The sequence below is a fragment of the Thalassoroseus sp. genome (genome assembly GCF_984380535.1).
Genome location: NZ_CFHRBF010000019.1, coordinates 1 through 198,648, shown reverse-complemented (window position 1 = coordinate 198,648; position 198,648 = coordinate 1). Strand labels below are relative to the sequence as shown.

The 198,648-nt window shown below is 54.3% G+C and carries 160 protein-coding genes, 7 tRNA genes and 2 pseudogenes; 89 read left to right on the top strand and 80 right to left on the bottom strand.

Annotated elements, in window-relative coordinates; translation table 11 throughout:
- Window positions 1–40: 40 nt before the first annotated feature.
- From AC5DDB_RS24350 to AC5DDB_RS24320, 7 genes are all read right to left on the bottom strand, one after another.
- The gene (locus tag AC5DDB_RS24350) at window positions 41–958 is read right to left on the bottom strand and encodes an AAA family ATPase (RefSeq protein WP_491742358.1); all 918 of its coding nucleotides are present in this window, start codon (window positions 956–958) and stop codon (window positions 41–43) included.
- A gap of 48 nt (window positions 959–1,006) precedes the next feature.
- Window positions 1,007–1,648: an ATP-dependent endonuclease gene (locus AC5DDB_RS24345; RefSeq protein WP_491742357.1), complete on the bottom strand. Its 642-nt coding sequence runs from the start codon at window positions 1,646–1,648 to the stop codon at window positions 1,007–1,009.
- Between the two features lie 45 nt (window positions 1,649–1,693).
- Window positions 1,694–1,888, bottom strand: a complete 195-nt coding sequence (locus AC5DDB_RS24340; protein WP_491742356.1) for a DUF2997 domain-containing protein — start codon at window positions 1,886–1,888, stop codon at window positions 1,694–1,696.
- Complete coding sequence (locus tag AC5DDB_RS24335; RefSeq protein WP_491742355.1) at window positions 1,885–2,253, bottom strand: DUF1257 domain-containing protein; 369 nt, start codon at window positions 2,251–2,253, stop codon at window positions 1,885–1,887. The genes AC5DDB_RS24340 and AC5DDB_RS24335 overlap by 4 nt, the downstream gene beginning before the upstream one ends.
- Window positions 2,254–2,287: 34 nt before the next feature.
- Window positions 2,288–2,869 carry a hypothetical protein gene (locus AC5DDB_RS24330; protein WP_491742354.1) on the bottom strand — a complete coding sequence of 194 codons (582 nt, stop codon included), beginning with the start codon at window positions 2,867–2,869 and terminating at the stop codon, window positions 2,288–2,290.
- 514 nt (window positions 2,870–3,383) lie between these two features.
- Entirely contained in the window at window positions 3,384–5,450 is a 2,067-nt protein-coding gene (locus tag AC5DDB_RS24325) for a recombinase family protein (protein ID WP_491742353.1), read from the bottom strand.
- Window positions 5,451–5,945: 495 nt separating this feature from the next.
- On the bottom strand, window positions 5,946–7,406 hold the full coding sequence (locus tag AC5DDB_RS24320; RefSeq protein ID WP_491742352.1) for a hypothetical protein: 1,461 nt from the start codon (window positions 7,404–7,406) through the stop codon (window positions 5,946–5,948).
- Window positions 7,407–7,620: 214 nt separating this feature from the next.
- Between AC5DDB_RS24320 and AC5DDB_RS24315 the strand changes: the two genes are divergently transcribed.
- Window positions 7,621–7,926, top strand: a complete 306-nt coding sequence (locus AC5DDB_RS24315; RefSeq protein ID WP_491742351.1) for a DNA-binding protein — start codon at window positions 7,621–7,623, stop codon at window positions 7,924–7,926.
- A gap of 137 nt (window positions 7,927–8,063) precedes the next feature.
- On the opposite strand, the gene AC5DDB_RS24310 is transcribed toward AC5DDB_RS24315, so the two are convergent.
- A complete protein-coding gene (locus tag AC5DDB_RS24310; RefSeq protein ID WP_491742350.1) occupies window positions 8,064–9,215 on the bottom strand; it encodes a tyrosine-type recombinase/integrase in 1,152 nt (383 codons plus the stop codon).
- Window positions 9,216–9,473: 258 nt separating this feature from the next.
- Between AC5DDB_RS24310 and AC5DDB_RS24305 the strand changes: the two genes are divergently transcribed.
- The 4 genes from AC5DDB_RS24305 to AC5DDB_RS24290 all read left to right on the top strand — a co-directional run bounded on the left by AC5DDB_RS24305 (window position 9,474) and on the right by AC5DDB_RS24290 (window position 16,151).
- Complete coding sequence (locus AC5DDB_RS24305) at window positions 9,474–10,829, top strand: sulfatase family protein (RefSeq protein ID WP_491742359.1); 1,356 nt, start codon at window positions 9,474–9,476, stop codon at window positions 10,827–10,829.
- An 89-nt stretch (window positions 10,830–10,918) separates the two neighbouring features.
- The gene (locus tag AC5DDB_RS24300) at window positions 10,919–13,243 is read left to right on the top strand and encodes a DUF5682 family protein (protein WP_491742349.1); all 2,325 of its coding nucleotides are present in this window, start codon (window positions 10,919–10,921) and stop codon (window positions 13,241–13,243) included.
- The gene (locus AC5DDB_RS24295; RefSeq protein WP_491742348.1) at window positions 13,227–14,435 is read left to right on the top strand and encodes a VWA domain-containing protein; all 1,209 of its coding nucleotides are present in this window, start codon (window positions 13,227–13,229) and stop codon (window positions 14,433–14,435) included. Before AC5DDB_RS24300 ends, AC5DDB_RS24295 begins: the two co-directional genes overlap by 17 nt.
- Before the next feature lie 114 nt (window positions 14,436–14,549).
- A complete protein-coding gene (locus AC5DDB_RS24290) occupies window positions 14,550–16,151 on the top strand; it encodes a hypothetical protein (protein ID WP_491742347.1) in 1,602 nt (533 codons plus the stop codon).
- Window positions 16,152–16,189: 38 nt separating this feature from the next.
- Here the strand turns inward: AC5DDB_RS24290 and AC5DDB_RS24285 are convergent, their stop codons facing one another.
- The 3 genes from AC5DDB_RS24285 to AC5DDB_RS24275 form a co-directional block, all read right to left on the bottom strand.
- A complete protein-coding gene (locus tag AC5DDB_RS24285; protein ID WP_491742346.1) occupies window positions 16,190–16,429 on the bottom strand; it encodes a TfoX/Sxy family DNA transformation protein in 240 nt (79 codons plus the stop codon).
- Between the two features lie 17 nt (window positions 16,430–16,446).
- Window positions 16,447–19,086: a secretin N-terminal domain-containing protein gene (locus AC5DDB_RS24280; RefSeq protein ID WP_491742345.1), complete on the bottom strand. Its 2,640-nt coding sequence runs from the start codon at window positions 19,084–19,086 to the stop codon at window positions 16,447–16,449.
- A gap of 249 nt (window positions 19,087–19,335) precedes the next feature.
- Window positions 19,336–20,337 carry a DUF1559 domain-containing protein gene (locus tag AC5DDB_RS24275; protein ID WP_491742344.1) on the bottom strand — a complete coding sequence of 334 codons (1,002 nt, stop codon included), beginning with the start codon at window positions 20,335–20,337 and terminating at the stop codon, window positions 19,336–19,338.
- 219 nt (window positions 20,338–20,556) lie between these two features.
- Between AC5DDB_RS24275 and AC5DDB_RS24270 the strand changes: the two genes are divergently transcribed.
- On the top strand, window positions 20,557–22,215 hold the full coding sequence (locus AC5DDB_RS24270) for an acetolactate synthase large subunit (protein ID WP_491742343.1): 1,659 nt from the start codon (window positions 20,557–20,559) through the stop codon (window positions 22,213–22,215).
- Between the two features lie 575 nt (window positions 22,216–22,790).
- Here the strand turns inward: AC5DDB_RS24270 and AC5DDB_RS24265 are convergent.
- On the bottom strand, window positions 22,791–24,260 hold the full coding sequence (locus AC5DDB_RS24265; protein WP_491742342.1) for a DUF1501 domain-containing protein: 1,470 nt from the start codon (window positions 24,258–24,260) through the stop codon (window positions 22,791–22,793).
- Between the two features lie 326 nt (window positions 24,261–24,586).
- Between AC5DDB_RS24265 and AC5DDB_RS24260 the strand changes: the two genes are divergently transcribed.
- The gene (locus tag AC5DDB_RS24260) at window positions 24,587–26,653 is read left to right on the top strand and encodes a thioredoxin family protein (RefSeq protein WP_491742341.1); all 2,067 of its coding nucleotides are present in this window, start codon (window positions 24,587–24,589) and stop codon (window positions 26,651–26,653) included.
- Between the two features lie 145 nt (window positions 26,654–26,798).
- Here the strand turns inward: AC5DDB_RS24260 and AC5DDB_RS24255 are convergent, their stop codons facing one another.
- The gene (locus AC5DDB_RS24255; protein WP_491742340.1) at window positions 26,799–27,116 is read right to left on the bottom strand and encodes a hypothetical protein; all 318 of its coding nucleotides are present in this window, start codon (window positions 27,114–27,116) and stop codon (window positions 26,799–26,801) included.
- Window positions 27,117–27,428: 312 nt separating this feature from the next.
- On the opposite strand from AC5DDB_RS24255, the gene hemQ reads away from it, so the two are divergent.
- From hemQ to AC5DDB_RS24240, 3 genes are all read left to right on the top strand, one after another.
- Window positions 27,429–28,265 carry a hydrogen peroxide-dependent heme synthase gene (gene hemQ / locus AC5DDB_RS24250; protein WP_491742339.1) on the top strand — a complete coding sequence of 279 codons (837 nt, stop codon included), beginning with the start codon at window positions 27,429–27,431 and terminating at the stop codon, window positions 28,263–28,265.
- Window positions 28,266–28,505: 240 nt separating this feature from the next.
- The gene (locus AC5DDB_RS24245) at window positions 28,506–29,501 is read left to right on the top strand and encodes a DUF1559 domain-containing protein (protein ID WP_491742338.1); all 996 of its coding nucleotides are present in this window, start codon (window positions 28,506–28,508) and stop codon (window positions 29,499–29,501) included.
- 166 nt (window positions 29,502–29,667) lie between these two features.
- A complete protein-coding gene (locus tag AC5DDB_RS24240; protein ID WP_491742337.1) occupies window positions 29,668–30,111 on the top strand; it encodes a hypothetical protein in 444 nt (147 codons plus the stop codon).
- Window positions 30,112–30,122: 11 nt separating this feature from the next.
- On the opposite strand, the gene AC5DDB_RS24235 is transcribed toward AC5DDB_RS24240, so the two are convergent.
- Entirely contained in the window at window positions 30,123–31,856 is a 1,734-nt protein-coding gene (locus AC5DDB_RS24235; RefSeq protein WP_491742336.1) for a hypothetical protein, read from the bottom strand.
- 312 nt (window positions 31,857–32,168) lie between these two features.
- Between AC5DDB_RS24235 and AC5DDB_RS24230 the strand changes: the two genes are divergently transcribed.
- Window positions 32,169–32,903: a Crp/Fnr family transcriptional regulator gene (locus AC5DDB_RS24230; RefSeq protein WP_491742335.1), complete on the top strand. Its 735-nt coding sequence runs from the start codon at window positions 32,169–32,171 to the stop codon at window positions 32,901–32,903.
- Window positions 32,904–32,975: 72 nt separating this feature from the next.
- Window positions 32,976–33,359, top strand: a complete 384-nt coding sequence (locus tag AC5DDB_RS24225; RefSeq protein ID WP_491742334.1) for a winged helix-turn-helix domain-containing protein — start codon at window positions 32,976–32,978, stop codon at window positions 33,357–33,359.
- Between the two features lie 148 nt (window positions 33,360–33,507).
- On the opposite strand, the gene AC5DDB_RS24220 is transcribed toward AC5DDB_RS24225, so the two are convergent.
- The 5 genes from AC5DDB_RS24220 to AC5DDB_RS24200 all read right to left on the bottom strand — a co-directional run bounded on the left by AC5DDB_RS24220 (window position 33,508) and on the right by AC5DDB_RS24200 (window position 37,514).
- On the bottom strand, window positions 33,508–33,834 hold the full coding sequence (locus AC5DDB_RS24220; RefSeq protein ID WP_491742333.1) for a hypothetical protein: 327 nt from the start codon (window positions 33,832–33,834) through the stop codon (window positions 33,508–33,510).
- Window positions 33,835–34,238: 404 nt separating this feature from the next.
- Window positions 34,239–34,535, bottom strand: coding sequence for a DUF1488 family protein (locus AC5DDB_RS24215; RefSeq protein ID WP_491742332.1), 297 nt, complete (start codon window positions 34,533–34,535; stop codon window positions 34,239–34,241).
- A gap of 119 nt (window positions 34,536–34,654) precedes the next feature.
- A complete protein-coding gene (locus AC5DDB_RS24210) occupies window positions 34,655–35,074 on the bottom strand; it encodes a hypothetical protein (protein ID WP_491742331.1) in 420 nt (139 codons plus the stop codon).
- Between the two features lie 157 nt (window positions 35,075–35,231).
- Entirely contained in the window at window positions 35,232–36,818 is a 1,587-nt protein-coding gene (gene pckA, locus AC5DDB_RS24205) for a phosphoenolpyruvate carboxykinase (ATP) (RefSeq protein WP_491742330.1), read from the bottom strand.
- A gap of 183 nt (window positions 36,819–37,001) precedes the next feature.
- Window positions 37,002–37,514, bottom strand: coding sequence for an EVE domain-containing protein (locus AC5DDB_RS24200; RefSeq protein ID WP_491742329.1), 513 nt, complete (start codon window positions 37,512–37,514; stop codon window positions 37,002–37,004).
- A 290-nt stretch (window positions 37,515–37,804) separates the two neighbouring features.
- On the opposite strand from AC5DDB_RS24200, the gene glnA reads away from it, so the two are divergent.
- Window positions 37,805–39,220, top strand: a complete 1,416-nt coding sequence (gene glnA, locus AC5DDB_RS24195) for a type I glutamate--ammonia ligase (RefSeq protein WP_491742328.1) — start codon at window positions 37,805–37,807, stop codon at window positions 39,218–39,220.
- Between the two features lie 389 nt (window positions 39,221–39,609).
- Window positions 39,610–41,550, top strand: coding sequence for a CAP domain-containing protein (locus tag AC5DDB_RS24190; protein ID WP_491742327.1), 1,941 nt, complete (start codon window positions 39,610–39,612; stop codon window positions 41,548–41,550).
- A gap of 77 nt (window positions 41,551–41,627) precedes the next feature.
- Here AC5DDB_RS24190 and AC5DDB_RS24185 read toward each other — a convergent pair whose 3' ends face one another.
- From AC5DDB_RS24185 to AC5DDB_RS24175, 3 genes are all read right to left on the bottom strand, one after another.
- Window positions 41,628–42,596 (bottom strand): hypothetical protein, encoded by a 969-nt coding sequence (locus AC5DDB_RS24185; protein WP_491742326.1) that lies wholly within the window; start codon window positions 42,594–42,596, stop codon window positions 41,628–41,630.
- Window positions 42,597–42,959: 363 nt separating this feature from the next.
- The gene (locus AC5DDB_RS24180; protein ID WP_491742325.1) at window positions 42,960–44,495 is read right to left on the bottom strand and encodes a hypothetical protein; all 1,536 of its coding nucleotides are present in this window, start codon (window positions 44,493–44,495) and stop codon (window positions 42,960–42,962) included.
- A 102-nt stretch (window positions 44,496–44,597) separates the two neighbouring features.
- Entirely contained in the window at window positions 44,598–47,519 is a 2,922-nt protein-coding gene (locus AC5DDB_RS24175) for a PA14 domain-containing protein (protein WP_491742324.1), read from the bottom strand.
- Between the two features lie 483 nt (window positions 47,520–48,002).
- Between AC5DDB_RS24175 and AC5DDB_RS24170 the strand changes: the two genes are divergently transcribed.
- From AC5DDB_RS24170 to AC5DDB_RS24075, 20 genes and pseudogenes are all read left to right on the top strand, one after another.
- On the top strand, window positions 48,003–49,673 hold the full coding sequence (locus AC5DDB_RS24170; protein ID WP_491742323.1) for a sigma-70 family RNA polymerase sigma factor: 1,671 nt from the start codon (window positions 48,003–48,005) through the stop codon (window positions 49,671–49,673).
- 197 nt (window positions 49,674–49,870) lie between these two features.
- A tRNA-Thr gene (locus AC5DDB_RS24165) sits at window positions 49,871–49,943 on the top strand.
- A gap of 124 nt (window positions 49,944–50,067) precedes the next feature.
- Window positions 50,068–50,149 (top strand) — tRNA-Tyr (locus tag AC5DDB_RS24160).
- Window positions 50,150–50,241: 92 nt separating this feature from the next.
- A tRNA-Gly gene (locus AC5DDB_RS24155) sits at window positions 50,242–50,312 on the top strand.
- Between the two features lie 37 nt (window positions 50,313–50,349).
- A tRNA-Thr gene (locus AC5DDB_RS24150) sits at window positions 50,350–50,422 on the top strand.
- 167 nt (window positions 50,423–50,589) lie between these two features.
- The gene (tuf, locus tag AC5DDB_RS24145; protein ID WP_491742322.1) at window positions 50,590–51,786 is read left to right on the top strand and encodes an elongation factor Tu; all 1,197 of its coding nucleotides are present in this window, start codon (window positions 50,590–50,592) and stop codon (window positions 51,784–51,786) included.
- A 120-nt stretch (window positions 51,787–51,906) separates the two neighbouring features.
- The gene (rpmG, locus tag AC5DDB_RS24140; RefSeq protein ID WP_491742321.1) at window positions 51,907–52,074 is read left to right on the top strand and encodes a 50S ribosomal protein L33; all 168 of its coding nucleotides are present in this window, start codon (window positions 51,907–51,909) and stop codon (window positions 52,072–52,074) included.
- A 66-nt stretch (window positions 52,075–52,140) separates the two neighbouring features.
- Window positions 52,141–52,213: transfer RNA gene (locus tag AC5DDB_RS24135), tRNA-Trp, on the top strand.
- A gap of 206 nt (window positions 52,214–52,419) precedes the next feature.
- Window positions 52,420–52,857 (top strand): preprotein translocase subunit SecE, encoded by a 438-nt coding sequence (secE, locus tag AC5DDB_RS24130; protein ID WP_491742320.1) that lies wholly within the window; start codon window positions 52,420–52,422, stop codon window positions 52,855–52,857.
- A 125-nt stretch (window positions 52,858–52,982) separates the two neighbouring features.
- Window positions 52,983–53,609 (top strand): transcription termination/antitermination protein NusG, encoded by a 627-nt coding sequence (nusG, locus tag AC5DDB_RS24125; RefSeq protein ID WP_491742319.1) that lies wholly within the window; start codon window positions 52,983–52,985, stop codon window positions 53,607–53,609.
- A gap of 268 nt (window positions 53,610–53,877) precedes the next feature.
- Window positions 53,878–54,303: a 50S ribosomal protein L11 gene (rplK, locus tag AC5DDB_RS24120; RefSeq protein WP_491742318.1), complete on the top strand. Its 426-nt coding sequence runs from the start codon at window positions 53,878–53,880 to the stop codon at window positions 54,301–54,303.
- Window positions 54,304–54,474: 171 nt separating this feature from the next.
- Window positions 54,475–55,179 carry a 50S ribosomal protein L1 gene (gene rplA / locus AC5DDB_RS24115; protein ID WP_491742317.1) on the top strand — a complete coding sequence of 235 codons (705 nt, stop codon included), beginning with the start codon at window positions 54,475–54,477 and terminating at the stop codon, window positions 55,177–55,179.
- Between the two features lie 71 nt (window positions 55,180–55,250).
- Window positions 55,251–55,775, top strand: a complete 525-nt coding sequence (gene rplJ / locus AC5DDB_RS24110; RefSeq protein WP_491742316.1) for a 50S ribosomal protein L10 — start codon at window positions 55,251–55,253, stop codon at window positions 55,773–55,775.
- Window positions 55,776–55,975: 200 nt separating this feature from the next.
- Window positions 55,976–56,392 (top strand): 50S ribosomal protein L7/L12, encoded by a 417-nt coding sequence (rplL, locus tag AC5DDB_RS24105; protein WP_491742315.1) that lies wholly within the window; start codon window positions 55,976–55,978, stop codon window positions 56,390–56,392.
- A 661-nt stretch (window positions 56,393–57,053) separates the two neighbouring features.
- Window positions 57,054–60,788: a DNA-directed RNA polymerase subunit beta gene (gene rpoB / locus AC5DDB_RS24100; protein WP_491742314.1), complete on the top strand. Its 3,735-nt coding sequence runs from the start codon at window positions 57,054–57,056 to the stop codon at window positions 60,786–60,788.
- Between the two features lie 169 nt (window positions 60,789–60,957).
- Window positions 60,958–61,239: pseudogene (locus AC5DDB_RS24095) on the top strand (four helix bundle protein); the annotation flags it as partial.
- A gap of 65 nt (window positions 61,240–61,304) precedes the next feature.
- Window positions 61,305–65,681 carry a DNA-directed RNA polymerase subunit beta' gene (rpoC, locus tag AC5DDB_RS24090; RefSeq protein WP_491742313.1) on the top strand — a complete coding sequence of 1,459 codons (4,377 nt, stop codon included), beginning with the start codon at window positions 61,305–61,307 and terminating at the stop codon, window positions 65,679–65,681.
- A 236-nt stretch (window positions 65,682–65,917) separates the two neighbouring features.
- Window positions 65,918–66,871 (top strand): L-histidine N(alpha)-methyltransferase, encoded by a 954-nt coding sequence (egtD, locus tag AC5DDB_RS24085; RefSeq protein ID WP_491742312.1) that lies wholly within the window; start codon window positions 65,918–65,920, stop codon window positions 66,869–66,871.
- Between the two features lie 189 nt (window positions 66,872–67,060).
- On the top strand, window positions 67,061–68,896 hold the full coding sequence (locus tag AC5DDB_RS24080) for a TrkH family potassium uptake protein (RefSeq protein ID WP_491742311.1): 1,836 nt from the start codon (window positions 67,061–67,063) through the stop codon (window positions 68,894–68,896).
- 94 nt (window positions 68,897–68,990) lie between these two features.
- Window positions 68,991–69,662 carry a potassium channel family protein gene (locus AC5DDB_RS24075; protein WP_491742310.1) on the top strand — a complete coding sequence of 224 codons (672 nt, stop codon included), beginning with the start codon at window positions 68,991–68,993 and terminating at the stop codon, window positions 69,660–69,662.
- 4 nt (window positions 69,663–69,666) lie between these two features.
- Here AC5DDB_RS24075 and AC5DDB_RS24070 read toward each other — a convergent pair whose 3' ends face one another.
- Window positions 69,667–70,065 carry a bifunctional nuclease family protein gene (locus AC5DDB_RS24070; RefSeq protein WP_491742309.1) on the bottom strand — a complete coding sequence of 133 codons (399 nt, stop codon included), beginning with the start codon at window positions 70,063–70,065 and terminating at the stop codon, window positions 69,667–69,669.
- A gap of 178 nt (window positions 70,066–70,243) precedes the next feature.
- Here AC5DDB_RS24070 and ftsY point away from each other — a divergent pair, with 178 nt between their 5' ends.
- The 4 genes from ftsY to AC5DDB_RS24050 all read left to right on the top strand — a co-directional run bounded on the left by ftsY (window position 70,244) and on the right by AC5DDB_RS24050 (window position 73,930).
- Window positions 70,244–71,188 carry a signal recognition particle-docking protein FtsY gene (ftsY, locus tag AC5DDB_RS24065; protein ID WP_491742308.1) on the top strand — a complete coding sequence of 315 codons (945 nt, stop codon included), beginning with the start codon at window positions 70,244–70,246 and terminating at the stop codon, window positions 71,186–71,188.
- 177 nt (window positions 71,189–71,365) lie between these two features.
- The gene (locus tag AC5DDB_RS24060; RefSeq protein WP_491742307.1) at window positions 71,366–71,614 is read left to right on the top strand and encodes a hypothetical protein; all 249 of its coding nucleotides are present in this window, start codon (window positions 71,366–71,368) and stop codon (window positions 71,612–71,614) included.
- Window positions 71,614–72,003 (top strand): VOC family protein, encoded by a 390-nt coding sequence (locus AC5DDB_RS24055; protein ID WP_491742306.1) that lies wholly within the window; start codon window positions 71,614–71,616, stop codon window positions 72,001–72,003. Before AC5DDB_RS24060 ends, AC5DDB_RS24055 begins: the two co-directional genes overlap by 1 nt.
- A 607-nt stretch (window positions 72,004–72,610) precedes the next feature.
- Window positions 72,611–73,930, top strand: coding sequence for an HD-GYP domain-containing protein (locus tag AC5DDB_RS24050; protein ID WP_491742305.1), 1,320 nt, complete (start codon window positions 72,611–72,613; stop codon window positions 73,928–73,930).
- Window positions 73,931–74,019: 89 nt separating this feature from the next.
- Here the strand turns inward: AC5DDB_RS24050 and AC5DDB_RS24045 are convergent, their stop codons facing one another.
- On the bottom strand, window positions 74,020–76,299 hold the full coding sequence (locus AC5DDB_RS24045) for a carboxylesterase family protein (protein ID WP_491742304.1): 2,280 nt from the start codon (window positions 76,297–76,299) through the stop codon (window positions 74,020–74,022).
- A gap of 219 nt (window positions 76,300–76,518) precedes the next feature.
- Window positions 76,519–78,024, bottom strand: a complete 1,506-nt coding sequence (locus tag AC5DDB_RS24040; protein WP_491742303.1) for a pyridoxal phosphate-dependent decarboxylase family protein — start codon at window positions 78,022–78,024, stop codon at window positions 76,519–76,521.
- A 260-nt stretch (window positions 78,025–78,284) separates the two neighbouring features.
- Between AC5DDB_RS24040 and AC5DDB_RS24035 the strand changes: the two genes are divergently transcribed.
- Window positions 78,285–81,509 carry a protein kinase domain-containing protein gene (locus tag AC5DDB_RS24035; RefSeq protein WP_491742302.1) on the top strand — a complete coding sequence of 1,075 codons (3,225 nt, stop codon included), beginning with the start codon at window positions 78,285–78,287 and terminating at the stop codon, window positions 81,507–81,509.
- A gap of 109 nt (window positions 81,510–81,618) precedes the next feature.
- On the opposite strand, the gene AC5DDB_RS24030 is transcribed toward AC5DDB_RS24035, so the two are convergent.
- Window positions 81,619–82,179, bottom strand: a complete 561-nt coding sequence (locus AC5DDB_RS24030; RefSeq protein ID WP_491742301.1) for a thioredoxin family protein — start codon at window positions 82,177–82,179, stop codon at window positions 81,619–81,621.
- Between the two features lie 159 nt (window positions 82,180–82,338).
- Here AC5DDB_RS24030 and AC5DDB_RS24025 point away from each other — a divergent pair, with 159 nt between their 5' ends.
- Genes AC5DDB_RS24025 through AC5DDB_RS24015 form a run of 3 tightly spaced genes read left to right on the top strand, consistent with a single transcriptional unit; the run spans window position 82,339 to window position 85,385 of the window.
- Complete coding sequence (locus AC5DDB_RS24025; RefSeq protein ID WP_491742300.1) at window positions 82,339–83,121, top strand: aldo/keto reductase; 783 nt, start codon at window positions 82,339–82,341, stop codon at window positions 83,119–83,121.
- A 3-nt stretch (window positions 83,122–83,124) separates the two neighbouring features.
- Window positions 83,125–84,168, top strand: a complete 1,044-nt coding sequence (gene purM / locus AC5DDB_RS24020; protein ID WP_491742299.1) for a phosphoribosylformylglycinamidine cyclo-ligase — start codon at window positions 83,125–83,127, stop codon at window positions 84,166–84,168.
- Window positions 84,169–84,227: 59 nt separating this feature from the next.
- On the top strand, window positions 84,228–85,385 hold the full coding sequence (locus tag AC5DDB_RS24015; protein WP_491742298.1) for a sialidase family protein: 1,158 nt from the start codon (window positions 84,228–84,230) through the stop codon (window positions 85,383–85,385).
- A gap of 87 nt (window positions 85,386–85,472) precedes the next feature.
- On the opposite strand, the gene AC5DDB_RS24010 is transcribed toward AC5DDB_RS24015, so the two are convergent.
- From AC5DDB_RS24010 to AC5DDB_RS23990, 5 genes are read right to left on the bottom strand one after another with little or no spacing between them, the layout of a single operon-like run.
- On the bottom strand, window positions 85,473–86,690 hold the full coding sequence (locus AC5DDB_RS24010; protein ID WP_491742297.1) for a hypothetical protein: 1,218 nt from the start codon (window positions 86,688–86,690) through the stop codon (window positions 85,473–85,475).
- A complete protein-coding gene (locus tag AC5DDB_RS24005) occupies window positions 86,687–87,193 on the bottom strand; it encodes a type IV pilus modification PilV family protein (protein ID WP_491742296.1) in 507 nt (168 codons plus the stop codon). The genes AC5DDB_RS24010 and AC5DDB_RS24005 overlap by 4 nt, the downstream gene beginning before the upstream one ends.
- Window positions 87,194–87,204: 11 nt before the next feature.
- Entirely contained in the window at window positions 87,205–87,735 is a 531-nt protein-coding gene (locus AC5DDB_RS24000; protein ID WP_491742295.1) for a hypothetical protein, read from the bottom strand.
- A 16-nt stretch (window positions 87,736–87,751) separates the two neighbouring features.
- Window positions 87,752–88,252, bottom strand: a complete 501-nt coding sequence (locus tag AC5DDB_RS23995; protein WP_491742294.1) for a hypothetical protein — start codon at window positions 88,250–88,252, stop codon at window positions 87,752–87,754.
- 7 nt (window positions 88,253–88,259) lie between these two features.
- On the bottom strand, window positions 88,260–89,477 hold the full coding sequence (locus tag AC5DDB_RS23990; RefSeq protein WP_491742293.1) for an HD-GYP domain-containing protein: 1,218 nt from the start codon (window positions 89,475–89,477) through the stop codon (window positions 88,260–88,262).
- 445 nt (window positions 89,478–89,922) lie between these two features.
- Between AC5DDB_RS23990 and AC5DDB_RS23985 the strand changes: the two genes are divergently transcribed.
- The 10 genes from AC5DDB_RS23985 (at window position 89,923) to AC5DDB_RS23940 (ending at window position 98,501) form a co-directional block, all read left to right on the top strand.
- Window positions 89,923–90,354: a type II secretion system protein gene (locus AC5DDB_RS23985; RefSeq protein WP_491742292.1), complete on the top strand. Its 432-nt coding sequence runs from the start codon at window positions 89,923–89,925 to the stop codon at window positions 90,352–90,354.
- 63 nt (window positions 90,355–90,417) lie between these two features.
- A complete protein-coding gene (locus AC5DDB_RS23980) occupies window positions 90,418–90,873 on the top strand; it encodes a response regulator (RefSeq protein WP_491742291.1) in 456 nt (151 codons plus the stop codon).
- Between the two features lie 68 nt (window positions 90,874–90,941).
- Entirely contained in the window at window positions 90,942–92,363 is a 1,422-nt protein-coding gene (locus tag AC5DDB_RS23975; RefSeq protein WP_491742290.1) for a sensor histidine kinase, read from the top strand.
- Window positions 92,364–92,386: 23 nt separating this feature from the next.
- The gene (locus tag AC5DDB_RS23970) at window positions 92,387–92,722 is read left to right on the top strand and encodes an STAS domain-containing protein (RefSeq protein ID WP_491742289.1); all 336 of its coding nucleotides are present in this window, start codon (window positions 92,387–92,389) and stop codon (window positions 92,720–92,722) included.
- Window positions 92,719–94,461: a GspE/PulE family protein gene (locus AC5DDB_RS23965; RefSeq protein ID WP_491742288.1), complete on the top strand. Its 1,743-nt coding sequence runs from the start codon at window positions 92,719–92,721 to the stop codon at window positions 94,459–94,461. The genes AC5DDB_RS23970 and AC5DDB_RS23965 overlap by 4 nt, the downstream gene beginning before the upstream one ends.
- Before the next feature lie 8 nt (window positions 94,462–94,469).
- The gene (locus tag AC5DDB_RS23960) at window positions 94,470–95,690 is read left to right on the top strand and encodes a type II secretion system F family protein (protein ID WP_491742287.1); all 1,221 of its coding nucleotides are present in this window, start codon (window positions 94,470–94,472) and stop codon (window positions 95,688–95,690) included.
- A gap of 18 nt (window positions 95,691–95,708) precedes the next feature.
- The gene (locus AC5DDB_RS23955; RefSeq protein ID WP_491742286.1) at window positions 95,709–96,806 is read left to right on the top strand and encodes a hypothetical protein; all 1,098 of its coding nucleotides are present in this window, start codon (window positions 95,709–95,711) and stop codon (window positions 96,804–96,806) included.
- Window positions 96,806–97,414, top strand: a complete 609-nt coding sequence (locus AC5DDB_RS23950) for a hypothetical protein (protein ID WP_491742285.1) — start codon at window positions 96,806–96,808, stop codon at window positions 97,412–97,414. The genes AC5DDB_RS23955 and AC5DDB_RS23950 overlap by 1 nt, the downstream gene beginning before the upstream one ends.
- Window positions 97,404–97,979, top strand: a complete 576-nt coding sequence (gene pilO, locus AC5DDB_RS23945) for a type 4a pilus biogenesis protein PilO (RefSeq protein WP_491742284.1) — start codon at window positions 97,404–97,406, stop codon at window positions 97,977–97,979. The genes AC5DDB_RS23950 and pilO overlap by 11 nt, the downstream gene beginning before the upstream one ends.
- 39 nt (window positions 97,980–98,018) lie before the next feature.
- Window positions 98,019–98,501, top strand: coding sequence for a hypothetical protein (locus AC5DDB_RS23940; protein WP_491742283.1), 483 nt, complete (start codon window positions 98,019–98,021; stop codon window positions 98,499–98,501).
- 38 nt (window positions 98,502–98,539) lie between these two features.
- Here the strand turns inward: AC5DDB_RS23940 and AC5DDB_RS23935 are convergent, their stop codons facing one another.
- Window positions 98,540–100,192 (bottom strand): prolyl oligopeptidase family serine peptidase, encoded by a 1,653-nt coding sequence (locus AC5DDB_RS23935; protein ID WP_491742282.1) that lies wholly within the window; start codon window positions 100,190–100,192, stop codon window positions 98,540–98,542.
- A 351-nt stretch (window positions 100,193–100,543) separates the two neighbouring features.
- On the opposite strand from AC5DDB_RS23935, the gene AC5DDB_RS23930 reads away from it, so the two are divergent.
- The 7 genes from AC5DDB_RS23930 (at window position 100,544) to AC5DDB_RS23900 (ending at window position 108,955) form a co-directional block, all read left to right on the top strand.
- Window positions 100,544–100,616: transfer RNA gene (locus AC5DDB_RS23930), tRNA-Phe, on the top strand.
- Window positions 100,617–100,990: 374 nt separating this feature from the next.
- Window positions 100,991–101,944, top strand: a complete 954-nt coding sequence (locus AC5DDB_RS23925; RefSeq protein WP_491742281.1) for a nucleoside hydrolase — start codon at window positions 100,991–100,993, stop codon at window positions 101,942–101,944.
- Window positions 101,945–101,952: 8 nt separating this feature from the next.
- The gene (gene yidC / locus AC5DDB_RS23920) at window positions 101,953–102,684 is read left to right on the top strand and encodes a membrane protein insertase YidC (RefSeq protein ID WP_491742280.1); all 732 of its coding nucleotides are present in this window, start codon (window positions 101,953–101,955) and stop codon (window positions 102,682–102,684) included.
- Window positions 102,685–102,714: 30 nt separating this feature from the next.
- Entirely contained in the window at window positions 102,715–103,911 is a 1,197-nt protein-coding gene (locus tag AC5DDB_RS23915) for a metallophosphoesterase family protein (protein ID WP_491742279.1), read from the top strand.
- A gap of 39 nt (window positions 103,912–103,950) precedes the next feature.
- On the top strand, window positions 103,951–106,689 hold the full coding sequence (locus AC5DDB_RS23910; protein ID WP_491742278.1) for a hypothetical protein: 2,739 nt from the start codon (window positions 103,951–103,953) through the stop codon (window positions 106,687–106,689).
- Window positions 106,690–106,899: 210 nt separating this feature from the next.
- Window positions 106,900–107,784, top strand: a complete 885-nt coding sequence (locus tag AC5DDB_RS23905) for a hypothetical protein (RefSeq protein ID WP_491742277.1) — start codon at window positions 106,900–106,902, stop codon at window positions 107,782–107,784.
- Between the two features lie 115 nt (window positions 107,785–107,899).
- On the top strand, window positions 107,900–108,955 hold the full coding sequence (locus AC5DDB_RS23900; RefSeq protein WP_491742276.1) for a M48 family metallopeptidase: 1,056 nt from the start codon (window positions 107,900–107,902) through the stop codon (window positions 108,953–108,955).
- A 137-nt stretch (window positions 108,956–109,092) separates the two neighbouring features.
- Here AC5DDB_RS23900 and obgE read toward each other — a convergent pair whose 3' ends face one another.
- Together obgE and csrA are read right to left on the bottom strand one after the other, a co-directional pair.
- Entirely contained in the window at window positions 109,093–110,124 is a 1,032-nt protein-coding gene (obgE, locus tag AC5DDB_RS23895; RefSeq protein WP_491742275.1) for a GTPase ObgE, read from the bottom strand.
- Between the two features lie 134 nt (window positions 110,125–110,258).
- The gene (gene csrA, locus AC5DDB_RS23890) at window positions 110,259–110,444 is read right to left on the bottom strand and encodes a carbon storage regulator CsrA (RefSeq protein WP_491742274.1); all 186 of its coding nucleotides are present in this window, start codon (window positions 110,442–110,444) and stop codon (window positions 110,259–110,261) included.
- 246 nt (window positions 110,445–110,690) lie between these two features.
- On the opposite strand from csrA, the gene msrB reads away from it, so the two are divergent.
- The gene (msrB, locus tag AC5DDB_RS23885; RefSeq protein WP_491742273.1) at window positions 110,691–111,086 is read left to right on the top strand and encodes a peptide-methionine (R)-S-oxide reductase MsrB; all 396 of its coding nucleotides are present in this window, start codon (window positions 110,691–110,693) and stop codon (window positions 111,084–111,086) included.
- 25 nt (window positions 111,087–111,111) lie between these two features.
- Here msrB and AC5DDB_RS23880 read toward each other — a convergent pair whose 3' ends face one another.
- The 8 genes from AC5DDB_RS23880 to AC5DDB_RS23845 all read right to left on the bottom strand — a co-directional run bounded on the left by AC5DDB_RS23880 (window position 111,112) and on the right by AC5DDB_RS23845 (window position 122,049).
- Complete coding sequence (locus tag AC5DDB_RS23880; RefSeq protein WP_491742272.1) at window positions 111,112–112,557, bottom strand: sulfatase family protein; 1,446 nt, start codon at window positions 112,555–112,557, stop codon at window positions 111,112–111,114.
- 16 nt (window positions 112,558–112,573) lie between these two features.
- Complete coding sequence (locus tag AC5DDB_RS23875) at window positions 112,574–113,527, bottom strand: MDR/zinc-dependent alcohol dehydrogenase-like family protein (RefSeq protein WP_491742271.1); 954 nt, start codon at window positions 113,525–113,527, stop codon at window positions 112,574–112,576.
- A gap of 168 nt (window positions 113,528–113,695) precedes the next feature.
- The gene (locus tag AC5DDB_RS23870; protein WP_491742270.1) at window positions 113,696–115,033 is read right to left on the bottom strand and encodes a dihydroorotase; all 1,338 of its coding nucleotides are present in this window, start codon (window positions 115,031–115,033) and stop codon (window positions 113,696–113,698) included.
- A 61-nt stretch (window positions 115,034–115,094) separates the two neighbouring features.
- Complete coding sequence (locus tag AC5DDB_RS23865; protein ID WP_491742269.1) at window positions 115,095–115,784, bottom strand: zinc ribbon domain-containing protein; 690 nt, start codon at window positions 115,782–115,784, stop codon at window positions 115,095–115,097.
- Between the two features lie 115 nt (window positions 115,785–115,899).
- Entirely contained in the window at window positions 115,900–117,552 is a 1,653-nt protein-coding gene (gene rpoD / locus AC5DDB_RS23860; RefSeq protein ID WP_491742268.1) for an RNA polymerase sigma factor RpoD, read from the bottom strand.
- Window positions 117,553–117,787: 235 nt separating this feature from the next.
- Window positions 117,788–119,731: a DNA primase gene (gene dnaG / locus AC5DDB_RS23855; RefSeq protein WP_491742267.1), complete on the bottom strand. Its 1,944-nt coding sequence runs from the start codon at window positions 119,729–119,731 to the stop codon at window positions 117,788–117,790.
- A gap of 587 nt (window positions 119,732–120,318) precedes the next feature.
- Window positions 120,319–120,972: an NYN domain-containing protein gene (locus tag AC5DDB_RS23850; RefSeq protein WP_491742266.1), complete on the bottom strand. Its 654-nt coding sequence runs from the start codon at window positions 120,970–120,972 to the stop codon at window positions 120,319–120,321.
- A gap of 144 nt (window positions 120,973–121,116) precedes the next feature.
- Window positions 121,117–122,049, bottom strand: a complete 933-nt coding sequence (locus AC5DDB_RS23845; protein ID WP_491742265.1) for an IS1 family transposase — start codon at window positions 122,047–122,049, stop codon at window positions 121,117–121,119.
- Between the two features lie 542 nt (window positions 122,050–122,591).
- On the opposite strand from AC5DDB_RS23845, the gene AC5DDB_RS23840 reads away from it, so the two are divergent.
- Window positions 122,592–123,800, top strand: a complete 1,209-nt coding sequence (locus AC5DDB_RS23840; RefSeq protein ID WP_491742264.1) for a hypothetical protein — start codon at window positions 122,592–122,594, stop codon at window positions 123,798–123,800.
- Between the two features lie 139 nt (window positions 123,801–123,939).
- Here the strand turns inward: AC5DDB_RS23840 and AC5DDB_RS23835 are convergent, their stop codons facing one another.
- Window positions 123,940–124,143, bottom strand: coding sequence for a hypothetical protein (locus AC5DDB_RS23835; protein ID WP_491742263.1), 204 nt, complete (start codon window positions 124,141–124,143; stop codon window positions 123,940–123,942).
- Window positions 124,144–124,214: 71 nt separating this feature from the next.
- On the opposite strand from AC5DDB_RS23835, the gene AC5DDB_RS23830 reads away from it, so the two are divergent.
- Window positions 124,215–124,412 (top strand): plasmid mobilization protein, encoded by a 198-nt coding sequence (locus tag AC5DDB_RS23830; protein WP_491742262.1) that lies wholly within the window; start codon window positions 124,215–124,217, stop codon window positions 124,410–124,412.
- 178 nt (window positions 124,413–124,590) lie between these two features.
- Here the strand turns inward: AC5DDB_RS23830 and AC5DDB_RS23825 are convergent, their stop codons facing one another.
- The 6 genes from AC5DDB_RS23825 to AC5DDB_RS23800 form a co-directional block, all read right to left on the bottom strand.
- Window positions 124,591–126,216: an HNH endonuclease family protein gene (locus AC5DDB_RS23825; RefSeq protein WP_491742261.1), complete on the bottom strand. Its 1,626-nt coding sequence runs from the start codon at window positions 126,214–126,216 to the stop codon at window positions 124,591–124,593.
- Between the two features lie 599 nt (window positions 126,217–126,815).
- Window positions 126,816–126,953: a hypothetical protein gene (locus AC5DDB_RS23820; protein ID WP_491742260.1), complete on the bottom strand. Its 138-nt coding sequence runs from the start codon at window positions 126,951–126,953 to the stop codon at window positions 126,816–126,818.
- A 57-nt stretch (window positions 126,954–127,010) separates the two neighbouring features.
- Window positions 127,011–127,229 (bottom strand): hypothetical protein, encoded by a 219-nt coding sequence (locus AC5DDB_RS23815; RefSeq protein WP_491742259.1) that lies wholly within the window; start codon window positions 127,227–127,229, stop codon window positions 127,011–127,013.
- A 41-nt stretch (window positions 127,230–127,270) separates the two neighbouring features.
- Complete coding sequence (locus AC5DDB_RS23810; protein ID WP_491742258.1) at window positions 127,271–132,127, bottom strand: PVC-type heme-binding CxxCH protein; 4,857 nt, start codon at window positions 132,125–132,127, stop codon at window positions 127,271–127,273.
- Between the two features lie 112 nt (window positions 132,128–132,239).
- A complete protein-coding gene (locus AC5DDB_RS23805) occupies window positions 132,240–134,786 on the bottom strand; it encodes a M1 family aminopeptidase (protein WP_491742257.1) in 2,547 nt (848 codons plus the stop codon).
- Window positions 134,787–134,905: 119 nt separating this feature from the next.
- Window positions 134,906–135,121 (bottom strand): hypothetical protein, encoded by a 216-nt coding sequence (locus AC5DDB_RS23800; protein ID WP_491742256.1) that lies wholly within the window; start codon window positions 135,119–135,121, stop codon window positions 134,906–134,908.
- A gap of 201 nt (window positions 135,122–135,322) precedes the next feature.
- Here AC5DDB_RS23800 and AC5DDB_RS23795 point away from each other — a divergent pair, with 201 nt between their 5' ends.
- Entirely contained in the window at window positions 135,323–135,832 is a 510-nt protein-coding gene (locus AC5DDB_RS23795) for a hypothetical protein (protein WP_491742255.1), read from the top strand.
- A 200-nt stretch (window positions 135,833–136,032) separates the two neighbouring features.
- Entirely contained in the window at window positions 136,033–136,995 is a 963-nt protein-coding gene (locus tag AC5DDB_RS23790) for a prenyltransferase/squalene oxidase repeat-containing protein (protein ID WP_491742254.1), read from the top strand.
- Window positions 136,996–137,234: 239 nt separating this feature from the next.
- Here AC5DDB_RS23790 and AC5DDB_RS23785 read toward each other — a convergent pair whose 3' ends face one another.
- The 13 genes and pseudogenes from AC5DDB_RS23785 to AC5DDB_RS23725 form a co-directional block, all read right to left on the bottom strand.
- The gene (locus AC5DDB_RS23785) at window positions 137,235–139,868 is read right to left on the bottom strand and encodes an amidohydrolase family protein (RefSeq protein ID WP_491742253.1); all 2,634 of its coding nucleotides are present in this window, start codon (window positions 139,866–139,868) and stop codon (window positions 137,235–137,237) included.
- Between the two features lie 144 nt (window positions 139,869–140,012).
- A tRNA-Leu gene (locus tag AC5DDB_RS23780) sits at window positions 140,013–140,094 on the bottom strand.
- Between the two features lie 294 nt (window positions 140,095–140,388).
- Window positions 140,389–141,204: pseudogene (locus tag AC5DDB_RS23775) on the bottom strand (tyrosine-type recombinase/integrase); the annotation flags it as partial.
- Window positions 141,205–142,010: 806 nt separating this feature from the next.
- Window positions 142,011–142,205, bottom strand: coding sequence for a hypothetical protein (locus AC5DDB_RS23770; RefSeq protein WP_491742252.1), 195 nt, complete (start codon window positions 142,203–142,205; stop codon window positions 142,011–142,013).
- Window positions 142,202–142,474 carry a hypothetical protein gene (locus AC5DDB_RS23765; RefSeq protein ID WP_491742251.1) on the bottom strand — a complete coding sequence of 91 codons (273 nt, stop codon included), beginning with the start codon at window positions 142,472–142,474 and terminating at the stop codon, window positions 142,202–142,204. The genes AC5DDB_RS23770 and AC5DDB_RS23765 overlap by 4 nt, the downstream gene beginning before the upstream one ends.
- The gene (locus AC5DDB_RS23760; protein ID WP_491742250.1) at window positions 142,467–142,796 is read right to left on the bottom strand and encodes a hypothetical protein; all 330 of its coding nucleotides are present in this window, start codon (window positions 142,794–142,796) and stop codon (window positions 142,467–142,469) included. The genes AC5DDB_RS23765 and AC5DDB_RS23760 overlap by 8 nt, the downstream gene beginning before the upstream one ends.
- On the bottom strand, window positions 142,789–145,395 hold the full coding sequence (locus tag AC5DDB_RS23755; RefSeq protein WP_491742249.1) for a phage/plasmid primase, P4 family: 2,607 nt from the start codon (window positions 145,393–145,395) through the stop codon (window positions 142,789–142,791). Before AC5DDB_RS23755 ends, AC5DDB_RS23760 begins: the two co-directional genes overlap by 8 nt.
- Window positions 145,392–145,805, bottom strand: coding sequence for a hypothetical protein (locus tag AC5DDB_RS23750; RefSeq protein WP_491742248.1), 414 nt, complete (start codon window positions 145,803–145,805; stop codon window positions 145,392–145,394). Before AC5DDB_RS23750 ends, AC5DDB_RS23755 begins: the two co-directional genes overlap by 4 nt.
- A 138-nt stretch (window positions 145,806–145,943) precedes the next feature.
- Window positions 145,944–146,180 carry a helix-turn-helix transcriptional regulator gene (locus AC5DDB_RS23745; RefSeq protein WP_491742247.1) on the bottom strand — a complete coding sequence of 79 codons (237 nt, stop codon included), beginning with the start codon at window positions 146,178–146,180 and terminating at the stop codon, window positions 145,944–145,946.
- Complete coding sequence (locus AC5DDB_RS23740) at window positions 146,170–146,403, bottom strand: hypothetical protein (RefSeq protein ID WP_491742246.1); 234 nt, start codon at window positions 146,401–146,403, stop codon at window positions 146,170–146,172. Before AC5DDB_RS23740 ends, AC5DDB_RS23745 begins: the two co-directional genes overlap by 11 nt.
- A 261-nt stretch (window positions 146,404–146,664) precedes the next feature.
- Complete coding sequence (locus AC5DDB_RS23735; protein WP_491742245.1) at window positions 146,665–146,919, bottom strand: hypothetical protein; 255 nt, start codon at window positions 146,917–146,919, stop codon at window positions 146,665–146,667.
- A 342-nt stretch (window positions 146,920–147,261) separates the two neighbouring features.
- On the bottom strand, window positions 147,262–147,840 hold the full coding sequence (locus AC5DDB_RS23730; protein WP_491742244.1) for an HNH endonuclease: 579 nt from the start codon (window positions 147,838–147,840) through the stop codon (window positions 147,262–147,264).
- Window positions 147,837–148,304: a hypothetical protein gene (locus AC5DDB_RS23725; RefSeq protein WP_491742243.1), complete on the bottom strand. Its 468-nt coding sequence runs from the start codon at window positions 148,302–148,304 to the stop codon at window positions 147,837–147,839. The genes AC5DDB_RS23730 and AC5DDB_RS23725 overlap by 4 nt, the downstream gene beginning before the upstream one ends.
- 158 nt (window positions 148,305–148,462) lie before the next feature.
- On the opposite strand from AC5DDB_RS23725, the gene AC5DDB_RS23720 reads away from it, so the two are divergent.
- Window positions 148,463–148,696: a hypothetical protein gene (locus AC5DDB_RS23720; RefSeq protein ID WP_491742242.1), complete on the top strand. Its 234-nt coding sequence runs from the start codon at window positions 148,463–148,465 to the stop codon at window positions 148,694–148,696.
- A gap of 53 nt (window positions 148,697–148,749) precedes the next feature.
- On the opposite strand, the gene AC5DDB_RS23715 is transcribed toward AC5DDB_RS23720, so the two are convergent.
- The 4 genes from AC5DDB_RS23715 to AC5DDB_RS23700 all read right to left on the bottom strand — a co-directional run bounded on the left by AC5DDB_RS23715 (window position 148,750) and on the right by AC5DDB_RS23700 (window position 150,524).
- Window positions 148,750–149,166 carry an ASCH domain-containing protein gene (locus AC5DDB_RS23715; RefSeq protein WP_491742241.1) on the bottom strand — a complete coding sequence of 139 codons (417 nt, stop codon included), beginning with the start codon at window positions 149,164–149,166 and terminating at the stop codon, window positions 148,750–148,752.
- A 74-nt stretch (window positions 149,167–149,240) separates the two neighbouring features.
- Entirely contained in the window at window positions 149,241–149,639 is a 399-nt protein-coding gene (locus AC5DDB_RS23710) for a hypothetical protein (protein ID WP_491742240.1), read from the bottom strand.
- Window positions 149,640–149,712: 73 nt separating this feature from the next.
- Window positions 149,713–150,105, bottom strand: coding sequence for a hypothetical protein (locus tag AC5DDB_RS23705; RefSeq protein ID WP_491742239.1), 393 nt, complete (start codon window positions 150,103–150,105; stop codon window positions 149,713–149,715).
- Window positions 150,106–150,254: 149 nt separating this feature from the next.
- Complete coding sequence (locus AC5DDB_RS23700) at window positions 150,255–150,524, bottom strand: ribbon-helix-helix domain-containing protein (protein WP_491742238.1); 270 nt, start codon at window positions 150,522–150,524, stop codon at window positions 150,255–150,257.
- Between the two features lie 164 nt (window positions 150,525–150,688).
- Between AC5DDB_RS23700 and AC5DDB_RS23695 the strand changes: the two genes are divergently transcribed.
- Window positions 150,689–151,345, top strand: coding sequence for a GYF domain-containing protein (locus AC5DDB_RS23695; RefSeq protein ID WP_491742237.1), 657 nt, complete (start codon window positions 150,689–150,691; stop codon window positions 151,343–151,345).
- 60 nt (window positions 151,346–151,405) lie between these two features.
- Here AC5DDB_RS23695 and AC5DDB_RS23690 read toward each other — a convergent pair whose 3' ends face one another.
- The 5 genes from AC5DDB_RS23690 to AC5DDB_RS23670 are packed head-to-tail and all read right to left on the bottom strand — an operon-like array spanning window position 151,406 to window position 156,359.
- Window positions 151,406–153,181 (bottom strand): hypothetical protein, encoded by a 1,776-nt coding sequence (locus AC5DDB_RS23690; RefSeq protein ID WP_491742236.1) that lies wholly within the window; start codon window positions 153,179–153,181, stop codon window positions 151,406–151,408.
- Between the two features lie 8 nt (window positions 153,182–153,189).
- Window positions 153,190–153,501, bottom strand: a complete 312-nt coding sequence (locus AC5DDB_RS23685; protein WP_491742235.1) for a hypothetical protein — start codon at window positions 153,499–153,501, stop codon at window positions 153,190–153,192.
- Between the two features lie 20 nt (window positions 153,502–153,521).
- Window positions 153,522–155,492, bottom strand: a complete 1,971-nt coding sequence (locus AC5DDB_RS23680) for a coiled-coil domain-containing protein (RefSeq protein WP_491742234.1) — start codon at window positions 155,490–155,492, stop codon at window positions 153,522–153,524.
- A 14-nt stretch (window positions 155,493–155,506) separates the two neighbouring features.
- Window positions 155,507–156,163: a hypothetical protein gene (locus AC5DDB_RS23675; protein ID WP_491742233.1), complete on the bottom strand. Its 657-nt coding sequence runs from the start codon at window positions 156,161–156,163 to the stop codon at window positions 155,507–155,509.
- Complete coding sequence (locus tag AC5DDB_RS23670) at window positions 156,156–156,359, bottom strand: helix-turn-helix transcriptional regulator (protein ID WP_491742232.1); 204 nt, start codon at window positions 156,357–156,359, stop codon at window positions 156,156–156,158. The genes AC5DDB_RS23675 and AC5DDB_RS23670 overlap by 8 nt, the downstream gene beginning before the upstream one ends.
- Before the next feature lie 370 nt (window positions 156,360–156,729).
- On the opposite strand from AC5DDB_RS23670, the gene AC5DDB_RS23665 reads away from it, so the two are divergent.
- From AC5DDB_RS23665 to xerC, 14 genes are all read left to right on the top strand, one after another.
- On the top strand, window positions 156,730–157,518 hold the full coding sequence (locus AC5DDB_RS23665) for a TIGR04255 family protein (protein ID WP_491742231.1): 789 nt from the start codon (window positions 156,730–156,732) through the stop codon (window positions 157,516–157,518).
- 1 nt (window position 157,519) lies between these two features.
- Window positions 157,520–158,221, top strand: a complete 702-nt coding sequence (locus AC5DDB_RS23660; RefSeq protein WP_491742230.1) for a hypothetical protein — start codon at window positions 157,520–157,522, stop codon at window positions 158,219–158,221.
- A gap of 29 nt (window positions 158,222–158,250) precedes the next feature.
- Window positions 158,251–159,267, top strand: coding sequence for a ComEC/Rec2 family competence protein (locus AC5DDB_RS23655; protein WP_491742229.1), 1,017 nt, complete (start codon window positions 158,251–158,253; stop codon window positions 159,265–159,267).
- Between the two features lie 270 nt (window positions 159,268–159,537).
- Window positions 159,538–159,816, top strand: coding sequence for a helix-turn-helix domain-containing protein (locus AC5DDB_RS23650; protein ID WP_491742228.1), 279 nt, complete (start codon window positions 159,538–159,540; stop codon window positions 159,814–159,816).
- Window positions 159,817–159,836: 20 nt separating this feature from the next.
- Window positions 159,837–160,067, top strand: coding sequence for a helix-turn-helix domain-containing protein (locus tag AC5DDB_RS23645; RefSeq protein ID WP_491742227.1), 231 nt, complete (start codon window positions 159,837–159,839; stop codon window positions 160,065–160,067).
- Window positions 160,068–160,080: 13 nt separating this feature from the next.
- On the top strand, window positions 160,081–160,392 hold the full coding sequence (locus AC5DDB_RS23640; protein WP_491742226.1) for a helix-turn-helix domain-containing protein: 312 nt from the start codon (window positions 160,081–160,083) through the stop codon (window positions 160,390–160,392).
- A gap of 16 nt (window positions 160,393–160,408) precedes the next feature.
- A complete protein-coding gene (locus AC5DDB_RS23635) occupies window positions 160,409–160,711 on the top strand; it encodes a helix-turn-helix domain-containing protein (RefSeq protein ID WP_491742225.1) in 303 nt (100 codons plus the stop codon).
- 131 nt (window positions 160,712–160,842) lie between these two features.
- On the top strand, window positions 160,843–161,217 hold the full coding sequence (locus AC5DDB_RS23630) for a hypothetical protein (protein ID WP_491742224.1): 375 nt from the start codon (window positions 160,843–160,845) through the stop codon (window positions 161,215–161,217).
- A 523-nt stretch (window positions 161,218–161,740) separates the two neighbouring features.
- Window positions 161,741–162,739 (top strand): BPSS1187 family protein, encoded by a 999-nt coding sequence (locus tag AC5DDB_RS23625; protein WP_491742223.1) that lies wholly within the window; start codon window positions 161,741–161,743, stop codon window positions 162,737–162,739.
- A 189-nt stretch (window positions 162,740–162,928) separates the two neighbouring features.
- On the top strand, window positions 162,929–163,861 hold the full coding sequence (locus tag AC5DDB_RS23620) for a class I SAM-dependent methyltransferase (RefSeq protein WP_491742222.1): 933 nt from the start codon (window positions 162,929–162,931) through the stop codon (window positions 163,859–163,861).
- 206 nt (window positions 163,862–164,067) lie between these two features.
- Complete coding sequence (locus tag AC5DDB_RS23615) at window positions 164,068–164,949, top strand: hypothetical protein (RefSeq protein ID WP_491742221.1); 882 nt, start codon at window positions 164,068–164,070, stop codon at window positions 164,947–164,949.
- 18 nt (window positions 164,950–164,967) lie between these two features.
- Window positions 164,968–165,108, top strand: a complete 141-nt coding sequence (locus tag AC5DDB_RS23610) for a hypothetical protein (RefSeq protein WP_491742220.1) — start codon at window positions 164,968–164,970, stop codon at window positions 165,106–165,108.
- Window positions 165,109–165,160: 52 nt separating this feature from the next.
- Entirely contained in the window at window positions 165,161–165,373 is a 213-nt protein-coding gene (locus AC5DDB_RS23605) for a hypothetical protein (protein ID WP_166831088.1), read from the top strand.
- 112 nt (window positions 165,374–165,485) lie between these two features.
- On the top strand, window positions 165,486–166,406 hold the full coding sequence (gene xerC, locus AC5DDB_RS23600) for a tyrosine recombinase XerC (RefSeq protein ID WP_491742219.1): 921 nt from the start codon (window positions 165,486–165,488) through the stop codon (window positions 166,404–166,406).
- 408 nt (window positions 166,407–166,814) lie between these two features.
- Here xerC and AC5DDB_RS23595 read toward each other — a convergent pair whose 3' ends face one another.
- Window positions 166,815–167,750: a UDP-glucuronic acid decarboxylase family protein gene (locus AC5DDB_RS23595; RefSeq protein ID WP_491742218.1), complete on the bottom strand. Its 936-nt coding sequence runs from the start codon at window positions 167,748–167,750 to the stop codon at window positions 166,815–166,817.
- Window positions 167,751–167,937: 187 nt separating this feature from the next.
- Here AC5DDB_RS23595 and AC5DDB_RS23590 point away from each other — a divergent pair, with 187 nt between their 5' ends.
- Window positions 167,938–169,362 carry a sialate O-acetylesterase gene (locus AC5DDB_RS23590; RefSeq protein WP_491742217.1) on the top strand — a complete coding sequence of 475 codons (1,425 nt, stop codon included), beginning with the start codon at window positions 167,938–167,940 and terminating at the stop codon, window positions 169,360–169,362.
- A gap of 209 nt (window positions 169,363–169,571) precedes the next feature.
- Entirely contained in the window at window positions 169,572–169,913 is a 342-nt protein-coding gene (locus AC5DDB_RS23585) for a hypothetical protein (RefSeq protein ID WP_491742216.1), read from the top strand.
- A 116-nt stretch (window positions 169,914–170,029) separates the two neighbouring features.
- Here AC5DDB_RS23585 and AC5DDB_RS23580 read toward each other — a convergent pair whose 3' ends face one another.
- Window positions 170,030–171,379, bottom strand: a complete 1,350-nt coding sequence (locus tag AC5DDB_RS23580; protein WP_491742215.1) for an MFS transporter — start codon at window positions 171,377–171,379, stop codon at window positions 170,030–170,032.
- 325 nt (window positions 171,380–171,704) lie between these two features.
- Here AC5DDB_RS23580 and uvrA point away from each other — a divergent pair, with 325 nt between their 5' ends.
- A complete protein-coding gene (uvrA, locus tag AC5DDB_RS23575) occupies window positions 171,705–178,670 on the top strand; it encodes an excinuclease ABC subunit UvrA (RefSeq protein ID WP_491742214.1) in 6,966 nt (2,321 codons plus the stop codon).
- Between the two features lie 3 nt (window positions 178,671–178,673).
- On the opposite strand, the gene AC5DDB_RS23570 is transcribed toward uvrA, so the two are convergent.
- From AC5DDB_RS23570 to AC5DDB_RS23560, 3 genes are all read right to left on the bottom strand, one after another.
- Window positions 178,674–179,303: a mechanosensitive ion channel domain-containing protein gene (locus AC5DDB_RS23570; RefSeq protein ID WP_491742213.1), complete on the bottom strand. Its 630-nt coding sequence runs from the start codon at window positions 179,301–179,303 to the stop codon at window positions 178,674–178,676.
- Window positions 179,304–179,443: 140 nt separating this feature from the next.
- Complete coding sequence (deoC, locus tag AC5DDB_RS23565; protein WP_491742212.1) at window positions 179,444–180,124, bottom strand: deoxyribose-phosphate aldolase; 681 nt, start codon at window positions 180,122–180,124, stop codon at window positions 179,444–179,446.
- A 63-nt stretch (window positions 180,125–180,187) separates the two neighbouring features.
- Window positions 180,188–182,281 (bottom strand): M3 family metallopeptidase, encoded by a 2,094-nt coding sequence (locus AC5DDB_RS23560; RefSeq protein ID WP_491742211.1) that lies wholly within the window; start codon window positions 182,279–182,281, stop codon window positions 180,188–180,190.
- A gap of 270 nt (window positions 182,282–182,551) precedes the next feature.
- On the opposite strand from AC5DDB_RS23560, the gene AC5DDB_RS23555 reads away from it, so the two are divergent.
- The 4 genes from AC5DDB_RS23555 (at window position 182,552) to AC5DDB_RS23540 (ending at window position 189,836) form a co-directional block, all read left to right on the top strand.
- Window positions 182,552–183,985, top strand: a complete 1,434-nt coding sequence (locus tag AC5DDB_RS23555; RefSeq protein WP_491742210.1) for a sulfatase family protein — start codon at window positions 182,552–182,554, stop codon at window positions 183,983–183,985.
- Window positions 183,986–184,143: 158 nt separating this feature from the next.
- On the top strand, window positions 184,144–185,007 hold the full coding sequence (locus AC5DDB_RS23550) for a hypothetical protein (protein ID WP_491742209.1): 864 nt from the start codon (window positions 184,144–184,146) through the stop codon (window positions 185,005–185,007).
- A 731-nt stretch (window positions 185,008–185,738) separates the two neighbouring features.
- Window positions 185,739–186,965, top strand: a complete 1,227-nt coding sequence (locus AC5DDB_RS23545; protein WP_491742208.1) for an Lpg1974 family pore-forming outer membrane protein — start codon at window positions 185,739–185,741, stop codon at window positions 186,963–186,965.
- A 180-nt stretch (window positions 186,966–187,145) separates the two neighbouring features.
- Entirely contained in the window at window positions 187,146–189,836 is a 2,691-nt protein-coding gene (locus AC5DDB_RS23540) for a hypothetical protein (RefSeq protein WP_491742207.1), read from the top strand.
- 94 nt (window positions 189,837–189,930) lie between these two features.
- Here AC5DDB_RS23540 and AC5DDB_RS23535 read toward each other — a convergent pair whose 3' ends face one another.
- A complete protein-coding gene (locus AC5DDB_RS23535) occupies window positions 189,931–191,085 on the bottom strand; it encodes a hypothetical protein (protein ID WP_491742206.1) in 1,155 nt (384 codons plus the stop codon).
- A gap of 364 nt (window positions 191,086–191,449) precedes the next feature.
- Here AC5DDB_RS23535 and AC5DDB_RS23530 point away from each other — a divergent pair, with 364 nt between their 5' ends.
- On the top strand, window positions 191,450–192,991 hold the full coding sequence (locus AC5DDB_RS23530; RefSeq protein ID WP_491742205.1) for a cation:proton antiporter: 1,542 nt from the start codon (window positions 191,450–191,452) through the stop codon (window positions 192,989–192,991).
- 172 nt (window positions 192,992–193,163) lie between these two features.
- On the opposite strand, the gene AC5DDB_RS23525 is transcribed toward AC5DDB_RS23530, so the two are convergent.
- Together AC5DDB_RS23525 and AC5DDB_RS23520 are read right to left on the bottom strand one after the other, a co-directional pair.
- Entirely contained in the window at window positions 193,164–194,600 is a 1,437-nt protein-coding gene (locus AC5DDB_RS23525) for a hypothetical protein (RefSeq protein ID WP_491742204.1), read from the bottom strand.
- A gap of 157 nt (window positions 194,601–194,757) precedes the next feature.
- On the bottom strand, window positions 194,758–195,741 hold the full coding sequence (locus AC5DDB_RS23520; protein WP_491742203.1) for an adenosine kinase: 984 nt from the start codon (window positions 195,739–195,741) through the stop codon (window positions 194,758–194,760).
- A 171-nt stretch (window positions 195,742–195,912) separates the two neighbouring features.
- Here AC5DDB_RS23520 and AC5DDB_RS23515 point away from each other — a divergent pair, with 171 nt between their 5' ends.
- The gene (locus AC5DDB_RS23515) at window positions 195,913–197,208 is read left to right on the top strand and encodes a PQQ-like beta-propeller repeat protein (RefSeq protein ID WP_491742202.1); all 1,296 of its coding nucleotides are present in this window, start codon (window positions 195,913–195,915) and stop codon (window positions 197,206–197,208) included.
- 94 nt (window positions 197,209–197,302) lie between these two features.
- On the opposite strand, the gene AC5DDB_RS23510 is transcribed toward AC5DDB_RS23515, so the two are convergent.
- Window positions 197,303–197,836, bottom strand: coding sequence for a hypothetical protein (locus AC5DDB_RS23510; RefSeq protein ID WP_491742201.1), 534 nt, complete (start codon window positions 197,834–197,836; stop codon window positions 197,303–197,305).
- Window positions 197,837–198,648: the final 812 nt, after the last annotated feature.

Below are 198,648 nucleotides of genomic sequence, written 5' to 3'. Positions count from 1 at the left end.
TCCACACCTGCCCACGCTGAGCGTGGGATTCAACTTGCCGTTAAACGGCGCACTCCGTTTGCCCGACGAGCGAGCCCATGAGCGACCCGACATCCAGCGTCAAAGTGGGGCGGCCAGTCTCGTTGCCGAGTGCCTGGCAAAACGCACTCTTGCCCGTGCCTGGCACACCGAGCAGGAGAACGCCGCGTGGCCGAGTGCGAGATGAGTCTCCCAGTCGCGGCCGCAGTGCGCGCAAGCAAAATGCCTTGAGTGAAGCCAGTCCGCCCAAGTCCGCGAACGATTCACCACCGCGGTGCAGCGACAGCAAACCGCTCTTGGTCAGCGTTTGCGATTTCAGTTCCCAAATGGCCGACGGTTCCACGCAGCCATGCCGGACCAACGAGAGGCTAAATGCCCCTTCGGCTTCGTAGCGGGTTAGTCCGCAAGCCGCATCCAATACCCGTTCGAGTTCTACTCCCTCGGGGAGTTCCCCGTCCTCCGTGGCGATTCCCTGAGCGATTTCGGTGATCTGATCGCGGGTGGGGAGTTCGTGTTCGAGACAGACAAACAATTTCTCCAACTCGGTGGGAATCTGGACCACCGGCGAGAGGATCGCCAGAAATGTCCGCTGGTGTTTGCCTTGTTGGATCTGCCGGGCCACCGCCTGCACAATCTCCGCAGAGTTCAGGAAGCGGTGAAAATTGGATAGCACGAGCAGTGAGACACCGTCCGTGGTTCCCAAGGTGCCCAAAGCTCGGACCGCGGCCAAGGGGTCCGAGCCCGTTGTCTCCGCCAAGGCGGTTTCGGACGATCCAAGGGACCGCAGACCTTGATCGATGTCCCAGCTCATTAGCTCCCACCGCTCATCGCGGCACAATCGGGCGATCTCCAATAAGGCGTCTTCATGTTCGCAACTTTGAATCCAAATGCCGGTGAAGCAAGCGCGGACGGTTTCCGCCAAGCGTTCTGTCAGTGTCATAAGCAGTTCCTTGTAATGGGAGTGCGGAAAGTTTGGTGAATCCATTCGTTAGGGTCGTTTCGCCAGACGGCCAATCGTCTGGAGCCAGGAAGGGATTTCGCCCTGGGAATCCTGCTCGTCGAGTAAAGCAGACGTCATCCGTTCGGCGACACGGGTATTGAGCCAGCGTTTGGCGCGGTTGGCCTGACGTTTGCGGCTCCGCGGAGCCAGTTGCTCCCAGGGCGTGTCGTCCAGGCCCCGCTGATAGATTCGTTTCGCCACGACGTCCGCGACGGAATCGAAGTCATCAAACTCGACTGGAATGTCGCCCGCAGCGTGAATCGCGTGCGGGTGCAGGTAGTTTTCCAGGCTGCGTTTGCGAGTCAGGACAGCATGGCAACCCGGCCGACGATTGACCTGCTCCGCGGCTTGCCGACGGTACTCCGTTTCCGGGGGCAACTCATGATCGTAAAGGTGAAACTCGGGGCGGCCCAGCGGTGCGAGTCGATGCGTGAAGGCCGCCACGCTGCCTCCGCCAAAGGGAAGAAAGATCAACTCGCCTTGCTGTTCCATTTCGGGCAGTGAAGGCAGTGCGGAGTCGGTGGTCCGCAGGATCAGCGAAATCCGGCGGAGAAATTCGATATCATTGGTGCCCTCGACCACAACGATCACCCGCACGGTTCCCACACTTGGTGCTTCGGCGGGGGCCATCGGAGTTTTGGGTAGGTTTCGAGGATTGGAATCGGGAACGATACGTTAGGTCTCCTCATGGAATTGGTTTTGTTGGTGGGAGGTCGTTTCGTGGAATTCCGATGTCAGCGTTTCGGAGGTGGTGCGGCCCAAAGCCGCCTCCAACAAGCGGCTGGCTGCCCGGCACTCCGCACCCGCGAAGCCCTTGGTTTCCAGCCGGGCCTGGCCCTGCGGCGAGATGATGATTTCCACAATTTTCATGAGCCTTCTCCCACATGAATGGTCAGTTTGACGGAGCCGTCGGTCAGCGGTTGTTCGGTGAGCGTATGCCCCTGGCGACGCGCTTCAATTCGCGTTTTCTCAATCGCATACCCTTGCATCAGACGATCCAACTCGCATTGGGCTCCCCAGCGGCCCGAAAAATTGTCGAATTGAATCTGCCCGTTCTCGACATCACAAACCACCGGGTACCGCCACTCGGGCAACCGAATGCAGTAGCCAGTGGCCGTCCCACTAAAGAGCTGAGTCGTTTCGTGGGCAGGGGCGGCCAACCCAAGTCGTCGGCAGGCGGCGTTGAGCGCCGCTAAATCACGAATTTCGGCTTCGATCGTGACAATGTGTGACATGCGGAAATCTCCTTCGTTGAACAGGTAATCGGGCTTAGGTGGTCTCGTCAGGCGTATCTGGCACGTGCGGCAGGTTTCGGTGTGGAGCCGACTCAGAAACGCCGATGGCACGCGAGTGGGGATGGGGAGGAAGCAACGGGGTGTCGCTAAGAAGGTCGTCCAACAGGATTTCGGCGACGACTTGATCGTCGGTCGGCCGCTGGGGCCGTTCCAGCACATACCAGGCAAGGATTAGCGGCAAAATGCAGATCAGCAACAGCCCAATGTGATTGATGGCAGCGGCGATCACGGGAGCCATCCGCCGTTCGGATGCCAACTCACGACGCTCCTCTTCCAGCGTGTCCCGTTGCCGTCCGAGTTCGGTTCGCTCCGATTGGACCTCGCGTTGTAGCGTGACCATCTCGGCTCGGGATTGAGCATCGGCTTCGACCAGCCGACGCGAACCTTCGGCAACCTGCCGTTGCAACTCGGCAACTTGGTGATTTTGTTCGCTCTGACGAACCAGCTGTCGCTCGGCCATTTCGGCCAGGCGTTCGTTTTCGCCGCGTTCACAACCGGTCGCGATCAGGACCAACATCAGTCCAATCGGCAGTCCGTGATTTTTGAGGTGGGGCATCGGATCTCCAGTGATTCAACAGGCGTTTGAGGATGTGTTGCAGGGCTAGCCGCAATCGGCGTTCTCGCAGCAACGCCAGAATGGCCAACAGCAACGTCACGGATATGAATGTCAGCACGACATACGACACGGCACGATCTCCTTTCAGGGACAAACAAAAATGAACGGGGAGCAATGTCACGATTGCGGCGGCCCCTTAGGCGTCGGCCTTCGAGGAACATTTGCTAGACGCATTTGGTCTCGTCGGATCGGTACGGCTTGTCGTCCGTTGCCGACGCCGATGGAATTGGACGACCAGAAAAGCCAGATCGCTAATCAGTCGTACCCGGTCGCTCTCATGGGTTGCCGCAGGTTGCGGACTGGTGGGAATGGCGTGGGATGAGTTGGGTTTCGTCGGCGGATCGTTCATGAATCAGTCTCCAATGCGATGAAAAAGAAACGCTATCGGCTGCCCAGCGCAAGAAAAAGCCCCGTCACTAGGACGAGGCTCGCAAGTCGGTTAAAGGTTCACGATTTATGGGGACTGGGGTTGTCGCGGCTGGCCATTGTTGTATTCCTGGTCTGGCACCGGTTGGCCTTGCATCTCATACCAACGCCGGTAGCTGTACCAGACGTTGCCCGAATTGACATTGTGGCCTTCGGCCCGCAACGTCGCGGCGGCCTCGCGGTAACTTTGGCCGTCGATGTCGATCAGCTGGTGCACGCGTTCGGCAATCGCATCCAAGCGGGGAGGTTGACGCAGCCAGACCGAGACCTCTGATTCGGGAGGAGCGTCGGTCAATGGGGTTTGATGGCCCTGGGTTTGCACGGCGTGGAGTAGTTGCGGGCAGAACACGCCGCGGACATTAGAGTGCTTTCGCCCCGGACGCGGCTCAACATGCACCCAAATCCGACCGCCGGTTAAACTGCGGAAAACAGCCAGAGCCTTATAGATCGCTTCTTCACCCAACTCGCCCGAGGCTCCGTGCTGGAGCAACGTGGCGAAGTCAGCCAGCAGGCTGCGAACATCCTCCGCCGAAAGCGTCGCCGTCGTGCCGTCCAGAATTTTGTTGAAACGCGTCACCTCAATTTGGGCCGCCGTCCGTTCCGACTGCACGGCCCGGATTTTGGCCAGCACCTCTCGGCGATCGACCTCCGAACCTTGGCCCGACAACTCGTACAAATCGTCGATCCGTCGGCTCAGCGTGCGAACTGTATTTTCCGCCGTTACGACTTGACGCCGAAGATCATCATCACCTTGAGCATCCAATTTACGGCTTCGACAAACGACCTCTTCGATCAACTTGTGATCGCGGTTGATCAATTCGGTCAGCTTCTCGCAGATGGCCCGGACGGCGTCCTTCCGTCGGACTGCCGATGTGCACGGACAAAAGTCTCCATTTTTGCACCGCATACTCTGCCCTTTCGCCCCAGCTTGATAGAAACGCACAGACGCTTCGGGTTGGCTGCAGTGAGCACAAAGAAAGAACTCCGTCGTGAGATCCCAGAGCTGGGCCTGTTTCGGTTGGCGAGGTCCCCGGGGGCCGGTTTTCCGCTCCCGCAACAGCTTCTGCAAAGCCAAGAACGTCTCGTCCTCCAGGATTCGCAATTCGTCGCAGAGAAAAGTCGCGACCTCGTCGTCTGGCTGTTCAATCTGCTTGACAGAATCGAGTTTCGTCGAAAACTGGTTCCGTTTGCGACCGAACTCCCAGCGACCGGTCAGCCGAATGTTACCAAACAGTCGGCGGTAAGCTTGGTAGCTCATCTGCCCCGTCGTCGAACGAGGATCACAAGGGCCGCCCGCCTTTCGCCAACGCCGCAAGCCCTCCTTAAACGGCATTTCCTTTAGCAACCAGCGGGCATGTTGCCGAATCAACTTCGCAACTTTGGGGTCAACTTCGGGCATCGTCCGGGGAAGCCCCCGGTTGGTCAGCGGGGCGTGCGGCAATTCTTTGCGACGGTAACCAACACCCAACGGTCCCGTAGTCCAACCTTTCAGAAACAGGCCGGTCAGCCCGGCCCGGACGTGATCGGCAATCGCATCGAGGAGTAGGTCATCCAGCAGCCCGTGAGTCTGCAACTGGATCTTCCAGCTTTTCTTGTCGGCCGTGTCAATGCCTTGGGAGACGCTGACAGCCCGGAGTCCCTCCTCGACAACCTCCTCTTGGATCAGCTGGTAGCCTTTGAACGCTTGGCGAAAGAGCCGACTGGCTTTGAACACCAGCAGCACGCTGGCGTAACGCCCCTGCAGAATCTGTTTCATTCGTTCCAGGCCGTCGCGGCGAAGCTGCCGCCCCGTCACGGCTTCATCGACGGAGATGAATTCCGGCAGAACCAGGATGCCATTCCTGGCAGCCCAGATCACACATTCGCGAATCTGGTCCTCCGTGGAATGCTGCTGTTTGCTACTGAACCGGGCATAGATCGTGCCGATCACCAAGTCCCTTGCGAGAGCCCAAGCCGTTCGCTGATGAAGTAGAGCGTCGGGATCGAAACCCTCCAGATCGACCTGGGCGGTTGTGGCGGCATCCAGCCACCACTGATTCACATTGTGGGCCAGTTCTGGATTCAAACGACCCGCGTCAGATAATGAAAAAGTCATTCTGGACCTTTCATGAGTTGATGCCACGCAGTCATCGACGTCTCACAAAGACACCGATTGCGCCAGCGAGAAACAAAACACGGGTCAAGATAGAAATCGCCGATCACACGGCGATCACACCGTGTGATTTCGGATGTGAATACGTGACAGCGCGGCAAATTAGAGAAACCAGAAGGGATCACGCCCGTATCAGAGCAATTGGTTTCCGTCTGAAAACGCTAAAATAGCTCCGACCTCGAAGGCTTCACGTACTACGGCGAGAAGCCCTGTCGACGGGGCCCCGATTCAGGTCTTGCGGAAGCTGTTGGCGGCTCGAAGGAGCTTGAACTCTGGGAATTGAATCGGTAAGAGCCAACCTGTCATGGCTAAGGTTTACCACCAGGTAACTTGACGCAAAAACGGCTAGAATTTAGCAACCCGTTTTCTAGAAAGGACTTGCAACGCTAGTGATGCCGTTTTTTAGAGAGAATCGCGGGCAGTAGGCGACTTTTAAGCTCAATTGGTGGCGAACTCGGCGGGATCGACAGTCCATTCGTTCGCGCCGAGATTTTCTAAGTCCAAGACCTGGATTTCCGTAGTAGCGAGATCCAGGTGGAACTCCCGCTCTTTCGAGTGCTCGATACGGGCGGCAAGGTTGGCACCAGGTGCCGTGGGCGAGTCATCCAACTCCAGCAGGAGCTTGCTCAAGCGGTACTTGGTTTGGTTCATCGTATGTTGCGATGGCGCGCCATTGAGATGGTAGCGATCCACGCTGGCCAGTTGGGCACCGCGAGCTGCTAGTTGTTGCAGAAATTCCCAGAGTTTGTTTTTTCGGTTCCAATTGATGCGGAGGAGAACGCTGTCAAAAAAGACCATTCGAGGGTTCGTCACCACAAGCAGACGGTACCGATGCCGTGCCTCCTCGATAATGTCTTCAGGGCACAAAGCCTGCCGATACATCGGGGCGATGTCGGCCAAGGCGCCAGCCACCTTTTGGACGGAGTCCACCACGATCAAAGGCGTTTGTCGCCGGCTGGACTCGCGGATGCTGACGCCGTCCGGCTGATCGTATTCGATCAGTTCGAACAACCGCCGGAATTCCAGGCCAACCATTCCAGCCGGAGCTTGGTATCGATCTTCGCTCAAGCCTAACCAAGGCAACACGGGACGAGGATGATAGACGAGATAGACCTGCGTCAGAATGCAGCAGGCGTCCCGCATTCGTGGATCGTCACCCGAGAAGCAGGTCGCCCGGAGTTCGTCCACACGCTTTTCGAGCTCGAACTTGGCCGTAAAGAACTCAGAATAGGCAGCATGTGGATCGTCTCCAGTTTGAAAGATGCGAGCATACAGCCGATTCTCAACGTTCCTCAATTGATGGAGCCAAAACTCAATCCGAGCCCACATCATTCGCGTCACCCCGTCCCCAAGCACCTGGGAATTAGGCGAGAATTTGGCAAATGCCTCGTCCAACGAGGAGTCGTCGACTTGCAGAAACAAATGCTCGTTAATGCAGGGGAAATCGAGATCCATTACGAGATCAAACCATGGGCGATCGGCCATTTTTTCGACGATGTAGCGCCGATCCTGCTGGGAATGGGGTTTCTCGGCTCCGGATTGTGGTGAAGAAGGCCCATATGGACGCTGATTCAATTCGTCCAGAGGCGTTTGGTCCGTCATCAAATCCTGGAAGCCGTGCTGGCGTCCCACGGCCACGATGGCGGCGGCGTAATCGACCAACGCATCCGCCACGGCCACAACTTGCATTCGCTCGGGCGTGTCCGTCTCCGCCGCCAATCGGCCGATCCCAAATTTCACAAACTTTCGAAATTTGGGATTCCGCTGGAGATCGGCGACCACAGGCACCACGTCACCTCGCAGCCAAGCTTCGAGTTCGTCAGACTTCTGTTCGTCGAGCCTCAAAGGGCCGGAAAAGATCCGTCGATACTTCTGTTGAGCAACTTCCAAGCGATCCATGAAATCTCACCGTTGTTTTAGGCGGGCCACATGCTGGTTTGCCGCCGCCTGACAACCGATTGCATGCCCCTCGTCTGCCATCATCAATTCACTGTCCGAACAAGGATCACACGCTGTGATCGGCGTGTGATCGCCAGTTTCTACTTTAGGAGACCATTGACAACGCTCCACCTTGGCCGCCGAACAGAGCGGCAAGCAATGCTGCAAATCGAGTATGGTCACCGAACTTTTGACATCCCGTGAAACCGCACGACGCTTGGGAATTAGCCCGGCGACGCTCTATGACTGGCTGGCTCAGTCGGATGCAGGCACGTTTGTCATCCGCGGGATGCCGACAACGATCCATTATTACCAGGGTGGACGGAAGGGCCAAGGTCGCATCAAGATCGAACCCCAGGAAATCGAGCGATTGCTTGATTTGATGAAGGTCTCGCCCAAAACGAGTTCTCCCCGACAACCGCCTCGACCGATGTCTCCTCTTCAACATATTACAACAAAACTTGGCCGTCCGGATGATTAGGTGGACTTCCAAGAAATCCTCGAACGAAGTTCCGACGGCCCTGGACGGAGGGAGCAATTAGGGCAGAAACCTGTCGTCATAGCTAACGGAGATTCACTACTTCACTTGCCGCAAAATGGGGCTGGATTTAGCCTGGTCTAGTTAACTTCGCGCTCGGGCTTCTTCTTGCCCAGTGCTTCCCACAGTGGGTCGTTGTATTCATCGGCCCATTGGGCATAGTGTCGCCAGGCTACGGCCGGCGTGTTGCCCATCAGGCCAGCCAACACTTCGATCGTGACCGGTTTGCCGGTGTAGTATCCTGAGAGGGTCCGCTTAGCAAATGTATGACGCGCGGTATACAGGCACTTGTCTTTGGGCAGCCCGAGTTTCTTCTTGAGTTCCAGGAATCGTTGCACGCAGTTGCAGCGTTTCCAGGCCCGGCCGCGGGTCGAGCGGAACAAAGTTAGCCCCGATCCCGTTGGAGCCGATTCCAACAGCGTTCGAGTGATCGTTTCCATCTCCTCACACAACATAATGCGGCGGTCCTTACCGGTTTTTTTGCCCGTCTTATGACCAGACTTGCCGTCGGCGCCTCGGGCCTTGAGCAGGTAGTACATCCCCTGCGGCGTTTCCACCACATGATCCGCCGTGACCTTCGCCAACTCCGAATAGGGCCGGGCACCTGTGAGGATACAGGCCTTGATGAACAAGCCGAACTCTTCATCAGCCGCTTCATACAACGCCGTCTCCTCGTCTGGCGTGAAGGACGTGACTCGCGGGGTGGCGGTCGGCTTCTTGTAACTGGCGATTGGGTTGGTTTCCAGGTCGTCGAACTTACAGCAGAAATTGAAGGCCGCTTTGATCGAAGCGATCACATTCCGCTGCGAGTTGTGATTCCAAGTGGTGTGCCGCTGCAACCAAGTTCGCAGGTGTTTCTTCTTGAATTCGTTAACTTGCAAGGCACCGCAATAGCCGCACAGATCGTTGAGCCACCGCTCGACCTGTTTGGCCCACTCAGGGTTGGCCGAGCGATGCAGGTCCGCCAGATAGACATCACAGACTTTGGCGACCGTCCACTTTTCGGTGGGGGCGACCGGTGCTGGGGGATTCAGTTCGTCAGCCACCTGAATCCGCGCCAGCGCGAGTCGGGCCGCATCTTTATTGTCCTGCCCGCGAATCCGCTCGCCTTTTTCATCGAAGAGCGGCACTCGTTTTTTCGTACCTGGTTCCGTGAAATACCAGCAGTCCGTCTGCTTCCAATGCCATGCCGAGCCGTGCTGCTGTCGGCGTTGTTTCCGTTTCCTGGCCATTGGTCCGTTGTCCTATCAAATGGAACTGAGTTGCCGCTCGGAATTGACGGGAGAAATTCAGGGAAGCAGAATACATTGACAATCAAGTCTCAGTTCCCGGTAACCACCCCCCGGCCCACGATTTTTCGGTCTTCCCCTAATGCGACGGTCGTTGGAATCCCGTTGATCCCAGCGATTGTCCGGCCGAATAAGAGGATGCTCCCCATGATTCCTACATACCACTCGTCGTTTGACTGCCGTCGCTTATTCCGGCGTCGTTTGCTACACAGAATAACTACACTGCCGATTCTCCTGTTGGCGGCTTCTGTTTCGCAACTACTTTATACGCAGCAACTTACTGCCGATCAACCCCCTCACCCAAATATCGTAATTATCATGGCCGACGATATGGGTTACGAGTGTGTGGGGGCCAATGGATCGAAGTTCTACAGCACGCCGAATCTCGACCGGTTGGCCGCTGAAGGCATGCGATTCGAGCACGCCTATTCGCAGCCGATTTGCACACCCTCGCGAGTGCAGATCATGACGGGTCGGTATAACTCGCGAAATTATGTGCGGTTTGGATTGTTGCATCCCAATGAAATCACGTTCGCGAATGTCCTCAAGGAAGCGGGCTACAAAACGTGTATCGCGGGCAAGTGGCAACTCGAAGGCGGATTCGACGGCCCGCACAAGTTCGGCTTCGATGAGTACTGTCTTTGGCAACTCACACGCCGACCATGTCGGTATCCGAATCCGGGTGTCGAGGTGAATGGCAAGACCATCGACTACACCGACGGCGAATACGGACCGGATATCGTCAGCGATTATCTGGTCGACTTCATTCACCGCAACAAAGACGAAACTTTCCTGGCCTATTATCCGATGATTCTTCCCCATTGGCCGTTCCAACCTACGCCCGATTCCGACGACTGGAACCCGACCGAAACGAAGGAATGGCCTCGCAAAAAGTGGAGCCGAAAGCACTTCAAGGACATGGTCGCCTACGCGGACAAGATGGTCGGAAAAATCGACAGTGCGTTAAAGTCCGCCGGCGTGCGGGAGAACACGTTGTTGATCTTCACCTGCGACAATGGCACGTATGAAATGATTACGTCGCCGTTCCAAGGTCGCGATTATAAGGGTGGCAAAGGCACCACACCGAACGCGGGAACGCATGTGCCGATGATTGCCAGTTGGCCCAGCACAATCAAACCGGGCAGCGTTTCGCAAGACTTGATCGACTTTAGCGATCTCCTGCCGACCCTCGCCGATGCCGCCGACGCCAGTGCCAAAATCCCGCAGGATCGCACGATCGACGGTCGCAGTTTTCTCCCGCAACTCAAAGGCAACGAGGGCAACCCACGGGACTGGGTCTTCTGCTGGTACGAACGCAACGGCAAACGCGAAGGCAACAACGTCAAACGCTACGCCCGCAATCAAACCTACAAACTCTATCACGACGGCCGCTTCTACAACGTGCCCGCCGACGAACTCGAAAAACGCAATCTCAAGCCCGGCGAAATCGACACCGAAACGAAAGCGGTTCGTCAAGAGCTGCGAGCCGTTCTTGATAAACTCGTCGCCGAGGAAGCGGAGTATCCCTACGGCAAACCGGAAAAGCGGAAGAAGTAAACAGTACGCGAGCTGGGAATCTGGCTAACTCGAGTCTCCTGCTTCATGACGCCTGTGACCACGGGATCCCCAATGTTGCGAGCCCTTCCATGACACTTCACCTCTTCGGAATTCGGCATCACGGTCCTGGTTGTGCGCGGAGTTTGCGGGCAGCTTTGGAGGAGTTGCAGCCGGACGTGGTGGTGATGGAAGGTCCGGCGGATGCGTTGGACGCTTTGGAACTGGCGGCTCACCCGGAGATGAAACCGCCGGTGGCAATGCTCATCTATCCGCCGGATGAACCCGCGCGAGCGGTTTACTTTCCGCTGACGGTATTCTCTCCCGAATGGCAAGCGCTGCAGTGGGCATCCGAGAACAAGGTGCCAGTCCGGTTGATGGACTTGCCGCAATCGCATCACTTTGCCATCGCCAAAACCGCCGAGGAAGAGTTGGCCAAACGCATCGCGGAGGAAACTCCGCAGGAAGAGACTGAAGACGCAGACGACACCCAGGAGACGGAGAGCGAAGAACCCGAACGAACTTGGCGAGCCGATCCGTTGGCGTTGCTCGCGGAAGCGGCGGGGTACCGGGATCATGAAATGTGGTGGGAGGAACAAATTGAACGCCGCACCGATGCGACCGACTTGTTCGCCGCCATCTTGGAAGCCATGCGAACCGTCCGCGAGGAGTTCCCCGAAACACGCGAACGCGACCAGCTCCGCGAAGCGTTCATGCGAAAAACCCTGCGAGACGTGCTGAAAGAGAAACCGGAACGCGTTGCCGTCGTTTGTGGAGCTTGGCATACGCCAGTGCTCGATGAAGATGCCCTCACCGGGAAACGGCCCGGTCTTACGAATGCTGACGACACAAGATTGCTCAAAGGTCTACCCAAGCTGAAGACCGAGGCGACCTGGATTCCCTGGACGCATTCGCGACTCAGCTACCAAAGCGGCTACGGCGCCGGTGTGCGGTCGCCGGGGTGGTACGCTCATCTGTGGACCTCCCAAGAAACCGCCGGCACCCGCTGGATTGCCACCACCGCACGACTTCTCCGTGACCACGACTTAGACGCATCCTCGGCGAGCGTCATCGAAGCGGTGCGACTCGCCGACGCCTTGGCCGCAATGCGGGAATTGCGATCGCCGGGGCTCGCCGAACTCAACGACGCGGTCCAAACGGTGCTCTGTCACGGCGATACGGCACCCATGCAACTCATCCGACGGAAACTCGAAATCGGTGATTGTCTTGGCGAAGTCCCCGCTGACACGCCCGCCGTCCCGTTGGCTCAGGATTTGGCACGATTGCAAAAATCACTCCGCCTGAAACCGACGAGTGAAAACCGCGTGGTGGATCTCGATCTGCGAAAAGAGAACGACCTCGCTCGGAGTCATCTGCTGCACCGACTGCAAAGTCTTGGTATTCCTTGGGGTCGCATCGAACAAACCGGCGGACGGGTCTCGACGTTCCACGAGATTTGGCGAATCGAATGGCAACCGGAATTCGCGGTCGCGATCATTGAAGCCAACGTGTGGGGCAACACCGTCGAAGCCGCCGCAACTGCAAAGATCATTCAAACCAGCACGGATGCGAACAACTTATCCATCGTGACGAATCTGCTCGATCGGGCGATTCTCGCGGGTTTGGATGCCGCCACGGGACCGTTGCTCGATCGCATTCAAACGATGGCAGCGGTCGGTGCCGACGTGCGTCACCTCATGCACGCCATGCCGCCGCTGGCGCGTGTTGCTCGGTACAGTGACGTGCGGGGCACGCGTGCGGAGCAAATCGAGCCGATCCTAGTCGGCATCTTCGAACGCGTCACGGTTGGTCTCGCTTCTGCGTGTGCGGCTCTCGACGATGATGCCGCCGAACGCATGTTGATCGGTATCGGACATGTCAGTGAATCGCTCGACATGCTCGCCGCCGCCGACCTCACCGACGAATGGCAACAGTGTTTGCGCCGACTGATGACACAGTCTATCCATCCGCTGCTGCGAGGTTGGTTTGTGCGGTCGTTGTTGGAGAAGGGAGCCATCACCGACGACGAACTCGACACCCTGGCCCGCCGCGCACTTTCGTCGGCTAATCCGCCCGATGCCTGTGCCCATTGGGTGACCGGCCTCCTGCGTGGCAGCGGTTTGCTGTTGTTGCATCAAGACAGCGTTTGGCAGTTGTTCGATCGTTGGCTTTCCGATTTGGATGCGGAAGTCTTCATCGAAATGCTCCCGATGATTCGCCGAGCATTTGCAGACTTCTCCGGCCCCGAACGTCGTCAGATGGGTGAGAAGGTCAAGAATTTGGCGTCGGAACCGATTTCACGAAAACCAGCCGCAACCCCGACGGAATCGTCTACGATTAACACCGAACGCGCTCAAAAAGTGCTGCCGGTGTTGGCCCACATTTTGGGAGTGAATCTTGATGCCTCCAATCAGTAACGACGAACGTCTGCGTCGCTGGCGAATGGTGCTCGGCAAATCGGCGGAGTGCGGCGGCAAAGGTGGTCGCGGCGGTTCAGCGGCGGATGGCGAAGGCTTGCCGAGGGGTCTCGACGGCGACGATTTGCAGATGGATCACGTCCTCGAAGCCCTCTACGATTCCGATCGTTCCGCTGGGTTGGGGAGTTCGTCACCGAATGTGAATCGATGGCTCGGCGATATCCGTCGCTATTTCTCCAAGTCCGTCGTGCAGGTGATGCAGAAGGACGCGCTCGAACGGTTAAACCTGCACCAAATGTTATTGGAACCGGAGACGCTCGAGACGGTCGAAGCCGACGTGCATCTTGTCGGCACATTACTCACGCTGCAAAACGTGATTCCGAACAAAACGAAGGAAACCGCTCGGCAAGTCGTGCAAAAAGTCGTCGCCGACTTGGAACGTCGATTGCGAAACCCGATGACCGAGGCAGTTCGCGGGGCGATCAGCAAGGCCACACGCACGTCGCGACCAAAAGCCGGCGAAATCGATTGGCATCGCACGATCAAAAAGAATCTCCACAATTACCTGCCCGACCGGGGCACAATTATCGCCGAACGCCTCGTCGGTTATGGACGCAAACAATCCTCACTCCGCGACATTGTGCTGTGCATCGACCAAAGCGGTTCGATGGCAACGTCGATCGTGTATTCCAGCATCTTTGGCGCGGTGTTGGCTTCGTTACGAGCGGTGACCACACGATTGGTCGTGTTCGATACCGAAGTCGTCGACCTGACCGATCAACTACAGGACCCCGTCGACGTTCTCTTCGGCACGCAACTTGGCGGGGGCACGGATATCAACCGTGCGGTGCGGTATTGTCGCGGACACATCACCCGACCGTCGCAGACGATCTTCGTGCTGATTTCCGATCTTTACGAAGGTGGAGTCGCCGCAGATTTGTTGAAACAGACCGCTGAGATGGTCGCCAGCGGCGTGAACATGGTTTGTCTACTTGCTCTCAGCGACGATGGCACGCCGTGTTATGACGAGCAGTTGGCCGCGAAAATGACGGCCCTGGGTGCGCCGAGTTTCGCGTGTACCCCGGACTTGTTTCCCTCGATGATGGCCACCGCTATCCAGAAACAAGACATGCACACCTGGGCTGCCAAGAACGATGTGGTTATCCGCACCGGAGCAACAGTGGAGCTGTGACCGATCTGCACAAGAATTCAGTGCAAATAGAATTTTAGACAAACTCGAAATCGGGTCCGGTCTGTTCCGTAGAGATACTGGTCTATGATTCCTCTTCGCGTTCTGGGAGCACCCATGCGAGTTTGTATCGCAATTGCGACTACCATTTTGTCGACATCAACCATCGGCTGGTCCGCCGACAAGGAAGCCGCCCCTGCACCGAAGATTACCAAGGCCGGCATTCGACTTTCGAAAGAAACCACGTTCTTCACCGAACCGCTCCGCGAGGACGGCACGATCAACTACGTGGCCGCTTTGAACAAGAAGTTCAGCCAAGACGTCACGCCGGAAAACAACGCCGCCGTCCTTCTGTGGCAAGCATATGGTTTGCCCGATGGGCTCGGTGAGCGGTTTCACGAGCGAATCGTCGAACGTCTGGGATTAGAGTCGCTTCCGTTGTCGTCTGATGAAGGGACCTTTGTCGAGCTGAGTAAAATCATCTCTGATCTGAAAGAAAAAGACCCTCAAGGAACGGACTCTCAGAAAATACTCGACCAGCACGACTCTGCCATGAAACGGCCTTGGTCGCCGGAACAATTCCCTGCTATCAATCAATGGATCGAGGCCAACGAGAAACCGCTCAAATTAGTCACAGCTGCCACCAAGAAAAAGCACTATTTCAATCCACTCGCAAGCAACGACGAACGCGAGACTTGCATCAACTGTTTGTTGCCGACGATTCAGTTTAGTCGTGAAGCAGCAAGGCTACTCTGTGCCCGTGCGATGCGATCGCTCGAACAAAACGACGCAGCTTCCGCGATGCAGGACCTACTCACAACCCACCGTCTCGCGCGACTCGTCGGGCAAGGTTCGTCTCTGATTGAAGCGTTAGTTGGCATCGCCATTGATTCCATGGCATGCGAAGCCAGTCACGTGGTGATTGCCACGCCGGGGATTGTGATCGACCAACTCGACTCTTACCAAAAGCAATTGGCATCGTTGCCGTCGCTTCCGAGCATGGCGGAAAAGATCGAATTGGGCGAACGCTGCTTCGGTCTGGATGCCGTTCAACTCATTGCGGTCGATAGATCGCAGGGGCTGGAATTATTTGGCAAAAGTGCTGAAGAAGGAGTCGTGGGAAATATCATCGAGTTCTTGATGGAGAATGGCGTCGATTGGAACCTCGTTCTCACGCGATTCAACAAACTCTACGATCGACTCGGAACAATGATGCGGATCGAAAACCGCGTCACACGCGATGCCGCAATGGAAGCGTTTTACGAGGAGATGAAACAGCAGAAAATCAAACTTCAAAATTTGAGTCCGCTCCAAATGCTCCTCGGTCAGGGAATTCGAGCAAGTGTGACCGAAGGGATGAGTGTCATGCTAGAGGGTTTGCTCGTTCCGGCACTCATGCAAGCCAATCATGCCGAAGAACGACAGACCATGAAAATGGAAATCACTCGTATCGGCGTCGCAATCGCTAGCTATCGCGTGACCAACAACGAATACCCGCAGACTCTTGAAGATCTCCAACCCAAGTTCCTAAAGGAAATCCCGCAAGACACCTTCACCGGCAAGCCACTCGTCTACAAACGCACTGACAAGGGTTTTCAGCTTTACAGCCTCGGTAAGAACCAAACCGACGACAACGGTAAATTCGAGTACGCTTCGAAAGCCGAGGCGGACGACATCGGGATGATTGTTCCCATTCCTGAAGACGATTCTAAGGATTGAACCAAGCCGGTCACTCAAGCACATTGCGATGCTCCACATCAGCCTTCTAACTCGTGGAGCAACTCGGCTTTCTCTTCGGCAGTCACGGTGCGCCAATCACGGTCTTGCAGACCTGCATAGAGTGCCCACAAGAGATTCAAACTGACTGCAGAGTTTCGATTTCGAACTTCAGCGAACGTCGCTACCGCGCCGACTTTGCAGATGGCGTCCACATCAGAAAAACCGGCCTCGAAAAGCATATTCCAACTTTTCGGGCCGATGTTTCTCAGTTTTGTCATGCAGACTGACTCTCTGATCAACGGCTGCGACGGTCGGAACTTGATCGGCGATCGCGATCGCTACTTGTGCGGGATCGGGAAATTGTTCCGGCCGATGTGGAACTCACGGAAATCCGTGGCGACAATTCATCGAGTGCCATTCCCAATTCGGCCGCTCCGATGTTTTCCAGCTCGACGATTCGCATTTGCGGACGCGACTCAAACGCTGCTGCGTCCCGGGCTTCGACCACTTCTTGAATTTGCTCGAACAGTTGTTCGTTGCACGAGACTAGAAGCTCACTAGTGTTAGTATCAACCGCCAACGTCAGACGAATACCGGGTGGTCGCAGACCTTTCTGACTATTTGCGTTGCTCACAAGTACCCGGCGTTCGGCGTCATCGTCGCGACGATCATCTCCCCGTCGCCGAGCTTGCATTTGTGCGGCGGGATCGACCATGAAATCTTTGTAGAGTTCACGAATCATCTCAGCGACGGCAGTTAGGTCCGCATGTTTCACAGGGATTGCACGCGGAACCCGGTCACGCATGGACTCGGGAAGCTCCGTGGTGTCGAGAAATTCCAAGAACCGTTCGGCTTGATCGAGTTCCTGATCCGTACCGCTGATGAACAACGCATTCGTCCGTGAATCGGGCAGAATTCGCATGATCGGCTGCCCGTAATAAGTTGTGTCTGTCAGTCCGTAGGTCGGGCCGACGAGCGGATTGGCTTGCCCCTGGAGAAGTTCCGCGAGTTGGTCGGCCACATCATCGGCGGCGGCGGCTCGCAAGTAGAACACGGTCCACTCGGTTTCGGGCGGCATTTGCTGGAGCATCTCACGGACGGTGTCTTCGACTTCGTCCAGAGCTTTCCCGTCGTTGGAATACATGAGCAATTCCCCATCGCGAACTTCAATCGTCACACGTTGACGCCGCGATTCGGGTTGTTTCTCCGATGAGTCTTCTTTCACCAAATTGACGGATTGCGTTTCGAACTCGGTATGTTTACCGGCACTCTCTGAACGACATCCCTGAGGTTCGCAAGCGGCATCCTCGACGGAAGCGAACCATTGTTTATCCGAGGCAACCGTCGTTGACGACGTGGCAGAATCCTGATCGACTCGAATCCGGGAGTTGTCTTCATTCGTATCTTCGCGACGTGTGCTCCGTCGTGATCGAGATGGCACCACCACACGGATAGGGTTGTCGAATCCACGGTCATCGGTGAGAAGTTCTTCGACTGCTCGGGCGATGCGTTCGCCATGATCACCTGTCACAGACACTTTCCGGAAGCGGCTGCCGGTGTTCACGGGTGTGGTCGCTGTGCCGGTTTCGCCATAGGCGAGCAGCATTTGCTTGATTTCACTCATCTGGCCACCGGTCGCCCGGATGATCAAAGATCGTGATTGTGGCTCGGGCCGAATGACTGGGCGATCGTCGCGGTCTTCGTTTTGGAACAGCGATGTCAGCATGTCACTCATTTGATACGGGTCAGTTTTCGTCAGCCGAATCACTTCCAAGCCGCCGCCGAACCCGTCGCTGTCGATGATGCGAATCAACTTTTCGACTTCCGCGTGTTCGCGAGGCGTGGCGAGTACGTGAATGGAGTCGTGACGACCGTCTTCGTTAATCACCACGCCCGGCATTACGGCATCCACAGTTTCCGCAACATCGTCCTCGTCCGCGTCTTGCACCTTATACACACGGAGAACCGGTGTCGTGTCGTTGAGCGCCAGCGGGTTGCCGTCTGGCGGTGGGACGTCGATCGATTGCAGAATGTTCTCGACCAACTTCACGGCAGCCGGTGTCGCAGTCACTAGCAGTGTATTGGTCTGGCTTAGAGCTGACACTTTCATGTTCATCGCCATCGTTTGCAGCAACGGGGTCGGTTGCGAACGGCGATTGTCATCGTCATCCCGTCCCCGAGACCGGCTGGCGTAGTAGGCATTTCGACGTGCAATCGAAGCTTGGTACGGGTTGCCACCAAGACCAAACAAATTTTGAATTTGTCGCTCGGCGTCTGACGCAGAGATGTTCTTCAGAGGGAACGATTTGAACGTCAATTCGTCATCGGCTGCCGGCACGATGGCGTTGTCGAGCATGTCGACCACTTCCCGCAAACTGCGTCCAAAGCCTTGAATGACCAACGATTCCGAAGCGTCCAACGCCGATGCTTTTCCGTGTGGACCGAGCACCGTTTGTACTTGCTCGACCAGTTCACTTGGCGTCAATCCCTGCAACTTCACGATGATGCGAAGCAATTCGTTGTTGCCGTAGTTCTCTAGTTGGGAGGAAGGCACGGTCGGAATCAAGTTCGGCAAAATCGGGTTGTCGGTCTTAAGCACGACGAGAAACTCATTCCGCCGTAGCGTGACATATCCGCGTGGCAACAGATATCCGTTCAACACATCCAACGCCTCGACGATGGTCTGAGCACGATCGCTCACGTAGTTGAAGGAACCGTCCGGCACGTCAGTCAGATCGAGCGTGAGATCGGCTTTCTCAGCAAACCAACTCAGCACACCTGGCCAAGGTGCTTCCCGAAAGTTGAACGTCACGGTTTCCGCTGCCGACGAGGACTTTGAAATCCCAGCGTCGGTTGCTTCAGGTTGCGCAAGAGCTGTCGACGTGGTGAGGAGAAGGACAGCAACGAGGAAGGTTTGCTTCTGGAAATACGCCATTGATCATCCAAACCGCGAGCACCGACAGAGGATGTCGTCAACTCGCCTGATAAGGAGGGACCGCGACGACAAGATCGAGTGGCGATTACTCGTCCTGTACTCCGTTCGCGGTTTAAAACGGATTGGTCTTGTGGGTTGAAGCGTTCGGCCCGACAGGCGTCGCTGAAACGCATCACAAAGTATTGTTGCAAGATTTTCGCCAAATTTCGATACCATCTGGCGATTTTTGCAGCAGATTGTGCAATGTGTTCAGTCTGTATTGACGATTTCACCGCCATTACGGGTGCAAAGTGCCCGAAACATCGGCAACCCGATTTGGTCGGTGATGACCCGCGTCGAACCGTCCATCAACAGAAAATTGCATCCGGCCGGATGCGGACCATTGAACGTCGCGGGGCTGCTCGTGGGACCGTTCGGCGGACCGGAGCGTGCATGCACGAGAATCGCCGTGATCGGCGGACGCCACTTGTAGCACGGCGGATCGGTCGGCGGATTGAAGTTTGGTTTCGGCGGGTGAGATTGGTTGTAGATCGAATTCTGCGTGGGAACCACTCCCGTCCACGTGCTTTCCACGAAGCGACTCATCCGTTCGCCAATGCCGATCGTATTCGAAGTGCCGTCGGTAATGTCCGCGACTCGAATGCCACTGTTCCGATGAAACACGCCATTGAAAGGCTGATACTCGTAGGCTCCGTAGTTGGGATCGACCGCGTTCCCGCCCCCGAGCGAACCCACATAACTGCAGACGGCGGCATCGGTCAACACGGTGGGCGATCCACTTTCCGAAGGCGGGTTGCCACACGTGGTGACTTGGATCACACGTCCGTCGGTATCGCTGGGACAAAGATACGTCGAGACAGACTCCCGACGCACATCGGCATTCTCCGGAGCGGTAATCGGCAAATCGAAGCGGATTTGCTCATGAAGATTACCCTGTTCGAGTTGCGGCAACATCAGGGCAAAGAAACTCCAACCCGGCCCCTGTTCTTGGGGAAAGCTGCGAGTGTTCCCAGTCGTGTAGGTCCAATTCGGGTCGTCCAACACCGAAATAAAACCCGATGGAAACGAACGATGGGTCTCATGGTAGCTGTGTAACGCAATGCCCATCTGCTTGAGGTTGTTCACACATTGCATCCGCCGTGCCGATTCACGCGCTTGCTGCACCGCTGGCAATAACAACGCAATCAAGATTGCGATGATCGCAATCACGACAAGCAATTCGATCAGAGTAAATCCACGTCGTGATCGCATCAATCGAACCACCAACAAGTTGCACGTTCATGCCATTTGAATGCTCTGATTCTAAAGAGCTTGTCTTCAATTATTCAAGTCCGCTGATCAATTCGAACTGATGGGTTCTTCCGTTACGGTGGAAATCCGTACGAGGGGGGTGTAACCTGCCTCGAAAAGTGGGCGTGCACTTTATTGCTCGATGCAGTCTCCTCTCCCATCTCCCAAGGAAGCGATGTCATGAAGGCCAGCGATCTATTCGTAAAATGTTTGGAGACCGAGGGCATCGAATACATCTTCGGTGTGCCCGGTGAAGAAAACGCCGACTTCATGATTTCTCTGGACTCCTCGGAGAAGATCAAGTTCATCCTGACCCGACATGAACAAGGTGCGGCGTTCATGGCGGAAGTTTACGGCCGACTCACCGGCAACCCCGCAGGAGCGCTGGGCACACTCGGACCGGGGGCCACGAACCTGATCACCGGCGTCGCCGATGCCAACATGGACCGTGCCCCGATGCTAGTGCTCACCGGGCAAGGCGATTCCGAACGACTCCACAAGGAATCGCATCAAGTGATGGACGTGGTCGCCATGTTCCGGCCGGTCACGAAGTGGGCCCAAACGGTTTACCACCCGGACAACATTCCGGAAATCGTCCGCAAATCGGTCCGCTTAGCACGCACGGAGAAACCTGGCGCGTGTCACATCGAATTGCCGGAAGACATCGCCGAGAAAGACGCCACCACCGAACCGATCGAAGTCCGCAAGTTCCGTCGCCCAGTCCCCGATGACAAAATCGTCGACCGTGCCTGGGAAGCCATCCGCACCGCGAAACGCCCGTTGATTCTCGCCGGCAACGGCACAATTCGTCGACGTGCCAGCAAACAACTTCGCGAGTTCGTCGAGAAAACTGGCATCGGCGTGCTCAGCACTTTCATGGCGAAGGGCTGCGTCGATATGGACGCCGAGGAATGCTGCTACACGGTCGGTTTGCAAGCTCGGGATCATGGGGCGTGTGCGATCGATGCGGCCGACGTCATCATTTCGATCGGCTACGATATGGTCGAGTACCACCCGCGACTGTGGAACTCCGGCAATACGCACACTTTGGTCCATCTCGACTTCATCCCGGCGGAAATTGACGAGGATTACCGCATTGATGTGGAAGTCGTCGGCGATTTGGCTCACACGTTGTGGATGTTGAACGAACGCGTCGATGCCTACGGGCCAGAGAAACTCGACTTCGATCATGCCCATGCCCGCCATGCCCGCGCGGCGATGAAGAAGGACCTCGACGAGTACGCTGACGACGACGCCGTCGGCAAAATCAAACCCCAAAAAGCGCTCGCCGACTGTCGAAAGGTTCTCGGGCCGGAAGATGTGCTGCTCTCGGATGTGGGGGCCCACAAAATGTGGATTGCCCGGCATTACCAATGTCATGAGCCGAACACCTGTTTGATCCCCAACGGTTTCTGCTCGATGGGCTTTGCGTTACCGGGTGGCATCGCGGCGTGCTTGGTGCATCCGGATCGGCGGATTCTCTCGATTTGCGGCGACGCCGGTTTCATGATGAACGTGCAAGAAATGGAAACCGCGCGACGGTTGAACGTCAATCTCACCGTACTGGTGTGGGTTGATAACGCATACGGTTTGATCGCGTGGAAGCAGGACAACTCCTTCGGTCGTCACACCGATCTCGATTTTGGCAACCCCGACTTTGTCAAACTTGCGGAGGCATTTGGTTGGAACGGCCACTTCTGTGACGACAGCTCGAAACTCGCCGATGTACTCGAACAGTCGTTCCAAGAAGACGGCCCAAGTCTGGTCGCGATTCCAATCGACTACGCCGAAAACGGCAAACTCACCCAACGCCTCGGCAACATTTCGTGCCCGATTTAGACCGGTCTTGCAATGCCCTCTCCCGAGCCTACGGCTCGACCTCTCCCCATGGGGAGAGGTAATTAAAAAGGCTAAACTTGGGAGAGGTTAGGAGAAAGCCGAAGCAGAACTCGGCGACAGCACAAAACCACCTCTCCCCGAGGGAGAGGTCGGACGCAACGCGTCCGGGAGAGGGTTCCCGAACGACGATCTTACATCGTCGAGTGCGTCACGTAAGATTTCGCATTTGTCAGATCACAAGGAACACAAACTATTATAAAGAAAGAAGTTGTGTGCCACTGCTAGCTTGCCTAGCAGTGCGAGTGACCAGCCATCCGGGAGTCGCTAGAAACACTTCTGGACAAGCCAACAGTGCAGGAAATTGCATCGATATAGCGTCGTGGGTGGCATGCCCACGGTTTTACGTGGGCATGATTGGACATTCAAACATCCCTGGCCCATGCCCACCCAAGTATTAACCGCATTGAATGTCACGTAATATTGTCTTAAATACAGGCAATTTCCTGCACTGGCACACGATAACGCTGACAAATCCGCAATCGTACGCCACGCACCCTACGGATTAACCACCAGAATCAACTGAACAACTCTTCGATCGGTTGGCCGTCTTCGACGATGTATCTGGGGCGGTTGCGTTCGTCTTCGTAGGTGGTGCCCAGTGGGATGCCGAAGTAGCGGTAGATCGTTGCGGACAAATCACCAGGTGTGATCGGGCGGTGTTGAATTGCTCCGCCGTCTGCTTCTGTGGCACCAATGGTTTGGCCATGTGTCAAACCGCCGCCAGCCATGGCCATCGACATCACCACCGGCCAGTGATCCCGGCCATCGGTGCTGCCCTGCGTGCCCATGTTCGGCGTGCGTCCGAACTCGCCCATGGCAATCACAAGGGTATTTTCCAGCAGCCCTTTCGCTTCCAAATCGTCGACGAGGGTCGTGATGAGGTGATCGAACAATGGCAACAACGGCCCCAACCCGCGAGAGATACCACCGTAGGGTGGGATGTTGTCGCCGTGATTATCCCAGGTGCCGGACGCCGGGTGGTAGGATAAATCCAGCGTGACAAACCGCGACCCAGCTTCGACCAACCGCCGAGCGAGCAACGCTTGTTGACACCATAAATGTTTGCCGTATTTCGCGCGGGTTTCGTCGGGTTCACGGGACAGATCAAACGCTTCCTGGGCCCGTCGACCGACGAGCAAATCCACCGCTTGAGCCCGGTAAGAATCGACGGCATCCATGGAACCTCGCAGGTCCAAGTCGCGACGTAGTTGATCGAAGTCGGCGACGAGATTCTGACGATTCTTTAGGCGTTCCAAGTTCAGACCGGATGGAAGTTGGAACACGTCGGCTCCCGACATTTTCCCGGTGTCTTTGCCGACGTTTGTGTAAATCGGCAGCTTCGTCGCATTGTTGGCAATGAACGGATCGTATTGCTTGCCCAACCAACCGGCATAGCCGATGTGTGTGGGGTGCGTCTGAAACGCCACATACGGTGGCATGCCGGGTTGGACCGGACCGCAATGTTTGGCCACAATCGAACCGTGCGACGGGTACCGATCGCCCTTCGGATTCGTCCGCGGAGCGGCTTCCCGGTTGCCGGTCTGCATCACCATGTTCGGCTGGTGACTGCTGCCCTTGCAATCGACAGACCGCAGAATCGAAAACTTGTCAAGTCGTTCAGCCATCAGCGGCAAACGATCACAAATCAAAGTTCCCGGCTGCTTGGTCTGAATGACATCAAACGGACCGCGGTTGTTGACCGGTCGATCCGGTTTCGGGTCCCAGGTGTCGATATGGCTGGGTCCACCCGCCATCCACAACAGAATCACGCTCTTGCCATCGGGTGAATCCGACTTCAACCCCGCATGCGCGGATTGTTCGTGTCGCAGGAGATTCGCTAGCGACAACCCGCCGATCCCCGCCATTCCTGCTTTCAGAAGATTCCGCCGGGACACCAGAGATAGCCCGTCTGGTCGGCGAGCGGTTCCATCAAACCAAGCCTGATGAGCGGAATTCACGACATGGGGAGTGGTCGGCGAGGTCATCGGAAGATACCGGCTGGAGGATATTCGGTCCGAGCGCGATTGATTTGTTCCATCAATCGGACCAATTATCAACAAACGTTGATGGTTTTCCAAGAGCGAATGACCAGCAAGATCGGTAATTCTTGCAATCGACGACGGATGGAATTGTAAGAAGTGACGTTCCGGCCTGATTGGTCTGGAATGCAGAGTCTTCGGAACATCAATCGTGAAAGGATGTTATAAAAAGTTCCCTACGAAACAGCGGGATTGGCAACGGTTTTGCATCGGCTAGGTGCACTGAAGTCGTAAACGGATTTTCGACGAATCTATCAAGGAGCTGATGGTCGATGCCTCAATTGTTCTGGACTGCTGCCCTGCTGGTAAATGCGGGTGTCCTCGCAGCTACGGATGCCCCCGGTGAGTGCCCCCCTGCCCCGCGTGCGGTCGGGAAAGCCCATGTTTCGGCCTGTGTGACCCCCAAAATCCCTTGTGGAACAACACCGGAAGTCAGTCGACGTGCTCCCCACGGAAAATTCGAACTCAAACTCAGCTGCCAATTGCCGAGTGAAATCGTTCCTGCAAAACCGTGGAAACCGATCCCCACGATGAAAGGCTTGGTCGAAGTCTTCAACGGACTTATTCCGCACACCCTTCGTGGCCAAACGAAACCATCAGCGTCCTATTTGCAAGATGATGTGGCCTATTTCCCGCCACCACCAGTGTTCCCAGCTCCGAAGACACAGGTTCCTCCGCCCCGCCGAATTCAACGTGTCGAATTCGAACGCGCTCCGCATCCGGTAGCGGTCAAGCCACGTCGGGCTGAGTTCCATTCGAAAGATGCGGTCCAGTTCTTCCCGGCTGGCCCGGAGTGCCCGTTGCCTCCCGCGATGCCGGTGGCTGGAATGGCCCAACCAGTCGCATGTCCTCCGCAAGCTTGTCCAGTGGCGATGTTTCCGGCTTACGCTCCGCATCCGGTTCCTGTGTTTCCGGCTCCCGGCCCGCAGATGCCTCCGATCGCGTATGGTATGCCTCATCCGGGAATGCGACCGTTCTTGCCGGCCCCTCCGATGCCCGTCGTCGCTGGCCTTCGCTGTTCCGTCGACGACCAACAAGCCCCCTTCCCCTGCATGCAGACGGCGTTCCGAGCGGAAAGTTGCTGTAAGGATGGCTGCAAATGTCAGGAATGCCAATGCCCCGGATGTGACCAAAAGAAAACCGCGACGGTGCCAGTCTATTCCGACCCCGCCGCTGGGAGGATGGCTCAAGACACGCATGTGCTGTGTTTCGAAGCGGCTTGGTGTGGACCGTGTCGGCAGATGAAACCGATCGTGCAAGAGCTCATCAGTCACGGCTGCCCGCTGAAAGTGGTCGATATCGACACGCACCCGGAGTTGGCGACCAAGTTCCATGTGAACTCGATTCCCGCATTCGTCGCGATCGTCGATGGCAAACCCTGTGCCCGCGAGTTTGGCGTGACATCGGCCGAGAGAATTCGAGCTTTGGTGAATCGTGTCAGCAACGTCAAACCGAACATCAATGGCAAGCATGAAACGAAACCGGCACCGGAATCTCCCGCGAACACGAGTTATCCGGGTGCGATTTCGGTGACGAAGTTCGTCGAAGTCCAATATGCGTTGCCATCGCAAAAAGGCGAGATGCTAGCTAATCTGCTGCGAGAACAGTGCAGCATTGAGGTCAAACATCACGACGACATTCTGACCGTCACCACAACCGATGAGAAACAAAAAGCCGTCGCGAACTTCATCGCCACCGTGGTCGGCCCCTCACCACCGAAAATGGCCTCGCAAGCCGAACGCAACATCGCGAAGACCACACGAAAATCGCGACCGGCAATCAAAATCCAACCGCCAACCGTGACATTCCCAGGCTCCGACAGTCGGACGCAGTACCGCATTCGTCGCGCCTACGTGACCCCCGTAAAGTACAAAGCCCCGGTTGCGTACCCCAAGGCGAAAACTCCGGCCCGTGCCGAGTCTGTTCGGTCGAGTGAGACCACTCAGGGATGCACGTTGACGGCTGACAGCATCGTTCTCAAATCCCCTTCGAAAACACCGGCAGACAACCGCTTCAAGTTGGAATGTGGTCCGCAGGGCGTGTGCGTTCGCCAGACCGATGCCGAAGGGCATCCGTTGATTCTCAAGTGTCAGAATCTCGAAGCTCAATTTCTGGGTCAACTTCCGAAGGCGATTCAATGTGAATTTCGGAAGTGTCTCGGTTTGGACAAGGGCGAAAAAGACTTGATGCCTTCGATAATCAGTGAGGAAGTGCGACAAATCCTGGACGACCAAGTGGTTCCAGTCATCTACACCGGCGATGTCCCGGTTATCCAATCCGTGAGTGAGGCGATCGAAAAGAACAAAGTGTTCTCGTTCACGATTGGAATCAGCCGATAGTTGATGCTCGGTTGAAACCAGTCACTCAATACAAAAATGACCCGGCAAACCAATTGGTTCGCCGGGTCATTTTGTTCGTCCTTGCGGACTATCGCCCCCGGAAGCTGATCGTTGATAGTCCTATGGATTAGGACCGATCAGACGATCAGAACACATCCAAGATGTTGTGATGGCCTTTGTACCAGGGTTTTTCCGTTGGGTAGAAGTTGTACCAGTCCTTGTTGTACACCGGGATTCGACGTTCCGCGGGGTACTTGTAGTACATGCTGTCGTACTGGACCGGCGGTTGGAAGTTGTGGGGGTAGTACACATAAGGATAGTAATAGAAGCGTTGCCAATCATTGGGTTGGCCGACTTGTTGAGCCTGAGCTTCAGCCGCACCGGACAGGTCGGCATCTTGCGTGGAGAGGGCACCAAATGCCGCTACTCCTAGGAGGCCGCTCAGCACGAATCGTCGCAGCATGGTGGAATCGTCTCCTCTGCCTCGGAACATGGCCTGGTACCGCGTCGGCAAGCTTTCCTCGCTTGTCGCGAGCACCCCGTGCTCACAGTTTCCGAAAGATGCGGTGTTGGCTTGTGTTCCGTTGTGTGTTTCCGGGACACACATAGTATCGGCGTTCCCAAACCGCTTCCGCCAGCAAAGTTGGCACAATCATTAAGATCGTATTTTTCCGCACGAATTTGCGATTTCAGTGGATTGTTTCTCACGTTCGTCCTAGGTTATCGTGTCTGGTCATCCATCAGTCATACTCGAACTATTGAATACCCCACACCCATGAATCGCCCTCCACAAGCCGCCCTGCCCGAACCCACCACTCAACTGTCCGAAGGTTGGCATTGTCTGCACATCTACTACCGTATCGATCAGGCGGCGTTGAACGCCATTGGGAAGTCGGATCGTGACTGGGGACGCGGCGAATTGATGCACTGGCTGAACTCCGAACGAGAAGACGCTCCGCAACGGTTACTCGCAGCGGTGATGAGTGGGCACCGGGCGGATCTTGGGTTGATGATCATGGACCCCGACCCATTGGTGATCGACAGCGTTGTGCAAGCCATCCGGGCATGCCCGTTGGGACCGGCCTTGGTGCCGACGTATTCCTTCGTGTCGATCAGCGAAGTCTCCGAGTACGTCCCGACGGCCGAACAGTACGGCGAAAAATTGGCCGCTCAAGGACTCGAAGTCGGTTCGGAAATGTATGCCGCGAAACTCAACGCCTATTCGTCCCGACTGCCGGCGATGAACAAACAGCGGTTGTACCCGGACTTTCCAGAGCTACCGGTCTTCTGTTTCTACCCGATGAACAAAAGTCGTGTTCCGGGGGCCAACTGGTATATGGAGGCGTTCTCGCACCGGTCCGCGTTGATGTCGGAACATGCCACCAGCGGGATCAAATTCGCCGGGCGGGTCTCACAGCTGATTACCGCAAGCACCGGTTTTGACGATTGGGAATGGGGTGTGACGTTGTGGGGACGCAACCCGGAATCAATCAAGGAAATCGTTTACACGATGCGATTTGATGAAGCCTCCGCCAAGTACGCAGAGTTCGGACCGTTCTACATCGGCTACACTCGCACGCCGCAAGAGATTGTCGATCACCTTCGGCTGTAGGTCGAAACCGTTCAAAAAAATTTTGAGAAAACGTACACTTCCGAACGGAATTCTCGATCCATTTTCGGTCGAGTCAGGTTTAATGATTCGTACCTCGAATTGACTTCCTTCCCGCCGACAACAACTGTCGGTGACCAGCCAGCCAATTGCCCTGAGATACCCACCTTAGACAGTCGTTCTATCCGAACGGCTGTCTTTGCCATCCCGCACGTTTTCCATCCTTTTTTCCAGGAGAGTTGTATGCGCAGAGCTCAGTCATCACGTCATGGGTTTACTCTAATCGAGTTGCTCGTGGTCATTGCCATTATTGCGATTCTCATCGCGTTGCTATTGCCCGCTGTGCAGCAGGCTCGCGAAGCGGCTCGGCGAACCGAGTGCAAAAACAAGCTGAAGCAGTTAGGCGTTGCGTTGCACAACTTCCACGACGTCTACCAAGCGTTCCCTTACGGATCCTACGACGACGACAACCGCAACTGGGGTTGGACCGTCCACTTGCTGCCATTGATGGAGCAAGACAACCTCTACGAAGCGCTCAAAACAGCCGGTATGTATATTCCGCCGAGCTTCAGCAAAACTTCGGTGGGAGTCCCAAATATCGACAGTCTTGGGGCACCGCACGACGTCAGCAACACTATCGGAAACAATGCCGCTCAAACGGTGCTGCCTGCACTGATTTGTCCTAGCGACATCCTGCCTCAACAAGCGAACAACGGCTACGGAAAGTCGAACTATCTGGGCAACGCGGGCAATATCCGCAACTGGCCGACACAAATGTTAGTCGACTGGGGCTGTAACGCCGGCGTTCGTGGCGACACCCTCAACGGCGTCTTCCGGAATTCGAACAACAATACCAATATCTACCCAACCGCCATTCGTGATATCACCGACGGAACCAGCAACACGGTTTGCATCGGCGAAGTGACCGAAAGCTTGAACGTCTCGGTGTCTGCATTGAACGACGGTGCCTTCCCGATTTGGGCCGGTGGTAACCCCAACGGTCGTGGATGTGGTGACGAGTTCGGGTTGGGTTCACACCTCCGACTGATGGATCAAGTCACGACGATCAATCGTCGGACCGGTAACGAGTCGATGCTGAGCTTCGGCAGCCAACACCCCGGTGGTGCCCAATTCCTGTTCGGTGACGGCTCCGTTGCTTTCCTCAGTGAAAACGTCGACTTCACAACCTACGAGCGTCTTGGTCAACGCAACGACGGACAAGTCGTCACGATCCCTTAATCGTGTACGTAAGGCAGTTCCGGTTCCCGGCACTGTCCACAACAATTCGAATCTGACATCAGCCCGAACGTGCATGAGCGTTCGGGCTGGTTTACTTCCGGTTGCTGTCTAGTGGAATTCGGATAGCTAAGAATTTTCAATCTACTACTTACAAAGGAAGACATCGATGCCACACATCAGAATTCATAATCGTTACGCTCTCGCGGGAGTCGTTGGACTGGTGCTGACATTCGTCGGCTGTGGCGGTGGTGGCGATCAGTTACCGACTGCCCAGGTCAGCGGGAAAGTCACCTTCGACGGAAAACCCGTCACCGGGGGAACTCTAACGTTCCTGCCCCAAGCCAGTGCCGGAAACCCGACGCCCGGCAAACCCGCATCGGGAACGATTCAGTCCGATGGAACCTACGAACTCGGCACATATGATACGGATGACGGGGCCGTGATTGGCCGTCACACAATTTCCTTTAGTGCCCCTGCGCCGGAGTCATCATCGAATGACGGCGGACACGGCGAAGCTTCCGCCTCGATGTACGAACGTCTGAAACCCATGAAAACCGAAGTGGAAGTCGAGTCCGGCAGCAATACGATTGATATCGAACTCACCAAATAACACTCAAGCGGCTATTTCAATAACCGATAGATCGCGATTCCGGCGTCTTCGTCCCAAAAGTCCAGACGAAGATAATTTCGAATGCCGGGCACACTCATGAGTTTCGTCATCGGCAACTTCGTTGAATCGACGATGAGCCACTTCACCCCGAGCTCGGCCAGCGAGTCGAACGCGAGCCGACTCGGGAACGTCGACAAACTGCCTTTGAGTTCCCGAAACGTTTGCGGAAAGAACCCCGAGTAACCGTTCGTCATCCGACGACGATGCAACATGCCATGCAGCATCCAAGCGGTTTCGGGAGCGTAGTCTTCGGCCCGAGTTCCTTTCACGAACGGCATGCCACATACGATTGCATCCGACCGGGAATTGTCTTTCAACCACTCGATCCATTTGCGATCAACTTCCGGCGACGCCATGACGTGAAGTTTTTGCTTCGGCGGCCACAATTCGATCGCTCCCCATCCACCCAGTAACATCGCCAAGCCCACCGTCAACACGAGTCCAACTTTGGAACTCGGTCGATCTTGGGAATCTGCCTGGTCTCGGGAACGTCGCCAAATTTGAATGCACAGTGTTTGCACGCCGATCGCCGCCAGAAAACACAGCACGAGTTGGGCGAACACGTTGAAACGGTACACACTCCGCACCTGAGCGATTCCCGGCACATGCTCGAACAGCCACCAATACGGCTGCCAACCATTGATCTTCAAAAACGGCCCGAGTGCGAGAAGTTCCGCCACGATTCCGAAACCGAGCAAGAAAAGCGTCGGCAACCGCCAACGGGAATTCCACAAACCACCAAGCACCCCCACCACCGCCAACACCGTTTTGACAAGCCCCGGAAACAGCTTCCATGGCCATTCCCTTGGTGTAACGAGTTCGGCAGGTAACGGAGGCTGCGGTCGCCACGGAGTCACAAGCAGGTCCGATGGCCGGGCGGAAAGTGTTTCGACCAAGTCCCGGGTGCGAACCCAATCGTGACGGTGCATCACTTCCATTTGCGTCCACACCATCGGACCGATCAGCGCTAAGCAAATGAACGCTCCGAACCCAATCATTCCCCACGTTCGCCACTGACAGAGTCTTCGCCCCAGAAGCCACGGAGTTGTCGGCACTAGAAGCAAACACAGAAACAGCCCATAGTGGTTGCACAGGAAGTAAGTCACCGCGACCGATAACCCCAGTCGCAAACCGTTCCGCCAGTTCGGACCGTCAGCAAGATCGACGAGCGCATGAATCGTCCACACGATTCCAAAAAGTGGCACCAGTTGCAGCACACCCAGTTGCCAATGCACAAACGGCAATAACAGCACCATCGCTCCGCCCGTGAACGAAGCCGCCCAGTCAAGTTCCAACCGTCGCAACAGCCGAAACGAACTCCAACCGTTCAACACCAACGACAGTAACAAGTACACGTTGTACGCAGCGACAGGTGTCTCCATGACCCAGATCAACGGGGCCACCACAAGCGATGTCGGCTGCGGTTCCGAGAAGGCGAACGCATCCGCAGACGGGAAGAAAATCGGGGCTTGCCAATAGTCATGAAACCCCTCGGCGGCCCGATCTGCGTTCCACCACAGCGTCCACAAATTGAACAACGGCACCGTTTCCACCGGTTCGGTGCCCAACGGAAGAGCCGTCGTCAGGTGCTTCGGCAAAGGCCACACCGCCGCACACGCTAACGCCAAATACAAGACGAACTCGATCCGACCGCGCTGGAACCACGTTGATTGTTGGGAAACCATAAATCTGCGTCGTTGTATTGGCAATCGCGATGAAATGCCTCGCGAAAAGGGCTTTTCTCCAGGCGATTTGGGCTTTCTCGCCCTTTTTTAAATCTGCTGGCACGAATGGTGCATTACCGAACAAACCTCGACAAGAGGCAATTACCGTACGCGAAATTCTACAGTTTTTCGAACTCAAGGACGCATCGCAATAGACTTTCGCGAATCAACACTTAATATGCACCTTCAAATTTTGTCACTAAAACAAAATCGGCCAGTTTCTTTCTCCGTTCCGGGCCGTTCTGCCGCTCGATTTTGTAGGGAGACTTTCCCATGTCCGATACACAATGCACTGAAATTGTCCAAAACAGTTTGATCCAACGACTCCCGACCGAACTCTGCGACCGGATTGTCCGCATGGCACAACGTCGGACCTGGGAACAGGGTGACGTCGTGTACCGACCAGGACAAGAAATCGCGACCGTCTATTTCCCATTAGACGCGATGGTTTCCGTCATGGTGAACCTGAACAACAACCGGGTTCTGGAGGTGGCGACCGTGGGGCCGGATGGCTTCGTTGGTGTGCCGGTACTATGCGGCGTGCTGATGTCGGCACGTGAAGTGGTCGTCGCTGCGTCGGGAGATATGCTGGGAATCAACGTCAGCGGACTTCATTCCCTGCTGCACGATGAACCGATTCTCCGCGAAACGCTGCATCGATTTATGTTGGCGATCAAGTTTCAATCGTCGCAGAAGACGGCCTGCAGTCAGTTGCACTCCACCGAGGAACGACTTTGCTGGTGGCTGTTGAATTGCGCAAACGCTACCAGCCAACCGGAACTGGCCATCACCCAGCAACATCTCTCTTGGATTCTGGGAGTGCGACGAGCAACCGTCACGGAAATCTTGCAATCCTTACGTGACGAAGGATGTGTGACCTACCGCCGTCGAAGAATCATCATTCAAGATCCTGCCGGTTTGGAAACGCGGTGTTGCGAATGCTATGGCACGGTCGATTCCTATTATCGACAACTCCTCGGAACATCCGACGGACAGTTGATGAAGTAACAAGATGTTGACGTCCGGGAGCCACTTGGTCACGATGGGCTTCATTGGTCGATTCTCCCGGACGAGGTCAGCATGAGCGACGAGCAATCCACCGACGAACACCCACTCACACCGCGTGCGAAGATTTGGATCGAGCAAGACGGCCAATACGTCTTTGGCCTCGGTCTAAGCAACATTCTCAAAGCGATCGACGAAACCGGCTCGATCAAAGCCGCCGCCCAGAAGGTCGGGAAGAGCTATCGTCATGTGTGGTCACGTGTCAAAGACGTCGAACGCGACTTCGGCATCCCGCTCGTCGAAACCCACGTCGGCGGCTCCGGCCCCCAACGCAGCGAACTCACCCAAGAAGCCAAACTCCTCGTCCGCGAATACGACGCCCTCCGCCAAAAAGTCTTCAAGCTAGTCGAACGGCAATTCAATAAAACGCTAAAGTCACTCCAACCAATCCAGCAGTAGGGTCCGCTATGCGGACCAATTCAACGACCATCGTCCACAAGTGTGCCACTGGCTTCGCCAGTACTTTGAATGACGTAGGCTGGGACAAGTCCCAGCTTCACTGATGTCAAAACGCAATCAAAAGCTGGGCTACGCTTCGCTAGTCTAGTTACTCATCTTTGAGTTCCATGAAAGCCTGTGCGGCCGATTGGACATCGTCATCGGGATGCATTGTCAGAGGCTCAATGACGTCTGCCAACTCCCAAGCGTCGATGTCGCTCGCCCACCAACAGCAACGCCAGCGGACACCATCATTGCCGCTTTCTAAGCCGCGTCGAAGTTGTGGAATGACTTTGTCACGCGGATGAGCCATGAGCACATCACTGATGTGCTCGTACATTCCAAGCCCCGTGTCGGAAGAAACCGAGTGAATCAGCAGCGGCAGACAGCGTTCGTCATGCTCTGTCTGAAAGTGCTCCAAGATTGCGACGAACATCTCGCCCTCCTCGGACGAAATCGTATGATCCGACGGCATCGGCTGATGCGATCTCAGAAAAGAAAGTGCTTGCTCGGTATCCATCCGTTCGTGTCTCAAAGAGTACGTAGGCCGGGACAGGTACGATTGCGCATTTGTGAGATTGCCAGGAACACAAACTGTTACAAAGAAAGAAATGGTGTGCCACTGCTAGCTTGCCTAGCAGTGCGAGTGACCAGCCAACCGGGAGTCGCTAAAACACTGCTGGACAAGCCAGCAGTGCCACCCGTCGTCGGGGACGGTGAGGCTGCCAACCAGCTCCGGTAGGCTGGGTCGCGACCCAGCTTTCTCGAATGTCGAAACGCAATCGAAAGCTGGGTTACGCTTCGCTAACCGAGGCTACTGATCACTGTTGCTTTGCTTTATTAAGACACATGTTCGGTGTCCTCGAGTGACGAAACTACGTAGACCTCGAGACTCTCGTACGCAGCGCACGTGCGGATCTCGGCTTCCGATCGATGTTGGATGCTGAGCTTGTGTTCTTCAAAGACGGCTTTTGCTTCGGGAGGCGTGAATTGTATTTGATCGGTGAAATGCTTGATCAAATAGAAAGCATCCACGACACATGCTTTTTTTTGATCATTCACGATCACCGGAAAAGTAATTGTGTGACAGTCAACGTCATACCAAGCTGCGGGACGGTCGGGAAACTCAATTCGCATCGGGCTTTTCATTTGACTGCACCAATCTACTGATGTCGGCAGGGTCGCGCCCCCGTTTTCTGGATTGTCGAAACGCAATCGAAAGCTGGGTTACGCTTCGCTAACCCAGCCTACATCTACTATTTCGCCAACCGAAATGACGACACGCGAATTTCATAATATGGTTCGAAAAGAGCTGTTAGCAATTGCCGAGAATCCAGGCTGACAATTCCCAGCAGGCTACATCCTCCTTCTTTAGCTGGATTGCTGGTGAAGTTCTGGATGCTCTTTTCCAGGAAACATTGGCCGCCAGAGTAGTCCTCTAAGAACACCAACTCTTTGACAATGTTATCGTGAAGATGAATGTAGAATATTTTAGCCTGCCCGGTAGATAGCGACTTCGCAATGTAGTCAGCAATCATCAAGACATCGTCGTCACTAAAATCGATTTCAGAGTCATCTTCAATGGTTTTCCGAATCAGAACATGGCGGGAGTTGACCCGATTGGTTCTTACCTCCAGTTCGTCGTCGAAGATCTCCAACAGGTCTTCTTCAGGCACCGGGTTCACTCCATACCGCAACGTCTGGGTGGCACTGTCGAATTGACGTTTCAAGGGTGCCACTGGCTTTGCCAGTGCTTTGCGATTTCAATGTCCACTCGACTGCGCACTGGCGGAGCCAGTGGCACACAACTCCCATTCCAATTGGAGCGTGATTCTAGGAAGCCGGTCCCGCTTGGATGACTTCCTCACTCACGCCGCTTTCGTAGGTTTGAAAGTTTTCTCGGAACAGGGACGCGAGTTTCTTCGCAGTGGTTTCGAAGGCGGCGGGGTCGGACCAGGTGTTTTTGGGGATGAGGATTTCGCTCGGCACGCCGGGGCAATCGGTGACGACATGCACGCCGAAGATGGGGTCGGGTTGCGTTGGGGCATCGGAGAGATGACCGGAGTGAATCGCGTCGATGATGGCTCGTGTGAAGGCGAGTTTCATGCGTTTGCCGATGCCGTAGGCTCCGCCGCTCCAACCGGTGTTGACCAGCCAAACTTTGGCGTCGTGCTCGCGGATTTTCTCTGCGAGGAGTTCCGCATACTTGCCGGGATGCCACACGAGAAACGGCCCGCCGAAGCACGGTGAGAACGTCGCTTGCGGTTCCTCGATGCCCATCTCCGTCCCGGCGACTTTCGCGGTGTAGCCGCTGATGAAGTGGTACATCGCTTGTTCGGGCGTTAACCGACTCACCGGGGGCAACACGCCGAATGCATCGCAGGTCAGGAAAATCACATCCGTCGGATGCCCCGCAACACACGGGATTTTGGCGTTGTCCATGTACTCGATCGGATACGCCCCGCGGGTGTTCTGCGTGATCGAGGAATCGTTGAAATCGACGTGATGGTCCGCGGAGTCGTATTTCACATTCTCTAAAACGGCTCCGTAGCGGAGTGCTCCGAAGATTTCCGGTTCGGTCTCGGAAGACAGATAAATCGCTTTCGCGTAGCATCCGCCTTCGATATTGAAGATGCCGGAATCGCTCCAACAGTGTTCATCGTCGCCGATCAACCGTCGTCTCGGGTCGGTCGAGAGTGTCGTCTTCCCGGTTCCTGAGAGACCGAACAACACGGAACTTTTCTCGCTGTCTTTCTCAGCCGTTGCCGAACAGTGCATCGAAAGAATGCCTTTGGCGGGCATCGTGTAGTTCATGTACGTGAAGACGGCTTTCTTCATCTCGCCCGCGTACTCGGTGCCGAGGATGACCACTTCACCTTGTTCGATGCTGAGGTCCACGCTGGTCTTGCTCGTCATGCCGGAGGTGTAACGGTTCGCGGGGAACTTGCCGGCGTTGTAGATGACGAAATCGGGTTCGCCGTAGTTTTCCATTTCTTCGGGGGTGGGTCGAATCAACATGTTCCGCATGAACAAAGCGTGGTACGGACGCGCGGAAATCACTCGCGTTTTGATGCGGGTCGCCGGGTCCCAGCCGGCAAACGCGTCGATGACGTACAACCGCTCGCGGGTATTGAGGTAATCGATCGCTCGTTCACGATTGATCTGAAATGTCGATTCCTCCAGCGGAAAATTGACCGGTCCCCACCAGACATCCGCCTCGGAGTCCGGATGTTTCACGACGCGTTTGTCCTTCGGGCTCCGACCGGTTTTCTCACCCGAGTACGCGATCAGTGCCCCGGAATCGGCGATCGTTGTGCCCGCTTCACGACGGATCGCTTCTTCGTACAACGTGGATGGATCGGGGTTGCGAAGAATCCGTTTGACGGTGATGCCGTGGTTTCGAAGCGTGAATTCACTCATCGATCAAATCCGTGACTAGAGCGGTTTCTAATGTGCCGATGCGTGTTCGGTCTCGCGGACGCTAGGAGATCATCGTTCGGCTAGGTGAGGAGGTTACCGCGCAGTTTATCGAGATGGGCGGATCGAGAACAGGCTACGAGACGCCCGACCCATCCACGAACGCTCTTCCGGCTAAGACTTTGATCAGGACTTCGGTTCCACCCCGGCCAACCGATGCACAGCGGCCCATTCTTCCGGTGTGACGGGTTGGATCGACAACCGTGACCCACGGGCGAGCACCATCATCCCTGCAGTTTCGTCGTCATCCTTGAGCATGTCGCGGGTGACGGGTTCGGGGAACTCCTGCTCCAACTTGACATCAACGTGATACCACGTCGGGTTCTCCGGGTCGCTTTTGGGGTCGTAGTGGTGGTCGTCTTTGTCGAAGGCGGTATGATCGGGATACCCAGCTTTCACCACCCGCATTGTGCCGACAATCGCCAACGGCTTGGCATTGCTGTGATAGAAGAATACGCCGTCGCCAACCTGCACATCATCCCGCAAGAAGTTTCGAGCCTGATAATTCCGCACGCCGTCCCAAAACGTAGTCTGCTTCTTCTCTTCAGCCAGGTCAGAGATGGAATACGCGTTGGGTTCCGACTTAAACAACCAGTACCGACAATTCTCTGCAGTCTTCTTTGCCTTCTTTTTCGCCATTTCTGCTCACATTTTGTGCTTAGCTGTCAGTAATTCGCGCAACTATGGTCCACGAAATGTCTTATCTTGGCGAATTGACTTACGCCCGGTCCGCCATTCCCACTAAACTGTAGGGAAATCGCAGTCCGAACGCGAGTTGTGCCGTGTGGCCGGTTCGACAAATTCCGTGACCTTTTCGACTCTCGTTGGTTGTGGTCGAACAAAGCGGTATGATTTTTGCCAACCTGACAAACACGTAATTGTCTCTTTCTGAATTGGCTTGCTCGGTGAGTGCTCCCAGGATCGACAGAATGACCCCAAAGGAAGTTTTAGCGTTATGCCGAACACATGATGTCAAAGCGGTTGACCTCCGGTTCATGGATTTCCCCGGAACTCAGAAGCATTTTACGATTCCCGTGCAGGCGTTGACGGAAATCAGCTTCGAAGACGGTTTCAGTTTTGACGGTTCGAGCTTGCGTGGTTGGCAGTCGATCAACGAGAGCGACATGCTCGTTGTGCCTCAGCCGGAGACGGCGATGATCGATCCATTTATGGATCGCACGCTGTCCATGACGTGCAACATTCAAGACCCGATCACCCGAGCCGATTACCCCAAAGACCCGCGGAATGTCGCTCGCAAAGCCGAAGCGTATATGCGGTCGACCGGCATCGCAGATACCGCGAACTTCGGGCCGGAAGCGGAATTCTTTGTGTTCGACGATGTGCAGTTCAGCTGCAACGAACACGAATCGATGTACCGCGTGGACAGCATAGAAGGCCCTTGGAACACCAACGGCGAACGCCGAAGTGGCGGCACGGCGGGTTACAAAATTCGGTATCGCGAAGGGTACTTGCCGATTCCGCCCAACGACACATTGCAAGACCTCCGAACCGAGATGATGCTGTTGCTCATCGAATGTGGCGTGGAGGTGGAGGCTCAGCATCACGAGTCGGCCACCGCTGGGCAATGTGAAATCGATATGAAATACGGTCCGCTCGTGCAGATCGCGGATCATCTACTGCGGTACAAATACATCGTGAAGAACGTCGCCGCCAAACATGGCAAGACCGCGACATTTATGCCCAAACCGATTTGGAACGATAACGGGTCCGGCTTGCACCTACACTTTTCGCTGTGGAAAAACGAAGAACCGTTGTTCGCTGGCAGCGGATACGGCGGGTTATCGGAGATGGCATTGCATGCGATGGGCGGTATCCTCAAGCATGCAAACGCGGTACTGGCATTTTGTTGCCCGACGACGAACAGTTACAAACGTCTTCTCCCCGGTTTTGAAGCTCCGATCAATTTGACGTATAGCTTCCGCAACCGATCCGCAGCGATTCGCATTCCCGTTCATTCCCCACACCGAGACCATAAACGGTTCGAATTCCGCTGTCCCGATTCCTCTTCGAACCCGTACCTCGCGATGTCGGCCGTGTTGATGGCCGCCCTCGATGGTATTCAGAACAAAATTGACCCCGGCGCACCGCTCGACAAAGACATTTACGATCTCGACCCCAGCGAACTCAAAGACGTCCCGAAGACGCCGGCATTTCTGGAAGAATGTTTGCAAGCCCTGCGTGATGATCATCAGTTCCTGCTTCGTGGGGATGTGTTCACCGAAGACGTCATCGACACTTGGATCTGGTATAAAACCGAACACGAAATCAACGCCATCCGCGAACGTCCGCACCCCTACGAGTTCGCAATGTACTACGATATCTAGCAAGTGACCCTGACCCGCGAAAACACTGGTCAAACCGATCAATTTTGCCAGAGATCGCGGTACGGAAATCAACTTTTGCCGTGGTTGTGAAAAGAATCACTTGCCAATGTGGTATCTCTACCCCATAGTTTAACCGGCAGTTTCCCTCGGGCCGAATCCATACTTACATGCCGTTCCGTATTCTTCACCACATTTCCACGTGCGTGACGGGACCGGCGTGTCGATGCATTTCTTAGTGATCATTTCGGTTCGAGAGTAGATTTATGGCGGTGTCTCGGTTGCTGCGAGAGTTCTGGACTTGTTGGCTTGATCAGGTATTTTCATCACGCACGAAACGGCGTCGTCGGAGTCATCAGTTAGCGTCGGCCGAAGTTTTAGAACTAAGGGTCTTGCTGACAGCCTCCATCGAGAACGAATTGATTTCTTCGCGGGCGATCAACGGCAGCTACGATGTGATCGCCAATGGGGACTTCAACGGCGATGGCATTGAAGATTACTTCTTCTGGGATACCGTCACCGGAGCGAATCGCATCGCTTGGAATTCCGCGACCGGGACCACGATCAGCACCAACACGGTCTCACCAGGTTTGATCAACGGTGAGTTCACCCATCATGCGGTCGGCAACTTCGATGGAGTTGCGGGGGATGAGTTCTTCGTTTGGAACCCCCGAACGGGACGCAATCGGCTGATCACAATGGCCGGCGAGGGCGCGTTCTCCACGAACGCCGTCGCGAGCGGTGCCATCAACGGCAATGACTTCACCGAGGTTGTCACTGGCCAGTTCTCCGGTGATTCCGCCGAAGATTTGTTCTTCTGGAATCCCCGAACCGGACGTAACCGCGTTGTCGATTTTGAAGAGTCCACCGTCGTCGGTCAGTCCACTTCAACGACCTTCCTCACAAACCGCATCGAACCTTCTGCAATCAACGGCGGAGACTTCGAACAGATTGTTGGAGGCCGATTCGGTAACGACAACGTCGAGGATCTGTTTTTCTGGAATCCCCGATCCGGACGCAATCGGCTAATCAATTTGGGATTGAACGGTGACGTTCTGACTCCGACCGAAATTCGGAGCAGTCTCTTCGCTAGGTCGGCCGTGAACGGGAACGATTTCACGTCGTTGTTGGCCGGTGATTTCGATGACAATGGCCAAACCGATCTCTTCTTCTGGAACAACGAAACCGGACGCAATCGGACGGGGTTTCTCCTCGACGCCAATCTGACAATCAGTCTGAAAACCAACGAGGTGGCCTCCGCGGCTATCAATGGTGGCGTTTTTGAGTATGCGGTGTTGGGACATCAAGGGCCAGCCGACTCGCTCTTCTTCTATTCGCTGGGAGACGGCATCAACCGGATCGCGTCCGGGTTGTCGCCGGAGAACGAACCGGAGCCAACACCAAATCCCGAACCGAACCCCAACCCTGAACCAAATCCCAACCCTACCCCGAATCCTGAACCAAATCCGAATCCCGAGCCAGACCCCACCTTTGTGGAAACCCGCCCCGCACCAAACCGGGTGAGTGAGATCACAAGCGATCTTTCGAACGGAGTTCTGATCGTCCGTGGCACATCGAGCGCAGACAACATCGTTTTGACCATCAACAACGGAGTCGTGACCGCGGAAGCGACCGGCGAATCCTTCCCGGTGAACGAAATTGTGCGAATCGTGATCGATGGCGATGGGGGAAATGACACGATCGACGTCGCCGAGGCCATTACGATTCCCTCCAGTATTTATGGCGGTTTTGGGAATGATCAAATTTTTGGCGGCGGCGGCAATGACGAGATTTACGGCGGGTTCGGCGACGATCAGCTAAACGGTCGCGGTGGAGACGATGAGATCTGGGGCGGCGTCGGGCAAGACGTGATTGATGGCGGCACCGGCGCGAACTTCACGTCGCAAGTTGCTCCTGACCGAACACGATCCATGCAGTCCATCGAACTGGAAATCCTTCGGCTAACTAACGAGCATCGTGTGAATGCTGGTCTGACCGAACTGCTTGCCGATGAACGTCTCTCGATGGCCGCGTTCTTACACGCGGAGCAAATCGTCAATGCGACTGAAGCAGCCGGAATTGACAATGCATTCGCTCATGTGCTTTGGGGAGTTCGCTATCCGACGATCAACTCGCGGATCGATTACGCCGGTTTCGAGCACCGCGGTTGGAGCGAAAACCTGGCGTTCGGTTACACCTCCGCTGCTGATGTTGTCGACGCCTGGATGAATTCCGCCGGCCACCGTGCGAATATCTTGCGACCGGAATCGACGCATCTCGGCGTTGCGGTTTTGGACGGCGTGTACGTGCAGAACTTTGGCACGACAATCTGACGGATTTCGCCGGCTCCAATGAAAAAAAGGCGTGTGTAGCCGAAACCACATACGCCCGATGATTCAGAAGTCGCAATTCAATTGGTCGCGGTCTCGCGACGCCGATTGGCTTGGGCCTCTCGCAGTGGTGCCAAAACTTGTTCGATCGTTGGCTGTTCACCGTACCGTCGGAAGTAATCCCGTTGTCGATTGCGAATGAAGACTTTCGCAGTCACGTCGAGTAATTCGTCGCGGTCGGCGGGGGTCATGTTTTCCACGCCTAGCGAAAACTTCTCGATCCAACCGGGTTGTCGAGCCATCGCACCGTCCATGACGGCTAAGAACACGGCAACTTCTTGCAGGTTGCGGTCAAGTATCATGTTCGTCAATGGCGAAAACAGCTGAGCAGCCGTCTGCACCGCCTGTGACGGAATACTCACGAACATCCGCACTCGATCGCGACACCACGTGTTGCCATCTTCCCCCTTGACGAAGTCATGCTGTAAATGCAGCAATGCACTCGCATGGATGATGCCAGGAAACAGCGGACTTTTCACCGTGCCTTCGCAAAGTGCCAGGCTTTGGGAATCATCTTGGTACAACACAATGGCCGTGCCCTGTGTGCCGGCATCGTCGTCGCAAACATATTTCCCCGGTGCGGTTTCGACGAGATGGAACTTCGAAATCTCCATCGACCGCCAGAAACTCACCGCGAGATCAGGGTGCTTGAGAAAATATTGTTGTACCTCCGGTTCCGTTCGGACTGAGACCGTCGAAAGTTGACGATACAAACTGAGCGAATCGAGCAACGAATGCACTTCGTTACGCTCCGCGTCGGTCAGTTTGTCCAGCGGCAATTCGCTAATGGCTTGCAACTTCGAGTCATTCGAAGATGTCCCTCGATGAATCGTTTTGACGATCTTGTCGATTGCCGGTCGAGTTAGCGGCGCGGACGCCAACGTGCGGTTCGGTTCTTCCGCCCACGACGGAATCTCCGTACCGGTCACGAAACTGCCGGCTCCGGCGGCAACAGCGGCCACCCAGCCGTACATCCTCGGCAACGGCATATGTCCCCCCTTTCTGAACAATGCCCTGCACTAATCTTGTTCTTCGCCAAGGGAATCATCGGCAGCGAAACGGGCTTGACATAACCTGAAATGTCCTCCTAACCGGATCAATCCGCACCCCAAAACCGACCCGGTTGGCAAACTGCGCAAACCAGAAAAAGAAAACCGCCGGCTGGTACCGACGGCAAAAATGATGAAGAATTCGTGCAGGTTTTGCTCAAGCCACTCGGCGCAATGTCACGGAAGTTTCGAGGATAGAAGATGGAAGATCGAGGACGGCAAACCTCCTAAGAGTATTCAACCTCCATCCTCCATCCTCACTTCCGAACTTAAAAAGCGATCCTGAACCAATCCCCAACCGGTTCACTCCGACTGCTCGGCGGGAATCCGGTTGAGCGTGTAATAACCGATCGGGTGCAGCAAGCCCTGCCCGTCGGTGTTGCGAACGCCGTCGAACCGCAATTCGTGAACGTAGTACGGTTCGAGACCGTCCACCGTCAGTCGGACACTTTTGCCATCTTCGGCCACATCGACGTTCGTGATCTTCAAATCATGCGTGTTCCGTGGCGGATCGCCGTAGGCTCCGTCATAACGGTAGGTCCAGGAACGGAGTTTGTAAGACGCCACATCCGCAGCGGTTTTCGGATCGACCGGTTGCGTGAAAGTCACTTCAAAGCCATCGGGTTTGGCTCGCATTTCGAGTGGCTCAAACGGCGTTTTGCCGGTCCAGACGAGACGTTGCAAACAGTACGGTTTCGATCCCCCACCCCATCCGCGATTCGTACCACCGACGAACAGCGAACCGTCGTGTCCCCATTCCAGTCGCAACACACCGGAGTCAAACCCACGTCGAAACGGGAAGCATGCCCCTTGGTATTCGCCGCCGATTTTCTCCAAGCAGACCCGCACGATAATCGCGGTGCCTTGGTCGCCGATGAAGAGTTGGTTCTCGAACGGCCCAAATTTGCCCCCGGTGGTGTCGAGCAATAACTCACTGTGCGATTTGCCCATTTCCGGATACGGGAACCACACCGCTGGGGCTTGCAGATGCGGATTGGCTTCGACGGCTTCCGCCCAATACATTCCTCGCTTCGGATAACCTTCGAAGGGCAGTTTGAAGTTTGACAACGGATGATCGACCGATTCCAATCCGGTCGTTTGTCCGTGGAACACGCCCGGCTTGAGGTGCGAAAGTTTGCACACCGCGACGTGATCGCCTTGGTTATCGGTGTAGAACATCTCACCGTCGGCAATTTTTCCGATGCCCGCTGGTGATCGCAAACCGGGGCACACGGGTTGCATGTTGCCTTCGGTGTCGATTTTCACCGCCCAACCCCGCCAATAACCGTTCGGCTCTTGTCCGCCACCAAACGGTCGGTTCAGGGTCACCCACAGGTCGCCGTCTTTGCCGAGAACCGGGCCGAAGGCGTATTCGTGGTAACTGCCGCTCAGTTCCCAGTCGTCATTGATCGTCTCGACCACATCGATCCGGTCATCACCATCGGTGTCTTCCACGCGGGTCAACTCACCCCGCTGTGCCATGTAGATTCCATCTTTGAACCCATGACCAGGATTCACCAGAATCCCCAATGGTTCCGCCAGACCGAACAGCATCTGTGTGTACTTCACGACATCGGTCGGGTCACCAGCGGCTTGGTTGTCGAGCGTGGGCTTGTCGGTATAGACGTTGTCAATCACGAACAGCTCGCCGCGTCGCGTGCAGGCCAGCAGCCGTGTTTTTTCCTTGTCGAGCCAACCAAGCCCACCAACTTCCAGAACGACATCGTCCGGAGTTGGCAACGTGATCATCTTGTAATAATCGTTCTCGGTCGGTTCAGCGGCCGACACGACGGACATCGGCAACAGCAGAGTAATCAAAGCCGCGAGTAACGAACGCATGCGGAACTCTTTTCGGTAGAACAAGTGACACAAACGTGGGTGCATCGTGACGCACCGCCCGGACAAATGAAATCACGGTGCGTCGCAACGCACCCGACGAAATTACCACGTCATTTTCACCTCGAAGGTGGCGACGTTCTTTCCATCGCGTTGGTCGAAATGAATCGGCAATAGCAACTCTTTTTGATTGCCCGCCGGTCGCACAATCGGCATCGCTTTGGTGCCGGGAATGATGTGACAACGCACGTCGTCATCAATCACATACTCTTCATCCGTCTCTGCTTCGATCTTTTCACCCCGAGCTGCGAGAAAATACAGATCGGGCGTGTCCGAAGCCGATGTGACTCGCAGCTTGCGAATCAACACCGTCCCATTTTGGACCAATTCGGTTTGATAGGTTTCCTCGACTTCGATTCCACCGGGCATTTCAAATTGGAACGTCGGCACGCGGTCTTTGTCGAAGCGATACCCTTGGAACTGCCAATCTTCCAGCGTGCGGTTGGAACCGATCTTTTTCCCTTTGGGAACATCTTTCGGCCATTCCGATTCACCACTGGCAAGCCGGGCAAATGGTGGTCCTTCGGGCAACCACAACGGATTGGAACTGGGGATCTTGGCGTATTGTCCGGCGCGACCTTCCCAAGACTCACGCGTGGAAATGAAATCGCCCGGCCACGCGACGACGGTCCGCACCCGGTTGGCATCGAACGCAACATTCGTGCGTTGCGGGAAACCAACGAGAATACAGTGGGCACTTACACCATCGAGGAACGAACGGAACGTAATCGGCTCATCACTCGGCACCAGCATACTCGCCGAAGTCGGTGACAATCCCGCAGGCAGACCGCCTTTCTCACCCACTGAGAGATAAACCCAAATCGAATCGATCTGAGCATCGGGATTGCCATCGAGCAAGTCAGGATAAGCACTGCGACCCTCCGGCCAACCGGTCGGCATCCGCGTGCGGGGTTTCAAGGCTTGCGGGTCTTTCAGGAAGGCATGGAAATAACCCGGTTGAATCCGTCGTGTGACGTTCAACAAGTCCAACCCTTCCGCTCCCGGCAAACGATATTCGCCGTACGCGTGACAATTAATACACGCCAGCCCCTTCTTCCCAGTCAATTGCCGACCGACACGTATCTTGTCTTTGTCGAACGCTACCTGATGACTCGGTACTTCACCGGCATCAGCGGCGTTGAACGACTTCGCCATCCACTGCACATTCTCGGTCCCGAACTTTGGCATCCGGGCAGCCATGTAGGTGCGGTATTTTTGACCATTCTGGAGCATCTCGTTGAAACCAACTTCGGTCAGTTTCACACCGACATGGTCCAATGGTGGCGGCAAGCGACCTTCGTCACCGAGATCGACGTGCTTCAGATAACCGAAGTAGTTCGACCGCAACAAGTCTGGTCCGCCTTTGTCATCACGCTCATGACAGCGATAACAATTGAGTGCTGACATCGCGTAATCGATCTTTTCCGCTTCCGACTCGGGACCGTGCCATTCCAACAGGCTCCCCACCGTTTTACGAAGCGCCTCGCGTTGTTCGTTCGACAACGCAAACAATGGGCGTCCCGGTCCGACGTCATTGGAAAGACACCCACGATTGCCTTCGACATTCGCAGGGTTCAATCCGACTTTGGCAATCGCATCCACCTTGGTCTCACCCGTGGCGTGACAGTTCGCACAGCCGATCGCAACGAACTTATCTTTGCCACGTTTAGCGAGTTCCCGATCGACTTGGAACGTCTCGCCCTCGGCAATACCTTTCGGCAACATGGCGGCGGTGTCGTGGAAGAGGACATCCGCGGGAATCTGCCTACGTTTTTTACCGGGCGGTTGCCAACTGACGGTCAACTCATGGCCGCCGCCAACTTCGTAGAAGATCACTTCGATGCTATGACGCCCTGGGGAGAGTTCAATTTGTCCGGTTTTCTCAACCGCCGGATGCACGCCTTCATTGTTGACGATCAACTTGCCATTGATCCGCAGCGTTGAGCCGTCGTCGGATTTCGTCCAGAAGCGGTATTCGCCATCTTGCGGAATTTCGATCGCACCATGAAAGCGGATCGCGAAGTTGTCTGGTGCACCGCCTTTGCCGGAGTTCTTCAGCGACTCCCCTTTTGTATTGGTGAACTGAGCGAGATCGAAATTCTTGACGGTGCCTTTGTTGGTCGGTTCTTTGTTCTCCAAGTCGGCGGCTTTTGAAAAGCTGCCTTCGAAGTATTCGAAATCCAACCCGGGACCGACTGAGCGTGCGGATTCATCGTACTGGTCACGCAGCAAATACGCCGCGAGTGCATTCGCTTCACCCGCATCGAGGTTCAAATTTGGCATCCGGCCAGATGGGCGTGTCGCATGCGGGTTCTTGAGGAACTCACTTAAGGCCGAGACGGTCGTCTTCATCGCCAACCCGCCGAGTGGAATCGAAGGTTTCGGCGGAGCCGTACCGGGAAGATTCAATTCAATGAGGTCCTCAAGTTCCAAACCCGCCGGGAGATCGCGGTCTTGCTGTGGTGCTTGGGCCATCGGTTGGTGACAGGCAACACAACCAATCGAATGGAACAGTTCCTCACCCGCATGAATCTGAGAACTACTGGTTCCGGAAGCCCGTTGATCCATCGGTCCGCCCAGCGAAACCAAATAGTGGGTCAACTCTTGAACAGTCTGGGCCCTCTCCTCGTTAGGAAGGGTATGTAAGAGGTGAGGCATCGGCGTGCCGGGTTTGACCGTTTGTGGATCGGCCAAGTACTGCAAAAGGTACTGCGGCGTGACTCGTTGCCCGACAGATTTCAGATTCGGGGCCGTTTTTGTCACTGGGAGCGAAAAGTTTTGCCCGACTTGGTGACAGGCCAAACAGTTCAACTCACCCAATAAGACATGACCGTCTGTGGAATCCCAACCAACCACCAACGATGCCGGTTCCGCTGCGGAGATGTCCGCTATCCAACCGAAACTGCCAATAAACAGGAGAAAAAGCCTAATGTAGGCCGGCACCAACCGAGCGAGGTATGGTTTCATAAGTTCTACGACCTTGATGAATTCCAAGATGGGAAGTTCGTAGGCTAAAGCATCAACCTGTCAACATGCAACTATCTGACCGCCCAACCCATCAGTAACTGCTAGTGCGACATCGGCCAGATTTGGAGAAGTTGTCAAAATTGTTGCAGATTGGATCAAGAACGTCCATTTCTCCACGAACATCAGATGGCCCGCCTTTGGTGCCTCGTCCTGAAAAACACACAACATGTGACCCCATGTACCGTAACAAGAGCCTATTTTTGGAAAAATTCGTTCGCATGCGAACTTTTTTCAGGCGAATGTCGTCTAAAATACGTACTTCATCATAGTGACAATACCAACGGAGTTGGATTGGGGATTGTTACTCATCAAACCACTCGAAAAAACGGTGATCGAGTGCAATTTGATGCCTAAAACGGAACAGCGATTGCTTGAGTCAGAGCAACACTCCACCGGTCTACTTGCGAGATTCGGAGACACACCATGGTTATGGCAGCGCGATATCACAACCCGGCAATGCGGAAGCTTGCTGAACAACAGATCCGATACACACCCCGCGACGTGCGAATCAAGCAGGTCGATCGAGCCGAGGAACTGCTGCGGGAGATCAACCCAGAGCAGGAATACCTCTATCCGGCGTTGTTCGAGCGAATTACTTCGCGAAAAACCGATTTGTATCCGGACCTCAAACTCTCCGGTGAAGAGGCCGTTCACGATTTGCGATGCTTCGTGGAAGACCTGTCTGACAGCGTCGACCTTGTTGCTCAAATGATCGACGAACGCGTTTACACCGTGAAAGACCTCAGCGAGAAGTACAACGTCTCCACCAAAACCGTGGACCGTTGGCGAGATCGTGGACTGGTCAGTCGCCGGTTCAAGTTTGGCAAACGCAAACGAGTTGGTTTTTTGCAGTCATCGGTGGATTGGTTTGTGGAGAACCACGCCAGCGAAGTTAACCGTGGCTCGAAATTTAGCCAACTTTCCGAAGAAGAACGTGAAGACATTATTCGTCGAGCACGTCGTTTGGCCCGCCGGGGAGGATGCCCCGCGGATATTAGCCGCCGATTAGCGCGGAAGTTAGGACGCTCAGTGGAAACAATTCGATATACCTTGAAGAACTACGATCAAGAACAACCGGAATCCGCCTTATTCCCATTGGCGAGTTCCCCCATCAATGACGAACAGAAGTCGGACATCTTCCGCAGCTACCGTCGCGGCGTCTCTGTCGAGACCTTGGCCGACCGGTATTGCCGGACCAAGGCCAGTATGTACCGCATCGTCACGGAAGTCCGAGCCAAACGGCTGTTGGAACAACCGATCGACTACATCGATTCGGAAGAGTTCCACGAAACCGACGCCGACGACGTCATTCTCGGTCCGCCGCCGGAAACACCGGAAAAACGCACACCGAGCAAAATTCCGCCCGGTTTGCCACCGTACTTGGCGAGTCTGTACTCGATCCCACTGCTCACTCGCGAAGACGAGCAGTATTATTTCCGAAAGATGAACTACCTGAAGTTCAAAGCGCGAGCGGTTCGCGATCAAATCGACATGGACCGCCCTCGCACCAAGGAAATGGATCAGGTCGAAGACCTGCTCGGCAAAGCCACCGAAATCAAAAACTTTTTGATCCGTAGCAACCTGCGATTGGTGGTTTCGATCGCCAAACGACACATCAAACCGACGAGCAACTTCTTCGAGATGGTCTCAGACGGCAACATGAGCCTGATTCGAGCCATCGAAAAGTTCGATTACTCCAAGGGAAATAAGTTCTCGACTTATGCATCTTGGGCGATCATGAAGAATTACGCCCGGTCGATCCCGGCCGCTCACACCCAAGCCGATCGCTTCCGAACCGGCAAGGACGAGCTCTTCCACCAATCGACTGATGATCGCAGCAACCAGTTCCAAGAGGAATTGACGAATAAACGACAAAGCCAAGCGATTATGCAGATTCTTGACCAACTCGACGAACGCGAGAAAGACATCATTCGGTATCGCTTCGGATTGGGACAAGAAGGCCCGTTGACTCTTGAGCAAGTGGGGAGCCGTTTCGGTGTGACGAAAGAACGCATTCGGCAACTTGAAGCCCGCGCACTCAAAAAGGCCCGAAAAATTGCCCAGCAAGAACGCTTGGATATTCCCGGGATTTGATGGTCTTTCGACCTCTGCCCGATTACATATGGCCCGCCGGTTTCTCGCCGGCGGGCTTTTTTCATGAACCGAACTCGGACATTGCGTGTCAGCAACCGATAGAAGATTTTGGAAATCTGGCTTCGAAGGGGCGTTATGACTTGCAAGCCGACCTCCCGTTGCTATATTCACCACTCTGGCGCAAGAATCGTCATTGCGCTAGCGTAGCTCAATTGGCAGAGCACCGGTTTTGTAAACCGGAGGTTGTGGGTTCGATTCCCACCGCTAGCTTGTGAAAGAGGTTCTCCACAACAACCGGAAGTCTGTTGTGGCTCGCTCTTTCCAAACAACCGGTTATACATCACAATTAGATATCGTGATGCACTCTCACTGAGGGGTGCCTCATTCCCATAACGGGGGAATTCCAGAGCGGCCAAATGGGCCAGACTGTAAATCTGGTGGCTAAGCCTTCGCAGGTTCGAATCCTGCTTCCCCCATTTTTGGTCAAGCGTTTGAGGTGTAGTGACAGGGAGGTTGAAAGAGATGTTTCTCCCTCTCGTCACTCGCGATCAATCCTTGATCTCCACACGCGGGTGTAGCTCAATGGTAGAGCTCCAGCCTTCCAAGCTGGAGGTGAGGGTTCGATTCCCTTCACCCGCTTTTCAGTTTGACACGGCAACGTGAAGTGTTGTGTTCTGCTGCTGTAGCTCAGTCGGTAGAGTGCGTCCTTGGTAAGGACGAGGTCGTGGGTTCAAGTCCCACCAGCAGCTTTCCGCCTGTTGTCCTCAACGGGCGACAAACCGCGTGCCGTGAATGGCTGGTGTTTGAAGAGCGTGCGAGCAACCGTATGTTCGCCACAAGATTTTTCGAGTTCACAACTTTGAGCGGCTAGCCCAGCCGTCCAGCAAACAGAGAAACCACAGGAGAGGACTGATCGATGGCTAAGGAAGTCTTTGAGCGAACTAAGCCGCACGTCAACGTGGGAACCATTGGCCATATTGACCACGGCAAAACCACGCTCACCGCGGCCCTGCTCGCCGTCCAAACCCACAAAGGTTTGGCGAAAATGAAAAGCTACGCGGACATCGCCAAAGGTGGTACGGTCCGTGACGAAACCAAAACCGTGACAATCGCCGTTTCGCACGTCGAATACGAATCGGAATCTCGGCACTACGCTCACATCGACTGCCCGGGTCACGCCGACTACATCAAAAACATGATCACCGGTGCCGCCCAAATGGACGGTGCAATCCTTGTGGTGTCCGCTGCTGACGGCCCGATGCCACAAACTCGCGAGCACATCCTCTTGGCTCGCCAGGTGAACGTGCCTCGTCTCGTCGTGTTCCTCAATAAATGCGACCTCGTCGACGACGAAGAGTTGCTCGAACTCGTCGAAATGGAAGTTCGTGAACTGCTCAGCAAGTACGACTTCCCTGGCGACGACATTCCGTTGATCAAAGGCTCGGCCAAGCCAGCCCTCGACAACCCTGGCGACGATTCCGCCAACGCCTGCATCGGCGAACTGATGGACGCCCTCGACAGCTACATTCCTGAGCCAGCCCGTGCTCAAGATAAGCCGTTCCTGATGGCTATCGAAGACGTGTTCTCGATCGAAGGTCGTGGAACCGTGGTGACCGGCCGTATCGAAGCTGGTACCGTCAAAGTCGGTGAAAAGATTCAAATCATCGGCCTCAAAGACACCGTCGAAACTACCGTGACCGGCGTCGAAATGTTCCAAAAGACCCTCAACGAAGGGATCGCTGGCGACAACGTCGGGATTCTTCTTCGCGGGATCAAAAAGGAAGACGTCGACCGTGGTCAAGTGTTGGCCGCTCCGAAGACCATCAACCCGCACACCAAGTTCGAAGCTGAAGTGTACGTGTTGAGCAAAGAGGAAGGTGGCCGTCACACGCCATTCTTCAGCGGCTATCGCCCTCAGTTCTACTTCCGCACAACCGACGTGACCGGCACCGCCAACTTGCTCGGTGGAGCAGAAATGTGCATGCCTGGCGATAACGTCAACTTGTCGGTCGAACTCGGTAAGCCGATCGCCCTTCAAGAAAACAGCCGTTTCGCAATTCGCGAAGGTGGCCGTACCGTTGGCTCGGGCGTTGTCACCAAGATTCTCGAATAGATTTCAACGACAAGTTTTTACGAGCCGCGTTCTCATCTTGTGAGAACGCGGCTTCATCTTCGATCCCTCTTCAACTTTGTCTTCAGTCCCGCAAGCAAATTGCTTGCAAGGAAGAGAACGATGGCCAAAAGCAACCGACGCGAATATGTCTGGCTGGAATGTACCGAAACGGGCATTCGGAACTATCGCGTAGAGAAAATCATGAAGGGCACCGAGCGGCTAGAACTCAAAAAGTACTGCCCCGCCTTGAAGAAGCACACTCTTCACAAAGAGTCACGCAAGAAGTAACGTGCATCCTGCGTACGCTTGCGATTGCAGGCGGGCGACAGATCCGATACAGTCAAAGTGCAGTTTACGGGTGTAGCTCAATTGGCAGAGCAGCGGATTCCAAATCCGCAGGTTGAGGGTTCAAGTCCTTCCGCCCGTGCTATCCAATCAGTTGGTTGTTTTCTAAAGCGGTCTACGCGTCACTACAGTAGACCTTGTCTTGCGGAAGCCGAAAACCCAAGGACGTTTCGCGTTTTCGCAGACAAAGATAACCGCAGTACGGTCTTGCCGATCCAATCAATTGCGGCCAACCGCTTTTTACGGCAATCACGCATCGGCTTTCGAGTGCAGCAAGGTTGAACAATAATGGCGAAAACGGCGGACGTCGGATTTTGGCAATCACAAACACAGTTCGGCCTCTATAAACGCAACCAAGGACGCCTGACACGCCAACTAACAGCCATCGCCATCGGGCTGGTTGTTCTCATTGGACTCTGGCGGCTATCGCAGTTCCTCCTCAGCTACGGTTACGAACGTCCGGTCAGCCTCGGAGTTCCCGCAGCCCTGTCGGTTGTGTTTCTGTGGATGATTTACCGAGCGGTCAACTGGCCGAAGTTTGCCGACTTCCTGATCGCAGTCGAAGCGGAGATGGATAAGGTCACTTGGCCGACACGAAACGAACTGCAACGGGCTACGACAGTTGTCATCGCAACGATGCTGTTCATCGGATTGGTTTTGCTGGCGTATGACGTCTTTTGGGCGTGGTTCTTCACGCTCGTAGGACTCCTTGAACGAGCGGTCTAGCTGCCCACCGTGACGGGCAAAACAACCCGTTGAATGACACTGAATATTCTCAAGTCCCGGTTCTGGTTTGCAAGTTGGGCAAGTCGAACCGGGATCACTGTATAATTGCAGATGAGGTCAAAACGATGACCGACGAACAAACCACACCGGAATCTCAGACGCAAGACGACGCCCCCGTCGCGGATGCTGCTGAGCAATCGACAGACGCCCCATCCAATTTCGAATGGTACGTGCTCAAAGTCCAGAGCAACCGTGAGAAGTCGATCAAGGCATCCCTGGAACGGAGCATCAAACGCGAGGGGCTCGAAGAGTTCTTCGGCGAGATTGTGATCCCGACCCAGAAAATCAAAGAGAACAAGAACGGCAAACCTCGTGTCGTCGAACACAAGCTGTTTCCCGGCTATATCATGGCTCACATGGAGCTGAACGACGAAACGTGGTACCTCGTTCGCGACACCACCGGAGTCGGCGACTTCACCGGAGCTGCCGGCAAGCCGATCCCGATGCAACCGCACGAAGTCGCTGCCATGCTAGGAACCGATGTGCCACAGGGTACGCCGGCAGCAGAACCGTTGACTAAGATCGACTTCGAAGTCGGCGAGATGGTCAAAATCAAAGAAGGCGGCTTCGAAGGCTTCGAAGGCACCATTGACGGCATCGACGAACACAGTGGCCGAATTTCGGTGCTCGTTGAGGTGTTCGGCCGGTCAACCCCAGTGGAACTGGAGCACTGGCAAGCGGAGAAAGTCTGATCGAGGCCATGTGGCCTGGAAGCAGAAAGCAAGCATTGAGGAGCAAAACCATCTCCCTGCTTGGCATCTGCTTTTGATCGCCGACCTCAGTATCTTTCAGAATTTCTGAAAAAATCTCCCGTCGGACACTTGCGTTTCGTGCGGGAGTCACCAGAATGGCACGCTTCCCGTGAGTACCCGGATCGGGGCTCGCACCTTTAACATTTGTCATCACCACAACCCAAACCTCCTCAGTTTGTGGTTGGAGATAGAAAAGAAAATTTGAGTCATGGCTAAGCAGCTCAAGGCCCAAATTAAAGTTCAAGTTGTTGGCGGCCAAGCAACTCCGGCTCCGCCTGTTGGTACCGCACTTGGTCCACACGGTGTGAACATCGGGCAGTTCGTCCAGCAGTTCAACGACAAAACGAAGGACATGGCTGGCACCACTGTGCCGGTTGTGATTTCGGTCTACAATGACCGATCGTTTGACTTCATCGTCAAAAGTCCGCCAGCGGCTGTTTTGCTGAAGCAAAAAGCAAAAGTCGCCAAAGGTGCTGGCAACCCGCGAACCCAAAAAGTCGGTGCCGTTTCCACGGAAGACTTGATGGAAATCGCAAAAGTCAAATTTGAAGACATGAACGCAGGAAGTGTCGAGCAAGCCGCGCGAACAATCGCCGGAACTGCCCGAAGCATGGGGATTGAAGTCGTCGACTAAATCCCTCACCCGCCTTCTTTCCCGGGGACCACCTGCCGTCATTGTGCGGAATTGGTGGAAGAGTGAAAACACACACTCGAACGGTAGGCGAAACTAAGAACTAATCCGCTGAAGTTGTTTCCGCGATTGGTTTCCGTCTATCGGGTCGAGAGAAGTAAGGTTATCTGAGCGATGGCAAAACGTTCGAAACGCATGGAATTCCTGCGAACCAAAGCAGCGGAAGCGGGTCAAGTCTCGTTGTCCGAGGCTGTCAACGCTCTGAAGGGGCTTGAAGGTTCCCTTCCCAAGGCGATCAAGCCCTGTAAGTTCGACCAAACTGTCGAACTGGCATTGCGGCTCGGTATCGACCCTCGTCAAGCGGACCAAATCGTCCGGGGTTCTATCGTTCTTCCGCACGGTATCGGAAAAACTCAGCGAGTGCTGGTCTTCGCCCAAGGGCCGAACGTCGCAGTCGCTGAAGAAGCTGGTGCCGATCACGTCGGCGGCAAAGAGCTTGCCGAGAAAATCAAAGAGGGCTGGCTCGACTTTGACGTTGCGATCGCCACCCCTGACATGATGGGTGTCGTCGGTCCGCTCGGTCGTGTTTTGGGCCCCCGAGGATTGATGCCTTCGCCCAAAGCCGGAACCGTGACTCAAGATGTCGCGACGGCAGTCAAAGAATACAAAGCCGGTAAAGTCGAATTCCGGAACGATAACGCCGGAATCGTGCACTGTGTGGTCGGAAAGATGTCGTTCTCGGCTGAACAGTTGATCGACAATGCCCAGGCGTTTCTGAAACAAATTTCATCCATGAAGCCAGCGTCCTCGAAGGGCGTCTATCTTCGTAGCGTTACCCTGACAGCCACCAATTCCCCCGGAATCTCCGTTGCTGCATAGTTTTTCGTGTGCGGTCTGCGGTATTGATTTCCCCGTTATTTGGTGCGTGAAAACCAGGTTGTGAGAGTGTCATGAGTAAAGTCATCAAAGGCATGTTGATCGACGAAATCACCGAGCGTCTCGGCGAACACCGAGATATGTTGGTCGTCGATTGCTCGAAGATGGATGCGATTACGTCCAACACGTGGCGTCTGGCACTCCAGAAGAAAGACATTACCGCTTTCACCGTGCGAAACACGCTGGCTCGCCAAGCGTTGCACGGTGTCGGCGTGACATCGCTCGACGATATCCTCGAAGGCCCAAGCACTTTGGTGTTTGGCGGCGAAGACGTCGTTCAGCTTTCGAAAGAGATCACGAAGTGGGCGGACGATCTGAAGCCTCTCGAGGTCAAAGGCGGCACGGTCGGCGGGCAAACGCTGACTCCTGATGGCGTCGTGGCTCTCAGTAAAAGCCCCAGTCGCGAAGAATTGCTTTCGACGATCGCCGGGACGATTCTCAGCCCCGGTGCCAACTTGGCCGCTGCCCTTTTGGGACCAGCTCGAATGCTGGCCAGCCAAATCAAGCAAATCTCCGAAGGCGACGAAGACGGCGAATAAGTTTTGTGACGTGTGTTCGACGGCGAACGACCACCGAACACAATTTTTTCAAATTTTGAGTCATTGGAAACTGAAACGACGCGGCGGTCGTGTCGTACAAAAGTTACCGAGAAACCCTCTGGCAACCAACACCCGGTTCTGCCTGCCCGTGTGGGCGAGGACGCCGGTGAGGAGCAGACAAAACGGGGATGGTGTTGACCATGAGTGAAGAATCTGGCGCGGCTACAATGGAAGTTCCTGCGGAAATCAAAGACCTCGGCGAAAAGATCGTCAAGCTGACGCTCTTGGAAGCCAAAAGTCTCGTTGACTACCTCAAAGACGAGCACGGCATCGAGCCCGCTGCTGGTGGCGGCGTGATGATGGCGGGTCCAGCTGCCGCTGACGCTGGCCCAGCTGCTGAGGAACAAACGGAATTCACCGTCATGCTGACCGGCTTCGGCGATCAAAAGATCGGCGTCATCAAAGTCGTGCGTGGCGAAACCGGTTTGGGCCTCAAAGAAGCCAAAGACCTCGTCGAAGGTGTGCCAAAGCCGCTGAAAGAAGGTGTCTCGAAAGAAGACGCCGAAAAAATCAAGAAAGCGATCGAAGAGGCCGGCGGTACCGCCGAAATCAAGTAATCGCTTACTGGTCGATCACGACGGCACTCTGATTTTCCAGAGTGTCGTCGGATTTTTTTCGACGAGTGACTATGCGCCGACACTTCGGTTGTCTATGCTGTGCGATGGTGCGTCGGTTGAATTGTTGGAATTCCCATCCAGACGCTCGAATGCCACACCGTTCGGGGTGAATGTTTCGAAGTGGTGTGTTGCAAGAACAGCGACGAGAAAACGTGGCACGGAAGTATTCGCAGCCTCTCTGGAGAGGCATGGGGGGTGAATGTGAGGCGGCGTTCTCAGAACGTTTCGACCGCCGCGGAGCGACCGCTCCGTGCCGCGGGCTTTTTCGTCTTCTCCGCCCGGCCACGACTTGTTCGTGTCGTCTGGCTTCACACGGCCAACTTCTACAAGGTTGGAAAAATCACGTCAAGACTCCTCTGGCCACTTTCTCACCTGTTGCACCCTCTGTTACCGACGGCAAACTGCTGCGGAGTCTCGTTGTTTTGTCCCAACGGTTTCCAGTGATGAGAGTTGTGTCCTACGTGAGGCCTATCTTTCGTCGCCGACTTTTTGTTGAAGCATGATGTTTCGACCGTGCGTTCCGATTGGGTGGCGGCCCCCAGCGGAATTGCCAGTGCAGTTTGGCCGTTGATCACCGTTTTTCATCAGAAGAGAGCGATCCATGCCGATTCCAGCCGAGCGAATCGTCCCGACCAAAGAAATCCGCAACTTCGGTGATCTTCCAGAAGAATTCGAAGTCATGCTGCCGGACTTGCTGGCCGACCTGACACGAATTCAAACCGAGTCCTACGCTCGGTTCTTGCAACTTGATCGCCCCGCCCGCGAGCGGAAGGATCAGGGTCTGGAAGAAATTCTGCGGGAAATCTTTCCGATCGAAAGCTACGACGGACAGTACCGCCTGGACTACATCAAGTACGAACTCGGCAAACCGCGGTATACGCCCCTCGAATGTCGCCAACTCCGTTTGACTTACGGTCGGCCGTTCCGCGTATGGTTACGGTTGGAGAAAGAGCAACCGGTCGAAGAAGAAGTCTATCTCGGCGATATGCCGATCATGATCGGCGGCGGTGAGTTCATCATCAACGGTGCGGAACGATGCGTCGTTTCACAGTTGCACCGTTCTCCTGGTGTGGATTTCGTCCGTACCGATGAACCCGGTGAACGCAAGAACTTCTCTTGCCGGATCATTCCGGAGCGTGGAAGCTGGATCGAGTTGGTCATCAGCAAACGCGACGCACTTGGCGTGCGGATCGACCAAAGCGGGAAGTTCTCCGCCATGACGCTCCTGCGGGCCATGGAAAAGAACTACTCGGATGACGAAGCTCTCGTCGACTTGTTCTACAAGACTACCGAGGTCGATGTCGCCAAGTTCGGTGCAAACGAATCGCTCGTCGAGAAGTATGCGGCGAAGGATATCGTCTATCCCGCCGGACACGAGCGTTGCGGTGAGATCATCGCTGACGTCGGTCAACAGTTGACGGCCGAGATGTGTTCGCAGATCGGTGAAAGCGGTTTGGACACCGTCAAACTCATCGACAACATGACCGACGATCTGGTCCTCTCGAGCATTCTCGACGACGGCACACACAGTCACGAAGAGGCGTTGCTTAAGATTTACCAACGTCTCCGTCCCGGCAACCCACCGGCTCTCGACAAGGCCATCGATCTCTTCCAAGAGAAATTCTTCGAAGTCAATCGTTATCGTCTCGGCCGTGTCGGTCGGTTCCGTATCAATCGGAAGTTCGACCAGGACATCCCGGATACGCAAATGACGCTTGATGCGTTGGACTTCGTCAACGCGATCAAGTACTTGCTCAAGTTGCGTGCGGGGGATGATTCGGCACGGATCGACGATATCGATAACCTCGGCAACCGACGTCTGCGAACCATCGACGAACTTGGAACCGATGAAGTTCGCAAAGGCTTTTTGAAGCTGCGTCGCACCGTGCAAGAGCGGATGCAGATGAAAGACGTCGAGGAAATGACCCCTCGACAACTTATCAATCCGAAGAGTGTGTCGGCGGCGATCGACTACTTCTTCGGGCGTAGCGAACTCAGCCAAGTGGTCGACCAGACCAACCCGCTGTCGATGCTCACGCACGAACGCCGATTGAGTGCTCTCGGCCCTGGTGGTTTGAACCGGAAACGGGCGGGCTTTGAAGTTCGCGACGTGCACATTTCGCACTACGGCCGAATTTGCCCGATTGAAACGCCGGAAGGAACCAACATCGGTTTGATTTCGTCGTTGTCGATTTTTGCGAAAGTCGATGATTACGGCTTCCTGATCGCTCCCTATCGGAAGGTTGTCGATGGTCGTTTGACCGACGAGATCGAATGGCTGCGAGCGGACCAGGAAAGTTACGTTCGCGTGGCTCCTGCCGACACAAAGGTGGATAACGGTCAACTCGTCGAAGAGCGTGTTTTGGCTCGTCACAACAACGACGTGGTCTGGATCGCCAAGAACGAAGTGCAATACATCGACTTGGCTCCGAGCGAGATGGTCGGGGTGTCGGCGGCGTTGATTCCGTTCCTCGAACACGACGACGCCAACCGGGCGTTGATGGGTTCGAACATGCAACGGCAAGCCGTGCCGTTGTTGATCGCCGAGCCGCCATTGGTCGGTACCGGGATGGAACAATACGTCGCCCGCAACTCTGGGATGGTTGTTCGCAGCGACCGCGATGGCGAAGTCACTTATGTCGATGCCGACCAAGTGCACGTCGACGGCAAGAAGTTCCCGATGCGGAAGTTCACCGGGCTTAACGAACGGACCTGCCTCACGCAGAAACCGACCGTTACAATGGGCCAAAAAGTTCGCAAGGGCGACATGCTCTGTGACAGTGCCGCGACCCGTGACGGTGAGTTGGCCCTTGGACGGAACGTGCTTGTCGCCTTCATGAGTTGGGAAGGTTACAACTTCGAAGATGCCATTATCCTCTCCGAGCGATTGGTGAAGGAAGACGTTTATACGTCGATCCACATCGATGAATTCGACGTCGAAATTCGTGAAACGAAACTCGGGAAGGAAGAGTTCACTCGCGATATTCCGAACGTCTCCGAGAAAGCTCTGCGACATCTCGATGAAGACGGGATCGTGCAAATTGGAACTCGGGTTTCGCCTGGCGATATTCTCGTCGGGAAAGTCAGTCCGAAAGCGAAGAGCGAACTCACCCCGGAAGAAAAGTTGCTCCACGCGATCTTCGGGCGTGCCGGTGAAGACGTGAAGAACGAGTCACTCGACGTGCCTTCGGGTGTCGAGGGGATCGTGATTCACACCGAACGATTCGCTCGTCAAATGAGCTTGTCCGACATCGAACGCAAGAAGTTCCAAATGGAACTCAAGAAGACCGAGGAAAAAGGCAACGAAACGGTTGCGACTGCATTCCAACGCTTCTTGGGACCGTTCGAAGAAGCCTACGGCCAAACCGTTGTCGACGATGACGGTCGCCAGATGAAATCGTTGGAAGACCAGAAAGTCGTCGCCGAGTTCGCCGTCCGCTTCCCGGAATGGTACGAACGTCTCGACGCGGGTAGTCCGAAGAAAGAAGCCGACCTGCGGAAAGTCATGGACGAGCATTGGTCACTCGTCGAAGAAGCACTCGACGAACGTGATCATGCCTTGAACAGCATGAAACGCGGCGACGAGTTGCCCTCGGGCGTGTTGCAAATGGTGAAGGTCTACGTCGCCAGCAAACGTCAGATTTCCGTCGGCGACAAGATGGCCGGTCGACACGGGAACAAAGGGGTGATTTCCAAGGTCTTGCCGATCGAGGATATGCCTTATCTGCCCGACGGTACGCCAATCGACATCATCCTGAACCCGCTCGGTGTGCCGAGCCGGATGAACGTGGGTCAGATTCTCGAGACTCACTTGGGATGGGCGGCTGGCAACGTCGGTTATCGCTGTGTCTGTCCGGTGTTCGACGGGGCACCTGAAGAGCAAATCAAGGCGGCTCTCAACGAAGCTGGTCTGCCGGAAGACGGCAAGATTCACCTCCGTGACGGGCGAACCGGTGAGTTGCTCGAACAGAAAACGACCGTCGGCTACATCTACATGCTCAAGTTGCACCACCTCGTGGATGACAAAGTTCACGCTCGTGCAACCGGACCGTACAGCCTCATTACCCAACAACCGCTCGGCGGGAAAGCTCGCTTCGGTGGTCAACGATTTGGGGAGATGGAAGTGTGGGCCCTCGAAGCCTACGGGGCGGCTTACATTCTGCAAGAGTTGCTCACCGTCAAGAGTGACGACGTGGAAGGTCGAACCAAAATCTACGAAAGCATGGTCAAAGGCGAGAACACCCTCGAAGCCGGCACCCCCGCTAGTTTCGACGTGCTCAACAACGAAATCCGCGGTCTCTGCCTGAACCTGACGCTGGAGAAGAATCAAGTGTGAGACAACGAGGATTAATGACCTAACGCGATCCACTTGGTTTCACGTGAGGATGGAAGATGGAGGATAGAGAATGGCGGCTATCCACAGTTTTCGAGATCTTCATGTGTACCAAGCCGCGAGAGAGGGAGCTCAAGCGATTTTTCAGCTGACTTAAAGGTTTCCGAAGCCAGAAATCTACTCACTCACGGATCAGATTCGCCGCAGTTCCCGAGCGGTGGGTGCGATCGTAGCCGAAGGTTGGGCCAGACGACGTTATGAAGCGGACTTCATCTTGAAAATGACACAAGCACTGGGGGAAGCGATGGAAACACAAGCATGGCTCGATGCAGCCCTCGACGCCGAATATATCTCACAAGTTGAGCACAACACTCATGATCGCCAATGGCAATCGATTGGTGGAATGCTCAATCGCACGATCGCGCAAGCGAATCGGTTTTGTACCAAAAGCTGACGAAGAGACCGCCATCTTCCATCCGCAATCCTCCATCCTCTCTGCAACCACCGGAGTTTGACAGAATGGCAATTACCGAATCAGCCTATGAACGCGTGAACGATTACGGCTCGGTGAAAATCGGGTTGGCGAGTCCGCACGATATTCGCTCCTGGAGTTTTGGCGAAGTCAAAAAGCCAGAAACGATTAACTACCGGACCTATCGCCCGGAACGCGACGGGCTGTTTTGTGAGCGGATTTTCGGTCCGGAAAAGGACTGGGAATGTGCCTGCGGCAAATACCGTGGCATGAAGTACAAAGGCATGATCTGCGACCGTTGTGGCGTGAAAGTCACCCACAGCCGCGTGCGTCGGAAGCGGATGGGCCACATCGAGCTCGCTGCGCCGGTCGTTCATATCTGGTTCTTCAAGAGCATGCCCTCGCGATTGGGTGCGTTGCTCAACATGAAGACGACCAGCCTGGAAAAGGTTATCTATTTCCAGGATTACGCGGTCATCGATCCCGGTGATACCCCGCTGCGACGTGGGCAACTCATCACCGAAGACGAAGCTCGCCAAGCTCGCGAGAAGTACGGTCACGGTTCCTTTGAAATCGACATGGGAGCCGAAGCGATCAAGAAACTGCTCGAGACGATTAACCTCGTCGAAGAGTCGGTCCAACTGCGGAAAGATCTGCGGGAAACCGGTTCGCAGCAGAAGATGAAAGACTACATCAAACGACTGAAAATCGTGGAAGCTCTCCGCGATAGCGACAACCGCCCCGAGTGGATGGTGCTCGATTGCGTGCCAGTCATTCCGCCGGACTTGCGGCCGTTGGTACTGCTCGATAGTGGCAACTTCGCGACCAGCGACTTGAACGACTTGTACCGCCGGATCATCAACCGGAACAATCGACTCAAGAAGTTGGTCGACCTGAACGCGCCGGAAGTCATCGTCCGTAACGAAAAGCGGATGTTGCAACAATCGGTCGATGCTCTCTTCGATAACAACCGTTGTAAGCGACCCGTGCTCGGTTCTTCGAACCGTCCACTCAAATCGCTGACGGACATGATCAAAGGGAAGCAAGGCCGGTTCCGCGAAAACTTGCTCGGGAAACGGGTCGACTATTCCGCTCGTTCGGTGATCGTCGTCGGCCCGGAACTCAAGCTGAACCAATGTGGTTTGCCGAAGAAGATCGCGTTGGAACTTTACCAACCGTTCATCATCCGCCGCCTCAAAGAACTTGGTCATGCCGACACCATCAAGAGCGCCAAACGGATGCTCGAACGTCGCGATGACGAAGTTTGGGACATCTTGGAAGAGGTGATCACGAACCATCCGGTTCTTCTCAACCGTGCACCAACATTGCACCGGATGGGGATTCAAGCTTTCGAACCAGTGCTGGTCGAAGGGAACGCGATTCGGGTTCACCCGCTGGTCTGCAAAGGGTTCAACGCTGACTTCGACGGCGACCAAATGGCGGTTCACTTGCCATTGTCGATCGAAGCCCAGGTCGAAGCGACCACGTTGATGCTCTCGACGAACAACATTTTCGGACCGGCGAACGGTGCCCCGATTATCGCTGCCACGCAGGATATCGTGATGGGTTGCTATTACCTCACGGTGAAGCGTGGAGGTATGGAACGCTGGGGTTGGAGCGGCGACAACGGCGAAAAACGACTCATCGAGTTCTCTTCGCCAAACGAAGTCTTCACCGCGTTGGCTCAACAGCGTGTTCGTCGACACGACATCATCAAAGTTCGCTTGCCGAAGGACCGCCAGGTTCGTGGTGAAGGAGCCGAGGAATACCGTCCAGGTCGACTCATCGAAACAACCGTCGGACGCGTGTTATTCAACGACATCCTTCCCAAAGGCATGGCGTACTACAACACCACGATGACGAGCAAAGAACTCGCCAACGTGATTTCCGACAGCTATCTGGAACTGAGCCGAAAGGCGACGATCCAGCTGCTGGACTCCATGAAGGAGATTGGGTTCCGCGAAGCGACCAACAGCGGAATTTCCTTCGGAACCAGCGACCTGAAAACGCCGGACGAAAAATTCCACGTCATCAAAGAGACGGAGAAGGAAGTCCTCAAGCAAATGAAGCTCTACAGTCGGGGTGTGATTACCGACCAAGAGCGTTACAACACCGTGCTTGACTTGTGGACCCATGCTCGGGAACAAATCACCGAAGCGATGATGCACGAGTTGGAACACGACACCCGTGATGAAGGCAAGTATGTCAACCCGGTGTTCCTGATGGCTCACTCCGGGGCTCGTGGTGGTAAGGAACAGATGCGACAGCTCGCCGGGATGCGGGGGCTGATGGCCAAGCCGTCGGGCGAGATCATCGAAACCCCGATCAAAGCCAACTTCCGGGAAGGTTTGTCGGTGCTGGAGTACTTCTCCTCGACGCACGGTGCTCGAAAAGGTCTCGCGGATACCGCCCTCAAGACCGCTGACTCGGGTTACCTCACGCGGAAGTTGGCCGACATCTGCCAGAACGTCGTTATCACCGAGGAAGACTGCGGAACCACGCAAGGGATCACTCGTGGGATTCTCTACCGTGGGGAAAAGGTCGAAGTCAGCTTGGCCGACGCGATTCGTGGTCGCGTTTCGCGAACGAATATCGTCCACCCGATTACGGACGAAGTCATCGTCCGGGAAAACCAGCTGATTACCGTCGAAATCGCCCGCAAGATCGAGGACATGGGTCTTGGGAAAATCCAGGTGCGGTCGCCCATGACGTGCGAAAGCCGACTCGGTTTGTGTCGTCTCTGTTACGGGATGGACTTGTCGACCGGTTCGCTTGTCGAAGAAGGTTTGGCCGCCGGGATTATTGCCGCTCAGTCGATCGGTGAACCGGGGACGCAGCTCACCATGCGGACGTTCCACGTGGGTGGGACCGCCAGCCGGGACATTGAGGAAAGCGAACTCAAAAGTCGTCGGTCTGGTAAGGTCAAGTTCACGCAAATCCGCAGCGTGATCAACAACGAAGGCCAGAACATCGTCCTTACGAAAGACGGTCAGATCACCGTTCTCGACCCGAAAGATCGAGAACTCGAGACCTACAAAGTTCCGAACGGGGCGACTCTCTTGGTCACCGAGGATCAAGAGGTCAAGGAAGACGATGTCCTTTGCCGTTGGGACCCGCACTCCGTGCCGATTCTGTCGGAAGAAGGCGGTTGGGTGAAACTGGTGGACTGTATCGAAGGCCGGACTGTGCGGTCTGAGAAAGAGTCCAGCGGTAACATTCGGCGAACCGTCATCGAGCACAAAGGCGACGTGCACCCGCAGATCGTTGTGCAAGACAAAGATGGTAAAGCCCTTAAATACTATCCTCTGCCGGAAGGTGCGAGCGTCGACGTCCAAGACGATGACGAAGTGGCCGCCGGTCGGGTGTTGGCGAGAACTCCACGTGCCGCCGCCGGTACGCAGGACATCACCGGGGGTCTGCCTCGGGTCACGGAACTATTCGAAGCTCGGAAACCGAAAGACCCGGCTGTTATCGCCGAGATCGACGGTGTCATCGAGATCGGTGAAAAGAAACGTGGCAAGCGGATCATCATCGTGGTCGGTGAGGACGGCTCGGAAGTCGAACACGTTGTGCCGCCAGGTAAGCAATTGCTCGTGGAAGGTGGTCAGAAGGTCAAAGCGGGAACGGCTCTCATCGCCGGTCCACTCGTCCCGCACGACATTCTCCGCGTGCAAGGTGCCGAGGAAGTGCAGCAATACTTGTTGCACGAAATCCAAAGCGTGTACCAAGCTCAACGGGTGGACATCGACGACAAGCATATCGAAATCGTTGTGTCGCAGATGCTGCGGAAGATTCGCATCGAAGACACCGGCGACACCGAATTGCTGCCGGGCGTGTTGGTCGACAAGTTCGAATTCCGCCGCATGAACGAAGAGCTGATGGACAAGGTCAAAGTGACCGACTCTGGAGCTGCGGACTTCAAAGTCGACGAAGTTGTTCCGCTCGACTTGATCGAGGAAGTCAACGAAGACTTGGAAGCTGCCAACGAGCCGACGGTGAAATACACCCGTCCGCGAGCAGCCACCGGAACAACCCAACTTTTGGGGATTACCAAAGCGTCGGTGCAAAGCGAAAGCTTCATCTCCGCGGCGAGTTTCCAAGAGACCACCAAGGTGCTCACCGAAGCGGCACTTGCGGGCAAGATCGACAACTTGGTCGGTCTGAAGGAAAACGTTATCCTCGGGCACTTGGTGCCGGCGGGAACGGGGTTCCATTCGCATCAAAACTCTGAGGTGCGAATTCACGAAGAAGCCCTCGAAGAGTTGCGAGCCGAGAAGGAACGGATTCACGCCAATCGCATGAACATGCTCAACGAGCCGTCGGGCTCTGAGTTGGGCAACGGGAATGCGGCTTCGGCGGAAGTCGCAGCGGAGCAAGCGAAAGCTCGTGAAGCTCTCGACAAACTCGTTCCCGACGAGAACTAATCACAATTCGAACCAGGAAAACCGGCCCAATCTGGGTCGGTTTTTTTGTATCAATTCGTCGAAAGCTCAGGGAAACGCCGGTAGAAAACCGGAATGCCGAGTCCTACAATCGGCCACCTCATTCACGGGAGTTGCCTGCACCGTTTGGAACGCCAATCGCCTTTTCCCCACCCTGCTCCTCGATTTGCGACTCCCCACTTACTGCCAAACAACTTCAACAACGAAAGCGCTCGCTGATGTCAACTCGCGAAATGGAATCGCTGAACACCACGCTCGACGCCTTCATGTCCGATGTCCTCGACGGTCTGACCACGTCGCCGAAGACGTTACCTAGTAAGTATTTCTACGACGAAACCGGGTCCAAACTCTTTGAACAAATCTGTGGTCTCGACGAGTACTATCTCACCCGGACCGAACTCGGAATCATGCGTCGTCATATCGACGAAATGGCCGATACGATCGGTGTGGGAAGTATGCTGGTGGAGTACGGCAGCGGCAGTAGTTTGAAAACACGGATGCTGCTCGATGCACTGCAACCACATGTACACTATGTGCCGGTTGATATCTCGGGCGACTATCTCCAGTCCGTGGCGATGGAATTGCGAGACCGATATCCTTCGATCGACATCGATCCCGTTTGCACCGATTTTACGCAAGGCTTCGAGTTGCCGGAGAATACCGAAGCTCACCACGTCGTTTACTTCCCTGGGTCCACGATTGGCAATTTCGGCCCGGCGGAAGCGATCGATCTGCTTAGCAATATTGCCGAACAAGTCGGGCCGGGTGGCGGATTGTTGATCGGTGTCGATCTTTGGAAGTCCCCGGAGATTCTGCATCCCGCGTACAGTGATGCGGCCGGTGTAACCGCGGAGTTCAATTACAATTTGCTCCGGCGAATCAACACCGAACTCGATGCCAACTTCGCCATCTCCCAATTTCAGCACGAAGCTCGTGTGAATGCCGCCGAACATCGCATGGAATCGCATTTGGTTTCTTTGACCGACCAAGTCGTGGAAATCGATGGTTCCTCGATTGAGTTCGCGGAAGGTGAAACCATCCACACTGAGTGTTCCTATAAGTACACGCAACCGATGTTCGCAGAGTTAGCTGGCGAAGCGGGCTTCGATGTCGACCGAATTTGGCGTGATGAGCAATATGATTTCACGGTGCAGTATCTCGTGGCCCGGTAATCGAGCTTGTTCGGTCTGTGCTCGAGAAATGCGAATGTGATTGCCGTTGACCGAATGTTTTCGTTAGGATTCGTCTTCCTTACGATGCCCAGCGACCGTTGAAGTTCACGATTTGTTGAATTTCCGCTAATCCGTTTGGCACCGGAACCGTTGACGAGAGAAAGCCAACGAACAACGTCGGGCCGGTCCATGAACGACAAACCGCACATTCCTGCGAACTTTGAGTCGATCAATACGCTCAATCCCATTCCTGTCAACCGACTTCGGTGGGCAGAGGGGTTTAGCATTATTCTTGGCGTTGTATCGACGGTCGTGCTGAACGGTCTTCGACAGATCGATGGATTGAACCGCACGGAATTGGGCATCATCGTGTGTCTCACGATGGTCTTTCTCGCGGGTTCATTGATTCAGCGATACCGATGGTCGCTGACCAAATCCACGTTCCGACGGCGAAACCGCTGGCGAATCGCGATTAGTGCCATCTGGGCAGTCGGTGCACTGACAATCCCGATTTGGGGAACGGCATTCACGGAGTCACGATTTTCGGCACTGGTGCAGTTCTCGGAGATCTGTGTTCTATGCCGGGCGTTTGTTGAATCGATTTATCTCACGCGTGAGTTCACCGCCCGTAGTGGTGGCAATCCTGCGCCCCTGCTGATGTTGTCGTTTGTGGCATTGATTGGTGTCGGCACCCTCTTGCTGTTGTTACCAAAGGCATACGCTGACCCGGCCAAAGTGCCAGAAAACTTCCCCGATCGCTTCCGCATTGCTTTGTTCACCGCCACAAGTGCGAGTTGCGTGACAGGTTTGATCGTCGTCGATACCCCCACCTATTGGAGCCGAACAGGACAAGCGGTGATCATGGGGCTGTTCCAGATCGGTGGGTTGGGCATCATGACGTGTGGTGCTTTCTTCGCGGTTGCCGCCGGTCGCGCCATGCGGGCCCGCGAACGTGTCGCCTTGCACGAACTTCTCGAAGCCGATCAACCCGGACAAGTGAAACGACTCGTCTTGGGAATCTTCGCGTTCACGTTGATTTCCGAACTGGTCGGTGCGGTGTGCATCTCGGGACTGTTCGCAAACGAAAGCTTCGGGGACCAGGTTTTTCTGAGCGTGTTTCACTCCGTCAGCGCATTCTGTAACGCGGGGTTTTCGTTGACGGAAAACAGTTTCGTCGGCTATGGACACCGCTGGGAAGTTTGGGGTGGCGTGTGCGGACTGATCATCATCGGTGGTCTCGGTTTTGCCACGCTGTATAACATTTTTCTCTACACGCGGATGCAGTGGGCCTCGATCCGAAGTACCCCACTGTTTAACCTTCCGACCAGCCAACCCCGACTTTCCGTGTCTGCACGGCTCGTGTTGACGACAACGATCATTCTCTTAGTCTTTGGAACGATCGCGTTTTTCTTGCTGGAATCCACCGGCCGCCCCGCAAGTGATCCGCAAATCGCAATTCCGTTCGGACAACGCATTTCGGAAGCGTGGTTTCAATCCGTCACGTTCCGCACCGCGGGGTTCAATACCGTCGACATGGACGCCATGACTCCAGCGACAAAATTGCTGGGAATCATGCTGATGTTCATCGGAGCGGCTCCCGGTTCGACCGGCGGCGGAATCAAAGTAACCGCAATCGCCTTGGTTGTGCTTCGACTGAGAAACATCCTGCATGGACGCCAACGTATCGAAGTTCATAAGCGGATCATTCCTGATATTCTCGTCAACCGCGCATTGACGATTGTCGCATTAGGTGTGTTGTGCGTGATGATGACGACGATGTTGCTTGCGATTTTCGAACGCAACGAAATGCAGTTTATGAACCATTTGTTCGAGTCGGTCAGTGCGTTCGCGACGGTGGGCGTCTCGGCGATTGGGACACACACGCTTCAGCCGATGTCGCAATATGTGATTATCGTGACGATGTTTCTCGGTCGAATCGGCCCGCTGACTTTGTTCATCGCGTTGGCCGGTTCCCCGAAGCCATTGCGATACGATTACCCCGAAGAACGTGTGAACCTCGGCTAACCATATGACGGTCATTTGTGTCCGTGAAGGACGAGTGTTCGATCTTCGAAACCGACAATCGAAACAACTCATTCATCTATTCTGAGCAAGTGTTATGCAACGTATTGCAGTCATCGGATTGGGACGGTTCGGAGTCGCGTTGGCTCGGCAACTCACGCGGAGCGGTGCAGAAGTCATCGCCATCGACAACGAAATGAGTTGGGTCAACGAAGTTCAAGACGATGTGGCCGTCGCCGTTCGCGTTGATAGCACCGAGCGTGAAGCGTTGGTTGCTCAGGAAATCGACAAAGTCGACGTGGCTGTTGTCGCCATCGGAGAAAACTTCGAAGCCGCGTTACTGACCACGGTGATTCTCAAGAAACTCGGTGTGCCGAAGATTATCTGTCGCTCGCAGTCGGAATTCCACACGGAAATCTTTCGGCAAATCGGGGCCGATGAAGTCATTCAGCCGGAAATTCAGGCTGGCGAACGTCTCGGACACAGCTTGGCCAATCCGCAGTTGGAAGACCTCATCAGCTTGGGCGAAGGCTACACGCTTATCGAAGTGCGAGCACCAAAAGAGTTCGTTGGTCAAACGATTCGCTCGATCGGCATCCGGCAAAAGTTCGGTGTGAACCTCATTACGATTCGTCGTCCGGTACCGGACAGCACACCGCCTCAATACCACGTCGTCGGTGTTCCGAAACCAGACGAAACGATACGAGAACTCGACATCCTCGTCCTCGTCGGCACCGACGAAGCTTTGGCCCGGTTGCCGAAGGAATAACCGTTCACGCCACTTCGTCGAGTACTTCGCTATCGACGTAGATCGGCAACGGCGGATCGTAATGCACCGCAAGAGCAATGGCATCGCTCGGGCGACTGTCGATCTCGACCAACTCGCCATCTTGCCGCACGCGAATGACGGCGTAATACGTGTGGTCCATCAAATTATTGACGACCACGTCTTCCGCCTCGCCACCCAACTCCTCGATCGTATTCTTGAGTAAATCATGCGTCAGGGGTCGCGGCGGCGGTTCCTCCGTGAAGCGGCGATTGATGCTGGTCGCTTCAAATAGACCGATCAAAATCGGGAATATCCGATCGCCATCGACTTCACGCAGATAGATCAGGTACTGATCCGCGATATCGTTGATGATGATTCGCGCTAGTTCCATCCGGACCAGCATCCGCGTCTCCCCTCAAAAGTCGCTCGGCAAGTTGACTATGTGAAGTTCAAGTATAGACCGCAACCAAGGCGGATGGAAGAACACGCCTGCGGAAACGCATTCGGTTGGCACTTGGCTCGGTGCGAGAGGTGACCTATCATGCGAGCAGACACCTAGAAAATTTTGGGAGCTGGCGGCAATGGGGTTGTTCGACAAGTTAAAGGGCGCGCTGTCCAAGACGAAAACTCTGCTCAATACCGATGTGCGCGACCTGTTCCGCTCGGGGGAGATCCTCGGCGAAACACAGTTGAAGCAATTCGAGAAACGCCTCATCGAATCCGACATGGGCGTGGTCGCGGCGGACAGTATCGTGAGTGAAGTCCGCGAGAAACATGGTGGACGAACCGTCAACGTCGAGGAAATCTGGAACACCGTTCGCGAGCAATTGAAATCGATGCTCAAAGGCGAGGGGGATGTCCGGTACGACGTCAGCGATCCGCTGTCGCCCTTGAAGTTGGCCGACTCCGGACCAACGGTCATCATGGTTTCCGGCGTTAACGGTGCCGGCAAAACTACAAGCATCGCGAAACTGACGAACTTGCTGCAGAAGCAAGGCAAAAGCGTTGTGCTCGCTGCCGGAGACACCTTCCGTGCGGCTGCCGTCGAACAACTTACGATGTGGTCACAACGATTGGGATGCGAAATCGTCACCCGAGACAGCGGCACAGACCCGGCAAGCGTGGCCTACGGAGGGTGTGAGAAAACCCTGGAAACCGGGGCCGACGTGTGCATCGTCGACACCGCCGGTCGTTTGCAGACCGATAAAAACTTGATGCAGGAACTGCAAAAAATTCACCGTGTCGTCGGCAAGAAGATCGAAGGCGCCCCGCACGAGAGTTTGCTCGTGCTCGATGCGACCACCGGTCAGAACGGACTGAGCCAAGCTCGAAACTTCTCCGAAATCGCAGGCTGCACCGGCATTGTCCTCGCCAAACTCGACGGCACCGCCAAGGGTGGTGTCGTCGTCGCCGTCCGTCAACAAATGGGAATCCCCGTCAAATACATCGGCGTCGGTGAAAAAGTCGACGACATGGAACTCTTCGACCCCGACGCCTTCGTCGAAGCGTTGTTCACCACCGCGTGATAAGCCGTCGAATCGACGAAAATCATTTGTTCGAAGGTTTTCAGAACCAACCCTACTGAACATCTTGCTATCATGGTGCGATGTGCTGCTGTCGAGTTTTTCTCACAAAGCGACCCTCCGACGAGGGTCAATCGCCAGAGAAGCGGCTGAACGATCCGGCAAAAGCATGCGGTTTGGATGCCGATCAATTGGGACATCATTAGTTTTTCCGGTGATGGCACACCGTGCGAGATTGCGACATCAGTCGTGAGCCATGACGAGATCAATCCGACCGTCAAGGACGACGCATTTCAGTTGAAGTTGCCGGCCAATACGCTTGTTAGCGACAACGTTTTAGCGACAACGTTCGAGGCGACGACTATATCCTGCGTCCCAACGGTGACCGTCGCATCGCGATCCATCAGTGTGGAGTTGGGAACCCTGTGATGACTGAATCCCCCAAGTTCCAAGCGGCTTTCCCGTATCAAGAAGACGTTTTAGCTCTTCCCGTTACCGACTTGGATATAGCCTCGGAGTGGTACGCGAAGCACTTTGGGATGGTCGAAGTCGAGCGGCATGACGATCCCGTGCCGACGGTGATTTTGGAACGTGACGGAGTTCAACTTGGATTTGCCATCAATGGTGGTGATGCCTCGAATGACGGCGCTGCCATTCTCGTGAGTAACATTCCAGGCATGCGAGCCGAACTCGAAGCGAACAGTGCGAAAGTCGGCGACTGGCGAATCGATGAACGTGACGGCAAAAAGCTCAGGGTGTTCTTCGTCGTCGCCCCCGACGGACTGTGCTACTACTTTCATGAACCGATCTCCGAGTGACGTGCGATTCACTCAATCGCTTCAAATCTCGAGAAACCCGCCCCATCATTGATCACCGGTCAGTCTTGCGGTAATCGGATTTTCGGAAGACCAACTGAGGCGTTCTATCGCGTCTGCCGGAACGGACCACAACCAATCCCAGCCATCGCCCTTGTCCGTTGATCGGAATAAAGTGAAGGTATGCCCTATCTGGTGTCCAAATTTCTAGATCAAGCCAGTTTTCCAAGTCCAAACTGTGGAAAAAAAGCTACGGTTGTTCGTTCGCCTATTGTACTGAAAAGATCCAAGAGAGTTGGCACAACTCACCCAAGGACAATGTACAGGCGTCACGATGGTTTGCCGATCCCGGTCTATGCCGACCTTTGTCATCGGTTTCGTTGTCGGCAGACGCTTGGGTCGTGAATCGGGTTTGGGTTTTGCTTCTTTAGAGTCGGAAAAACGATCGCGTTTCTGCGTCCGCTAGAGACAACGAAGGCCGCGATCACGTTTCGTTAGCGCTTCAGCAGTATCGATAACACCGCAGAGGCAAGTGTCTCGTCAAGCTGAGACAACTTGTACTCCCTGTGGATACCGAAAACCGTGATTCGGTCTAGATCAGGAAGTCATTGTGGCCAATCGCACGCCTACTGTCGTTCAGTCAGTCGCCCTTTCAGCTCTCCGTCCTGGCGTGAAACTACCGGCGCCGATTTACGACGCCCGAAACCCGAGCGTATTGCTATTAGGTTCGGGAATGCGTCTGAGCCCGGACAATCTCGAACGATTGCAAAGCCGCGGGGTGACTCAGGTAGCCATCGAATCTCAGCATCTTGCCGAGATTTGCACGACCCCTTCAGAACCAGAACCTCAGGCGGCCGCGTCGGAAAAATCTGAAAACAAAGGTGGAGCATCCGCTCTCAAAGACTTTCATAAAGTCGCCAACAAACCTCTCAGCAGTCTTGTTCGCAAGCCACCGCGAAACACACCATCTCCCAAGGTTGTGGGTAAGTTCAAGGGGCAACGGAAACAGCACTCAACACAAATTCAGCAGGTTATGGAGTCGGTCAACTTTACGCCTGCTGTGAGTGCTCAACCACTCAAGGGTATTGCGCAGAACTCGATGGAGATGATCATTGATGACGTCGACATCTTCGTCAAATTGGCAATTGAACCACCGGCCGACGCCGCGACGAACGAACATTGTCTTCGAACCGCTCAGCTAGCAATGGCGATTGCCACCATGTTGGAACACACGGTCGACGACATCCAACAACTCGGTGTCGGATGTTTGATCTCACGGGTGGGTATGACGGCAAACGGTCAACGCCTGGTGTCCGAACGACGACACCTTTCTGGTTCGGATCATGTCGAGATTCAGAAAACGCCCTGTCGCACCTTCGACTTGCTCCAAGAGTCACCGGATATGCCGATGGTTGCCCGGCAAGTCGCCTATCAAATGTTTGAACGCTGGGACGGTTCGGGATATCCCCGCGGACGGGCGGGAGTCCAAATTCATCCGTTGGCTTGTGTTGCCGCCGTCGCCGATGTGTATGTGGCGCTTTCGTCACCACGTCCCCACCGACCACCGTTCACTCCGTATGCCGCCATTGAACAGCTAATTGCGGACACTCGTCGGGGATTATTTGATCCCCGTGCTATCCGTGGACTCCTGCGGGTCGTTTGTCTGTTTCCGCTGGGAACCTATGTGGAACTCAACGATGGTACCATCGGCTGCGTCGTGAGGAACAATTCCGAGGCCTATGACCGCCCCGTGCTAGAACTTCTCTGCGACGCACAAACGCGTCCCCAGTCTGGTGAGACCTTGAATCTTCAAGATTACCCCCGACTACGTGTCGACCGCGTCCTAGCCCCCGTCGAAATCGCCGACATCATCCAAGCCTCACAGCGTCACGCCACCGCCACACCGACCGAACTCACTGCCGCTTTGTAGCCGAATCAAGTGATTTCTTTGATCGAAAGATAAGGCGAATTTCGTTAGCAGTCGGCAATCAGATTTTTTCAAAGCACGCGGGTTTCAAATCACTCCACCACGATTTTCGTGTGATACAACCGGCGGTCGTCGGCGCGTTCGCGGTAGTCTTCGAAGAGGGCTTCGAAGGTGGGCTGAGGGAAGTCATTGAACTTGCGGTGGCCTCCCATGCGAACGAGGAGTTTGCGGTCGTAGGCAATGAGTTCCGGGGAAAGCCAGACCGTGTAGAGCTTGGCGGCAGTAGAGAGATTGATGGTGGTGTGGTCCGTGCTACCGTCGAGGATGTCGGCTTTCACGGTAATTGGACGTCGGTTGATGCTCACAGGCAATCCCTCGGCTTCCAACCAGAAGTAGCGGGCTTGGTTGGTGTGAACCAGTTCCGTCGACAGATCCTTCGGTTGTGGCGGGCGACTTTGAAGATCCATCCAATTAAACAGCTGATGAATTTCCTCGTAGAAGGTTTCGTAACCCCGCCCAAGATACTCCGCGACAATCACATCGTATCGGGTGCCGCGTTTGATCATGTTCATCAAGATCTGTGAGTGCTGCGTATCTTGCAGCGACGCCTCCGCGAGTTCCCCAGCAATGATGTACCACGACGTAAGTTCCGCGTTCTCCCACTTCCATTTGCAGTTCTCGCGAAGTCGGCCCGAAATGGGAATCACTCCCGCGAACACATCCGGCCGGGTGAGACCGATATCAAAAGCGGCATCGGCACCCATTCCGTGACCGCTGAGAAACACACGGTCGGTGTCGATTGAAAACCGTTTCGAGGCATCCTGTAGAGACCGCAACACACGACGAAGCGACGTGGTGTTCGCGGAATAACCCGTGACGTCGGTCTCCACGTATTCGGGTGCGATCACGATGTACCCATGCCGGACAGATTGCCCAGGTTGCTTCGCGTTGCCGCCCCACCACATCGTCGACCAACTGCCATCACGTCCCTCGGGATGCAACGCGATGATCACCGGATAGGCGTGATTCGGCGTGTACTCATGCGGCAACAACACGCGATAACGCACCGGCGTGTCGGGGTCGAGTTCGCGAGCGTTGATCAGCAGTGTTTCCAACGGGCGAGCGTTTGGCGTGTCCAACAATGGCGGCAGGTACGGAATCATCTTCACGACAACGTCGATTCCCACACCTTCCAAACTCGACAATTGTTCGATGAGTTCCGCTTCGGTATTCACCTCGTATGTCCGCAGGGCTTCCATCACCAAATACCGCGCCTGCCAAAGTCGCAAGGTGCGGGGCAAGTCGGTCATGGCGTTCGCTCCGCCAATGAGCCACCCCGAATACGCTAGCGCTAACTTCTCTTCCGGTGACAACGTCACGTCGCCTTGCAGGTTCAAGAACGGTTCGAGACGGTACAACCCTTCGAGATCCAACTCACGCCGCACTGCTGCCCGTAACAGTTCAAGTTCGGCTTGCTGATCGCTTTGGGAAACTTGTTGTTGCAATGTCGCGAGACGAGATAGGGCAAAATCATAATTCTCGTAGCGTTGTCGAAGTTTCTCCTGCTGGTCGGTAATTTCCTTCTGAACCGAGGCCCCCAACTGTTTGGGAAATTGCTGAAGCACATAGTTCGCCAACTCATTCTGACCGGCTTGACGTCGCATCCGCAGTTCGGCCAACAACTGACCCGCTTGCACATCGTTCAACTCGCGGCGGACTTCCTCGGCGGTTGGTCGCATCTCGGCGAACTGGCCAATAATGCGATCAAGCATTTTGTCCGCCCGCTGATACATACCCGCTTGCATGTAGAAAATCGCGACGGCCATCAGTTCGTTCGGCTTGTTCTCGTCGATGACCTTTTCGATCATCTTCGACAACTTCTCTTCTTCAAGCGATGTCGTGGCGATCGCGTGTTGCCAATCGAGTTCGGTGAGTGCTTCGATCTGCACATGCTTCGGCGTGATTTGCGTGATGCCCTGCACGACTTTCATCGGACCACGGGCGGTTTGCACTTCGACGGTGCGGCGACCGAATTCGTCAAACCCATCGACCACCCGCGTACTCCCGAGCAAGCCGAACTTGGTGTCGCGTGTTTTTGTACGTTGCGGCAGCGTGAACTTCTCTTGGTTCAAAGTCACACCGGCGGCATCGTCGATGTTCTCGACCTGCCCCTTCGGCACGAGATACCGTCGCAAACCGTCATCGATCATTAGCACGGGGCGATAACTCGTTGGCGAAACGGTCTCCCGCAACAAATCCAACCGCCCGAGTCCCGGCAAATACGCCCAACGACCTTCCAGAATCATGCCGTTGTTCAGACGCACTTCCCCCGCGGACGCCGACTGGGTCAGGCCAATTGCAATGACCGACACCACAACGAGAACCCACAGAATTGCAGAACGCGTCGAGAGGCACCGGCATTGGAGGTCCACTCGTTGTTCGCGGTGCGTCACGACGCACCCTACGATTCTTTTGATCAGATTTCGGAGCTTCATGCTACGCTTTGGCTGAAAAGTCGGTCAGATCCTGGTTAAGAAGGGTTATCCCAATAATACACCAGACCCGCCAAAGTGTGCAGGTGAATTCGATCCTCACGTGGTTGAGAGCAATTGTTGCCCGTTTGACCGCAAGGTCTCTAGCAATTCCGTAAGATGTTCGGGTGTCGTCAGTGGGTTGATGATCGTTACGCGGAGTGCTCCGATCCCATCGGACGCAGTCGGCACCAAGTAGAATCGGCCGGATTCCATCACATCCCGCCGCAGCCGCAAGTTGAAATCTCCCAGAACTTTCGGAGACGCACTCCGCAGCGAATCGGGCACGTGTCGGAACGCGACGATATTGCACTCCGGTTCGTGCAGCGGTTCGAAATCGGGAGCCTCGACGAGCATCTCGTAGAACGTTCTGCCAAGATCGAACGTCGTGTCCACTAAGTCAGCAAACAACTGCCGACCGAACACGCTCCATAATCCCCACAACCCAAGAGCCGCCGAGCGTTTGGTGCATTCGATGGTTTTCAGCCCGCTATCGTACTCCGCGATGTCGCCCTGCGTGGGGTCGAACAGGTACGGGGCATTCTGTTGGAAGGCAGCAAAGCGGTGCTCGCGGTTCCGATAAAACACGAACGCACTGAGCGCGGGCACGAACAACATTTTGTGCGCATCCCAAATGAAACTGTCCGCCCGATGCAACCCCCTCACCAGATGCCCATACTTCGCACTGAATGCCGCCGCCCCGCCGTGAGCCGCATCGACGTGCATCCACACACCATGTTTCTCGCAAACATCTGCGATGTCTTCGAGCGGATCGAACGCCCCGATCGGCGTCGCACACGCACACGCCGCCACCGCAATCACCGGGCGACCATCGCGTTTTAACGCAGTGAGTTGTTCGTCAAGCCGATTGGGGTCCATTCGGCGACGATCGTCCAAGGCCGCTTTGACCACTTGATCCGTGCCCAACCCCAGAATCCCCGCCGATCGGGCGATGCAATAGTGGGCTTCCGCGTGCGATACCAATACTGGCGAGCAGTCCTGCGGAATGCCGGTCTGCCAAGAGTTCGGCAACGCCACGTTCCGAGCCGTCAGTAAGCTCGTCAGGTTCGCCAGCGATCCGCCATGAGTGACGAACCCCGTGAATTCGCCGGGCGTCAGACCGACTTCCGCGCCTAAGCGTTCGACCATTGCGACTTCCACGGACGACGCGAACGGCCCCATCTCGTAAATAGCCATCACCTGATTCGTGACCGCTCCGACGGCATCGAACAATCCCGCGATCGGCACCGACGCCGGAACTTGATGCCCGACGTACCGTGGGTGATGCAAATTCTGCCCGCGATCGAGAATCGTCTGCACCGCCGCCGTGAACGAATCCAATGGCGTTTTTTGATTCCCGTCGACACCATTCAGAAGCGAGTTGGCGACCGCGATATTCTCGGCCGGCGTGTTCCAATTCAGTACCGCTGTCTCGCCGCCTTGGATCGACCGCAAGTGGGCCGTCAGTTGCTCCACCATCCGCCCACCCAGCGTGGCAAACAACTCCGGATCAAACGCCGCCCGAATCCGCTCCCCTGCCCCCGTCTCCATAAGTGTTCCCGCCACAATAACACGTTCCAGTCAACCCGCATCATAGACGAACCCAACTCAGAAGAACAATTTGACGGGGCTCAATACCATCAAGTCTCGCAGGCTCGCTCATTACCTGGTTTTGTCTGCACCAGGATCGGTTAGAATGCTGGGGTTGCGACCCAGCCTACATGGCTGCGCTCGTTGATTACGTAATTCCATTTTGAAACCGAGCGACGGAATGGTAAAACGCTTGAGTATGGATTGATGCGTTCTAGATTCATGCGAGCAATACAATGACTGTCAAAGTTCGATGTCCCAACCCCGATTGTCGTGCGCCGACACAAGTCACTCGAAGGAACCTGGGAAAGCAAGGTCGCTGCCAACAATGTGGAAAAACATTTACGCTAGTCGCTAGTCGCCAGAAGTCTCGGGAGCACGCGCAATCGGTTGGACCAAAGCTTGAAGCCACTACCTCGAGCGAAACAACTTTTGGCCGATTCGAAGTTAAGAAGCGCTTAGGGGCCGGCGCATTCGGTGCCGTGTATCTGGCCTATGATCCACAACTTGAACGCGATGTCGCGCTCAAAGTGCCACATGTTGAGCGGATCAAGAATCCACAGTTTGTGAAGCGATTTCTCAACGAAGCCAAAGCCGTAGCTCGGCTTCAGCATCCGTATATTGTCCCGGTTTTCGATGCATCAGGCAGTGGCAAGCAACTCTTTATTGCCTCGGCATTCATCGTAGGTACGACTCTGGAAGAACATCTTGGACGAGAAACCTTCGATTTTCGGGAGACGGCTCAAATTGTGATGTGTCTTGCCGAAGCACTGACCTATGCACACAAACAAGGCATTGTGCATCGTGATGTCAAACCCGCCAACATCATGTTAGACGAACAAGGTGAACCTCATCTAATGGACTTCGGATTGGCGCGGTTGGAGACATCTTCCGAGAAGCTAACACATGACGGAAGCATCCTAGGTACGCCAGCATACATGGCACCAGAACAAGCACGAGGAGCAACCGATGAGGTCGGTGCTTTGAGTGACCAATATGGCCTCGGCGCCACGCTCTATGAGATGTTGACGGGCGACCTCCCGTTCCGTGGTCCGACCGAAGTTGTAATCTTTAACGTTATTCACGAGGATCCGCCAGCACCGCGAGATATTCGCAAGACTATTCCCGATGATCTCAACACCATTTGCTTGAAAGCAATGGCAAAGCAACCACGAGAACGTTACACCAGCTGCAATGAGTTTGCGGTCGATCTTCGTCGGTGGTTGGACGATGAACCAATTGCCGCCCGACCGCTCAACCGATTTCAACGATTGATTCGTTGGAGCAAGCGGGAGCCGCTCGTTGCTGGTCTAACAATTGCGGTTTTCGTCGTGACGTTGCTTGGGTTTGTTGGGGTCTCTGCGCAGTGGCGTAAAGCGCGACGCGAAGCGCTGATTGCTAGCAATCTCAACGAAAGACTCGAAGAGAGACAACTTGAATTGAAGTCGACCAATCAGGCCAAGGAACGACAGCGTGTCGAAGCTATCCGACAGCGTGATCTGGCATTGCACAATTCCTATGCGGCAATGATCGGTCTCGCATTTGTCGAAGCCAATAAACGGGACTCGGGAACCACCCCGATCAAAAAAGCATTGCAAGACTATTTGGCAAGGTCCGCACCGCCAGACCTACATCGGCAACTATCCGGCTGGGAATGGCACTATCTCAATTCCGCGAACAAAAAACCGGTCTCGCAGTTTGTGATTCCAAAAAAGAAACCTCCCATACCAAGCCCAGGCATTCAGTACATCGCATTACCCTCCCCTGGTCAAATCGAGATTCGAGATGCACGAACCGGAAAAACGGTCAATAGGCTGACCGGCGTGGATAACCAGATATCGTGGAGTTCGGACGCGAGAAAGATTGTCGCTGTTGATCGAGACGATAGCCGTCGACTCAAGATATTCGACGTTTTGACCGGTCGACTTCTTCGTGAATTCAGCATTGCAACGGGTGATCCAAAGTGGATCTATTGGAGTCCAGATCAGCGGCTCCTCCTCACGAGATACACAGACTCAGTTTCCGTTTGGAGTGCGATCGATGGAGCGCTCGTTCGCTCAATCTCAACTTCAAAGTCTACTCGAACTGCTACTTGGCACCCGGATGGCAGCAAAATTGCCGTTTCATTCACAGGAGACAAAGGCCCAAGACTCGAACGCGTTGCGATCTACGACGTGCAAACGGGTGATGAACTGAAATCTATTTCAGGGTCGGACTTTGCCGCAACGATGGCTTGGAGTTCTGACGGGAAGTATTTCGCCTATTGTGATCGATACGTTAGTCCTTCGAATACTTGCGTGCTCGAAACCGCAGGCTGGCAGACGTTAGCCAAGTTAACAGGTGGAGGGCATTATCTTCACTGGCATCCTCAGAAACCCTGGCTAGCCACAATTAGTGGTTCGTACAGCAACAGTTTGAGGATCCATGTGATACCGAAGATGGCCGAATACAGATTTCAATTCCTCTCCAATCTCACAGATATAAGATGGAGTCACGATGGAAACCAGCTGTTGACCATTTCCGGCGCTGCCTCAGGTTCGACGACTCGCACGTTTGAGGTCTGGGATGATACCGCCACACACTCCCATATTCTAAAACTCCGGGCAGACGATACGAAAGCAAAAGGGATATTCAGTTGGAGCCCCGACGGTCAAAGATTTGCAGTCGTTGGCAAAAGGTCTGAAATTACCGTTTACGAAGTTTCGAATTACGAACCAACCACAAAGTTGCAACTTGATCTGCAAGAACCGGTCTGGAGCAGTTGGAGCGCAGACGGCCAAACATTTGCCGTTGCAACAAGCGGCCAAATACTGATTCTCGACGGGCAGACCTTTCAACAGCAAAGAACGTTGGAAATAACGGATGGCGAATTGACCTGTGCGACCTGGTCAGCCGGGACGAATCGAATTGCCTTCGGGTCATCAATGGGAACTATTGATATTTGGGATACACAATCCAGCAATGTGCGGCAGTTACTCAGTGGGGATGGCGAAGCGATCAGCGATATCGACGCCGACAAGACTGGTCGACTCGCAATTGGGGACCGTGGGGGAACTGTTCGAATTGTGCCTGATGTTGGTCAAGGCAAAATCATCACGCTTGCTCAAGACTTGGGACGGATACAATCCGTTTCGATTGATCCGGACGGTCAACGTTTAGCGAGCCTCAATTCAAATGGAGTCATTACCCTGTGGAACCTTACAGATGGTGAGAAGTTGCTTCATTGGCCAGCCCACGAAAGTGGCGCGTCGGAACTTGACTGGAGTTCTGATGGAAGTCGCCTGGCTTCCGCCGGCGGTTCATCAAATTCCGTGCGGATTTGGGATCCGAATGTCGGGCTTGAGTTAATGAGATTCGAAGATCTCAACCCGGTTTGGTGGTGTCGATGGAGCCCCAGCGGTCGTCGGCTGGCCATTGGTTTCATTCAGGATAAGATTGAAATAATAGCGTCATCCGATTGAGCATAAAATCTAGTCTCGTCGGCTGGGTCATGACCCAGCTTTGCTTGTATTGGGATTGGTTGGAATGCTGGGTCGCGACCCAGCCTACGGGACTACCAGACGACAAGACTTAATCCCCGTGTTTTTCGCGGAGTCGTCCCGATGTTCTTAGCATGTGCTGGATGCGTTCGAATTCGTCGAGCCACTCTTGAGTAACGGTTTTCAAGAGTTCGTCGCCTTGGCTCACGATGCCGGTCGAGCAGGCGGCTCCGGAACATTCGGCGGCCATCTTGCGGTACTTGGCGAGTGTGCGGTCTCCGTAGCGACCGCAGATGAAGTTGTCTTCACTGAGGAACAACACGCTTGGCACACGGGCGGCTCCGCAGGTTTGCAGGATTTCCGCCAGATCGGGGTTGGCGTCGCGATCGTAAAACCGCAGCTGAATTTTGTCCGTCGCCCCGGCGAAGTGGTCGAAGATCGGGCACTGATTGACACAATCACCACACCACGCACCGGCGAGCACCAGCACTTTCATCTCCCGCACGAACCCCGCGAGCAATTCCTTTTGAGCGGCGGTTAGACTAACCTCCTCATGGACGGCCTGCCAACGCGATTGGTCCTTGGTGTTGCCGTACTGTTCGAGAAACGCGGAGTAAGTTAACCCCTGATCAAATTTTTCGCCGTAGTTCACAGTTGAGTCCTTCGTAATGTTTGGGTGCCACAGCTCAGTGAGCCATGCGATCGATGCGAATGGAAATAGACGGCTCACAGAGGCGGGGCACACGTTGGTAATGTCTTTTCTGAACTATGACGATCGTGGGAACTCGGTCAAGGGTAGGGAGTTGGATTGATGCAGGCCCGGCCATTGGGACGCACCGGTTTGAAGGTTTCGCCGATCGGGTTCGGAGCGTTCAAGATCGGACGAAATCAGAACATCAAATACCCGACCGGTTACGATCTGCCCGATGACGCCGCTGCCGGTCGGATTCTCAATGCCGTCCTCGATGCGGGTATTTCGTACATCGACACGGCTCCCGCGTATGGAGTGAGCGAGGAACGCATCGGGCGACATTTGGCGAGTCGTCGCGAGGAATTCGTGTTGTCTTCGAAGATCGGCGAGAACTTCGAGAACGGCGTGAGTACTTACTCGTTCGACGCCAAATCCATTCGGGACAGCATTGAACGCAGTCTGCAGCGGCTGGACACCGATCGGTTGGACATCGTGTTCATTCACTCGAACGGTGCCGACTTGGACATCCTCCATAATACCGATGCTGTTCCAACCTTGCAGGATCTCAAGCAAGCCGGAATGGTGCGGGCGATTGGACTTTCCGGCAAAACGCCCGCGGGTGCAGAAGCGGCATTGGATTGGGCCGACGTGCTGATGATTGAATATCACCTTGAAGACCGCTCTCACGAAGATGTGCTGCGCCGTGCGGCCGATGCGGGGATTGGCGTTGTCATCAAAAAGGGTTTGGCTGCCGGACATCTCTCCGCGGACGAAGCACTCGGGTTCCTGCTTTCCGATGCCGGGATCGGTAGTGTGGTCGTCGGCAGCTTGAATCTCGACCACATACAAGCGAATATCGCAATTGCGAATCGTGTTGACCAAGAACTCTCAACCACTGAATAAGCCATGTCCCCCGTTACTTACAAAGATTCCGGCGTCGATCTCGAATTGTACGACCAAGCCATGCAGCGGTTGCCAGGTTTGATGGCTCGCACCAAGACGCCGCGTGTAATGGACCTGACCGGCGGATTTGCGGGCCTATTCCGCTTGCAGGGGGACGGTCACAAGTACGAAGACCCGGTGCTCGTCTCGGGCACGGATGGCGTGGGCACCAAGTTGAAAGTCGCAATCGTTGCCGGTCAGTTCAAGACAGTGGGCATCGATTTGGTGGCAATGTGCGTCAACGATTGCCTGTGTTTAGGGGCGGAACCGCTGTTCTTTCTCGATTACATCGCCCTGGGAAAAGACGATCCGAATCTGATCGCCGATCTCGTCGAAGGTGTGAGCGAAGGTTGCACGCAAGGAGGGATGGCACTTCTCGGCGGTGAGACGGCGATCATGCCGGATGTGTACGCAACCGGCGATTTCGACATGGCCGGCTTCGCGGTCGGCGTGGCGGAGCGGTCACAACTGATCGACGGATCAGCCATCCAACCCGGCGATGTGGCCATCGGGCTGGCCGCCAATGGATTTCACTCGAATGGTTTCAGTCTGCTGCGGAAAGTCGTCTTCGAACGAGCCGGTTTGAAAGCGGCGGATACGATCGATTCACTTGGCTGCACCGTCGGCGAGGCGTTACTGCGACCGACAACGATTTACGTTCCGCCGGTGCGGTCCGTGCTGGAAAGTCACCGCGAACACGTCCACGGCATGGCCCACATCACCGGCGGCGGGTTGGCGGAAAACATCGAACGCATCCTGCCGGAGAACACACAAGTTACGCTGAACCGATCCGCTTGGACGCCTGCGGATGTCGACGATTGGCTCGTCTCGCTCGGCCACATCGAACCCGCTGAAATGGACCGCGTGTTCAATCGGGGCGTCGGATTCGTACTGCTCGTGTCGAAAGATTCCGCTGACGGTGTCCTCGCGACGCTCAAAGAGCAAGGAACCACCGCGTGGCAAATCGGCGAGGTCAGTTCCGGCGAACGCAACGTCAAAATTCGATGACACACTCGGAGCGATTCAAGCTCATCGCACCGCATTTTTGTAGGAAACACGAGGCTAAAATGTTTCGATCACATTCCCTCCTCAGCGTGTTGGTTGGCTTCTGCTTACTGTCGCCGAGTCTCGAATCCTTCGCAGCTGACCCGGTGCAACGGAATGTGTTGTTGCCGCCAACGAAAAGCAATCCGCGTAACAGCGAAGGCGATGTGATCGAACTCAAAGACGGTCGCGTGTTGCTAGTTTACACGCACTTCACCGAAGGCGCTGGCGATCATGCAAAAGCCCATCTCGCGGGTCGATACTCCAGCGATGGCGGCGTGACTTGGACCAAAGAAGATCGACTCATCGTCGATAATGAAGCCGGCATGAATGTCATGTCGGTTTCGCTATTGCGGTTGGCAGACGGACGCATTGCGTTGTTCTATCTTCGCAAGAACTCGACCAAAGATTGCGAACCGATCTTCCGCATTAGTGAAGACGAAGCGGAATCGTGGAGCGAGCCTATGGAAGTCATCCCGGACGAAGATGCCGGGTATTATGTCCTGAACAACGATCGAGTCATTCAATTAAAAAGCGGACGCCTCATTGTGCCGCTGGCTCAGCACTACGGAACCGATTGGCCACGTTGGCGTGGTGACGCCGACATGGTCTGTTACCTCTCCGATGACGCAGGCAAGACCTGGAAACGTAGTCAAATGGCACCGACTGCCGAGCCATTTCAAGGACGAGCCGTGGTTGCTCAGGAACCCGGTGTGGTCGAGTTGGCTGACGGGCGAGTACTATTGTGGTGCCGCACAAATGCCGGAAGCCAGTACATCTCCTACTCCGACGATCAAGGCGAGAGTTGGTCGCAACTCAAACCTTCCAACATGATTTCACCACTCTCACCTGCAACCATCGAACGCATACCTGCATCGGACAAGCTATTGCTCGTATGGAACGATCACAGTGAAATCCCCGCCAACTTGCGAGGAAAACGCACGCCGTTGTCAGTCGCGGTTTCCTCAGATCATGGTCAAACTTGGCAGCATACCAAAGTCTTAGAAGACAACCCGAACGGTTGGTACTGCTATATCGCCATGGACTTCGTCGACGACCACGTCTTGCTAGCCCATTGCGCCGGTGACCGCACACAGAACAATGGCCTTGCACTCACTCAAATCACTCGGTTTCCGATTGCTTGGCTGGTCAAGCAAAATAACAGTGCCGCATCTGAGTGAGTTTCACCGATCTAGTCACTGAAAAGTCGGGCTGGCATCTACTAGCCAGAGTGACGATTCGTTTACAAAGAATCAACACGACCAAACTCAATCGACTTCACGTCGCCAACTACCGGGACGAATCTTCATCACACCTTCGGGTTCTCGAAACCCTGGCGGCGGATTGATCACGAAATCCCGCCGATGCACGATGTTCACAGGACCGTTTATGTCTACGCGATCGTGCGCGACTAGCGTGCCATTTAGTTGAGGTAACCGACTGATGGACACATCGTCCGACGAATAGACTATTCCCCCTAACACACCATCCGAACTAAGATCAATCGTCAAATCGCCATCGACGAGCAATGAAGGATAGCCACTTTCCGCCGGTTCAAAAACGGAATTACCAGTTACACGAGTACCGGTCCCCGCGTTGTATAGGAATAGAGTTCCCGTGAACTGACTATTGTTGATGACAACGTTGTAGCCATAGCAATAGATGGCGTACACCCCCTTAGAGTTGCCCACAAGACTAACCGGGTTCGTTGTGGGATCGAAACTCAAATTCTCAATCCAGAAGGCACCGTTGCGATACGGAAACAGTATCAGAGAGATTTGAGTCCCAGTCTGCCAGTAATGATTAAACACAGATTGCCGATCAGGAAGTTGACGTGCCGAACTTCCGGGGCTTTGTTCGCCATGATAAGTCGCTCCGCCGATCAGATCGACGGCTTCGACATCTGCATAGACATTGCCAGAGTAATTATAGACATCATCTTTCGATGCAATGACAATATCCGATTGAACAGTGGCATTGGTGATAACAATATCGTTACCTGATGCGATCCCGGTCTCTAAACAGTCGAGCGGGCTGTACTTGAAGTCAAGGACGACAGACTCTTTCTGGCGTGCCTTTCCAACGGTGCCTGTCCCAATGATCTTAACAGACTCGCTAGTGTCGTCATCCAACCGTCCATCGACCGGATCGATGCCTACAATTGAGACGTCGTTCGCATTGTTGATCGACACTGTCTCCCAAACGCCGTTCGCATAGCGTGTCCGCCAATCAGAATACTGAGAGATCCTGGACAACCCCAATTCTACGGCCGAATGGGCATGCCTTTTTGCCAGGATCACATCGTGTTCACGACTCACGTTCTGACGCTCGATTCGCATCAGCACTAGACTCGTCATACCCAGAACCGAAACGAGTAAACTGACAGAGATCACCAAAGCAAACAAAGCCGCACCGCGGCGGTTACTATCATAACCCAACCGCCGCTTCTGTCGTCGAGAACTCAACTGGTCGGAGTGGAACTTCATTGAACTCGCATCTCATCGTTTGCCTGGGTTCGCAAGACATCGATGGCTGCGAACTCCACATTATTGACACTCACCGTCACACGAATTCGCTTCATCCCCTGATCATTAGCAACCTGCTGACTAACATCCGTGGGACTGACAGACATCACTGAAACCGAACGTCGAAACGCACCGGCATTCGGCATGGTAGCCCCAAAACGGTCTACAGGTGGCTGAGACGTCCAACCCGCGTAGTCATCAACATCGTCGAAAGTGTTTCGTTGGGTCAAATCTTCACCGGACTCAATGCCAATTCCGCCTGGCGATTCTGGGTCTTCGTAGGACTTTTCTAAAATCTCACTGACAAGACCGTTCGCCAATGCAAAGGCCTGGGTGCGTTCATCGAATGCATTGCGATGTCGCACAACAGCACCGACCGACCGCAACGCCGACACCAGCAACACACCGACTAACAATGTGGAAATCAAGACTTCTACAAGACTAAATCCAGTTCGCTTCGCCATTCGAACTCCATTCAATTGCTGACAATTCGAGGCCGATTCGGTAGATCAATCGTAGACCAAACTTCTCCAACCGAATGACTTCCAACTTGTAGTCGCATACCGATCGACACAACTTCTCCGGTATCCGCCAGCTGAGTCGACAACTGCCAATCGTGAACATCGTTGACGATGGGAATACTTGGTTCATCGTTCATGGTCCACATCAGCGATTCACCAGCGACTCCGGACCACTGAATTCGAACATATTCTGAAATTCCATCTTCATCCCGATCTGGAACCTCAATATCTAGCAAGTTTTCGCCGACGCTTTCAATTGAGGTGATGTATCGCAATTCCTGCAGAAGTTGTTCGCATTCTCTTGCAGATTCCGCAGTCTCATGATTCGGACGCTGAGGAGGTTCGATCATCCGGGTCGCGATAAACAAGGCCGACGACAGCCCTGCAATTAACGCTGTCGAAGCTGTCATACTGACTAGCAACTCTAACAGCGTTAACCCAGCACGTTGACCACATCGTCTAGCCGATTGACGTGGCATCGGCATCCGTTGCTCCTCGCGTCTAGTTTTGACTAATTGACACATCGAAACCGTTCGATTCGGACACCACATAGCGAATCGCTTCTCCAACTTTGAGTTGGATGACATAGCCTCGGTTTGCTCGACCATAGGCGTTAAAGGTTATCTGGTTCGCCGAACTCCCATCCTGAGCCTCTGAGAGGACCACTTCCATATGCGACACATGATAGGGGGACGATGAAAGATCAACGTGGCCGTTTAAATCCAAAGCCGAACTCGTCGCAATGTCATAGGACGCTTGCAAAGCGTTGAAAGTGATACTTCGACTCTGACTATTGGCTTTCGCATCTTCTTGAACAGACCGCAGATCGACTGCCAGTCGTTTTGCAGCAGCCTCAACGCGGTATTCTTGAAGCATGGCTGTATAGCGCGGAACTGCAACGACTGACATAATCCCGACGATCAAAACAGCAACCGTCATATCAATTAGCGACAGCCCTGAACGGTGATGACAGTTCACCCGATCAATGACAACACGCTGCAAAACACCGTTATGCATTTCTCACGTCCGCGGGTACTTCACTCCGAATATCAAAGTAGGCATCAACAACCTCGGCATCCCACTGAATACCAGCATTGCTTCGAAGAATCTGCTCCGCCTTCTCGATCGGCATGCCATCCCGATAGGGACGGTTGCTAGTCATCGCATCATAGGAATCTGCGACCGCTAGTATTCTCGCAACTTTTGGAATCTCTTCGCCGGCAAGTCCGTCAGGATAACCGCTTCCATCCCAAGCTTCGTGATGATGCCTGACCGCAGGCAGAACGTACGAAAACTCTTCAATACCACACAGAATCTGACAGCCAATCGCGGGGTGTTGTTTGATCAATGCGAACTCGTCGTCGGTCAATTTCCCCGGCTTACTAAGGACACGATCTGGCACGCCAATTTTTCCAATATCATGTAACAGACCTGCAACATAGATTTCTTCACACTCTCTCTCAGTGAGTCCGAGTTTCTCACCAAGCATGCGACTAAACACTGCGACACGCTCACTATGACCGCGGGTATACGGGTCGCGGGCATCGATCGCATTGACAAGTGTTCGAATTGTGTTTAGCAGTAGTTGCTCTTGAGCACGAAACAGCGAGTGATTGTGCGCATGTGTTACCAACAGAGTCGAGACAACTTCCATGAAGGTCGCTTCATAGGTCCCAAACTCGACTTCCGAAGGTTGGAACTCATCGACCGGTGCAGACCGCTCGAAGTATGAGTCGATCGTTTTGTTGATGGCCAAAATCCAACCAAGCTGAATCGCATCGTTGGCAACAGGCACAATGATATAAGACCACACGCAGGAAGGCTGTCCGTTACGAGACAGCTTTTGCTCACCATTGAAGACAACCGGCGGTCCCCAGTTCAGGGGCTCGTGGTTTTGTTTCGCAGTCGACAGCCACTCATTGGCGAGTTCTTCAGAACCTTCCGTTAGAACGACCCTGGCCTGTTCGGTGGCAGACGACCGCTTAATATAGTAAACGCCCTCCGCACCGAGGATTGTTTTCAACTCGGGCCAAATTCTTTTCGCCAGCGATTCATCATTCTCTCGTACACCCTGGCATTGAATTTGACTGATCAACCAGCGAACAAAAGTCACTTCTTCGTAACTTGAGTTCACCCGATGCATGTACTCTTCAACGCGGGAGTCATGATCCTCGATCGCTGACTTCTGATGAACTGCAATCTCTGCGACCGCACGCAACTGCTGCATTAGGTCACTCGTTGAGGTCACCTCGGATTGTTGCGGATTGGAACGCTGACCGAATAGAGCGGCAAGGAGCTGCTCTAAATTGGGTTTTGACCGAGGTTCTTCGCAATCGGGTGCACATTCCATCCCGAGTATGGCGTCCAAGGCGAGTTGACTAATTTCACCAGGAATCTGGTCACTTGTTGAAGAGTTCAACACAGTATTCCCATTGTATGGATTGTAGGACGATCAATGCTTGTACGAAGGTGACCTTTAAGGCTCCCGATCTACTGCCAAGCGTTTCCACTCAACCATAGTTCACGTACACACAAAATTGTGCGTTTTTTTCAACACTTGCAGGAACGTAACCTATGTTAGTAGTAGTGAGCCCTAGTCGATTGGCACTACGCCATGACCTGAGTCCACCATCACTTTCACCCGAGCACTTTATCACCTGGAGACACCATCAATGTTGACCCCCCGTGAGAATGTAAAGAAGAAACGCAGCGGTTTTACCCTAGTTGAACTTGTCGTTGTCGTTCTTGTCATGGGCATCGTCGCAGCCGTCGCCGCACCGAAAATGTTCGATACCGCAAAAGACGCACGCATTAGCAGCACGAGCCAATCTCTCGGAGTCATTCGTGATGCAATCGACATGCATCTCGGTGCAACTGGGACATACCCAGGTCAAGACGGCCAACAAGCCACTTTCATTAGCGATCTGCAACCATTCCTCCGAGGGCCGTTCCCTAAGAACCAAATCACCGGGGCTACCGGCGATGGATCGATCACAATTGTCTCCGATGGCGTTCCACTCGCTGCTGGTGGTGCTGGCGACTGGAAGTATGATAGCGAAACCGGCGAAATCATCATCAACTCCGCTAACTTCGACAACCTGTAGGACGAGTTAACGTCGTCGTGTTCTCGATGATTATCAAACGGTGTCATAGTAAGGAGTCGTCACGTGAGTAACCTACAGGTGCTAGTTGCGGAAGACGATCGCGTGACAGCTGACATTCTCAGCTTTAATCTCCGCCGGCGAGGTCTTAATTTTGAAGTTTGTTCCGATGGCCAACTCGCCTGGGAACGACTCCAAGATGTGCGACCAAAGCTACTCATGACCGATCATCAAATGCCCCGAATGAATGGGCTCGATCTGATCGAGCGGATTCGTGAGATGGAGGAAACTCCCGGGGCATTGCCGATCTTCCTTTGTTCTGCCAAAGGACTCGAAATTGATCGACATTATATCGAAGAAAATCTGAACGTCTCTAAGATCATCTTTAAACCGTTCAGTCCTCGACAGGTCCTGCGATGGATCGACGAAGTCCTACAGGCTGATATCGAGCCTCCCGTGGCTTCGTCGCCCCCGGTAACAACTGTAGCGGGGGCAAATGTCGATATGCAGCGTCTTCTCTAGTACTACACTGCAAGCGGGTCTCAATTCAGACGACCCAACCGATTTTAGTTAGCAAACGAAGCCATCCCATGCGAGGAAAGTCTGCACTCCCGACGCTAGTCCACAGACTCATTACCGAGTACCTGCTGCTCGGACTAGCCGGATTACTCAGTTTGCTCGTGGTTGCGTTGCATCTTGCGTTTCGCGGACAGTTTGCAGAGTCCGCAGCCCTGGCAACGGTCATTCCGATCGGCATTTTGCTAATCGGCGGCATACTCCTCAGACGTACGGTCGCTACGCAAGCAGACATCGAGTCAGAGCTGATCTCGGTATCTCGTCAGGTGGATGGAAGCCAAATCACAACACGTCGTCTGCCGCAAGGGGGCGAAGTCGCCGACGGCTGGAATCGAATCAGTCAACGTCTCGGGCAACTGGCATCGATCGATCGACTCGTTCAACGCCTGGCTCTGACGGCGGATGGTACTAGTCATAGTTCCGATCATATTCTCAATGCGTTGCCAGACGGTATTGCCATCGCAGATCGCTCCTGCCAAATTCAACAAATCAATCCGTCTGCACGGGCAATCTTGAAGCTCACAAAAGACGACATTGCCGGAGTCAAGATCGATGACGTTCTCCTGAACAACTTCGGTGCGTTTAACCCTCGTCTTGCCGTCCAACTGCAAAGCACGGCACGACGTACTGCAATGGAACTACGGTGCGGTGAATCCTTGCCTGATGGCGTTCTCCGGGTAAGTCGCAACTTCTTAGATGAGACTGGCGAGCAATGCGTCTGGAGTTTCCGTGACTTGACACCGCAGAAACTCGCGGAGGAAGCCAGAAATCAGTTCGTACTTACTGCAACGCATGAGCTACGAACGCCTTTGACTAACATTCGCGCACTGGCCGAAACTCTCGCTGTTGAAACGGATATTGACGTCGAGGATCAAAAACGTTTCTGCAACCACATCAATGCCGAAGCAACTCGACTCGCACGATTTGTCGACGAACTTCTTGATCTTAGTCAACTCGAAGCTGGCGCAATGCAGATATGCGTAAGCAATGTCGACATCGAAAGACTGATTCACGAAGTTATTGAGCATGTGCAGCCGGAACTCGAACATAAACAGATTCAATTCGAGACCGTATTGCCAGCTAAGTATCCGAAAGTGCAGCTCGACAAAGATAAAATTACCGGGGCCCTGATCAACCTTCTAGGAAACGCCGCAAAATATACGCCGGATGGCGGACGTGTTCAGTTCAACGTTGAAGTTGATGCCGACCATCTGACACTTGAAGTCGAGGACAGCGGCTATGGGATATCGCCGGAAGAGTTACCGCGTGTTTTCGAGAAGTTCTATCGCAGCGATGACGAGCGAGTGCGATCGCTGTCGGGTTCCGGGTTAGGCCTTGCTTTCACATATGAAGTTGTCCGTAAGCACGGTGGACAACTCTCGGCGACTAGTGAACTCGATAAGGGTTCGCGGTTCACGATTCAACTTCCTCTTTGATCAGCGACGAGGCAACGCGAACAATGTGGAACCATCAACAACTCGGCGCGGCCTCTATCATCTCGGGCCGCGGGGCACTCAACATCGAATCGATCGAGTCGGCACAGCGGGTCTTCGAACGTGGTATTGGAGCCGGTGTTCCGCGAGTCGTATTTGATATGAACGAGGTGTTGCTAGTCGACAGCGCTGGCCTCGAGTTTATGCTCGACATTCTCGAAGAATGTGAGAACCGCGGGGGATCTCTAAGACTTGTCTCGCCGAACTCACTCTGTCGGGACATACTCCGAATTACAGAAGTCGAACAGCGTTTCGAAATCTATCGGGACTCGGCAACCGCTGCGGGGAGTTTCACATTATGATCTCTGCAGCGTCCGAAATGCTTGATGAGACTAAGACAGGTTCCGAGGAACCGGCATTTCCTTTACTTGGTGAACGACTTGTCGAAGCCGGACTCATTAGTGCAGACAATCTGCGTTCTGCACTGACCGAGCAACCGGCAAAACGCGCCCGGCTCGGCGAAATGCTGACCGAGATGGGTTTGGTCGAGGAGGAGGAAGTTCTTCCCTTCCTAGCGCAACAACTGGGAATGGAGTCTGTTCGGCTGCGGGACGGATTGATTGATCCGCATGTCGTCAAGCTGCTGCCGCGAAAGATGGCTGAACGGCTTCAAGCTGTCGTATTGCTCAAAGTTCGCGACACGATCACAGTCGCGATGAGTGAGCCACAAGACTTGCGTCGCATTGACGAGATTGAACGCATTACAGGCTTGCGGGTTCGTCCGGTTCTCGCAATGCAATCGGCAGTCGCGCACACTTTGAAGCGTTGCTACGAAGAGGATTTTGCCGTCGATGCTGTGACGGCGGACATCGATCGTGACGCTGTCGAAGTCGATACGCAGACAATCAAACTTGAGTTGCAAGACGTCAGTCAGATGGCCGAGGGAAGCCCGGTTGTCAGTCTCGTCAACTACATTGTTGTGCATGCGACAAGACAAGGGGCGAGTGATATTCATATTGAGCCGGGTCATCAGCATACCTCGGTCCGCTTTCGTGTGGACGGCCAACTTCGCGAAGTTCTACGACCACGGAAGGATTTCCACCCGGCGCTCGTTTCCCGTGTGAAAGTGATGGCGAAACTCGATATTGCCGAGCATCGTGTCCCTCAGGATGGGCGTGTTCATGCAATGGTTGAAGGTCGGGAGATCGACCTTCGTGTTTCGACACTACCCACGGTCATTGGAGAAAAAGTTGTACTTCGCGTGTTAGATCGTCGCAATGTGACCTTCGACATGAATCGTTTAGGTCTGCCAAACGATCAACTGCATTTGCTCAAACGCATGTTGGCGAAGCCTTATGGATTGATACTAGTTACCGGCCCGACCGGGAGTGGTAAGACAACGACTCTGTATTCAGCTCTCGAACTTATCAAATCGGTGCACCGTAACATTGTGACTGTCGAGGATCCGGTTGAGTATCAGTTGGAACTGATCAATCAAGTTCAAGTCGGCAATTCACAGTCGATGCGTTTTGCCGGAGCATTGCGTTCCATACTTCGGCAAGACCCGGATGTCATCATGATCGGGGAAATTCGTGATGGAGAAACCGCAGAGATTGCAATTCAAGCCGCACTCACCGGTCACCTAGTACTTAGCACACTTCACACGAACGATAGTGCATCGGCGATCACGCGACTCTTGGACATGGGTGTTGCATCTTACAAAATCGCTGCCGCACTCGTCGGAGTCGTCGCGCAGCGACTTGTACGGACGGTGTGCACTGGATGCCAGTCACACTACTTTCCGACGGCTGAATACTTAGACATGCTCCACTACCAGGGTGACACTCGTCGGCAGTTTGTCCGAGGAACTGGATGTCGCGATTGTCACGATTCGGGTTTCCGTGGTCGTCGTGGAATCTATGAGATCCTGAACTGCGACCCAGAAATGCGGCGGCTCATCACCGATACAACCGACCTTGAAAAGATTCGCGATTCGCACGCACGTCAAAATGGCTCCACCTTACTCAGAGAGGGACTTCGACTTGCCGAGGAAGGACTGACGAGCCTTGAGGAAGTTGCATCAGTGACTCTGTTCGATTGATTCATACCATGCAATATCAGTATGTCGCTAAACAAGGAAATGGCGTGTCGCTCGATGGGGTCATCGAAGCCGCATCGTTAGCGGATGCGCGACAACTGTTGCGTGGTGAAGGGCTATTTCCAATCGAAGTTCACGCGCAAAAGTCACCCACAATTCGGCGACCGGCAACATTCACGTTGCCGACTTGGAATCAAAAGATTCCACGTACCGAGTTGATGATGACAACGTCGCAACTAGCAATCATGATGCAGTCGGGTGTCGATCTTGCAGAGGCTTTGCAAAACGTTTCCGCGCAATGCCGACACCCGCAGCTCAAGACCATTCTTTGCGAAGTCTTCGACCAAGTTTCGGCGGGGGTGAGTTTCTCGGTGGCGTTACGTCGCTATACAGATGCGATTGGTGGACCGTTTGTTGCAGGCGTGGCAGCTGGCGAGGCATCGGGAACTCTAACCGAAGTGCTTAAACGATTGACGGAGTCGCTACGAAACGAAATTCGACTGAGCGGCACGTTAAAGTCGATCTTGGCTTATCCAATGATGTTAGGACTGGTCGCGGGTGGGGTCGTTCTGGCACTCGTGTTACTAGTGCTGCCGCAGTTCTCGCAAGTTTTTGAAGACCTCGGCCAACCAGCTCCGCCTTTGACACAGATTCTGCTCGACTCAGCAACTTGGATTCAAGGCCATCTATTAGTCATTTCCATCGGTATGTTAGCAAGTATCGGCATCGGGTTCTCAGCCATTCGGACCGATCGGTTTCGTCGCTGGTTTGATCGAACTGCCTTAACGGCTCCCATCGTATCAAAGTCGTCACAAGCGCTGCAGATCGGGCGTGCGTTTCAGTTGCTAGGCGCAATGCTTCAGACCGGTGTGCCTTTACTAGACGGATTGCAACTTTGCCGCAACTCAACCAAGAACCGGCTTTACCATGAGCTGTTCGATCGACTAGCAGATGACGTCACCAATGGTCGCGGTGTCGGACTCGCGTTAGGTGCCTCAGAATTTGTCCCTACAGGCGCAGCGCAAATGGTTCAAACGGCAGAGCATTCCGGCCGACTTGGAGATGTCCTCCAGACCGTCGGGCAGTTTTATGAAGATGAAGGCGAGCGACATATCCGTCAGTTGGTCAAGTTGCTCGAGCCGATTGTCATTGTGCTAATGGGAGTTGTTGTGGCGGGTGTGGTACTAGCCGTGATGTTGCCACTGCTAGACGTTTCCACCATGTCACACTAGGAAGGAATGGACAACGCCATGAGTTTGAGTCTCGGAATCCGTCGACCATCGGGATGGCGGCGAAGCCATCGACGAAGTCCCTCCGCTTGGGGTTTCGATATTGGCACACGCGAAATCAAAGCCGTTCAATTGAAAGTGCAGAACGGACAGCTTTGTTATCACGTTCGTCTTTCGATCCCACGAACCGGGGAAGATAGCGAGTCGTCAACCGATCTTACAGATGCGTTGACTTCAGTGTTTTCGAAAGCACGGTTGCGGGGGCAGAAAGACGCTTACGCGGTCGTTTCGTTCTCCCGCACACAGCTTGACACCTTCGAGTTGCCGCCGGGTTCTGCGAACGAAATGCGATTAATGGTCCGCGCTGAACTCGAAGACGCAGGGCATCGTCGTTTTGTCAGTGATTGCTGGCCGACAGCAACGATCTCCTCGGAGAGTCGTGATGGCCAAACCGCATCGATCTCGGCATTGTCGATGCCGGAATCTGAATCTGCGGACATTGCCGAATCGTTGCTAGCAGCCGGTTTGCGATGTCGAGTGCTAGACGGTTTGCCGTTTGCTTTGTCGCGGGCGGCCACTTGTGTGACGAACTCACTCTCAGTCGCGGCTGCCGACTTGGGGGCTTCAATGAGCACATTCATTGCGATCCAAAATGGACGGCCCCGAATGATTCGTCCACTTCGAGACTGCTCAACAACTGAGTTGCTCAAGCGTCTAGCCGATCGGCTGAATCTCAGTCTCGACGAATGCTGGTCGCTACTCCCAAGCCTTGCGGAAGTTTCCGCCAAGGCGACTGATGGATGGCGGCAGCTGGTGCAATCTGTCACCGAGGCGTACTTGAGCAAGTTGGCCCCGGAACTGACACGCACGGTTTCGTATCTCGATCGAAACTCTACATCAAAACGCATCGAAGAGGTTTGGTTGTTCGGCGCGGGAGCAACATGGCCAGGGTTGCGTGAGAAACTCGAAGTCCATCTTGCACGGCCTGTAAAGATCTGGTCGCTAGGAACGACAAGGAACGACTCCAATACGGACGACGCGATCTTCGGACCGGCGACCGCAATGGCTTTGCTTTCAATGCCGGATCGGTCGCGACTTAAAGCGAAAGGAGGACGCTAGTGGACTATATCGATTTATTGTCACCTGAGTACCACGCACGAATGCGGGATCGTTCGCATCGCCGATTTTGGCCGATCGCAGTGGGAGTCTCGATTCTATTTGCGGGTCTGCTCATCTACATGAGTTACCGAACACTCGATGACCTACGGGATTCTGCAAGCCAATTGCGACGCGAATCGGCTCCGCTGTATCAACGGAAAACTCAGACTAACAAAATGCGTGTGGCATCTCAGGAATTTGCTCGTAAGAATAGTCTTGTTCATCGGTTGGAACACCACCGTCCCCCTGCGACGTTGCTCGCAGTCGTGAGTGCCGGAAGTCGCTCGCTAGAGAACGCGTTGCATGTGCATGAATTACGCTTGTCCCGAAAGGCCCAAGCTCCTAAGGAAGCACCAACAAAGAAACGAGCAAAGACGCCCCCCAAAACTGTAATCGTGTATGACCACGAGTTTATTATCCGCGGAACTGCCGAGGACGAAGTCGCGGTGACTAAATTCATCGACGCATTGCGGACAACTGAAGTCTTCCGTTCCGTCCAATTACGATCCACACTCCCGAGCGTTTCGACCGCGTCTGATCGTCAGTTTGAGGTGGCCTGTGTTTACTGATTCGCTATCACAGTCCGACTTTCGTCGCCATACGGCCGGCCGACGAATTCTCCCGGTCGATTGCATCGGTGGTAGCTTAGTCTTAGCTGTCGTTCTCGTGACACTATGGATCGTCACCGGACCGCTTGCCGCCGCACGTTCCGACTTAGTCACCGAAATCGAAGCCCATCAGACCATGTTGGCTCAATCAGATTCGATTGAAGCTTGCTATTGCGACATGACCGACCGAGTGCAGACTCAGCATCAGCATCTTCAACAGCTGATGGGAATGGTGCCCGAGCGTCCGAGCGAATCCGAGTTTCTTGCACAACTCTCGGAACTCGCTAGTCAATCTGGCGTTCAATTGCTCCACTTTGAGCCCCAAGCAACCACACAACACGATCCGCATTCGGAAATTTCGATCCGGTGCTCCGCCCAAGCGAACTATCCGGCTGTGTGTAAGTTCTTATATGGCATGAGCGATCTTCCTCGCTTAACCGATGTCACTCGGTTCACGATCCGGCAATCAACCGACGAACATTCCATATTGATGGTGGAACTTGAAATATCCATTTTCCATCTATAACAGCTTCGACCGTTTTTCCATTCGCTTGCGACTGATCCAATGAGTGCACGATCCTCACAAACGCTTAAGATGCTTCTCATTCCCGTGTTGGGTTGCGTGCTCGTTTCTCTTGTCTTTCAAGACGATGAAGCTAACGAACTCCCGGCACTCGCAGCCCAGACGAATGTGACGCAGGCGAAGTCTGATGAGAAACAATCCGGCAAACCGACTTCAACTGCTTTATCGTCTTGGCCAAGTTATCAGTTAGACGAAATCATCGCCCATAATCCGTTTGAACTCCCGAAACCGCCAGTTGTTCCGACTGAAGTTGCAACGGAAGACAAAGACAAAACACCCGATTTGACGCCTTCGACATCGACGGAACTGATCACGCTCCGCGTGAGTGCGGTTGTTTCAGGCGCAAACGGTATGATGGCGTTAGTCAACAACCAAATGGTGCGAGTCGGGGACACACTTGACGATAGCTTAGTCGTTGTCGGCATCGATCAGGAAGCCATCACTGTGAAACGAATTGCTCCCTAATCTTGAATTGAGCACTGAGACTGTTGTCCGAACTTCGTTCAGTTATTCTTCAAGTGACGATCAAAGAACCTGAGAATGACTTGTTGAACGTCTGTCGTTCGAAACTCTTTGCCACCATGCCCGGCTCCCTCGACGATATGGAGTGTCGTAGGTACACCAGCAGCTTGAAGCTTCCGATGGAATCTTGCACTCTGCTCCAGCGGAACGCCGGGGTCTTGATCACCATGCATGATCAAAAATGGCGGGTCGTCTGGCGAGACTTGGTAAATCGCACTGGCTTGCTTCGCAAGCTCTGGATGCTCTCGTACGGTTCCCCCTAGCAATTTGGCACCGTTCGAACGGGCAACATCGTCTGCAGTGCGTTCTGGCAACGATACGACATTGGGCGGCATCGTCAGCAAGTCTGTTGGGCCATACCAGTCGCAGACGGCCTGTACTCGGCTTGAAACTGTTTCCGTGTTCGGCGAATCAAGCGTTCCTAGTAATGCGACTAAATGTCCTCCTGCAGACCCGCCCCACGCGGCGATATGTTCAGAGTCTAAACCATACTCATCCGCGTGTTCTCGTAGCCAACGAACTGCAGTTCGGCAATCATCAATCTGTGCAGGCCATTGGGCGACATCAGTCAATCGATAGTCGATACTGGCTACTGCATAGCCATGCGAGACTAACCATGTAGCCGGGCATTGATCTTTACTCCCCTGCTTCCAACCTCCACCATGCACCCACATGACCACGGGAAGCGGCCCCTCGACATTCCACGGTCGATACAAATCCAACATTTGGGGTGTCTTTTCCAAGTCATGGTAGACTAGGTTTTTGATGATTTGCATCCCATGATTGGACACAGAACTCTCACGCCCATTTCGTTGTGAAGTTGCAGCGGTCTTTGCTTGACGAATGGTAAAGTCGACGAGCGTCCGACAGTGAAAGAAGCCTTCCCAAAAGTTATGTCCTTGACCATGTGCAACGATCAACTGCATTTGATTCGCAGCTCCTAGTTTTTGGAACTGTTCCGCCAGTGCTATAGAATTCTCTTTCAATGGCACGACGTTGTCTTCGTCACCATGAATAATACAAACAGGAATTTTAGCCTTCGCAAGAACATCACACCGCGCAATCGGATTGTGCTTTTCGAGAGATTCTTCGAGTTCAGAAGCGGTCAAGCCATATGCAGAAGATGCCCGCTCTAGACCCGGGTAAGTCCGCAGATCAAAGACCGGATAAATTCCGGCGATGCCAGCCACTCGTTGCGGATTTGCGATCGCCCAACTGCTGACCCACAGCCCACCACGACTTCGACCTAGCAAACAAGGCTTCTCGGCGAAGTCCCGATTGGTAGTCAACTCCTCATAGAGAGCAGTCATAAGTTTTCGCCCGTCGGGACTTCCATACGCTTCGCCCGCGTCGATCCCTGCGACGGCAACGCCGGCTGCCAGGAATTGCTCATGCATCCACTTTTCATGCTGATCCGGATACGCCGGCAGAGTTGGTGCGTACATCACCCAGGGCTGAGGTGTCCTGCGTTTTTGCATTTCCGGCAGGAGAACAAACGCCGGCCGATCTTCGATCAAGAATGATTCACCAGGCAGAATTAGTTGCTTGACCTGCGGTTCGTCAGCGGACACGTCCGCGAAACTTCCCAGTAGTACGAACACGAAACTTAGAAGCTGAGGGGCACGGTCGGACATGAGGTCTCCTTCAAAATTTCCAGGGCCTATGCACTATGGATCCCCGCATACACAGCGTCAAGCAATGCCCCCACTGTGCAATAACCTGCAATGACTTTTCAATTCTTGCGGCTGTGTGAACATATGCCACGCGATTGTCTCTGCCCTGTGGTTTCCTAGCGGCTGGGATGGAAGCGACATACGGCTGACGGTCATGGATTTCGATGAAGTCCCATTTTCTTCGATTCCACCACCATGGAGGCTTGGATTTTCCGAGCATGATTGCTATCCTCGCCGGAATACTACGCATCTCAACGATCCGGCGGCGAAAACTCCGCTGCGGAATCGTTCTTTTGCGGAACAGTCCATTCCGGACAGGTAGCTCAGTTGGTAGAGCACAGGATTGAAAATCCTGGTGTCGGGGGTTCGATTCCCCCCCTGTCCACTTCGAAAAGCCCTACCTTGAAAGAGGATAGGGCTTTTTTCGTGTTCTGAGAGTGTGGACGTTTCTTCTCATTGCAATGCCCTAAGGGCCTTAAACAGAACATACGAACACACACCGTCACGCCTATTTCCCTGAGCTCTACTGCCGCAACTCTCTATTTGGCAATACGTTACACCGCAATAGATACTGGTTTCTCGATGAACATTCCCCGATTGCGGGCACCGATGAATCATGGGTGATTGTCGTGGGATCGAGACTGGTGGAGTTTTCCGTCTTCGGAATCGCGGGACACGTTTTCCAGCGAATTGACGGTTCACCAAAGCCGGGGTTACAATGTAGGTTTGGAATTCGCACGGGCACAACGGAGGTCGGTCGTGGGCCAGAAGGTGATTATCGATACCGATTCAGGCATTGGAGATGCGGTTGCGCTCGCGGTAGCGTTACTGGACCCCAATTTGGATGTGCTTGGCGTCACCGCGACTCCCGGTTGCGTGAGCGGTCCGGCTGCGTTTCGCAACGTGCAAGCGGTCGTGGAACATCTCGACCCGCCGAAATGGCCGCGGTTCGGGTTTGCCGACGGTCAGGCTGCGATCAGTGGCATCGACTTTGGCCCGACCGATGTATCGATGACGGAACTCCATGGACCATCGGGCCTGGGGGACTGGGAATTCCGCATGGCGGATTTGCACCATCGACACGAGTCTGCCAAGTTGATGATCGATATCGTGCGGTCTGAACCCAATGAAGTCACTTTGTTGTGTCTTGGTCCACTGACGAACTTGGAATTGGCCAGCGAACGCTTTCCGGGGTTCTTCGATTTGGTGCACGGCGTCGTATTCGCCGGCGGTACGGTCCGAGCGGGTGGCGATGTCACCGCTGCTGCCGAGTTTAATGTCTTCGCGGACCCAGTAGCCGCCCGGCATGTCCTGACATCGCCCGCCTCGAAAACATTGGTGCCGTTGGATGTCAGTCGGAAGTTCCTGCTCACCCTCGATCAATTCGATCGGCTAAAAGCACGAGCCAAGGAGGAAGTTTGCACTCTCCTCGAACGGTTATTGCCATTCGCCTTTCGGGCTCATCATCAGCACTTGGGTATTGAAGGCGTGGCATTGACCGAGCTGGTCGCATTAGCATCGGTCTCGCGGCCAAGATTGTTCGAACGCGAACCGATGGCCGTCGATGTCGAAACGAACGGCGAACTCACCCGTGGCATGACCGTCTTCGATCGTCGTGGGATCCCGCGTTGGCAAAGCAATATCGATGTCATCACGGACGCCGACATTCAAGGCGTTGCCGATTATCTTGTTGATGTTCTGTCTACGAATTGATGTCGGTCATGCTGAGTTCTTTGCCGGCCGTGTTTGCGTTCTCGATCGGAGATCCGGCACGATCCTTGATTGAATGGTTTCAGCCGTTAGTCGATGACTATGGCATGGCGATCGTGCTTAGCATGCTTGCAGTGCGATTGTTTCTATTGCCCATGACGGTTGCACAGCGTCGCAATACGCTATTGATGCGAACCCTCAGACCAGAACTTGATGCGATCCGCCAAGAGTATGCCGGCGACCAGCAACAGATGCGGCAAGTGCAACAAGAACGATTACGTACAGCGGGATTCAATCCGTTTGTGGGTTGTCTATCGTTGATCATTATTGGAGTCATTTTCTATGCCTTCCATACTGCAATCTCGCAGATCGTCGGATTGGATGCGGAACCGCCTTTCTGGGGTCGCACTTGGATCGACGCGCTTCGGAAACCGGATCAATTGTTCGACTTCAATTTCCGGTTGCCATTGCTCGGAAAATCGTTTCACTTGTTACCGTTCGTTACTCCACTGTATTTGCTAATCCGCATGGCACTAGTTCCTAGCAATCGTCGGGAAGTTTCACAAAGCGGATTCCTAGGCGCTTTAGCATTCGGTGTGTTTCTATACCATTTACCATCTGTGGATTGGTTACTCTTGCTAACATTTCTTAGTGTTGGTGAAGTGGAGAACTTACTAGTCCCTAGCCCGCCTGTTCCTGCACAAGATCAACACCAAGACGACTCTGGACTGTTGCCGAAGTAACTCACTTCACACATTGAATCACGGAATCTTATGCTGACTTTCTTGCACGCCGCCGACTTGCACCTCGGTTTGCGGCTGACACGGTTTGACGGCACCGCGATCGACCGCATCCGCGAGGCTCGATTTGCCGCACTCGAACGAATTCGGGATGAAGCGGGGCGATCGGAGTTTGGTTACCAGTTCGCCATCATCGCGGGCGACTTGTTCGACGACGTACGAGTCAGCCGATCGATTTCCAATCGGGCATTCAAATTACTTGAGAGCTTTCCCGTGCCAGTGCTGTTGATTCCCGGCAATCACGATCCCTACGAACCGGGCTCGTTGTGGGAAACAGCCCCTTGGGACAACCCGAACAAACAGCGAGTTCACCTGCTGACCGAGCGGCAAAAGTTTGCGGAAATCACAGGCGTGACGATCTTCCCCTGCCCAGTGTTTCGCAAGCGGTCGGCCGAAGATCCTACGCAGTGGATTGCCGATCATCCCCGTCAAGATCCAGACGGTTTTCGTATCGGCATTGCTCATGGCAGTGTGATGGATCGACCGGACTTACCCACCGATGACCACCCGATTTCTGTAACCGCTCCCACGGATCTCGACTTAGATTATCTAGCACTCGGGCACTGGCATCGACAGAAGTCCTATAGTGTTTCCGAACCCCGTATGGCTTATCCTGGTGTGCATGAGCCGATGCGGTTTCATGACGATTCCCGTGTTGCCGGTTGGCAGCCCTACTCGACTGGCAGCGACCGTGAGGAGTTCCTTGATACCGGCGACGGAACCGTTCTGCGAGTGACGATCGAGAAACCGACTGCTCAACCGAGTCTCGAAAGTGTCAATGTTCAACACTTCCGCTGGAGTTCACGAACCGAACACGTCAGCAACGAAACGGATTTCGATGACCTCTTGCAACGGGTCGCTGAACAAGAAAACTATGAGCGGATGCTGCTCAAACTTAAACTAACGGGGACGCTGCCAGTCAGTGTGTTGCATCGTGTGGAAGAGCTTCACGATGTCCTCGGACGATATGCCGTTTGGGAGTTAAACGATGACGAACTGACCGTTGAACCAACGAGTGAGGAAGTCCGCGAGATCATCGGCACTGGTGTACTTGCTCAAGTCCATCAGCGACTTCAAGAACTCACGCACACACCCACCCCAGAACATGACCCGACCGTGATTGAACACGCGACTCGCCTCCTCTACAAACTCGCCGCCAAAGCTAAATAACACAACTCCAACACTCTAGACTCTAAACCCTAGTCTCTAATGATCCTTCACGGCCTTCACTTACGAAATTGGCGGAACATTGAATCGCTCGACTTAGACGATTTGAATCACGATCTCGTGGTATTGCACGGCCCGAATCGGACGGGCAAGTCGGGGATTGTGCTTGCTTTGCGATACGGATTGTTCGACTTCGATCATTCCTCATCCGCGACGGCTATCAAAAACTGCAGTCCGCGACGTTCACAAGCTTCCCCAGAAGTTGATATCGAATTCGAAGTGAGTGAAAAACGGTACCGATTGCACAAGGTGTTCTCGACACGTAAAGACGGCGAAGCATGGTTGAAAGAAATTACCTCAACCGGCGAAACGGTACTAGAGCGGGATAAAGAAGCCGGTCGGCAAGCTCGTCTATTGTTGGAAGCGGAGAAATCGAGTGAGGGACTGAACGAACTACTTTGGCTGACGCAGGGGGAAGTGCGTTTGCCCGATGCGAACAAACTTAGCAGTCCACTCCAACAACGACTCGAAGCTGTTTTAGGCACATTGCTGACATCGCACGATTGGACTTTTCACGAAGAACTACGCAAAGCAGCGGACGAATACTTTACCCGCAAAGGGAATATCAAATCCAACTCTCCGGTGGCGGCGTTAGAAAGTGAACTGGCTGCAGTTAGAGAACGAGTCGGAAGACTTCGACTCGAGCAAACTCAAAGCGAAAGTCTAGTCAGCGAACACGAGGGACTGGAAACGGAAATCGCACAAGCACGCCAGAGTCTAGCGGATGCCGAGCGAGATCTAGCTGAACTGGAAGAACGTGCCCGCCACTTAGCGAACCGTCAATCGCAACACGAGAAGGCCAAATCGATTCGAGAGGCCGCCGAAAAAGAACTCATTCAGCGAAAGAAAACTTGGGAGGAGTTTCAACGGACGAAAGAATCCGTCATACAACTCGAACGCGAAACATTAAAAGATCGAGTTGCATTGGAAAGTGCTCAAGAGACTCAACAACGAACAACGGCGGAATTCGAGACACTTACACGAACCCTTGCTGAACGTCGACAAGAACGCGAAGCTCTTGCAAAAGCACGCGGCATTTGTGATCAACGCGAGAAACTGCTGACGTTTCACGAGCAACACGCGAGTTTGACTTCTCAGATCGAGAATGTTGCGTCTCTCGAACAGAAACTCGCCCGCATTCAAGAGGAACTCGATTCGCTCTCGGCTCCTGATGCGAAGACGTTGCAGTCGTTGCGAACTTCTTCCCGTCAAATTGCGACCCTGCAAGCGGAAGTTGCAGCCGCTGCACTTCAAATGGAAATCCGCACGGAAGTGGATGCAACAGTCGAACTCATTAGCGATGAAGATTCGCAGATTTCGCTGCAAATCCCGGCGGACGAACTGCAACATCAAACTTTCCGTCAACGCATCACGGTACGTCTCCCAGGTTGGGGCGAAATTCGCGTCGTACGGGGACAACAAGACGAATCACTCATCGAGTCTGCCCGCAAACTGTCAGCCTTGCAAACGGAATACACCGATACGCTTAGAAGTTTCGGGTTCGATGCTGCTAACGAAAACGCACTCGACGAACTAGCCGCACGCCACACTCGACGCGATGCCTTGCGAACTGAGTACAGCGAACTCGAACAACAGCTCCGCAAGATCGCCCCCGACGGTCGCGAGACGCTTGTCTCTAAGATCGAACAACTCGACCTCGGGCGGGAAGCCATTCTCGATCGGTTGCCCGAACTCCGCGATTGGTTACCTAACCGTGCAGAACTAGCCGCGGAGAAGAAATCTGTCGAGGCTGCAGAAACGAAATTGCGTCATGAATTCCAGCAACTGGAAGCGGCTCACGCGCAAAAGATTGTCGCCAAAGATCAAGCTGAAGACGCCACCGCTGACATTCGACTCAAACTCGCTCAGTTGACGACGAAGCAGGAACTCACCGAACGTCGTTTGATGGAACTCGGTAGCGAGTCCGCCTTGAAACAAGCTGTGACAGATGCCGAGTCCGCTTGTGCTGAAGCTCGGCAACAAGTCGAAGCGACGGCTCTTACAGAAGAAGAGATCGAAATTGAATCGCGTCTGGACGGTGCCCGCCAAGCTCGGGACGTCCGCCGTGAACGCATTCAATCAAAGACCGAACAAGCAGCGGAGATTCGCGGACGGCTCCAACAGAAAGAAGGTTTGCACGAGGAACTAGCAACCGCCGAGGCAGAACTGCATCGTCTTCAGGCGATTCATCATGAGAAGTCCGTTGACTCGAAAGCCCACCGGTTACTTCTTGACTTGTTCGAGTCCTGTCGTGATGCGCAAGTCGGAGCCACCACCGGGCGAATTGCGACTCAAGTCATGCAGTGGTCGCAACGACTTGGTCTTGGGGAATACGAATCGGTCGAATTCGAGAAAGGCTATTTGCCGCAGGGTATGCGGTTGCCCACCCTTGAGACCCCCGTGTCGCTTGACGACGAATCATACGGCACGCTTGAACAACTCGCACTCCTCGTTCGATTAGCGGTCGGACGACTTGTCGCCGGGGGCAAACGGCATGTGACGTTGCTGGACGATCCACTCACTCATGCCGACACTGCCAAACATCGTCGCATGGTCGAGATTTTGCAGGAGGTCGCTGCGGGTCGGGGTACAATCGAGGACGGCTCTCCAATCTCACCACTTCAGGTTCTTATTTTCACCTGTCACCCCGAGCGTTTCGATTATCTAGCAAACGCCAAGCAAATCGATTTGAAGCAAAGAATTCAAAGCAATAGCGGCTAAAACCGTGTTCTGTGTTCAACGCAAGTAGCGACAATGCATGACAATCGTCGTGGGTTCCGCGTATCATGATGAAAGCTGCCTCATGTGTTTTCGGTAGCCACTAGCACAGCCTCCGTTGTTTGTAGCGGGTGTCTGGTTCGTGGAAGTGCCTGAAACATGGAGTTTCCAGGGACACAAAAGATCGGAAAGCCGGTCTAGGAGATTCGTTCGATGCCGGCACACCTACTTGTCTTCCTTTTAATCGCGTTGCTCGTCGGGTGTGAGTGGAAAACCGAAGACGATGCTGCAGGTCCCACTCCGCCTTCGAGAGCCGAACTCACATCGAATACCCCACCAGACCCAAAGTTCCCGGTCGTCCCCACTCAGCGAAATCAACGTGACCCGCTGCCCGACAATTCACTCACAACCACCCACTATATTCAACTCGGGTTACCGGCCCCTGATCGTCCTTGGATGGGAGCCGAGTTTGCTCGCGTTGCAATGATCATCGGCAAGTTGGCCGAACACGACGCCACTCAGCTTCCACGTTTTCAAAGTTCCACATCTGGTCAGATCTTTGCTCGACTCGTCTCGAAACAGAACTTGGATTTCTATCGCAATGCGAGTATGCCATTACAACAACGGATTCAAGATATCATCGCGTACACACAGGGACTAAACACGGTCCTTTGGCGTTATGTCACGATCTCAACACAGCGTTCTGGCTTAGAGAGTGAAATCGTCGAACTTGCTGGCGCTATGATGCATGTCTCTGTGATCATGCAGGAACTGACTGACGAATTGCTGCCACAACTCGACCCCACTGACCCAACGTATCCGACTCGAATGCAAGGTTTAGAAAGATTGAAAAATGGTTTTGCGATAACATTCGCTGGTGCACTGCAAATGCTGGAGGAAACGGATCGTTATGAAATCAAAGACTTGCAGCGATTACTAGGCCACCTGCAGGCGACATTGCCGACAATAACGCCCCATCTGAATGAAGGAAGTCAGCTAGAAAACCTAGTAAAAATCGAAAAACTCATCAAAAAGTCTGAAATCAAAGAGCTCAAGCCGGGACTAGAAACACTGTATGCTCAACTGAATCCACAATAAACCCCTTCACCTGTGCCCATAAAGGTTTGATGTGAGCGCTTCGACGAAACCAAGCTGGATTGTTCGACTGCTGATCATTGGATATACCCCCTTCCTTTTTTCAGTGATCGCGGCAATGGGTTTCGCGACCTATTTGCTAGGCCGTTGGGCTTGGACGATTGCCTACGAATACAGTATCACAGTTGGACTCATTCTCGCCGGTCTGACGTTTTCGTTGGGAATCATGACGCTCATGCTAGCATTTGTCTGCATCGCGTTTTTTCTTCCAACGGACACATCGGACTCGCAAGAATTGAGACCGTCGCCGCGAGTCATGAAGGGATTGTTACGACTCGTTCGCCAAGTCGCTCGGAAACAGTCGCTGCCGATCCCAGACGAAGTCCGGCTTCACGCGACAAGTACGGCTCACGTTTATGAAGAGAAAACACAAAACGGATATGCAAAGATTCTCGTTATCGGAGCGCCGGCATTGGCATCATTAGACCGCAAGGCGCTTGCTGGTGTGGTTGCTCATGAACTCGGACACTTTGCCGGCGGCGATACAAAGCTATTGCGACGCACGGCGCGTTGGCATCGCACAATGATGCATGTGGAGTATGCATTGATGCAAATGCCTTGGAATCCGCTGGGATGGATGATCCGGCTCTATCATTGGCTTTTCAAGGCGGCATGGGCGAAGGAACAACGCAAACGCGAAGTGCTTGCAGACGAACACGAAGTTGAAGTTGTTGGTGCCAAGCAAGCGGCTCAAACGCTGATTGCGATTTCCACGATTAACGAAATGCCCTGGTCGCGGTTGTCTTCAGTCGCAGAATGGTTTGCGGTCATGCGAACGCGTGATGCGAGTATTTTTCGCGAGCAAGTCCGACGTGCCCGACAAACGACATCCGCGCAATGGCAAGACGCTTGTCGACGTGCTCTGAAACAGAAAACAAAATCGTTCGACTCGCACCCGTGTCTCCGTGATCGACTCCGTGCTATCGGCATTTCACCGAAACAGGCGATTGCCTTGGCTGGTAAGTTGCGACACGACCAAAGTGATCCCGCAGATTACATCGATGACTGGGACGAAATCGACAACGCGATCAGCGCGTTCTTCATCGACCTCGTGCAACAGAACCAACAAGCTAAACGCGACATGGCCGCAGTTATTCTCGGTCGCCACGTTTAGTCCCACTTATTCGGTTCTGAAAGCGCAGTGTCGATCTTGGGAGACACCGCCCTCTTGCGAAGGGAGAGCAAACGAAGTTATCGCAGCGACAAGCGTAAGCCGCATGGCGGAATTCTTATGATTTAAGAAGAGCTCGATCAGTGCTCGTCCTGTGCGGATTCTTCGGACTCGCTGACCTCATCGAGTGAATGAAGTTGCTCAACGATCGCATGTTTCAATGAATCCAAACCGTCGCCAGTGACGGCGGAGATTTGCCGGACGGAATGTCCTAGTTTCTCCGCGAGCAGTTCCGCGGCAGCTTCGGCATCGGGAAGTTCGCTTTTTGTGATTGCGATCAGTTCCGGACGCTCGGCGAGTTGTTCATCGTAGAGCCGTAGTTCCTCGCGGATTTTGAAATAGTTCTCGACGGGGTCGCTGCCGTCCATCGGGGCCGGTTCGACAAGGTGAACTAAGACCCGCGTACGTTCAACATGCCGAAGGAATTCGTGCCCGAGCCCGACACCCGCGTGGGCCCCTTCAATCAAACCGGGAATGTCGGCCAGTACAAAGTGATCATCAAATCCCACCGACACCAACCCCAGGTTCGGGTACTTCGTGGTAAATGGGTAATTGGCAATCTCCGGCGTTGCTCGAGACAGCCGACTCAGCAGCGTACTTTTCCCGGCGTTCGGCATGCCAATCAAGCCGACATCGGCGATCAATTTGAGTTCCAACAGCACACTACGTTTGTCGCCGGTTTCGCCGACCTCGAACTCGCGTGGCGTTTGATGGGTGGCGGTCGCGAAGTGCTTGTTCCCTCGACCGCCCTTTCCGCCGCGACAGAGAACGACCGAATCGTTGTCGGTCGCCAAGTCTTTCAACACGTGACCGCGTTCGATGTCTTTCACCAGTGTGCCCGGCGGGACGAGAATAACGGCGTCATCCCCGTTTTTCCCGGTCCGCAGATTGCCTTCGCCATGTCCGCCGCGACCGGCTTTCCAATGTTTGTGTCCGACGATGTTCGCCAAACTGGAGATGTTCGACTCGGCTCGAATGATGATGTCGCCGCCTTTGCCACCATCGCCACCATCGGGACCGCCGCGGGGCACGTGTGTTTCCCGGCGGAAACTCATGCAGCCGTTGCCGCCATCACCGGCTTCGCAATAGATTTCCACTCGATCAACAAACATCGTTCCTCACCCTCGTCCGAAACATTCGCAAAATTGCATTCGTTATTCTAGCCAAGTCCGCGCAGCAAAAAAGCGGCGAAACCGAGATTCCGCCGCTGAATCGATGAGTCTTTTCACCCTAACCGAGGCACCGGTCAGGCGGTTTGCGGTTCACATTTCTGATCGTGAATCGCGTTGTAGACTTCTTCCCGATGAATCGGAACGGATTTGTCGGCGGCAATCCCGAGACGCACACGGTCGCCCCGAATTTCCACCACCATGACCTCGATCGAATCGCCGATCATGATCTTTTGATTGAGTTTACGCGTCAGCACCAGCATTGTCGAACTCCTTCCGATCGCCCGCTGTTGGTCAATACGACACCTGGTGGGCGAAGCCAACGGTGTCGCACGTACCCCCGTCCTTTCGGACACTCACTCATTGGCAAAGGTACTGTTTGAGATTGTTCCCGTCAAGATCCACAAGATGTTGTATGGAGAATCAAATCGGGCGACACGATTCGAAATTCGCTTTACCAGCGGGCTACAATGGTGTTGAACGAGTCTAAGTTTTTTTGAGGTGGTGCCATGGTAGAGCCTTTTCGACTGAGTGACGAAGAATGGCGTGAGCGGTTGTCGCCGGAGGAGTATTACGTCTTGCGACAACACGGAACCGAACGGGCGGGTACGGGATGCTTTATCGGGACGAAGGAACCCGGCACCTATGTGTGTGCGGGTTGCGGGCATCCGTTGTTTCCGTCGGGCGGGAAATTTGAATCTGGGACTGGTTGGCCGTCATTCACCGCCCCGATTACTGACTATGCCATCAGCGAACACACCGACACCTCCCACGGGATGACGCGCACCGAAGTCCGCTGTGCCCGTTGCGAAGGTCACTTGGGACATGTCTTTCCCGACGGACCGCCGCCCACCGGCATGCGGTACTGCATCAACTCCGTCGCCATGAAGCACGTTCCGGAGTGACGCTGGCAAGAGACCATAGCCCAGGTCAAAACTTCTCGAAGTTGTTCTCGCCGCCGGCTTTGATGTAGCGATCGTACCAGGGTTGATTGTGCGGCAACGGGCGGCCATCGCGGGTCCAACCATCTCGGCGAGGTTCGTCCGGCATGACATCGTTCGTTTCGACTCGCCAATTATCGAGACGAATTCGCAACGCGTTAAGGTGCTCCGCGTACTCGGAATTTGCAGCCACATTTTCGAGCGAATGTGGATCGAGCTGCAAATCGTAGAGTTCCTCGAACGGCCGTGGTTCGACAAGCAGGAATTTCTGAGCTTCTGTCAGTTCACCTTGAGATAACGCTTGTTGAAACCCCATCCACGTTTTCGAGTTGACTGAATCAACGCTGTTCCACAGCGGTTTTTCCCAGTAGTAATTGCGGATGAGCAAAAACCGATCGGTCCGTACGGCTCGGGTGAATTGTTCGAAGTCGTGCCAGTTCGCTTCGGCGAAAATCGCGTCTCGGCCAGTTGCTTCCGGATCAGTCAGTAAGTTTTTGATCGATCGCCCCTGCACGGTCGGTGCGTCGATGTCGACCAGATCGAGCATTGTCGCGGCGATGTCGATACTACTCACTAACTCCCGTTGCACCCGACCGGCTTTCACCAGCGGCGGATAACGAACCAAGAGCGGCGTACGGATCCCGGAATCGTACAGCGTCGTTTTCGCCCGCGGAAACGGCATGCCATTGTCGGAGAGATAAACGATGAAGGTCTCATCGAGCACATTCTGATCGGCGAGTTCGTTGAGAATTATTCCCACGTGGGCGTCGAACCGTACGATCTCGTTGTAATAGTCGGCAATGTCTTCGCGGATCAATTCGTGATCCGGCAGATACGGGGGCACGATGACATCTTTGGCTGTATAGAACGGACGAATCTCGCGTTCGGAGTCCGTGCTGCGTACCGGTTTGATATCGTCAAAAGGTCGATGCGGGTCTTTCGAGGCCACCCAGAAGAAGAAGGGTTTGTCTTTCGGACGAGACTCCAACAACTCGAGGGCTTTCGTCGCTGTCTCCGCCCCGCTGCATTCTTGGATGGCGTTCCAGTGGGTTTTCTCTGCGTCACCGAGATGCCATTTGCCGACGGCCATCGTGTAATAACCGGCCGGTTGCAAATACGTAGCCAACGATTTCTGGTCGGCGGGCAACGGTTCGTGCAGGTCTTCGGCTCCGGTGTTGTGTGGATACCGACCCGTGAGGAAACTACATCGCGTGGGGCTGCAGGAACTCGTCGTCAAGAACGCTCGCTCGAATTGTATGCCCTCACGAGCCAAGCGATCGATGTGCGGCGTTTTCAAGGTGGGATGGCCATAGCAGCTTAAGTCGCCGAATCCTTGATCATCCGCGATGAACACGAGAAAGTTCGGAGCTGCCTCTGCCCAGCTTGGAGTCGACAAAAGTGTAAAACACGTGATGAGCAGGAGAAGCCGAATCATGGAACACTCTCAAGGGTCAGTCGCTGATGTGAAACAGAACCTTGATCATATTTTTTCGCCGCGCATCATCAAAGGCTGCGTGGAAATCTTCGAGTCGGCGGACTGAAGAAATTAACGGCTTTACGTTCACCCGATGCTCACGGAGTGCTTCTAATGCTGGCTCGAATTTCCCGCAACGCGAGCCGACGACTTTCACTTCATCGACGACAACGGGCCAAAGTTGCGTTGACTGCTCACCAGAGACCGTTGTCTTGAGGACAATCGTGCCTTCTGGCCGAACAAGTTTCATCGCTGTGGAAAACCCGTTCTCCGAGCCAGTGCAATCGACGACCACATCCGCCTTCGAGGCCAATTCCAGTTCTTGCAGAAGATGCGTTTTGATGCCGACTTGCTCGAGGAGCGCAAGTTTTTCACGATGCTTGCCAATCACTGCCAAGTCTGCCCCCGTCGTTGCGATAGCTTGCGCACACAGATTCCCCAACCGCCCCGCACCGAGAATCAGCACGCGATGACTTGAATCGATCGGGACTTGTTCCAAGATACGCAACGCTGCCGCCAATGGTTCAACGAACACCGCGTGTTCGGTTGGGATGCTATCGTCCACGGGAAGCAGATTTCGCTCCGGCAACGCGATGTAGTCGGCGAAGGCTCCGTCGCGATTGAGAATGCCTAGCACCGTGCGATGCGGACAATGATGCGGGCGGTCATTGCGGCATGTTTCACATTCGCCGCAAGCACAATTAATTCCGCCGACCACCCGTTGACCTGCGTACCGGCCACTCTCGGCAACCCCGACAAACTCATGTCCCAAGGTGCCACGGAACCCCATATACCCACGAATTAGCTGGAGATCCGTTTCGCAGATTCCGGCCTGCAGCACACGAACGAGAATCTCGTCTCTGTTGGGGTATGGGGTAGGAAAATCGATATTCAGATTCAACCCTTTGGGGCTGAGTCGTACGGCTCGCATCGATTCGAATTCCGGTGTTCTTTCGAGACTTTTACAGCAGGACGGTGACTATAATGACGTCCACTGGCATTTCGTGCAATACTCGGTCACCAGAAATTTGACACCTCAACAAATAAACTTTGATGGGAGCTTTACCGTTAAGCGACTCGCGTGTCGACTGTTGGCTCATCAATCAGCGGTCGCCCAATAACCGCCCCGATCATGGTCGAAAGTGACTTCGTTTCCACGATGCTCGACGTCAAGCTGCCCGTCATCATAGACGAGATGCCCACCCACCCACGTCTTCAGCGGTTGTCCCGTCAAAGACACGCCATCCCAAGGACTCCACTTGGACTTCGTCACCTGCTCGGCATTACGGATGGTATGAACGCGTTCCAAATCCACGAGGACCAAATCGGCGTCGTGACCGACTTCGATACGTCCTTTGCCCACGGCGTCCCATACCCGCGCGGGAGCATCGCACATCCAGTGCACGACTTGCTCGAGTGTGCATTCACCGCGACTGACAGCATCCAACATCAACGCTAACGAGTTCTCGACCGCCGGCACACCGGACGGTGATTTAGGATATGGCTGGTCCTTCTCTTCCAACGTGTGCGGTGCATGATCGGTCGCGATGACCTGAATCACATTCGCTCGCAACGCATCCCACAGGGCTCGGTTGTCGCAATCGGTTTTAATTGACGGATTCATCTGCACTAACGAACCAAGCCGTTCATAGTCGTCGATGTTGAAGAACAAATGATGCGGGCACGCCTCAGCCGTGATGAGGTTGTGATGCTCTTGTAGGAACTCAGCCTCGTGAGCGGTCGACACATGCAGCACGTGAAACCGGTGATTGTGTCGCACCGCCAAATCGACGGACCGTTTCGTGGCAATGAGCGCCGCTTGATGATCGCGGATGAGTGAATGATCCGCGTAGGACTTGCCGCCGTCCAAACGAGCGGCGTTTGCGCGGACGGTGGTTTCGTCCTCGCAATGCGCACAAATCGGGAGAGTCGTTTCGGCGAAAATCCGTTCGAGGGCGGCTTGCTCATCCACGAGCAAATTCCCCGTGCTCGAACCGATGAAAATCTTGATCCCCGGCGTGCGAGACACCGACTGCAACTCGCTGACATTCTCCGGTGTGGCCCCGATATAGAAGCCGTAATTCACCACGCACTTCGACGCCGCCAAGTCGAGTTTCTTGTGGAGTTCTTCTTTCGTGATGGTATTCGGGTTGGTATTCGGCATCTCGAAGAATGTGGTCACACCACCCTTCGCACATGCCAAGCTACCGGTGTGCAGGTCTTCTTTGTGCGTCAAACCAGGATCGCGGAAGTGAACCTGATCGTCGACGACTCCCGGCAACAAGTGCAGACCATTCGCATCCACACGCTGATCAAATTTCGCGGTCGGAGCAGGATCAAGATCGAGAATCGTTCCCGAATCCGTATCAATCAGCACATCGACAGATCGCGTTCCACTCGGCAGAACACACGCAGCACCAGCAATCAAAGTACGCATAGCCGGGACAAAAGATTCCTAGAAAAGCCAATAATTCGGACGACCCACAACAGACAAACCGTCAGGCTTTATAAAGAAGACGGCCGCAGGAACGACAGAAGAGGTACTTGCCCGTGTTGACTTCGACGTTGTGTTGCGGGCTCAGTTTGGTGAAGCACATCTGACACGTTTGATTCTCGACCGGGCTAAGCGATTCCGCTCCGTGCACCGAAACGACTCGACGATATTGCTTCAGAACAGTCGCCGGGATCAGCTTTTCCTTTTCGGCCAGTAACTCGGTGAGTCTGGCTTCTTCCTGTTTCAAGCCGGCCTCGGCCGCGGCGATTTTATCGGCGACCACTTTGATCTCGGCCTCGGCATCAGCGACCGCTTTTTCCGCTTTCTTGACTGCACCTTGTTGCAGGTCGATCCGTTCCAGTGTCTCGAGAATCTCGACTTCAGCGACTTCTTTCGCCGTCGTGTCTGCTTCGATTTGCCGTTGAAAAACGTCGAACTCTTGATTCGTCTTCGCAGCGTTCAACTTGACGTTCAGATCGACAATTTTGCTTTCGAGAACCTGCAAATCCTGGTTTTTGACGCTCGCGGTGTGCTGCAAATCTTTAAGGTGCTGCTTGGCGTCCTGAAGTTCTTGCTGTCGTTTTTCGAACGCCTGCTGGTGTCGGGCAATTTGCTTTGGCCCACGCTGCAGCGTCTTTTGCACGTCATGCAATTGCAAATGCACATCGTGCAGTTCCTTCAAATCCACATCCATCAAAGGCTCCCCTCGGAAATCGACCGACCACTCTTTTGCATTGTTTCCTTCTTGATTCGAATTTTGCAATGGCCCAAAGAAAAAAGCCGGTCATTGCTGACCGGCTTGTACCGATTTAGTTGATTGCCCCGACGAGCAACCCATCGAGAAAGCCCTTCAATTGCTTGCTTCGCACCGGATGCTGCAACTTGCGGACGGCTTTGGCCTCGATTTGCCGGACCCGTTCGCGGGTCACTTTGAAGATGCGACCGACTTCTTCGAGCGTGTACGTGTAACCGTCGCCCAAACCGTAACGGAGTTTGATGATCTCGCGTTCACGGTAGGTGAGAGTTTTCAGCACGACGTCGATTTTGTCTTTGAGCATTTCTTGAGTAGCCGCCGACACGGGGCTTTCGCTTTGCTCGTCTTCAATGAAGTCGCCGAAGTAGCTGTCTTCACTCTCGCCAACCGGCCGATCCAAGCTGATCGGGTGACGGCTGATCTTCATCACACGACGCGTTTCTTCGAGCGACACGCCGGCGGCTTCGGCGGTTTCTTCGATGGTGGGCTCGCGGCCTTTCTCTTGGAGCAGTTTCTTGCTGACTTTCCGCAGCTTGGACATGGTTTCAATCATGTGCACGGGGATGCGGATCGTGCGGGCTTGGTCGGCAATCGCTCGGGTGATGGCTTGGCGAATCCACCACGTTGCGTAAGTGCTGAACTTGTAACCGCGACGGTATTCGTACTTGTCGACCGCTCGCATCAGCCCGGTGTTGCCTTCTTGAATCAAGTCGAGGAAGGACAGACCACGGTTGCGATATTTCTTGGCGATCGAAACCACCAACCGCAAGTTTCCGCCGGAGAGTTCCCGCATCGCTTGCTCGTAAGCGCCGAAACGCTGATTGATGAGCTTCACTCGCTTCCGCAGCGAATCGGGGGTTTCGCGGGTCATGGTCATCAAGTCTTGCAGTTCATGCTGCAAGTTCGCCCGTTCGTCTTTGGCATTCTTGAGTCGGCGAAGTCGTTTGATTTGCCGTTCGATTTCCGTCATCCGACGAGAAATCTGTTCGAGTTTTCGAAGCGTCGGTTGCAAGCGTTGCGTGCGGAGCGACAATTCTTCGATCAAGTTGACCATCTTCCGCCGACGAACTTCCATCCGACACTCGGCGGCTTTCTTTTCCTCTTTATCCGTGTCAGGGGAAACGATGACGTCGAAGTCGTTGATGTTCTGATCGCGGAGGTATTCGAGCGTGACGATGTTTTGGCTCATCCGCCCGAGAATCTGATGTTTCTCGAATCCTTCGGTGACGGACACCTTAATGGTGCGGTCGAATGGCAGGTCGCCGTCGTTGACTTTGATCATCACGTCCAACGATTGTTGCAACGCGAAATCGCTTTCAAGCAGCGTGCGGCGGAATCGTTTGCGGGTGATTTCGATCTTCTTCGCCAACGCGATTTCCTGATCGCGAGTCAGCAGCGGGATTTCGCCCATTTGGGTCAGATACATCCGGACGGGATCATCGATCCGGCGGGAACGATCTTCTTCAGAGAGTTCCCGAGCCTTGCGGGGTTTGGATTTCTTTTTGCCATCGTCGACGGGTGGCAAACCGGCTTGTTCGTCGCTGATGACATCCAAACCGATTTCGTCCATACACTCGACGAGGTTGTCGAGTTTCTGTGGGTTCGGTGCTTCGTTAGGCAGATAGGCGTTGACTTGTGAGAAGGTCAGGAAGCCTTGCTTCTTACCGCGAGTGATCAATTCGTGGAGGTCGTTGTGAAGTCGATACACGGGGCGCGGTCTCCAAATAGTCGGGTTGTGTGCGTTGATCGTTTGGGACAGTGTTGGCAAGTTCTCACACCGAACGCTCATTGGATATTGAGTCGTAAGCCAAAGAACGTTTCGTTCTGATTGGACTTACCAGATCGGTTTTTTCAAAAACTCGCGGATCGGTTGTTTTTCATTTCAGTTCGGCAAGAGCAATGCGAAAACCACTCGCGTCGGTCTTGGGGCCGCCAGCGTCTCTTTAGGAGTTGGCTCGGCGGGCGTGGAATTTCTGAACTTTTTCCAGCAGTCGGAATTGTTCCGAGCGATCGACCGGGCGAGTCGCTTCCGGGGGTGAACCGTGAGATTCACTAGCGACCAAACCGGACAGTCGGCCTTTGAGCGGTTCCTGATTTTGCCGCTCGTACCGGAGTTTCATCTGCTCGATAACATAGTCTGCGTGGGTCGTCCTCTTGCCATTGTTGGTAATGAAAGGTCTTGCTTCCTGCAGAAGCCGATCGATCCGTTTCTGTCGTGCATGATCGTCGATTCGAATTGCCAATCGCTTCAGCTCCGGATCCTCCAAAGCTGCCGAGACCAAAGAAAATGACGGTTCGTCTCCCTGCTCCGCCAAGTCATAACAAAGATGTAAAAGCTGTCGAAGTGATCCGTTCCGCACTGCCTCCGGGCCAATCTCCTGTTGGAGACGGAACACCACCGACGGGACGGCGAAGATCATTTCCAAAAGTTCACACTCGATGACATCATCCGGGTTGTTCCAATCCACCGGCAACGGCTGAGTTGCACCGGCAGAGTTCGCCGCCCGCGTTTGTCGACGGGCATCGGTCTGTGAACGGGTTGTTTTCAGTGTTTCGCGAATCGTGCGTTCGTCGATCATCAACAAACCGGCAAGCCGGGCGACAATCAACGATTCCCGAGCCGAACCACTCAGCCGCGGGGACTGCGATAACGCCGTCGCCATTTCGGCGAGCACCCGTTGTTTCGCGTCCACCGAACTGACACCGATGCGGTTCACGCACGAGTTCAATTTGTATTCCCACGCTTCGACGGCATTCTGAATGCGATCTTGCAACGCTTCGCCGCCGTGTTGGGCCACGAAGTCTGCGGGATCGAGTCCGCCGGGAAGGGTAAGAATTCGCAAGTCGACATCTTCCGCCAGGAATTTCGTAATCGCTCGTTCGGTGGCGTCTTGGCCGGCTTTATCGCCGTCGAAGACCAGGACCACTTTCTGAGCAAACCGTTTCAGGTTCCGCACATGATTTTCATTGAGTGCAGTCCCCAAAGACGCCACGACGTTCCGCACGCCGTACTGATGAGCGGAGATGCAATCGGTGTACCCTTCCATCACCGCGACGGTGTTTTCAGCCTTGATGGCCTCGCGAGCCATGTCGAAAGCGTAGAGCAGGCTACTCTTTGCGAAAACTTCGGATTCTGAACTATTGATGTATTTGCCGAACTTGCCGTCGTCGTCTTTTGGTAAAATTCTCCCACCGAAGCCGACGGGTCGTCCACGTAGGTCGCGAATCGGAAACAGAACGCGACCAAAAAACAACATCTGATCCCGCCAACCGCCCCCGTCTTGTTTTTGGGTAATCAGCCCCGCTGCCGCGAGTTCTTCTGGCGGAAACTTCTTGAGACGGGCCTTTTCGAGCAACCATTGCCAATCCGGCGGGTGATAGCCCAAGCGATATTCCCGCCACACGTCTGGACCGTAACCACGGGATTGAAAATATTCGCGTGCCGCCGCGGCCGCCTGGTCTTTGAGTAGAAACTCATGACACAACGTTTCCGCCCAGGCGACGTATTCGTACAACCGACTTTTGCGGTCTTTTTGTTCCGGCGAAGTGTGTCCGATCGACTGAGGCATTTCCAGCCCCGCCTTCTCGGCTAACATTTCCAACGCTTCGCGGAAACCCACGCGGTCGTGTTTCATCACGAAGGAAAAGCAATCGCCGCCTTCTTCACAGACCCAACAGCGGTAACTTTGCCGTTCCGGGTACACGTGGAAGGACGGGTTATTGTCGTCGTGGAAGGGACACAGCCCGACAAAGTCGGATGAGCCGCGAGCGGTAAGGGCGATCGATTCGCCGATCAGCTCGACGAGGTTGGTCCGGGAGCGGACCTGCTCCTTGAAATCGGTGGAGAACCCGGAGGAAGTTGTCGCCAAGTCCAATGCCACCCGCATCCCCTATTTCTCGTCGTCGACTCAAATTCCACACAACTACTTTCACCACCATGATCTATCGAACTGGTGGTGGGGGTCCGTCGATTCCCTCCAACCCGCCGAGCCTGCGAAATCCTTGCAGAGCGTTCTCCATTATGTCACAAAAAATCCGCACGACGAGACAAGGCAACAAATGTCAACTTAATCTGTCTAGAAGATCCTGGGATTTGGAGGCGGGTCGTAGCCAAAGTCTACACCATGCAGAACCCCGGTCAAGCAGCGGCGAAACGAGTTTACGATAACAGATTGCATCATAACCTCAAACCCCACCGATGCTTACCAAGACACCGCACACCCCAAAATGATGCCAAACCGCAACGCCCCCGCAAACCCGCCCCATCCGCGCACCCAAAAACTCAACCCAAGCCAACCACAAAACACAATCGAGCTAGACACTTGGTATTTGATAAAATAACCGGATTTGACCGTTTTTTGGGTAGTGTCCTAATTTGAATTCCGGAAGAATAAGTGTTCACTGTTTGCGGAATTCGAGCGGCGAGCGCATGAGAAAACTCCGCTGCTCCGCGCAACAGGGCTTCTTTAGGTCGTTACGACCATTCAGTAGGACAATGCAGGACTCGACCGTCTTGCAGAGTAAAAGGATTGTCTAGTTGGGATCTGGCAAAATGCGACCGCGTTAAGTTTGAATGTGCGTTACATGATTGACGGAGATGGGTCGACACTTTACGGGGAGGAAAAAACGCAAGAATTTTCTTTTGAGGCAAAGATTGCCGAATCGCCCGAACCGGTGGAACTAGATCGCTGTCTCCTGATATCACAATTCCCGTATCGAACTCATCTTGAAAAGCGTCAACGATCATGTGCGTGGCAATTTGCACATCAGTCATTTTTTCTTCTGGTGTCGCCCATTGGTTGTTGCATTGACGGCATTGTGCAGTTTTGTTGGTGTTGTAGTGTCCATACAGAATTGACACTTTATCAAGAGCATCCACTGCTGCAAGGAAAACAGACTGCCGTTGCGACTTCGCTTGCATTCTTGCGTTTACATTTGCAGTTGCTCCCGGCATTGTTCCGGAAATCCTTGCTGTAAAGTACTTTACAGCCACGAGTTCTTGGTTGGACCTGAGTAGATTGTCAGCCAACTTCCGAAAATTAAGCCAGTAGAACCGCCGAAATCCGGCTGATCGCATTCCGTAATAAAGATTGAATCCATCTACAAAGATGCTTACTCGCTCTGGCATGGATCTTCTCAAATTTTCTTAAATTTGGTTGACATTTTAAGCCGACAATACGTATATTACCTTGCGTTAAGCAAGTGACCACTCTGAGAGCCTCTGGCCTCAGATCGACGCCTTCCTTTTGGGAAGGCGTCTATTTTTTTGCCGCTACTGTTTTCCCTCACCTCGCAAACGTTCCACCAACCGCCGATTCCGTTCCGCCCGTTGTCGGCTCGTTCGCAACTCCATCACTTCATCGTACAACCGTTCGATGCTCCACAATTCATCCACCACGCCAGCGGCCATTGCAGGCGTCAAACGGTGCCCGCCTTCATGGTGTCGCGGTCGCCAACAGAAGTTGTAGAACGCGACGTGGAGAGACGTGGCAGCGGCCAAGTTCTCGACTTTCTTGGAGAAGCCGAGCGCCAACCGTGTAAACCGCTTCATGAACGTGCGGATCGTCAGATTGTGGCGTTCGACGTGACTGGTCACTATCGACCACAAATCCCGTATGCCGCGTATGTTGGTCCGGTTGGAGTTCACCATGTCCGGCGGAGCATACCGACCGACCTCGGGATTGACGTAATTTTTGACGAGAACGCCGTGGCGAGCCGTCTCACCGAACGCTTCGCGAATCGTGGATTGATATGGCGTGAAGCCGTCCGTGCTGATCTGCGGAGAGAACTCGCCAGCGTCCATCGGCGGACGAACCATGCGACTTTCCAAGTCACGGATGAACGTCTCCGTGGTTTCCGCCGTCCGTCTGCCGAGTAAGTAAGACACCATCAACTTCGTGTCCGTGTCCAATGCCGTGAAGAGGTACATATCGCCAAGCCGACCGGACCGCTTTTCCTTTTTGTCGAGCCGTGCCTCTTTCTTTTTGACGAACGTCCAAATTTCGTCGCACTGGACGTGTTCCACGGAGACGTTCGCCAACGCGAGATCGTGGAATTCCTCGCACGCATTCCCAAAGCGGACCAGAAGTCGCATGATCGTGTCGCGATGCGTCCCGGTGTAGCGTTCGGTACTGCGGATGGAAGAACCTTCAACCAGCATGCGTAAAACCTGGATCTGACGATCCCGCGAAATAAAGTTAGCCATTGTGAAACGTGCTTCCCAGAAGCGACGTTTCCGCATAGAATACGGGTTACCACGCTGCATTCAGGCGGAGACGTCTGGTTGTAGTAAAGCCTTGGGGTCGTTGACGCGACTCCAAGGTGTTTGAAAAGCGGAAGGCAGGGGAGTCCAACCCACATGGCAAACGCCATGTCCCTCCGTCGGTTTATAAGACCGATGCGCCGAGCAAGACGCGGGCTACCTTCCAACCAAAAAACAGAGACACGAGCCGACACCAAACCGAACTCGTGTCTCCAAAAGTCGCCTCGCCTCAATCAAGTAATGGGTACCATCCTAAACTTGATTGAGGCTCTTTTCTTTTACGGTCTTGGCAATGGCAACACGATCACCAAGACCTTCAACTCTTCTGGTCATTTCGACCTCCTTTCAAGTGCGTGCAAGCATACTAACTCCACCTATGGGTTTTTACAATGGATGATTCAATAAAAATTATGAGTTTGACGAATGGGTTAAAGGTTGGTATGGTTATGGGTGTGCTACAAACTTGAGATTGGCAAGGGGGGGCAATGACGAAAACAAAACGAAACCGCAGTCCGAACTATCCAGTTGTTAACCTTCAAGGTGCGTTGCCGTACCTTGATAAGTTATACAAATTTGGCCAACTGCACTTCGTTCCGATGCAGGCAGTTTTCGAAGAAGCTTGGGGAATGAAGAAAGGCAGCGCCTATGGTAAGCAGGTGGTTGCGGCACTAAAGGCGTTTGGGTTGATTGACGATGCAGGCAGCGGGGATGCTCGAAAGGTTAAGGTGTCTGAATCCGGCGCAAAAATTCGCGGCGACCATAGCGATCGTCCAAAGCTGCTGAAAGAGGCCGCTTTGCTACCAAAGGTTCACAATGAGCTTTGGAGTGAGTTTGGCAGCACCGGCGATTTGCCACCGAAGGCAGCAATGAGGCAATACCTTCTCTTTGACCGACAAGGGAATCGATTCAATGAGTCGTCTGTGGATGAATTCATCGACGAGTTTGTCGATACTGTCGTGTTCGCAAAACTGGGCAAAAAAGACACTGACGAGGCGCTGGACACTTCCAATAATGAAAATGGCCCCGAAGACTCAGATTATGAAATTCAGGTCGGGTCATTTGTCCAATGGACCTCGCAAGGCGAAGATCAATTCCCTGAGCCGCGTAAAGTTACTCAAATCAATTACAACGACGGGGAGGGATATGCCTACATCGAGGAGGAAGGTGGTTACGTTCCAATGTCAGAACTCACAATTGCGAAAAAATCTGAGGAAGTAGAAACACCTCTTCACGTACTCAAACCAAAAAACGAAAACCGTGGATTAGATTCGACACCCGTCCAAAACACCTTTGGAATTGATAATCCGCCGTCGCAGGGAATGAGGAAAGAGCATACGAGCCTTGATGACGGCGTAGTTATACTATCGATGCCAGAGAAGTTGTCGCCCGCTAGCGTGGAAGACTTCCATCGTTGGGCAGACGATCAGAAAGACCGCGCGTACCGACGTGCTGGTGGCCAGAATAAATCGGTCCCGCTTCCAAGTGGAGGTTTGCTTCATCTCGTTTCTCACCCCGGCAGCGACAAATGGCAAATCAAGTCTTACGACTTTTCGTGGCTTGCAGGAATGAATTTGATGACAGCAACTGTTCACGCTGCTGCAAACGGATGGGAACTGCTTGAATTTGTGACGCCAGAAGACGCGATCCGGTTTGTGGCTGAGAAACCGATCCCGGCGATCGTGCCGCAAGATTGATGGTCAAATTGACTCCACTGCTACCGTAAACAGCGGCTCCTGTTTACGGTAGCTTTTTTGCTGTGTGGCCACAACTTCCGTGCCAATCGCTCAAAATCGCATTTCAAACGCGGACACTACCGACCGTTTGGGTAGTGTCCTAATTTGAATTCCTGGGAAATTGTTTCTCGCTCGCTTCGTTAGCGCGGCGAGCTTCTTCTTTCGCTTCCTCGGCCAGCTTTTCAAGCCGGTCGCATTCTCTGGCGAGGTCTCGCACAATCCCCGCGAGCTTTTTGACAAACTGATCTGGTGACTGATAAGCGATACCGCTCGCCTGTGTGGCGAAATGACCAAATTGTGACATTCAATGAACCTCTAAACAGGTGACCTGACACGTTTAATTGTCGCGCGGCGAGCGCATAAGAAAACCCCGCTGTGTCACCGCAGCGGGGTTTTCCGCCAAAAGGCGAGCGTACTCAGACCGCACGGATTTACTTGCGAGCGGATAACGCGGAAAAAGCGGAGTTCGAGCAAGCTGCTGAATCGGCGGGCTTGTCGCTGTCGGACTGGATTCGCGATCGACTCAAGGCGGCTGCAAAAAGAGAGCTACGCCAAGCGTCCCACTCAAAGTAAGCGGAGAGCGGGGAATCGAACCCAGCCCGCAAAAGCGGGTTCCTACGGCAGACTATAAATCTGCTGCGCCACCAAGGCGCGGACCACTCTCCCTGCGGTTCGCGCTGCATATTGTTGGATGGCTAGAAGTGAACATGAAAACAAAGATGCGGCAAATCCTAAGAGGTTCGTTTGTCTTTCAGGTTTTGTTATCCGCATGCAGCCGCTCTTTGTAACCGGAATTGCAAAACGGATGCGTAAGCTGAGCATTGTCTGCCGTGTTCGATCCGCCGTCCTCTCTACGCTCAACGTGATCAATCGAGATGGATTTTTTATGAACCCGTGCGCCACAAATCCCACATCGAACAGCATGTTCAAGTGAGTCGCGAAGGAACGTGAAAGATTTGGTTTCCTGTGAGAACTTGTTTTTTGATCGCCGTTCATCGAGGGTCATTTTTTCAATCATCCGAAGATTGTCGTTTTGACTGAATGCCTTAAGGATTTCGCGTTCACTAGCTCCACCCAGCAGCTTTCCAAATAACACCCAATAGTATTCAAGAAGCGACGGCAGTGACCTTGTGCCGCTACCTTTTTCCCCAATAATCTGGTTCGAAAAGTATTTGTGGTCCACCAAGAATTGCTCGAAATCCTTTCTCACACTTGTGAACTTGTGCAATTTGTCTTGCTCGTGGAGTTCCTGTAAGAACTGAATCGTTGCAAGAAACGCTGACGGCTGATATCTCCCCGTTGCCCCGTAGAAGTAGACAGCCGGATGCAATCCAAGAGAAGACACGTGATTATCAGAAATCCGTCTCGCGTGAGCACGAACCTTCTTTAGGTACTGAAGAGTCAATTCACCATTGTCATCGTTCTGTAAATCAGCAAGCAGTTTTTTTGTACGCAAGCCATTCGCGAAATTCACGAATTCAAAAACTAGCTTCACGCTTGCGGAAGAGTAACCTCGCCCCGCGACTGGCAAATCAAGAGTTTTGATTGGGGTTTCAAGTACAGGCGTGAAAAGCATGTCGTATATCTCTCTGGCCAGCTTTTCAATCTCATCCTGCATTTCGACGGGGAATTCTGACCAATACTTGTGGCCGACACCTGCCCGAATTAACGCGCGTGCCGCGATTGCGTTTGGTTTTCTTCGCGATTGAATGATTTGCAACTCCGTTGGGTCAATTGGAGTTGCTTTTTGATTAATCTTAAAAAACGAGTCCTCAGCTTTTTTCGCTGAACCCTTCACCCACTGAAGGTGGACAGCAAGAGTGCCCAACTTCTTTGCCTTCATGACATAATCTTGTCGCGAATTGCCTTGATTCAAACCGGCTGCGTGAATGTCCCGATACGATCCGACAAGGTTGTTGACGGCTCGTCTCGTTTTTTCCGCAGCGGATTTTTGTTCGGGTGCAATCAGGTTGTCGTAAAACCGGCTCGACAATACACCATCACCGTAGTCGTCTCTCACCCATGCAATCAGCGCACTTAATCTGTGCGCACCGTCGATCACAAAATGATTGCCGCTCCTTGGCGATTTCCACAAAATCATTGCAGGAATTAAATCGCCTTCCAGGAAACTCTGCACAAATTCAGCAATGGTCTGTGAAGTCCAGTTTGACGTTTCTCGCTGAAAATCTGGTTTTCGTAACGTAGGGTACAAGAAACTGTCGGAAGTTAGGTCTGTAACTCTAAGCGTGTACGTAATATCTGAATCTGTCGGATCGCTTGCCGGAACAGTTTCAAAATCCTCCCTAGGAATAAGTGCGTCCAGATTGACTTGATGAGTTGCCACAGATTTCTCCCACGGAAACAAAGGAACCTTCATTGTTTCCGTGTTGTGGCAAGTTGTCCACTCACTCTGACTGGTCGAAATCATATTCAGACACTACCTTTCTCATAAAAAGGCAGCGTCCACGTAGAATGCGGTGATAGCACACACTGTGCCAATCGCTCAAAATCGCATTTCAAACGCGGACCCCACCTACCGTTTGGGTAGTGTCCTAATTTGAATTCCTGCGAAATAATTCAAAGGTCGAGATCTAGGAATATGGCGAACTCGACGTCTACATTTGTGACCGCGGATTCTATCGCACGCATCGGCTCATAAACGTCGATTAACCAGAAGTGCCGAAATGAACGGCATTTGTACGGACGGGAACTCGTATATCTGGTCGGACTCACGGTCACGTCATACGTGAAAGCAAAGTAGCCTCCCACATACGCTCCAAGCAGCACCATCACGACAATCAACGCGGTCCGAACGGACTTCATCGCTTCCCTTTCGTTGAGCGCATGAAAAACCCCGCTAGGTGTGATTCTAGCGAGGTTCGATCATTTCGGGAATTACTCGCTTCGCAACCGTCCCAACAACCGCCGATTCCGTACGGCTCGTTGTCGACTCGCTCGCAGGTCCATGACTTCATCCTACAACTGCTCGATGCTCCACAGTTCATCGACCACGCCAGCGGCCATCGCAGGCGTCAAGCGGTGTCCGCCTTGGTGGTTGCGCGGTCGCCAACAGAAGTTGTAGTAGGTGACGTGCAGGGCGGTCGCAGCGGCCAATTTCTCGACTTTCTTGGAGACGCCGAGTGCGAGCGGTGTGTGCGTTAGACTGCCTTGTCACTTGACGAGGAAGATTTTCTGGCCGACGATGCGGGATTCGATGTCGGCTAGCGGTTTGTAAAATTTTATCATTTGTCCCGATTTGCAGACCCGGAATATGAGGGCTGGGCCGTGGGTGCCGAGCCATACGTGTTTTTCCGTCCGAGCCAAGTAGCTGCCGACATATCCGCCCAGCAGTCCGAACACGACAACCACCCCTGTCCATGTTTTCTTCATCACTGGCTCTTTCGTGTGGGTTGCGGTTTTGGGCGGACAACTTAGTCGGCTCTCGTCGGGGTCAAGCGGATCTGTTTTAGGTCGAGGAGGTATTGTTTCGGCATCGCTGTCGGTATCAGTCGGACTTGTTGCTCTCCGCTCGACAGTTGCACTTGCCCGAGATCGAGTTCGCGGTAGTCATCCCAACCGTTCGTCTTCTTGACCTGCCCCGTTACCGCCACTGGGCCGAGTTGCAGCTTCAGTTGATTGCCGGCCATTTGCGGAGCACAGGCATAAGTCAGTTGGACTCGATATTGGCCGGAGTGCGGCACGCGAACACGCCAAACGGCATAATCATTCATGCTCCCCCAGAACCCCAAGTTCTGATACTGCTGCTCGAAGACTAGATTCGGCCCGTAAATCTCGCACTGACTTGCCAAGAGCTGCAGCGAAGAATCCTCGTTCGCTTCCACCAGCATCGGGGTGTTGCCCTCGAACTGTTTCCGCCCTGCCCCCGCACTCGCCACAAATGCAATGACGTCGGCCAGGTCTTGAGGACTCAAATCCTTTTCCAGCCCTTCCGGCATTGCCGACTTCTGCGTGCAAATGAGTTCATCGAGTTCTCGTCGAAGAATCTCGACTTGCTTCGCTTCGGGCATCACAAGCGAAATACTGTTTCCGCTTTCACTCGCCAATAACCCGGAATAGGTGAGGCCCTCGGATGTCAAAGCCGTGTAGCTGAGAAACTTGGATTCTATCGCGCGGTTCGGATCGAGAATGGCCGTCAACAAGAACTCGGGCGATGTGTTTTTGAGTGCCGCCAAATCCGGTCCGACGACGTGCCCGGTCCCCTGCAAACGATGACAAGAGGAACAGCGTTGTTTGAACACAGTTGCTCCGGCTGGCACTTGGCCGTTCATCGAGAGAACACCTTGATACCTCTGCAGCACATCCTCGCGGTTGGAATCGATCGAAGTTGCAAAGACCTGTTCAGCAACTTTCCGCAATTCCTGGTTGGAATGATTCAGCAGGCGTTGTCGTCTTGTGGAGTCGATCTCGTTGGTTTCAATCGAACCTGCTTGCAGTGCTTGGAGAAGTTGTCGCGTCAATCTCGGTCGGCTGAGACACGCATCGAGACTTTCCCCTCGTACCGCTGGGCTAAGTCCGTTCCAATGATTCGATAACACTTGAAAACTCGCGTCTGCATTCGCAAGGTGGCTTAGTGTTTGAACGGCTGCCAACTGTATTTCGACTGGCTCTTGCGGAACGAGTAACTTCGCGAGTTGCGTTTCGATTGTCTTATCCATCGGCAGCACCGAAGCAACGACGCTCCAATAGCGAAGAGAAGCTAATCGTAGTGGAATGGGTTGATCACGATCGAACACATTCTGGTAAGCCGCCTTCGTCAACGAACCAAGGGATATGCGATTTGCCCGATGATCAAACTCGTTGAACAGTTTCTCGGCGGCTTCTTTGCGATCCATGGCCTCCAACATAACCGCGATGGCCTGAAACTGAGATGGCTTAAAGTCACTCACTCGATCCCCTAAAACGAGGCGGACTGCTTCATGCTGAGTATCGATGGTTCCCAGCCGTCCTGCCATCTCTAAGAACTGCAATTGCAAGTCGTCGGTCTTGCCCGGGTGACTTAATACCACTCGAAGACATGACGCAAGATTCTTTTGATGAAGAGAACTTAAGACCGCAGCCAACTGGTACTGATCGTTGAGTTTTTTGATCGCTAGTTTTCCAAGAACTTCACCACTTGCCGCCTCTTGCCACTCACCCAATGTATAAGCTAACTGCAATTGAATCTGTGGATCATCATCGGCGACAAGTTGAACAAGTTCTTTTGTGATACGAGTGGACTGGATGACGAACTGTTCTGACAAGCGAATCGCATGGCGTCGAACTCCCGGATGCGAGTCCGCAAGTGACGCTAACACGATATCGGAAGTGAGAGCCTGCAACCCATCGAGAGTACAAAGCGCGTGGAGACGAGCGACGGGATTCGAGTTGGTTTTCACCATCGTTTCGAGTGATTCCACGACCGACAAATCTTTGCGAGCGACTAGCAGACGTTGACAGAGATCCCGTTGCCAACCGTTTGAGTCGTCAAGAGCAGCGACCAACTGCTGAGCCGACAACTGCTCGAAGTTCATGACCGGTCGCGTACGAGTCCCGACTGGCAACACTCGATAGATGCGTCCCATTGTATGACCGGCATGCAGGTCGAGTCGGTCTTGCCATTCCTGGGGAATCCACTCCGGGTGTTCGATGACATGTCGATACATGTCGGCGATCCAAAGTCCACCGTCCGGTCCGGTGCGAATCATAGTCGGTCGGAACCAGTTGTCTCGCGAACGCAGAAACTCGGATTGCTGCTCGCCTGGCGCTCGTTCACTCGAAAATGTTAGTCCCCGGGGTTGTACAATTTCGCGATGAACCAAATTATGCACCGGCTCGGAGACGAAGGAGTTCCCAGAAAACTCTGCACCGAGGACATCATCCCGATAGATCATCGCACTACAGGCCGAGGTAAATCGATTGACTCGATTGAAGTCATTGAACCGCTCAAGTGTGCGACTGATCGGAAAACAAGGAGCTGCTCCCGGCGTCTGGGAAACTTGCACAATAGAACCGGGAGAACTGAGATAAGGATTGCGACTGAGGTATTGTTCGTTCAATACGAAATGGAACATTGGGTTGCTGTTATTGCATCCAAACCAGTTCCCCCAGTCGTCCCGATTTCGGCCAAATTGCGTGCGGCCGGACTGGGTTTCTAATTCTCCGGTTTGCGGGCGAATGCGAAAATCGCGTCCGCTGATGTCGACGACTTTCTGAGTCTTCATCGAACGAATCTTGCCGTTGCTGTCTCCGTTCGCACAGTAGATCCAATTATCAAGCCCCCAACGCAAACCGTTAACGCGATGCTGCTGATTCCCTTCACCAAAACCTGTGTATAGAACTTCCTTCTTATCGGCGTGTCCGTCGTGATTGGTGTCCGCTAGGTAAAGGATATCCGGGGCGGCTGTGACTAGGACTCCGTCATTCCAAGCCATCACGCCTGTCGGATAGGGAATGTTGTCCGCAAATAGCGTTGACTTGTCGTACTGACCGTCTTGATTGGTATCCTCAAGATACCGCACCCGTCCACCGGATGACTGATCGGCTTCGTTCTTGAGAGGATAGTCTCCCATTTCGACCACCCAAAGTTTTCCGTCCGGCCCCCAATCCAATGCGACCGGGTCCATCACAAGCGGTTCCGCCGCAACGAGTTCAACTCGAAACCCAGGTCGTGTTTCTAAGAGTTTCAGGCTGGCTGTGGGCGACTTGGCTGTCGGTTGTGTGTTTTCGAGAAGTTCATCGAACGTTCGCGTTTCAATCAATCCTTCGTTTTTGTTCGTGTCTTCGTTCTGCCAACATAGCATGCGTGAATGAACAAAGAATCCATTATCACTACCGTCAGCCCGCGTAATTGGCGGCAAGGCGGCATCAGTGTTTTCTTCGCCTCGTGTGCCGGCAAGAATCTCCCGATTCCATGTCGCGGTTTTCGAATCGTATAGCCAAATCCCATAGCGTTCTGCATTTGATAGGACGAGGTCTTGATGTCCATCTTCATCAATATCAACGAAGCGAACACCAGAACTCGCTTGGTTAACAACCTTCGATCCATCTGCTAGTTGAATGACGGAGTTCTTCGTTTTGTTCTTTCGACTTGCTAGCCACTGTTGGACGTCTTCGGGGTAATCTTCTGTCTTGATTGTTTTCCAAGTCGAGTTCTGTGACTGCCAAACTTTGATATTTGGTTGGTCGTCGTTCATCCGCAGGACATCGAGGAAGCCGTCTTGATCGACATCTAGCAAGCGAATGTTATTGTCATCTCCAACGTCATTTCGGATCGAGTGTCCGTCTAGCAGATGCTTGTCGAGCCGTTCCTGTGCTTCACGGAATGTTAGGAACTTCACTTTAGAGCCATGCGTTTTGACGGCATGGTCAATCATTTCGACAACTTGATCGCTGCGAATCCAGCCATGCGGATGAAAAACTAGACAGAACACGCCTTGCTTCTCGACTGTGATGTCGATCGCGGCGCTCCAGTCCGTGATCGTTTGGGGATTGTTGACGCCGTGATGATGCTGAGCGGACCAATCACTCGGAGCCACACAAGGGAACTCCCAACACAAACGATTGATGATATACGGATAGGGATAGTTCTCGACATAGTTCACAAACTTGCGATCGACCGGCACATACTTCAAGAATCGTTCTTGACCATTGGCATCGAGTACAAGGTTCTTCGGTATCTGTGTGTCATCCGATGTGAAGACATTAAACACCGATGTATCGATGGTGAGAAAGTTCTGACTTTCTGTGGTGCGGTTGAAGATCTCTGCGAAGAATCGTGGACTAACGGTATTGAGGGAATCGCAGCAAGGAGTGCGAAATGCGACGGGTTTTGAATTGGCAATCTCGGCCATCCAATCAACACAGCGATCGTAAGTCGACTTAGCTTTGGCGAAATCGCCATCGTGCAATAAGGGACACGGGTGATCGTATGTGTGAGTCTCGATACTAAGTCCTTCTGCGAGCCATTGCTGCAGTTGATCGTCGCGTTGATCGATACGGTTCGTCATAATGCTCACGGGAGCCCGCCCGTCGATTTGCCGAAGCCGAATCAGGATTGGTCGCAAGTAGTCTTCGTATTTTTTTGTCTCTCGCATGTCGTCAATCCCTAAGATGACGACCGCTTCCACACCATCTTCACCAACCCACTGCGGCGTGGTCAGTTTGGGGAATGAGAGATTCGGATAATAGGGATTGTTTTCGTCGAGATAGGTAAAGCGTTCGGTCTCAGCATGGCACAACCCGCTTTGACTGATAAACACGATAACTAGTAGACAAACCAAACGTTTCATACTCTACTCGGTGAATGTGAGAGTCTAGAATTTGAGCGTGAGGAGTCAGCACCTTAGTCGAAGACGCTATCCCTGTTGAAACCGCGAAGCTTGATCTGGAGTCTTAGGACAATCATTTCGCTTCGAGTTTGATCAATCGATCTTCAACGCCGGCGTTTTGTTCGCGTAGTTCTTTCAATTCGGTTTGGAGCCGTTTGAGTTCCGCTTTTGGAGATTCGGCCGTGCGGATGGCCGCAACTGCTTTCTCGGCGGCTTCACGCACACGTCCGTTTGGATCATGCTGGGCCAAGGTTTCGACCACAGACAAAGCAGAGGTCGCTTGCCGTCCGAGCTTAAGAATCGCTTCCGCAATTGCGCGGCGAATTGTTGCGGTCTCGGATTGATCGAGGAGTTCGATCATGTCCTCCACAATTTGTTTTGTGTTGGACTCAGGAAAGTTGTGTCGAGTCAAGCTATCTGCGACCGAGGCGATCGCCGTCACGCGGGCATTTCGGGGATGGCCGCGACGGATCCACTCCTGTAACACTTCGAGCGCTTTTGGGTCGCTAGACTGCGCGAGCGATTTGAGGGCCGCTTTGCGAATGATTTCTTGCCTGGAATCGCGATCTAATGCAGCGATCAGGGGCTTTAAGTTCGGCTCGTCTTGGACTTTGGCAAGTGACTCGATCACAGCCGCCGTCATCGCTTCACTCGGATCGGTTCTTTGGGAAAGTTTCGTCAGGGCTTGTTGCGTGTCTTCATCTCTGACGAATTTGCCAAGTGCTTTCGCGGCCGCTGTTCGCACGCGGGCTTCGTCTTGCTCACATGCGGCGACGAGTGCATCTCGGGCGATGTCACCGCCAGCTTTGCCAAGCGTTTCTGCCGCTTCCACTCGCACGCCCCAGAAAGGATCATTTGCGAGCACCGTTTTCAGGAGTTCAACATCCGCCGACCGTTTGCTTTCCCCAAAATGTTCCACCGCACGTAAACGCTCGGGAACGGTTTCCCCATGGAGGAGTTGTTCTTTCCACCAGGCTTGCGGTTTGTTCTCTGTGATTTTGGCGAGCAGTGTATAGTCGGGATCAACTCGGATGGCCTTCGGTTTCGACGAGACCGGCACGTAGAATGTTAGACTCTTCGATGTGATTTTCCGTTCGAGTTTCTTCGATTCTATATCATCGAACTGAACTTCAATTGCTAACGGGAATTCGAAGGCGTCTTCGTCTTGTGTTTGTTTGATTTCGACCTTAAGTAGCTGGTCGTCAACTTCATAAGCCGATCGCACGTCGAGTTTCGGGTGCCCTGGTCGTTCGGTCCAATCGTAGAAGAACCGTTCTAAGGAATAGCCGGTCATGCGTTCCAGGATTTGCCTGAGGTCAGTCGTTTCGACGGACTGATACGCATAGACGGTGCCATAACGTTGAATGGCACCGAAGAACTCTTCGTCTCCGAGTTGGCTACGAAGCATGTGCAGAATCCAACCGCCCTTGGGATAAGACCGCGAATCGAACATGGAATACGGACGCGGATAACGACGATCGACAACTGGGCGTTTGAGGGCTGTGCCGCTCCGAGCCGACTTGCTTTTCTGCCAAAGAAGATAGTCGCGTTCGTCGCGTCCAAGTTTGTATTCCCACCAGAGCACTTCGCAATAAGTTGCGAATCCTTCATTGAGCCAAAGGTGCGACCAGTCTTGGCAGGTAACGAGATCGCCCCACCATTGATGCCCCAGTTCGTGAGCAATCAAGCGGTCGGGAGTGCTGTCCAGCAATGCGGTTTCCCCATGCATCACACTTTGATTAAGGGTCGTCGCGCTCGTGTTCTCCATGCCGCCGAAATCAAATTGCTCGACAACCACCTGGGCGTATTTTTCCCACGGGTATTCGATGCCGAAACGTTTACTAAAGAAGTCGAGCATTTCGCGTGTGCGACCGAATGTACTCTGCGTTTCTTGCTTGTGATCGGGTTCCACGTAATATGTCACTGGCTTGCCCCGCCATGTTTCCTCGGTGACGACATACTCACCAACCGCGAGCGTGATGAGATACGACACATGCGGCTGACTTTGCTTCCAGTGGAACCGCGTCTTGTTTTCGGCGTCCTTGCGTGAGACTAACTCACCATTCGATAGTGCCTCCATTCCTGCTGGAACAGTGACGATCATTTCCGACGTCTGTTTCTCGTTCGGATTGTCGTAACACGGAATCCAATAGCGATTCGCAGTCGGTTCCCCTTGGCTCCATACAGACAACCGCACATTCGGTTCCGCCTTGGTGGGCTGAAAGAAGTGCAAACCGTCCTCGGGCTCTCGCACCTGGTAATGCACCGTGAGCAGACAAGGCTGTCCGCGTTTCACGGACTGTGGAAATTCCACGGTGAGTTGTTTGCCATCGTATGTGGTCGCGAGTTCCTTTGGCTCTGCGTCTTGTAGTCCCCCGGTAACGGCAGAAATCTCGTGATCGACGGCATCGAGCGTGATCGTTCTCAGTGGTCGCAACGGCGTGAAAAGCAGAGTCGCAGAGCCGGAGACCATCTTCGCTTCGAGATCGACATCCAATTCCAGCCGGATGTGTTGGACATCCACCGGACGATCAGCAGCGGTTCGCAGTGGTTCCTCAGCGTAGGCACAACGAAACACACTACAGATCAACAAGTGCAAGACGATCAGTCTCAACGACATCAAAACTTCCTTCGATTGGCTAACAACAACATTCACGCGGTTCATGTTCACGCAAGACCGCGTGGTTGTCTAGGCATCGGAGGAATTTGATGTCTTCCGGTCAAAAACGACCTCCCTCGTCACTCGACCCAAACAAGACGACCAGTCGAGAACGTAGGACGCCGATCACTTTCAAGATCAGCAGATGACAGTGACGTTTGAATCTCTGAAGTCAGTTCGATTTCGTCCGGCTTCCCGCTCATCCAATACACCGCGAAGGCGGCATGACCGGCCAACTTGGCAACTTCAGCGATGAAATCAGCCGCTCGGTCGTCCAATGCAATTTGCTCGGTCAATTCGCGCAGCGGAATCGATGGATCTCCGTTCCGTCCCGAAAATTGACTGGCCTGACTACGGCGAGTATTCTCAATGTAAGCTGTTGAGAGATAACCAAGTTATGTTGTTCCTGCGCCCGCACTTCATGGCCGGAACCTTCGCATCGGGTTCATCGTCATACTCCACATAGCCACGGAATACCGTATTTTAAGGAGCCGACTATGCATCGCCGGATGTGCCTGATTGTTGTATCGCTCGCCAGTATCACCGCATGTTGTTTCGCGTGTTCGAACGTGAATACAGACGCCGCCACGACCGAAAGACCAAGTACGACCCGCAATACCGTGAACCTCGACGAAAAGCAGGCCGCCGATGGCGTGAAATATGCCTGCATCCTCTTTGACGGAAAACAGGGAAACAAAACGGTCGTTGAAGGGCGGATTCCACGAGCACAATTCGTCAAGTGGTTCAAGGAAGACTACCATGTCGGTGGAGAGCGAGTCGAAACTCCTTCTGACGCGAAAGTAATCGGTGCTTTGGTCTTGACCGATGGTGATGAGATCCTCGTCATGCCGATGCATTCGTGGAGTATCCGGGGCTTCACAAGTTTCGCGTGTCAGTCAATTGAGATTGGCAACGCACCTATGTTCTCGGTGCTGGAAGAATCCAAAAAGCAGTTTCTCGCTACAATGCAGACGCGACTTAAACAATTGTCAAAGCCCACAACATAACAATTGCGTGAACCGGAGCGGCGAATCACGCGGAATCTGAAATCAACGCGTGACATCGCCGCCTGGTTACGCTGGTCGTTAGCAGTGAAGGCACCGCCAAACAGATCGCCTGATGCGTAGCGTCGAAGTCGCTGTGCGGTTGGGTTTATGATTATGATATGTGTGTCAACTCATAACTCGTGTCGTGAGAGAGTATTGCTATGTTCACTGCGAGTTCCATTTTGGCGTTGGCGGTCGTTGGCGTGTTGCCAGCGGATGCGCCGACGAACGATCAGGTTCAAGAGGCCGTACAGCGCAGCATTCCCTACATTCAGGAGAGAGGTGCGTGGTGGATCGAAGAAAAGAAATGTGTTTCCTGCCACCGTGTCAACACGATGGTTTGGAGCCTGAACGCCGCTCGGCGAAATGGCTTCGCCGTCAGTGACAATCTCGACGAGTGGCTCAAATGGGCGGTGGATTCCTCGCTCTCGACGAACGACAAAGGCAAAGTCGTTGGCCTCGGAAATAAAGAAGGCGTCGCTCAGCTTGTCTTGAGTCTGGATCGCAACGCGGATCAAGACGGCAGCCGCGGGGAACTCGCTGCGCTGCTTCTGGACGGACAACAACCGGATGGCTCGTGGAAACCGGGCGGACAGCTGCCATCGCAAAAACGCCCTAAGTCGGAGACCGCCAGCGTTTCCACGATGTGGCTCACGCTGGCACTCGTCAACGAAGGCCCCAAAGAACAGGCGGCTCCCGCGGTCCAACGGGCGATGAAATTCATCAAACAAAGCCCGCCAGGAAAAAGCACAGAGTGGTACGCCGTTCAATTGCTGCTCGCCGCCCAAAGAAACGATCGGACATCGCGTGATCAGTTTGTGAACGAACTGCGCAAACAGCAACAAGCTGACGGCGGATGGGGTTGGCTCGTTGGCCAGAAGAGTGATGCATTGGGAACTGGGATGGCCATGTACGCGTTGGCTCGCGCGGGTGTGAATCGTGAAGATCCTTCGATCAAACAGGCCCAGCAGTTTCTTGTCAGCACTCAGGGCGACGATGGTTCATGGACCGTTCAAGGCACAAAGGCCAAAAAGAAAGATCACGTCCAAGAGACGGCTGTTTACTGGGGCACAACGTGGGCGGCATTAGGGCTGATGGCCAGTCTTCCCGACTTGCCGAAATAGGCTTCAAGAGATATTGCCAATGGCGAAATAACTGCTAACCATTGCGTGAACCGGAGCGGCGGTTCAGGCGGAATGTGAAGTCGATGTCAACTGCCGCCGCCCGGTTACGCCAAACGTTACCGGCCCACGACCTTTCCCCGCTCCCACGCGAAGGAAACCCGTTCCACACGGCTAACCATCCTGTCCTTGCGGAGAGAAAAAACGCCCAGCACATTCGCGATTCCTCGGCGGTTCGAAATTCACCAATTACAGCACGGCACTTCCGGGGCAGTGATTTGCCAGCGTTTCGCGAATGGAATCGGCTCGCGCGTTTCCCGGTCGTAGACGGTTTGGCCATCGACAACCACGCGTGTGACGTGCGTGGCATGTTCGAATGGGTCGCCATCGTACAGGACGAGATCGGCGACTTTGCCGGCTTCCAGGCTGCCGTAGTTTTTGTCGATCCCTAAGAGTTTGGCGGCGTCGAGCGTGATGGCTCGCAACGCCCGATTGACACCGAGCCCATAAACCGCTGCCATCGCAGCTTCGTACCGCACGACCCGCGACTTCGGCACGTAGTACTCGATGCCACTGGTGAGCGCGAGTGGAATTTCCTTGTCGGCCAAGAACAGCGGAGTGCTCATGTGCGAATTGATCGTGTCCAAGCCACCAACGCGTTGCATTACCGGATGCACAAACACCGGCACATTCGCCGCTTTGATCTCATCAGCCACGAGGTACGCTTCGGTCGCTTGGGACAACTCGCCATCTAAGTGAAACTCCTTGATCAACCGCAACGCCGTCAGCAAGTCTTCCGCTCGGTGAGCCGAGAAGAGTGCTTTGGTCTTTCCGGAAATCACATCGCCCAATGCTTCCAGCTTCAAATCCCGATCGGGAGTTTTCGAGGAATCTTTGTCGGCTAGCTTGAGTTTGCGTTGGTAGTTGACGGCTTCAATCAGGGCTTGTCGCAAGAGTGCCGCGGTTCCCATGCGGGTTTGCGGTTTCTTGCCGTCGTAACTCTGTTTCGGTGCATCACCAAGATTGAACAACATCGCATGCGGGAACTTGAGCATCATTGACTCAACCTGAGAACCATGCGTGCGAAACACACCGGTCGCTCCCGCAATCACATTCGCATCTCCCGGGCACGCATGCACCACCGTCACGCCCTGCTCCAACAGAAACCGCAACAACGGTTCGCCGGGGTTGAACGCATCCAGCACTCGCACGTCCGCCTGATTTGGGTCGCTCTTCTCGTTGGCTTCCTGGTCGGCGGGAATGTTGTACTCCCCATTAAGCGGAACGACGCTGAAGGCGTCGATCAGCCCCGGCGTGACTGCAGCTGCGGTCAATACAGGGGCATCTTTGGCTGCCTCGGGAAGATCACCCTGCGGACCGGCGAATACAATCTTCCCGTCATTCACATAAACCGCACCGTTCGTGATCGGTTCCGCCGACACTGGAAAGAGTCGGCCTGCCAACACGACGAACCGTGAGTCCGTGTCCTTCGGCTGTGCCACTCGCGGTGGAGCGGCAGGTTCCACCGGTTGCTGAACCGTTGCCAATGGTTCGGGCAGTGACGGAATCTGAGAGGGATTCTGCAAGTTGAACCCGCCGACTTGGTACCGCTGTTGATCTTCGTCTTCCGAATTGAAAACCGATTGGCCATCGATGAATGTTTGCAGCACGCGGGTGTAAACGCTGAACGGCGGACCGCTGAGGATCACGAAATCCGCGTCTTTCCCAGCAGCGAGCGACCCGAGTCGGTGATCCAAGTGCATTGCTTCGGCCGCATGCAGCGTGACCGACTTCAACGCTGTCTGTTCATCGAGTCCCCCACGGACCGCCGTTGCCACGGTTCGCAGCAGAAATCGACTTTCGGTGATCGGATCATCGGTGTTGATGAGCACTTTCACGCCGCGACTAGCCAACTCCGCCCCGCATTCCTCGATCAAATCGACGACTTCCTGCTTTCCGCCGGGGCTGTCGACCACTGTCATCGAAACCGGCACACCCGCCTCTGCGATCGCATCGAGCACCTTATAACTTTCGGTGCCGTGCTGAATCACAAGTTCAAACCCGAACTCTTTCTTCAACCGCAGCGTGGTGAGAATGTCGTCCGCACGGTGCGTATGAAAGTGGACCGTCCGTCGCTTTTCCAAAACTTCCACGAGCGGTTCCAATCCGAGATCGACATCCGGCGGAGTCGCGTTGGCATCGGTGGCCGCCTTCGTACGATATTCGTCCCACTTACGCTTGTATGCCTGTGCTTTCAGAAACTCCGCCCGTTGCAACGCGGCCAATTTCATCCGTGTTCCCGGCGCTTGGCCTTTGCGGCCGTACGACCGTTTCGGATTCTCGCCGTTAGCCATTTTGAGTCCGCCCAGAACGGTCTCCGGCTCGACTAGCATCTGCTCGGGCGTGTACCCCCGAAGTTTGATGTAAATCGTTTGCCCGCCAATGACGTTCCCACTGCCAGGCATCACGTTCGCCGTTGTCACGCCACCCGCGTTCGCCATGCGGATGCCGGGATCGTACGGGTTCAGCGAATCGAGCGCTCGCACCATCGACTGCACCGGCCCGGTCATTTCGTTACCGTCGCTATTGCTCGGCACACTCGGCCGCGAATACACGCCCAGGTGCGAATGGGAATCGACCAGTCCGGGAATAATCACCTTCCCACTCGCATCCCGCGTCTCGGCATTCTCCGGAATCGTCACATCCGCAGCCGAACCGACAGCCAGAATCTTTCCCTCCGCGACCACCAGCACGCCCTGCTCAATCGGCGTGCCTTCAGCCGTATGAATCGTCGCGCCGGTGTAGGCAATCGGCGTGTCGGCAGCATTGGCTCGGAGCGTCGTTACCAACAGAAAGAAAAACAGAAATCGCGACATCACAAGGCTTTCCAGAGCATTCCCAGGGGTCAAACCGTCAAGAGATATCTGACGGAAACGCCCCGCCGTTTGCAAGTGTGGCCCCCCAACCCCACAAAAAAAGACTCACGACAAATAGCCGTAAGTCTTTTCTAATATCCAAGATGCGAGAGACAGGACTTGAACCTGCACGTCCGAAGACACTAGATCCTAAATCTAGCGCGTCTGCCAATTCCGCCACTCTCGCGTGGGAACCAATTATTTCGGTTTCGCGTTTCAAATGCAATAGAGGAAAGGGGTTCCGATCCTTTTCGCTTTCAACGCTGATTTCGACGGGTTTACCCAATCTTCCGGATTTCGGCATTAAGCGGCATTGTTCGGCATCTGTTTTGGTCGAACTGTTGGTCAAACGATTATTTTCTCGTTCGCCGACAGCTTGTTGAGCATCCGTGGTTCCCGTCGCCCGCAGAGATTCTGACTGTGCCGGAAGTGTCGGCAGCTTGCCCACCGACGTGGACAAATCCGTTAGGCTCAAGTGCGTGTAATGGTTCGCTGTCAGTTTTGGGTCAGAATGTCGGGCAAGCTTCTGAGCCTCTTGAAGCGACACACCAGCCCGCCCGAGTTCCGTGATAAATTGCCCGCGCAACGCATGAAAGTCAAAGACCCGGCCATCGTGGTCCTCATAGGCGAGACGATCCGATCGTTCCCGATGTTTGCGTTCGCCGTCGCTGTCGGCTTCGTTAATCCAAGCGGCCCGAGCGTTGGCCAAGTCTTTTCGAAGCATCTTCGCACCTGCCCGGCTTTCCGCCCACTTGCTTGGCCAGAGACGAATAGCGGCCCGTCGTCCACTGATCGGCACGATTTCCACAGACTTTTGTTGCTGGGCGTCTCGCTCTTCAATCCAAACTCGTATGCGAGCAGCGAGTTCGTTATGTAACGGGAGAACATCTTTCCGGCGATGCTTCGAGTATCCAGCTTCAACCGTCACGGTCGGCGGGTTGGTAGCAAAGTCGAAGGATCGATCCGTTAAGCTGGCCAATTCCGATGCCCGTAAGCCCGTGAATGCGGCGACCGTGTAGAGCACAGCCCGATCGGGACCGGAGATACCCCGCAATGGCTTGCCGGCGATTGTCGCTGCGATAAGACGCTGGAAGTCGTCGCGGGAAAGGGAACGCCGACAACGCCGAATATCGGGTTCCGCGTTGAGTCGATCGAGATGGGCCACCGGGTTTTCGTTTGTACGACGATCCTTCACGAGCCATCGACAAAAGCCCTTGAATGCTGTTAAGTACGCATTACTTGTCGAGATACCGAATTCGCCGACTGCACGCTGATCCGCCAGCCAAACCGGAATCATCGAGGCTTTGATATCCGACAGGAAGACGAACTTGCAACCGGCAACGATCGATTCGATCCGTGCGATCGTAGTCTGGGTATGCTCGGCCGAATTGTTCTTGGCAGCTAAGTGCTTGCGATAATCGGCGATGTGCTCCGTCAGGTTTCGTGCCTCGGCAAGAGTCCGCGGATCTAACATCTTCCATCTGGCCAGCTTCGACTTTAAATCGCTGTCGATGATTTGGAGCCAGCCAGAAATCTCGGCGTCTGGCGGTTGATTCATAGCCACGAATTGTGCGAGCCGTTCGAGCTTCCGCCCGAGTTCCTCGGAAAGCTTCTTGTCTGTAAAGCCCGGCACCTTGCGGAACGCCCCGGTGTGATCGCGAAATTTGACCGTCAATTTGGAAGACTTTTTCTTTTTGCCGTCAGCCGTTTTATAAGTCGTCCGATAAACACTTGCCATTTGCCCCCCCTATTCTGAAAAACTTTGCTACCTAAACCTGTCCGCCGCCACAACCTCGATCACTGGGGTTATGTCCGTTCCGCAATTTCGACCGCCGGCATTCTAATGATACGCGTGTAGCACCCGGCCTCAGTACAACGGAACAACCTGTCTGCCTCTCGTTTGTCCGCACCCAGGATCAGAGCAGTCAGATGGAAAAAGCCGTCAATGTCGGACTGATAACCACGCTGGTGATGATCAGCGGTCGACCACCCGGCCCGAACCTTCGCCGCTGCGTGTTCAATTTTATCCCGTGTCAGGACGCTCATCGATCAATCCAGAAATGATTAAAAGTGCCTCTACACGCGCGTAGCCCATAAACAGTCTCACAACTCACTTGCATAGGCTTTTTCAGACGCCGCTGTCGATTCGGAACCTTTTTCCGGGACTTCCTTTATATGGGTGCATTTCAGCCCGAACACCCGTAGCAACAATTTCAAGGCTGATCGCAACCGTTGAGCCACTGGCACGGTGCTGTCACTGCCCGACAATCGAATTTCGAAGACACGCCGAGTGCTCATTCTTTCAGATCCTGAAGAAGTAATCCGAGCGTTTCCAGGGCTGCCACACCATTTACGAGAGCCGCCCGGACTTTATCAACGCCTTCCGCCAGAGAGTTCTCAGTTCGCCCCGCACCAACTGCATTGTCGATCGATTGGGCCAAGTACGCAGAACCGCACAGAATAGCCTGGGCGATTGCGTGCTGGCCGCCGTCAGGCAAATTGGCAATGTCCTGCTGGAGGCGGCCGGTGTACCACGGGTGATGGAATTCAAAGTTAGGCTCAGTCATGAAAAAGGTCCTTTCGTGCCAACCGTTCTGCTTCGTCAGGAAAAAGCCCACCATCGACGACCATGATGGCAACGCGGTCGGCTAGCAATTCGTCATAGTCCGCTTGCATGGCTCTTTTCAGTATGTCGTCTGGCTCGTGGTAGGAGTGATCTGCACCATGAACACCATTAACTCCATCAGTTCCCATATCACCCTTAACACTCCAAATTTGAAGACAATTAGGACACTGAACCCGAATGTCCTGAAAGTCCTTAGATTTTGTGTGCTGTAGGTGAAGTGGCATTTCATGGTGTTCATGGTGTTGATGGTGCAAACTAGACATTCGCTGACTCCCAAATCCCCGAATAACCCCATTGGCGGTTGAACTGCCGTCGTTCCGCATTAGGGAATTGTCGTTTGATTTCGCGGCCAAAGTGTTTGCCGTTCAAAGGGTAGTAGCCGTTTGCCTCACACCATCGGCGATAGTCGTTGTACGTGTCCTGAGTAAGGATGTGGGCTTCGGGATTTGTTGTCGCCTTGTAGAACGTAGCGAGATACTCCCCGGCTGGATTGCAGTCGAGTTTGTGTTCGGCTACAGCCTTCTTGCAGAACTCAGATTCCGTGAACCGGCCTTGTCGTTTGAGTCGCCGCAATCCTTCGATCGACCAGTTGAAGATTCCAGGAAGTTCGCCTTGTTCCTTCCACCATTCGGGACTATCCATCCCTTGAACTTTCTCATGGTCTTCAATCTGAACCATGAACGGCATTTGAATCATTCGACGCCACAGCCCGTTCGATCGGTCAGTGAATCGTGGCAGATTATTTGTGGCAAGCATCATCCGAGCCGTTGGCATTGCCTCAACAACATCCTGCCTTTTGCGTTCGAATTGCATCCGATCACCCGAGGTGAATGCCTTCAAATGGCCCTCAGCAACCTTATCGATCTCGCCGATTTCCGGCACAATGTTCGCTAGCTTGCCGAGCGTTGCGAATAGCTGGAATCTTCCGCCAATCACTTCCAACGGAACATTGCTAACGTTGGCCTCTCCCAGCACTGCCGTTAAAACAGCACAGACTACGCTCTTGCCGTTCGATCCCTCACCAACCAACAAGAGAAACTTCTGGAACGATGTATCGAACACAAGACACAAACCGAACCACTCTTGCAAAATGTTGATTCGTTCCGCGTCGGCTTCCAAATTCCGTTCTAGGAACGCATACCACTTCGGGCACTCAGCTTTCGGATCGTAGCTATATGGCAACGCAACCGTTGAAAACCAATTCGGCGAACATGGCACAATGGCATTCGATTGACCCGCGATGTATTGCGTGACGTTCAGAACGCCGTTTTGCAGTCCCGTGAACTGATCACCGGTGGGTTTGCGGTCTACCCAGAACGGACGGTCACGGTCATTTGGTTGGATCGTTAGCGATTTGACGCATTCGAGAACATTGGTGATCAACGCCTTCGATGGTTTCAGTGCAACCACGTCTTCTTTGCCAGCAGCAACGCGGGCTTTTGCATCCAAATCAAATTCAGCTTTTGCCAAGTTCGTGAGTGATGCACGGACCTCTGATTCAGTCATGACAACATAGGTCGGTTCCCGATATTCGAAGAATTCTTCACGATGAAAGGTGACTGTGCGAGTCTTGAGCCAAAGGCGTGCAAGCCGGTGCGGGTCATTGACTTCTTCTGGCACGCCGTTGTCGCTCTCAATCGATTTCGCCGCTGGCTTCGGCAATGAATCAATCCAGGCGTCAGCTTCATCGTCGTAGAGTGTCCGGATTGTACCGCCTGAAGTCAGAACATCGTCGATGCCTTTTCCGTCAATTGGATCCCACACATCAATTCCGACCGTCAGACCGACATGTTTCAATTGCGAATACAGTGCAGTCAAACACTGAGCAACTGCGCCCTTTTTCGTAGCGTCCGCGTCGAATGCGATGCGAACATGCTCTACACAATGATCTTGAACCCACTTGACCGCTGCTCGATGAAACGTGACGCCAGGAATCCCTATGTAAGGAATCCCGTTGTTCTGGCTAGCAATCTCAGCTTTGAACTCGCCTTCAGTGATGCCAATCACGTCACCGATTTCGACCGACTGCGGAAAGTAAATCGGGGCGCCTGGTGACGGCCCACCATCTTTGGCACTCGAAACATAAAGATATTTCGGGCCGTTTTTAGTTGAGTCCCGCCGAACTCTTAACGCGACAATACGACCTTTTTCGTCACGGACGGGAATCAACATTCCTGGCGATCCGGCGAACGTGAAGTATTCGTTTCCGTCGTCATAGTGACGGACAACGAAACCAGGAACAGAAAGCGTTTTCTCTCTACCGTGTTTATTGACAATGTGATTTGCACGCTGTCGCCGTCCACCCTTGGGCAGAGTCCGCAACTTCATTCGATCGATTTGCTGTTCCGTCAAGCCACGGGCTTCGACGTTCGCGCGATGCTCTTGTGATAGCGTCAGCGAGTCCAGGAATTCAGTATAGACTTCATGACGATGGTCTAACGCTTGTTCGTCGATCTCGTCTTGCTCAACTGTTGGGAACGGAACACCAGCCACTTCCGCAAAATGTTTCCGTGCGTCTCGCCAGTCGGCGAAGTGACCGTGCTGCGCGGCGAACTCAAAAAACGAGATGGCCTTGTCGCCGGTTCCTCGATCGGTGTACTGCCCTCGATGCCCATTAGCACCGACGTTGATTGCTGCTGAAGGATTCTTCTCGTCACGGTCGATTGAATAGCACGACAACCAACCGTTGACATTCTCTTTGCCGGAGGCAAACTTGACTCCAAGCCGTTCGGCCTCGTCGCGAATGTTGAGCGCCGACAGAATGTCAGCTTCGAATTGGTGGTAGTCTGACGTTGACGGTTTCTTTTCGTTCGCCGTTGGTTCAACTTCGTGAAGTGCTTGTATTGCTTCTGTAATGCTCATGCCGACACCTCCCACATTGAGAGGGCCGCTTCGGTCAATTCGTCAATTTTCGGTTGCAAGCGTTCGGCGTCATCTTCAATTGGCCAAGTGCAGACGACCAATTCGGCTAGTTCGCCGCACGGCAACTCGGCCTGATAGCGATGATCGGCTAGCGTCAGTTCGCCAACTTCATTGACATAAACCGCCGCTAGTTCGGGGTAGGAGTCGCCTTCGCACAAACTCGCCACTATGCCGACGATCGGATAGACCTCGTAGCCGCCACCCCACACCTGGACTAGTACCATCCGTTGCGACGGAGTCGCTAGGCTAGTTGATAGTGCTTTGGGTTCTTTGGCCCATCTTGAATTCAATGCCTGAACCCGCTCATTGAGCGAATCCCCGTTGATTCCTCGTTTGGTTTGACTTACCATATTCTCCAGACAGCTTGCCCGCTGCTCGAAAATTGAAGACGTCCGCATCACCCCGGTTGCGGGCGTTTTCGCATTTATGGTTTACTGGTTTCCGCCCGAGCCCCCCCGGAATGGGCGACAAACTTCGCACGAACTCGATCACCGTGAAGGTGATTTCTTGACAGCGTCCCACCGTTCCCGAGCAGGGCCGCCAGCTGCAAGCCACGCCCGCAACTCGTCGACGGACCATCGAGGCGATTTGCCTAACTTGATCGGTTCCGGCACTCGACCGGCGGAATTCAGGTCTCGGAAATGCCGCTCGGAAATTCCTAGTAAGGCGGCGGCTTCTTTCGCATCGACAGCAAGCCGGTCACCAGGTTTAAGTTCATTGACCATCGGTTTCGCCTCGTTGCTGACTCGGGTATTCATCCTCGCCATGTTCATCGAGATACTTCAAGAAATCGGCACCCATGACGAAGCCACGCCCGCCGGCATATCGCACACGCAAGCCTTTGCGTCGTGCTTGACGCAATGAGTCGCGGCCCCAACCGGTCATCCGGAAAAAGACCTCCAGCGGGTAAGCAGTGCCGCCGGTGATTGGTTCAAGAGTCGGAGTCACTTTCACCTCCAAAAAATGAAGCGTATGGTGCTAGGTTCGCCCTAGCGTTTTTGCAGTATCGCACAGACCCAAAAGCCCTCCCCAATAGGAATCTTCAAACTTTTTCCCGGGAATCCGAAGATTCTTTTTGAACCGTCCGTGCATGAAAAAACGCGGCGGAATCCCAGTGGAAACTGGGAAAAGCCGCCGCGTCGGATCACGCGCTGAAGATGGCTGTCAGAGAAAACATTGTTGTTGTCGGTTTTCGCAGGTCGGAAAACCTTAGACGTACTCTTTTATTACCGGTGGTCTAGGCCGCCGACGAGTTTTGGGCTTTGGTGTTGGTTTCACGCCCATTTGCCGGCGACGTTCGAACGCTTCGATCGAGTCAAGGCAGATGCGGTAAGTGGGACGACCAACGCCGAGCCGCTCACTCACATCGATGCCAACCAACTCACTAGCCCTGCACAACCGCGTGACTTGCGCAGAAGTGATGCCAAGCCTTGCCGCCGCTTCCTTGGTTTTGATGTAACTCATCGCATTGACCTCCATTTGTCCCGAGAAATCCGTCACCGCTACGGCAGCGGTGTTAAGTTCAGGGTACCAAAGAACGCCCCGCCACCCGAGTGAGCGACGGAACGAACTTTCAAGACATCATGCCCGCAGTGAAACTTGCTTCAACCGCCGATCATTTATGTACTTTTGGAGTTCCGAACGGAGGTACAAAGCCTCCTGGCCAAGCTTCACCCAGGGGACTTCATGCCCCCCGTGGATCTCCATACCTGTAACCGACCTTCGGTTGTACCGAGAAATTCTGTCACTTCTGGGGGAGTCATTCGGTCTTGACCAACGGAATGCTTTCGCACTGGCAACAAGTCGTCATTGGGTTCCTTTCCAAAACTTGAGGTTTACGGTCCATCGCCGCCGATGCGGACGTCCAAGAATGTCGTTCGCCCACTCTTGCGGGCTTCGATCGGCTTTGACCTGATTGCATGCATCACACGCAATGACAGCATTGTCGTCGGTGTTCGACCCGCCTTTAGAAACCGGGATGACATGATCCAAAGTTGGTGCGTTCGTCGGCTTCCGACAGTATCGGCAACGACCGTCCCAATTCGAAAGCAACCGCCCACGTATTCGCTGCTGGGCACCCTTTGATGGCCGTCGGGATTCTTGACGTTTTCGCCGCTGTTTCCGTTCGGCTTTCGTAGCGTGCATAAACGCGAGTCGCAACTGCCAAGCCGGTTCTGGATCGGTCGCATTCCGCAGGTCGCTCAAGTCTTGCCGAAGGCGACGCACCAGTTTTAGGAACCATGCGGGGAGTTCCAAATCGTCCGCATTTTCCACCAAATCGCACAGCCGGACAAATGCGAGCCGAGTCCGCTTGACCAATCGAACGGTCCGGCGATCGACTTTAATATCAGGTTTTGGGACAGGAAAAAGGGTTTGCTGCTTCATCGGCTCGCCTCCTTTCGAGCCTTGCGAGTCTGACGGTCACGGTCGAGCCTCGCTAATGCAATTTGAATCTCGGCGAGGTTGTTTTCCCAGACGGCGTCGGCTCGCATCGCCTCAACTTGCTCCGGGCCGATCCTCGTGTCGAACGTATCGCCAATCTCGTTGCGTTCAGGTAAAGTATCATCGTGGTCGACGGGGGGAGCGATGCGAACTTCGTCTCGACCGTAAAACCGAGATTCTTCGAGCAGCGTCAGGCCAAGTTCGACCGGTAGCAAAAGAATCTCATCAGCGGAGAGTCCATGCGGTGAGAGATAGCTTGCGATCGCATGCGATTCGATCCGACGAAGAGGTTTGCCGGGATTCGATCTTCGCCAGCATTGCAACTGCTTGGCACTCGGGGAAATCCGTACGTCTTTCGTGGCCACGTCGAGACGCGGCTTGCCACATACCGGGGTATCCTGGTACATTGGCATCTCCCTAAAACGGGGACAACGAGCGGTAAGGGACAGTCGCCAAACTCAACCCCTGCCGCTCAACTTATGAAATAACCTGAACCAATCAGGTTTAACCTCCGTTGCATTTTGATTGGAGTAGCATTCAATCAAAATAGCGAGGGAGATTTTCTATGTCAACGCTGGTTTATGACGTCATGCCGAAAAAAAAGTCCAAGGACGGACGCGGTGGGCCTCGGCCTGGATCTGGGCGGAAGCCTATCGGTGATGAAAAGATGGTGCCTCGAAACGTGTTGGCATTGCCAGCCCAGTGGGACCGCTGGCGAGTGCAGGCTGATTCGCAGGGCGTGTCGCTAAACGAGTTTATTCGTAGTGCCTGTGATTCTGCATGCGAATCCGATGATTGATCGTTGGGTGTTTCAACAACCGATTTGGAATCTTTTCATCGGAAGTGTCAGACTCACACTTCGAACGTCCACACGTTAAGTCGACCTTGGATCCCGGCGATCGCTTCGTTCAACCAAACTGGATTGGTCAGGATCCAGCATTCGGGACCGATCGCATGTTGGATTTGGTCCTCGGTCCATCGGTCTGCGATCTTACAGATCTCTTTTGGACAACCTCGACGGTATGACAGAAGTAGATCGAAGGCGACGATATCAACGAGCTCGACATGGCCTATGATTGCTTGCGTGAGTCCGTTGCCGACATAATCCGACTGACTGGTCCACTCCCGCTCGGCAGTCTTGGATGCCCATTTTGAAGCGTGAATGTAAAGCCGGCCGCGATGCTTCGTCCGCCATGTTCGATTCTCCACCGGTTTCCGGCCAGAGAGGATTAAGTCAGCATACGGTTGCTGAACTGACAGGACTTTCATCACATTCGTCTCCTAAGAAAAAAGCCGGCCAGTTGAAGACTGGTCGGCAATGTGTTCAAAATCAACTCAACAGATCACGCAGTTCTTGCTTCGGCGTCGCGCCGATGGAACTCCGAGTGAACCGATTCTAGTAGCCGACGAAGTTCACGACGAGTCAACGAACTAAGACTGAGACGTCCAATACCGTCGCAACAATCGCATTGCCATTCGACCGGACCAACAGGCTGAATCCCACCGTTATCGATCGCGTACTGGCGAGCGTCGACTGTTGAAAAGCCTTTCTGCATCGCATGATAAACGAGCGATTCCCATTCGCGAAATTCCCGATCATCCCGTTCGCAGTAACCGGCTCCATCACAGATTTCGCAATTCAGCGAGATTGCTGTGATTCGCTCACGAGCCGGTTTAAGTCGTGGCGTCGGAAGCTTCGTTGCTGCACCTGCCAAGCCACGTTTTTCTGTTGCTGTTGCCATGTCCGCCACCTTCGTTCAAGGTCGGTTGTGTGAAACGGCCAGCGACATTGCCGGCCGCGAGAAGTGTTTGTAGTCAATTATCCAGGGAACACGATTCGAGCCAGGCGAGTCGGTCTTCCTGAGCGGCCTGAAAAGCCGGTTCACCAACAGCGAACCAATGATCGCGAAGCGTCGGATACGCTTCTTGTAATCCAAAACCACCATGGGAGAAGTTGCGAATTTTCAGCAGCTTGCCATAGCTCAGTCCGGCATAGCTCGCTTCGGTGCTCGCCAGAATCCAATTGGCTTTTCGCCGCGTCGATTCGCTCAGCTTGGCTTGCTCGGCTTCCGTGTTGTTCCGTGCGACGCCAGAGCCTTTGCATTGAAAACAAACGCCATTGGCGTAGTGGCCGAACGCTTCAATTTGGCCTTTGCCACCGCACTTCCAGCATGTCACGGATTCGACTGTCAACTGGTTGGTACTCACTGTCATCACCTTTGTTCAAGGTCGGTGTCGCTTCGATGATCAGTCGTCGCGAATGAACTCATCGGCATGCCACTAGTGATCACTTTAGGCAAATGCAAGGCACTAGTCAAGTGCATTGCATTAGTTTTTTGAAAGTGGGATTTTCCCGGCTACTCGCTTCGTTTCCGACCGTTTCCAGCGAGTTTTCCGCCAACTTTTCCAGCCGCAGAAGCCTGTTCGCTTCCTTCGGTCCACTCAGGGTTCCCAATCGGCGATTCTGCATCGATCAGCAATTGCTTCGGTATCGACTTACGGCGAAACATTGCTAGAAGACACGCTTTTACGACCGTTGATCGTTTCGCGCCGTTTTCCTCCACCAGTCGATCGAGTTCCGCGTGGAAGTCGTCGGGCAGCCGTACTGTCAGATTCCGCGAGTTCATTTAGGGGTACCTGTTTCGGTTCGCTGCAAAGCTAGTGCAATGCAATGATCGCAGAGTAACGCCCGGCGGTCAAGAACCACCTGCCACTACACTCGCTGGCAGCCTCACTGGATCTAGTGTACACTTCGAAATTGAGTATTGCCTTAGACACTTGAAGGGACGAGATGGTGGGAAAGTCTTGGTATGTTTCGCGAAATGGCAAGCGCCGCGGACCGCTCTCTGACGATCAACTGAAGCAGGCTGTGGCCAACGGAAAAGTGACCCACCGAGATTTTGTCTGGTACGATGGCCTCCAAGATTGGGTCGAAGCTGGAAAAGTGAAGGGGCTCTTCGCAAGCCCGCCCCCGCCCCCGTCACGGCAAGGAACACTGTCTTCCCGTTCCGCATCACGACAACTTGTCCCTTGCGATGCGTGCGCGGAGAATATTCCGCCTAACTCACGCGTTTGTCCGTACTGCAACGAACCAGTGAGCGACTATTCATCGTGGGTTCAGTCAACTCAAGCCGTAGTCGACGAATCGACAAGACGGGCCATCTCAACTCAAATGCTTGTTGCAGGGGTAGCCAATTTGGCGTTCGGCCTTCTTTACGTTTCAACAGTTATCGGTGCGGTAATCGGGGTGCCAATGTTCGCACTTGGTCTTTGCGAATTGCTCAATCACTCAAAGATCGATTCCCTGGATGCGGACCAACTCAAAAGCAAAGCGTCTCTGTACGGAACCTTAGATATAATAGCCGGCTTGTTCAATTTGGTCAGTTTGATTTGTGGGATCTTGACAGTCGCAAAATCAGGCAATGTCAAAGCCAACCCCAGCCTTTGATTGCACTGCCTTTGACCCGCACGTACACGACGACACTGTGACAGTCGTTGACTGTTCAAACTAAGCCCCTTTTGCTGCACCAATCTTGCCGACTCCTGTCGGGTCATCTTCTGTTGCTAGCGTCATGCCTTCGATGCCAAGCTCGAGAGCTTTTTTCAGACTCTCCTCATCATCGAAGGCAACAATGTAACTAGCTTTCCAAGCCCGCCAGTGAGCAAGAAGCCCGGCGAGGTTCTCCGTGCGTTCTTTCTGCTTAAAAGTCCGTGGGGACAATTCCGCTTTCTCGCCCCACGCCTTCAAAACTTGCGGAATCTCAACGGGAAAACACAACCGGATCGCTTCGCCCGTGACTTGAAGCGTAAGCGTATGCTGTCCCTTATCCTGAACAACAATCTTGCCCTTCCTCTTCAGTCGAGGATTCAAACCTTGGTTGTCAATGCCCTCGACGGACTCGCCGATTGCTTGGCCAGGGCCACCGCCGACTTGACGCTGCGTTCCCACCTTGCCAGTCGGCATTTCTCGGAGTGCGTTCGATCCGCTGTCGTCAAGAATCTCAAAGTCTTGTTGCCAAAAAATATAGCTCTCTTTCTTGCTCGGGCACTCGTTCGCGAGACTTCCCCCCAACGCTTCCGCCAAGTCTTTTTTAGTTCCGTCGGTGACCTTGACTGTGCCTTGCTGGCATACAGAAATTAGTTTGTCACTATTTGCTTTGAAGTGCAGCCCGGCTAGTCCGCGATCGCTCCAAACGGTCCGCGACATAGCCTGAGCATAAGTGTTCCAATCCAACACACCCTTGAAGCTGGAAAATAGCCGAGAGTCCTTGATCATCGTGCCTAGCAAGGGTTTCGTCGAAGTTGTATCTTTTGGCATCGTGAAAAACGACATCGCAAACGAGAACGAGTGGTCGAAAATCGATTCGTTGACAGTCAACTCCACGATAATGGTATTCCCGGCAATCTTGTCGATGCGAGACTTCATTGCCAACAGAATCCGGTCCCATGCCAGTGCGAGAGGAAAGCCTTTCGCGACCGAAACCGATCCTGTAATGCTCTGCTGCGATTTCCGGTAGCCACCTTTAGCACCCATCGAAACTTGATGGCTCATGCGGATGCTCGTGACACCCGGCGGATAGCCATGCTCGCTGGGAAGCTCCTCGTCGGTGATAGTGAATTGTAGTGCCGATTTGTTCTCAGCAAGCACCCAATTTTGTCGAGCACGACGGAAACCCTCGGGCACGACCACCTTCATTTTGTTCCGATACTGATCGGCGGTCTGGTCGGGTGTGTCGCCGGACCGGCTAGCATTGACGATCTCAAGAACACCTGCAATTGTTCTCGAAGTCAGACCGCGATCGTTGATCGAATACGTTGCCGAGTACGACAAACTCTTTAAGTCGCCTACCTGACCGTTGAGTTCATAGCTGTCGCCGCACCGTTTCACCTGATATTGAACCGCCCAATCGATCTCCATCGCGAATTCACGACCAACAGGTTTGATCGAAAGCTCTGTTGTTTTCGGTCCCCAAGCGATATCACTGTTAATCGTCACATCGCCGTAGCCTAAGCCCGTGACGGTTAGTGGCTTGCCATCTTGCAAGAGCTTAGACTGCATCTGCTTGACAATCGTGTCGGTCGTCTGACTCTGTGAAGTCATTCCCAGCTGACCATTCTCATCGAAGGTCACATAAGCCCTCACCAACAAATCCACGCGGTCGGCGATCACGACCCGCTCGGACGCATCGCGAACCGGCGTAATTCTCAAGCTGGTTGAGACTCGCGGACCGGCGAAGCGAAAGCCGTTGTAAATGATTGCGTGCGGAGAAGTCAGATTGGTCATGGTGGGTCTCAGTTCCGAGGTGATTTGAGTGCGAATTTTCGTTGGACTTGTCGCCGCATGCCGGATTCGATAAATCGAGTTGCGTCTACGAGTTCGTCGAGAGCGGCGTCAAGGTCATCGGACGGTGCTGAGCTCGTCAGACGGAGCCTTTCAGTTAGTGCGGTTCGCACCACGTCCCAATTACTTAGATCGAGGTATTGAACGGCGTTGTCACACCCGAGCGTCGGACGGTTGTCATCCGGCTCGAACAGCCCCTCCGGATCGAAATCTTCGGGAAAGACTCGTTCAGGAATGAAATCGGAAGGTATGGGTTCTACCATCGGATGCTCCTTGCGTTTGTTTAAGGTGGGTCTTGGGGACCATTCGGATTACCCTGCTGATATGGTCCGTCGAATGTGTCTGGGCGATTCTTACGAAGACTGTCGATCACATCGCTGACGTTCAGATCGTTCTTGTTGACCTCATCTTCGCCGAGTTTCGAGAGCAACCAACTAATCTGCCCGCCAATATCTAGAGCTTGCTTCCATGCTTCTTTGTCTTCGAACGCTTTCAGCCGTTCGGCCTCTTCTAAACTCTGGACGCCCGGCACAAATCCTTCAATTTGCTTAACGAATTCGTTCATTACTGGCAAAAGGAGTTGTGCCGCTACACGGAGAACTTCCGCTTTTAGGTCTTCCACAGCATTGACCAACCTCGATTGAAGACTGACAAATTCGGCTGTTTCTGAATCGATCCGGTTCGCACGAACCATTTGCCGCTGTATATCGCGAACCTCAGCCTCAGCTTTGGCTCGTGTAGTTTCTGCACCGAGGCCGTCGGCTTTCTCAGCCATGCCATCGAGGGCGGATGCGGTTTTTTCGGCCACCGTCGCCAACAATGCTAGCCCAGCCGTCGCGATACCAGCCGCCATTCCGGCACGGGCTGCACCTGCACTGACCGCCGCTCGACCCGCGGCCCCCCGAGCATTTTGGCGAGCCAAGTCGTAAGCCGTTTTCGCAGACTGGACTTTTTCGGCCAGACCAGATTCTCGATTCAATGCTTCCGTAGCTTGTCGTCGACGACTTTGAGAATCCTGACGGGTTGTCTCGGCGACGTTCAACGAACCCTCGGCCGCATCACGGCGTTGCTGGGCGGCACGTTTTCGATCCTTCGATTCGACGAGTCGCTCTTGGGCAGACCGCTGTTTGTCCGCGTCGGACTCCGCACCGAACACAGAATGCCGATCTATGTCACGCCGGGATTCCGCCATGTCCCGGGTCGCGATTTCGAACGCTTTCGAAGCTTCCTCAAACTCGCGGCGTAGCTCAATGACCGACTCAGCAGCGCGTTCCTCGGCTTCCGTGGCTCTCTCGCGTTCCACGGTCAATTTGCGGAGCACAGCTTCTTGACTACGTTCTTTCGCTTCGGGAATCTGCTGGCGGGTGTTGGCCAATTCATCACCGACCCGCCCATGCTGGGCCTGTTTCTCCGAAAACGATTGCTCTATTTGCTCGGCCTTGCCTTCCAATTCGGCGGCACGTTGGCGAGCATCGTGACGAACACTTGCGGCCTGAACACGATGTTCCGACTGCGTTGACCGGTCATTTGCGGCCAATGCCCGGGCGGTCTCGGCCTTCTGGCTCAAATCGTCGGCAAGCGTCTGGTTGCCAGCATCACGAGCCTCGTTAGAGCGGCGTTCGTAACGCTCGGCGTGTGACTCCGCTTTTTTCTGGCGTGCTTCAATCTCGTCTGCCAGCGAATCGAGAGCCGATCCTTTTTCCATACCCGCTTGGCGGGTGCTTTCGGCCTCCTGACGATAGCTAAATGCTTCCTTGCGGTTGGCCTCGACTTCGGTTTCCAGCGACTTCAGAGTGTCAACAAGATCAGATTCCTGACGCAGAAGTTGATCAAGGATCTGAGTTTCGTCGTTATTGATCGCCTCGGCCTCCACACGACGAGCAGGTTCCGCAGCAATGCGGTTCCGTTCGCCAGTTGTCATTCGGCCAAGTTGTTGCGACTCAGCTTCATTGATCCGCTTCCGTGCTTCGGCGCGTGCGACACGGGCTTGGCTCAAATCGTCGCGAGCTTCGGCCTCCAGGCGTTTGCCTGGGAACGCACCGCTGATTCCGCCCCGATCGACAACCATTGGAGCTATCCGCTCGACAACGGCTTTTGTCGCCAACCCGACCGCCGTGGCTTTGACGGCACCCGCCAACATACCGCCAATACCGAAACCGCCACTAAACGCACCGGCCAACGGCGATGCTGCTTGAGCGACCGTTCCACCGAGACCACCAAACCCGCTAGCCGAGATTGCTTCTTCAGAACTCATAGAACGACTCCAGTCTAATTTACGGTCTGGACCAGTTGCTGAGCGGACTCGCGAGCTTGGCGGGCTTTCTCGACGGCCTCAGCGGCATCCCTCTCGGCATCGTCGGCGGCCTCTTGGGCTTCCTTCTGGCGACGTTCAGCAGCTTCACGCTGCCGGGTCTCTTCGTCGAGGGTGGCTTGCCGTTTCGACTCCGCTTCGGCCGCCTGGATACGTACGTGGGCGTCAATGTGCCGGTTAATTTGATCAAATTGCCGTTCTTCAATCCGGTTTTTGGCGTAACGCTTCCCGAGTTCAACCAGCAACCGGGCCGTTGCGACGTGGCCATCTCGCAGAAGAGCTTTGAAAATCACAGCCAATTGATGTGGGCCAAACCGGCGAAAGACCTCACTGGCAAATTGCCCAAGCGCATCATCAGCCGTAACCGGATCAGGCTCGTCGATCGTGACGGCATCTAATTCGGCAAACTTCGTTGCAATCAGCTTCGTGGAAGGGCGGCCGCCCGTCGAAGATTCCGAAGTGCGAACTTGGTTTTGCAGGATCAACCTCTCAATGGCGGCATCTCGCTGCTCTGCTGACAGGCTCGGCGTCTGGTTGGTCAGTTGAGATTTGATCAACCCGTCGACTCCAGCGGCCTCGACCACGTTCAACACCGTTTGTTCGCCATTAGCCATCTCTGCACTCCTGTTCATTAAGCCATTTTAAAATGGTTGACCAACGCCATCGTCGCCAGCCGTGACGGCTCGCCCGTATTGCTTTTGGCATTCGCCCGGTTCGTTCCCAGGTGTTAACCGTTTTGCGAGATACACCGAGAATCCCGGCAATTTCACTGGCAGTTACCAAAGCACTGCATTCGATTTCATCTGGCATGAGAAAACCCTATCGACCAATGTACTTGGGCAGGATCGCACGACACCAGAAGAGGTGAGAAGACGAGAATGTTCCATCTCGGCAAGTTTTTTTGAAAAACGCTTAGGGGGTTGGAAAATCGGTAGCCAGGCGGGGCGAGCAGCGGCCGAGAATCGAGCCTTTGCCAGCGAGGAAGGTGTTTGGATACGTTCCCGATTTGTCTTGACAGATGGAATGTACCGGATTCAGCATTTTTACCGCTGCGGTGCCTTTTTTGCTCACCTACGTTAGAATTAAAGGAAATAAGGAGTTTTACCGAAGTTTGGCGAAACAGGAGCATGAAAGCGGTTGCCGCTTAAAGCGACCAGTTACCATTTCAAGAAACAGAGCAATGAAGTTTCGCAAACCGCCTGTCATTGAAGTCTGGATCTCCATCGAATTTCAACCTAACGACAATAAGCGGGGGTTCGACCCCGAACTTGTTCAGGCATTTGCTGTTCAGTATAAAGAGGATTTCCCGAACCGCGACGTCGAACATGAGGTGCAGATTCAGACGGAAGAGCAAGCCTCCAATCGCCTGCCGAAGGTTGTGAACAGAGACGTGAAACTGAAACATGTTCGTCTATGGAATGAGGCGAGGTCTCGTGCCTTTCAGATTAACGACGATCAGATCTCGTACCACATGCTTAAAAATTCGCTAGAAATTCCTGGGTACCAGAAAGTTCGGACGGCGACTGAACCAAAGCTCCTCGATTACATCAATAAATTCCGCCCCGTGAAGATTACAAACGCAGTGCTCCATTATCTGGATGTAATTGAGATACCTGTTCCCGAAAATGATAAGATAGACTTGCGGGATTACTTTCTTTATTCGATGGAGATTCCAGAGGATCCCTTCGGGCCAATGTTCAATTTTTCTCAGTCCTTCGAGGTGGTTTGCCCAATCGATGATGGACCACTTTTTGTTCGTCTCCAGAGTTTGCCATCCTCTGGAACAGGGATTTTTCGATTCCAGATGGAATGGCATAAGCTGTCCAGGGGCATTGACACTCTTGACCCATCAGCAGTTTGGAAGCGACTGAACACGGCCCATGACTACATGTGGGATTGCTTTATCAATTCGTTCTCTGAGAAAACCTTAAAACTTTTTGAACCCATTCAAGAATCTAGCGAGGCTTGAGATGCCCTTCGTGGCAATTGACTGTCCTATACCAGCCCCGTCATCGGCCTATGTCACCGAAGTGAGAAATGAGTGGGGGCAAAATATTTTTGCGTCGGACGCAATTCATTCGTCACTTTCTGAACTTCGAATTGCCGGTGTCAGCTACCCGCTTCAGAAGCCAGTTCAGTCTCGCTACATCCCGGTAGCTGGAGAGTTCTTAGTTGAGGGTTTTAGTCCTCAATTCATTGGTAGAGGAGCAACGTACAACGAAGCAAAGCGTGACTGGTTGATTTCAGTTCACAGCGCATGCCAAGACTTAATGACAAAAAGACCGTTCGAGATGTCAGCTAATGATCTCCAAAAATGGAAAGTGATTTCGTCGAGAATTGACGTTCCAACGTATCGCAATCAGACGCCAATTCAAACGCATCAGTTCGGCCGAGTTCGCTGGGATGTCCGGCCATATCCCTCTAAGATTCACTGGGAAAGCGGTGAAATTGAATCTATTAGTCTGGACCAAGTCAATTGTCCCGACTTCGTGACATACAAGCCCAATCAGCCTGTTGAGGCGGTCGTGGAACGTGACCCACTTTCATTTCGGTTGATCCGCATTGTTAGCATTGAACGACGTCCAGAACCCTCGCGTTTATCAAAAAAAGATGAAGCTATGCTTCTGGATTCCATTGGTTCAAGCAGCACACTTCCAAAAACAGACTGGTAGCATCATATAAGGCAACGAAGGAAAATCAGTTGGAAGTTTTCTTTCTCGACGTTGCGCAGGGATCCTCACAGGTAGTCTTGCTTGGAGGTCGTCGAGCCATTGTCATTGACTGCGGTGGACGTTCCGGTGGAACAATTCTCCACTTCCTGAAGCGAATGAATATCGACTTCCTTGATGGGCTGCTAGTATCTCATAGTCACGATGATCATATGGGAGGGGCTGCTGCAGTCTTGGGAGAATATAGGGACCGAATCGAGCGGATAGGTTTCGTTCAGGACCATCAGTTTCTTGAAAGCAACTTTTGGGCTCGACTATCCGACTTTTATTCTCAGGGGGTTATCTCGAAGAAGAACATTGTTCGACTGGAATTATCAGAACAGCCACAACCTTTCTGGAGCGATTTGACTCTAGGCGCGGAATTGAGCGTCTGGTCGCCGGATGCAATGGAAAACCTGCAGGCTCAGATCAAGCAGGACCAAAACCCAACTAGCGCGGTATTAGTGTTAGAGAGGGATGGTAGGCGTGTAGTGTTTGCGGCCGATTCTGATCTCTCTCAATGGAGGGAGATCCACCGAAGACACGGACAGGTTGACTGCGACGCTTTCTCGGTACCCCATCATGGTGGTAGATTCTTTGGCTCACAGCAAGAACTTGATTGGTTCTTTGACCAAGCGATATCTAGCCAGGTAGCGATTATCTCGGTCGGCACCAGCAATACTCATGGACACCCGCGTGAGGAGGTCGTGAAGGCGTTAACCAAACGAGGAACAGTGGTCGCCTGTACTCAGTTTACTCGACAGTGCAATGGCGGGGTATATGATCTTGAATTTTTGCGTCCTGGAGTATTGCAGCCGCAATTGCACCCTTGCCAATCTTCAGGTAGTGCAGATCTTACTGATCGTGGAAACAGTCGAAACCTCGCCTGCGCAGGCACAATTAAATTAGAGTTCACCGCAGGCGGCTTTGTATACGATCGACTTCTAGATCACCAGCGTTCTGTCGACCTACTCAAATCGACCGGCAATGCATGTCCGTTGTGTCGATAGATCGTACTTAAAGTGGAAAGTTATTCGCTCAAAACTCTAGATCAACGTGCTCCAGGCAACAGCAAACCGTTTGAGATTGGCAATCTCCAGGTGACGTCACCAATTTGTTTGCCGATGCCGGTCAGTCTAACGGCTATCTCACCAGCGACCGAGAGCGCAACCAGCGAACACCAAATGTTGATCTTTTCAGGTTGAGCACTTGTCGATATCTTCCCCGGCCGAGTAAGGAGACCTGTCAGCGATTCGCCGGGAAGCCATGGGGCCGCGTCCATGTTTCACATCACTGCCGACATCGAAGAACTTCGCCCACTGGTTCAGCAAATCGTTGCAGAAGTGCTTCGTGAAATGACACCCTTCAACGCCGGCGGGAAGATTTCGTTCACCGAGCAAGAAGCTGCAGACTTGCTAAGTTTTACACGCACGCAGCTGCGAGATGAACGCTTACGTGGACGAATCTCGCATTGCCGTGTCGTCGGTAGGCGGGTTCGATACACGCTACAGCAGTTGCAGGATTATTTGGCGGAGCGGGAACAGAACGCCGCCGCGTAGATCCAAGGAAGTTGGATTCCATGGCAAAACGAACAAAGAGGTCAGAAGCTGATCGCTGGTGGGGATTCACGTTCTGCGTTGATGGGCACGTCAGTATCTCCGATGCGATGGAATTGCTCAGGGTCTCGGATTCAACGATCTACCGCATGCGCAAGCGGAAAAAGCTGCGGTTGGGTAAGAAGCCTGGGCAGCGGGAGACGGTTGTTTGCAAGCGATCGCTCGAAATGGCCATGAAACCCATTGAGCATTGAGGGACGAGCACCCATGTCGAACGTCGTCATATCAGCCGAGGAGCTCCGTCTGCTCGTGAAAGCCGTCGTTGCCGAGACGATCTTAGAGATTTCCCAGGCAGTACCAACCAGCCCGAGAGAGCCCGAAACCAAGAAGGCCGCCCAAGTGGATTGGTTGACCCGAGAGGAAGCTGCCGCGTACCTGGGCGTGACACCGACCACGCTCAGTAATTGGGCATCGAATGGAACGAAGCATCTTCCGTACTATTCGTTTGGTCGAAGGGTGAAGTACAGAAAGAAGGACCTCGACGAGTGGGTGGAGACGCAACGGATCTGGCACGCGTGAAAAAAGGAGACCCGCCATGCTGCAAATCACCGCTGACTTGGAAGAACTGCGGCCGCTCATTGCTCAGATTGTGGATGAGACGCTTCGGGCGAAAGAGCGAGTTCGACCGCAAACTTCACGAAGAATGTCGAAATCAGAAGACAGTACGGTCTTGCTGATGACGTCTCGCCAAGTCATGGACGCATTGCAAATCACCCGGCGAACCGTTGATCGGCTCGTTGAGGATGGGACGCTTGAGTCGAAGCGGATCGGAAAAAATGGCCGGTGGGTTCGCATCACGCGGGAGTCGTTCGATCGGTACTACGAGAGTCTTTCGTAGGCCGCTGTCGAAACGAGTCTCGCGACGCGTCGAGTGGGAAACCGGGTGACTGACCCATTGCAATCGAAATCCAATGTGAAGTATCGTCGGAATCGCACGGTTTTGGGGAACTCTTGCCGGGTAGGGTCGTTATGGATTTTGTTGCTTCACTGTCCCATACAGTTTCGTTGGTCAAACGGCTTCGTGAGATTTCGAAGAACATCGAAGAAGCCGAATTTAAGAATCTGCTTGCCGACCTTGCCAACGAACTCGCAGACCTGAAATTGGAAGCCATTACGCTAAAAGAGACAATCGCAGCCCTCAGGGAGGAAAATGCAACGCTCAAAGCACAGCAGGAGCCTCAAGAAAAACCGATCGGCACGAAGTGGGGATGCTATCAGTTTGAAGGCGAAGATGGTCTATTCTGCACCGGTTGCTGGGACAGTAAGGGAATGAAATCACGAACCAATCGGCTCAGATCTCGATATCGCTCATGCCCTGTGTGCAACGCCGTTATCGGGACATAATTCTTCTTGGGTCAATCAGCGTCGATCAATCGAAGGATCGCCGCTTTCGTCTCATCCGAAAGATTCGGCCACGCATCGACCACACGTTGCAATCCGGGCGTTTTGGTCGCGTGGCTGGTCAAACTGTCGTCAGGAGTCGCCGTAAAAGACTGCAACTGAACGACTTCGGGCGATTGATCACTAGATCCTAAATCTAGCGCGTCTGCCAATTCCGCCACTCTCGCGTGGGAACCAATTATTTCGGTTTCGCGTTTCAAATGCAATAGCTTCTGACGTTTCGGATTCTCCGCCTTTTGGAAACCTTTCCGGAAGGTTTGCGGAGGGTTGGGCGCAGCGTAAACACATGCCTACTAAGGAGGTTCGTTTTGTCAGCAGCGATTGTCGTCTATGATGTAGGGAACATGCTGTCTTTCGATAGCGACCCCGATAAAAACCCTAGGAGTTCTCGACCTTGTTCAAGTCACGTCAATTGTTCGCTTCCGTCGCTACTTTGTTGTTTGTGTCGTCGATCGCCACGAACTCGATGGCTCAATCAAGGCTGACGTTTTCCGATTCCAAATCGCAGCAGTACAAACTGACGGCCCGCGCCAGTCAGATTGATCCGCGTGTGAAAGCACATCCGGAAATCGACTTTCTGATTGATGGCAAGGACGGCAAACCGGCGGACATCGAGCACGCGTCGGTCGACACACGTGTGAAGCCTCGCGGCAAATTGGTGATTTGGTTGATGGGGCACAATCAACAGTTGTTCGATCGCGTGAACTCCTACGGCTTGCACGCGATCCAGGTGCAGTACGCCAATCGCTGGTTTTCGATTTGTTGTCGGGAGAATCCGGTCGGCGAACACTGTCGTGGCAACATCCGCTTGGAAGCCGCAACCGGTCAGGATTTCAGCGATGAAGTCGACATCCCCAAACCAGACGGCATGATGGAACGAGCCTACCAGTTCGTAAAATGGTTGGCGAAAGAAAACCCGCAGGGCAAGTGGGACTACTTTCTAACGAAAGACGGCCAAGGTCTTCGATGGGATGATGTCATCGTCGCCGGCAGTTCACACGGTTCCACGACGGCCGCTCGGTTTGCCAAGTTTCAGAAGGTCAGCCGCGTTGTCGCTTTCTGTGGGCCACGGGACCAGTATCAATCTTGGCAATCCTTGCCGTCCGCCACACCCGAGAACCGTTATTTCGGATTTTCGCATGTGCTCGATGGCGGTTGGACCGGCGACCATTACTGCCGCAGTTGGGAACTGATCGGCATGCACAAGTTCGGCCCGATTGTGAATGTCGACGAGACGAAAGCCCCCTACGGCAACACGCGGCGACTGATCACCGATTTCGACGTCAACGGCGATGCCCGCCGCGCTCACAGTTCCGTCGTGCCAGGACGCAGCGCAAAGAAAGACAGCAAAACCGGCAAATATCTGCACGAAGACGTCTGGCGATATCTATTCACCCACCCCGTCGATACCGTCGGCAAAGGCGTCCCCCAAGATCCAACCTGCAAGAAAAACCAACGCTCGTAAAAGGATCGAGTCGACTTCATTGAGTTGACGTTTCCGGAAGCGTGTTCGACTGAAACAACGATCGAATTTTCGTCGAGTGTTACCGGGAGCGTACAAATCGGGGTTTACACACTTTGGCTTTTTCAGTACTGGTCCCTCATCGTTTGGACCACTTGATTTTTGGCCACATGGATGGTGGGGCTTGGTGTCATGAAGAGTTTGCTTCGTCGCTTTGGGAAAAGCTCGGATTCGGAGTTAGCGACTGCCGTCGAGGAAAAGCTTGACAAGTCCGAGAAGGACTTGGCGGCTGCGTTGGCGACCGAGACGCCGACCGAAACCAAGCCAGAACCCGAACCGGAACCCGTCGAAGAAGAGTTTCAGTTCGATGGCCACGAAGAAGGACGAGTGGCGATTCACCAAATCGACCCACTTTCCGACGATGAACTTCAACGTTTGAACAAGTTGCTGCCTTGGAGTGCGTGGACTGTCGATTCGAAAGGTCGTCGCTTCGGCAATCGGCATAACAAAAAGAAACGCATCATCCCGGCGGAAATGCCCGATCACCGCATTGTTAGTCTCGCGGAACGGGTCGATATGACTGATGCGACGGTCTTCGAAGTCGGTTGTTTCGAAGGACTGCATACGGTGGCTTTGTGTGAACGAGCCAAGCATGTGATCGCGGTCGATTCGCGGATCGAGCACTGTGTGAAGACGATGGTTCGTTGTTGGGCGTTCAATGAAAAGAATGTTCAAGTCGAACTTCACGACTTGGAAGAAGGGCTGCCGACGCGGTTTTCCGCGGAATGCGATGTGCTGCACCATGTCGGCGTGCTGTACCACTTAAGCGATCCGGTCGGGCATTTGCGGGAGTATCTCTCGCAGACTAAGAAGATGGTGATGCTCGACACACACGTCGCCCCGGAAGACAAAGAACTCGACGAGTACGAAGGCTATCGCTACTTCCGCTACCGGGAACACGGCCGCGATGCCCCGTTCGCCGGGATGCTCGATCACGCCAAGTGGTTGCACGTGGAAGACTTAGTGCGATTGCTCAAAGAGTGTGGCATGACTGACGTTGATGTCGCCGAACATCGCGACGAACGCAACGGTCCACGCGTTTTGATCTACGCTGGTCGCCCGTAGTTGATTGATGTTGTTGGAAGTTCTCGTCAACGTGCTTCGCAACTGACGACTCACAACGGACCACGGACAATCCTCAAGCCACCCTACCGATTATGCCGATTCTTCTGATACGGAGAATTGGCTCATCGGGGGGTGTTGTGATTCGGTCCACTTGTTGCATTTTTTTGGCGTTGTTGTTCGTCGGTTGCTCGACGGTCGAGGTCGGCGTGTCGAACCCGATTCCCGGCTTGTCGCGGGTGGCGGTCGTGCCGTTCTTCAATCTCAGCACGGAACCGTCGGCTGACGGTCACCGATTCGCCGAAGCTTACTTCACGGAACTTCAACGCACACCGGGATTCGAAGTGGTCCCCGTCGGTGTCACCGATGCGGCAATGCAGGATCACAATCTCAACCTGAACAGCCCGGCTGATGCGTTGAAGTTGGCGAAGATCCTGGATGTCGACGCGGTCGTGGTGGGTGCAATTACGGCGTATGACGCGTACTATCCGCCACGTGTCGGGTTGCGAGTGGCTTGGTATTCGCCTTACGAGTGGTCGTTCTCGCCGGGTTTGCCGACCGATCCGCGTGCCCGTGCCCCGCTGTTCCCGCCGCCAATCATCTTGCCCACCTTGTCAGATGGCTCCTGTGATGGTCCGACAAAACCGGGGCGTCGCTATGGTCGGCATCAGGATTTATACGACGGGTCACCTCATCAGGGCATCATGCCTGCGGTTCCGGATTTGTTTTCTCCCGCGGAACCAAACTCGCCCGGGGAATCATGTTCTGAAGAGATTGTGCGTGGGCAATCACCGGATGAGTTCGTCACATGGGACGAAACGCCGCTGCCCCCGGTCACACCTGTCGACACAACACGTCCGCTCATGTCCTACGCCCGTATTTTCGACGGAGCCGATGCGGCACTCACGGCTGCATTGCGGGATTACGTCGAACTGAGTGGTGATCTTCGAAGTGGCGGATGGGAAGCGTACTTGCACCGCAGCGACGATTTCCTGCAGTTCACCGCTCGCTTGATGATCGACGAAATGCTGATGCTCCACGGCGGCGAAACACGACGACGGGCCGTCTTCGCCCATCGAAAGCAACGTTGATCTTCGAGAGCGATACGTGTGTCACGTGTGGTTTCCGATCGCTGGAACGAAGCGGTTGTACCGATTGCACGATTCTTGGCAGCGACTCGGTTCAGTCTGTTCATTCCGGCCAAAATTCGGCAACGGTTCTTGGCGATCTTGGTCGATAACCCCTTCTGAACCAGTTGAATACGGTGGTCGCCCAGGAAGGCTGAAGACGATGCAGCAAGGAATGAACGTGTTAGCGCTCGTGAAGGAATCCGAACGCTATGTGTTTCTCTACGATGACGAGAGCCATTCCACGGTCCTGCAGCAACTCGGCAAATGTGCCGCCGATCATGAATTGAGTTTCACCTGGTACGATGCCGCCATCCTCAGCCAAAAGGTGCGACGACTCCGGCAAGAACGCGAAGCGGAAGCCAACGCCGGACCGTATGCGGAGTGATTTCTGATGTGAGGCGTGAGGAGTCAAGCGTGAGGCGTTAAGAGCCTCAATGCTCCTCGCAACCGCAGTACTATCGCCTCACTCCTCACGCCTAACCCCTCACATCTGGCCCATGGATGAAGCGATTGATCTCTTCGCGCGGTATTTGCGAATCGAGCGAAACTCGTCCGCGTTGACGATTAAGTCGTACACCGATGATCTGCGGAGCCTGTGCGAGTTCTTCGAGGAATACCACGGCGGTCTCTTTCCACCGGCGGAAGTCACCACGCAACTCCTGCGAACCTACGTGACGTTTCTGCATGAATGCCAATATGCACGAAGCACGGTCGCCCGGCGGTTAGCGTGTTTGCGGAGCTTCTTTACCTTCTGCGTGCGGGAAGGCCTGTGTGAGACGAACCCCGCGAAAGCATTGCGGACTCCACGTGCGGGTCGAAAGTTGCCCCACTTCCTGACGACCGAGCAAATCGGGCAACTTCTGGAAGCACCGGCGGCGAACACACCGGATGGACTGCGTGACCGGGCGATCTTGGAGACAACGTACTCCGCGGGTCTGCGTGTGAGTGAATTGGTCTCGCTGAATGTTTCCAACTGGGACCGCGACGCCGATGTGCTGCGTGTTCTCGGAAAAGGTCGCAAGGAACGTGTTGCCCCGATCGGCAGTTATGCGGCTCGGGCGTTGGACCGATATTTGGAAGTCCGCGAACCGGCACAGAGTTTGGCGGCGAGCGAGCGGGACGCCCTGTTCCTCAACCGTTTCGGGAAACGACTGACCGATCGCAGCGTGCGGCGGATGCTCGATAAATATCTGCTGCAAACCGGGCTGAATTCGCTGACGTCGCCACACACGCTCCGACACAGCTTCGCCACTCATCTGCTTGACGGTGGAGCCGACTTACGCAGCGTGCAAGAGTTGCTCGGCCATAAAAGCCTGACGACCACGCAAATCTACACGCACGTCAGCACAACTCGCTTGCGGGAAACGTACGAGTTGGCCCACCCACACGCAGCGGGCAATCGACGTGCGGCATCGTAGCCGATGACAACGCGATGAGACCTCGGGTGATCATGCGAAGAGACGGACGCAACGCACGATGTCATCAATGCTGACTCGATTTGGTGCGTTTCGCGTTCCTGCTAGGGAATCGCATTTGTCAAAGATGGCGGGTGTCACTGCAAGAAATTGCATGCACTAAAGACAATACTACGTCACATTCAATGCGGTTTACACTTGAGTGGCATGCCCACCGTTTGGGGTGGGCATGGGCCAGGGATGTTTGAATGTCCAATCATGCCCACGCAAAGCCGTGGGCATGCCACCCACGACGCTAAATCGATGCAATTCCCTGCAGTGGCACACAACCTCTTTTACTGGAATAGGTTGTGTTATTTGCGATCTCGCAAATGCAGCTTCCTCGCTTCACGCACCCACGAAAAGCTGGTCTCACACGCCGAGTTGTTCCCGATAGTAGGCAACAGTGCTCTTTAGCCCCGTTTCTAGCGGCACTTTCGGTTCCCAGCCCAAGAGGTTCTTGGCTTTCTCGATGTTCGGGCAGCGTTGTTTCGGGTCGTCGGCGGGAAGTTCGAGGTTCTGAAGTTCGCTCTTCGACTGGGTTTCCTTGAGCACCTTCTCCGCGAGTTCCAACATCGAATTTTCGACGGGGTTGCCAATATTGAACGGGCCGGTGTGTTCGTCGTTGTCCATCAGTTTCATCATGCCCGCGATGAGATCGTCCACATAACAGAACGATCGCGTTTGGCTGCCGTCACCGTAAATCGTGAGCGGTTCGCCTCGTAGAGCTTGCGTGATGAAGTTGGAAATCACGCGGCCGTCGTTCGGGTCCATTCGCGGACCATACGTGTTAAAGATGCGGATCAGTCGAACTTCCAAGCCGTGCGAAAGATGGTAGTTCATGCACAGACTCTCCGCGACACGTTTGCCTTCGTCGTAGCAACTTCGCGGACCGAGCGGATTGACGTGACCCCAATAATCTTCAGTTTGCGGATGGACTTCCGGGTCGCCGTAGACTTCGCTGGTGGAGGCGTGCAAAATTCGCGCTCGACACCGCTTCGCCAACCCCAGCACGTTCACCATACCCACAGTACTGGTTTTGATCGTTTTGATCGCATTGTACTGATACGCCACTGGCGATGCGGGACATGCCAGGTTGTAGATCTGATCGCACTCCAAATACAGAGGGTGCACGATGTCATGCCGAATGAGTTCGAACTGCGGATGACCGATGAGGTGCTTGATATTCTGTTTGCGACCGGTGAAGAAATTATCGACGCAAACAACTTCGTCTCCGCGTTCGATGAGACGATCGCAAAGATGGCTGCCCAGAAAACCGGCTCCGCCGGTGACGACGATTACACTCATCCGCTGTTCCTCGTGATTGCAACATATGTACGGTCTGCCGGGTCATGGTATCGGCTGTGGTATGGGCGTCAATGCCTAGGCGAATGAATGGCATTAACCTTCGTTGATGCTTGTCCTTCGGAGGAGTATGCTGGTCTCGAGTCTCAATAGTCGCTCTCACTGAACTACTTGAAATTGAGGAGAGATCATGCAGCGAATGAATGGGCATCTGCGAACGGTGCTGGCGGGGTTGGCTTTGGTCGGGGCATTGGGCTCCGTTGCTGGGGCGGAAGTTCGATTGCCGAAGATTTTTGGCAGTCACATGGTTTTGCAACTTGATGCCGAATTGCCAGTGTGGGGTTGGGCGGATCCGGGGGAAGTCGTTCACGTATCGCTCGATCACGACACCGCGAAAGCCACTGCGGACGATGAAGGGCGATGGAAACTTTCGCTGCCCGCCCAAAAAGCCGGTGGACCGCACGAAATCACCGTAAAAGGTTCCAACTCGGAATCCTTTGCATTATCCGACATCCTCGTCGGGGAAGTCTGGTTGTGTTCGGGTCAGTCCAATATGGAATGGTCGGTTTCGAACTCGGACAATCCGAAGGAAGAAATCGCCGCCGCCAACTACCCGAACATTCGCTTGTTCAAAGCTCCTCGGCGACCGTCGGCCACACCGATCGACGATATCGAAGCCCAATGGCAACCCTGCTCGCCCAAAACGATTCCCGGGTTTACCGCTGTCGGTTACTTCTTCGGGCGACACCTCCACAAAGAACTCGATATCCCGATTGGCTTAATTGAATCCGCCTGGGGTGGTACGCGGATCGAACCGTGGACGCCAGTTGTCGGTTTCGAAGCCGTCGAAAAAACTCAGTCGATCGCCAAGCAAGTCAAAAAACGCGACCCGAATGGCAAGTATAGCCATCAAGACCCGACCATGCTTTATAACGGCATGATCAAAGGACTCGTGCCGTTCGCTTTCCGTGGTGCCATCTGGTACCAAGGCGAATCGAATCGCCATGACGGTGCCCATTACCGGGACAAGATGGAAGCCCTCATCAAAGGTTGGCGGGAAGTCTTCCACAATCCCGAAATGCCGTTCCTGTTCGTGCAGTTGGCTCCGTATCAATACGGTACCGAAGACCCCACGATCCTGGCGAAAGCATGGGAAGGCCAAACCGCGTCTCTGAAAATCCCGAACACGGGGATGGTCGTCACGACCGACGTCGCCAACCTCAAAGACATTCACCCCCGCAACAAGCAAGACGTCGGCAAACGCCTTGCTTTGTGGGCACTCGCCAAGACTTACGGTCAAGACGACTTGGTGTACTCCGGCCCGTTGTACAAATCGACGAGAACCGAAGACGGCAAAATCCGCGTGATGTTCGATCATGTTGGCAGCGGTTTGGCCAGTCGTGACGGCGAGGAACTGACCTGGTTCCAAGTCGCCGGTGAAGACGGAGGCTTCGTCGATGCTCACGCGAAAATCGACGGCGACACCGTTGTGGTCTGGAGCGACGAAGTCAAAGAACCAAAATTCGTCCGCTTCGGTTTCCACAAACTCGCCGAGCCCAACCTGATGAACAAGGAAGGACTACCAGCGTCTCCATTCCGCACCGATTCCGACTAGACCTTGTCTCACGTCGGTACAGTTCCTCGCACATCAAAAAGAAAAGCCATCGGGTCAATGCCCGGTGGCTTTTTCTATTGGTCGGTGAATCTGAAAAGTTTTTCTGACGAAGGCTGTCGGATGGCGCGCGAAGTTGATCATTCCTAGGGTGTCAGGTTGCAAACAACGCAGCCAGATGAATGACTCGAAAACTCAAAAAGGATTGTTCAATGAAACACTTCATCGCAATGGCTGTCGTCGGATTAGGAACCGCTACATTCGCAACCGACTCCGCAAAAGCCGACCATGATCGCGAATTCCAAACCAGTTATTACAACAGCGGCTACGGATACAACACGTATCACGCTCCGCAAGCGAACTATAACGACTGTTACACCACTCAGTATCGCCAGCCGTACAACACGCAGTACCGCACCCCTTACGGGAATCCACGTTACAACAACTACCCGTACCACGGCGGCTACAACACGCCGAATAACTACGGAGCCCATCGGCCAACAACGCCTTACACGAACGGCCACTACCACTCTGGCTACGGTTGGTACCGCTAAGTTGGCGTGATGCCCTCATCTTGCCTGAAATCACACGAAACCCGCCGACGGATCCCCGGTCGCATGTGGCAACGGTTGTCACTCGATCGGGGATCTTTGCGTTCGATGGTTTGCGGTTAATCTTCGTGGTGAGCGGAACACAACGCAGGAATCGGCTCGGGTCGGGCCGGCGAATGAGGAGTTGTTTCCACTCGCGGCAGACCATCTCGAACTGTTTGTCGCTCGCTCGGTTGCACGGCATCGACATCGGGATATCGCCCGGCTGTCAGTGCATAAAACGTAGCCACTGTAACCATCATACCCGCAGCGGTGTAGAACATCGGCGTAAAACCGACGCTATCGAACTGATCGATAATCCGCCCCAAGAACGGTGCCGACACCGCCATCCCCAGGTCGAAGAAACCTAAGGTAATTGTGGTGCCCGTGCCGCGATATCGCTTCGGAAACGCACCCGCCCCCAACGACACCACCGCAGGGAACAACAACGCGTGACCGAACCCAGAACACGCAGCCGGTATGAGGAACATCCAGTCGGCTGTCATGAACGGCAAGATCGAAAAGCCCGCCGCATGACCGCACAACCCCAGAAGAATCATACGGTGCCGACCGATCGACCGACTCCACCTCGCAGCCAACAACCGAAACGAAAACGCTGCGATCGCATAGCCAGTGAAGAACGCACCGAACCCATGAGCCAAACCCAAGTGGTTCACATATCGGGTGAGGAACACCGTGGTCACAGTCAGGGCAGTCCCCATCATCAGCGCCACCAACACGACAGCACCGGGCCAGTAGCGGAACAGCAACGCATGAGCCGCCGGTGTTACTCGTGGCCGAGCGTGGACATCTCGCCGCGTGATCGCAAGAACCAACCCCAAATAAATCGTTCCGAGCACAACCGTCGCACCGAACAGCACGACATACTGCATTCGCCCGGTTTCGACGAGGGCCAAAATCAAGTCACCCAGTTGAGCCCCGCAAATCATTCCGACAAACCCGCTACTTCCCAGGTTGCCGATGACTTCGGTTCGTCGTTCCGCAGGCACACGGTTCTGCACATGCACCATAGAGCAGGTGAACATCATGGCGATTCCCACCGCATACCCGGTGCGAGCCACATAAATCCATGAGTCCAGTTGGTCCACGAAGACGAACAAACCCATACTGACAATGAACAACACGCTACCTAACGGCCACAGAATCCGTGTGCCGTAGCGGTCAATCCCCTGCCCCAATACCCATCGCGCAACCAACGCCCCTAACAACGCCGCTCCAGCGATCGCACCGGTCGTCTCTTCGGACCCGCCTAAATACTTGACGAAATCCGCAAAGCGGAATGTTAGAGCATTCGCCGTCACCAACATCACGTTCGCCGCGTATGTCAGCCAGAAGATCCTGTCGTAAATCGATTTCCGTTCTACGTTTACGTGATTATTTAAATTGGGAGGGTCAGGTTCGGTCGTCATGACAACTCGTCGTTGGCTGGTAGCCATCAAGGAAGGTGTGCGAGGCACTTTGCAGGCAGGAGAGCATCCGCGGACCACATGTTCGCGAAAAAACGGGGGAATTGGAAAATCAGCGAAGGCCGGGAACCTCTCCCGACGCGTGTATCTTACCGCTGATGACCGGTCGGGAAAGGCCTGATTGGGAGATCTTCGTGGCTGACACGAAATTGCTCCTGCCGCTTCCCGAATAAAATTCCCGACTGCTGTTCAGTTGTTGCCCGAATTGACGCGTGCCTAAAATTTGCCCAATCGCTCCATTTGCTGACCTTCCTTGCAAGCAATATTCATGTCTCAATCCGATATCATCATCCGCGGTGCCCGCGAGCATAACCTGCGCAATGTCGATCTTACGTTGCCTCGCGGGAAGCTGATCTGCATGACCGGGGTCAGCGGCAGCGGAAAAAGTTCTCTCGCGTTCGACACACTCTACGCCGAAGGACAACGCCGGTACGTCGAAAGTCTGTCCTCGTACGCCCGCCAGTTTCTCGGCCAAATGCCGAAACCCGAAGTGGACACCGTCGCGGGGCTGGCACCGTCGATCTCCATCCAACAGAAGACATCCAGTCGGAACCCACGCAGCACCGTCGGCACGATCACGGAGATTTATGATTATCTCCGCGTGCTATTCGCCCGAGTCGGACAAGGTCATTGCCCGAACTGCGGCCAAGTCATCACTGCACAAACCGCAGAGGCGATTCTCGAAAACATCCTCCGTCTGCCAGGGGGAACAAAATACCAAGTCCTCGCACCGATCGTACGACAACAAAAAGGCGAGTTCAAAGACCTATTCGAAGACTTGCTCAAACAAGGATTTCTCCGCGCTCGTGTCGACGGAGAAGTTGTGCAACTCACGCAAGATCTTGGGTTAGATCGCCAAATGCGGCATTCGATCGAAGTCATCGTCGATCGCCTCACCGCCGGAAAAAGCAGCCGAGCCCGTGTTGCGGAAGCGATCGAAAACGCCCTCAAACTCTCCGGCGGTACACTCCTCGTCAGCATGGCGGACGATACGACATCACCAGTGCCAACCGACAATGAACTTCCCGAGGAGGCGCAAGCACTTCAGGCATCATCCACACACGCGGAGCGACTATATAGCATCGACTACAGTTGTGCTGGCTGCGGCACAAGTTATGAAGTCCCTAGTCCGCAACTCTTTAGTTTCAACAGCCCGCTCGGGATGTGCCTGGACTGTAACGGCCTAGGAATGCGACATGACTTCGTTCCGGAATTGCTAGTCCCGGATGAACAACTATCGATCCAAAAAGGTGCCTTCCCACTCCTCGGCAAAATGTCTGAAGTTGGACGCTGGCGGAAACATATTTTCAAAGGCGTCGCGAATGCGATTGAAACAGATCTCAATCTTAAGAGTGGTGCGTTTCTCAAAACCAAATGGGCGGAACTCCCCCAAGAAGCCCAAGACTTGTTCCTCTATGGTATGCCGGGCCGGAATATCACGTATAGCTGGCGACATCGCGGCGGCATCTGGAAACATGGTGGCGAGTGGGATGGTTATGTCACTGAATTGCTAGACGCATATCGCAAAGCACGTAACCCGATGCGTCGCAAGCAACTTGAAAAGTATATGGCGTTTTCCGCCTGCACAACTTGTCAAGGCGCAAGGCTCAATGCCCAAGCACGCCATGTTCTAATAACCACGACTAGCAAGTCCTTCGGCAAACACGCCAGTGCATCAAACCCTAATATTCAACCGTCACTTTCATTACCGGACGTCTGTCGTCTAAGTATCGCGGATGCCGCTGAGTTCTTTGAAGGTTTAGACTTAGATTCCACAGCTGCCTCAATTGCAGAAGAAGCCATCAAAGAAATTCGCGGTCGGCTTAGTTTTCTGTTGCGATGCGGATTAGATTATCTCGCGCTCGACCGGACTGCGCCGACACTTTCTGGCGGCGAAACGCAACGTATTCGACTCGCAGGACAAATCGGTTGTGGTCTTGTGGGTGTCGTTTATATTTTGGATGAACCATCCATCGGTTTGCATCCGCGTGATAATGTCATGCTGCTCGAAAGCCTGCAAGACTTACGCGATCAAGGTAATACAGTCATCGTCGTCGAGCACGATGAAGACACCATGCGGGCGGCTGATCACATCGTTGATTTCGGTCCCGGCCCAGGAATTCGTGGCGGAAATGTAGTTGCGGAAGGCTCTTTGACGAAAGTCAAGAAGTCGCGAAAAAGCGTGACCGGTCAATTCCTCTCCGGCAAACGCAAGATTGAAATTCCTAGTGAGCGACGTCAACCAACGGATCAATGGCTTACCATCAAAGGGGCAGCTCATAACAATCTGAAAAAAGTCGATGTTCGGTTTCCGCTAGGCACATTCATTTGCGTGACTGGTGTGAGTGGAAGCGGCAAAAGCTCTCTCACAAATAACATTCTTTGGGAAGTTCTCAATCGCGATCTTAACAAAGGTAATGGCACACCTGGGCAACATGCGAGTGTCGATGGACTTAAACACTTAGACAAAGCGATTGATATTGACCAATCACCCATCGGCCGCACACCACGTTCGAACCCGGCAACTTATGTCAAATTGCTCGACGAAATTCGCACCCTCTATACACAACTCCCCGACTCGCGAATTCGAGGTTATAAACCCGGAAGGTTTAGTTTCAACACGCCGAGCGGTCGCTGTGAAGCGTGTGAAGGCTATGGATCGCGAAAACTCGAAATGGATTTTCTTGCCGACGTTTGGGTTACATGCGAGATTTGTAATGGGCGACGTTTCAATAAAGAAACCCTTGAAGTTCGCTATAAAGGTCTCAGCATCTCTGATGTACTAGATCTCGACGTGCAAGCAGCGCTCACACACTTTGAGAATCATCCTAAGATCGCAAGACTTCTCCAAACGTTGCACGATGTCGGACTCGACTATTTGAAGCTCGGACAACCATCACCAACTTTGTCCGGCGGTGAGGCACAACGGATCAAACTTGCACGGGAACTCGGTAAGCGTTCCACCGGGCAGACGTTGTATTTGCTCGATGAGCCAACAACGGGCCTACACTTTGCCGACATTGAAATGCTGCTTAAAGTTCTACATGACTTTGCCGATGCGGGGAATACCGTACTTGTTGTGGAACATAATCTCGATGTCGTCAAGACGGCAGATTGGGTCATCGATTTAGGTCCCGAAGGTGGCGAAGGTGGCGGCCGGATTGTGGCCGAGGGACCGCCGGAAGTGATTGCCGAATGTGCCGACTCCTACACCGGGCAGGCACTTCGACCGTTCCTCGGCATGAAAGAACGCAAACAAGCAAAAGGCCAAGGATCGCGGTGGCAGTCGGTTGCGGCGACCAACGGCTCAGCGAATGGGAAGTCTTCGCGGGAGATCGTCGTTCGAGGGGCGGCTCAGCACAATCTGCAAGACATCGATCTCACAATCCCCCGCGACAAAATGAGCGTCTTCTGCGGACCAAGCGGGAGTGGCAAGAGCTCACTCGCCATGGACACGCTCTACGCCGAGGGGCAACGCCGTTACGTAGAGAGTTTGTCGGCCTACGCGCGTCAGTTCCTTGGTCAAATGCCGAAGCCACGGGTCGAGCACATCCATGGTCTCTCACCGGCAATTGCGATCGAACAAAAAACAACCGGCCACACGCCGCGATCGACGGTCGGAACGGTCACAGAGATTTATGATTATCTCCGCATCCTCTACGCCCGACTCGGGACGCCCTTCTGTCCGGGGTGTGAAATTCCGATCGAAACCCAGACGACGGACCAGGTGATCGACAAGCTGATGCAGTTACCGGCGGGCACGAAGTTGCTCATTCTGGCCCCGCAGGAAGTCCGTGTCGGTCAGAAGTACGAATCGCTGTGGGAACGGTTGCAAGCACAGGGGTTGCGACGGGTGCGGATCAATGGCGAGACGCATCAACTCGATGACATTCCCGCAATGGACCGACGCCGCAAGCACGAAGTTGATGTGGTCGTGGACCGCGTAACAATCGATGCCGGCAAACGCGGGCGAGTGGCTGACAGCGTGGAGTCGGCTTTCGAGATGGGTGCGGGAACGATTCGCGTCGCGACCATTGATGCCGATCGTCCTGAACCCGATTGGACTGTCGAACGCTTTAGTTTGCAGTACGCATGTGGCGAATGCGGGCGAAGTTTCGAGGAACTCACGCCGCACAATTTCAGTTTCAACAGCTATCTTGGCTGGTGTCCGACGTGCGAGGGTTTGGGCACACAACAAGGCACGAACTTGGCCGCGTTGATTTCCGATCCCCACGCGAGTCTCAAAGAAGCCGCGATTGCGGCATGGCCCGATCCGGCGACAAGTCAACTCTTCGCGGCGATGCTGGACGGAATGGCCAGCGAGTTGGGCATTCCGCTGGATGTGGCGTTTAACCAACTCGATCCATCGCATCAACGAGTGGTGCTGCATGGCAGCGGGGACCGTTGGTTCTCATTCAAGAGCACCAAAGCGGTCGGTCCGGCATTCCGGTTTCAGTATAAGGGGTTGTATCCGGCAATCGAGGAAGCTTCGCGGGTTTCGTATGTGTATCGCGCCATGTTGCACGGCATGACAGGCGAAGTTCCTTGCATGGCATGTGATGGCAGCCGACTCCGGGACGATGCCGCCGCCGTTCGGTTAAGTGGAAAAACGCTCCAGCAACTTTGCGATTTGCCGTTGGACGAAGCGTTGCGATTTTTGGAGTCGATCAAGTTTTCCACGTCCGAGAAGAAGATCGCAGGCGATTTGTTGGCCGAAGCGACGAGTCGGTTGTCGTTCCTGGTGGAAGTCGGATTGGACTACCTCACGCTTTCGCGTCCGTTGCCGACACTTTCCGGCGGCGAAGCCCAACGCATCCGGTTGGCGGGGCAAATCGGTCGGGCACTCACCGGAGTGTTGTATGTGCTCGATGAACCGACAATCGGATTGCACCCGCGTGACAACCGCCGATTATTGGGAGCGCTCCAGAAACTTCGAGATCTCGGAAATACGTTGGTGCTCGTTGAGCATGATCGTGAAGTGCTCGACGCGGCGGATCGACTTTACGACTTCGGACCGGGTGCGGGACGGTACGGCGGAAGCGTAACTGGTGAGGGCACGCCGAAGCAAATCGCCAAACGCAAAACGCTCACTGGGGAGTATCTTTCAGACAAGAAGGTCATCTCGATCCCCAAAACGCGACGAATGCCGAGTGTTGAGGAAGAATCGGACTGGAGCAAAATCGAACCGCCGGGTGGCGGGTGGTTGGAGGTGCTTGGGGCGCGGCATCACAATTTGCGGCATGTCGATTTGCGAATCCCGCTTGGCACGTTTACTTGTGTGACCGGGGTTTCCGGATCGGGCAAAAGCACGCTGATCGAGGACACGCTCTCCAAGGCACTTTCGCGATTGTTGCATCGGTCCAACGTGCAACCGGCTCCGTTCGATGAGCTGCGTGGTTTGGAGGCGATCAACAAGATCATCACGGTCGATCAACAACCACTCGGCAACACGCCGGCTTCCAACCCGGCAACGTACACGGGTGTGTTCGAGCCGATTCGCAACTTGTTCGCACAGTTGCCGGAGGCGAAAGTGCGTGGGTATCGGCCGGCCCGGTTTAGTTTCAATCGCAAGGGCGGACGGTGTGAAGACTGCGAAGGCAATGGGCAAAAATGTATCGAAATGCACTTCCTCCCCGATGTGTGGGTCGAGTGCGAGACGTGTCGTGGCAAACGCTACAACCATGAGACACTCGCGGTGAAATACCGGGGTCACACGATTGCGGACGTGCTCGAAATGCCGATCGGCAAAGCTCGCGATGTCTTCGAGAATATCCCCAAGATTCGCGGTTTCTTAGAGACATTGTGCGCGATCGGCTTGGATTATCTTACGCTTGGTCAGCCCGCTCCCACACTCTCCGGTGGCGAAGCGCAGCGGGTGAAATTGGCATCGGAATTAGCCCGACCGAACACGGGTCGCACGTTGTATGTACTTGACGAACCCACGACCGGCTTACATTTCGACGACATCGCCAAGCTGCTGAAAGTTCTGAACAGCCTCGTCGAACTTGGCAACAGCGTGGTGGTGATTGAACACAATTTGGATGTCATCAAGACGGCCGATTGGATTATCGATCTCGGTCCGGAAGCGGGACGCGGTGGCGGGTTTATCGTCACACAGGGTACGCCCGAAGATGTCGCGGCTCATGCGGAGCAGGTAGCAACTTCAAACGACAAGTCACTGCATCCCTCGCATACCGGGGCGGTGTTGCAATCCATTTTGGCGACCGGACAACGGGCCGATCGTGAAGTGTTCAATGCGAAGAAGGCTCGTAAGAAACGCGACGGCGATTTGGACATCAAAGCCGTCGGCAAATCGACGAAAATGCCTTGGGAAACCGACGGGCGGCAGTGGCACACGCAAGACCGTATCGGACATAACGGCACGCCCTGCCGTTGGGATGGGAATGCGCTTGCGACGGTGACTGATTTCTTGGAGGCAGATGAACGGTTCGCACCGATCAAGTGGAATCACCGCAGCGTGATCGAGGTGCAAAGTGCACAGAAACAAGGCGGATGGTTTCTGCATGCATTGACCGGTGAGGAGTGGTTGCTCAAACTCAAATTCCGCGTCAAGAAACGCAGCTTCACCGAGGCGGACTTGCAAGAGAAACTGCAGCTGGCACCGCTCGATGACATCGAAGAACTGCCAATCTATGGTCGTGAGCCGCGTGTGAAGGTGAAGAATCTCAAAGGACCGTGGCAAGAGATTCAACTGGCGGTCCACTGGTTGAAGGAAGTCGAAACACCGGAGTTTCGCGAGTTCCTAGCTGATGCATGCGATGCGTACTTTGCGCAAGGGGACGTCGAGAAAGTCAGTCCCGAAGACATTTCGCCCTGGAAGGTGCTGGGTAGGCGTTGGCATGTGATGCGGAAGAGCATGCTCAAAGGCAAAGTAATGTGGGACGCTGACGTCGTGGACACGCTGTTCGATGTGCTGGAGAACGTCGCCCCTGATGCCGAACCGGATTGGTCGACCAAGATGCTGGTCAACTATCGTCGCAATGGCGCACCCTGGGTGCGCGTCCACACGAAACGCCCGAAAGCCGTCGAGATCGAACTCTATTGCCCCAGCGGTTCGGTGCCATTGGGTCGAGTGTTGAAATTTGGCCACAACCGGGAAATCGTTTCCGGTTCACGCGGCCAAGACACCGTAAAAATCTACTTCCGCACCAAAGCCCAAGTCCAAGACAAAGCATTTGCGGAGTTCTTGAAGGAGCAGCTTTCGTCGCAATAATTGCTAGCTGACGCCTACCGGGAACAATTCGGTATTTGCGTGTTCTTCGTGACCGGATTCCTGTCCGACGCTAGCGTTTTGTCGTCGGTAGAGTTGCTCCCCGAGCATGATTTGTTCCTGGCCTTTGCTTCGTAGCATCGGGCGTTGAAAGAATGTGTTGTTCGGCACTTGCAGGAACGAGCCGTCTTCGGTTTCCAAAGTTGTGAACAGCATATTGAAGTTGACCACTTTTCCGCCCCAAGTATCGGGAGGGAACGTGAGCGTATCACCCACGCGGAATGGGCGGGTGATGATGAGAATTAGGGAACACAACGTATTACTGAGGACACTCCACACAGCGACGAACCCAATTGCGACTAATGCCAACACACCAGTCACGGCAGCCACTACGCTTTGCAATAAACCAAACGCTTGCAGCATGAGAATGACTGTGGCCAAGACGATGCCCCACCGTAGAATTCTTCGCAACGTTGAGACCAACCGATCCGGCAGGTGTTGCCGTTTTTGCACGGCTTGCAGTCCCCGTGATGCCGCAATGTACACACCAATCGCTGCGAGCACGATCGCAATTCCCGCTCCGAATTGTTGCAGGGCTTGATACAGTTTCTGGACAAATTCCGTGGGAACTTCCATGTCTGTTGCTTTCCGTCAAAACCTTCGCGAGTTCGGGGAAATCACCAAGAGCGCTCCCCGATCGAGCGGCGAAGTCTACGCGCAGGGCAGGCGACGGTCATCTGTGATTTCGTTCACTGCAACAGAACGCGACGGGTGAATCACGATGAAAACCGCCCACGACACTCGTCGAGAATCGCTTGGGTGCCGCTGGCTCCGCAGCGGGTGACGCCAAGTTCTCGGAAGGCAAGGACGGTGTCGAGATCGCGAATTCCGCCGGAGGCTTTGACTTGCACGTGCTCGGCGGCGTGCTTTCGCATGAGTTTCAAATCAGTTTCAGTCGCCCCACCGCTGCCGAAGCCGGTGGAGGTTTTCACCCAATCCGCGTCCGCTTCGCTACAGATTTCGCAGAGACGGATTTTGTGGGCGTCTTTGAGGTAGCAATTCTCGAAGATGACTTTCACCTTGCGATCGGATGCATGCGCGAGATCGACGATCGATTGAATCTCGGTTTGCACATCGCTCCACTGTCCGCTGACAACCTGAGAGATGTTGACGACCATGTCCAACTCAATGCAACCGTCCGCAATGGCTTGTTCCGCTTCGGCGATTTTCACCGAAGTTGTGTGGCCCCCCAGCGGAAAGCCGATGACGGTCGACGGCTTCACCGTGCTACCCGCCAACCGCTCGGCACACCGCTTCAGATAGTACGGTAGAATGCACACACTCGCGACGTTGTACTCCAACGCCAAGTCGATGCCTGCTTCCATCTCGTCGGCCGTCAATGACGGTTTGAGCAGAGCATGGTCGATCATCTTGGCAATGTCGGTGTAGGTAGTCATGCCATTTGCTTCGGATTCGGGTGGCACGGCTCACAGAGCCTTGGCACACTACGATTCTATCTACTAGACCAATCCGTTGTGACGTAGCAACGCTTCGGGGCTGGGCTCGCGGCCGCGGAAATCTTTGAAGATGTCCATCGGGTGTTCGCCGCCGCCTTTGGAAAGCACGGTGTCTCGGAAGCGTCGACCGGTTTCGCGGATGGCGGCATCGTTGTCCAGGCCGGCTTCTTCGAAGGCACTGAAGGCATCGGCACTGAGAACTTCCGCCCATTTGTAACTGTAATAACCAGCCGCATACCCGCCCGCGAAAATGTGCGAGAACGCACACAAGAAGCGATCTTCCGGCAGTGGCGGAATGAGTGACGTTTTCTCAGCAACGCGGTGTTGCACGTCGAACACGGTTTCGCTGCCGTTCGGGTCGTACTCGTGATGCAACTGCATATCGGTCATGCCGAGATTGAGTTGTCGAAGCATGAACAAACCAGCTTGGAACGTGCGGGCTTGGCAAATTTTCTCGAACAACTTCTCCGGCAACGGTTCGCCGGTTTGCCAATGTTTTGTCATGCCGAGTAGCGTCGGTTTGTGATAGCACCAGTTCTCCATAAACTGGCTCGGCAATTCGACCGCGTCCCACTCGACGCCATTGATGCCGGCGGCATCGCTGTAGTCGACGGTGGTCATCATGTGCTGTAAACCGTGGCCGAACTCGTGGAACAGTGTTTCGACTTCACGGAAGGTCATCAAACTCGGTTTGTCGCCAACCGGCGGCGTCGAGTTGCACACGAGATGCGCGACCGGCAGTTGCAATTCGCCAGTGACCGGGTCGCGGCGGCGACCGAGACACACATCCATCCACGCCCCGCCCTGTTTGTTCTCGGGACGGGAATACGGATCGAGATAGAACGACGCGATGTGTTCGCCGTCTTCGTTGTTGATATGGAAAAAACGCACATCCGGATGCCACACCGGAGCTTCACCATCGGCAGGTTTGACCGTGATGCCGAAGAGGTCGTGACAGAGTTCGAACAGTCCGTCCAACACGCGTTCGAGTGAGAAGTACGGGCGGAGTTCCTCATCAGTGAACTGGAATTTCTGCTCCCGCAGACGTTCCGACCAGTACGGGATGTCCCATAAATTGAGTTCGCCCTTCACGCCGTTCTTCTTGGCAATCGCTTGGACTTCGGCCAATTCTTGTTTGCCGTGCTCGTAGGAAGCGGTGCGGAGAGTTTCGAACATTTCCTCGACATCGCTCACGCTAGGTGCCATCTTGCGGGAGAGGCTGACTTCCGCATATGTCTTGAAGCCCAGCAACTCGGCTTGCTCGCGGCGGAGTTTCAGAATTTGATCGATCAGCGGGGTGTTGTCGGTGTCGCCTTCCGATGCTCGCGTCATGAACGCTCGGTACATCCGTTCGCGAAGTTGGCTTTTCGGGGCGTGTTTCATGAAGGGCATGTAGCTGGGGATGTCCAACGTGAACCGCCACGGACCGGCTTCGGGCGTTGCCTTAGTTTGGCCGTCTTCTTTCGTCTTGTTGAACGAATCGGCAGCGGCTTCCAGGCTACTGGCGGGCATGCCTTCGACGTCTTCGGGATGAGTCAGCACCATCGCGAAGGCTTTGGTCGCATCGAGCACGTGGTTCGAGAAATCCGTCGCCAACTTGGACAGTTCATTCGCGATCTCGTTGAACCGCTCGCGTTTCTCACCTTCCAAACCGATACCGGAAAGTTTCATGCCGCGAAGTTCGTTCTCGACAATGCGTTGCTGCGGACCGTCGAGTTGGTTCCACGCTTCACCGTCACGGATGGCTTGTAACGCCTCAAAAACCGGCTGACTTTGCCCAAGTCGCAACCCGTATTCGACATACCGCGGTCGCACCGCTTCCCAGGCATCGCGAAGTTCCGGCGAATTTTTCACGCCGAGCAAATGCCCCAAGGGACTCTGTGCCCACTGAAAGCGGATGCTGTTGGCATCCAGCGGTTCGATGCACCCTTCCCACGTCGGCAACAGATTCTTTTCGATCTCGCCCAACCGCAATTCCGCTTCCGTCAGGACGATGTCGGCCGCGGGCGCGACGTGTCGCGGTTCGATCTTGTCATACTCCGGCAAACCAGACGTGGCCAACAGGGGGTTTTGGGCAGCTTGGGAAGTGTCAGTCATCGGCTCCATTCCTCGATGGGTCAAACGCAGAACGTGATGTTATAGGTCAGGGGCAAGGAAAGTGCAAAACAGTAGGGGTTAGGGACTAGGAGTCCATGGGGGATCGGGACTAGGGGTTAGGATTTCGGGAGGAAGGAGATAATCAAACCTCAACTCCTCTGCCCTAATCCCTAGCCCCTAAATCCTAACCCCTATCCCTCGGTTGTTGTCCGTACCGATCATCGGTATCGTCATGACTCACCGAACATGCTACCGATGGGATGCCTCGCCATGACGGATCACCGACCAAATATCATTTTTATCATTACCGATCAGCAACGGTTCGATACCATTCGTTCGCTCGGGGCGGACTACGTCGATACGCCGAACATCGACCGCTTGGTCAACGAAGGCACGACGTTCACAAATTGTCATATCAGTGCCCCGTCTTGTGCACCATCGCGGGCGAGTTTGTTCACCGGCTATTACCCGCATACAACCGGCATCCTCAAGAATGCAGACCGGTGGCGGCACTCGTGGATTGAAGACCTGCGAGACAGCGGCTACCGCACCGTGAATGTCGGCAAGATGCACACGTATCCGTACGACACGCCCTTGGGGTTCACCGAGCGGTATGTCGTCGAGAACAAGGACCGCTACCTCGAAGAACGGTGGTACTTCGACGAGTGGGACAAAGCCCTGCGTGCGCGGGGTCTCGTCAAACAACAACGCGAACTCTATCGACAACGGCCGGACTACCGAGATTGTCTCGGGGCGTTCGACTGGGAACTCGATCCCGACATGCAGCCGGACAACTTCGTCGGTGATTTCGCGACCTGGTGGATTCGTACGAAACCGCGTGACGATCGTCCGTTGTTCTTGGAAATCGGATTCCCCGGCCCGCATCCGCCGTACGATCCCACGCCCGAACTTGCGCAGAAGTATATGGCGAGGGATTTGCCGTTGTTGGATGTCACCGAGGAGGAACTCGCTGGGCAACCGGCGGCGTTCAAAGAGCTACGGGAACACAACACGGAAGTTGATCACGATTCCGTCGTGCATCAACTTAATCCGTCCCGCGAAGACCGACACCGGCAGCGGGCGTACTATCTGGCGAATGTGGAACTGATCGACCAGCAAGTCGGGCAGATCATGGATGCTCTCGAGGCAAAGGGTTATCTCGAGAACTCGGTCGTGATTTTCACCTCGGATCATGGCGACTGTCTGACCGATCACGGGCACAGTCAGAAATGGACGATGTACGACACCATCATGCGGATGCCGCTCGTTGTGTGGTCGCCGAACCGCTTCGCCGCCGGGAAACGCATCGACGGACTTTGCCAACAAATGGATATCGGCCCGGCGATTCTGGAGTTAGCCGGTTTGACTCCGCCACCGACGATGGAAGCGAAATCGCTGCTGCCCGCACTCGAGGGCAAACCGTGGACGCCACGAGAATACGTCTTCGCCGAACACGCCCGCGATGGCATCCTCACCGGCACGGCGTTTATGTCGATGGTGCGGAGCGAGCGTTGGAAACTCGTTAACTTCGTCGATCACACTGATGGCCAACTCTTCGACCTGGAAACCGACCCCGACGAAATCCACAACCTCTGGGACAGCCCCGCCCATCAAGTGAAGAGACAAGAACTCACCGAAGTCATGCTCAAATGGCGACTGGCCAGCGGGATCCAGACAAGCACCGTGTTTCAAGATTGCCGGTAAGGGCTTATCATCGAATCATATAAGTTGTCGGGTGAGTCACATACGATTCCGCATCTGTCAGCGTTAAAGGGTGCCACTGCTGGCTCGTCCAGCAGTGTTTCTAGCGACTCCCGGACCGCTGCAGTTCTCATGAATACGTTGACAGAAAGCCGATTTCAATGCCGTGTAGTGTCATTCGAGTTTGGATCTTGGGGCTTCTTCCGTTTGCTGTCGCCTGCGGATGCAACAGCGGTTCGCCACCGTCTGAGGAATTGCTCGAAAGCAACACATCCGAGAATGGTTTGGATGCGTCTGATGTATCACAACATGCGTTGACTAAGGAAGATCATTCCCTAACAACGACGGACTACATTGACGCCGGGATGCCGTCGCCAGAACGAACCTGGATTGGCACCGACCTGACGCGTGCAGCAACTGTCCTTCATTCGATTTATCAGACCAACCCACAAGCTTTGCCAGAATTCCGTAACGAACAATCGGGAGAAGTATTCGCGAAGCTCGTTTCCCCTGAGAACTTAGATTTTCATCGCAGTACGTCGATTCCATTGCCACAGCGAATCGGTGACGCCTTTGCACTTTTGCAAGCAAGTAACCAAATCTCAAAGCTGTACATGACGGCGTATAATCAGGGCAATGTCGGAGCAAGTTCTTTCATCGAGTTTGCCGGATTTCAATTACGAACGATGGTCGTCATCGGGGAGCTTGTCGAGCAATTCGTGCCAACACTCGATGCCAACGCGCCGGACTACAAGATCAGAATGCAAGGACTGGAACAAATGCGAACCGGCCTCGCGACCGTCGTCGCCGGAAGCCTTCTCACACTGAGCGAGACGTCGGTCTATGGGGTTGAAGAACGTCGTCGCTTAATCGATTATCTCAGCGAAACACTTCCCAAAATCCTGCCGCGATTGAGTTCGGCAAATCGTCAGGAAACGATGGTACGTTTGAAAGAACTTGCCAACGATCCATCACTTCAGGATGTCAAACCAGAACTGACCGCACTCCAATCCAAATTGAAATGATCTCTAGGCGTCTCGCCAGTGCGATTGACCCTCGCACATTCCCCGCGAAGCACGGCTCACAGAGCCGTGGCACACTGTTTCGGCGGTCGTCATGAATCGTTCGTACACCACTCACCATGTCGGACTAAATCTTGTCGAAGTTCTGGTTGCGTTCGGTGCGATGACGCGTCGCGACGCACTTTGATTCCCCCCGGTACTGCGGTGCGTCACGACGCACCCTACGACTCACGGATTCCCCGAAAAGCACGGCGTTCTCGTGTGCCACTGGCGTCTCGCCAGTGCGATCAACCCTCACGGGTGAGTTTTGTGCCACTGCTAGCTTGCCTAGCAGTGCGAGCCGTCCACAAATTGTAACTCACTGGAAACACCGCTGGACGAGCCAGCAGTGGCACGCATGGCAACAATTGATTGCGCGCGATCCTTCAGGGATTTCGATCTTCGTGAAGCAAAATCATGAAATTCCTGAGAGCGGAATTCTGAAAAATATTGGGAATCAAAAAACTTCACTCAAGAGTTGGTGTTGACTCATTTGCGAAGTTGTGCAAAATCCCGGCCCGACATCTCTCTGCTGTTACTCACAGCTGTCGAACTCAACCAACCGTCATCTCAAATTGATGTTTCAGCCTCCGCGTTTTGCGGGAGCTTGGCTCATCGTAATTTGTGACGGCGGGTGGTGAAAAACTCTCAACGATTCACAATCTCTCTCAATTCTCGCAAGGGTAGGACCAGCCGTGAATGCGTCCATTCTCTGCCTTATGGGGCTGCTGTCCGCACCGCCAGTCGGTGACGCTCCTCAGACGACTCCACATTCCGAGACCCAGGTTGTCACCGTGTTTCGGGGGCAAAGTCCAGGGTTTCAAGCACCGATCGTCATTCAAGGCGATGGCACCACCCCCACGTTTCAATCCGGCCCCGTCTTGACCGGACCCGAAGCCTTCGGGCCACCCGCTGGCGGACCGTTTCTGACCGAGCCCAATTTCGGCAATCCCGCGTTTGGCGGGCAACCGTTACCGCCGTCGACGGTGATTCAACCCTCCGTCGATCCATTCCTCCCCGGACCCCCACCGCCTGGAAGTCCTCTCGCTGGAAATGGTTTGGTCTTTGGCGGGTATTACTTCGGGTATGAAGCCGTCATTATGAAACCGTATTTCAGTTCCAATGAAGCGGTCGTCACGACGCAGCCTTCGGGCGGAACGATGGCGATTCGGCCGGTCGATTTCGACTGGGGCTTGGAATACAGCACACGGTACACCTTGGGATACTCCGGCGGCGACGGGTTTGGCGGTCGCTTGCGGTATTGGGAATTCGATGCCGACGCGGACGAATCTGCTGTCGCTCGTCGAGGTCAACAGCTCGACAACTTCAGCACGAACCTTGGCCGCACGATTATTCCGGTGTCGGCTGGTCCGGGTCAACGTTACGTCGCAGGACAGAACCTGGAACTCAACGTCTTTGACGCGGAAGGCACATACCACCGCGACAACGCTCGATACGCGTTTACCGCATCGGTGGGTGCTCGGTTCGCCGATCTTCATGAAGATGTCACGTTCGCCACTTTCACGGGTGCTGGGGTTCGCACGGGGTTGTCCGATCAAAACTACAGTTTCCGCGGGGCTGGTCCGACGGTGTCACTTCTCGGACGCAAACGCCTCTGGACCACAAACTGGGCCATTTTCGCTTCCGGGCGGTTCTCGGTGTTGTATGGGGAATCTCAAGAGAACGTGGGTGGCCAAACGGGCGCGGGCAACCAAATCTCGTTCCGTCATAACAGCTATGACCGCATCGTGCCGGTTGTCGATTTGCAATCTGGTATCGAGTGGTCCCATCCGTGCGAATGCTTCGGCGGAAGCACCTTCTTTGCACGAACAGCAATTGAGAGCCAGTCCTGGATCGATGCCATGCCGACCGGCGACCTGGGCTTTCTCGGTATGTCGCTCGGAGCCGGTTGGGCGTTCTGAGAACTGTTGTCATTGATCGGAAGAACCCATGCGACGCCGATAGCCGCACCGATCCTTGTAACCATTCGCAACCGGCAAATCCTGAACGGAACGGCCAGACGTGGCCGATCTCATTCAGTGAGAATCCCGGTCGGTTGCGACGGGGACAGACCCGGATCGTTTGCGACTTGAGAACTTGGCATGGCGTGGTGTAGTTGGATTATTCTGGCGACGGTCTCGGCGAACACGCCAGCCGGATCGGTCGGGCCATCGCCAACCTTCAACCGAGTTGTCTCGTATTCGTTCGAAGCCAACGAAGACCTCGACTACGACGAACTCCCGGACGACTGGACACGCCGACGCGGTCCAGAGTTTCCGCACTACGTACCAATCGGAATCGATAGCACGTCTCCCGCGGTGCTTGGCACGCGGAGTTTGTGCATCCACTCCAACGGCGGGCAGGCGATCTTGTATTCGCCCCCGCAGAAAATCGACCCACATCACACATACGTCTTCACCGGATTCATCCGCACCGAAAGTTTGCAGAACGATGCTGCTTTGATCTCGGTCTCGTTTCTCAACCACAAACGACAGCGTGTGCAACGGTGGCTCGGCACACCGGTCTCGGGCACCCATGCCGATTGGATCCCCATCCGGTTGGGGCCGTTGGAACCAAAAGACGATGTGCGGTTTGTCGTATTCGGCTGTCATCTGGCGACTGGCAAGCAAGTCGATCTCGCGGGACGCGCTTGGTTCGACCATCTGGCACTTGTGCAAAGACCTCGTCTCACGTTCAAGGACGATGCTCTAACCCATCTCGTCGGCCGAGATCGCCCGATCCGTCTGACGGCTTCGATCAGTGGACTAGACCCGCTGCCCTCGCAAATCATTCCGAACCTGCCGGGACTCTCACCAATTCCAGTCGCATGGCTCGAACAACCGGCGAATTATACGCTCGACCTGCAATTGTTGGATCGCGACGAAAAAGTTCTCGAAACGCACGAATTTGCACTGCCGACTGATCCTTCAGGAGAAGTTGCAGACGATTGGATGCCCGATCACACGTGGACCATCAACCCGCCGGCATACGGTTATTACCGTGTCCAAGCGGTTCTTAAATCGAATCAACTGACAATCGCCGATTTTGAGACAGTGTTGTTAGTGCTCGACTTAACCGATCCCGACACGCGAAGCGAGTTCGGGTGGTCTTTCGCGGAGGCCATTCCCGAATCGCAAATGACCAACATTCTCCTCACGCTTCAGAAAGCGGGAATTCATTGGCTGAAATTTCCGATCTGGTCGACAGCCAACAAAGGCGGTGCCCAGGGCAACACGACTTTGACGAATTTTCTCTCTGATTTAAGAACGAACCGCATCACTCCGGTGGGAGTTCTCAGTGATCCCCCACCCGAATTGGCCCGAAAATTCGCCGGGAACTGGGCGGGCGTGAGTGACTTGTTCCGCCAGAAACCGAGCACCTGGTGGCCGTATCTCGAACCGATCGCCGCTCGCTATTCAACCATCATCCGTCATTGGCAATTGGGAACCGATCACGATGCCAGCTTTGAAGGGCTCGCCAATCTCGCGGAAACAACGGTTGCAGTTCGCGAGCAATTTGGAGTGCTCAGCGGTGAAATTCAATTAGGCATTCCCTGGGATTCCGCCTCGCCTCCGCCAAATGCACCGCTCGACGGCGTGTTCTTGGCCCTTGGAAATCGTCAGCGTGCAAAAACCGGCGATGCGGTCGTCGGGCAGTCGGCAGATTGGCCGGAGAAGACGAAACTCACTCGGAATCCGCGTTGGCTGACATTGCGACCGTTGCCGGCGGAAGTCTCCACAATCGACGAACGTGCGGCCGACCTCGTGCGACAGATGGTCGCCGCCAAGATTTCTCAGGCGGAGCGTATCTTCTTCGGTGACGTGGTCGATGCCGACACTGGTTTGTTGCACCCGGACGGTTCGCCGACGCAACTCTACCTCCCTTGGCGAACAACCGCGTTGGCACTGCAAGGAGCGACTTACTTAGGTTCGCTGCAAATGCCATACGGCAGCAAAAATCATGTCTTCGAACGTCCGCAAGGCGATGTCGTTTGCATCATTTGGAACGAAGAACCCGTGATCGAGGAGATGTATCTTGGCGAGTCGACCCACATCGATGCGATGAACGCTTGGAGTCAACCTGTCAAGATTCGCTCGGATTCCGAAAGCGGTCGACAACGACTGCCGGTGGGCCCAATGCCGTTGATCGTTCGTGGTTGTTCGGCACCGATTGCCAAATGGCGACTCGCGATTCAATTTGCGGCCGGTCGATTACCGAGTGAAACTGGAATGCATCAGGACGCCATCATCGGACGCAACCCGTTCCCGCAAGGCGTGCGTGGCACGGTCACGGTTCTCGGTCCCTCGGAATGGGAAATCGAACCCGGCACCATCCCGTTTCAACTCGGGGCGGGTGAGAGTTTTCGGAAGTCCATGATTGTCACGTTGCCGTTGCTGGTCACGCTTGGGCCGCAATGGACGGCATTAGATTTCGAACTTGAAGCCGATCGGCTCTATCGATTCCGCGTTTTCCGCCCTTATACGATTGGCTTAGGTGATGTTGAAATTCATGTGGTGGACCGCAAACTAGCGAACGGTCAATTGGAAGTGGAACTCGAACTGAGAAACAACATCGAACCCGAAACGGTACTCGATTTCGAATGCAGCCTGTTCGTTCCTGGCACCAAACGCGAACGAGCCTTGATGACCAAACTCGGTCGCGGCACCGGCACCAAACTCTTTACGTTACCGAACGCCGACCGCTACTTCGGCAACGAATTCTGGATCCGCGCCGAACAACTCGACGGTCGGCGTGTCCTGAACTACCGCTGGAAAGTCGGCCGAGAATGGTAACCGAAGCGAGAAAATAGGAGTTAGCTTCAAGCTAGCAACAACAAGGATTGCCCTGCCTAAATCCTAACTCCCAAATCCTAATCCCGACTTCAATCTAAGCGGCCACCAATCGATTCAGCCCCGTGTTGAGTGACACGAAGAACAAACTGTCGGCAGCGGTTGTGTTCTCCACGTTAATAACGCTGGAGTACGAATTCCCGTTGACGGCTCCCGGTGGAACGCAGTCGGAATCGACATTCAAGGTCGGTGTGTCCGCATTGGGATCGGCAAACCCGATGCGGTTCTGACCGGTGAATTGATTCCACAAGAACACATCATCGAAGCCATCGTTGTTGTAGTCACCAACCACAACGTGCTGGAACGCATCGCCATTGAACGCAGCCGGATTGACGGCATCATCGAACGGGGTCTTTTTCACCAGGGGACCACTTGGTCCCGGTACGGTTTCCACCTCAAATACGCGGACGTCACCCGTGGTCAGGTTCACGAACACGAGTTCATCGTTGTCGAAGGCCGCCTGAGGATCCTCCGGCGAGAAGTTGCCCGCCCGCACCAATCGAAATTCGTTTCCGTTGATGCCGCGAGGATCGATGAAATCGGTCTCGATCCGGTCCAAGTCGGTATCCTGCCCGGCAGTGACGACGTCGAACACAGCGAACCGGTTTCGTCCGTTCGTTGGATTCCAGAAAAAGACTTCGTTCGCCCCGCCGTCGTTGTATTCGCCCGTGGTGATCTGTTGAAAATCGTTCCCATTGATCGCGCCGGTGGGCACCACCTCGGTTTCGACCGTCGCACTCACGACATTGGCCGTCGTGTTGATATGAGCCAACCGATTGCGACCGCTCGTCGGGTTCCAGAAGAATAGGTCGGTCGTGCCGTTGCCGTCATAAACACCCGCGACCACATGAACAAAATCACGCCCGTTGATCGCTCCTGGTGCAATCGCGTTGGTTGTGAAGAAGAACTGATTGTTCGCCCCGCGAAGCACAAACCGATTGGCCCCACTGGCACCATTCCAAGCAAAGAAATCGTCTTCCTCTCCGTCGCCGTCGAAATCGCCCATGGCACTTTGTTCGAAACCATTGATCGCCGGTGGAGCGATTGGCGAATCGACAACATTGTTGAGCGGTGCCCCCGAAAGTAACACCCGCTCTTCACAGGTTTCGATCAATCTCGCCAGTCCACGGCGTTTGCTCCGTCGTTGGCTACGGGAATATAGACTTTGCAATTCGGTCCACAACGAAGCCATGATCGATCTCCCTGAGGTAGAAAAACTGTGCGTGGTATCCGTTCGGTTTCAGCAAATTGACCGGCGTTCTGTTCAATCTAACCCACGTTCAGGGTCGTCTCAATGTGAATTCTCGGAGATTGATTTCGACGGTCGATGAAAATCTCCCCCGGACTGTTGTTTGCCTACCGTGCGGAAATCACTATAGTACCGGCGTTTCCGGCTCGTTTCCGTTTGGCGACTTACTTCTATCGTTTTGCCCAGGGAGGGTTGAAACTTGTCTCCATCACCGCCCCGTGATCCCGCCTTGTCTCGATGTCCATATCGTCGCCGAACTTCACTGATTGACCTTCTCGGAGGTTTTCGATCGGTGTGTTTCTGGCTCATGTTATTGTTCGGTGTTTCGTTGGCCCACGATAGCGGCCTGTTCAGCGATGCGCCTTGGCAGACCAAGTCTGCGTTGGCGGCAGAAGTCGTGGAAGGCGAAGCCGGCGATGCGGAACATCATGACGGTGCGGCACCGCACGAAGAACACGAGGAACACGGACACACCAACCCGGTGACGCCGGTGCTCTTGGGGATCGTTCTGATCCTCGTGCTCGCCAAACTCGGTGGTGATCTCTTCGAACGCTTTAGCATGCCAGCCGTGTTGGGCGAACTTTCTGTCGGGATTATCCTGGGAAATTTCCTGTTCCTCACCGGTTCGCCGTTGTTGGAAGTGATGTTTCACGTGCCCGAATTTGACCCGGACAGCATCCCGGCCAACTTCACCCATGACGATGTTTTCTACAACCCGGCCGCGATTCTCAAGATTCTCTCGCAGATTGGCGTGATTCTGCTGCTGTTTGAAGTCGGTTTGGAATCGACCGTGCGAGAGATGATGTCGGTCGGCGTGTCGTCTTTGTTGGTCGCAGTTCTAGGGGTGGCGGCTCCGTTGCTCCTCGGTTGGGGTGTGGGAGCAATCTTGCTGCCCAATGAACCCTACTATGTCCACATGTTCCTCGGAGCGACGCTGTGTGCTACCAGTGTGGGCATCACCGCGCGGGTGTTGAAAGACCTCGGGCGGAGCAAACAACGGGAATCGCAAATCATTCTCGGTGCCGCCGTCATCGACGACGTGCTGGGACTCGTGATTCTGACGGTTGTCGTCGGGATCATTTCCTCCCAAGGTTCCGCCGGAGCGGGCGGCGAATTTGGGACGATGGATGTCCTTATCGTGATCGGTAAAGCCTGCGGGTTCCTCGTCACCGCGGTCGTGCTCGGGGCGTTCCTCGTCACCCGTCCACTCTTCAAAGCGGCCTGCTATCTACGCGGACACGGAATGTTGGTAGCCGTTGCTCTCGTGATTTGCTTCGGCTTCGCGTACTTGGCATCGTTGGTGGGCTTGGAACCGATCGTCGGCGCGTTTGCTGCCGGTCTGATCTTGGAACGAGCGCAGTACCGCGAACTCAACGCGCGGGAAGATCACGAACTCGAAGAAGCCCTGGCACCGTTGACCGCGTTGCTGGTGCCGATCTTCTTCGTCTACACCGGTTCCCAAGTTGACTTGGCGAGTTTCTCGAAGCCGTCCGTGTGGCTGCTGGCGAGTGCGTTGACGGTCATGGCGATCCTCGGCAAACAAGTCTGCTCGCTGGGCGTGATGGAAAAAGGACTCAACAAGATGGCTGTCGGTCTCGGGATGATTCCCCGTGGCGAAGTCGGCCTGATTTTCGCCGGCGTGGGAGCGGCGTTGTTCGTGACCACTCAGGAGAATGGTGAACTCGTACGCGAAGCGGTCATCAGTCCCGATACGAACTCGGCCATTGTCGTGATGGTCATGGTGACCACCATGGTCACGCCACCCCTTCTCAAATGGTCGTTGGTTCGCGGAGACAAACAAAACGCCGCCACCTCAGACCAACAAGGGCTGGGTACCGAAAACGCATAACAAAAGTAGCCCGGCGGATGGAATTCCGTCGGGCCCGATCGTTTTGTCGATCGTCAGATACAAAAAAAGAAGACCGGTTTCCGGTCTTCTTTTTTTCGTGGATAACAATCGAAGAATCTGTGTTTTCTAGCCAATACGCAACAGAACCCGCGACGAAACCTCGGAAACTGTCTTAGCGACGATTTCGGCGGTTGCCGCCTCGCGACCGACCGGAGTTGGAACCCCCACCGGATGATTTCGGCTTCGGTTCGCGTCGGGTAAGACATGCAATCGCGTCGGACCAAGTCGGAACTTGTGGTCGTTTGGAGTCCTGACCGCTGATTTCGTCACTGTCATCGTCGTCATCATCCGCGTCCGCCGTGTCGGCGGCACGAGGTGAAGGTGTCGATTTGCTTTCCTCACTCGGTCGGCTGCTCGAGCGTCGCGAGGAACGACGCCGGCGACGACGACGCGGGCGTTCTTCTTCGTCGTCGGACGAATCATCGTCATCAAAGGCATCGGACGACTTTGACCCACTCGACTCATCCAAACCGCTACCAAAGCCACCGAAGTCAGCATCGTCCAACGATTCCACGGCATCGTCATCCGATTCCGCTTCTTCCTGTTTGGCCTGACGATCACCACGACCACGACGTCTCGACGAACGATCCGGTCGGCGACGACGACGGCGACGACCACCCGATTCTTCCGGTTCGTCGCTATCGCTGTCTTCCTGATCGGCACTGGCGTCTTCGGCGGATTCGTCTGATTCGGTAACGGTCACCGGTTTGTCGTCTCGTCGCGAAGAACGACGACGACGGCGACGACGACGACGAGGGCGTTCCTCCTCGTCGGAGTCAGAATCCGAATCATCGTCTGACTTGGACTGCGACGACGCTTTGCTTCGCGACTCTTCCCGAGCTTCTTGCTCCGGTTCGTCTTGGCCGCCGCGTCGACGACGTGGGCGGCGTGCTGGTTTGGATTCGTTGTCGTCCGAATCCCAGTCGAAATCGTTCAACGCATCCCAATAACCGTCGTCGGCTTTGTTCTCTTCTTCGTCGGACTCGTCATCGTCCGATTCGTCCTCAGCAACTTCCGGGACTTTGGCTTTCGCAGCAGGACGGGACTTCTTCTGGGGTTTCGCGGGCTTCGGTTGTTCCTCTTCTTCGTTGAAATCACCGAATCCGGACAGGTCCAATTCGTCGTCGTCTTCCTCTTCCACGACTTCCGCAACGGGTTCGCTCTCGACGACTTCGGCGGACTCTTCCTCATCGTCCACGTCGTCTTCGAAGTCCTCTTCCTCATCGTCGTCGTCGAAACCGACGGCCCCGAATTCGTCGTCGAGACCTAACTCCGCTCCGAAATCACCGAAGTCATCGTCATCGTCGTCGTCAAACGAGGCACGTTGCGGCTGTTGGGCCTTGGCGGAGACAACGACTTCCGTTTCCTCGGATTCGGCGGTTTCTTCAACCGCAGTCACTTCGGTGGTCTCGTCGTCTGCGGACTCCTCGTCCCGCCCTTTGCGGCGGCGACGACGGCGACGAAGCATTTCATCGTCGTCTTCGTCATCATCGACGTCCTCAAAGTCCAACGCGACGTCGTCGTCGTCGGCTTCGATTTGAGAGGACATATCAATCCCAAACAGATTCTCCGCAAGAGAATCCCAGGAATCGTCATCGCCCGGCAACGGGATATTTTTGTGATCGGTATTCATAGACGTGTAGAGTAGTGGGCGTCCACAAGCTTTTCAAGATTCGAGACGGGTCTGTTACCCTACCTGTCTGGGGTTAATCTCTCAAGGCCTGGAGTTCTTCGGCGGTGAACTTGCGTTCCATCCGGGCTCCGAGCTGGCTTACAATTCGACCGGCCGCTTGCGAGGCGAGATGCCCAGCTTGCTTCCATGTCAGGCCATTTGTAATGCCATAGAGCACACCCGCAGCATACATGTCGCCCGCTCCGGTGGTGTCGATCGCTTTGACTTCCGCACTTTCGATCGGAATCGCTTGGCCTTTGTGCATTAGAATCGATCCATCCTCACCCAGCGTGAGAGCCACATTCTCGGCGTGTCGATGAATCTCGCGGGCACATTCGATGGGATCGGTCATCGTCGTCAGAGCGCGGGCCTCTTCCAAGTTGCAGAACAACAGGTCGACCGGTCCTTCGATGAGTTCAATAAACTCGTCACGATGATGCGTGATCAGAAACGGGTCGGATACGGTAAACGCGACTTTCACGTCGTTCTTCTTCGCCAGTTCGATGGCCTTCAACGCGGCCGCTCGGTTATCGGCACTGCCGAACAAATAACCTTCGACGTACACATACTTTGCCTTCTTGATTTCGTCTTCGCTGATGTCACTCGGGCCGAGTGTCGACGAAACCCCCAAGTGTGTGAGCATCGTCCGCTGAGCATCAGGCGTGATGAGAATCACACACGTGCCGCTGTTCCCCGAACCCGGCGGAACTTCGATTCGCACGCCCAACCGTCGCATGTCTTCCAAAAAGAACGTGCCGTTTTCGTCGTCGGAAACTTTCCCCGCGTAGGCCGCGCTGCCACCGAAGTCCGCAATACCAACGATCGTGTTCGCTGCCGACCCGCCCGCACATCGCGTGACATCCACACCTTTGATGGCTGCCAGCACCTTTTGCTGCGTATCTTCATCGACAAGCGTCATCAGCCCTTTGCCGAACTGCAGTTCATGCAAGGTTTCATCGCTAATGCGAGCTTGGATATCCACTAAGGCGTTGCCAACACCGTATACATCGTAAGTCATCTGATTTTCCTCAAAGATTTTCGCGTCAGGATAGTTCGATCACGAGTGAATCGCAAACGGCCCACAATTCCGTTCACAAGAATCGGCAGTGTGTCACAAGCTGTTCGCAATTCGCTGAACTGATCGGTACCATCGAGACATCAACGAACTTCGATTCCAAGGGGGACGCCGATGCGGTTTGATATGCGAATTCTTGCGGCAATCGTGATTCTATCCGCAACCGCATCCGCCGAAAATTGGCCCGGGTGGCGTGGACCGCACGGTGACGGCAGCAGTCCGGAAACGAATATCCCGACCGAGTGGGAATTCGATCCTGACGGAGTCACCAAAAACATCGCCTGGCATGTTCCCTTAGAGACCACCGCCGGACACTCCTCACCCATCGTCTGGGAGAACCGGGTGTTTCTCCTGGGTGCCGACGCCGACAAGAAAGCCCGCGTGCTCCTGTGTCTCAACCGCAGAACCGGCCAGGAACTCTGGCGACGCACGGTTTTACAGGCACCGCTCGAGACGATTCATCACCTCAACAGTTACGCATCCAGCACACCGGCGACCGATGGAAATTTGGTTTACGTTTCGTTTTTGGAAGTCGATGGCCACACCGTACCCGCGCCGAACGTCGGCACGCCGCGACCAATCACGCCGGGAGAGATGGTCGTTGCCGCTTATGACTTTGAAGGCGAACTCAAGTGGAAAGTCAAACCGGGGTCGTTCATCAGTGCTCACGGGTTTTCCAGCAGTCCGGTGCTGTTCGAGGATTTGGTGATCGTCAACGGCGACCACGACGGACCAGCGTACATTGTCGCTCTCAACAAGCACACCGGTGAAACCGTCTGGAAAACCGAACGCGAGAACGGCGTGCGAAGTTATTGCACGCCGCTAATCCGGGAAATCGAAGGTGAGCCGCAACTCATGCTCTCCGGCAGTGAGTGTGTCGCCGGTTACAATCCGCGTACTGGCAAACAATTGTGGATCGTCGATGGCCCCACCAGCCAATTTGTTGCGTCTGTCGTCATGAACGAAGGACTCTTGTTCGTCACCGGCGGCTTCCCCGACAAACACATTTTAACCATTGACCCCACCGGCACCGGCAACATCACCGATACACACATTCGTTGGCACCATGAACGCACCGGTGTTTCGTACGTGCCCTCACCGGTCGCGGTCGGGCCGTATTTTGTGATCGTCTCCGACAACGGCATCGCGTCCTGTTACGATGCCGACACCGGCAAACGTCTCTGGCTCAACCGTCTCGGTCGCCGTCACAGCGCTTCCGCTGTCACCGCGAACGGTCTTGCCTACTTCCCCGACGACGACGGCATCACCTGGGTCGTCAAACCCGGCCCGGAGTTTGAACTCATCGCCAAAAACAAACTGGGCGAACCCCTGTCCGCATCCCCCGCCATCAGCCAAGGACAACTCTTCCTACGAACAGAAAAGAGTCTGTTCTGCATCGGTGAGAAATAGATGTGTTGTGACGGTCTTGCATTTCAAGTTGAGTTGGTTGATTAGTTCCAGTCTTTGCTTGGAACATATCCTAATCTATGGCGACTGTCTCGCATCACGCTAAGTCACCAGGGGGAAAACCGAGGTCGATAGGAACTTGGGGTTGAACACCGCACGAGAACAATACTCGCTGCCAAAATGTTAGCTTCCGTTTCCAAGCGTTAAAGCCAGCTCTGACTTTAATGACGGCGGGATCATTGTCTGCATGGAGTTCAGCTAGCGTGCTATAGAACCCGGGCAGATTGTCACTCATCAGAAGTGCAACTGCAAAGTTGACTTTGAAGATGATCGGTGCATCGGGGCGTAAAAAGATGCCTCCGGTAACTAATAGCCGACGATAAATATCAACCGCTGATTGAGCATTTCCTAGACGAAGCTGGCACACACCAGTGGCATTGACAACCCGTGGAGATTGTAACTTCGATTGCGAAATGAGTTCCAACGCGCGATGGGGAGAACCTGCCATTAGCAGTTTGTCAACTTCCTGAAGCAAGTCGTCAACACTCAAAAGCCTCGTTGGTTTTACCAAGGCCTGATTAGGCTGCGTTTGCTTCTCCATGTATCGACTAACTGTTTTTCGATAAGACATTGTAAGTATTCCTAAATGTATGGTGTGAACTGTTCTGAGGGCAGAGATGCAAGACGTGACGCCGCTCAAACACGCCGATCGAAAATCGATCGAAACGTACAGCGCATAGCATCACCGCGAGTTCCTTGTCGAATCGCTTAACGCATCACGTCATGTGTAAGAATGATCGAATACTGTGAATTCGATCGGGCTCGCGAAAGCATGCAGAATCAATACGAGCCTAGACGCTGGCTAATTACGCCATACACAGAAGAGAACCTGCACAGAGAGTCCCACCAACGCCATCCAACTGACGACGTGATGGACACCACAACTAGGAAGACGGCAATGCTTCGTGAGGTAAGTTTGCTCGAACGAAGCCGCACCCGTCGACAACCGAAAATCATGACCTGACGGCCGGCCATTGTCCTGACGAAACGCGTGTTCCGTCGGTGTGCCCTGCTGAGAAATCGCGCGTGCTGATTCGTCGTCGATAGCGGAAGTCTGCGTCAACGCAAACGTCAGACGCTCATGACGACATACGTCCCGGGAACTGTCGGCACAGGTCGTTGTTGGAACAACAACAGTGGAGAGAATGCATGCTAAAGTTTGAAAAAACACTAACACGGCCGACCCGATCGATCAGATTGCAACAACATCTCCATGAAATATACTCAAAGGAAATTCACTTGGATAGATGGTTTCTCGCAAGATTTTTTCATCGGGAATGAAGGCGGATTCAAGGCGAACGGTTAACCCGATCGAAAAGCTGGGTCACGACCCAGCCTTGTATCTTGCAAGCGACTATATTGGATCTTGGTTTTCGTGAGAAA

Coding starts and splice junctions, on each gene's coding strand:
- AC5DDB_RS23805 (WP_491742257.1), bottom strand. CDS start 134,786: ATGTCGTTGAGACTGATCGTCTTGCACTTGTTGATCTGTAGTGTGTTT.
- AC5DDB_RS24025 (WP_491742300.1), top strand. CDS start 82,339: ATGCAGGCCCGGCCATTGGGACGCACCGGTTTGAAGGTTTCGCCGATC.
- AC5DDB_RS23810 (WP_491742258.1), bottom strand. CDS start 132,127: ATGAAACGTTTGGTTTGTCTACTAGTTATCGTGTTTATCAGTCAAAGC.
- AC5DDB_RS24180 (WP_491742325.1), bottom strand. CDS start 44,495: ATGCGTTCGTTACTCGCGGCTTTGATTACTCTGCTGTTGCCGATGTCC.
- egtD (WP_491742312.1), top strand. CDS start 65,918: ATGTCAACTCGCGAAATGGAATCGCTGAACACCACGCTCGACGCCTTC.
- AC5DDB_RS23595 (WP_491742218.1), bottom strand. CDS start 167,750: ATGAGTGTAATCGTCGTCACCGGCGGAGCCGGTTTTCTGGGCAGCCAT.
- AC5DDB_RS23760 (WP_491742250.1), bottom strand. CDS start 142,796: ATGTCTAGTTTGCACCATCAACACCATGAACACCATGAAATGCCACTT.
- AC5DDB_RS24075 (WP_491742310.1), top strand. CDS start 68,991: ATGCAACGTATTGCAGTCATCGGATTGGGACGGTTCGGAGTCGCGTTG.
- AC5DDB_RS24275 (WP_491742344.1), bottom strand. CDS start 20,337: ATGCGATCACGACGTGGATTTACTCTGATCGAATTGCTTGTCGTGATT.
- AC5DDB_RS23640 (WP_491742226.1), top strand. CDS start 160,081: ATGTCGAACGTCGTCATATCAGCCGAGGAGCTCCGTCTGCTCGTGAAA.
- AC5DDB_RS23840 (WP_491742264.1), top strand. CDS start 122,592: ATGACGAAAACAAAACGAAACCGCAGTCCGAACTATCCAGTTGTTAAC.
- AC5DDB_RS24235 (WP_491742336.1), bottom strand. CDS start 31,856: ATGGTTTCCCAACAATCAACGTGGTTCCAGCGCGGTCGGATCGAGTTC.
- AC5DDB_RS24230 (WP_491742335.1), top strand. CDS start 32,169: ATGTCCGATACACAATGCACTGAAATTGTCCAAAACAGTTTGATCCAA.
- AC5DDB_RS23550 (WP_491742209.1), top strand. CDS start 184,144: ATGCCGTGTAGTGTCATTCGAGTTTGGATCTTGGGGCTTCTTCCGTTT.
- AC5DDB_RS24320 (WP_491742352.1), bottom strand. CDS start 7,406: ATGGATCGCTTGGAAGTTGCTCAACAGAAGTATCGACGGATCTTTTCC.
- AC5DDB_RS24260 (WP_491742341.1), top strand. CDS start 24,587: ATGCCTCAATTGTTCTGGACTGCTGCCCTGCTGGTAAATGCGGGTGTC.
- AC5DDB_RS23535 (WP_491742206.1), bottom strand. CDS start 191,085: ATGGCTTCGTTGTGGACCGAATTGCAAAGTCTATATTCCCGTAGCCAA.
- AC5DDB_RS23850 (WP_491742266.1), bottom strand. CDS start 120,972: ATGCCAGAGCGAGTAAGCATCTTTGTAGATGGATTCAATCTTTATTAC.
- hemQ (WP_491742339.1), top strand. CDS start 27,429: ATGAATCGCCCTCCACAAGCCGCCCTGCCCGAACCCACCACTCAACTG.
- AC5DDB_RS23725 (WP_491742243.1), bottom strand. CDS start 148,304: ATGTACCAGGATACCCCGGTATGTGGCAAGCCGCGTCTCGACGTGGCC.
- AC5DDB_RS23955 (WP_491742286.1), top strand. CDS start 95,709: ATGAGTTTGAGTCTCGGAATCCGTCGACCATCGGGATGGCGGCGAAGC.
- AC5DDB_RS23560 (WP_491742211.1), bottom strand. CDS start 182,281: ATGACTGACACTTCCCAAGCTGCCCAAAACCCCCTGTTGGCCACGTCT.
- AC5DDB_RS24200 (WP_491742329.1), bottom strand. CDS start 37,514: ATGGCGAAAAAGAAGGCAAAGAAGACTGCAGAGAATTGTCGGTACTGG.
- msrB (WP_491742273.1), top strand. CDS start 110,691: ATGGTAGAGCCTTTTCGACTGAGTGACGAAGAATGGCGTGAGCGGTTG.
- yidC (WP_491742280.1), top strand. CDS start 101,953: ATGCTGAGTTCTTTGCCGGCCGTGTTTGCGTTCTCGATCGGAGATCCG.
- AC5DDB_RS23520 (WP_491742203.1), bottom strand. CDS start 195,741: ATGACTTACGATGTATACGGTGTTGGCAACGCCTTAGTGGATATCCAA.
- AC5DDB_RS23880 (WP_491742272.1), bottom strand. CDS start 112,557: ATGATTCGGCTTCTCCTGCTCATCACGTGTTTTACACTTTTGTCGACT.
- pckA (WP_491742330.1), bottom strand. CDS start 36,818: ATGAGTGAATTCACGCTTCGAAACCACGGCATCACCGTCAAACGGATT.
- AC5DDB_RS24300 (WP_491742349.1), top strand. CDS start 10,919: ATGACACTTCACCTCTTCGGAATTCGGCATCACGGTCCTGGTTGTGCG.
- AC5DDB_RS23960 (WP_491742287.1), top strand. CDS start 94,470: ATGCAATATCAGTATGTCGCTAAACAAGGAAATGGCGTGTCGCTCGAT.
- rplJ (WP_491742316.1), top strand. CDS start 55,251: ATGAGTAAAGTCATCAAAGGCATGTTGATCGACGAAATCACCGAGCGT.
- AC5DDB_RS23650 (WP_491742228.1), top strand. CDS start 159,538: ATGTTTCACATCACTGCCGACATCGAAGAACTTCGCCCACTGGTTCAG.
- AC5DDB_RS24340 (WP_491742356.1), bottom strand. CDS start 1,888: ATGAAAATTGTGGAAATCATCATCTCGCCGCAGGGCCAGGCCCGGCTG.
- AC5DDB_RS23905 (WP_491742277.1), top strand. CDS start 106,900: ATGCCGGCACACCTACTTGTCTTCCTTTTAATCGCGTTGCTCGTCGGG.
- AC5DDB_RS24185 (WP_491742326.1), bottom strand. CDS start 42,596: ATGCCGTTGCCGAGGATGTACGGCTGGGTGGCCGCTGTTGCCGCCGGA.
- AC5DDB_RS23515 (WP_491742202.1), top strand. CDS start 195,913: ATGCGGTTTGATATGCGAATTCTTGCGGCAATCGTGATTCTATCCGCA.
- rpoC (WP_491742313.1), top strand. CDS start 61,305: ATGGCAATTACCGAATCAGCCTATGAACGCGTGAACGATTACGGCTCG.
- AC5DDB_RS24280 (WP_491742345.1), bottom strand. CDS start 19,086: ATGGCGTATTTCCAGAAGCAAACCTTCCTCGTTGCTGTCCTTCTCCTC.
- AC5DDB_RS23875 (WP_491742271.1), bottom strand. CDS start 113,527: ATGCGAGCCGTACGACTCAGCCCCAAAGGGTTGAATCTGAATATCGAT.
- AC5DDB_RS23660 (WP_491742230.1), top strand. CDS start 157,520: ATGCCCTTCGTGGCAATTGACTGTCCTATACCAGCCCCGTCATCGGCC.
- AC5DDB_RS23715 (WP_491742241.1), bottom strand. CDS start 149,166: ATGAAAGTCCTGTCAGTTCAGCAACCGTATGCTGACTTAATCCTCTCT.
- AC5DDB_RS24295 (WP_491742348.1), top strand. CDS start 13,227: ATGCCTCCAATCAGTAACGACGAACGTCTGCGTCGCTGGCGAATGGTG.
- AC5DDB_RS24240 (WP_491742337.1), top strand. CDS start 29,668: ATGCCACACATCAGAATTCATAATCGTTACGCTCTCGCGGGAGTCGTT.
- rpoB (WP_491742314.1), top strand. CDS start 57,054: ATGCCGATTCCAGCCGAGCGAATCGTCCCGACCAAAGAAATCCGCAAC.
- AC5DDB_RS23730 (WP_491742244.1), bottom strand. CDS start 147,840: ATGAAGCAGCAAACCCTTTTTCCTGTCCCAAAACCTGATATTAAAGTC.
- AC5DDB_RS24080 (WP_491742311.1), top strand. CDS start 67,061: ATGAACGACAAACCGCACATTCCTGCGAACTTTGAGTCGATCAATACG.
- AC5DDB_RS23630 (WP_491742224.1), top strand. CDS start 160,843: ATGGATTTTGTTGCTTCACTGTCCCATACAGTTTCGTTGGTCAAACGG.
- rplL (WP_491742315.1), top strand. CDS start 55,976: ATGAGTGAAGAATCTGGCGCGGCTACAATGGAAGTTCCTGCGGAAATC.
- AC5DDB_RS24270 (WP_491742343.1), top strand. CDS start 20,557: ATGAAGGCCAGCGATCTATTCGTAAAATGTTTGGAGACCGAGGGCATC.
- AC5DDB_RS24170 (WP_491742323.1), top strand. CDS start 48,003: ATGGTTATGGCAGCGCGATATCACAACCCGGCAATGCGGAAGCTTGCT.
- AC5DDB_RS23665 (WP_491742231.1), top strand. CDS start 156,730: ATGAAGTTTCGCAAACCGCCTGTCATTGAAGTCTGGATCTCCATCGAA.
- AC5DDB_RS23745 (WP_491742247.1), bottom strand. CDS start 146,180: ATGGTCAATGAACTTAAACCTGGTGACCGGCTTGCTGTCGATGCGAAA.
- AC5DDB_RS23570 (WP_491742213.1), bottom strand. CDS start 179,303: ATGGAAGTTCCCACGGAATTTGTCCAGAAACTGTATCAAGCCCTGCAA.
- AC5DDB_RS24070 (WP_491742309.1), bottom strand. CDS start 70,065: ATGCTGGTCCGGATGGAACTAGCGCGAATCATCATCAACGATATCGCG.
- nusG (WP_491742319.1), top strand. CDS start 52,983: ATGACCGACGAACAAACCACACCGGAATCTCAGACGCAAGACGACGCC.
- AC5DDB_RS23765 (WP_491742251.1), bottom strand. CDS start 142,474: ATGACTGAGCCTAACTTTGAATTCCATCACCCGTGGTACACCGGCCGC.
- AC5DDB_RS24330 (WP_491742354.1), bottom strand. CDS start 2,869: ATGCCCCACCTCAAAAATCACGGACTGCCGATTGGACTGATGTTGGTC.
- AC5DDB_RS23770 (WP_491742252.1), bottom strand. CDS start 142,205: ATGAGCACTCGGCGTGTCTTCGAAATTCGATTGTCGGGCAGTGACAGC.
- AC5DDB_RS23540 (WP_491742207.1), top strand. CDS start 187,146: ATGGCGTGGTGTAGTTGGATTATTCTGGCGACGGTCTCGGCGAACACG.
- AC5DDB_RS23825 (WP_491742261.1), bottom strand. CDS start 126,216: ATGAAGGTTCCTTTGTTTCCGTGGGAGAAATCTGTGGCAACTCATCAA.
- AC5DDB_RS23710 (WP_491742240.1), bottom strand. CDS start 149,639: ATGGCAACAGCAACAGAAAAACGTGGCTTGGCAGGTGCAGCAACGAAG.
- ftsY (WP_491742308.1), top strand. CDS start 70,244: ATGGGGTTGTTCGACAAGTTAAAGGGCGCGCTGTCCAAGACGAAAACT.
- AC5DDB_RS24345 (WP_491742357.1), bottom strand. CDS start 1,648: ATGGCCCCCGCCGAAGCACCAAGTGTGGGAACCGTGCGGGTGATCGTT.
- AC5DDB_RS24245 (WP_491742338.1), top strand. CDS start 28,506: ATGCGCAGAGCTCAGTCATCACGTCATGGGTTTACTCTAATCGAGTTG.
- glnA (WP_491742328.1), top strand. CDS start 37,805: ATGACCCCAAAGGAAGTTTTAGCGTTATGCCGAACACATGATGTCAAA.
- AC5DDB_RS23915 (WP_491742279.1), top strand. CDS start 102,715: ATGCTGACTTTCTTGCACGCCGCCGACTTGCACCTCGGTTTGCGGCTG.
- AC5DDB_RS23675 (WP_491742233.1), bottom strand. CDS start 156,163: ATGGCTAATGGCGAACAAACGGTGTTGAACGTGGTCGAGGCCGCTGGA.
- AC5DDB_RS23720 (WP_491742242.1), top strand. CDS start 148,463: ATGTCAACGCTGGTTTATGACGTCATGCCGAAAAAAAAGTCCAAGGAC.
- AC5DDB_RS23625 (WP_491742223.1), top strand. CDS start 161,741: ATGGCTCAATCAAGGCTGACGTTTTCCGATTCCAAATCGCAGCAGTAC.
- AC5DDB_RS24225 (WP_491742334.1), top strand. CDS start 32,976: ATGAGCGACGAGCAATCCACCGACGAACACCCACTCACACCGCGTGCG.
- AC5DDB_RS23525 (WP_491742204.1), bottom strand. CDS start 194,600: ATGTCCTCTCAAATCGAAGCCGACGACGACGACGTCGCGTTGGACTTT.
- AC5DDB_RS23605 (WP_166831088.1), top strand. CDS start 165,161: ATGAACGTGTTAGCGCTCGTGAAGGAATCCGAACGCTATGTGTTTCTC.
- AC5DDB_RS24310 (WP_491742350.1), bottom strand. CDS start 9,215: ATGGCCAGGAAACGGAAACAACGCCGACAGCAGCACGGCTCGGCATGG.
- AC5DDB_RS23690 (WP_491742236.1), bottom strand. CDS start 153,181: ATGACCAATCTGACTTCTCCGCACGCAATCATTTACAACGGCTTTCGC.
- AC5DDB_RS23835 (WP_491742263.1), bottom strand. CDS start 124,143: ATGTCACAATTTGGTCATTTCGCCACACAGGCGAGCGGTATCGCTTAT.
- deoC (WP_491742212.1), bottom strand. CDS start 180,124: ATGACTACCTACACCGACATTGCCAAGATGATCGACCATGCTCTGCTC.
- AC5DDB_RS23700 (WP_491742238.1), bottom strand. CDS start 150,524: ATGAACTCGCGGAATCTGACAGTACGGCTGCCCGACGACTTCCACGCG.
- AC5DDB_RS23670 (WP_491742232.1), bottom strand. CDS start 156,359: ATGCCAGATGAAATCGAATGCAGTGCTTTGGTAACTGCCAGTGAAATT.
- AC5DDB_RS23685 (WP_491742235.1), bottom strand. CDS start 153,501: ATGGTAGAACCCATACCTTCCGATTTCATTCCTGAACGAGTCTTTCCC.
- AC5DDB_RS24060 (WP_491742307.1), top strand. CDS start 71,366: ATGCCGATCAATTGGGACATCATTAGTTTTTCCGGTGATGGCACACCG.
- AC5DDB_RS23645 (WP_491742227.1), top strand. CDS start 159,837: ATGGCAAAACGAACAAAGAGGTCAGAAGCTGATCGCTGGTGGGGATTC.
- AC5DDB_RS24255 (WP_491742340.1), bottom strand. CDS start 27,116: ATGCTGCGACGATTCGTGCTGAGCGGCCTCCTAGGAGTAGCGGCATTT.
- tuf (WP_491742322.1), top strand. CDS start 50,590: ATGGCTAAGGAAGTCTTTGAGCGAACTAAGCCGCACGTCAACGTGGGA.
- AC5DDB_RS24005 (WP_491742296.1), bottom strand. CDS start 87,193: ATGGCGAAGCGAACTGGATTTAGTCTTGTAGAAGTCTTGATTTCCACA.
- AC5DDB_RS24220 (WP_491742333.1), bottom strand. CDS start 33,834: ATGTTCGTCGCAATCTTGGAGCACTTTCAGACAGAGCATGACGAACGC.
- AC5DDB_RS24325 (WP_491742353.1), bottom strand. CDS start 5,450: ATGACTTTTTCATTATCTGACGCGGGTCGTTTGAATCCAGAACTGGCC.
- AC5DDB_RS23870 (WP_491742270.1), bottom strand. CDS start 115,033: ATGCGTACTTTGATTGCTGGTGCTGCGTGTGTTCTGCCGAGTGGAACG.
- AC5DDB_RS23695 (WP_491742237.1), top strand. CDS start 150,689: ATGGTGGGAAAGTCTTGGTATGTTTCGCGAAATGGCAAGCGCCGCGGA.
- AC5DDB_RS23975 (WP_491742290.1), top strand. CDS start 90,942: ATGCGAGGAAAGTCTGCACTCCCGACGCTAGTCCACAGACTCATTACC.
- AC5DDB_RS23620 (WP_491742222.1), top strand. CDS start 162,929: ATGAAGAGTTTGCTTCGTCGCTTTGGGAAAAGCTCGGATTCGGAGTTA.
- AC5DDB_RS23555 (WP_491742210.1), top strand. CDS start 182,552: ATGACGGATCACCGACCAAATATCATTTTTATCATTACCGATCAGCAA.
- AC5DDB_RS23590 (WP_491742217.1), top strand. CDS start 167,938: ATGCAGCGAATGAATGGGCATCTGCGAACGGTGCTGGCGGGGTTGGCT.
- AC5DDB_RS23635 (WP_491742225.1), top strand. CDS start 160,409: ATGCTGCAAATCACCGCTGACTTGGAAGAACTGCGGCCGCTCATTGCT.
- rplK (WP_491742318.1), top strand. CDS start 53,878: ATGGCTAAGCAGCTCAAGGCCCAAATTAAAGTTCAAGTTGTTGGCGGC.
- AC5DDB_RS24215 (WP_491742332.1), bottom strand. CDS start 34,535: ATGCGAATTGAGTTTCCCGACCGTCCCGCAGCTTGGTATGACGTTGAC.
- AC5DDB_RS24335 (WP_491742355.1), bottom strand. CDS start 2,253: ATGTCACACATTGTCACGATCGAAGCCGAAATTCGTGATTTAGCGGCG.
- AC5DDB_RS24315 (WP_491742351.1), top strand. CDS start 7,621: ATGGTCACCGAACTTTTGACATCCCGTGAAACCGCACGACGCTTGGGA.
- AC5DDB_RS23680 (WP_491742234.1), bottom strand. CDS start 155,492: ATGAGTTCTGAAGAAGCAATCTCGGCTAGCGGGTTTGGTGGTCTCGGT.
- uvrA (WP_491742214.1), top strand. CDS start 171,705: ATGTCTCAATCCGATATCATCATCCGCGGTGCCCGCGAGCATAACCTG.
- AC5DDB_RS23785 (WP_491742253.1), bottom strand. CDS start 139,868: ATGTCGCGATTTCTGTTTTTCTTTCTGTTGGTAACGACGCTCCGAGCC.
- AC5DDB_RS24010 (WP_491742297.1), bottom strand. CDS start 86,690: ATGAAGTTCCACTCCGACCAGTTGAGTTCTCGACGACAGAAGCGGCGG.
- AC5DDB_RS23865 (WP_491742269.1), bottom strand. CDS start 115,784: ATGGATGTGGATTTGAAGGAACTGCACGATGTGCATTTGCAATTGCAT.
- AC5DDB_RS23935 (WP_491742282.1), bottom strand. CDS start 100,192: ATGTCCGACCGTGCCCCTCAGCTTCTAAGTTTCGTGTTCGTACTACTG.
- AC5DDB_RS23510 (WP_491742201.1), bottom strand. CDS start 197,836: ATGTCTTATCGAAAAACAGTTAGTCGATACATGGAGAAGCAAACGCAG.
- AC5DDB_RS23735 (WP_491742245.1), bottom strand. CDS start 146,919: ATGAGTTACATCAAAACCAAGGAAGCGGCGGCAAGGCTTGGCATCACT.
- AC5DDB_RS23985 (WP_491742292.1), top strand. CDS start 89,923: ATGTTGACCCCCCGTGAGAATGTAAAGAAGAAACGCAGCGGTTTTACC.
- AC5DDB_RS24015 (WP_491742298.1), top strand. CDS start 84,228: ATGTTTCGATCACATTCCCTCCTCAGCGTGTTGGTTGGCTTCTGCTTA.
- AC5DDB_RS23900 (WP_491742276.1), top strand. CDS start 107,900: ATGGGTTTCGCGACCTATTTGCTAGGCCGTTGGGCTTGGACGATTGCC.
- AC5DDB_RS23815 (WP_491742259.1), bottom strand. CDS start 127,229: ATGAAGAAAACATGGACAGGGGTGGTTGTCGTGTTCGGACTGCTGGGC.
- AC5DDB_RS23755 (WP_491742249.1), bottom strand. CDS start 145,395: ATGAGCATTACAGAAGCAATACAAGCACTTCACGAAGTTGAACCAACG.
- AC5DDB_RS24035 (WP_491742302.1), top strand. CDS start 78,285: ATGACTGTCAAAGTTCGATGTCCCAACCCCGATTGTCGTGCGCCGACA.
- AC5DDB_RS23940 (WP_491742283.1), top strand. CDS start 98,019: ATGAGTGCACGATCCTCACAAACGCTTAAGATGCTTCTCATTCCCGTG.
- AC5DDB_RS23790 (WP_491742254.1), top strand. CDS start 136,033: ATGTTCACTGCGAGTTCCATTTTGGCGTTGGCGGTCGTTGGCGTGTTG.
- AC5DDB_RS24055 (WP_491742306.1), top strand. CDS start 71,614: ATGACTGAATCCCCCAAGTTCCAAGCGGCTTTCCCGTATCAAGAAGAC.
- AC5DDB_RS24175 (WP_491742324.1), bottom strand. CDS start 47,519: ATGAAACCATACCTCGCTCGGTTGGTGCCGGCCTACATTAGGCTTTTT.
- AC5DDB_RS24290 (WP_491742347.1), top strand. CDS start 14,550: ATGCGAGTTTGTATCGCAATTGCGACTACCATTTTGTCGACATCAACC.
- AC5DDB_RS23845 (WP_491742265.1), bottom strand. CDS start 122,049: ATGGCTAACTTTATTTCGCGGGATCGTCAGATCCAGGTTTTACGCATG.
- AC5DDB_RS24350 (WP_491742358.1), bottom strand. CDS start 958: ATGACACTGACAGAACGCTTGGCGGAAACCGTCCGCGCTTGCTTCACC.
- AC5DDB_RS23795 (WP_491742255.1), top strand. CDS start 135,323: ATGCATCGCCGGATGTGCCTGATTGTTGTATCGCTCGCCAGTATCACC.
- obgE (WP_491742275.1), bottom strand. CDS start 110,124: ATGTTTGTTGATCGAGTGGAAATCTATTGCGAAGCCGGTGATGGCGGC.
- dnaG (WP_491742267.1), bottom strand. CDS start 119,731: ATGCGGGTGGCATTGGACTTGGCGACAACTTCCTCCGGGTTCTCCACC.
- xerC (WP_491742219.1), top strand. CDS start 165,486: ATGGATGAAGCGATTGATCTCTTCGCGCGGTATTTGCGAATCGAGCGA.
- AC5DDB_RS23750 (WP_491742248.1), bottom strand. CDS start 145,805: ATGGTAAGTCAAACCAAACGAGGAATCAACGGGGATTCGCTCAATGAG.
- AC5DDB_RS23910 (WP_491742278.1), top strand. CDS start 103,951: ATGATCCTTCACGGCCTTCACTTACGAAATTGGCGGAACATTGAATCG.
- AC5DDB_RS24265 (WP_491742342.1), bottom strand. CDS start 24,260: ATGACCTCGCCGACCACTCCCCATGTCGTGAATTCCGCTCATCAGGCT.
- AC5DDB_RS23965 (WP_491742288.1), top strand. CDS start 92,719: ATGATCTCTGCAGCGTCCGAAATGCTTGATGAGACTAAGACAGGTTCC.
- rplA (WP_491742317.1), top strand. CDS start 54,475: ATGGCAAAACGTTCGAAACGCATGGAATTCCTGCGAACCAAAGCAGCG.
- AC5DDB_RS23990 (WP_491742293.1), bottom strand. CDS start 89,477: ATGCAGCAGTTGCGTGCGGTCGCAGAGATTGCAGTTCATCAGAAGTCA.
- rpmG (WP_491742321.1), top strand. CDS start 51,907: ATGGCCAAAAGCAACCGACGCGAATATGTCTGGCTGGAATGTACCGAA.
- AC5DDB_RS23580 (WP_491742215.1), bottom strand. CDS start 171,379: ATGACGACCGAACCTGACCCTCCCAATTTAAATAATCACGTAAACGTA.
- AC5DDB_RS23530 (WP_491742205.1), top strand. CDS start 191,450: ATGTTATTGTTCGGTGTTTCGTTGGCCCACGATAGCGGCCTGTTCAGC.
- AC5DDB_RS24000 (WP_491742295.1), bottom strand. CDS start 87,735: ATGCCGATGCCACGTCAATCGGCTAGACGATGTGGTCAACGTGCTGGG.
- purM (WP_491742299.1), top strand. CDS start 83,125: ATGTCCCCCGTTACTTACAAAGATTCCGGCGTCGATCTCGAATTGTAC.
- secE (WP_491742320.1), top strand. CDS start 52,420: ATGGCGAAAACGGCGGACGTCGGATTTTGGCAATCACAAACACAGTTC.
- csrA (WP_491742274.1), bottom strand. CDS start 110,444: ATGCTGGTGCTGACGCGTAAACTCAATCAAAAGATCATGATCGGCGAT.
- AC5DDB_RS24285 (WP_491742346.1), bottom strand. CDS start 16,429: ATGACAAAACTGAGAAACATCGGCCCGAAAAGTTGGAATATGCTTTTC.
- AC5DDB_RS23585 (WP_491742216.1), top strand. CDS start 169,572: ATGAAACACTTCATCGCAATGGCTGTCGTCGGATTAGGAACCGCTACA.
- AC5DDB_RS23970 (WP_491742289.1), top strand. CDS start 92,387: ATGTGGAACCATCAACAACTCGGCGCGGCCTCTATCATCTCGGGCCGC.